At 73.0% G+C, this 203,118-nt stretch carries 162 protein-coding genes and 2 tRNA genes (1 of these 164 cut by a window edge); 121 read left to right on the top strand and 43 right to left on the bottom strand.

The features are described from left to right. The first annotated feature begins 233 nt into the window (after nt 1-233). The 3 genes from BCD49_RS12375 to BCD49_RS12365 all read left to right on the top strand — a co-directional run bounded on the left by BCD49_RS12375 (nt 234) and on the right by BCD49_RS12365 (nt 4,852). A complete protein-coding gene (locus tag BCD49_RS12375; protein WP_007519473.1) occupies nt 234-560 on the top strand; it encodes a tRNA-binding protein in 327 nt (108 codons plus the stop codon). A 263-nt stretch (nt 561-823) separates the two neighbouring features. Continuing rightward, nucleotides 824-4,108: a fused isobutyryl-CoA mutase/GTPase IcmF gene (gene icmF, locus BCD49_RS12370; RefSeq protein ID WP_071041493.1), complete on the top strand. Its 3,285-nt coding sequence runs from the start codon at nt 824-826 to the stop codon at nt 4,106-4,108. Nucleotides 4,109-4,345: 237 nt separating this feature from the next. After that, a complete protein-coding gene (locus BCD49_RS12365) occupies nt 4,346-4,852 on the top strand; it encodes a MarR family winged helix-turn-helix transcriptional regulator (RefSeq protein WP_007519475.1) in 507 nt (168 codons plus the stop codon). Here the strand turns inward: BCD49_RS12365 and BCD49_RS12360 are convergent. Then, on the bottom strand, nt 4,849-5,526 hold the full coding sequence (locus tag BCD49_RS12360) for a response regulator (protein ID WP_035931377.1): 678 nt from the start codon (nt 5,524-5,526) through the stop codon (nt 4,849-4,851). The genes BCD49_RS12365 and BCD49_RS12360 overlap by 4 nt on opposite strands. A 188-nt stretch (nt 5,527-5,714) precedes the next feature. Next, on the bottom strand, nt 5,715-7,415 hold the full coding sequence (locus BCD49_RS12355) for a sensor histidine kinase (RefSeq protein WP_007519478.1): 1,701 nt from the start codon (nt 7,413-7,415) through the stop codon (nt 5,715-5,717). A gap of 220 nt (nt 7,416-7,635) precedes the next feature. Here BCD49_RS12355 and BCD49_RS12350 point away from each other — a divergent pair, with 220 nt between their 5' ends. Next, nucleotides 7,636-8,397 (top strand): ABC transporter ATP-binding protein, encoded by a 762-nt coding sequence (locus BCD49_RS12350; protein ID WP_007519480.1) that lies wholly within the window; start codon nt 7,636-7,638, stop codon nt 8,395-8,397. Further along, on the top strand, nt 8,394-10,850 hold the full coding sequence (locus BCD49_RS12345) for an ABC transporter permease (protein ID WP_007519482.1): 2,457 nt from the start codon (nt 8,394-8,396) through the stop codon (nt 10,848-10,850). Before BCD49_RS12350 ends, BCD49_RS12345 begins: the two co-directional genes overlap by 4 nt. Before the next feature lie 111 nt (nt 10,851-10,961). Here the strand turns inward: BCD49_RS12345 and BCD49_RS12340 are convergent, their stop codons facing one another. From BCD49_RS12340 to BCD49_RS12330, 3 genes are read right to left on the bottom strand one after another with little or no spacing between them, the layout of a single operon-like run. Beyond that, nucleotides 10,962-11,753: a cobalt-precorrin-6A reductase gene (locus tag BCD49_RS12340; protein ID WP_007519484.1), complete on the bottom strand. Its 792-nt coding sequence runs from the start codon at nt 11,751-11,753 to the stop codon at nt 10,962-10,964. After that, on the bottom strand, nt 11,741-12,493 hold the full coding sequence (gene cobM, locus BCD49_RS12335) for a precorrin-4 C(11)-methyltransferase (RefSeq protein WP_007519485.1): 753 nt from the start codon (nt 12,491-12,493) through the stop codon (nt 11,741-11,743). The genes BCD49_RS12340 and cobM overlap by 13 nt, the downstream gene beginning before the upstream one ends. Next, nucleotides 12,490-13,884 (bottom strand): bifunctional cobalt-precorrin-7 (C(5))-methyltransferase/cobalt-precorrin-6B (C(15))-methyltransferase, encoded by a 1,395-nt coding sequence (locus tag BCD49_RS12330; RefSeq protein WP_007519487.1) that lies wholly within the window; start codon nt 13,882-13,884, stop codon nt 12,490-12,492. Before BCD49_RS12330 ends, cobM begins: the two co-directional genes overlap by 4 nt. A gap of 327 nt (nt 13,885-14,211) precedes the next feature. On the opposite strand from BCD49_RS12330, the gene BCD49_RS12325 reads away from it, so the two are divergent. Genes BCD49_RS12325 through cobJ form a run of 9 tightly spaced genes read left to right on the top strand, consistent with a single transcriptional unit; the run spans nt 14,212 to nt 28,667 of the window. Next, nucleotides 14,212-16,458, top strand: coding sequence for a VWA domain-containing protein (locus BCD49_RS12325; protein ID WP_442960483.1), 2,247 nt, complete (start codon nt 14,212-14,214; stop codon nt 16,456-16,458). Beyond that, on the top strand, nt 16,458-17,072 hold the full coding sequence (cobO, locus tag BCD49_RS12320) for a cob(I)yrinic acid a,c-diamide adenosyltransferase (RefSeq protein ID WP_007520709.1): 615 nt from the start codon (nt 16,458-16,460) through the stop codon (nt 17,070-17,072). Before BCD49_RS12325 ends, cobO begins: the two co-directional genes overlap by 1 nt. Nucleotides 17,073-17,079: 7 nt before the next feature. Then, the gene (locus BCD49_RS12315) at nt 17,080-18,615 is read left to right on the top strand and encodes a cobyrinate a,c-diamide synthase (RefSeq protein WP_071041491.1); all 1,536 of its coding nucleotides are present in this window, start codon (nt 17,080-17,082) and stop codon (nt 18,613-18,615) included. Continuing rightward, on the top strand, nt 18,602-19,627 hold the full coding sequence (locus BCD49_RS12310; RefSeq protein WP_071041490.1) for a cobalamin biosynthesis protein: 1,026 nt from the start codon (nt 18,602-18,604) through the stop codon (nt 19,625-19,627). Before BCD49_RS12315 ends, BCD49_RS12310 begins: the two co-directional genes overlap by 14 nt. Beyond that, nucleotides 19,624-21,234: a cobyric acid synthase gene (locus tag BCD49_RS12305; protein WP_007520412.1), complete on the top strand. Its 1,611-nt coding sequence runs from the start codon at nt 19,624-19,626 to the stop codon at nt 21,232-21,234. The genes BCD49_RS12310 and BCD49_RS12305 overlap by 4 nt, the downstream gene beginning before the upstream one ends. Then, on the top strand, nt 21,231-24,977 hold the full coding sequence (locus BCD49_RS12300; protein WP_007520414.1) for a cobaltochelatase subunit CobN: 3,747 nt from the start codon (nt 21,231-21,233) through the stop codon (nt 24,975-24,977). The genes BCD49_RS12305 and BCD49_RS12300 overlap by 4 nt, the downstream gene beginning before the upstream one ends. Beyond that, entirely contained in the window at nt 24,974-26,332 is a 1,359-nt protein-coding gene (locus BCD49_RS12295) for a nitrite reductase (protein WP_027141236.1), read from the top strand. The genes BCD49_RS12300 and BCD49_RS12295 overlap by 4 nt, the downstream gene beginning before the upstream one ends. Then, on the top strand, nt 26,326-26,973 hold the full coding sequence (locus BCD49_RS12290; RefSeq protein ID WP_007520307.1) for a precorrin-8X methylmutase: 648 nt from the start codon (nt 26,326-26,328) through the stop codon (nt 26,971-26,973). The genes BCD49_RS12295 and BCD49_RS12290 overlap by 7 nt, the downstream gene beginning before the upstream one ends. Continuing rightward, nucleotides 26,970-28,667, top strand: a complete 1,698-nt coding sequence (gene cobJ / locus BCD49_RS12285) for a precorrin-3B C(17)-methyltransferase (RefSeq protein ID WP_083401396.1) — start codon at nt 26,970-26,972, stop codon at nt 28,665-28,667. The genes BCD49_RS12290 and cobJ overlap by 4 nt, the downstream gene beginning before the upstream one ends. On the opposite strand, the gene cobF is transcribed toward cobJ, so the two are convergent. The 4 genes from cobF to mftA form a co-directional block, all read right to left on the bottom strand. Beyond that, complete coding sequence (gene cobF, locus BCD49_RS12280; RefSeq protein WP_007520310.1) at nt 28,633-29,391, bottom strand: precorrin-6A synthase (deacetylating); 759 nt, start codon at nt 29,389-29,391, stop codon at nt 28,633-28,635. The genes cobJ and cobF overlap by 35 nt on opposite strands. A gap of 2 nt (nt 29,392-29,393) precedes the next feature. Then, nucleotides 29,394-30,566, bottom strand: a complete 1,173-nt coding sequence (mftC, locus tag BCD49_RS12275) for a mycofactocin radical SAM maturase (protein WP_425343364.1) — start codon at nt 30,564-30,566, stop codon at nt 29,394-29,396. Nucleotides 30,567-30,724: 158 nt separating this feature from the next. Next, on the bottom strand, nt 30,725-31,072 hold the full coding sequence (mftB, locus tag BCD49_RS12270; protein ID WP_198939434.1) for a mycofactocin biosynthesis chaperone MftB: 348 nt from the start codon (nt 31,070-31,072) through the stop codon (nt 30,725-30,727). Nucleotides 31,073-31,148: 76 nt separating this feature from the next. Beyond that, complete coding sequence (gene mftA, locus BCD49_RS12265) at nt 31,149-31,277, bottom strand: mycofactocin precursor MftA (RefSeq protein WP_007520315.1); 129 nt, start codon at nt 31,275-31,277, stop codon at nt 31,149-31,151. On the opposite strand from mftA, the gene mftF reads away from it, so the two are divergent. The 7 genes from mftF to BCD49_RS12230 all read left to right on the top strand — a co-directional run bounded on the left by mftF (nt 31,249) and on the right by BCD49_RS12230 (nt 40,542). After that, entirely contained in the window at nt 31,249-32,898 is a 1,650-nt protein-coding gene (gene mftF / locus BCD49_RS12260; protein ID WP_274535044.1) for a mycofactocin biosynthesis glycosyltransferase MftF, read from the top strand. The two genes, mftA and mftF, sit on opposite strands and share 29 nt — an antisense overlap. Before the next feature lie 11 nt (nt 32,899-32,909). Further along, nucleotides 32,910-34,106, top strand: a complete 1,197-nt coding sequence (locus BCD49_RS12255) for a cysteine desulfurase family protein (protein WP_007516316.1) — start codon at nt 32,910-32,912, stop codon at nt 34,104-34,106. A 143-nt stretch (nt 34,107-34,249) separates the two neighbouring features. Next, nucleotides 34,250-35,311, top strand: coding sequence for a tRNA 2-thiouridine(34) synthase MnmA (gene mnmA, locus BCD49_RS12250; protein WP_007516317.1), 1,062 nt, complete (start codon nt 34,250-34,252; stop codon nt 35,309-35,311). Nucleotides 35,312-35,966: 655 nt separating this feature from the next. After that, a complete protein-coding gene (locus BCD49_RS12245) occupies nt 35,967-37,241 on the top strand; it encodes a hypothetical protein (RefSeq protein ID WP_007516319.1) in 1,275 nt (424 codons plus the stop codon). Beyond that, entirely contained in the window at nt 37,238-39,511 is a 2,274-nt protein-coding gene (ligA, locus tag BCD49_RS12240; RefSeq protein WP_007516320.1) for an NAD-dependent DNA ligase LigA, read from the top strand. The genes BCD49_RS12245 and ligA overlap by 4 nt, the downstream gene beginning before the upstream one ends. Before the next feature lie 372 nt (nt 39,512-39,883). Then, complete coding sequence (locus tag BCD49_RS12235) at nt 39,884-40,123, top strand: hypothetical protein (protein ID WP_051467398.1); 240 nt, start codon at nt 39,884-39,886, stop codon at nt 40,121-40,123. Then, complete coding sequence (locus BCD49_RS12230; protein WP_007516322.1) at nt 40,120-40,542, top strand: type II toxin-antitoxin system VapC family toxin; 423 nt, start codon at nt 40,120-40,122, stop codon at nt 40,540-40,542. Before BCD49_RS12235 ends, BCD49_RS12230 begins: the two co-directional genes overlap by 4 nt. A 42-nt stretch (nt 40,543-40,584) precedes the next feature. Here BCD49_RS12230 and BCD49_RS12225 read toward each other — a convergent pair whose 3' ends face one another. Together BCD49_RS12225 and BCD49_RS12220 are read right to left on the bottom strand one after the other, a co-directional pair. Next, nucleotides 40,585-41,451 carry an SDR family NAD(P)-dependent oxidoreductase gene (locus tag BCD49_RS12225; protein WP_007516323.1) on the bottom strand — a complete coding sequence of 289 codons (867 nt, stop codon included), beginning with the start codon at nt 41,449-41,451 and terminating at the stop codon, nt 40,585-40,587. After that, on the bottom strand, nt 41,448-43,025 hold the full coding sequence (locus BCD49_RS12220) for a flavin-containing monooxygenase (RefSeq protein ID WP_007516324.1): 1,578 nt from the start codon (nt 43,023-43,025) through the stop codon (nt 41,448-41,450). Before BCD49_RS12220 ends, BCD49_RS12225 begins: the two co-directional genes overlap by 4 nt. A gap of 95 nt (nt 43,026-43,120) precedes the next feature. Between BCD49_RS12220 and BCD49_RS12215 the strand changes: the two genes are divergently transcribed. Further along, nucleotides 43,121-44,395, top strand: coding sequence for a PucR family transcriptional regulator (locus tag BCD49_RS12215; protein ID WP_007516325.1), 1,275 nt, complete (start codon nt 43,121-43,123; stop codon nt 44,393-44,395). A gap of 5 nt (nt 44,396-44,400) precedes the next feature. Here the strand turns inward: BCD49_RS12215 and BCD49_RS12210 are convergent, their stop codons facing one another. Next, entirely contained in the window at nt 44,401-45,099 is a 699-nt protein-coding gene (locus BCD49_RS12210) for an ACT domain-containing protein (protein WP_007516326.1), read from the bottom strand. Between the two features lie 520 nt (nt 45,100-45,619). Between BCD49_RS12210 and gatC the strand changes: the two genes are divergently transcribed. The 5 genes from gatC to BCD49_RS12185 all read left to right on the top strand — a co-directional run bounded on the left by gatC (nt 45,620) and on the right by BCD49_RS12185 (nt 50,565). Then, nucleotides 45,620-45,916 carry an Asp-tRNA(Asn)/Glu-tRNA(Gln) amidotransferase subunit GatC gene (gatC, locus tag BCD49_RS12205; protein ID WP_007516327.1) on the top strand — a complete coding sequence of 99 codons (297 nt, stop codon included), beginning with the start codon at nt 45,620-45,622 and terminating at the stop codon, nt 45,914-45,916. Between the two features lie 195 nt (nt 45,917-46,111). Next, a complete protein-coding gene (gatA, locus tag BCD49_RS12200; RefSeq protein ID WP_071041489.1) occupies nt 46,112-47,611 on the top strand; it encodes an Asp-tRNA(Asn)/Glu-tRNA(Gln) amidotransferase subunit GatA in 1,500 nt (499 codons plus the stop codon). A gap of 77 nt (nt 47,612-47,688) precedes the next feature. Then, nucleotides 47,689-48,009 (top strand): hypothetical protein, encoded by a 321-nt coding sequence (locus tag BCD49_RS12195; protein WP_007516329.1) that lies wholly within the window; start codon nt 47,689-47,691, stop codon nt 48,007-48,009. Continuing rightward, nucleotides 48,006-49,523: an Asp-tRNA(Asn)/Glu-tRNA(Gln) amidotransferase subunit GatB gene (gatB, locus tag BCD49_RS12190; protein ID WP_007516330.1), complete on the top strand. Its 1,518-nt coding sequence runs from the start codon at nt 48,006-48,008 to the stop codon at nt 49,521-49,523. The genes BCD49_RS12195 and gatB overlap by 4 nt, the downstream gene beginning before the upstream one ends. Nucleotides 49,524-49,704: 181 nt before the next feature. Continuing rightward, nucleotides 49,705-50,565 (top strand): metallophosphoesterase family protein, encoded by an 861-nt coding sequence (locus tag BCD49_RS12185; RefSeq protein ID WP_027141233.1) that lies wholly within the window; start codon nt 49,705-49,707, stop codon nt 50,563-50,565. Between the two features lie 2 nt (nt 50,566-50,567). On the opposite strand, the gene BCD49_RS12180 is transcribed toward BCD49_RS12185, so the two are convergent. From BCD49_RS12180 to BCD49_RS12155, 6 genes are all read right to left on the bottom strand, one after another. Further along, nucleotides 50,568-52,505: a penicillin-binding transpeptidase domain-containing protein gene (locus BCD49_RS12180; RefSeq protein WP_007516332.1), complete on the bottom strand. Its 1,938-nt coding sequence runs from the start codon at nt 52,503-52,505 to the stop codon at nt 50,568-50,570. A gap of 307 nt (nt 52,506-52,812) precedes the next feature. Beyond that, nucleotides 52,813-53,637 carry a septum formation family protein gene (locus BCD49_RS12175; protein WP_232794348.1) on the bottom strand — a complete coding sequence of 275 codons (825 nt, stop codon included), beginning with the start codon at nt 53,635-53,637 and terminating at the stop codon, nt 52,813-52,815. A gap of 334 nt (nt 53,638-53,971) precedes the next feature. After that, nucleotides 53,972-55,564 carry a phosphoglycerate dehydrogenase gene (gene serA / locus BCD49_RS12170; RefSeq protein WP_007516334.1) on the bottom strand — a complete coding sequence of 531 codons (1,593 nt, stop codon included), beginning with the start codon at nt 55,562-55,564 and terminating at the stop codon, nt 53,972-53,974. A gap of 242 nt (nt 55,565-55,806) precedes the next feature. Beyond that, nucleotides 55,807-56,898, bottom strand: a complete 1,092-nt coding sequence (ilvC, locus tag BCD49_RS12165) for a ketol-acid reductoisomerase (protein WP_269799872.1) — start codon at nt 56,896-56,898, stop codon at nt 55,807-55,809. Between the two features lie 49 nt (nt 56,899-56,947). Next, a complete protein-coding gene (gene ilvN / locus BCD49_RS12160; protein ID WP_007516336.1) occupies nt 56,948-57,475 on the bottom strand; it encodes an acetolactate synthase small subunit in 528 nt (175 codons plus the stop codon). A 52-nt stretch (nt 57,476-57,527) separates the two neighbouring features. Then, complete coding sequence (locus tag BCD49_RS12155) at nt 57,528-59,366, bottom strand: acetolactate synthase large subunit (protein ID WP_269799871.1); 1,839 nt, start codon at nt 59,364-59,366, stop codon at nt 57,528-57,530. 534 nt (nt 59,367-59,900) lie between these two features. On the opposite strand from BCD49_RS12155, the gene leuA reads away from it, so the two are divergent. The 7 genes from leuA to BCD49_RS12120 all read left to right on the top strand — a co-directional run bounded on the left by leuA (nt 59,901) and on the right by BCD49_RS12120 (nt 68,959). Continuing rightward, nucleotides 59,901-61,595, top strand: a complete 1,695-nt coding sequence (leuA, locus tag BCD49_RS12150; RefSeq protein ID WP_035931100.1) for a 2-isopropylmalate synthase — start codon at nt 59,901-59,903, stop codon at nt 61,593-61,595. Between the two features lie 320 nt (nt 61,596-61,915). After that, complete coding sequence (locus tag BCD49_RS12145) at nt 61,916-62,950, top strand: 3-isopropylmalate dehydrogenase (RefSeq protein ID WP_071041488.1); 1,035 nt, start codon at nt 61,916-61,918, stop codon at nt 62,948-62,950. A gap of 494 nt (nt 62,951-63,444) precedes the next feature. Beyond that, nucleotides 63,445-64,371 carry a branched-chain-amino-acid transaminase gene (gene ilvE / locus BCD49_RS12140; RefSeq protein WP_007516340.1) on the top strand — a complete coding sequence of 309 codons (927 nt, stop codon included), beginning with the start codon at nt 63,445-63,447 and terminating at the stop codon, nt 64,369-64,371. 283 nt (nt 64,372-64,654) lie between these two features. Next, nucleotides 64,655-65,041: a CBS domain-containing protein gene (locus BCD49_RS12135; RefSeq protein ID WP_007516341.1), complete on the top strand. Its 387-nt coding sequence runs from the start codon at nt 64,655-64,657 to the stop codon at nt 65,039-65,041. Nucleotides 65,042-65,151: 110 nt separating this feature from the next. Next, nucleotides 65,152-65,856: a Crp/Fnr family transcriptional regulator gene (locus BCD49_RS12130; protein ID WP_007516342.1), complete on the top strand. Its 705-nt coding sequence runs from the start codon at nt 65,152-65,154 to the stop codon at nt 65,854-65,856. 692 nt (nt 65,857-66,548) lie between these two features. Then, nucleotides 66,549-68,156: a citramalate synthase gene (gene cimA, locus BCD49_RS12125; protein ID WP_007516343.1), complete on the top strand. Its 1,608-nt coding sequence runs from the start codon at nt 66,549-66,551 to the stop codon at nt 68,154-68,156. Between the two features lie 104 nt (nt 68,157-68,260). Continuing rightward, complete coding sequence (locus tag BCD49_RS12120; protein WP_007516344.1) at nt 68,261-68,959, top strand: hypothetical protein; 699 nt, start codon at nt 68,261-68,263, stop codon at nt 68,957-68,959. A 152-nt stretch (nt 68,960-69,111) separates the two neighbouring features. On the opposite strand, the gene BCD49_RS12115 is transcribed toward BCD49_RS12120, so the two are convergent. Further along, nucleotides 69,112-69,366, bottom strand: a complete 255-nt coding sequence (locus BCD49_RS12115; RefSeq protein ID WP_007516345.1) for a hypothetical protein — start codon at nt 69,364-69,366, stop codon at nt 69,112-69,114. Nucleotides 69,367-69,637: 271 nt separating this feature from the next. Continuing rightward, nucleotides 69,638-70,417: a fumarylacetoacetate hydrolase family protein gene (locus tag BCD49_RS12110; protein WP_007516346.1), complete on the bottom strand. Its 780-nt coding sequence runs from the start codon at nt 70,415-70,417 to the stop codon at nt 69,638-69,640. Between the two features lie 155 nt (nt 70,418-70,572). Here BCD49_RS12110 and BCD49_RS12105 point away from each other — a divergent pair. Next, nucleotides 70,573-70,644, top strand: a tRNA-Gln gene (locus tag BCD49_RS12105). A 226-nt stretch (nt 70,645-70,870) separates the two neighbouring features. After that, a tRNA-Glu gene (locus BCD49_RS12100) sits at nt 70,871-70,943 on the top strand. Nucleotides 70,944-71,209: 266 nt separating this feature from the next. Here BCD49_RS12100 and BCD49_RS12095 read toward each other — a convergent pair. Next, nucleotides 71,210-71,563, bottom strand: coding sequence for a hypothetical protein (locus BCD49_RS12095; protein WP_007516347.1), 354 nt, complete (start codon nt 71,561-71,563; stop codon nt 71,210-71,212). A 294-nt stretch (nt 71,564-71,857) separates the two neighbouring features. Between BCD49_RS12095 and BCD49_RS12090 the strand changes: the two genes are divergently transcribed. Continuing rightward, nucleotides 71,858-73,636, top strand: coding sequence for a sensor histidine kinase (locus tag BCD49_RS12090; protein ID WP_071041487.1), 1,779 nt, complete (start codon nt 71,858-71,860; stop codon nt 73,634-73,636). Between the two features lie 313 nt (nt 73,637-73,949). Here BCD49_RS12090 and BCD49_RS12085 read toward each other — a convergent pair whose 3' ends face one another. Continuing rightward, nucleotides 73,950-76,196 (bottom strand): serine/threonine-protein kinase, encoded by a 2,247-nt coding sequence (locus tag BCD49_RS12085; protein ID WP_071041486.1) that lies wholly within the window; start codon nt 76,194-76,196, stop codon nt 73,950-73,952. A 309-nt stretch (nt 76,197-76,505) separates the two neighbouring features. Then, on the bottom strand, nt 76,506-77,450 hold the full coding sequence (locus BCD49_RS12080; protein ID WP_007516350.1) for an IclR family transcriptional regulator: 945 nt from the start codon (nt 77,448-77,450) through the stop codon (nt 76,506-76,508). 180 nt (nt 77,451-77,630) lie between these two features. On the opposite strand from BCD49_RS12080, the gene leuC reads away from it, so the two are divergent. From leuC to BCD49_RS12065, 3 genes are all read left to right on the top strand, one after another. Then, complete coding sequence (gene leuC / locus BCD49_RS12075; RefSeq protein ID WP_007516351.1) at nt 77,631-79,028, top strand: 3-isopropylmalate dehydratase large subunit; 1,398 nt, start codon at nt 77,631-77,633, stop codon at nt 79,026-79,028. A 386-nt stretch (nt 79,029-79,414) separates the two neighbouring features. Then, nucleotides 79,415-80,008, top strand: coding sequence for a 3-isopropylmalate dehydratase small subunit (leuD, locus tag BCD49_RS12070; protein WP_007516352.1), 594 nt, complete (start codon nt 79,415-79,417; stop codon nt 80,006-80,008). A gap of 500 nt (nt 80,009-80,508) precedes the next feature. Further along, the gene (locus BCD49_RS12065; RefSeq protein WP_007516353.1) at nt 80,509-80,790 is read left to right on the top strand and encodes an HU family DNA-binding protein; all 282 of its coding nucleotides are present in this window, start codon (nt 80,509-80,511) and stop codon (nt 80,788-80,790) included. Nucleotides 80,791-80,883: 93 nt separating this feature from the next. Here the strand turns inward: BCD49_RS12065 and BCD49_RS12060 are convergent, their stop codons facing one another. Then, nucleotides 80,884-83,163 carry an RNA degradosome polyphosphate kinase gene (locus BCD49_RS12060; RefSeq protein ID WP_007516354.1) on the bottom strand — a complete coding sequence of 760 codons (2,280 nt, stop codon included), beginning with the start codon at nt 83,161-83,163 and terminating at the stop codon, nt 80,884-80,886. 233 nt (nt 83,164-83,396) lie between these two features. On the opposite strand from BCD49_RS12060, the gene BCD49_RS12055 reads away from it, so the two are divergent. Both BCD49_RS12055 and BCD49_RS12050 read left to right on the top strand, forming a co-directional pair. After that, nucleotides 83,397-84,425 (top strand): transglutaminase family protein, encoded by a 1,029-nt coding sequence (locus BCD49_RS12055; RefSeq protein WP_335341687.1) that lies wholly within the window; start codon nt 83,397-83,399, stop codon nt 84,423-84,425. A 304-nt stretch (nt 84,426-84,729) separates the two neighbouring features. Beyond that, complete coding sequence (locus BCD49_RS12050) at nt 84,730-86,082, top strand: EAL domain-containing protein (RefSeq protein WP_007516357.1); 1,353 nt, start codon at nt 84,730-84,732, stop codon at nt 86,080-86,082. A 22-nt stretch (nt 86,083-86,104) separates the two neighbouring features. On the opposite strand, the gene cofC is transcribed toward BCD49_RS12050, so the two are convergent. Next, a complete protein-coding gene (gene cofC / locus BCD49_RS12045) occupies nt 86,105-86,821 on the bottom strand; it encodes a 2-phospho-L-lactate guanylyltransferase (RefSeq protein ID WP_071041485.1) in 717 nt (238 codons plus the stop codon). 337 nt (nt 86,822-87,158) lie between these two features. Here cofC and BCD49_RS12040 point away from each other — a divergent pair, with 337 nt between their 5' ends. Next, entirely contained in the window at nt 87,159-88,247 is a 1,089-nt protein-coding gene (locus tag BCD49_RS12040) for an NAD(P)H-dependent glycerol-3-phosphate dehydrogenase (RefSeq protein ID WP_007516642.1), read from the top strand. A gap of 121 nt (nt 88,248-88,368) precedes the next feature. On the opposite strand, the gene murA is transcribed toward BCD49_RS12040, so the two are convergent. Continuing rightward, a complete protein-coding gene (gene murA, locus BCD49_RS12035; RefSeq protein ID WP_007516644.1) occupies nt 88,369-89,778 on the bottom strand; it encodes a UDP-N-acetylglucosamine 1-carboxyvinyltransferase in 1,410 nt (469 codons plus the stop codon). Between the two features lie 424 nt (nt 89,779-90,202). Between murA and BCD49_RS12030 the strand changes: the two genes are divergently transcribed. Further along, nucleotides 90,203-91,345 carry a D-alanine--D-alanine ligase family protein gene (locus BCD49_RS12030; protein ID WP_071041484.1) on the top strand — a complete coding sequence of 381 codons (1,143 nt, stop codon included), beginning with the start codon at nt 90,203-90,205 and terminating at the stop codon, nt 91,343-91,345. A 73-nt stretch (nt 91,346-91,418) separates the two neighbouring features. Here the strand turns inward: BCD49_RS12030 and BCD49_RS12025 are convergent, their stop codons facing one another. Both BCD49_RS12025 and BCD49_RS12020 read right to left on the bottom strand, forming a co-directional pair. After that, a complete protein-coding gene (locus tag BCD49_RS12025) occupies nt 91,419-91,889 on the bottom strand; it encodes a DUF3515 family protein (RefSeq protein WP_007516648.1) in 471 nt (156 codons plus the stop codon). A gap of 4 nt (nt 91,890-91,893) precedes the next feature. Next, entirely contained in the window at nt 91,894-92,127 is a 234-nt protein-coding gene (locus BCD49_RS12020) for an Lrp/AsnC family transcriptional regulator (RefSeq protein WP_007516650.1), read from the bottom strand. Nucleotides 92,128-92,535: 408 nt separating this feature from the next. Between BCD49_RS12020 and thiD the strand changes: the two genes are divergently transcribed. Beyond that, nucleotides 92,536-93,456, top strand: a complete 921-nt coding sequence (thiD, locus tag BCD49_RS12015) for a bifunctional hydroxymethylpyrimidine kinase/phosphomethylpyrimidine kinase (RefSeq protein WP_241832307.1) — start codon at nt 92,536-92,538, stop codon at nt 93,454-93,456. 64 nt (nt 93,457-93,520) lie between these two features. On the opposite strand, the gene BCD49_RS12010 is transcribed toward thiD, so the two are convergent. Together BCD49_RS12010 and rpmB are read right to left on the bottom strand one after the other, a co-directional pair. Beyond that, a complete protein-coding gene (locus BCD49_RS12010; RefSeq protein WP_007516653.1) occupies nt 93,521-93,970 on the bottom strand; it encodes an SCP2 sterol-binding domain-containing protein in 450 nt (149 codons plus the stop codon). 435 nt (nt 93,971-94,405) lie between these two features. Further along, nucleotides 94,406-94,594 carry a 50S ribosomal protein L28 gene (rpmB, locus tag BCD49_RS12005; protein WP_007516655.1) on the bottom strand — a complete coding sequence of 63 codons (189 nt, stop codon included), beginning with the start codon at nt 94,592-94,594 and terminating at the stop codon, nt 94,406-94,408. Nucleotides 94,595-94,695: 101 nt separating this feature from the next. Between rpmB and BCD49_RS12000 the strand changes: the two genes are divergently transcribed. From BCD49_RS12000 to BCD49_RS11960, 9 genes are all read left to right on the top strand, one after another. Beyond that, entirely contained in the window at nt 94,696-97,071 is a 2,376-nt protein-coding gene (locus BCD49_RS12000) for a helicase-related protein (protein WP_007516657.1), read from the top strand. Nucleotides 97,072-97,201: 130 nt separating this feature from the next. Beyond that, nucleotides 97,202-97,759, top strand: a complete 558-nt coding sequence (gene rsmD, locus BCD49_RS11995; RefSeq protein WP_071041483.1) for a 16S rRNA (guanine(966)-N(2))-methyltransferase RsmD — start codon at nt 97,202-97,204, stop codon at nt 97,757-97,759. Then, nucleotides 97,756-98,238, top strand: coding sequence for a pantetheine-phosphate adenylyltransferase (gene coaD / locus BCD49_RS11990; RefSeq protein WP_071041482.1), 483 nt, complete (start codon nt 97,756-97,758; stop codon nt 98,236-98,238). Before rsmD ends, coaD begins: the two co-directional genes overlap by 4 nt. A 264-nt stretch (nt 98,239-98,502) precedes the next feature. Beyond that, entirely contained in the window at nt 98,503-99,108 is a 606-nt protein-coding gene (locus tag BCD49_RS11985; protein ID WP_007516662.1) for a YceD family protein, read from the top strand. Beyond that, nucleotides 99,108-99,278: a 50S ribosomal protein L32 gene (gene rpmF, locus BCD49_RS11980; protein WP_007516664.1), complete on the top strand. Its 171-nt coding sequence runs from the start codon at nt 99,108-99,110 to the stop codon at nt 99,276-99,278. Before BCD49_RS11985 ends, rpmF begins: the two co-directional genes overlap by 1 nt. Nucleotides 99,279-99,285: 7 nt before the next feature. After that, nucleotides 99,286-100,311, top strand: coding sequence for a phosphate starvation protein PhoH (locus BCD49_RS11975; protein WP_007516665.1), 1,026 nt, complete (start codon nt 99,286-99,288; stop codon nt 100,309-100,311). Further along, entirely contained in the window at nt 100,308-101,237 is a 930-nt protein-coding gene (rnc, locus tag BCD49_RS11970; protein WP_007516667.1) for a ribonuclease III, read from the top strand. Before BCD49_RS11975 ends, rnc begins: the two co-directional genes overlap by 4 nt. Before the next feature lie 3 nt (nt 101,238-101,240). Next, nucleotides 101,241-102,206: a bifunctional DNA-formamidopyrimidine glycosylase/DNA-(apurinic or apyrimidinic site) lyase gene (gene mutM, locus BCD49_RS11965; RefSeq protein WP_007516668.1), complete on the top strand. Its 966-nt coding sequence runs from the start codon at nt 101,241-101,243 to the stop codon at nt 102,204-102,206. Between the two features lie 175 nt (nt 102,207-102,381). Next, a complete protein-coding gene (locus BCD49_RS11960) occupies nt 102,382-103,125 on the top strand; it encodes a DUF2786 domain-containing protein (protein ID WP_007516670.1) in 744 nt (247 codons plus the stop codon). A gap of 71 nt (nt 103,126-103,196) precedes the next feature. On the opposite strand, the gene BCD49_RS11955 is transcribed toward BCD49_RS11960, so the two are convergent. Continuing rightward, on the bottom strand, nt 103,197-103,436 hold the full coding sequence (locus BCD49_RS11955) for a hypothetical protein (protein ID WP_007516672.1): 240 nt from the start codon (nt 103,434-103,436) through the stop codon (nt 103,197-103,199). A gap of 190 nt (nt 103,437-103,626) precedes the next feature. Here BCD49_RS11955 and BCD49_RS11950 point away from each other — a divergent pair, with 190 nt between their 5' ends. From BCD49_RS11950 to BCD49_RS11865, 18 genes are all read left to right on the top strand, one after another. After that, nucleotides 103,627-103,905: an acylphosphatase gene (locus BCD49_RS11950; RefSeq protein ID WP_083401402.1), complete on the top strand. Its 279-nt coding sequence runs from the start codon at nt 103,627-103,629 to the stop codon at nt 103,903-103,905. Nucleotides 103,906-104,220: 315 nt separating this feature from the next. After that, nucleotides 104,221-104,415: a hypothetical protein gene (locus BCD49_RS11945; RefSeq protein ID WP_007516676.1), complete on the top strand. Its 195-nt coding sequence runs from the start codon at nt 104,221-104,223 to the stop codon at nt 104,413-104,415. Between the two features lie 1,023 nt (nt 104,416-105,438). Further along, entirely contained in the window at nt 105,439-109,113 is a 3,675-nt protein-coding gene (locus tag BCD49_RS11940) for a chromosome segregation SMC family protein (RefSeq protein WP_071041480.1), read from the top strand. A gap of 63 nt (nt 109,114-109,176) precedes the next feature. Then, nucleotides 109,177-110,346, top strand: coding sequence for a signal recognition particle-docking protein FtsY (gene ftsY, locus BCD49_RS11935; RefSeq protein WP_007516679.1), 1,170 nt, complete (start codon nt 109,177-109,179; stop codon nt 110,344-110,346). Nucleotides 110,347-111,227: 881 nt separating this feature from the next. Then, on the top strand, nt 111,228-112,799 hold the full coding sequence (ffh, locus tag BCD49_RS11930; protein WP_007516680.1) for a signal recognition particle protein: 1,572 nt from the start codon (nt 111,228-111,230) through the stop codon (nt 112,797-112,799). Nucleotides 112,800-113,041: 242 nt separating this feature from the next. Next, nucleotides 113,042-113,467, top strand: coding sequence for a 30S ribosomal protein S16 (gene rpsP / locus BCD49_RS11925; RefSeq protein ID WP_007516682.1), 426 nt, complete (start codon nt 113,042-113,044; stop codon nt 113,465-113,467). Next, on the top strand, nt 113,468-113,701 hold the full coding sequence (locus BCD49_RS11920; RefSeq protein ID WP_007516683.1) for an RNA-binding protein: 234 nt from the start codon (nt 113,468-113,470) through the stop codon (nt 113,699-113,701). 167 nt (nt 113,702-113,868) lie between these two features. Beyond that, nucleotides 113,869-114,405, top strand: coding sequence for a ribosome maturation factor RimM (rimM, locus tag BCD49_RS11915; RefSeq protein ID WP_007516685.1), 537 nt, complete (start codon nt 113,869-113,871; stop codon nt 114,403-114,405). Between the two features lie 99 nt (nt 114,406-114,504). Beyond that, complete coding sequence (gene trmD, locus BCD49_RS11910; RefSeq protein ID WP_007516687.1) at nt 114,505-115,311, top strand: tRNA (guanosine(37)-N1)-methyltransferase TrmD; 807 nt, start codon at nt 114,505-114,507, stop codon at nt 115,309-115,311. 239 nt (nt 115,312-115,550) lie between these two features. Next, nucleotides 115,551-115,892: a 50S ribosomal protein L19 gene (gene rplS, locus BCD49_RS11905; protein ID WP_007516688.1), complete on the top strand. Its 342-nt coding sequence runs from the start codon at nt 115,551-115,553 to the stop codon at nt 115,890-115,892. A 640-nt stretch (nt 115,893-116,532) separates the two neighbouring features. Next, nucleotides 116,533-117,699: a signal peptidase I gene (gene lepB, locus BCD49_RS11900; RefSeq protein ID WP_007516689.1), complete on the top strand. Its 1,167-nt coding sequence runs from the start codon at nt 116,533-116,535 to the stop codon at nt 117,697-117,699. Next, nucleotides 117,696-118,415 (top strand): ribonuclease HII, encoded by a 720-nt coding sequence (locus BCD49_RS11895; protein WP_027141228.1) that lies wholly within the window; start codon nt 117,696-117,698, stop codon nt 118,413-118,415. The genes lepB and BCD49_RS11895 overlap by 4 nt, the downstream gene beginning before the upstream one ends. Beyond that, the gene (locus BCD49_RS11890) at nt 118,412-118,708 is read left to right on the top strand and encodes a DUF2469 domain-containing protein (RefSeq protein ID WP_007516692.1); all 297 of its coding nucleotides are present in this window, start codon (nt 118,412-118,414) and stop codon (nt 118,706-118,708) included. The genes BCD49_RS11895 and BCD49_RS11890 overlap by 4 nt, the downstream gene beginning before the upstream one ends. Before the next feature lie 336 nt (nt 118,709-119,044). Beyond that, entirely contained in the window at nt 119,045-119,437 is a 393-nt protein-coding gene (locus BCD49_RS11885; protein ID WP_007516693.1) for a YraN family protein, read from the top strand. After that, on the top strand, nt 119,437-121,056 hold the full coding sequence (locus BCD49_RS11880; protein ID WP_007516695.1) for a YifB family Mg chelatase-like AAA ATPase: 1,620 nt from the start codon (nt 119,437-119,439) through the stop codon (nt 121,054-121,056). Before BCD49_RS11885 ends, BCD49_RS11880 begins: the two co-directional genes overlap by 1 nt. Further along, a complete protein-coding gene (gene dprA, locus BCD49_RS11875) occupies nt 121,053-122,384 on the top strand; it encodes a DNA-processing protein DprA (protein ID WP_007516697.1) in 1,332 nt (443 codons plus the stop codon). The genes BCD49_RS11880 and dprA overlap by 4 nt, the downstream gene beginning before the upstream one ends. Then, entirely contained in the window at nt 122,381-122,956 is a 576-nt protein-coding gene (locus BCD49_RS11870) for a hypothetical protein (protein WP_007516698.1), read from the top strand. Before dprA ends, BCD49_RS11870 begins: the two co-directional genes overlap by 4 nt. A 140-nt stretch (nt 122,957-123,096) precedes the next feature. Continuing rightward, nucleotides 123,097-124,224, top strand: coding sequence for a tyrosine recombinase XerC (locus BCD49_RS11865; protein WP_083401393.1), 1,128 nt, complete (start codon nt 123,097-123,099; stop codon nt 124,222-124,224). Nucleotides 124,225-124,499: 275 nt separating this feature from the next. On the opposite strand, the gene BCD49_RS40540 is transcribed toward BCD49_RS11865, so the two are convergent. Next, nucleotides 124,500-124,985: a murein hydrolase activator EnvC family protein gene (locus BCD49_RS40540; RefSeq protein ID WP_051467392.1), complete on the bottom strand. Its 486-nt coding sequence runs from the start codon at nt 124,983-124,985 to the stop codon at nt 124,500-124,502. Between the two features lie 1,080 nt (nt 124,986-126,065). On the opposite strand from BCD49_RS40540, the gene rpsB reads away from it, so the two are divergent. From rpsB to BCD49_RS11775, 16 genes are all read left to right on the top strand, one after another. Beyond that, the gene (rpsB, locus tag BCD49_RS11850) at nt 126,066-126,950 is read left to right on the top strand and encodes a 30S ribosomal protein S2 (protein ID WP_007516704.1); all 885 of its coding nucleotides are present in this window, start codon (nt 126,066-126,068) and stop codon (nt 126,948-126,950) included. A gap of 458 nt (nt 126,951-127,408) precedes the next feature. Beyond that, complete coding sequence (locus BCD49_RS11845) at nt 127,409-128,023, top strand: translation elongation factor Ts (protein ID WP_007516706.1); 615 nt, start codon at nt 127,409-127,411, stop codon at nt 128,021-128,023. Between the two features lie 379 nt (nt 128,024-128,402). Beyond that, on the top strand, nt 128,403-129,182 hold the full coding sequence (pyrH, locus tag BCD49_RS11840) for a UMP kinase (RefSeq protein WP_007516709.1): 780 nt from the start codon (nt 128,403-128,405) through the stop codon (nt 129,180-129,182). Then, the gene (frr, locus tag BCD49_RS11835) at nt 129,179-129,736 is read left to right on the top strand and encodes a ribosome recycling factor (protein WP_007516711.1); all 558 of its coding nucleotides are present in this window, start codon (nt 129,179-129,181) and stop codon (nt 129,734-129,736) included. The genes pyrH and frr overlap by 4 nt, the downstream gene beginning before the upstream one ends. Nucleotides 129,737-129,900: 164 nt before the next feature. Continuing rightward, nucleotides 129,901-131,013 (top strand): phosphatidate cytidylyltransferase, encoded by a 1,113-nt coding sequence (locus BCD49_RS11830; protein ID WP_007516713.1) that lies wholly within the window; start codon nt 129,901-129,903, stop codon nt 131,011-131,013. Nucleotides 131,014-131,071: 58 nt separating this feature from the next. After that, entirely contained in the window at nt 131,072-132,406 is a 1,335-nt protein-coding gene (rlmN, locus tag BCD49_RS11825; protein ID WP_083401392.1) for a 23S rRNA (adenine(2503)-C(2))-methyltransferase RlmN, read from the top strand. Continuing rightward, on the top strand, nt 132,393-133,811 hold the full coding sequence (locus BCD49_RS11820; protein ID WP_071041479.1) for an alpha/beta hydrolase family esterase: 1,419 nt from the start codon (nt 132,393-132,395) through the stop codon (nt 133,809-133,811). The genes rlmN and BCD49_RS11820 overlap by 14 nt, the downstream gene beginning before the upstream one ends. A gap of 108 nt (nt 133,812-133,919) precedes the next feature. Beyond that, the gene (gene dxr / locus BCD49_RS11815; RefSeq protein ID WP_027141227.1) at nt 133,920-135,149 is read left to right on the top strand and encodes a 1-deoxy-D-xylulose-5-phosphate reductoisomerase; all 1,230 of its coding nucleotides are present in this window, start codon (nt 133,920-133,922) and stop codon (nt 135,147-135,149) included. Beyond that, complete coding sequence (locus tag BCD49_RS11810) at nt 135,149-136,327, top strand: M50 family metallopeptidase (protein WP_007519463.1); 1,179 nt, start codon at nt 135,149-135,151, stop codon at nt 136,325-136,327. The genes dxr and BCD49_RS11810 overlap by 1 nt, the downstream gene beginning before the upstream one ends. A 72-nt stretch (nt 136,328-136,399) precedes the next feature. Beyond that, a complete protein-coding gene (ispG, locus tag BCD49_RS11805; RefSeq protein ID WP_007519461.1) occupies nt 136,400-137,554 on the top strand; it encodes a flavodoxin-dependent (E)-4-hydroxy-3-methylbut-2-enyl-diphosphate synthase in 1,155 nt (384 codons plus the stop codon). A gap of 19 nt (nt 137,555-137,573) precedes the next feature. Beyond that, nucleotides 137,574-138,425, top strand: coding sequence for a GNAT family N-acetyltransferase (locus tag BCD49_RS11800; protein WP_007519459.1), 852 nt, complete (start codon nt 137,574-137,576; stop codon nt 138,423-138,425). 200 nt (nt 138,426-138,625) lie between these two features. Next, on the top strand, nt 138,626-139,690 hold the full coding sequence (locus BCD49_RS11795) for a sulfate ABC transporter substrate-binding protein (protein WP_007519457.1): 1,065 nt from the start codon (nt 138,626-138,628) through the stop codon (nt 139,688-139,690). Continuing rightward, the gene (cysT, locus tag BCD49_RS11790; protein ID WP_071041478.1) at nt 139,687-140,544 is read left to right on the top strand and encodes a sulfate ABC transporter permease subunit CysT; all 858 of its coding nucleotides are present in this window, start codon (nt 139,687-139,689) and stop codon (nt 140,542-140,544) included. Before BCD49_RS11795 ends, cysT begins: the two co-directional genes overlap by 4 nt. Next, a complete protein-coding gene (locus tag BCD49_RS11785) occupies nt 140,537-141,472 on the top strand; it encodes a sulfate ABC transporter permease subunit (protein WP_007519454.1) in 936 nt (311 codons plus the stop codon). Before cysT ends, BCD49_RS11785 begins: the two co-directional genes overlap by 8 nt. Further along, complete coding sequence (locus BCD49_RS11780) at nt 141,469-142,404, top strand: sulfate/molybdate ABC transporter ATP-binding protein (RefSeq protein WP_007519452.1); 936 nt, start codon at nt 141,469-141,471, stop codon at nt 142,402-142,404. Before BCD49_RS11785 ends, BCD49_RS11780 begins: the two co-directional genes overlap by 4 nt. Before the next feature lie 94 nt (nt 142,405-142,498). After that, a complete protein-coding gene (locus BCD49_RS11775) occupies nt 142,499-142,954 on the top strand; it encodes an RrF2 family transcriptional regulator (protein ID WP_007519451.1) in 456 nt (151 codons plus the stop codon). Nucleotides 142,955-142,966: 12 nt separating this feature from the next. On the opposite strand, the gene BCD49_RS11770 is transcribed toward BCD49_RS11775, so the two are convergent. Together BCD49_RS11770 and BCD49_RS11765 are read right to left on the bottom strand one after the other, a co-directional pair. Beyond that, nucleotides 142,967-143,482 (bottom strand): DUF4439 domain-containing protein, encoded by a 516-nt coding sequence (locus tag BCD49_RS11770; RefSeq protein WP_007519450.1) that lies wholly within the window; start codon nt 143,480-143,482, stop codon nt 142,967-142,969. Nucleotides 143,483-143,579: 97 nt separating this feature from the next. Further along, on the bottom strand, nt 143,580-144,194 hold the full coding sequence (locus BCD49_RS11765; protein ID WP_007519449.1) for a hypothetical protein: 615 nt from the start codon (nt 144,192-144,194) through the stop codon (nt 143,580-143,582). A gap of 378 nt (nt 144,195-144,572) precedes the next feature. Between BCD49_RS11765 and rimP the strand changes: the two genes are divergently transcribed. From rimP to truB, 8 genes are all read left to right on the top strand, one after another. After that, nucleotides 144,573-145,595, top strand: coding sequence for a ribosome maturation factor RimP (rimP, locus tag BCD49_RS11760; protein WP_007519448.1), 1,023 nt, complete (start codon nt 144,573-144,575; stop codon nt 145,593-145,595). Continuing rightward, a complete protein-coding gene (gene nusA, locus BCD49_RS11755; RefSeq protein WP_007519447.1) occupies nt 145,592-146,752 on the top strand; it encodes a transcription termination factor NusA in 1,161 nt (386 codons plus the stop codon). Before rimP ends, nusA begins: the two co-directional genes overlap by 4 nt. Next, nucleotides 146,673-147,104, top strand: coding sequence for a YlxR family protein (locus BCD49_RS40535; RefSeq protein WP_335341686.1), 432 nt, complete (start codon nt 146,673-146,675; stop codon nt 147,102-147,104). The genes nusA and BCD49_RS40535 overlap by 80 nt, the downstream gene beginning before the upstream one ends. A gap of 222 nt (nt 147,105-147,326) precedes the next feature. After that, the gene (gene infB / locus BCD49_RS11750) at nt 147,327-150,557 is read left to right on the top strand and encodes a translation initiation factor IF-2 (RefSeq protein WP_035931083.1); all 3,231 of its coding nucleotides are present in this window, start codon (nt 147,327-147,329) and stop codon (nt 150,555-150,557) included. Between the two features lie 126 nt (nt 150,558-150,683). Beyond that, entirely contained in the window at nt 150,684-151,013 is a 330-nt protein-coding gene (locus BCD49_RS11745) for a DUF503 domain-containing protein (RefSeq protein ID WP_007513462.1), read from the top strand. A 22-nt stretch (nt 151,014-151,035) separates the two neighbouring features. Beyond that, nucleotides 151,036-151,650 (top strand): 30S ribosome-binding factor RbfA, encoded by a 615-nt coding sequence (rbfA, locus tag BCD49_RS11740; protein ID WP_007513460.1) that lies wholly within the window; start codon nt 151,036-151,038, stop codon nt 151,648-151,650. Beyond that, complete coding sequence (locus BCD49_RS11735) at nt 151,647-152,795, top strand: DHH family phosphoesterase (RefSeq protein ID WP_007513457.1); 1,149 nt, start codon at nt 151,647-151,649, stop codon at nt 152,793-152,795. The genes rbfA and BCD49_RS11735 overlap by 4 nt, the downstream gene beginning before the upstream one ends. Nucleotides 152,796-152,806: 11 nt before the next feature. After that, nucleotides 152,807-153,781, top strand: a complete 975-nt coding sequence (gene truB / locus BCD49_RS11730) for a tRNA pseudouridine(55) synthase TruB (protein ID WP_007513456.1) — start codon at nt 152,807-152,809, stop codon at nt 153,779-153,781. Between the two features lie 47 nt (nt 153,782-153,828). Here truB and BCD49_RS11725 read toward each other — a convergent pair whose 3' ends face one another. From BCD49_RS11725 to BCD49_RS11710, 4 genes are all read right to left on the bottom strand, one after another. Continuing rightward, nucleotides 153,829-157,311 carry a DEAD/DEAH box helicase family protein gene (locus BCD49_RS11725; RefSeq protein ID WP_071041499.1) on the bottom strand — a complete coding sequence of 1,161 codons (3,483 nt, stop codon included), beginning with the start codon at nt 157,309-157,311 and terminating at the stop codon, nt 153,829-153,831. Nucleotides 157,312-157,345: 34 nt separating this feature from the next. Then, the gene (locus tag BCD49_RS11720) at nt 157,346-158,461 is read right to left on the bottom strand and encodes a restriction endonuclease subunit S (protein ID WP_083401390.1); all 1,116 of its coding nucleotides are present in this window, start codon (nt 158,459-158,461) and stop codon (nt 157,346-157,348) included. Beyond that, nucleotides 158,458-159,993: a type I restriction-modification system subunit M gene (locus BCD49_RS11715; RefSeq protein WP_071041477.1), complete on the bottom strand. Its 1,536-nt coding sequence runs from the start codon at nt 159,991-159,993 to the stop codon at nt 158,458-158,460. Before BCD49_RS11715 ends, BCD49_RS11720 begins: the two co-directional genes overlap by 4 nt. Nucleotides 159,994-160,126: 133 nt before the next feature. After that, a complete protein-coding gene (locus tag BCD49_RS11710) occupies nt 160,127-161,269 on the bottom strand; it encodes a restriction endonuclease subunit S (RefSeq protein WP_007513448.1) in 1,143 nt (380 codons plus the stop codon). Nucleotides 161,270-161,878: 609 nt separating this feature from the next. On the opposite strand from BCD49_RS11710, the gene BCD49_RS11705 reads away from it, so the two are divergent. The 5 genes from BCD49_RS11705 (at nt 161,879) to dapB (ending at nt 168,194) form a co-directional block, all read left to right on the top strand. Then, complete coding sequence (locus BCD49_RS11705; protein WP_007513447.1) at nt 161,879-162,820, top strand: bifunctional riboflavin kinase/FAD synthetase; 942 nt, start codon at nt 161,879-161,881, stop codon at nt 162,818-162,820. Nucleotides 162,821-163,121: 301 nt separating this feature from the next. Beyond that, nucleotides 163,122-163,391: a 30S ribosomal protein S15 gene (gene rpsO / locus BCD49_RS11700; protein WP_071041476.1), complete on the top strand. Its 270-nt coding sequence runs from the start codon at nt 163,122-163,124 to the stop codon at nt 163,389-163,391. A 231-nt stretch (nt 163,392-163,622) separates the two neighbouring features. After that, nucleotides 163,623-165,806, top strand: a complete 2,184-nt coding sequence (locus tag BCD49_RS11695) for a polyribonucleotide nucleotidyltransferase (protein ID WP_007513442.1) — start codon at nt 163,623-163,625, stop codon at nt 165,804-165,806. A gap of 199 nt (nt 165,807-166,005) precedes the next feature. Next, nucleotides 166,006-167,358: a M16 family metallopeptidase gene (locus BCD49_RS11690; protein ID WP_035931080.1), complete on the top strand. Its 1,353-nt coding sequence runs from the start codon at nt 166,006-166,008 to the stop codon at nt 167,356-167,358. 95 nt (nt 167,359-167,453) lie between these two features. Then, nucleotides 167,454-168,194 (top strand): 4-hydroxy-tetrahydrodipicolinate reductase, encoded by a 741-nt coding sequence (gene dapB, locus BCD49_RS11685; protein WP_071041475.1) that lies wholly within the window; start codon nt 167,454-167,456, stop codon nt 168,192-168,194. A 13-nt stretch (nt 168,195-168,207) separates the two neighbouring features. Here the strand turns inward: dapB and BCD49_RS11680 are convergent, their stop codons facing one another. Further along, entirely contained in the window at nt 168,208-170,487 is a 2,280-nt protein-coding gene (locus BCD49_RS11680) for a hypothetical protein (protein ID WP_007513437.1), read from the bottom strand. Between the two features lie 2 nt (nt 170,488-170,489). Then, nucleotides 170,490-172,322, bottom strand: a complete 1,833-nt coding sequence (locus BCD49_RS11675) for an Hsp70 family protein (RefSeq protein ID WP_007513435.1) — start codon at nt 172,320-172,322, stop codon at nt 170,490-170,492. A 294-nt stretch (nt 172,323-172,616) separates the two neighbouring features. Between BCD49_RS11675 and hisS the strand changes: the two genes are divergently transcribed. The 7 genes from hisS to BCD49_RS11640 all read left to right on the top strand — a co-directional run bounded on the left by hisS (nt 172,617) and on the right by BCD49_RS11640 (nt 181,799). After that, nucleotides 172,617-173,933 carry a histidine--tRNA ligase gene (gene hisS, locus BCD49_RS11670; protein ID WP_071041474.1) on the top strand — a complete coding sequence of 439 codons (1,317 nt, stop codon included), beginning with the start codon at nt 172,617-172,619 and terminating at the stop codon, nt 173,931-173,933. Nucleotides 173,934-174,066: 133 nt separating this feature from the next. After that, entirely contained in the window at nt 174,067-174,801 is a 735-nt protein-coding gene (thyX, locus tag BCD49_RS11665; protein ID WP_007513431.1) for an FAD-dependent thymidylate synthase, read from the top strand. Between the two features lie 175 nt (nt 174,802-174,976). After that, a complete protein-coding gene (locus tag BCD49_RS11660; RefSeq protein WP_007513430.1) occupies nt 174,977-175,591 on the top strand; it encodes an RNA polymerase sigma factor in 615 nt (204 codons plus the stop codon). Then, nucleotides 175,584-176,780: a CU044_5270 family protein gene (locus BCD49_RS11655; protein ID WP_007513428.1), complete on the top strand. Its 1,197-nt coding sequence runs from the start codon at nt 175,584-175,586 to the stop codon at nt 176,778-176,780. The genes BCD49_RS11660 and BCD49_RS11655 overlap by 8 nt, the downstream gene beginning before the upstream one ends. A gap of 291 nt (nt 176,781-177,071) precedes the next feature. Then, a complete protein-coding gene (locus BCD49_RS11650; protein WP_007513426.1) occupies nt 177,072-179,555 on the top strand; it encodes a phosphoketolase family protein in 2,484 nt (827 codons plus the stop codon). A 45-nt stretch (nt 179,556-179,600) separates the two neighbouring features. After that, nucleotides 179,601-180,863, top strand: a complete 1,263-nt coding sequence (locus tag BCD49_RS11645; protein WP_007513424.1) for an acetate/propionate family kinase — start codon at nt 179,601-179,603, stop codon at nt 180,861-180,863. A 228-nt stretch (nt 180,864-181,091) separates the two neighbouring features. Next, nucleotides 181,092-181,799 (top strand): hypothetical protein, encoded by a 708-nt coding sequence (locus BCD49_RS11640; RefSeq protein ID WP_007513422.1) that lies wholly within the window; start codon nt 181,092-181,094, stop codon nt 181,797-181,799. Between the two features lie 96 nt (nt 181,800-181,895). Here BCD49_RS11640 and BCD49_RS11635 read toward each other — a convergent pair whose 3' ends face one another. Then, complete coding sequence (locus BCD49_RS11635) at nt 181,896-183,593, bottom strand: hypothetical protein (RefSeq protein ID WP_007513421.1); 1,698 nt, start codon at nt 183,591-183,593, stop codon at nt 181,896-181,898. Between the two features lie 181 nt (nt 183,594-183,774). Between BCD49_RS11635 and BCD49_RS11630 the strand changes: the two genes are divergently transcribed. The 13 genes from BCD49_RS11630 (at nt 183,775) to pspM (ending at nt 198,845) form a co-directional block, all read left to right on the top strand. Further along, the gene (locus BCD49_RS11630) at nt 183,775-184,098 is read left to right on the top strand and encodes a hypothetical protein (protein WP_035931077.1); all 324 of its coding nucleotides are present in this window, start codon (nt 183,775-183,777) and stop codon (nt 184,096-184,098) included. Between the two features lie 249 nt (nt 184,099-184,347). After that, complete coding sequence (gene dapA / locus BCD49_RS11625; protein ID WP_035931075.1) at nt 184,348-185,289, top strand: 4-hydroxy-tetrahydrodipicolinate synthase; 942 nt, start codon at nt 184,348-184,350, stop codon at nt 185,287-185,289. Further along, complete coding sequence (locus BCD49_RS11620) at nt 185,286-186,971, top strand: ribonuclease J (RefSeq protein ID WP_071041473.1); 1,686 nt, start codon at nt 185,286-185,288, stop codon at nt 186,969-186,971. Before dapA ends, BCD49_RS11620 begins: the two co-directional genes overlap by 4 nt. 90 nt (nt 186,972-187,061) lie before the next feature. Beyond that, nucleotides 187,062-187,304, top strand: coding sequence for a type II toxin-antitoxin system Phd/YefM family antitoxin (locus BCD49_RS11615; RefSeq protein ID WP_027141225.1), 243 nt, complete (start codon nt 187,062-187,064; stop codon nt 187,302-187,304). Next, nucleotides 187,301-187,693: a type II toxin-antitoxin system VapC family toxin gene (locus BCD49_RS11610; protein WP_083401389.1), complete on the top strand. Its 393-nt coding sequence runs from the start codon at nt 187,301-187,303 to the stop codon at nt 187,691-187,693. The genes BCD49_RS11615 and BCD49_RS11610 overlap by 4 nt, the downstream gene beginning before the upstream one ends. 306 nt (nt 187,694-187,999) lie before the next feature. Beyond that, a complete protein-coding gene (locus BCD49_RS11605; protein ID WP_007513415.1) occupies nt 188,000-190,549 on the top strand; it encodes a DNA translocase FtsK in 2,550 nt (849 codons plus the stop codon). Nucleotides 190,550-190,766: 217 nt separating this feature from the next. After that, nucleotides 190,767-191,984 (top strand): helix-turn-helix domain-containing protein, encoded by a 1,218-nt coding sequence (locus tag BCD49_RS44985; protein ID WP_007513414.1) that lies wholly within the window; start codon nt 190,767-190,769, stop codon nt 191,982-191,984. 117 nt (nt 191,985-192,101) lie between these two features. Next, nucleotides 192,102-193,799 (top strand): MiaB/RimO family radical SAM methylthiotransferase, encoded by a 1,698-nt coding sequence (locus BCD49_RS11595; RefSeq protein WP_027141223.1) that lies wholly within the window; start codon nt 192,102-192,104, stop codon nt 193,797-193,799. 2 nt (nt 193,800-193,801) lie between these two features. Beyond that, entirely contained in the window at nt 193,802-194,602 is an 801-nt protein-coding gene (locus tag BCD49_RS11590; protein WP_425343363.1) for a CDP-alcohol phosphatidyltransferase family protein, read from the top strand. Further along, on the top strand, nt 194,592-195,887 hold the full coding sequence (locus BCD49_RS11585; RefSeq protein ID WP_071041472.1) for a competence/damage-inducible protein A: 1,296 nt from the start codon (nt 194,592-194,594) through the stop codon (nt 195,885-195,887). Before BCD49_RS11590 ends, BCD49_RS11585 begins: the two co-directional genes overlap by 11 nt. A 284-nt stretch (nt 195,888-196,171) precedes the next feature. Next, the gene (locus BCD49_RS11580; protein ID WP_007513408.1) at nt 196,172-196,489 is read left to right on the top strand and encodes a helix-turn-helix domain-containing protein; all 318 of its coding nucleotides are present in this window, start codon (nt 196,172-196,174) and stop codon (nt 196,487-196,489) included. A 309-nt stretch (nt 196,490-196,798) separates the two neighbouring features. Further along, a complete protein-coding gene (locus tag BCD49_RS11575; protein WP_007513407.1) occupies nt 196,799-197,677 on the top strand; it encodes a PspA/IM30 family protein in 879 nt (292 codons plus the stop codon). Between the two features lie 304 nt (nt 197,678-197,981). After that, nucleotides 197,982-198,845, top strand: coding sequence for a phage shock envelope stress response protein PspM (pspM, locus tag BCD49_RS11570; protein WP_007513405.1), 864 nt, complete (start codon nt 197,982-197,984; stop codon nt 198,843-198,845). On the opposite strand, the gene BCD49_RS11565 is transcribed toward pspM, so the two are convergent. Both BCD49_RS11565 and BCD49_RS11560 read right to left on the bottom strand, forming a co-directional pair. Then, nucleotides 198,842-200,446 carry an MFS transporter gene (locus BCD49_RS11565; protein WP_035931304.1) on the bottom strand — a complete coding sequence of 535 codons (1,605 nt, stop codon included), beginning with the start codon at nt 200,444-200,446 and terminating at the stop codon, nt 198,842-198,844. The genes pspM and BCD49_RS11565 overlap by 4 nt on opposite strands. Nucleotides 200,447-200,501: 55 nt before the next feature. Further along, nucleotides 200,502-203,118, bottom strand: the 3' portion of a protein-coding gene (locus tag BCD49_RS11560; RefSeq protein ID WP_051467544.1) for an Lhr family helicase. 2,492 nt of this gene lie beyond the right edge of the window; only the last 2,617 of its 5,109 coding nucleotides appear in the window; its start codon lies beyond the right edge, outside the window; its stop codon occupies nt 200,502-200,504.

The raw sequence follows: 203,118 nt of genomic DNA, 5'->3' as shown, positions 1-203,118 counted from the left end.
CCGCGTTCCGCGGCGCGCTCGTGATCTCCGCGTTCCGCGGCGCGCCATAGCCAGCCGGGATCATGGGTTGAGGCACGGCCCCGAGGCGCGGTGATCGCCGGCCAGGTGTGAGAACCGGCGCCCGCTGGCGTGCCCGGATCTCCGTTCTGGTGATGGAAGGGTTGCGCACGATGGCCACAGATGGCGCGGATGACGGTGTGGGGGTCCAGGAGAGTCCTGGGAGGCTTCCCGACGTGGCTCCCGCGGACTTCGCCAGGCTCGACCTGCGAGTTGGCCGAATCGTCGAGGTTCGGGACTTCCCGACCGCGCGGAGACCGGCCTGGCGGCTGACGATCGACTTTGGTCCCACGATCGGTGCGCTCACGACCAGCGCCCAGGTGACGAACTACCCGCGAGCGGAGCTGCTCGGCCGCCTGGCCATCGCCGCCATCAACCTTGGCGTCAGGCAGATCGGGCCGGTACGCAGTGAGTGCCTCGTGCTTGGCGCTGTGGACCCGGACGGCGTCGTGACATTGCTTGAGGTGCCCGAAGGCACCGCTATCGGCCTCCGGATCGCCTGAGTTCTCCGGATCGCCCGAGTTCTCTGGACTGCCGGAGTTCGCGCGTCACATCTCGCGAGCCGCGGTATGCGTTCCGCGGTCCGAGGCGCGCGGTACGAGGCACACGGACCGGCGGCCGGCTCGGCTTCGGAATCGACTGCGTCACAGTCGGTTGGCCGACCGCGGGTCCACTGGCACCAGATAGATGGACGTCCTACTATCGGGAGACCGAGCTACGCCGCCACCCMGTTGGACACAGGGGCCGTCTCTCAGGAGTGCATGCGATGGGTGCAACCTCAGCCCTCCACAAGCCGGTCTACCMCTTCCGGGCCGTCACCGCCGGCTCGCTGTTCGACGGGCACGACGCTGCGATCAACATCATGCGGCGGTTGCTGCAGGCCCAGGGTGCCGAGGTGATCCACCTTGGCCATGACCGTGGCGTCGAGCAGGTGGTAACGGCCGCAGTGCAGGAAGACGTCAACGCCGTCTATGTGTCCTCCTACCAGGGCGGACACGTCGAGTACTTCAGCTACCTGGTTGAGCGGCTCCGTGAGCGGGGCGCAGGCCACATCCGGGTGTACGGCGGCGGGGGCGGCGTCATCGTTCCAGAAGAGATCGAGCTGCTGCACGCGCGTGGAGTCGCGCGGATCTTCTCGCCGGCGGACGGGCAGCGGCTCGGCCTTCCCGCGATGATCAACGTTACGCTGCAGGAGAGCGACCGGGACCTCGCGGTCGAGGCGCCCTCCCTCGACGCGCTGCTCGCGGGTGACGAGACGGCGCTGGCTCGGTCGATCTCCGTCCTCGAGACAGGCCRCTTCCCTGAGTTCGCGCAGGCCGTCCAGGCGGCCGCCGCTGACCGGACGGTCCCCGTGCTCGGCATCACCGGGACCGGTGGCTCCGGTAAGTCATCGCTGACCGACGAACTGATCCGCAGGCTTCGCCTCGACCAGGAGGACAAGCTGCGGATCGCGGTAATCGCCGTCGACCCGACCCGCCGACGTGGCGGTGGAGCGCTCCTCGGCGACCGGATCCGGATGAACTCCCTCGGCGACACGGCGCCTGGCGGCCCGGTCTACTTCCGCTCACTCGCGACCAGGACTGCCGGCGCGGAGGTCCCCGAACATCTCGCCGAGATCATCGCAGCCACCCAGGTTGCCGGCTTTGACCTGGTCATTGTCGAGACTCCCGGCATCGGGCAGGGAGACGCGGCCATCGTGCCGTATTGCGACGTCTCCCTCTATGTGATGACGCCGGAATACGGTGCTGCCTCCCAGCTTGAGAAGATCGACATGCTGGACTTCGCGGCCGTCGTCGCCATCAACAAGTTCGAACGGCGCGGTGCCGAGGATGCTCGTCGCGATGTCGCCCGGCAGATGGTCCGCAACCGGGAAGCGTTCGGCACTCCCTGGGAGGAAATGCCGGTCTTCGGCACCTCGGCGGCTCGTTTCAACGACGACGGCGTTACCAGGCTCTACCAGGAGCTCAAGGGCCTGCTCGGCGAGCGCGGCCTGGCCCTCGGGCCTGGAACGCTGCCCGTCGTCACTGTGCGCGCCTCCAGCGGTCTGACGACCGTCGTTCCGCCGGCGCGGGTGCGCTACCTCGCGGAGGTGGCCGAGAGTGTCCGCGGCTACCACGCCAGGACCGAGCAGCAGGTAGCGGCCGCCCGTCGGCGGCAGCACCTCACCACCGCGCTGGAGGCACTCGAGGAGGCCGAGGCGCGCTCGGATATCCCGGCCGGCGCGCCCACCTCGGCGACGGCCGCCGTTGCCGCGCTGCATCACGAGGCCGACGCCGCGCTCGAACCGGAGACGCGCAAGCTGCTCGAGTCCTGGCCGGCACTCGTCGCCGAACGTACCGGCGACGAGATGGTCTACCGGGTGCGGGACAACGAGATCCGGACGCCGCTGACCCGGACGACGCTGTCGGGCACCAAGGTTCCGAGGGTGGCCGTCCCGAAGATCGACGACGATGGTCGCCTGGTGCGGTTCCTGCGCCGGGAGAACCTGCCGGGGCTGTTCCCGTTCACCGCAGGCGTCTTCCCGTTCAAGCGGGCCGGTGAGGCGCCGGCGCGGATGTTCGCCGGCGAGGGCGACGCCTTCCGGACCAACCGGCGGTTCCACTTCCTGTCGGAAGGTGCGGCCGCGACCCGGCTCTCGACCGCCTTCGACTCCGTCACGCTCTACGGTCGGGACCCGGAGACGCGCCCGGACATCTACGGCAAGGTCGGCACCTCGGGCGTGTCGATCGCGACACTCGATGACATGAAGGCGCTCTACGACGGCTTCGATCTTTGTTCGCCGACGACGAGCGTCTCCATGACGATCAACGGTCCGGCGCCCGCGATCCTCGCGATGTTCCTGAATGCCGCGGTTGATCAGCAGTTGGCCAAGTTCGCGGCTGAGAACGGCCGCGAGCCGTCGGCCGACGAGGGCGCGGCGATCCGAGCCAAGGCGCTGTCGACCGTGCGCGGCACCGTGCAGGCCGACATCCTCAAGGAGGACCAGGGCCAGAACACCTGCATCTTCTCCACCGAGTTCGCCCTGCGCTGCATGGCCGACGTGCAGGAATGGTTCATCCAGAACGCGGTCCGCAACTTCTACTCGGTCTCGATCTCCGGCTACCACATCGCCGAGGCCGGGGCCAACCCGATCAGCCAGCTCGCGTTCACGCTTGCCAACGGCTTCACCTACGTCGAGGCCTATCTCGCCCGCGGCATGAAGATCGATGACTTCGCGCCGAACCTGTCGTTCTTCTTCTCCAACGGCATGGACGCCGAGTACAACGTGATCGGCCGGGTCGCCCGGCGAATCTGGGCCGTCGCGATGCGCGAACGATACGGCGCCGGCGAGCGCTCGCAGAAGCTGAAGTACCACGTCCAGACGTCCGGCCGGTCCCTGCACGCGCAGGAGATGAACTTCAACGACATCCGGACGACGCTGCAGGCGCTGTGCGCGATCTACGACAACTGCAACAGCCTGCACACCAACGCCTACGACGAGGCGGTGACGACCCCGACCGAGCAGTCCGTCCGCCGCGCACTGGCCATCCAGATGATCATCGACAAGGAATGGGGCCTGGCCGGCAACGAGAACCCGCTGCAGGGGTCGTACATCATCGAGGAGCTCACGGACCTGGTCGAGGAGGCGGTGCTCGCCGAGTTCGAGCGGATCTCCGAGCGCGCCGGCGTGCTCGGCGCGATGGAGACCGGCTACCAGCGCGGGCGGATCCAGGACGAGTCGATGCTCTACGAGCACCGCAAGCACGACGGCTCGCTCCCCATCGTCGGCGTCAACACCTTCCTCGCCCCGGAGAGCTCGGACGACACGGTCACCACTCTGGAACTCGCCCGGGCCACGGAGGTCGAGAAGAAGTCCCAGCTCGACCGGCTCGCGGACTTCCACAACCGGCACCGCGACGAGTCGCAGGAGGCGCTGCGCCGGCTGCGGGACGTCGCCGCCTCGGGTGGCAACACGTTCGCCGCGCTGATGGACGCCGTCCGGGTCTGCTCGCTCGGCCAGATCACGGAGGGGTTCTTCGAGGTCGGCGGCCAGTACCGCCGCAATGTCTAGCCCTCGCGGAGGTCGGGGCCGGTAGCCGGGCTGGCGGGCGCGATGCGTGGTACCGGTGGGTAGGTTCGGCCGTACCGGTGGGTAAGGTATGGCGTCAGCCGCGTCGCGCGCGGTGGCGTCGTTTTGCCTTGACGTCCGGACGTGGGATGCAATGAACACCACTCCCGTGACCACAGGGCCGAGACCCGCGTCGACGGCGGCTCCCGTCGGCGCCAGCACCCGCCGGAGCGCAGTATCGTGCCGCCGCGCAAGCCCCTTCCCTTCGACCCGATCGCCGAGGCGCGACGGCAGTGGTCCGCGCACGGCTGGGCGGAGGCCGCCGACGGGATGGCCGCCGTCACCTCGCTGATGCGTGCCCAGCAGATCGTGCTGGCCCGCGTCGACGAGGTGCTGCGGCCGTTCGAGCTGACGTTCGCCCGTTACGAGGTGCTGATGCTGCTGATGTTCAGCCGCAGCGGCTCGCTCCCGCTCAACCGGATCGGGGTCCGCCTCCAGGTCCACCCGACCAGCGTCACCAGTGCCGTCGACCGGCTCGAGGCCCGCGGCCACGTGCGCCGCACCCCGCACCCGACCGACCGGCGCGCGATCCTCGCCGAGATCACCGAGGAGGGCCGGGCGACCGCCCTCGCCGCCACCGAGAAGCTCAACGACACGGTCTTCGCGGAGCCCGGCCTACCCGACGGCGGCATCGACACCCTCGTAGCCCTCCTCAACGAGATGCGCCAGGCCGCCGGCGACTTCTAGAGCGTGGAGGGGCGGGCCGCCGCGCCCCCTGAGCCAGGCGTGACGAGGCCCGTCTCGTAGGCGACGACGACGGCCTGGGCACGGTCGCGCAGCCGAAGCTTGGACAGGATGCGGGCGACGTGGGTCTTCACCGTCGCCTCGCTGAGCTGGAAGGTGGCGGCGAGCTCGGCGTTGCTCCGCCCGGTCGCGAGGAGTCGGAACACCTCCAGCTCGCGCGGGGTGAGCGTGGCCAGGTCGCGGTGGATCGCGGCCGCCTGGGTGCCGGGGGACGCGAACCGCTCGACGAGGCGGCGGGTGATCGTCGGGGCGAGCAGCGCGTCGCCGGCGCGCACCAGCCGGACGGCGGCGACGAGCTGCTCGGGCGTCACGTCCTTGAGCAGGAAGCCGCTGGCGCCAGCGGTCAGCGCGGCGTAGACGTACCGGTCGAGGTCGAAGGTCGTCAGCATGATGACGCGCGGGGTGGTGTCCCCGCCGGCGAGGATGCGCCGGGCGGCCTCCAGGCCGTCCATCTCGGGCATCCGGATGTCCATCAGCACGACGTCCGGCCGGGTCCGGCGGACCGCCTCGACGGCGCGCGCCCCGTCGGCCGCCTCGGCGACCACGTCGATCCCGTCGGCGGTGAGGATCATCCGGAAGCCGGCGCGGACGAGTGCCTGGTCGTCGGCGATCACCACCCGCGGCGGCCCCGGCGACGCGACGCCCGCTCCCGCTCCCGCCCCGAGATGGGGACCGCCGGCGTGGCCGTCCTCGCCGGCCATGGCGTCGCGCCCGTCGGCGTGGCCGCGCCCGTCGGCGTGGCCGCCCTCGTCGGGGAACCCGCCATCGACGCCGCGGTAGCGCTCGTCCACCGGTCCGTGTTCGCTCACGCTGACCCGTCCCACACCCTGGCCGGCCCAGACTCCGGCGTGCCCGGGCCGCCACCGAGGGCCAGCCCACCGTCGGCCCTGCCCGGCCCGGCCTCGATCGGGATCTCGGCGCGGACGCCGAACCCGCCGAGCGGGCGCCGGCCGGCCCGCAACGAGCCGCCGTAGACGGCGAGCCGCTCGCGCAGGCCGACCAGACCGGCGCCGCCACCGGGGCCGGCCACCGCGGCGGGGCGCCCGCCGCTGTCGGTGACATCGACGCACAGCGCGCCGGGACCGTGGTCGACGGCGATCCGGACGCGGGCGCCGGCGGCGTGCCGGACGGCGTTGGTCAACCCCTCCTGCACCACCCGGAAGGCTGCCAGGTCGATCCCCGGCGACAGCTCCACCGGCGTCCCGGTCATGGTCAGCTCGACGTCGACTCCGGCCGCCCGGACGCGGTCGACCAGCGCCGGCAGCTGGCTCAGGCCGGGCTGCGGCGCGAGCTCGTCGTCCGTCGGCTCGTCCGGCGCGGACGCGTCGCCGGCGCCCGGACCTGCCGCGGCGCCGTCCGGCGCGCTGTCCGCCGCGCAGGTGTCGGGCATCGTGAGCAGTCCCATGACGTGGCGCAGCTCGGTCATGGCCGCGCGGCCGCTGCTCTCGACGGCGAGCATCGCCTCGCGCGCCTGGTCCGGCGACGCCGACAACACCTTGCGGGCCGCGCCTGCCTGGATGACCATCACGCTGACGTTGTGGGTGACGACGTCATGGAGCTCCCGCGCGATCCGGGCCCGCTCCTGCTCCACCGCCCGCTGGCTGGCCGCCTCCTGCTCCGCGGCGACGACCAGCGCACGCTGCTGGCGCAGGTGGAGCGCGTTCGCGGTCAGGCCGACGAGGACCAGCATGATGAACGGCACGTAGACGGGCCGGAAGTCGGGGATGTTCTCGTTCGGAAACGCGATCACCTGCACGCCGCCGACCACGACGCTCGCCGCCGCGAGCGCCCGGTGCGGGCTGTAGACCGCGGCCCCATAGGCCGCGACCAGCAGCGCGACGAACGTGAACGGCACGGCGTCCTCGACGAGGACGCCGCGGTGGAACACGACGGTGGCGACGAGCACTGCCCAGTAGGCGGCGAGTGGCCGCCAGCGGCGCCCGGCCAGCGGCAACGCGATCAGTACCGCGGCGACCAGCTGCCAGTAGGGAACCGGCTCCGGCGAGCGGTCGGCGAGCCGCCGTGCCGTGAGGAGGCCGTCGGCGTCGGACGGGAAGCCGGCCAGGTCGCCGCGGTCCGGCCGGTCGGCCGGGTCGGCGGGCTCGGCGGGGTCCGGCGCGTCGCCCAGGCCGCCGGGATTCGTGCCCGCCCAGTCCGGTGCGTCGCCCAGCGCGGGGGGCTGGGCCGGTGGGGCCGGGGCGCGGGCCGGGGCGTCGGGCGGCGCTGGTGCGTCCGACGCCCCGATCGCGATCCGCGGTACCACCAGGCTGCCGCCGTCGCGCGCTGCCACCAGCGTCAGGGCGACCAGGACGAACGCGAGGATCGCGTCCGCGGTCCACGCCCAGGGCGACAGCCGCGCGAGCTGGCCGCGCACCGCCGGGCGCGGCCCCGGAGCCAGACCCGGGCCCAGCCAGTACGCGCGGACCCGCCGCCACGGGCCGAGGGAGCGCCGCCGGGCGGCCCCGGGGTCCGCCGTCGCCGTCGCCGTCGCCGTCGCCGAGATCACGGTCCTAGTGTGACAAGGCTGCGGCGGGCCGGCGTCCGTCCCGCGCGGGTGCGTGCGCCGCGGCCTACATCGACCGCGTACATCGCTGGGATGACCCGCGCCTCCGATCGCCCCGTTGGGCGAGCCCATCTGGCCATCGCGGCCGACGCGGCCCCGCCCGGTCCGCTCCTAGCGTCCGTGCCGTCGGGATCACCACCCCAGACCGCGGAGGACGACGGACGTGACCACACGCAACAACTCGGTACCGGGCGGCCCGGCCGCCGGCGCCGCGGACCGCGCCGGCTGGCCGGCCGCGGCCGGCCAGCCTGTCGTCGAGATTCAGGGGGTGACCAAGACCTACGGCGGTGGCGCGCACGCGCTCGTGGACGTGTCGCTGACGGTGCGCGCCGGCGAGGCGGTCGCGATCGTCGGGCCGTCGGGCAGTGGCAAGTCGACCCTGCTCAACATGATCGCGGGGCTGGACCGGCCGACGTCGGGCAGCGTCACCGTCGGCGGTCACCGGGTCGACCGGATGAGCGAGACGGCGTCCGCCCGGTACCGGCGGGCCCGCGTCGGCATGGTCTTCCAGTTCTTCAACCTGCTCGACGACCTCACCGTCCTCGACAACGTCCTGCTGCCCGCCCAGCTCGCCCGGATCGGCCGGGCCGAGGCCCGCCGGCGGGCCGCGGACCTGCTGGACTACCTGGGCGTCGGCCGGCACGCCGGCGCCTACCCCGGCCGGCTGTCCGGCGGGGAGCGTCAGCGGGTCGCCGTCGCCCGCGCGCTGATGAACCAACCGGCGGTGCTGCTGGCCGACGAGCCGACCGGTGCCCTCGACCGGGCGTCGGGCCGGGACGTCCAGGCGCTCCTCGCCGACCTGAGCCGGGACGGCCTGACGATCCTGCTGGTGACCCACGACGGAGCGCTCGCGGACGCGTGCGCGACCCGGACGGTCGAGCTGGTCGACGGCGCGGTTGCCCGGGACGCGGAGATGACCCGATGAGGATCGGGACCGGCGCGGCCGCCGCCACCCGGCGGGTGACGCTCGGCGGCCTCGGCCGGCGCCGCGCGCAGACCGCGGTGCTCGTGCTGACCGTCCTGACGGCCGTCACGGCGTCGCTGCTCGCCACCGGGTTGCTGGTCGGGTCGCATGCGCCGTTCGACCGGGCCTTCGCCCAGCAGCGCGGCGCGCACCTGACGGCGGAGGCCGACGCGGCGAAGGCGACGCCGGCCCAGCTCGCGGCCACCGCCCGGCTCGCGGGCGTCACGGCCGCCGCCGGGCCGTTCCCGACGGCGACGGTGAGCACGCGTGTGACCAGCGGTCCGGGCGGCCCCGGGGCTGGCGGCTCGGGCCCCGGCCCGATGGGCCTGCCGCCGCTGGCCGTCGTCGGCCGGGACGACCCCGGCGGCCCCGTCGACCGGGTCGACCTCGTCCGGGGGGCCTGGCCAGCCCGGCCCGGCGAGATCGTGCTGTCGACCGGTCTCGACATCCTCCTGCCGGTCGGTACCAGGCTGACGGTGCAGGACCTGCCGGGCGGCGGCGAGCTGACCGTGGTGGGGATCGCCCGGTCGACCAGCCAGACCGCGGACGCCTGGGTGGCGTCGGCGGAGGTGCGACGACTGGCCGCGGCGGGCGCCCAGACCGGCTACGAGATGCTCTACCGGTTCGCGGCCGCGGGCACGGACGCCGACATCCGCGCCGGGCAGGCCGCCGTGGCGGGCGCGCTGCCGGCGGGGGCGCTGACCGGCACCCGGTCCTACCTGGACGTCCGTCGGGTGGCGATCGCCGTGACCGCGGCGTACGTGCCGTTCGTCGCCGCCTTCGGCGGGCTCGGCCTGGCGATGTCGGCGCTGATCATCGGGATCGTGGTCAGCGGCGCGGTCGGCGCGGCGCGCTGGCGGATCGGCGTGCTCCGGTCGCTCGGGTTCACGCCCGGGCAGGTGGTGGCGGCATACGTCGGCCAGACGCTGGCGCCGGCCGCGGTCGGCGTCGGGCTCGGCGTGCTGTTCGGCAACCTGCTCGCCGTCCCGGTCCTCGCGGACCAGTCCGACGCGAACGGCGGGCCGAAGCCGACGATCCCGCTGTGGGTCGACGTGGCGGTCGCGGCCGGGGCGCTCGCCCTCGTCGCCGGCGCGGCGCTGGCCTCCGCCTCGCGTGCCGGGCGGCTGCCGGCGGTGGAGGCGATCAGCCTCGGCCGCGCGCCCCGGACCGGCCGGGGGCGGCTGGCCCGGCGCCTCACGGGCCGGCTGCCGCTGCCGCGCCCGGTGAGCCTCGGGCTCGCGAACCCGTTCGCCCGGCCGGCGCGGGCGACGGTCATGGCCGCCGCCGTCGGCCTGGGCGCGCTCGGCGTCACCTTCGCCGTCGGGCTGGGGACGACGCTGGCCCTGATCCAGAAGGAGAACGGCCCCGACCTGGCGGGCGACGTCGTCGTCTCCCTCGGGTCCGAGATCCATGAGAACGCCGGTGGGAACGGCCCGCCCACGCCCGGCGAGGCCCCGCCCGGCGCCGGCGCGGAGACGCCCCCCGCCACCGCGCAGGCGGACACCGAGGCCGTCGCCGCGGCGCTGAAATCCCTGGCGGGGACCGCGGGGTACTTCGGCGTGGCCGAGACCCAGCTCGCCGTGCGCGGCCTGGTCGGCGCGGCGGACGTCACGGCGCTGACCGGCCAGGCGTCGGCGGCGGCCCGGCGCCTGGTCTCCGGGCGCTGGCTCGACGCCCCGGGGGAGGCCGTCGTCGACTCCAGGTTCCTGCGGGCCGCCGGCCTCCGGGTCGGCGACCGGGCCACGGTCACCGACGGCGGGCGCGTCGCGAGCCTGCTGATCGTCGGCGAGGTGTTCGACGCCAACGACTCCCCGAGCCTGTTCACGGCCTCGACGTCCCTGGCCGGCCTTGCCCTGGACCTGACTCCGCACGAGTTCGGCGTCGACCTGGCACCCGGGACCGACGTCGGGGACTACCTCCGCGCGGCCGACGAGGCCCTGGCGCCGCTCGGCGCGGGTGCGATGGCGAACAGCGGTGACCAGTCGACCGTGATCATCGCCATGATCTCGCTGATCACGACGCTCACGCTGATGACCGTCGTGGTCGCCGTGCTGGGCGTGCTGAACACGGTGGTGCTGGACACCCGGGAGCGCGTCCACGACCTCGGGGTCTTCAAGGCGCTCGGCATGGCTCCGCGGCAGACCGTCGCGATGGTGGTGACGTCGGTCGCCGGGATCGGCGCCGTCGCCGGCCTGGTGGGTGTGCCGCTCGGGATCCTGCTGCACCACGCGGTCGTGCCGCTGATGGGCGACGCCATCACGACCGGGATGCCGGCCGCCTATGTGGACGTGTACGACCCGCTGACGGTGGCCGGGCTCGCCCTGGGCGGGTTGGTCATCGCGGCGGCCGGCGCGCTGCTCCCCGCCACCTGGGCCGCCGGGACCCGCACCGCGACCGCCCTGCGCACGGAATAGCGAACAGATCAGCGGGTGGCAGGTGGAATTGGGGTCTGGATTGGCAGGTCGACCCCAATTCCACCTGCGCCGACGGGTCGGCCGAGGGCGCTCCCTCGAAGGGGGCGGGCGCTAGCCGGTGGTGAGTTCGCGTAGGGCGCCGAGGACGCCGGCCACGTCGGGCCAGGTGGGTGGGGACGGGGCGGTCACGGCGGGGCGGTCGACCATGACGACCGGTAGGCCGAGCGCTCGGGCGGCGTCCAGCTTCGCCGCCGTGAGGTCGCCGCCGCTGTCCTTCGTGACGAGCACGCGGATCCGGTGGTCGCGCAGCAGCCGGGTCTCGCCGTCGACCGTGTAGGGGCCGCGGTCCAGCAGGACGGTGTGCCGGGGCGGCAGGAGATCGGTGGGCGGATCGACGGCCCTGATCACGTAGTGGCGGTCGGCGTCGGCCGCGAAGGGCGCGAGCTGGCGGCGTCCGGTGGTGACGAAGACGGCCGAGCCGGGCGGGCACAGCGCCCGGGCCCGTTCCGCGGCCGCCGCGAGAGCGGGCACACGGTGCCAGTCGTCACCGGGACGGCGGGCCCAGCCGGGCCTGGCCAGCCGGAGCAGCGGCACGGCGCCGCCCTCGGCCGAGCCGTCGTCGCCGGCGCACGCGTCCACCGCATGCGCGGACATCGTCGCGGCGAACGGGTGGGTCGCGTCGACGACGACGTCGATCTCGCGGGCGCGCAGGAACGCGCGCAGGCCCGCGACCCCGCCGAAGCCACCGATCACGGTCTCGCCCGCGGGGAGCGCGGGGTCGCTCACCCGTCCGGCCAGCGACGTCGTGACCGTGACGCCCAGTTCGTCGGCGAGCGTGGCGTCGACGAGCGCGGCTGCGAGGTCGCGGGCCTCGCGGGTGCCGCCGAGGATCAGGACACGCACGAGCGGTCCCGTTCCACCGAGTACAGGTGGCTGTCGCGGAAGCCGCCGGCGGCCAGCGCGTCGCCGACGATGATGACCGCGGCCCGGCGCACCCCGGCGGCCCGCACGGCCGCGGCGATGTCCTCCAGGCGGCCGCGCAGCACGACCTGGTCCGGCCGGGACGCCCAGGCGACCACGGCGACCGGGGTATCGGCGCCGTACACCGGCAGCAGGTCGGCGACCACCGCCTCGATCCGCTGCACGGACAGGTGGATCACCATGGTCGCCCGGGCGGCGCCGAGGGCGGCGAGCGTCTCCCCGGCGGGCATGGCGGAGGCGTTCTCGCTGGTGCGGGTCAGCACGACGCTCTGCGCGACGCCCGGCACGGTCAGCTCGCGGCGTAGCTCGGCGGCCGCGGCGGCGTAGGCCGACACCCCGGGGCACACGTCGTAGGGCACGCCTGCGGCGTCGAGGCGGCGCATCTGCTCGGCGACGGCGCTGAACACCGACGGGTCGCCGCTGCACAGCCGGGCGACGTCGAGACCGGCCGCGTGCGCGTCGACGAGGTGGCCGACGATCTCGTCGAGGGTCAGCGGGGCGGTGTCGACGAGCCGCGCGGCCGGCGGGCAGTGCGCGAGCACCGCCGGGTCCACCAGGCTGCCGGCGTACAGGCAGACGGGGGACGCCGCGATCAGGTCCCGGGCGCGCAGCGTGATCAGGTCGGCGGCGCCGGGTCCCGCGCCGATAAAGTGGACGGTCATCGCGTCGCTCCGTTGGTGTGGACCCACTGGGTGACCGGGAGGGCGGGGCGGAAGGCCGTGAACGAGCCGACCGGCTCGGCATGGGAGATCGCGATCCGGCGCAGCCGGCCGCCGGCGCGGCGGTGCCAGCCGGCGAGCAGCGCCTCCGTCTCGATCGTGACCGCGTTGGCGACGATCCGGCCCCCGGGCGCCAGGGCGGCCAGGCAGGCCTCGATCACGCCAGGGACGCTGGCCCCGCCGCCGACGAACACGGCGTCCGGCGTCGGCAGGCCGGCGAGCGCGCCCGGCGCGCGGCCCTCGACGACGCGCAACGTGTCCGGCGCGGCGGCCGCGTGGGCACCGGCGACGGTCCGCTCGACGGCGCCAGCGAGGCGCTCGGCGTTCGCGCGGAGATGGGCGGCGCGGTCGGCCCGCGGCTCGATGGCCACCGCCCGGCACCGGCGGTCGGCGCGCAGCCACTCGGTCGTGATGCCGCCGCTGCCGGCGCCGACGTCCCAGAGCAGCTCGCCGGGTGCCGGCGCGAGCGCGGCGAGGGTGACCGCGCGGACCTCCTGCTTGGTGAGCACGCCGTCGGTGGCGAACGCGTCGTCGGGCAGCCCAGGTACCCGGGCGGTCAACACCCGCGCCGCGGCCGCGGGGTACGGCCCGCAGCGGACCGCGACGATGGCGAGCCGGTCGTGCGACGACGGCGGCCGCGGCGGCGCGGCGTCGGCGGAACCAGCGGCGTCGCCGGCGCCGGCGACGCCAGCGAGGTAGCTGCCGACCCGTTCCCGCGAGCCGCCGAGCCGCTCCAGCACGGTGAGCTCGGCGTCGAGGCCGCGTTCGGCCACGAGGCGCCCGACCCGGGCCGCGCCGTCCTCGTCTCCGGTCAGGACGAGCACCCGGGTGCCGGGGCGCAGCTCGGGGCCGACGGCCGCGTAGGGCCGGCCGACCGCGCTGACGACGGTCACCTCCTCGACCGGCCACCCGAGCCGCGCGCAGGCCAGCGAGATCGACGACGGCGCGGGCAGCACCCGCACGTGCTCGGCGCCGAGCGCCCGCACGAGCGTCCCCCCGACGCCGTAGTGCATCGGGTCGCCGCTGGCGAGCACGGCTACCCGCCGCCCGGCGTGGGTCTCGGGCAGGGCGGCGGCCGCGGCGGCCAGGTCCTTGGGCCAGGCCTCGCTCGCGCGTACGCGCCCGGCGACGAGCGCGAGCTGGCGCGGGCCGCCGAGCACGACGTCGGCGGTGGCGAGCGTCTCCCTGGCCGGCTGGCCGAGCCCGTCCCAGCCGTCCTCACCGATCCCGACGACGGTCACCGCGAAGGTCGCCGCGGAGGTCGCGTCGACGGCGGCGGGTCCGGTGGGCGCGGGGACGGGTCCGGTCGGGGCGGGCGGGGGGCTGGCTGGCACAGGGGCGATTGTGCATGCCTTCAGCTCATGCCGTCGCGTTGATGGCGGTGAGCGGTTCCATGGGGTGTTGGTCGTCACTATCCCCGGGCAGCCCTCCCATGGCACCATGCCTGCCAGGCGACATGAGGGGAACTCCGGTGCGGCGCGCGGCGCCAAGGCCGAGGCGGTCCCGCCACTGTGAGCCGCGGCCGGTGCGCCGCGGTGAGCCAGAACACCTCGGCCGCCGCCCGTGGGCAACAGTTCCCGGGCCCGTACGGGTGGCAGGCGCGGACACCTGCCGGTGCGAGGTGCTGCGTGTCCCTGTTCCCCTTCAGCGCGGTCGTCGGCATGGACGACCTCCGGCTCGCCCTCGTCCTGAACGCGATCTCTCCCGAGATAGGTGGCGTGCTCGTCCGGGGCGAGAAGGGCACGGCCAAGTCGACGGCGGTGCGCGCGCTCGCGGCGGTGCTGCCGCCGGTGGCGGTCGTGTCCGGCTGCCGGTTCGCCTGCGACCCGGAGCGCCCCGCGCCCGACTGCCCGGACGGCCCGCACACGTCGCACGGATCGCACGGGCCGGCCCGTGCCGCCGTCAGCCGGCCAACCCGGCTGTGTGAGCTGCCGGTGGGCACGACCGAGGACCGGCTGGTGGGCTCCATCGACATCGAGCGGGCGCTGACGTCCGGCGTCGTCTCGTTCGAGCCGGGGCTGCTGGCCGCCGCGCACCGCGGCGTGCTCTACGTCGACGAGGTCAACCTGCTGCACGACCATCTCGTCGACCTGCTGCTCGACGCGGCCGCGCTCGGCGTCGCGCACGTCGAGCGCGACGGCGTGTCGGTGCGGCACGACGCCCGGTTCGTGCTCGTCGGCACGATGAACCCTGAGGAGGGCGAGCTGCGTCCGCAACTGCTCGACCGCTTCGGGCTGACCGTGCAGGTCGCGGCGCCGCGGGAGCCGGCGGCGCGGGCCGAGGTGGTCCGCCGCCGGCTGGCGTTCGACGGGGCACCCGAGGCGTTCGCGGCCCGCTACGCGGCCGTCGAGCGGGAGTTGTCGGCGCGGATCGCGGCCGCCCGCGCGGCGTTGCCGGCCGTCCGGCTGCCCGACCGTGAGCTGACCCGGATCGCGGCGGTCTGCGCCGCGTTCGAGGTCGACGGGCTGCGCGCGGACCTGGTCACCGCCCGGGCGGCGCTCGCGCATGCCGCCTGGGAGGGACGCGCCGAGGTCACCGAGGCGGATGTGCGGGCCGCCGCCGCGCTCGCGCTGCCGCACCGCCGCCGCCGCAACCCGTTCGACGCGCCCGGCCTGGACCCGGGCCAGGTCGACGCCGCGCTGGACGCGGCCCGCCGGCACCTCGACGACGGCGACCCGGCCGAGGCCGAACCCGACGTGAGCGACCTGGACACCGGCAGCCTGGACGACGCGAGCCCGGGCGGCGATGCGGATCCGGGCTGCGACGCCGACCTCGGCCCGGACGCGGACGCGGCAGCAGGGCCCGACGGCGAGGCCGGCGGGCGGGGCGCGGGCGGCGAGCCGGATCCCGGCCCCGGCGGAAGCGGTCCCGGCGGCGGCGCACCCGCGCCCGGCGATGCACCCACGGGCAACGGCGCCGCCGGTCGCCCCTGGGCCGACCAGGCGCCGACCACGCCGCCGGTGGGCGCGGGTGCCGAGACGCCGGGGAGCGTCGTCGCGCCGTCGGCCACGTTCCGCGCCCGCCGGCTCGAGGTGCCCGGCGTCGGCCGGGGCGTGCCCGGCAGGCGATCGCGCGCGGTCACCGGCGCGGGCGCGGTAGTGGGCGCCCAGGTTCCGGCCGGCCGGCTGCGCGATCCGCACGTCATCGCGACGCTGCTGGCGGCGGCGCCGCACCAGCGGGCCCGCGGCCGCGGCGGTCCTGGCCTGAAGCTGAGCTCCGCCGACCTGCGCGAGGCCAGGCGGGAAGGCCGCGAGGGCAACCTGGTGCTGTTCGCCGTCGACGCCTCGGGCTCGATGGCGGCCCGGGCGCGGATGGCCGCGGTCAAGGCGGCCGTCCTGTCGCTCCTGCTCGACGCCTACCAGCGCCGCGACAAGATCGGCCTGGTGACGTTCCGCGGTGAGGCCGCGCAGCTGGCGCTCCCGCCGACGTCGTCGGTGGACGTCGCGGCGGCGCGCCTGGCGAGCCTGCCCGCCGGGGGCCGTACGCCGCTGGCCGAGGGCCTGCTGCTCGCGCACCGCACCCTCGCCCGGGAGCGGCTGCGCGACCCGAGCCGCCGAGCGCTGCTCGTCCTGCTGACCGACGGCCGGTACACCGCCGGGCCCGAGCCCGGCCCGGCCGCCGGGCTGCTCGCCCGATCCGGGGTCGCGGCGATCGTCGTCGACTGCGAGACGGGCCGGATCCGCCTCGGGCTCGCCGGGGTGCTCGCCGCCGGGCTCGGCGCCCCGCTGCTCGCGCTCTCAGACCTGGTCGCGACCGGCGCCGCGCCTGGCGCCGGAGATGCCGGGCGCGGCACCGGGCCCGGCACCCCCGGCGGGAGGCGAAGCCGGCCCGCGGCCGCGGGCCCGGACGGCGCCGCCATGGGCGCCGGTCTCGCCGCGACCGTCCGCGCGTTGCGGGACGCCGCCTGATGGCCCCGCAGGGAAAGGTCACGAGCGTTCCCGAGGACGGGCTCACGACCCGGGCGCGGCGCAACCGGCCGCTGGTGATCGTCCACACCGGCGACATGAAGGGGAAGTCGACGGCCGCCTTCGGGCTGGCGCTGCGCGGCTGGAACCAGGGCTGGCCGATCGGCGTGTTCCAGTTCGTCAAGAGCGCCAAGTGGAAGGTCGGCGAGGAGAACGCGCTGCGGGCGCTGGGCCGGCTGCACGAACAGACCGGTGAGGGCGCGTCGGTGGACTGGTTCAAGATGGGCTCCGGCTGGTCGTGGACGCAGCGCGGCCCGCTCGACGACCATGCCGCGGCCGCCGCCGAGGGCTGGGAACGGATCAAGGCCGACCTCGCCGCCCAGACCTACGGCCTGCTGGTGCTCGACGAGTTCACCTACGTGATCGAGTGGGGCTGGGTGGACGTCGAGGACGTCGTCGCCACGCTCACCGCGCGCCCCGGGTTCCAGCACGTCGTCATCACCGGCCGCCGGGCGCACCCGCGGCTGGTCGAGGCGGCCGACCTGGTGGTCGAGATGGCCAAGGTCAAGCACCCGATGGACGCGGGGCAGAAGGGCCAGCGGGGGATCGAGTGGTGACCGGGCGGTGAGGATCCCGAGGGTCGTCCTCKCCGCGCCGGCCAGCGGCGCGGGCAAGACGTCCATCGTCACCGGCCTGCTCGCCGCGCTGCGGGCGCGTGGGCTGGCCGTCTCGCCCCACAAGGTCGGCCCGGACTACATCGACCCGGGCTACCACGCCCTGGCCGCCGGCCGGGCGGGGCGCAACCTCGACCCGTGGCTCGTCGGCGAGCACCGGATCGCGCCGCTGTTCCTGCACGGGGCGCTGACACCCCGGCGCGCCGACGTCGCCGTCATCGAGGGTGTCATGGGCCTGTTCGACGGGCACGCGACCCACGCCGGGTTCGGCTCGACGGCGCACGTCGCCACGCTGCTGGCGGCGCCCGTCGTCCTCGTCGTCGACGCGCGCTCGGCCGGCCGGTCGGTCGCGGCGACCGTCCACGGCTTCCGCTCGTTCGACCCCGCGGTGCGGATCGGCGGCGTCGTGTTCAACCAGGTCGGCACCGAGCGGCACGCCGGGATCCTGCGGGCCGCGATGGCCGAGATCGGCATGCCGGTGCTCGGCGTCCTCGGCCGGCGCGACAGCCTCGTCACCCCGTCACGCCACCTCGGTCTGGTCCCGGCCGCCGAGCGCGCGGCGCCCGCCCGCGCGGCCGTGGCCGAGCTCGGCGACGCGGTCGGCGCCAGCCTCGACCTCGACGCGCTGCTCGCGCTCGCCGCGACCGCGCCCGACCTCCCGGCCGATCCCTGGGACCCCCAGCAGACCTCCCAGCAGACCTCCCAGATCGGCTTCGCCGATCCGGCAGGGACCCCGAGCGCCGCCGAGACATCCGATGCCGCCGAGACCTCGGGCGGCTTCGTGCCGGCGGCGCCGGGCGCGGCCGGGCGACGTGGGGGGCGCCCGGTGGTCGCGGTGGCGGGCGGGCCGGCGTTCACGTTCGGCTACGCGGAGACGCCCGAGCTGCTCACGGCCGCCGGCGCCGAGGTCGTGCGCTTCGACCCGACGGCCGACGAGGCGCTGCCCGACGGGACGTCGGCGCTGGTCATCGGCGGCGGGTTCCCGCAGGTGCACGCCGGCGCGCTCGCCGCCAACGCCGCGCTGCGGGCCCAGGTCCGCGCGTTCGCGGCCACCGGCGCTCCGGTGGTCGCCGAGTGCGCCGGACTGCTCTACCTGAGCCGCGCGCTGGACGGCGAGCCGATGTGCGGGGTGCTGGCCGAGGTGACGGCGGCCATGACACCGCGCCTCACCCTGGGCTACCGGGAGGCGGTGGCGGCCACCGACTCGGCGCTCGCCGCACGCGGCACCCTCGCGCGTGGCCACGAGTTCCACCGCACGGTCGCCCTCCCGTCGGCCGGCGGCCTGGACGGCGCGCCGCGGGGATCGGCCGCGGCGTGGACCTGGCGCGGCCCGGCCGGCGACGAGGTCACGGAGGGCTTCGTCCGCGGCGGCATCCATGCCTCCTACCTGCACACCCACTGGGCGGGGCTTCCCGGCACGGCCGCCCGCCTCGTCGCCGCGGCGCGCGCGGCCCAGTCGAACGGGGCGAACCGTGCGGCCGGCTGAACCGGCGCCCACCCGCCCGGCCGTCGCCGCCGGCGCCGCGGCGGCGGCGATCGTCGCCGGCGCGCTCGCGGACGCGGTCCTCGCCGACCCGGCCCGGTTCCATCCGGTCGCCGGCTACGGCCGCGCCGCGCACGCGGTCGAACGCCTGCTCTACGCGGACTCCCGCCCGGCCGGCGTGGCGTTCGTCGCGGTCGCCGTCGGCGGGCCGGTGCTCGCCGCCGCCGCGCTGGACCGCCTCCTGCCCCGCCCGGCGCGGCCGGTGGCGCTGGCCGCGGGGCTGTGGGCGGCGCTCGGCGGGGCGTCGCTGCGCGCCGAGGCCACGGTCATGAGCCGGCTGCTGACGGCCGGGGACCTGACCGGCGGCCGGGAGCGGCTCGGGCACCTGTGCGGGCGCGACCCGAGCGGGCTCGACGAGCCGGAGCTCGCCCGGGCGGCGATCGAGTCGGTGGCGGAGAACACAGCGGACGCCGTGCTCGGCCCGCTGGTGTGGGGGGCCGTGCTCGGCCTGCCAGGCGTCGTCGGTTACCGGGCCGTCAACACGCTCGACGCGATGGTCGGGTACCGCTCCGAGCGTTACCTGCGGTTCGGCTGGGCCGCGGCCCGGCTCGACGACCTCGCGAACCTGGCGCCCGCGCGGTTGTGCGCCGTGCTCACGGCGCTGACGGCCCCGGCGGTCGGCGGGTCGCGGCGCGAGGCCTGGCGGGTCTGGCGGCGCGACGGCTACAGCCACCCGAGCCCGAACGCCGGCCAGTGCGAGGCGGCGTTCGCCGGCGCGCTCGGGACCACTCTCGGCGGGACCAACGTCTACGAAGGCGAGCCGGAGACCCGGGGTCGCCTCGGCGACGGCGCGGCGCCGCGCGGCGCCGACGTCGCCCGCTCGGGCGACCTGCTGGCGGCGGTGACGGCGGCCGGCGTCGCCGTGAGCGCCCTGGCGGCCGCGGCCCTGGCCGGCGCGCGCCGTCGAAGCGGCCCGCCGCGCCGGAGTGGCTCGCCGCGCCGGAGCGCCACATGACCGGGGCGCGCGGCGCGCTGCTCGTCGCCGGGACCACCTCGGACGCGGGCAAGTCGGTGCTGACCGCGGGGATCTGCCGGTGGCTTGCCCGCCAGGGCGTGCGGGTGGCCCCGTTCAAGGCGCAGAACATGTCGCTGAACTCGTGGGTGACCGCCGACGGCGCGGAGATCGGCCGCGCCCAGGTGATGCAGGCCGCCGCCGCCGGCGTGGAGCCGGAGGGGGCGATGAACCCGGTGCTGCTCAAGCCGGGCGCCGGGCACCGCAGCCAGGTCGTGCTGCGCGGCCGGCCGGTCGCGGAGGCGGGCGCGCTCGACTACCGCGCGCTGAAGGGCCGGCTGTTCGGCGAGGTGCTCGCGAGCCTCGCCGACCTGCGCTCCCGGTTCGACGTGGTGGTCTGCGAGGGCGCCGGCAGCCCGGCCGAGATCAACCTGCGGGCGACCGACATCGCGAACATGGGCCTGGCCAGGGCCGCCGGCCTGCCGACGATCGTCGTGGGTGACATCGACCGCGGCGGGGTGTTCGCCGCGATGTACGGCACCCTCGCGTTGCTGGAACCGGCCGACCAGGCGCTGGTCGCCGGGTTCGTCGTCAACAAGTTCCGCGGCGAGCGCGCCCTGCTGGAACCGGGGCTCGACATGCTGCGGGCGCTCACCGGCCGGCCCACGCTCGGGGTGCTGCCGTGGCGCGACGGACTCGGGCTCGACGTGGAGGACTCGCTCGGCCTGCCCGCGCCCGGCGAGACCCGGGGCGACCCGGACGGCCCGCTTCGGGTGACGGCCGTGCGGCTGCCGTTCCTGAGCAACTTCACCGATCTCGACGCGCTCGCCGCCGAGCCCGGCGTCGCGGTGCGCTACGCCGACCGGCCCGAGGACCTCGACACGGCCGACCTCGTCGTGCTTCCGGGCACCCGGTCGACGGTGGCGGACCTGGGCTGGCTGCGCCGGCGTGGCCTGGACGGGGCGCTCGCGCGCCGGGCGGCGGCCGGGCGGCCGGTGCTCGGCGTCTGCGGCGGCTACCAGATGCTCGCCGCGACGATCGTCGACGACGTGGAGAGCGGCGCGGGCCGCGTCGACGGCCTCGGGCTGCTGCCGGTCACCGTCCGCTTCGCCACGGACAAGACCCTGGGCCACCCCAGCGGCGTCGCCTACGGCCAGCCCGTGCGCGGCTACGAGATCCACCACGGGGTGGCGACCGTGCACGGCGGCGAGCCGTTCCTCGACGGCTGCCGGGCCGGCGCGGTCTGGGGCACGACCTGGCACGGCGCGCTGGAGAACGACGGCTTCCGCCGGGCGTTCCTCGCCGACGTCGCGGCGGCCACCGGCTCGCCGTGGCGGCCACGCGGCGAGGTCTCCTTCGCGGCCGTCCGGGAACGTCGCCTCGACCTCCTCGGCGACCTCGTCGGCGACCACCTCGACACCGGCGTGCTGCTGAAGCTGCTCACCGACGGCCCGCCGGCCGGCCTCGAGACTGTCCCACCCGGCGGTCCGCCGAGCCCGACGCCCGCTCCCGACCCGCCCGTTCTCGCAGGCCTCGCGCGGGGCATCACGCCCGCGCCGAGGCCCGCCCACCCGCGTGGATCTTCGCCAGACCTGGGGAGCCGTCCGTGATCGTGCTGCTGTCGACGTCCGACACCGACCTGTCGTGCGCCCGCGCCACCGGGGAGGACTACCGGCTGGCCAACCCGGCGCGCCTCGACGCCGCCGACCTGCCGCGGCTGCTCGATGGCGCCGACGTCGTCGTCCTGCGGCTGCTCGGCGGCCGGCGGACCTGGCCGGACGGCGTCGACGCGCTGCTTGCCGGCGGCCTGCCGCTGGTGGTGCTCAGCGGGGAGCTCGTCCCCGACGCCGAGCTGATGGAACTGTCCTCGGTGCCCGCCGGGGTGGCGGCGCAGGCGCACGCCTACCTCGCCCACGGCGGCGTCGACAACCTGCGCCAGCTGGCCCGTTTCCTGTCCGACGCGCTGCTGCTCACCGGCCTCGGCTTCGACCCGCCGGTGCCGACCCCGGCCTGGGGCGTCCGGCCCAGGCCCGGATCCGCCCCGGATCCGGCCGTCGCGATCCTCGCGCCGCGGCCGACCGTCGCGATCCTGTACTACCGGGCGCACGAGCTGGCCGGCAACACCGCGTTCGTGGACGCGCTCGCCGACGCCGTCGAGGCGGCCGGTGGCCGGGCGCTGCCGATCTTCTGCGCGTCGCTGCGCACCGCCGACGCCGAACTGCTCGCCGAGCTCGGCCAGGCGGACACGCTGGTGACGACGGTGCTGGCGGCCGGCGGCGCAGGGTCCGGCGCGATCCCCGCCGAGGTCGGGGCGGGCGGGCGCGACGAGGACTGGGACATCGGCGCGCTCGCCGACCTGGACGTCCCGATCCTGCAGGCGCTGGCCGTGACGTCGTCGCGGTCCCAGTGGGAGGCGAGCGACGACGGCCTCTCGCCGCTGGACACCGCCACCCAGGTCGCCATCCCCGAGTTCGACGGACGGATCATCACCGTCCCGTTCTCCTTCAAGGAGATCGACGCCGACGGCCTGACCCGCTACGTGCCCGACCAGGAACGGGCGGCCCGGGTCGCCGGCCTCGCGGTCCGCCACGCCCGGCTGCGCCACGTCCCAAACGCCGACAAGCGGATCGCGCTGATGCTGTCGGCCTACCCGACGAAGCACGCGCGGATCGGCAACGCCGTCGGCCTCGACACCCCCGCCAGCGTGCTCGCGCTGCTGCGGGCGATGCGGGCCGCCGGCTACGACGTCGGCCCCGCGGACGGCCCTGGAGCCCTGCCCGGCCTCGCCGCGGACGACGGGGACGCGCTCATCCACGGCCTCATCGCGGCCGGCGGCCAGGACGAGGACTGGCTGACGGCCGAACAGCTCGCGGGCAACCCCGTCCGCATTCCCGCCACCGTCTACCGCACCTGGTTCGAGACGCTGCCGGCCGAGCTGCGCGCCGCCGTCGAGGAGCACTGGGGCCCGGCACCCGGCGACCTGTTCGTCGACCGGTCGGCCGACGCGGACGGCGAGATCGTGCTCGCCACCCTCACCGCCGGCAACGTCGTGATCCTCATCCAGCCGCCGCGCGGGTTCGGGCAGAACCCGATCGCCATCTACCACGACCCCGACCTGCCGCCGAGCCACCACTACCTGGCGGCCTACCACTGGCTGCGCCACGGCCCGGAGGCGCCCGGAGCCGGGCTCGGGGCGGGGGTCGGGAAGGGGCTCGGCACGGGGCTCGGGACGGGGTTCGGCGCGCACGCCGTGGTGCACGTCGGCAAGCACGGCAACCTCGAATGGCTGCCCGGCAAGGCGGCGGCGCTGTCCGCCGGCTGCGCGCCGGACGCCGCGCTCGGCGACCTTCCGCTGGTCTACCCGTTCCTCGTCAACGACCCGGGCGAGGGCACGCAGGCGAAGCGGCGGGCGCACGCCACCGTCGTCGACCATCTCGTCCCGCCGATGGCCAGGGCCGACAGCTACGGCGACATCGCCCGCCTGGAGCGCCTGCTCGACGAGCACGCGCAGATCGCCGCGATGGACCCGGCGAAGCTCCCCGCGATCCGCGCGCAGATCTGGACGCTCATCGAGGCGGCGAAGCTCGACCACGACCTCGGCCTCGCCGACCGGCCGCACGACGCCGAGTTCGACGAGTTCATCCTGCACGTCGACGGCTGGCTCTGCGAGATCAAGGACGCGCAGATCCGCGACGGCCTGCACGTCCTGGGCCTGGCGCCGACCGGCGAGGCCAGGATCAACCTGGTGCTGTCGATGCTGCGCGCGCGCCAGCTGTGGGGCGGGGCCGTCGCGCTGCCGGGGCTGCGCCAGGCGCTCGGCCTCGACGAGGCGGAGGGGACGGTGCGCACCGACACGGTCGAGGCCGTCGCGCGGGCGCTCGTCGCCGGACTGGAGGACCGCGGCTGGGAACCGACGGCCGTCCCGGAGGTGGTCACGGAGATCCTCGGCGAGGTCCTCGATGACCTCGACGATTCCGCGGGCGGGGACGACGTCGACCGGGACGCGGTGGCCGCCGTGCTGACGTTCGCGGCCACCGAGGTCGTGCCGAGGCTCGCCAGGACCACCGACGAGATCGACCGGACCCTGCACGCGCTCGCCGGCGGTTACGTTCCCGCCGGGCCGAGCGGCTCGCCGCTGCGCGGCCTGGTCAACGTCCTGCCGACCGGGCGCAACTTCTACGCCGTCGACCCGCGCGCGGTCCCGAGCCCGCTGGCCTGGGAGACCGGCCGGGCGATGGCCGACTCGCTGCTGGCCCGCCACCTCGCTGACACCGGCGAGTACCCGCGCTCGGTCGGCCTGTCCGCCTGGGGCACGTCGGCGATGCGGACGTCGGGGGACGACGTCGCGGAGATCCTCGCGCTGCTCGGCGTCGCCCCGCTGTGGGACGAGGCGTCCCGGCGGGTGCACGGGCTGGAGCCGATCGGGCTCGCCGAGCTCGGCCGGCCCCGCATCGACGTCACCGTCCGGATCTCCGGGTTCTTCCGCGACGCGTTCCCGCACGTCGTCGACCTGCTCGACGACGCGGTCCGGCTCGTCGCCGACCTCGACGAGGACCCCGAGCACAACTACGTCCGGGCGCACGCCGAGGCCGACACGGCCGAGCACGGGGACCGGCGCCGGGCCACCACCCGCGTCTTCGGCTCGAAGCCGGGCGCGTACGGCGCCGGGCTGCTCCCGCTGGTCGACGCCGGCACCTGGCACGACGACGGCGACCTGGCCGAGGTGTACGCGGCGTGGGGCGGGTTCGCCTACGGCCGCGGCCTCGACGGCCGGCCAGCCCGCGACGACATGGAGGCGGCGTACCGGCGGATCAGCGTGGCGGTGAAGAACACCGACAGCCTCGAGCACGACATCGCCGACTCCGACGACTACTTCCAGTACCACGGCGGCATGATCGCGACGGTGCGGGCGCTGACCGGGCGCGGTCCCCGGGCCTACATCGGCGACTCGACCCGGCCCGACGCGGTGCGGACCCGCACCCTCGGCGAGGAGATGGCCCGGGTCGTGCGCGCCCGGGTCGTGAACCCGCGCTGGATCGCCTCGATGCGCCGTCACGGCTACAAGGGCGCCTTCGAGCTGGCCGCGACCGTGGACTACCTGTTCGGCTACGACGCGACCGCGGGCGTGGTGGCCGACTGGATGTACGAGGCCGTCACCCAGGCGTACGTCCTGGACGAGGAGAACCAGAAGTTCCTGGCGGACGCGAACCCATGGGCGCTGCACGGCATCGCCGAGCGGCTGCTGGAGGCCGTCGACCGCGGGCTGTGGGAGGCGCCCGCGCAGGCGACCCTGGACGCGCTGCGCGACGTCTACCTGCGTGCGGAGGGAGACCTCGAGGGGCGCGCGCCGTGAGCCCCGGGCGGCCCCGGGCCGACCGCTGCCCCGGTGCCCTCGTCCTGCACGAGGCGGCCGACGGCGGGCTGGCCAGGATCCGGCTGCCGGGAGGCCTCGTCGACGGCGGGACGCTGGCGGCGCTCGCCGCGCTGGCCGCGTCCTTCGGCGAGCACGGCGCGGTCGAGCTCACCTCCCGCGGAAACCTGCAGCTGCGCGGCGTGCCGGGGGGTCGGCGAGTCGAGCTGGCCGACCGGGTCGCCGAGCTCGGCCTGCTGCCGTCGGCCACGCACGAACGGGTCCGCAACATCGTCGCCTCGCCCTTCGCGGGTCTGACCGGCGCCGGCGCCGGCGCCAGCGCTGACGGCGGCGCCGGCGACGGTGCGCCGCCGGCGGGCGGCGGCGGTGCCGCGGCGGCGGGCGGCGGCGGTGCCGCGGCGGCCGCGCGGCTGGAGGACCTGGTACGTGGGCTCGACGAGGCGCTGTGCGCCGACCCGGAACTCGCCGGGCTGTCCGGCCGCTTCCTGTTCGGCCTGGACGACGGAACCGGTGACATCGCGGCCCTCGCGCCGGACGCCTGGGCCGCGCCCGCCGCGGCGGGGCACTGGTGGGTCGGCCCGGCCGGCGTGGCGGTCGACGACGCCGGCGTGGTCGGCGAGCTGCTGGCCGCGGCGCGCGCCTTCCTGCGTGCCGCCGCCCCCGGAGGTACCGGGGGCAACCACTCTCTCTGGCGGGTCCGCGACCTCCCCGACGGCGGCGCGGAGCTCGCCGCCGGGCTGCGAGCCGGTCGGGCCGCCGTGCTCCGCCCGGCCCCGCGGCCGGCCACGCACCCGGTCGGGGTCTGGCGACGTCCGGACGGAGGGCATGCCGCCGCCGTTCACGTTCCCCTCGGCCGGCTGACGCGCCCGGCGGCCGACCTGCTCGCGGCCGTCGCCGCGGCCGCCTGCCCGGGCGGCGGTCGAGACCAGGCCAGGCCTCGTGACGAGCCGCCGCTACGGATCACCCCGTGGCGGTCGGTCGTCGTACCCTGCCTGATGGACCCGTCGTCCTTCGCCGCCCGCGCGCGGCGGGCGGGCCTGGTCACCGACCCGGCGTCGATGTGGACGAGGGTCACCGCCTGCGCCGGCCGTCCCGGCTGCGCGAGCGCGCTCGCGGACGTGCGGGCCGACGCCGCCCGCGCGGTCGCCGCCGGCCTCGTCACCCCGGTCGACGCCGCGCCGTCGGCCTCGTCGGCCTCGTCGGGCGTCCGGGCGCACTGGAGCGGCTGTGCCCGCCGCTGCGGACAGCCGTCCGGTCCGCACGTGGAGGTCGTCGCCGGCGCCGCCGGCTATCTGGTCCGCGACGCGGGCGTCGAACCGAAGGAGTCCCGATGGTGACCGATACCAGCCCGCGCTACGACTACGAGCGCGACGGGGCGGCGATCTACCGGCGGTCGTTCGCGACGATCCGCGCCGAGGCGGACCTCGCGGCCTTTCCGGCCGACCTGGAACACGTCGTCGTCCGGATGATCCACGCCTGCGGCATGGTCGACCTGCCCGCGGACGTCGAGGCCAGCCCCGGTCTGGTCGGCGCCGCCCGCGCCGCGCTGCGGTCCGGGGCGCCGGTGCTGTGCGACGCGCAGATGGTCGCCAGCGGGATCACCCGGCGCCGGCTGCCCGCCGACAACGAGATCATCTGCGCGCTCGGCGACCCAGGCGTTCCGGAGCTCGCCGCCCGTCTTGGCACCACACGGTCCGCGGCGGCCCTGGAGCTGTGGCGCGACCGGCTCGCCGGCGCCGTCGTCGCCGTCGGGAACGCCCCGACGGCGCTGTTCCACCTGCTCGAGATGCTGGGTGCCGGCGCGCCCCGGCCGGCCGCCGTCCTCGGCCTGCCGGTCGGTTTCGTGGGCGCGGCCGAGTCCAAGCGCGCCCTCGCCGACAACCCGTTCGGCCTGCCCTACCTCGTCGTGCACGGCCGCCGCGGCGGCAGCGCGATGACGGTCGCCGCCGTCAACGCGATCGCCTCGGAGGCACTGTGACCACTTCGCCCGCCGGGCCCGGGCCGGGCACCGGCACGCTGTACGGCGTCGKGGTCGGCCCCGGGGACCCGGAGCTGGTGACGGTGAAGGCCGCCCGGCTGATCGGGCGGGCCGAGGTCGTCGCGTACCACGCGGGCAGGCGGGGCCGGTCGCTCGCCCGGGCCAGCGCGGCGCCCTACCTCCCCGCCGGCGCCGTCGAGGAGGAGCTCGTCTACCCCGTCACCCGCGGCGGGACGGACCACCCGGGCGGCTACCAGGGGGCGATCGACGAGTTCTACGAGCAGTCCGCGGCGCGCCTGGCCGCGCACCTGGCCGCCGGCCGGGACGTCGTGCTGCTCGCCGAGGGCGACCCGACGCTCTACAGCTCGTTCACCCACATGCAGCGCCGGCTCACCCCGAGGTTCCGCTGCGTGATCATCCCGGGCGTCACGTCCGTGTCGGCGACCGCCGCCGCGGCGGGCGTCGCCCTGGTCACCGGGGAGCAGACGCTCGCGGTGCTCCCGGCGAGGATGCCGGCCGACCGGCTGCGCCAGCTGGCCGGCGAGGCGGACGGGCTCGCGCTGATGAAGGTGCGGGGCGACCTCGACGGGGTGCGCCGGGCGCTCGGCGGCGCGGGGCGGCTCGACGGCGCCCTGCTCGTCAGCCAGGCCAGCCGGGAGGGCGAGCGGGTCACCGCGCTGCGCGACCTGGCCGCGGACGAGGACGTCCCGTACATGTCGATGGTGCTCGTGCCCGGCGCCGGCGCATCCCCTGCCGCGGAAGCGGCCGTCGGCCCAGGCACGTCTCTGGCCCAGGCCGCGGCCGGCGGCGCCCGGCCCGCCGATGCCGGTGCCGAGACGGGCCCTGTCACGGGCCCTGTCACCGGCTCCGTCACGGTCGTCGGGCTCGGGCCCGCCGGCGTCGAGTGGCTCACGCCGGAGTCGGCCGCGGCCCTGGCGGCGGCCGACGACGTCGTCGGGTACCGGACCTACGTCCGGCGCGTCCCCGACCGGCCGGGTCAGCGCCGGCACCTCACGGACAACCGGGTGGAGGCCGAACGGGCCGTCTTCGCGCTCGACCTGGCGCGCCGCGGCCGCGGCGTCGCCGTCGTCTCCTCCGGTGACCCGGGGGTGTTCGCGATGGCGTCGGCGGTGCTGGAGGCGCGCGCCGAGGGCGGCTACGCGGACGTGCCGGTCCACGTGCTGCCCGGGGTCACGGCGGCGAACGCCGTCGCCGCCCGGGTGGGCGCGCCGCTGGGCCACGACTACTGCGTCGTGTCCCTGTCCGACCAGCTCAAGCCCTGGTCGCTGGTCCTGCGCCGGCTGAGCGCCGCCGCGGCGGCCGACCTGGCGCTCGCGCTCTACAACCCCGGCTCGAAGACCCGGCGGGACCACATCGACGAGGTCCGCGTCTGCCTGCTGGAGCATCGCGACCCCGACACCCCCGTCGTCGTGGGGCGGGCGGTCGGCGGCCCCGGCGAGCGGGTCGAGGTGATCCGGCTCGCCGACCTGTGCGCGGACCACGTCAACATGCGCACCCTGCTCATCGTCGGCTCGTCCAGGACCTGCTGGGACCGCGAGACCGGCACGGTCTTCACCCCCCGCCATCACGACGGGGTGGTGAGCACGGCGCCCGGAACCTCGCGGACCGCCGACCTGTCAGCGGATCCGGCGGAGATCCTTACCGCCGACGTCGCAGGAGGTACACGTCCATGATCCAGCCCTTGCGGGCGCGGGCCTCGCGCTTGACGGCCGCGATCCGGGCGCTGAGCTCGGCGAGCGGGCCGGCGAGCGCGATCTCGTCGTCCCCGCCGAGGTAGGCGCCCCAGTAGATGTCCCAGTCGGCCGCGTCGAGGCCCTGCCAGGCCGCGGCGCCGTCGAGCATGACGACGACGGAGTCGAGGCCAGCCGCCTCGGCCGCCAGCCGCCGGCCGGTGGTGATGTGGACCGACCCGCCGACGGTGTTCAGCGGGATCCGGTGCCGCGCGGTCAGCGCCTGCACGCTGGAGATGCCGGGAACCACCTGGACGTCGACGTCGACCAGCCCGCGTTCCCGGATGTCGTCGAGGATGCGCAGCGAGCTGTCGTAGAGCGCCGGGTCGCCCCACACCAGGAACGCGCCCCGGCCGCCCTCGTCGAGCTCCGTGAGCAGGGCCTTGGCCCAGACCGCCGCGCGCGCGGCGTGCCAGCGGCGCACCTCGGCCTGGTAGTCGGCGGGCGCCCGGTCCCGCTCCGGCTCGTCGACCTCGACGACCCGCAGACCGGGCCCGGCGTACGCGGCGCAGACCCGGGCACGCAGCGCGTTCAGGTCGGCCTTCGCCTCGCCCTTGTCGACGGTGAACAGGACGTCGGCGCTGGCCAGCGCGCGGCTGGCCGCGTGCGTGAGCGACTCCGGGTCGCCGACCCCCATCCCGATCAGCAGCACGACCCGCCGCGGCACGGTCAAAGGACGCTGAGAGGCAGGCGGCGGCGCTTGCTGTGGTCGTTGTCGATGATCGGCAGGCTGTCCGGGTTGACGGCGGCCAGCGCCGCCTCGCCGTGGCCGAGCACGCATTCCGGGTCGGGGCCGTCCAGCGGCAGGCCGGTGAAGAACTTCGCCGCCATGCAGCCGCCCTGGCAGGCGTCGTAGTGGCCGCACGAGGTGCACGCGCCGGGGTTGTCGGGCTCGCGCAGCTCGGTGAACAGGTCGGAGGACCGCCACACCCGCGCGAACCCGCCCTCGTCGAGCACGCTGCCGGCGCGGAAGTGCTCGTGCAGCGCGAACGGGCAGGCGTAGACGTCGCCCACCGGGTCGATCAGGCAGACCACCCGGCCCGCGCCGCACAGGTTCAGGCCCGGCAGCGCCTGGCCATAGGCGGCGAGGTGGAAGAACGAGTCCCCGGTGAGCACGTCGGGCCGGGCGAGCAGCCAGCCGTGCAGGTCGCGCTGCTGCGCGGCGGTCGGGTGCAGCTGTGCCCACGAGTCCTGGCCGCGCCCGGACGGGCGCAGCCGGGTGACCCGCAGCTCGGCGCCGTGGTCGGCGGCCAGCGCGGCGAACGAGTCCAGCTGGCCGACGTTGTGCCGGGTGACGACCACCGACAGCTTGAAGGCGCCGAAGCCGGCGTCGGCCAGGTGCGCCATCGCATTGCGCGCCCGGTCGTAGGAGCCGAGGCCGCGGACCGGGTCGTTGGTCATCGCGTCGGCGCCGTCCAGCGAGATCTGGATGTCGACGTAGTCCAGCGCCGCGAGCCGGCGGGCCTTCTCCGCGTCGATCATGCCGCCGTTGGTGGAGAACTTCACCCCGACGCCGTGGTCGACGGAGTACTCCAGCACCTCGAAGAAGTCGGGCCTGGTCATCGGCTCGCCGCCGCCGACGTTGACGTAGAAGACCTGCAGGTCGGCCAGCTGGTCGACGACCGAGCGCATCTGGGCCGTGTCGAGCTCGCGCGGGTCGCGCCGGCCGGACGACGACAGGCAGTGCACGCACTGCAGGTTGCAGGCGTACGTCCACTCCCAGGTCAGGCAGATCGGCGCCTGAAGCCCGCGCAGCAGCTCCTGCTGCAGCGAGGCGCTCGCCGGCGCCGGCGTGAGTGCCGGCGCCGAGGACGCGAGGGCGGCGGTAACGGCCGCGGGCACACCCGCGCTCGGCCGGGCCAGGTCGGTGATGCTCACTGTCGCCTCCGTCGGGCTGGGGCTGGGGCTGGGCGGAAGTGGTTCTGAGCCGGTCGGCGTGGCGGGGCGAATCGGTGTGACGGGGCGCATCGGCGTGGCTGGGCGAGTCAGCGTGGCTGGGCTCAGCGTGGCTGGACGAATCCGGTCTCGACGAGCCGGGCGAGCGCGCGTTCGACGGCGGGGCGCTTGGCGGCCGGCACGGCGGCCAGCGCGTCGCCAGCCGACGGCGCGTCGGCGAGCGCGCGGACGACGGCGACCAGGTCGACGTCCTTGAGCAGCGACAGCCGGCGGGTGTCGTACGAGTAGGCCAGCGCGCCGAAACGCTCCGGGCRCAGGGCGACCTTCGGGTGCAGCCGGTATGGCCGCGCCGGGTCGAAGGACGCCCCCGACGGCCGGGCGAGGGCGTGCGCCGGGGTCGGGGCGGAGGTGGGCGCGCCGTCCGGCGCGCCCACGGGTGTCGTGCCGGTCATCCGCGGGGGGTCTGGCCAAAGGGCGTGCGAAAATGCTCTTCCTTCGCACGCTCGGCGGCCGTTGTCCCAGGAGTCATCAGTAGACGCCGCACATGCCGTCGATGGAGACGTCCTCGACGAGGAGGTCCTCCACGATCGGCTCGACCGTGGCGCTGGTCTCCGTGCCGGCAAGCGCGATGTCCGTCGTCGGGGCCGACGAGTCCATACCGTTTCCTCCTGTGAGTCGAGTGCTGCCGCTGCCAGCTGACTTTCATGTGCAGTGTGACCCGGAAACCTCCGTTCTGTCGCGCGGAAAGGTGTTGTTAGGTGGTTCACCACTGTGTCTGCTGACGTTGTCCGCCGCTGGTGGCGGTGTTTGGGAAGCGCTGCTGGCCGGCCAGCCGGTGGGGGAGGCCGGGCCGGGCGCGGGCGCGCTCGCCCGCCGGCTCGTCGAGGCCGGCCTGGCGCATCCGGCCCCGCCGCCGCCGTCGCCGGGGTGCGCCGCCGGCGTGACGGCCGTCCTGCCGGTCCGTAACCACGCCCAGGGGCTTGGACGGCTGATCGCGGCACTCGCCGGCCGCTGCGCCGAGGTGATCGTCGTCGACGACGGCTCGACCGACGGCACCGCCGCGGCCGCGGCCGCCGCCGGCGCGCGGGTGCTGCGCCACGAACGCCCGCTCGGTCCGGCGGCCGCCAGGCTGGCGGGCGCGGCGGCCGCGATGACTCCGCTGGTCCTGTTCTGCGACGCGGACGTGCTCCCGCAGGACGTGCTTTCGCCGGATGTGCTCCCGCCGGACTCCGACTGGTTCGGCGTGCTGCTCGGACACCTCGCGGACCCCGCCGTGGGGGCGGTCGCGCCGCGGGTCGCGTCGCCGGTGCCGCCGGGTGCCCGGGCCGGGCTGCTGGCGCGCTACGAGAGCGCCCGCTCGCCGCTGGACCTCGGGCCGCGTCCGGCCGGCGTCCGGCCCGGCTCGCGGGTCTCGTACGTGCCGTCGGCGGTGTTGCTGATCCGCCGCGAGCTGGTCGGTTTCGACCCGGCGATGCGCTACGGCGAGGACGTCGACCTCGTCTGGCGGATCGTCGGCGCCGGCTGGTCGGTCCGCTACGAGCCGGCGGCCGTCGTGCACCACCGGCCGCGCGCCACCTGGGCCGGCTGGGCGCGCCAGCGGTTCGGCTACGGCTCGTCGGCCGGTCCGCTGGCCGCCCGCCACCCCGGCCCGCTGCGGCCCGCCGGCCAGGCCGCCGCCGTGGCCGCCGCCGCCCTGGCGATCGCCGCGGCACCGGCGTCGCCGGTGGCGCCGGCGTCGTCGCGGGGCAGCCGCGGCCGCCGGGCAAACGCGATGGCCACGGCGGTGTCAGCCCTCCCGTTCACCGGCGCGCCGCGACCGCGATGGCGCGTCGTCCGTCGCCGCGAGGTGGCCTGCGTGGTCGCGGCGGTCACGGCGATCCGGAGCGTGGTCACGGCGGTTCGGCTCGCGCGGCGCCTGGCCGCGGCGCCGCGGCCCACCCGGCTCGCCTGGGTGATGGTGATCGCCGGGCGCCGGTACGCGCTGGAGGCCGCGGCCGACAACGTCCGGCGCGGCTGGTGGCCGGTGCTGGCCACGGGCCGGCCGGGTCGCCGCGTGCTCGCCCTGTCCGTCGCCGTCCCGGCCGCGAGGGACTGGTGGGTCACCCGGCCCGATGTCGGATTCCTGCCGTATGTGCTGCTCCGGTTCGCCGACGACGCCGCCTACAGCCTGGGCGTCTGGTGGGGCTGCGCGCGGGCTCGGACCGCGTGTCCGCTGCTGCCGGCCAGCCGTCCCCGGGCGGGTGGCCGACGGCGTGGGCGGCCGGGCGACCGCGGCTAACCTGTTGAGTTGTGAACTACCTCGACCACGCGGCGACGACGCCGATGCGACCGGAGGCGCTCGCCGCGTTCACCGCGGCGCACGCCGTCGCGGGCAACCCGTCGTCCCTGCACGCGGGCGGGCGGCGGGCGCGCCGGGTCGTCGAGGAGTCGCGTGAGTCGCTGGCCGCCCAGCTCGGCTGCCGGCCGTCCGAGCTGATCTTCACCGGTGGCGGGACGGAGAGCGACAACCTCGCCCTGAAGGGCCTGTACTGGGCCCGCCGGGCAGCCGACCCGCGCCGGCGCCGGGTGCTGGTCAGCGCGGTCGAGCACCACGCCGTGCTCGACCCGGCGCACTGGCTCGGGCAGGCGCAGGGCGCGGTCGTCGAGCCGCTGCCGGTGGACGAGACCGGGCTGGTCAGGCCCGAGACGCTCCTGGCGGCGCTCACCGCCGGGCCCGACGGCCCGGACGACGTCGCCCTCGTGTCGGTGATGTGGGCGAACAACGAGGTCGGGACGGTGCAGCCGATCGCGGAGCTCGCCGCGGCCTGCCAGGCCCGCGGCATTCCCTTCCACACCGACGCCGTGCAGGCCTTCGGACAGGTACCGGTCTCGTTCGCAGATTCCGGCGTCGACGCGATGACGGTGACCGCCCACAAGATCGGGGGTCCGGTCGGGGTCGGCGCCCTGGTGCTGCGCCGGGGCCTCACCGTCACCGCGCTCACCCATGGGGGCGGGCAGGAGCGCGACGTGCGCTCCGGCACCCTCGACACCGCCGGCGCCGCTGCCTTCGCCGCGGCGGCCGTCGCGGCCGTCCGTGACCTGCCGGCCGAGGCGCCGCGCCTCGCCGCGCTGCGCGACGAGCTCATCCGCCAGGTGCTGGCCAAGGTCCCCACGGCGGTGCTCAACGGCGCGCCGCCGGGCCCGGGCCGCCTGCCCGGCAACGCCCATCTGAGCTTCCCCGGCTGCGAGGGCGACTCGCTGCTCATGCTGCTCGACGCCCGCGGCATCGAGTGCTCGACCGGCTCCGCCTGCACCTCCGGGGTGGCCCGCCCTTCGCACGTGCTGCTGGCGATGGGCGCGGGTGATGACAACGCGCGCGGGTCGCTGCGTTTCTCGTTGGGGCACACGTCGACAGAGGCCGACGTCGCCGCGGTCGCCGACGCGATGGCCCCGGTCTACGAACGCGCCAGCCGAGCCGGCGAGCTGGCGGGCCTGGGCGGTTCCTGACGGTCCGGCGGCGGTGAGGGCGACGTTCGCGGGTTCGCAAACCGGTTGCCTGCTCAGGCATGCTGGAAGGCGACGCGATCGACGGACGCGGCCGGACGCGGATCGGCACGGCCGATTCAGGGAGACACCGGGGAGGTGGCGTGATGCGGGTGCTCGCCGCGATGTCGGGCGGGGTCGACTCGGCGGTCGCCGCCGCCCGCGCCGTCGACGCCGGCCATGACGTCACCGGGGTCCACCTGGCGCTGTCGCGCTCCCCGGACGCGCAGCGCACCGGCGCCCGCGGCTGCTGCACGGTCGAGGACGCCCACGACGCGCGCCGCGCCGCCGACGTGCTCGGCATCCCGTTCTACGTGTGGGACCTCGCCGACCGGTTCGAGACCGACGTCATCGAGGACTTCGTCGCGGCCTACGCCGCGGGTGCCACCCCGAACCCGTGCGTGCGGTGCAACGAGCGGATCAAGTTCTCCGCCGTCCTGCGCCGCGCGCTCGCGCTCGGCTTCGACGCCGTCGTGACCGGTCACCACGCCCAGCTGTCCGCCGACGGCGTGCTGCGCCGCTCGGTCGACCCGGCCAAGGACCAGTCCTACGTGCTCGGCACGCTGCGCCCCGAGCAGCTGCGCCGGGCGATGTTCCCGCTGGGGGACACCACCAAGGAGCTGGTGCGGGCCGAGGCCGCCGCCCGCGGGCTCGGCGTCGCGGACAAGCCGGACAGCCATGACATCTGCTTCGTCCCGTCCGGCGACACCGGCGCCTGGCTGCGGGACCGGCTCGGCTCCCAGCCCGGCCCGATCGTGGACGCCGCGACCGGCGAGACGCTCGGTGAGCATGACGGCGCGTTCGCGTTCACCGTCGGCCAGCGCCGCGGCCTGCGCCTCGGCCGCCCGGCGCCCGACGGCCGCCCCCGCTACGTGCTCGGCATCTCCCCGGTGACCCGGGCGGTGACCGTCGGCCCGGCCGAGGCTCTCGACGTCTGGCGGCTCGCCGCCGACGCCGCCGTCTGGCCGCATGAGGACGGCGTCGAGGTCGACTGCGCCGCCCAGGTGCGCGCGCACGGTGACGCCGTGCCAGCCACCGTCACCGCCCGCGACGGCGAGCTGGCCGTCCACCTGCGCGAGCCGGTCCGCGGCACCGCCGCCGGCCAGGCCGTAGTCCTCTACGACGGCGACCGAGTCCTAGGCGGCGGCCACATCCTGCGCACTGCATAACTGGTTCGCTCCGTGCGGGCACGGCGCTCCGGCCCCGTACTCGCTTCGCTCCCACGGGACCTCCGCGCCGTGTCCTCCTCCGCTCACGTGCGCTCCGGCGACCTCCGCTGCGGCCCAACCACCTTCGCTTCGCTCGGTGGCCGGGCCTCCGCGGAGGCGCGCCTCCGCGCCAGCTCGGTTGCGACCCGCTTGAACGTTGCGAAACCACAGCAAGTCCCGATGGAGCCACGTCGCTTCGCTCGTGGGGTGGCCTCAGTGCCAGCTTGGTTTGCTACCCGTTTAAACGACACGAGTCCAAGACCGGGTCGATCCGGAGCTAGATCCTGTGTGAGCCACCGATCAGGCACGAAGGCCACCCCACGAGCGCAGCGAAGTGGCCCACCAGACCAGGCCTGACCTGCTCTCTCACGCGGTCAAGCGAAAGGTGACCGTGCGGCGCGGAGGCGCGCCTCCGCGGAGGCATCCCTACGAGCGAAGCGACGTAGGGGTGCCGCAGCGGAGGTCGCCGGAGCGCACGTTCGCGGAGGAGGACACCGCGCGGAGGTCCCTTGGGAGCGAAGCGAGTGAGGGGCCGGAGCGCGGTGCCCGCACGGAGCGAACCAGAGACGGAGCGCCGTGCCCGCACGGAGCGAACCGTAGACATAGCGTGGATCTCATGACGACTGATGGCGGGACGGCCGAGACGGCGCTGTGGCCCGCGGGGGCGGCGACGGGGGTCGGGTCGCTGCCGGGAATCGATCCGCTGGCGGCCGCGAAACTGGTGTTCGACGAGCTGCCGGACCTGCCGCATCTGGTCGAGCTGCCGGGTCGTGGTCCCGGCGGGGACATGCTGGGCCGGGCGGCCGTGATCGCGCTGGACCTGCCGGTGGACCTTCAGCCGTCCGGCTGGCGGCTGGTGCCCCGGATAGGCATGGACCACCGCCGGGCGCGCGGCCTGGTCGAGCACGACCTGGACGCGCTCGAGGAGGCGGCGCAGGGGTACGCCGGCCCGCTCAAGATCGCCGTCGCCGGGCCGTGGACGCTCGCGGCCGGCGTCGAGCTGACCCGCGGGCACAAGGCGCTGTCGGACCCGGGCGCGACCCGCGACCTGGCCGAGTCGCTCGCCGCCGGGCTCGCGGAGATGCTCACCACCATCGCCCGGCGGGTGCCGGGCGCCCGGCTGCTCGTGCAGCTCGACGAGCCGACGCTACCGGCCGTGATCGCCGGCAGGGTCCGCACGCCGAGCGGGTTCTCCGTGGTGCGCGCCGTCGAGGAGGGCCCCGCCGCCGAACGGATCGCCCTGGTGCTGGCGGCCGCGCGCGGGGTGGACGGGGTGGTCGGGGCCGGCGTGCACTGCTGCGCGCCGGACGTGCCGCTGAAGCTGCTGCGCAGCGCGGGCGCCCAGTTCGTCAGCCTGGACGCCACGCTGCTCCCCCAGAAGGCGGACGAGGTCATCGGCGAGGCGGTGGAGGCCGGGATGCGCCTCCTGATGGGGGTCGTCCCGTCGACCGACCAGCCGGGCGCGTCGCCACCGCCATCCCCGTCGGCCGGGGTCGCCGCGGACGCGACGGCCGGCAGCGAACTGCGCCGGCGGGCGGTGGTCGCGGCCGCCGCGGGGGCCAGGGCGTCCGCGCCTAACACGGCGCGCGGCGCCGCCGGGCGGCTCGGGCTGCTTGGCGGCGGGGAGGACACCGAGGTCGATGGCGGCGACGGCTGGGAGGGAGACGGCGGCGGGGCGGACCGGGGCGGACCGGAACTGTCGGACCCGGGTCGTACGGTTGACCCGGTCCGGGCGCTGTGGCGCCGGCTCGGATTCCGTCCCGAACTGCTCGCGGAGGTGGTCGCCGTGACTCCCACCTGTGGACTCGCCGGCGCGAGTGAGCGATATGCCCGCCTGGCAATGCGGCACTGCCGGGCCGCGGCCCGGGTGCTGGTGGAGTCGCCGGAATGAGCGCGGCCGAGGCGGCGGCGCCGACCGGCGCCGAGGAGGACGAGGTCGCCGCCGGCGGGGTCCGGGGGGGCGCGGCCGAGATCCCGGCCGAGGCCAGGGCGCGGGCCGCGGAGCTGACCCGGCTGCTCGACGAGTACGCCTACCAGTACTACGTGCTCGCCCAGCCGACCGTTCCGGACGCGCAGTACGACACGCTCTACCGCGAGCTCGTCGCCCTCGAGGAGCGCCACCCCGCGCTGCGCACGCCGGACTCGCCGACCCAGAAGGTCACCGAGACCCCGTCGGACCTGTTCGAGCCGGTGACGCACCTGGAGCGGCTGTTGTCGCTCGACAACGCGTTCGACGAGGACGAGTTCCAGGCCTGGGCGACGAGGGCCACCCGGGAGGCGCCGGTCGACGCCTGGCTGTGCGAGTTGAAGATCGACGGGCTGGCCGTCGACCTCGTCTACGAGGACGGCGTGCTGGTGCGCGCCGCGACCCGCGGCGACGGGCGGGTGGGGGAGGACATCACCGCCAACATCCGCACGCTCGCGAGCGTGCCGGCCCGGCTGCGCGGGTCGAAGGTGCCGGCGCTGCTCGAGGTCCGCGGCGAGGTGTTCTTTCCCGTCGCGGCCTTCGAGGCGCTGAACGCGTCGCGCGCCGCCGCGGGCAAGGAGCTGTACGCCAATCCGCGCAACACCGCCGCCGGCTCGCTGCGGCAGAAGGACCCGCAGGTCACGGCGACGCGCGGGCTGGCGATGTACGTGCACGGCATCGGCGCCCACCGCGGCTTCGACGTGCCCTCGCAGTCGGCGGCCTACGAGGCGTTCGCCCAGCTGGGGCTGCCCGTCTCGCCGCGCTACCGCGTCCTCGGCTCGATCGACGAGGTGCTCGGGTACATCCGCGAGTGGGGCGAGCACCGCCACGACGTCGAGCACGAGATCGACGGCGTCGTCGTCAAGGTCGACGACTTCACGCTCCAGGGCCGGCTCGGGGCCACGTCGAAGGCGCCGCGCTGGGCGATCGCCTACAAGTACCCGCCGGAGGAGGTGACGACCCGGCTGAAGTCGATCGAGGTCAACGTCGGTCGCACCGGCCGGGTCACCCCGTTCGCCGTCCTGGAGCCCGTCGTGGTCGCCGGCTCCACCGTCGGCCTTGCCACCCTGCACAACGCCGACCAGGTGAAGGCCAAAGGCGTCCTCATCGGCGACATGATCATTCTTCGCAAGGCGGGTGACGTCATCCCCGAGGTCCTCGGCCCGGTCGTCGACCTGCGGGACGGCACCGAGCGCGAGTTCGTCTTCCCGACGCACTGCCCCGAGTGCGGCACCGAGCTGGTCCGCCCCGAGGGCGAGGCCGACACCCGCTGCCCGAACACGGTCGCCTGCCCCGCCCAGCGCCGGGAGGCGATCATCCACCTCGCCTCCCGCGGCGCCCTCGACATCGACGGCCTCGGCGGGGAGAGCGCGATCGACCTGATCGAGGCCGGGCGGATCAAGGACATCGCCGACGTGTTCCACCTGACCGAGGCGTCGTTCGCCGGCCTGCCGCTGTTCGAGCGGCTGGAGACGGTCCGCGGCCCGGACGGGAAGCCGGTGAAGGGCCCGGACGGCAAGACGGCGCTGCGCCAGCCCGTGCCCGGCAAGAAGGTCGAGCAGATCCTCAAGGGGATCGAGGCGGCCCGGCACCGCCCGCTGTGGCGGCTGCTGGTCGGCCTGTCGATCCGGCACGTCGGCCCGGCCGCCGCCCAGGCGCTCGCCAGGGAGCTGCGCTCGGTCGACGCGATCCGGGCGGCCTCGCTCGAGGAGCTGGCCGTCGTCGACGGCGTGGGCCCGACTATCGCCGCCGCCGCCGTCGACTGGTTCGCCGACCCGGGGCATGTCGACCTGCTGGAGCGGCTGCGCGCCGGGGGCGTCACCGTCGCGGACGACGGCGCCGACGATGGGCCGCGCCCGCTCGCCGGCGTCACGGTCGTCATCACCGGCAGTCTGGAGGGCTGGACCCGTGACTCCGCGACCGAGGCGGTCCAGAACCTCGGCGGCAAGGTGAGCGGTTCGGTCAGCAAGAAGACCAGCTTCGTCATCGCCGGCGAGAACGCGGGCACCAAGTACGACAAGGCCCTCTCGCTGAAGGTCCCCATCCTCGACGGCCCCGGCTTCGCCGCCCTCCTCGAGAGCGGCCCCGAAGCCGCCCAGGCCCTCGCCACCATCGGCGAGGCCCCAGCCGGCGCCGAAGCCCTCGACGCCGAGAAGGCTCTTGAGGTCGCGGAGACCCCCGTGGCCGCGGAGTAGCTGCCTCTCGCAAGGTCGGCCTCGTTCCGTCGTGATCATGATCGTGTTTTGGGCCCTTGGGTGGTCGTAACTGCCGGCGTTCCACGACCGCCAGAGGGCGCAACCGGCGATCACGCCAACGGGCGGAGATGCGCCGATCTTCGGTCGCTCGCACTGGTACTGTCTGAGTAGACAGTGTCTGATCGGGTAGGGGCGGGTGTGTCGCGGCATGGGGTGCGGGGCGTGCCGCTGAGAGGTCTCGTCGGAGACGGTGAGGTTTGCCGCGCGGCGATAGCCCGCGCTCGACCGTGGTACGGCGTAGTACGTGCGGGCTACCCTTGGGAGATGGCGCCTCTCGATGAGCGAACCAAAGTCATCAGTGTTCGCCAGTTCGTGGCCGATTCCGGGGCCGTCACCCGTGGGCTGCGACAGGGAAGCGCCTACACGCTGACGCTGAACGGCGAACCGCTGGCGGAGATCATTCCGGTTCGCCGCCGACGCGCGGTTCCCAAGGAGGAGGTCCTCGCGATCTTCGCGACAGCCCCGGTCGTCGACCCGGTCGAGCTACGCGCCGACCTGGAGGAGGCTCTTGATCAGAGCGGGCGCGATCCGTTCGAGGGGACCGGGCTGTGACGGTCCACGAGGCCGCGGTCGTGGACACGAACGTCATCGCCGCGCTCTCGCGCTATGACGCCGCGGAGCTTCCCGACAGGATCCTGATTACGGCGATAACGCTCGGAGAACTTTCGTTCGGCCCGCACGCGACAGAAGATCCGATGAGGCGGGCTGGACGGGTTGGACTGTTGCAGCACGTGGAAGCCACCTTCGACCCGCTTCCGTACGACCAGAGCGCGGCCAGGATCTACGGCCAGCTCTGTGCCGCGGTCCGTGCGGCAGGGCGCGAGCCACGCAAACGTGCCGTCGATCTGATGATTGCCGCAACCGCCGTGAGCAATCAGCTCCCCCTCTATACAGCCAACCCGGACGACTTCAAGGGGACCGAGGGGATCGTGGACGTGGTCGGTGTCGGTCCGAAACCGAACAGCCTCTAACTGGTAGCCAGGTATGAGCCGGGCGCCATGCGGGCGGGCGGCTCAGCGGGCGAGGATGCGCTCGGCGCGGACGAGCAGGTTGAGGTAGGCGGTCGGCAGGAGCCGGACGACGCGGTCCAGGGTGCGCGCGTCGGAACCGACCAGGATGCGTTTCCTGCCGCGCTCGACGCCGTGGATGATGATTTCCGCCGCCTTGTCTGGCGGCATCTTGAGCAGCTTCCGCTCGTAGACGAGCTGCCGGGCGCGGAAGAGGTCGAGCTCGTCGGCGGTGAACGACGCCGGCGCGGCCGCCGAACGCGCGATGTTGGTGGCGACACCGCCGGGGTGCACGACGGTGACCCGCACGGGGTGGCCGAGGCTCAGCATCTCGGCGCGGACCGACTCGGTGAAGCCGCGGACCGCGAACTTGGACGTGCAGTAGGCGCCGAGGAACTGCTGTGCCAGGAACCCGTTCAGACTGGAGACGTTGACGAGGTGACCGTCGCCTGACTCGATGAGGTGCGGAAGGAACTCCTTGGTGCAGGAGACGACCCCGGAGAGGTTGACGGCGAGCACCCTGTCGAACAGCTCGTAGTCGGTCTCGAGGAACCCGCCGCCGCTGGCGATTCCGGCGTTGTTGTACAGCTGGTGGACGACCCCGAAATGGGCGCGGACCTCCTTGGCGTACCCGATCACCGCCGCGCGGTCGGCCACGTCGACGGGGAGCGAGTGGATTTCGGCCCCGAGCGCCCGAACCGCCTCGACGGTTTCCGCGAGCCCGTCCGCGTTGACGTCGCAGACCGAGAGCCGACCACCCCGCCGCGCGATCGCGAGTGCCAGGGACCGGCCGATTCCAGAGCCGGCGCCGGTGACGACGGAGACCTTGCCGCGGAGCGGGGATGCGGTGGATGTGGTGGATGCGGGGGTCATGTGCCGGCTTCCTGGCGAAGGTCGGTGGCCGTGTCGTTCGCGGAGCTGCCGGTCGCGCCGCCCTCGGCGGCGCGCGTGAACCGGAGCTGCTCGTCGGCGATCGGTCCGCGACGGATCAGCTTCCTGTCGTCGTGGTAGTTGCTGGACATCACCCAGGGAGCACGCGGTCCCTGGCGCGGCAGGCTGCCGAGCGCGCGCTGCACGTAGCCAGCACCGAAGTCCAGCAGCGGGCGGGTGGCCATCTCGGGGTCCGCCACGGCGCAGGCGGTGTCGAAGCCGTGCTCGTCCATGTGGGAGAGCAGCCGGCAGAAGTACTCGCACAGCAGACTGATCTTCAGGGTCCACGACGAGTTCGTGTATCCGACGGCGAGCGCGAGATTCGGGACGCCGCTGAGCATCAGCCCCCGGTATACGACCGTCTCTCGGAACGAGATCGGCTTTCCGTCGACCTCCAGCTGGGCGCCGCCAAGGACCTGGATGTTGAGACCCGTCGCGGTCACGATGATGTCCGCGGGCAGTTCCTCGCCCGACCGCAGGAGAATGCCCGTCTCGGTGAACGACGCGATCTGGTCGGTCACCATCGAGGCCTTCCCGGCCGCGAGCGCGCGGTAGAGATCGCGGTTGGGCGCCACGCACACGCGCTGGTCCCAGGGGTTGTACGGCGGGTTGAAATGCGTGTCGAGATCGAAGCCAGGTGGCAGCGCCCTGCGGTTGAGGTACCGGATCACGCGCCGCGCGATGGCCGGGTATCTCTGGCAGAAAACCCAGATCAGGCGTTGACGGGCGATGTTCTTGCGCCGGGTGAGGGCGTGGCCGCGCCTTTCTCCGAAGACCTTGCGAAGACGGATCGCGGTCCGGTCCACGCGGGGCACGGGCAGGATGTACGTGGGCGTGCGCTGCAGGAGCGTCACGTGCGCGGCCGCGCCAGCGCCCGCGCCCTCGCTCCGGAGCAGTGCCGGCACCAGCGTGACCGCCGTGGCCCCGCTCCCGATCACGACGACGCGCCTGCCCGCGTAGTCGAGGTCGTCGGGCCAGGTCTGCGGGTGGACGATCTCGCCCGCGAATCGGTCCCGGCCCTCGAAGACCGGGGTGTAGCCCTCGTCGTACCGGTAGTACCCGGTGGCGGCGAAGATCCAGCGGGCACGGAACGACACGCGCTCGGCCGGCCCGTCCTGAGTCAGGCGGCGCTCGGCCTCCACCGTCCAGCGAGCCGTCGGCGAGGACCAGGTGGCCCGCACGACGCGGTGGTTGTACCGGATGCGCGGCCCGAGACCGTTCTCGTCCGCCGCCTCGCGCAGGTAGTCGAGGATGCGCGGCGCGTCGGCGATCGACTCCTTGTCCAGCCACGGCTTGAACTCGTAGCCGAAGGTGTGCAGGTCCGAGTCGGAGCGGATGCCGGGATAGCGGAAGAGGTCCCACGTTCCCCCCAGGGACGCGCGGGCCTCCAGGATCGCGAAGCTCTTGGCGGGGTGCTCGGTCCGCAGGTAGCGACCGGCGCCGATGCCCGACACGCCCGCTCCGATGATCAGGACGTCGAGGCTCTCCATCTCGGCTGGCTCGGCTGGGCTCTGCATGGTGGCTCCGCTCAGGACACGACTGCGACATTGGCCACCGTGCGTCGGCGGGAGCCTGGAAGGCCAGCGCGATCTGCCTCGGTTTTGGGCATTCTATGGTGCAGACTGCCCGCATGAAGCCGTCGTGGCCGGTGCCCTCCGATCGCGTGCGTGAGCTGATGCGCCGAGGCGCCGAGACGGTGCTGTCGCCGGCGCCGGAAGCGCTCGCCCAGCTCAACGCGGCGTCGCTCGGTGGCCTGGGGAGACGGACGGTCGCCGCCGATCCCGCCCTCGCGGAGGCCACCGCCCGGGCGAACGCGGCCAATCTGCGGCAGTGGGCGGCCTCGAACGTCCAGCGGCCCACCGAGCGGGTGCCGCCCTACCTCGGCCCGGAGGCGATGGAACTGGCCAGGGACCTGGTGCGGCGCGGGCTGGACCGCAGCGCGCTCGACTCGTACCGCACCTCCCAGAGCGCCGCCTGGCGCCTCTGGATGGACATCTGCTTCGAGCTCACCTCGGACCGCGAGGAGCTCCAGGCCCTGCTCGACATCTCGGCCCTCTCCATCTCCACGTTCGTCGACGACACCGTCGAGGCCGTCTCCGCGCAGGTCGAGGCCGAACGTGACGAGCTCACCCGTGGCAGCCACGCGGAGCGGATGGCGACCGTGACCCTCCTTCTCGAAGGCGCTCCGCTCGCCAGGCGACACGCCGAGACCCAGCTTGGCTACGGCCTCGCCGGGCCGCAGACCGCCGCCATCGTCTGGGCCACCGCGCCGGGCGACGGCCAGGCGCTGGGCTCCGGCGTGAGCGCGGACCTCGAGGCCGCGGCCGAGGCCCTCATGCGTGCCGGCGGCGCGACCCGACGGCTGACGGTCGTCGCGAGCGTCGCCGCCCTGTGGGTCTGGCTCCCCGTCGACGAGATACCTCCGAGCGCGCAGCTCGAGTCCCGGCTGCGGACCCTGAGCGGCGTCAGGATCGCGATCGGCCGTGGCGGCCGGGATCTCGACGGATTCCGCCGCAGCCACCTGGACGCGGCGACCACCCAGCGGATGCTGGCCAGGATCACCGCGCGCCAGCCGGTCACCCGGTTCCAGGACGTCCAGCTCGTCGCGCTCATGACCGTCGATCCCGCGCTCGCCGACGAGTTCGTGGGTGATGCCCTCGGCCCGCTCGCGAGTGCCGACGCCGAGATCCGCGACACGGTCTCGACCTATGTGCGTGAGCAGTTCAACGCCTCCCGCGCCGCCGAGCGCCTCTACACCCACCGCAACACGGTTCTGCGCCGCCTCGCCCGGGCCGACCAGCTCCTGCCTCGTCCCCTGGCGGAGAACCTCCTGGACGTCGCGGCCGCGCTGGAGATCGTCAGGCTCCGGGCGACGGTGACGAAATGATCGCGCTACAGGGCGGGGCGGCGGGTCAGAGACGCGGTTATGCCGGCGAGGTGGGCCAGGCGGGCTATCTCGGAGGAGCGGAACTTCGGGCCGCCGGGACGGCCGACGAGGATGACCAGCTCGGGGCAGCCGACCGGGGCGGCGGCCAGCTCCATGCCACGCTCGGCCCAGCGGGCCGGCAGGCCGCCCTCGTCGGGGTCGATCTCGCGGGCCTCGGCGAGCGGCAGCCAGGGCACCGGCCGGGTCGCGCGCGGCGGGCTGGCGTAGTCGTCGACGCCGAGCGCGGGAGCGCCGACGGAGGACTCCCTGATCCGCACGTCGCCCGGAGCGACCTGCTCGAGCAGCATCGCCCAGTCGGCATGGAAGACGCCGGCGACCAGCTCGGCGAGCACGGCGGGGGCGTCCCGGGGGCGGTCGGTGAGCGCGTCCACGAGGTCCAGGTCGTCGCTGACCCCGCCACCGCTGGCGAGGTAGGGGCGCAGCGACTCCACCCGGACGCCCGGTACCGACTGGGCCGCCGTCAGCACGCCGTCCGCGAGGCCACCCGGCGGTAGCAGCACCAGCAGGTCGTCCACAGCGCCGTCCGTCGACCGCTCGACGACCGCGAGGCTGACGATGTCGATCCCGACCCGTCCCAGCGCTGTCGCGACAGCCCCCAGCGCGCCGGGTCGGTCGGGCAGAAGCAGGCGGAGGAGGTACGACATGACGCCGAGCATTCCCGACCGGCGTGACGGTCCGGTGACATCGGGGGGCTTTCCCTTGTGTTTCGCGCCGCGGGCCGCCGCAGGCCGTCCGGGGCGGTGCCGGTGCGTAGCGGACGGGCGGACCGGGGTGTCACGGTGGTCACCCCAACCGTGAGGACGGCGGCCGCCCGGCGGGCACCCCGCCAGCGGGCGGGCCACGGCGAAGGACACCCGCCGACCCGTACGATGACATCACACCGACACGCAGATACGCCGTGGCGTCGCCGGTCGTCGCGGATCGCGTCCGGCGCCGTCGCGCCCAGGACGCCCCGGCGCGGCCAGGCCCGGCTGGTCGCCCAGGCCCGCCTGGTCACGCCGTAGCGGCTGCCCGAGCGGCCCGTGGCCGCCGTGCGGACGGTCGCGGACGACCGTGACAGGGCCCTGGCGACCGCGGCCGGTGAAGAAAATCGGTGGGCACCGCGCCCGCCGTAGCTGACGATCGGTGGGCTCGCGCCCGCCGCCGATGAGGGGGCCTACCGCCATGGCCATCACCCGGGACGAGGTCGCGCACCTCGCCCGCCTGTCGCGGATGTCGCTGTCCGACGCCGAGCTCGACGCGCTCGCCCCTCAGCTCGACCAGATCCTGTCCGCCGTCGCCCGGGTTGCCGAGGTCGCGGCGGCGGACATCCCACCGACCAGCCACGCGGTGCCGCTGACCAACGTCTTCAGGGCCGACGTGACCCGGCCGTCGCTCCCGGCCGACGAGGCGCTGGCTGCCGCCCCGGCGAGCGAAGACGGCCGTTTCCGGGTGCCCCGCATCCTCGACCCGGACGAGTGAGCCCGCTTCACCGCTCCCGGCGTCGGTCGCCGGGCGGGAGCGGTCGCGAGGGGTCACGAGCCACCAGGCGGGCCCCGCGGCGGGCCGCGCATCCGATGCCGCCAGACTTCAGAGACAGCAGCCTCCGGGAGCGCGAAGGAAGATCGTTTTCGCACCCCCTCTGGCTCATAGACATGTGAGGGACCGACAGCAGCCATGACCGACGTACCTACCGACGTCGTCCGGCTCACCGCCGCCGAGACCGCGGCCGCGATCGCGGCCGGCGAGCTCTCCGCCGTCGAGGCCACCCAGGCGGCGCTCGACCGGGTCGCCAAGGTCGACGACGCCGTCCACGCCTTCCTGCACGTCGACGCCGAGGGCGCGCTCACCGCCGCGGCCGGCGTCGACACCCGCCGCGCCGCCGGCGAGCGGCTCGGCCCGCTCGCGGGCGTCCCGCTCGCGCTCAAGGACGTGCTCACCGCCAGAGGAATGCCGACGACCTGCGGCAGCAGGATCCTCGAGGGCTGGCACCCGCCGTACGACGCGACCGTGACGGCCCGGCTGCGCGCCGCCGACGTCGTGATCCTCGGCAAGGCGAACATGGACGAGTTCGCGATGGGCTCGTCCACCGAGAACTCCGCCTACGGGCCGAGCCGCAACCCCTGGGACCTCAGCCGCATCCCCGGCGGCAGCTCCGGCGGTTCGTCGGCCGCCGTCGCCGCGTTCGAGGCGCCGCTGGCGATCGGCACCGACACCGGTGGCTCCATCCGCCAGCCGGCCGCCGTCTGCGGCCTCGTCGGCGTGAAGCCGACCTACGGCGGGGTGAGCCGCTACGGCCTGGTGGCGTTCTCCAGCTCGCTCGACCAGGCCGGCCCGCTCGCCCGCACCGTCACCGACGCCGCGCTGCTGCACGCCGCGATCGCGGGGCACGACCCGATGGACTCCACCAGCGTCGACGGGCCGGTGCCCCAGATCGTCGAGGCCGCGGCCCGCCGCGAGGTGCTCGGCATGCGGATCGGCGTCGTGCGCGAGCTGTCCGGCGAGGGCTACGAGCCGGGGGTGCAGGCCCGCTTCGACGAGGCGGTCGCGCTGCTCGCCCAGCTCGGCGCCGAGATCATCGAGGTGAGCTGCCCGCACTTCGACTACGCGCTGGCGGCCTACTACCTGATCGCGCCCAGCGAGTGCTCGTCCAACCTGGCCCGGTTCGACGCGATGCGCTACGGCCTGCGGGTCGGCGACGACGGGGTGGCCGGCGCCGAGGAGGTCATGAGCCGCACCCGCGCGGCCGGCTTCGGCCCCGAGGTCAAGCGCCGCATCATCCTCGGTACCTACGCCCTGTCGAGCGGCTACTACGACGCCTACTACGGCCAGGCGCAGAAGGTGCGGACGCTGATCAGCCGCGACTTCGCCGCGGCGTTCGAGCAGGTCGACGTCCTGGTGTCGCCGACCACGCCCACGGTCGCGTTCCCGATCGGGGCCAAGGTCGACGACCCGATCGCGATGTACCTCAACGACCTGTGCACGATCCCGGYGAACCTCGCGGGCGTGCCGGCGATGAGCGTGYCGGCCGGCCTGTCCGAGGGCCTGCCGGTCKGTTTCCAGATCATGGCTCCGGCCTTCGCCGACGACCGCCTGTACCAGGTCGGCGGCGCGCTGGAAACCGCCCTCGACGCCCGCCGTGGCCACCGCTTCCTGGACGCCGCCCCCGCTCTCTAGCCGGCGCGGCGTCCAGCAGCCGGATCGCGATCGCGCCGTACCGCTGAAACGCCGTACCACACGGAAGGACAACCGCCATGGTCAAGCTGCGCAGCACGCGRCAGGACCGGACGCTGCTGATCGCGGTGTGGGTCCTCACCGTCATCGTGCTCGTTCTCGGTGGGCTCTCCAGGAGCCCGATCCTGCTGGTGTGGGGAACGGTCGGGCTGCTGGCCGCGATCTACCTCACCCGCGTCCATTTCCGCGACACCCGCCCGGGGCGCCCGGGGCCGGACGCCGGCTCCGGCGGCACGCCGGGTCCGGGCCCTGGCGAGAGCGAGGACGAGGCGCCCGGCCAGCCGGCCGACGCCGCCACCGCGGTCAAGACCGACACATCAGACGTCGAGGAGTCCAGGTGAGTACCCCGGCCGCCGTCATTGCCACCCCGTCCTACGAGGACGCGTTCGCCCGCTACGAGCCGGTGATCGGCCTGGAGACGCACGTCGAGCTCGGCACCGCGTCGAAGATGTTCTGCGGCTGCGCGACCGGCTTCGGCGCGCCGCCGAACAGTCAGGTCTGCCCGGTCTGCCTCGGCCTGCCCGGGGCCCTACCGGTGATCAACGAGGCGGCGGTCCGGTTCGCCGTGATGATCGGGCTGGCGCTGAACTGCCAGATCGCCGGCTGGTCCCGTTTCGCCCGGAAGAACTACTTCTACCCGGACATGCCGAAGAACTTTCAGACCAGCCAGTATGACGAGCCGTTGTGCGTGAACGGGTGGCTGGCGGTCGAGGTCGACGGCGAGTTGCACCGGGTCGGCATCACCCGGGTGCATATGGAGGAGGACACCGGCAAGTCGCTGCACGTCGGCGGCGCGACCGGGCGCATCCACGGGGCGACCCACTCGCTGGTCGACTACAACCGGGCGGGCATCCCGCTCGTCGAGATCGTCACGGAACCGGACGTGCGCTCGCCCGAGGTGGCCCGCGCCTACGTCGAGGAGCTGCGCGAGCTGTGTCGCGCGCTCGCCGTGTCCGACGTCCGGATGGAGCAGGGCTCGCTGCGCTGCGACGCGAACGTGTCGCTGCGCCTTCGGGTCGGCCCGGGCGAGGCGGAGAAGCCGTTCGGGACCCGCAGCGAGACGAAGAACCTCAACTCGCTGCGTTCCGTCGAGCGTGCCATCCGCTCCGAGATCGTCCGGCAGGCCGGACGGCTCGACGCCGGGGAGCGGATCATCCAGGAGACCCGCCACTTCGACGAGGCCTCCGGGCGCACGTCGTCGGGCCGGTCGAAGGAGGAGGCGACCGACTACCGGTACTTCCCCGAGCCCGACCTGGCCCCGGTGGCCCTGTCCCGGGAGTACGTCGAGGCGGTCCGCGCCTCGCTGCCGGAGATGCCTTCGCAGCGGCGCGCGCGGCTCATCGCCGAGCATGGCTTCTCCGAGCGCGACCTGGTGGACCTGCGCAACGCCGGCGCGCTCGACCTCGTCGAGCAGACGATCGCCGCCGGCGCGTCGGCCCCGGCCGCCCGCAAGTGGTGGCTCAACGAGCTGGCCCGGCGCGCGGCCGACTCCGGCGTCACCCCGGCCGAGCTCGCGATCCAGCCGGTGCAGGTGGCTCGCGTCATCGAGCTGATCGCCGAGGGAAGCCTCACCGACGCGCTCGCCCGCAAGGTGATCGACGGGGTGCTCGCCGGCGAGGGCGACCCGGACCAGGTCGTCGCCGCCCGCGGCCTCGCGGTCGTCACGGACGACTCGGCGCTGTCCGCCGCCGTCGACACGGCGATCGCGACCGCTCCCGACATCGCCGACAAGGTCCGCGCCGGCAAGCTCAACGCCGTCGGCCCGCTCGTCGGCGCCGTCATGAAGGCGATGAAGGGCCAGGCCGACGCCGCCACCATCCGTTCCCTCCTCCTGGAACGCCTCGGCGCCGCCTGACCGACGACATCGTGGTGGATGGGCGCGTCCATGGACGCTCCCATCCACCACACTTCCCACTACCGCCGTGGGACCGCGTTGGATGGGCGAGCCTATGGGCTCGCTGAGCCGCCACGGTCCGCCGGACCGCGGGGTCGCCGCGCTGCCGCTGAGGGCGTCCGGTATGGGAGCATGGAGCCCGATGGCCGCCTCGACCGGGACGCTGTACGCCACCAGCGATCTCCATGTCCGATACCCGGACAACCGGGCCGTCGTCGAGGCGATGCGTCCGACCGGGGACGACGACTGGCTGCTCGTGGTCGGTGACGTCGCGGACTTCGTGGACGAGATCCGCTGGGCGCTCGCGCTGCTCGCGAGCAGGTTCGCCCGGGTGGTCTGGGTGCCCGGCAACCACGAGCTGTGGACGCCCAAGCGCGACCCGGTCCAGCTGCGCGGGGTCGCCCGCTACTGGCACCTCGTCGACATCTGCCGCGAGCTGGGCGTGCTCACCCCCGAGGACCCGTACCCGGTCTGGGACGGTCCCGGCGGGCCGGTGGTCATCGCGCCGATGTTCCTGCTCTACGACTACACGTTCCGCCCCGCGGGCACGTCGACGAAGGCCGAGGCGCTCGCCTACGCCCACTCCACCGGCGTGGTCTGCTCCGACGAGTTCCTGCTGCACCCCGACCCGTTCCCGACCCTGGACGACTGGTGCCGGACCCGGGTCGCGCAGACCGAGAAGCGGCTGGCCGAGCTCCCGGCGGACGGCCCGCCGACCGTGCTGGTCAACCACTTCCCGCTGGTCCGGGAGCCGACCAGGGTGCTGCGCTACCCCGAGTTCGCCCAGTGGTGCGGCACCGAGCTGACCGCCGACTGGCACCTGCGCTTCCGCGCCGCCGCGGTCGTCTACGGCCACCTGCACATCCCCCGCACCACGGTGTACGACGGCGTCCGCTTCGAGGAGGTCTCCCTCGGCTACCCCCGCGAGTGGACCCGCCGCCCCGCCCACTACCAGCGCCCCCCGCTACGCCGGATCCTGCCCGCCGAACCCGCCGCGCCCTGATCTCAGCCGGGGGTGTCGGCGGGCGCGCCGGCGGGCGCGGAGCTCGCGGTGGTGGACGGGGCGGGCAGGTTGCCGTCGAGGGCGTTGAGGAAGGCGGCGGCGACGGGAGCGGCGGACTCGGCGCCGAAGCCGCCGTTCTCGATGAGGACCGCGAAGGCGACCGGGCCGCGGTAGCCGACGAACCAGGCGTGCGTCGGCGGCGGGTTGCCGTCGATGTACTCGGCGGTGCCGGTCTTGCCGAAGACCTCACCGGGGAACGGCACGCCCGCCGCGGTCCCGTCGGTGACCACCGCCCGCATGAACGCGCGCAGGTCCGGGAGGATCTTCGGCGGTAGCTGGTTCGTCCGGGTGGGGCCGCCGACCACGAACGGCGCGCGCCAGGCGCCGCTGGCCACGGCGGCGGCGACGCTCGCCATCTGCAGCGGGGAGGCAGCCACCCGGCCCTGGCCGATCGACGCGGACGCCGTCTCCACAACGTCCTTCGGCGTCGGGAAGAGACCGCCGACGCTCGCGATCGGCAGCGGCGGGTTTCCGTCGAAGCCGTACAGGCGGGCGGCCCGGGCCAGCGCGTCCGGCGGCAGCGAGCCGGCCAGATTGATGAAGGCGGTGTTGCAGCTGCGCGCGAACGCGTCGCGCAGCGTCAGCGGCCCGAACTTCTCGTTCTCGGCGTTGGAGAAGCTGCGCCCTCCGGCGGAGGCCGTCGCGGAGCAGTCCAGCATGGTGTTCCGATCGCGGCCGCTCATCAGTGCCGCGGTCGCTGTCACGATCTTGAAGGTGGAGCCGGGCGGGTAGGTGCCGCGCAGCGCCCGTCCGTAGCCGTTGAGGGGATGGTTCGCCAGGGCCAGGACGCCGCCGGTGCGGACGTCGATCGCCACCAGCGCGCCCGCCGGCCACCGCGAGGTCGCCAGCGCCTGTTCCGCCGCCCGCTGCACCCCGAGGTCGACGGTGGTGCGGATCTTCTCGCCGGCGGCCATCGTCCAGCTGTACGGCGTCGCCACGACGGCGCCCCGCGCGTCGCGCAGCACGACCTGGCCGCCGCTCGCCGCGAGCCGGTTGTCGTAGGCCCGCTGCAGGCCGCTTGGCGGGGACACCTGGCCGATCAGGTTGCCCGCGAGTTCCGGATCCGTCGCCAGCGGCTGGCCGGCGCGGTCGAGGAGCTCGCCGCGCCGCGCCGTCGACCCGGTGCGGTCGAAGTGCAGGCCCGGCGCGAGCTGGGGGTGTACGGAACCGAGCAGTGCCCGCACCTTCCACCCGTCGGTGGCCTTCGTCAGCGTCAGCTTGCCGGAGTACGGCCAGGGCGCGGGCTCACCCGCGAGGTGAAGGGTCGCCGTGTACGGGACGGTCGCGGTGGTGGCGTCGCGGTGGGCGTCGCCGAGGGCGAACGCCGCGTCGGTCAGCCGCAGCCGGTCGCGCATGTCGGCCATCGCCGCGATGAGCGTGGGAACGTCGACGTCGCCCGGGACGGTCACTGCGGTGATCCCGGCCTGGCCCGCACCCGCACCCGCGCCTGCACCAGCGCCGGCACCCCCGCCGCCACCCCCACCAGCACCCCCGCCGGCACCCCCACCAGCACCGGCACCGGTGCCCTGGCGGCCACGCGTGGCGGCGTCGCTGGGCAGGGCCGTTCCGGGGGCGGCCGCGGCGGGCAGGACGAGCGCGGCGGGCGCCACCGAGGTGGTCGGCCCGGCGGGTGGGGTTGGCGAGATCGGCACGCCGCCGCCTCCCACGGCCGGCGTCACGGACGGGGGAGTGGCGTCGTCGATCGAGCGCCAGGCCGCGAGATAGGCCAGGGCGGTCGCCCGGACGGCCCGGTCGGCCGCCGCATGGTCCCGCTGGACCTTCCAGAGGTAGCCGCCGCCGGCCCCGGCGCCGAGCAGGACGACCAGGGCCGCCGCGAGAGCGGCCCCGCGGCGCGACCCGCGGCGCCGACGGCCTGGCATGGCCGTGAAACCGCCTGGAGTCAGTGGCACGGCGCCACCCCCCGATCCTCACGACGGTCCGTGTCTAGGACAATTCCCCGGGTGTCTTCACCGGGGTTCCGACCGCCGTACCTTACGCTGCGTAGCCATCCTCCGCTCGTTGTGCTCGGCTCGGGTGGTAGGCGCCGCAGCAGGGGCGTGGGATGCGCGAAGTTGATTACTTAAGGTGATGATCGCCGGGTAGGTCGAGGTACCCGGGGGGAGCCGGACCGGTGGCCGGCGGGACCAGGAGTGTGGCCGGCGAGACCGGACGCGTGGCCGGTGGGCGTCAGGCCGGTGTGGCGACGGCGCCGAGCTGGTCGATCAGTGACGTCAGCCCGGGGAGCTGCGCGGTGCAGGCGAGCGTCTTCACGCCCTTGTCCCAGGCGGCGGCATTGGGCTCCAGCGCGCCGGAGACCGGGGAGGCGCCCGGCTGCGCGTGCCCGGAGACCGGGGAGCGCCCCGGTGACACGTGGCTCACGTAGTTGTTGAACGCGTCGCCACAGCTGGACTGCACCAGGCTGTCAAGATTRCTCTCACCTGGCCATACGCCGGGCAGGTTCCCACTCAGGTCGACCAGTTTGATGACTTCGACCCGATGCGGCTGGCCACAGCGCACGACCTTGGCGCTCTCGGCCCCCGCGGCGCTTGCCGGGTCCCAGTTCACGCAGTCGCCCACGCGCAGCGACGACAGGAGCGCCGGCGGGACGAGCACTCCACCGGCGGTGTGCGGCGCCAACGGCGCGGAGGCGGTGGGGTTCATGACCGTGCTACCCGAGGCCGCGCCGGCCGTCGTGGCCGCCCGGTTGCTGTGCCGCAGCGCGACGACGATGCTGATCACTCCGGCGAGCACGGCGAGGAAGGCGACGACGCGGGCGGCCCTGCGGCGACGGAAACCCGGCCGCGGCGCCCAGACCATCCGGTGCATGCCAGCCGGCAGCCGGCGGTTGGCCGGTACGACCTGGCAACGCCCTGGATCCCGGCGGTCGACCGACCGGCCGCGCTCGGCCGCGGACGGCTCGATGAACCGGGCAGCCCGGACGAAACCATCATCCAGATGCAGGTTCTCGAAGGGATCCCGGTGCTCCGCGGGCTCCCGCTCCGGCGACGCCATGGGAGCAACGGTAAACCCGCGCCGGCCCATCACGATGGTCTTTCCCTCAACGACTGTACAGACCACAACGAATGCCCCATGGTCGCCGGCTGCCGGCGCGCGCGCGATGGGCTGATCGGCCTCGGGAATCGACGCCCGGTAATAGAGTGACCACGTGTAGTGCCGTTCCGGCGCGGGCCATATTCACCCACGGCGCGAGACGGAACTGTCGTCGGTGCCAACGGCCCCCCAACGTCTTCCCCACCGGTTTCGCGCCCGTCCAGGTCGTTCTCGGATCTGCGAGCGCGAGCGGCAGCGACCCGGCGGGGGAGCGGCGGGGAAGCGGCGGGCGGTGCTAGCGGCCGACGGTGACGCTGACGGCGCGAGCGTAGGGCGCGCCGATGATCCTCGCGATCTCCTGCAGGATGTCGGCGGGGACGGCGTCGTCCAGGGACAGCGACATCAGTGCCTGCCCACCCGCCTCCACGCGGCTGACCTGTGCGTTCGCGATGTTGATACTCGCGTCGCCCAGCAGCTCGCCGATGGCGCCGACGATGCCCGGCCGGTCCTCGTACCGGAAGAACGCCAGGTGGGCCTCCGGCCGCAGGTCCACCTCGAACCCGTCGATCGCGGTGATCTTCTCGACCTGCCGGGTGCCGACCAGCGTCCCCGCGACCGAGACCACGGTGCCGTCGGGCAGCGCGCCGCGCAGCGTCACCAGGTTGCGGTAGTCGGGACTCTCGCGGTGGGTCTCGAGCGCGACCTCGACATGGCGCTCCTTGGCGAGCAGCGGAGCGTTCACGTAGGTGACCTGCTCCTCGACGACGTCGGCGAACACCCCCTTGAGGGCGGCCAGCTGCAGCACGGAGACGTCGAACTCGGTGATCTCGCCGCGGACCTCGACGGTCAGGTTCGACGGCAGGCCGCCGGCGATGCCGGTGAACACCTGGCCGAGCTTCTCCGCCAGCGACAGGCCGGGCCGGACCTCCTCGGCGACCACGCCACCGGCCTGGACGTTGACCGCGTCCGGCACGAACTCGCCCTGCAGCGCCAGGCGCACCGAGCGGGCGACCGCGAGGCCCGCCTTCTCCTGTGCCTCGTTTGTCGACGCCCCCAGGTGCGGGGTGACGACGACGTTCTCCAGGCCGAACAGCGGCGAGGCGGTGGTCGGCTCCTTGAGGAAGACGTCGACGCCGACGCCGCCGACCTGTTTCGAGCGCACCGCCTCGGCGAGCGCCCGCTCGTCGACCAGGCCGCCCCGGGCCGCGTTGATGACGATCACGCCCCGCTTGGTCCTCGTCAGCTCGTCCGCGCCGATGAGCCCGAGGGTCTCCGGGGTCTTCGGCAGGTGAATCGTGATCACGTCGCTGATCCGCAGCAGCTCGTCGAGGTCGACGAGGCGAACACCCATCTGCGCGGCTCTGGCCGGCGCGAGGTAGGGGTCGTACGCGACCAGCTGCATGCCGAACGCCGCCAGCCGCTGCGCGACCAGCTGCCCGATCCGGCCGAGGCCGACGACGCCGGCGACCTTCTCGGTCAACTCGACACCGGTGTACTTCGAGCGCTTCCACTCGCCGTTCTGCAGGGACTTGTCGGCCGCTGGCACCCGGCGGGCGACGGCGAGCAGCAGCGCGATCGCGTGCTCGGCGGCGCTGACGATGTTCGACAGCGGCGCGTTGACGACCATGACGCCCCGGGTCGTCGCCGAGGGGATGTCGACGTTGTCCAGGCCGATGCCCGCGCGGGCGACGACCTTGAGCCTGGGCGCGGCGGCCAGCGCCTCGGCGTCGATCTTCGTCGCAGACCGGATGATCACCGCGTCCACGTCGGCGAGCGCGGGCAGCAGCACCGACCGGTCGGCGCCGTCCACGTGGCGGACCTCGAAGTCCCCGGACAGTACCTCCAGCCCGGCCGGCGAAAGCTCCTCGGCAACGAGTACGACGGGCACTGGGATCTCCTCATCGAGAGCACAGAGATGCGGCTCGGCCACCGCCCCGGGCGACATGGGCACGCATCCCCGGCCGCCAGAGCCTACCGGGCGATCAGTGTGACGCTCGTCTCATAAACACGGCCCGTTTGGTGACGGTTGGTCAACCGTCACCAAACGGGCCGTGAATGCGACCGGCACCTCGGGTCACCGCCGCCCGGAGCTGGCGGCGCCGCGACCCGAGCGACCTGGTCGGAAGGCTCCTACCTGGAGATCCAGGACATCATCGAGCGGAGCTTGGAACCGACCTTCTCGATCTGGTGGGTCTTGCCGTCCTCGACGAGCTTGGTGAAGTTCGGGCGGCCCGCGTCGTCCTCGGCGACCCACTCGCGCGCGAAGGTGCCGTCCTGGATCTCGTCGAGGATCTTGCGCATCTCACCCTTGACCGCCGGAGTGACCACCCGCGGGCCGCGGGTGACGTCGCCGTACTCGGCGGTGTCGGAGATCGAGTAGCGCATCTGGGAGATGCCGCCCTCGTACATGAGGTCGACGATGAGCTTGAGCTCGTGCAGGCACTCGAAGTAGGCGATCTCCGGCTGGTAACCGGCCTCGACGAGGGTCTCGAACCCGGCCTGGACCAGTGCGGACGCGCCGCCGCAGAGCACCGCCTGCTCGCCGAACAGGTCGGTCTCGGTCTCCTCGGTGAAGGTGGTGCGCAGCGTGCCGGCGCGGGTGCCGCCGATGCCCTTGGCGTAGGCGAGCGCGGTCGCCAGGGCCTTGCCGGTCGCGTCGGTCTCGACCGCGACGAGGCAGGGGACGCCCTTGCCCTCCTGGAACACCCGGCGGACCAGGTGGCCCGGGCCCTTGGGGGCGATCATGAAGACGTCGACGCCCTCGGGCGGGGTGATCAGGTTGTAGCGGATGTTGAAGCCGTGACCGAAGGCCAGCGCGTCGCCCGCCTTGAGGTTGGGCAGGATCGACTCGGCGTAGATCTTGCGGTGCGCCGTGTCGGGCGCGAGGATCATGATGATGTCCGCCTCGGCGGCGGCCTCGAACGGGGTGACGACCCGCAGGCCCTCCTCCTCGGCCTTCGCGCGGCTCTTGCTGGTCTCCGGCAGGCCGACGCGGACGTCGACGCCCGAGTCCCGCAGGTTCAGCGCGTGCGCGTGGCCCTGGCTGCCGTACCCGATGATCGCGACCTTGCGCTCGGCGAGGTCCTCCAGGTTGGCGTCGTCGTCGTAGTAGATCTCGACCATCGTGCGCGATCTCCTCGTTGCGTGTTCGTGGTACCGGTGCACGTGCTGCGCACGCGCGCGGATTGGCGTTTCCAGAGCCGGACGACCGGCGACCGGCATGATCGCAGACCCAGGGCTGGTGGGTCGGGAGGCGCCGCCCAGGCGTCGCCTAGGCGGTTCTCTCCAGGGCGCGCAGGCTGCGGTCGGTGATCGAGCGGGAGCCGCGGCCGAGCGCGACCATGCCGGACTGGACCAGCTCCTTGATCCCGAACGGCTCCAGGACCCGGACCAGCGCGTCCAGCTTGTCATGGGTGCCGGTCGCCTCGATGGTGACGGCATCGGAGGCCACGTCGACGACCTTGGCCCGGAACAGGCCGATGAGCTCGAGCACCTGCGAGCGGGCGGACGCGTCGGCGCGCACCTTGACGAGCAGCAGCTCGCGCTGGACCGAGACGTCGGGGTCCATCTCGACGATCTTCAGCACGTTGACGAGCTTGTTGAGCTGCTTGGTGACCTGCTCCAGCGGCAGCTCGTCGACGGCGACGACGATCGTCATTCGGGAGACGTCGCTGTGCTCGGTCGGCCCGACGGCCAGCGACTCGATGTTGAAACCGCGCCGGGAGAACAGACTGGCCACCCTGGCCAGGACTCCGGGCTTGTTCTCGACGAGAACGGACAGCGTGTGGTGGCTGGTCACGGCGTCTGCGCCTTTCGAACCGAACGAGCGAAGGAGGGGCACCTGCGGCGCACTAGAGGTTCACTTCGGCGTCGCCGCTGTAGTCGAAGTCGGGAGCGAGGTCACGGGCGACCTTGATCTCGTCGTTGCTCGAGCCGGCGGCGACCATCGGCCACACCATCGCGTCGGGGTGGACGACGAAGTCGATGACCACCGGCGCGTCGTCGATCGCCATCGCCTTCTCGATCGTGCTGTCGACGTCGGCGGCCGTCTCGCAGCGCAGCCCGACGCAGCCGAGCGCCTCGGCGAGCCGGACGAAGTCCGGGACCCGCTTCGCGCCGGTGCGGGAGCTGGTCGGGTGGGTGCCGAGGTTGGTGTTCGAGTAGCGCTGGTCGTAGAACAGCGTCTGCCACTGGCGGACCATGCCGAGCGCCCCGTTGTTGATGACGGCGACCTTGATCGGGATGCCCTCCAGCGCGCAGGTCGCGAGCTCCTGGTTGGTCATCTGGAAGCAGCCGTCGCCGTCGATAGCCCAGACGGTCGTGTCGGGGCGGCCGACCTTGGCGCCCATCGCCGCCGGCACGGCGTAGCCCATCGTCCCGGCGCCGCCGGAGTTCAGGAACGTGTACGGGTTCTCGTACGAGATGAACTGCGCCGCCCACATCTGGTGCTGGCCGACGCCGGCGGTGTAGACGGCGTCCGGGCCGGCGATCTGCCCGATCCGCTGGATGACGTACTGCGGCGCGAGCGAGCCGTCCGCGGGCTCCGTGTAACCGAGCGGGTAGGTCCCGCGCCACCTGTTCAGCTGCTCCCACCAGCCGCCCAGGTCGGAGCGGGTCTCGGCCTGCAGCGCGCCGATCAGGTCGGCGATGACCTCCCGGCAGTCGCCCACGATCGGCACGTCGGCGGCCCGGTTCTTGCCGATCTCGGCCGGGTCGATGTCGGCGTGGATGATCTGCGCGTGCGGCGCGAACGTCGACAGCTTGCCGGTGACCCGGTCGTCGAACCGGGTGCCCAGCGCGATCAGCAGGTCCGCCTTCTGCAGCGCGGTGACGGCCGCCACCGAGCCGTGCATGCCGGGCATGCCCAGGTGCAGGTGGTGCGAGTCGGGGAAGGCGCCCCGTGCCATCAGCGTGGTGACCACCGGGATGCCGGTCAGCTCCGCGAGGATGCGCAGCTCCGCGGCGGCGCGGGACCTGAGCACGCCGCCACCGACGTAGAGCACAGGCCGGCGTGACGAGCTGATCATCTTGGCCGCCTCGCGCACCTGCTTGGCGTGCGGGCGGGTCACCGGCCGGTAGCCGGGCAGGTCGAGCGCCGGCGGCCACACCTCGTGCGGCAGCACCGACGTGAGCGACTGCATGACGTCCTTCGGCAGGTCGACGAGCACGGGGCCCGGCCGGCCGGTGGATGCCAGGTGGAACGCCTCGGCGATCGTGCGCGGGATGTCGTCGGCGGACTGGACCAGGAAGTTGTGCTTCGTGATCGGCATCGTGATGCCGCAGATGTCCGCCTCCTGGAAGGCGTCCGTCCCGATCGAGGCGCGGGCGACCTGGCCGGTGATGGCGACGATCGGCACCGAGTCCATGTAGGCGTCGGCGATCGGGGTCACCAGGTTCGTCGCTCCGGGGCCCGAGGTGGCCATGCAGACGCCGACCTTGCCCGTCGCCTGCGCGTAGCCCTCCGCCGCGTGCCCGGCGCCCTGCTCGTGACGGACGAGGATGTGCCGGACCCGCGTCGAGTCGTACAGCGGGTCGTAGGCGGGCAGGATCGCGCCGCCCGGGATGCCAAAGACAACGTCGGCCCCGACCGCTTCCAGGGAATGGACGAGCGACTGGGCTCCGGTGATCTCTCTAGTCATCTGCCGTCTTCCTTGACGTTGGCCGGGGGTGAGCTCAGTCCTTGATGTCACTGCGGGCACTAAAAAGCCCCTCGTGCCAAGGGCACTGAGGGGCTGCGTACGAGTCTGTCCCAGGCTGGCTGGGGCGATCGACTACGCACGCTCTCCGCGTACAAGAAGGCTCAGACGCACCCGCCTACCTTGGCTGACGATCCCGGTGCGAGTCAAGCCCTTCGCKGGTCGATTGTGTTCTGGGACCTGGGCCACACCGCGCCCGCTCAGCTGCCCCGTGACTGGTCTGCCCGATAGCCGACTACCTGGACTAGCTGGACGAGGTCCGCGGCTGGGGTACTGTGTTGGCGCCATGTGTGCCTCGCTTCCTGCCTCGCCGCTGTCGCCGCTCTCGCGGCCACGGCTGGCCGGCCTGCTCCTTAGCCGCCGCGGCGGGGCCTGACTTCCGGCTGGCTTCCCCGTCGCGGTGAATCTCGGGGCGCGTCTCCTATCGGCGGCACCGTCCCCGCGCGTCAGCACCCGGGTGACTCTCAAAGCTGAGAGTCCCGACAGGAAGCAGCTGCAGTGATCAACAATTCGCAGGCCAGCTCTGGCATGCCCATCGACAAGTACCGGCCGTTCCAGCCGGTGGCGCTGCCGGACCGGACGTGGCCGGACGCCCAGATCACCAAGGCGCCGCTGTGGTGCAGCGTCGATCTGCGTGACGGCAACCAGGCGCTGGTCGACCCGATGACGCCCGAACGCAAGCTGAAGATGTTCGAGCTGCTGGTAGGGATGGGCTACAAGGAGATCGAGGTCGGCTTCCCCGCGGCCAGCCAGACCGACTTTGACTTCATCCGCCAGCTGATCGAGAGCGACCTGATCCCGGACGACGTCACCATCCAGGTGCTGACGCAGGCCCGCGAGGAGCTGATCGAGCGGACCGTGCAGTCCCTGGTCGGCTCCAGCAAGGCGCTGCTGCACCTGTACAACTCGACATCCACCCTGCAGCGGCGAGTCGTCTTCGGCCAGGATCGCGCCGGGATCACGGAGATCGCCGTCCAGGGCGCCCGCTGGACCGTCCAGTACGCCGAGAAGCTGCTGGACGACCGCACCGACCTGCGCTGGCAGTACAGCCCCGAGTCGTTCACCGGCACCGAACTCGACTATGCCGTCGAGGTCTGCGAGGCCGTGATGGACGTGTGGGAGCCGACGGCGGACCGCCCGGTCGTGCTGAACCTGCCGGCCACCGTCGAGATGTCGACGCCGAACGTGTACGCCGACCAGATCGAGTGGATGGGTCGCAACCTGACCCGCCGCGACGCCGTGGTGCTGTCGCTGCACCCGCACAACGACCGTGGCTGCGCGGTCGCCGCCGCGGAGCAGGGCGTGCTGGCCGGCGCGGACCGGGTCGAGGGCTGCCTGTTCGGCAACGGCGAGCGGACCGGCAACGTCTGCCTGGTCACCCTGGGGATGAACCTGTTCTCCCAGGGCATCGATCCGATGATCGACTTCTCCGACATCGACGAAATCCGCCGGACCACCGAGTACTGCAACCAGCTGCCCGTCCACCCCCGCCACCCCTACGGCGGCGACCTCGTCTACACGGCCTTCTCCGGCTCCCACCAGGACGCCATCAAGAAGGGCCTCGAGGCGATGGATCGGACCGGGCAGCGGTTGTGGGAGGTGCCGTACCTGCCGATCGACCCGAAGGACGTCGGCCGCACCTACGAGGCGGTCATCCGGGTCAACAGCCAGTCCGGCAAGGGTGGCGTCGCCTACCTGCTGAAGTCCGAGCACGGACTGGACCTGCCGCGCCGGCTGCAGATCGAGTTCTCCCAGGTCGTCCAGCGGCACACCGACGGTGAGGGCGGCGAGGTCACCGCCGCCGCGCTGTGGGACATGTTCCGCGAGGAGTACTTCCTCGACTCCACCGCGGGTCACCCGGCGCTGGAGGTCGTCCGGTTCACGACGTCCGCCGGCGAGGGGGCGCGTGATGAGGTGAATGTCTCGGTCCGCCGGGACGGCGCCGAGGAGGTGCTGATCGGTACCGGCAACGGGCCGATCGACGCGTTCGTCGACGCGCTGTCGACCAGGGGCGTGACCGTCAGGGTGCACGACTACCACGAGCACGCGATCGGCGCCGGCGCCGACGCCCGCGCCGCCGCCTACCTGGAGGTCCAGGTGGAGGACGCCGACGGCGGCAGGGTGTTCTGGGGCGTCGGTGTCGACCCGAACATCGTCACCGCCTCGCTGCGCGCCGTCGTGAGCGCGGTCAACCGCGCGGCCCGCACCCGCGCCGCGACCTGATTTCGTGCGAACCGTGGTCGATGGTCTCCTTCGGAGAGGCGACCATCGACCACACTCCGTTATTCGATCATTGACTGTGGTCGGTGGTGATGTCCCCGGACACCATCATCGGCCACAGTCTGTGATGGAGCCAGGTTGGGCGCCGTCGGCCAGGTTGGGTGGGCCAGGAGGTCTCCTCGGGTGCCTGGTTTTGGGCGCCTGGCGGGCAGCTCAGCCGTGTGCGGTTGGACGCGTTTTGTAGCCAATCCTCTCGGGGCGGTGCGGGCCGTCGGTCCGACGCCCCGAGAGCGTCCGGTCGTCGGCGGATAGGCTGAACGGCCATGAAGCTTGCGGTTATCGGTGGCGACGGGATCGGCCCGGAGGTGGTCGCGGAGGGCCTGYGGGTCCTTCGGGCGGTGCACGACAAGGTGGAGACCACCGAGTACGACCTCGGTGCGCGCCGCTGGCGGGAGACCGGCGAGACACTGCCCGACTCGGTGCTCGGGGAGCTCCGCGGGCACGACGCGATCCTGCTCGGCGCCGTCGGCGATCCCGGTGTGCCCTCCGGCGTACTGGAGCGGGGTCTGCTGCTGCGCCTGCGGTTCGAGCTCGACCACCATGTCAACCTGCGCCCGGTGAAGTTGTACCCGGGGGTGACCTCGCCGTTGGCGGGCGACCCGACCATCGACATGGTCGTCGTCCGGGAGGGCACCGAGGGCCCATATGCCGGTGCCGGGGGCGTGCTGCGCAAGGGCACCCCACAGGAGATCGCGACCGAGGAGAGCATCAACACCCGGTTCGGCGTCGAGCGGGTGGTTCGGGACGCTTTCCGCCGTGCCCAGCGCCGCCCGCGGCGCAAGCTCACCCTCGTTCACAAGAACAACGTGCTCACGAAGGCCGGCGACCTGTGGTCGCGGACCGTGGCCGAGGTCGCGCCCGAGTTCCCCGAGATCAGCGTCGACTACCAGCACGCCGACGCGGCGAGCATGTTCTTCATCACCGATCCGGCTCGGTTCGATGTGATCGTCACCGACAACCTGTTCGGCGACATCATCACCGACATCGGAGCCGCGGTCACCGGCGGCATCGGGCTCGCGGCCAGCGGCAACCTCGACCCCTCCGGCGCGCACCCGAGCATGTTCGAGCCGGTTCACGGCAGCGCCCCGGACATCGCCGGCAAGGGCATCGCCGACCCGACAGCCACCGTGGCCTCGGTCGCCATGCTGCTCGACCATCTCGGCCTTACCGCCGAGGCGGCGCGCGTCGAGCAGGCGGTCGCCGGCTCGCTCGCGKCCCGTGCCACGGCTCCAGGCCACCGTTCGTCGACCCGCGAGGTCGGCGAGGACCTGGCCCAGCGCGCGACCTCCGCCTCGTAGCTCAGCCACGCCAGGCCATCCCAGGCCATCCCAGGCCATCCCAGGCGATCTCGGGCGATCTCGGGCGATCTCGGGCGATCCCAGGCCACGGACGTCTCCCCGCCGGCTCGCGACCCCTGCGGCCCCGGCGCGGAGACGATTCCGGAGTTGCCCGGAGCCCGGTGTCGAGCGTTCCTCGGCACCGGGCTGGGATCGATGGACGTCCGATATTCATGGCTACTCCTCACTCGGACGTCGAACGGCTATCCTCGATAGAGCCGTAGATCCGGTACGACGGCAGCCGACAGGGCCAGACCACGGCGAAGCTCGGCCCCGTGGCGGGTCACCCTGCTCGCTGACCATTAGTCAGCTTCCCGTGGCCCGCGATATTTGCCCGGGGGACACCTCCCCCGGGGATCCGCTGGCGCGGACCCCCGGGGATCCCGACCTCCGGACCCTTGAGTCGAGCTCCGCTCGACCGGCTTCCTATCGGTGCCCTGCTGAGGAGTACGCCTGTGGCCATCACGCCGACCTCGAAGATCTGGATGAACGGGGATCTCGTCGACTGGGACGACGCCCGCATCCACGTCCTGACCCCGACCCTTCACTACGGCTGGGGGGTGTTCGAGGGCATCCGGGCGTACGAGACCCCCCGAGGCACCGCGGTCTTCCGGCTGACCGACCACATCGCCCGGCTCTACCGCAGCGCCAAGATCTACATGATGGAGCCGGACTTCACCCGGGAGCAGTTCGTCCAGGCGACCAAGGACACCGTCGCGGCGAACAACATCCAGTCCTGCTACATCCGGCCGCTGATCTACCTCGGCTACGGCGAGATGGGCCTCAACCCGCTGCCGTCGAAGGTCGAGTCGATGATCGCCGTCTGGCCATGGGGGGCCTACCTGGGTGAGGAGGCGCTGGAGAAGGGCTGCCGCGTCATCATCTCCAGCTGGCGGCGCAACGACGTCAACATCACCCCGCCGGCCGCCAAGGCCACGGGCCAGTACCTCAACTCGTCGCTCGCGAAGGTCGCGGCCATCAAGGGCGGCTACGACGAGGCGATCCTCACCAGCCCGACCGGCCACATCGCCGACGGCTCCGGCGAGAACGTCTTCATCGTCGTCGGGCGGGCTCTCATCACCCCGCCGCTCACCGACGGCGCGCTCGGCGGTATCACCCGGGCCTCCGTCATGCAGATCGCCGCGGACCAGGGCTACGAGGTCGTCGAGAAGCACATCGTGCGTACCGACCTCTACCTGGCCGACGAGGCGTTCTTCACCGGCACGGCCGCCGAGATCGTCCCGATCGCCGAGGTCGACGACCGCGCGATCGGTACCGGTCGTCCCGGCCCGGTCACCCGCGAGATCGCCGAGATCTTCCACCAGGCCACCACGGGTCAGCTCGACCGCTACAAGGACTGGAACGAGTTCGTCGGCGAGTAACCGAGTACCTGACGGATTTCCGCGTGCCCCCGGCCAGGACTGGCCGGGGGCACGTCGCTTTGTGGCGGGTGCGCCGCCTGCACGGATGGCCAGGTCATGGCACCTCCGGGTAGGCGGCGCGGCCCTCGGCGCGGGTGCCGGCACGCGACGGCCGTCGTGCGCCGGGCGTGGTACGCGGCGCGCCGGGCGGAGGCGGGGGTCTGGTCAGATGGCGGATCGGACCTTACCTTGCCTGCATAGCCGATTTCACAAGCGCACAAGCGCCGTCCAGTCGGAGGTTCTCATGCGGGTTTCGGATGGAATGAGCGCGTTGGTGCTGATGATCGGGCCGGGGCACACGCTTCGGCAGGCGGCGCGGCTGATGGCCGGGCGCGGGGTCGGCGCGGCGGTCGTGCTGGATACCGATGGCGCGGGCTACGGCATCCTGACCGAGCGGGACCTCCTGCTGGCACTGGCCGAGGGCAAGGACGCGGACGTGGAGATCGCTGCCGACCACCTCACTCGTGACCTTGTGTTCGCGGATCCGGACTGGTCGCTCGATACAGCCGCGGACGCCATGCTCCGTGGCGGTTTTCGCCACCTGGTCGTTACCGAGGGTGGAACGGTGGCTGGAATCTTGTCGATGCGTGACGTTGTGCGTTGCTGGAATCAGCAGCGCGTTACCGCCTAGCGATGGCGGGCGTGGCCCCTGTTTGGCGCGAGGTTGGCGCATTTACGGCGCCGCACCCGTCAGAAACACGATTCGGGCGTGTTCTGCGTGATGTGGGCAGCAGGAGACAGGTGAAAGCCGCTAACGTCTCGCCCATGCTCGACGACGACGAGGCGGTCGCGCTGCTCCGGGCGACCACGCTGCTCAAGGAGCTCGACGAGGAGGACCTGCGGCGACTCGCTGCCCGCGCGGTGACGCGCCGGTACCGACGGGGCCAGGTTGTCTTCACYGAGGGGGAGCCCGCGGACACCCTGCTGGTGGTGGCCCAGGGCCGGCTGAAGGTGCTCACCAAGGCCGACGACGGCCGTGACCATGTGCTGAACATTCACGGCCCGCGGGAGACGATTGGCGAACTGAACATCGTCGAGCCGGGTACCCGGTCGGCGAGCGTCGAGGCGCTCGAGCCCAGTACCGCGCTCGTGCTCGACCGGACGGCTGTCTGGGAGCTCGTCAAGGAGCGCCCGGCGGTGGCCGAGCAGCTCATCCGGGCTCTGGTCGCGCATGTGCGCCGGCTCACCGGTGCCAACGCGGACCTGGTCTTCCTGGACCTTCCGCGCCGGGTCGCCAAACTGCTGCTGATGCGGACGCGTGAGGCCGGCCGGCCGGTCATCGAGCTGGGGCTCACCCAGACGGAGATCGCGTCGTTGCTCGGCGGTTCTCGTCAGTCGGTCAACCAGGCCCTGCGCGAGTTCGAGCGACGCACGTGGATCCTGTCCGAGGGTCAGACGATCACCATTCTCCAGCTGGACCGCCTGCGCCGCTTCGCTGGCGACTAGCTCCTCAGGCGCACGTTTCGGTGTCCCCCGCGCGAAGCCGGAGGCGAGGCGCGGGGTTCAGTCGCGCCCTCACCGAGATCGACGCTGTGGCATTCTGTGATGCTTCGATAGCCGAGGGTCACGTGACGTTCGGGTAATTTCTGCGTAGCAGACCGGCGCCGAGCTGGGCAGGTTAACGGGGGCGACCTGAGACACAGTCGCGGCGTGTCGTAGGTGTTACGTCGTAAGGTGGACACCCGGCGGTGAACCCGTCCTCGTCGCGCGTTCCGGCCACCCAACCCAGTGGGCCGGACGCGTGACGACCCGGGAGACGGCCACCGCCCGGAGCAGCCACGGCGGAGAGCCGGCTGATCGAGCCGGCCGCCTCGGTAGCCGGCGGCGCCGGCAGTTGGCGGCGCCTGCGGCCCGCGGACGAGCGTGCAGCCCGTTCTCACCCCGGYGGCGGCTCCCTGCCCCAGGGGATGACGCGGGTCCCGGACACGGGTACCAGCGGATGATCGCGGCCTCGGCCGGCGTGGTGGTCTTTCTTCGCCCTTCGGCGGTCATACGCTGGAATCAGGCCGAGGGACGCGCGATCAGGCCCGCCAGGCGCCCGTCCGAAGGCCTACGGGCGATCCGGCTGAAGAGCGCGCGACCCCGCGATTGGGCTGCGTACCCGAGGCCTGTAGCCGAGACACCGTGAGAGGCACAGCGTGCGGCCATACGACCCCGAGTCCCTGCACATCTACGACACGACTCTGCGGGACGGCACGCAGCAGGAGGGGCTCTCGCTCTCCGTCGCCGACAAGCTGGCGGTCGCCCGCCACCTCGACGACCTCGGTGTCGGCTTCATCGAGGGCGGCTGGCCCGGCTCCAATCCGAAGGACGCGGAGTTCTTCCGCCGCGCCCAGACCGAGCTGGCCCTGCACAACGCGAGGCTCACCGCCTTCGGCTCCACCCGGCGCGCCAGCAAGACGGCTGCCGACGACCCGCAGGTGGCCGCGCTGCGCGACGCGGGGACGCCGGTCGTGTGCCTGGTCGCCAAGTCCGACCGGCGGCACGTCGAGCGCGCACTGCGCACCACGCTCGCCGAGAACCTGGCCATGATCCGCGACACCGTCGTTCACCTCCGTGCCGAGGGCAAGCGGGTCTTCGTCGACGCGGAGCACTTCTTCGACGGCTACCGCGCCGACGAGGCCTACGCGCTGGAGGTGGTCCGCGCCGCGGCCGAGGCCGGCGCCGACGTCGTCGTCCTGTGTGACACCAATGGCGGCATGCTGCCGACCCAGATCGGCGAGACCGTGCGTGCCGTGATCGACGGGACCGGCGCGCGCCTCGGGATTCACTGCCACGACGACTCCGGCTGCGCCGTCGCGAACAGCCTGGTGGCCGTGCAGGCGGGCGTCACCCACGTCCAGGGCGCGGCGAACGGCTACGGCGAGCGCTGCGGCAACGCGAACCTGTTCACCGTCGTCGCCGGCCTGGAGACGAAGCTGTCGACGCCCGTGCTGCCGACCGGCCGGCTGCGGGAGCTGGTCCGCGTCTCGCACGCCATCGACGAGATCACCAACTCGACCCCCGACACGCACCGGCCCTACGTCGGCGCCAGCGCCTTCGCTCACAAGGGTGGCCTGCACGCCAGCGCCGTCAAGATCGATCCGGACATGTACCAGCACATCGACCCGGCCCAGGTCGGCAACGACATGCGGATGCTGGTCTCCGAGCTCGCGGGCCGGGCCACCATCGAGCTCAAGGGCCGGGAGCTCGGGCTGGACCTGTCCGGCGAGAAGGAGGCCCTCGGCCGGATCGTCGAGCTGGTCAAGGAGCGCGAGGCGAACGGCTTCTCCTACGAGGCCGCCGAGGCGAGCTTCGAGCTGGTGCTGCGCGACGAGGTGTACGGCGCGGAGCGCTTCTTCACGCTGGACAGCTGGCGGGTCATCGTCGAGCAGCGCGCGGACGGCGAGGTCGTGAGCGAGGCGACCGTGAAGCTCACCACCCGCGGCGAGCGGCACGTCTCCACCGCCGAGGGCAACGGACCGGTCAACGCGCTCGACAGGGCGCTGCGCGAGGCGCTCGCGAAGGCCTACCCGGGCCTCAAGGACGTCGACCTGACCGACTTCAAGGTGCGCATCCTCGACGGCCGGGACGGCTCCGGCGCCGTGACCCGAGTCCTGGTGGAGACCAGCGACGGCCAGTCGCGCTGGGACACCATCGGCGTCGACGAGAACATCATCGCGGCCTCCTGGCAGGCCCTGCAGGACGCCGTCACCTTCGGCCTGCGCCGCCAGGGCGAGATCCCGGATCCCGACGCCCACGCCTAGGAGGCGCCTGGGAGACGCATGGGAGATCGGTTCGAAGTCGCGGTCGCCTGGGGTTACGTTCCGTCCGTTCGTGGTTACGGACGGGACGCGGTGCGGAGGTCGCGATGTTCTTGCAGGTGATCCAGGGAAGGGTGCCGGACCGCGCGGCGATGCGGGCCCAGCACGAGCGATGGCTCGCCGACATTGGACCGGACGCGCCCGGCTGGCTGGGCTCGACGGCCGGCATCACCGAGGATGACCGGTTCATCTGCCTGAGCCGGTTCGCCTCGGTCGAAGCGCTGGCGAGGCTGTCGGCCCGCTCCGACCACCAGGAATGGTGGGCCAGGACGGAACGCCTCTTTCTGGGCCCGGTGGTCACCACCGAGTTCCTCGACGCGGTGCTGATGCTCGAGGGCGGCTCCGACGACGCGGGCTTCGTGCAGGTCATCCAGGGCCGGACCACCGACCCGGGCCGGCTGCGCTCCTTGGAGAAGGAGCTGCTGCGCTACCTCCCCGACGGTCGGCAGGACGTCGTGGGCGGTCTGACCGCTGTCGGCCCTGACGGCCGGTTCGTCCGGGTCTTCTACTTCAGCTCCGAGGAGCTGGCGCGGGCTGGCGAGCACGGCGAGCAACTCCCGGAGATCGACGAGATCCTCTTCGAGATGCGCGAGCTCACCGGCGAGCCGACGTACCACGACCTGCGCCACCCCTGGCTCGTCTCGCCGCCCCCGGCGCGCGCCGGGCGGGCCGCCGGGCGGTCGGCGGCCGAGGCGACCACCGAGCCTCGTGGGGACGCGCGGCGCGCGGCAGGGCAGCGCCGCTAGCCCCTTGGGGCTCACAGGGCCCCAAGGGTTCCCAAGGCATGTCTCCGGCTACCTCCTGACGCGACGGCGGGCTGGGTCACGCGCGCACCCCGTGCCCACGTGACCCAGCCCGCCGGTACCGCCCGCCCGGATTCCGCCGGGACCGGGAGGGGTCAGCCCTCCTCGGGGATCTCTTCCCACCACTGGCACCACCAGGGGCCGCCGACCAGGATCCGCAGCTTCGGGTGCCAGCAGTACGAGATGTCCTTGTCGGTGTCGAGGTAGTACAGGCAGTTGTCGCACCGCTCGTCGCGGTTCGGCTTGCCGCGCAGGATCGCGTCCTCCGCCAGGTGGCCGAGCTTGACGCTCAGCTCCTCGTCGATCGGCTTGGGCTCGGGCGCGCCAACGTCGTAGAGGGCCTCGGTCATGCCGCTCCTTCCGTCCGTTTCTGCTTGTCGGTTTCAGTTCGTCGGTGGACCCGCCGACGGTCCGCTGACCTAGGTCGTGTGGCCGGGTCTTCATACCCCCGGCCGCGGCGCACCGCCGGATCTGCTCCGAATTCTCTGCCACACCCGCGTCAGCCGGGCAGCCACCCGGCCCAGGTCCAGCTCACAGTGCCGAGCGTGGGCGGACCGACCTCGTCCCGTCGCAGGCCACCCACCGCGGCGACATGGTCCGGCGCCCGCTCCCGGGGCGTGATCAGCGGGCGATGACGGGGTTGGTGAGGGTGCCGACGCCGTCGACCGTGACGGCCACCGTCTGGCCGGGGCGCATCGGGCCTACGCCGGCGGGCGTGCCGGTGAGCAGGACGTCGCCGGGCAGCAGCGTCATCGCGGCCGACATGTAGGCGATCAGCCGCGGGATGGTGTGGACGAGGGCCGCGGTGGTGGAGTTCTGGCGGACCTCGCCGTCGAGGGTGGTGCGGATGCCGACGTTCGAAGGGTCGAGGTCGGTCTCGATCCACGGGCCCAACGGGCAGAAGCTGTCGTGCCCCTTCGCCCTGGTCCACTGGCCGTCGGTGCTCTGCTGCTCGCGCATCGTGACGTCGTTCGCGCAGGTGAATCCGAGTACGACCGACATCGCCCGCTCCTGCGGCACGTCCCGGCACAGCCGGCTGATGACGATCGCCAGTTCGCCCTCGTAGTCCATCCGGCTCGTCGGGTCGGGATGGATGATCGGGTCGCCTGGTCCTACGACGCTGGTGGATGGCTTGAGGAAGAGGATCGGGCGTTCGGGCGGGGCGTCGCCACCCATCTCCTTCACGTGGTCGGCGTAGTTCTTGCCGACCGCGAGGACCTTGCTCGGCAGCACGGGCGCCAGCAGCCGCACCTCACCAAGCGGCCAGCGGGCCCCGGTGAACGTGAAAGGCCCGAACGGGTGGGGCGTCAGGGCGGCCATGGTCGCCTCGCCGCGCTCGACCGAGCCCTCCACCACGCCGAAGGCCGGCTCCGAGCCGTCTGTAAACCTAGCGATACGCACCCAGCGACCGTATCGAGCCCATCCACCCGGTCCCCGTAGCCCACCCCCAGGCCATGCCGGAGCGGCCCTCGCCGGCTGGGTCCGATGTCCCGACCTGGGTCCCGACCACCCTCGCCGGATGCGGTACAGTAGGCCTCGCCCGCGAGGGCATCCCATGGGGTATGGGGTAATTGGCAGCCCAACGGATTCTGGTTCCGTTAGTCTAGGTTCGAGTCCTGGTACCCCAGCAGAACCCTGTTCGTCGGTCTTTGATCGACTTCCCGGGGTTTTGATGTCTGCCCAGGGGGGCGACCCCCTGGAACCCCCGTGTCAGGGGGCTTCGCCCCCCGACACCCCCCACTGGGGCCGGGGGATGGCCGCCCACTGGGGCGGGCGGATGTCGTGTATGGTGTGGGACGTCGCGGGGTGGAGACATACTGCGGCGAGCACGTGGTAGATGTTTTTCAAAGTTCTGGCCCCGTCGTCTAGTGGCCTAGGACGCCGCCCTCTCAAGGCGGTAGCGCCGGTTCGAATCCGGTCGGGGCTACGAGCTGGCTCGCGTTGTTCGATGACTTTGGTCATCTTCCCGTGAGCCGCGATTTTACTCTGGGGGCCACCCCCAGACCCCCAGTGTCTGGCTTCGCCAGACTCGGGGATTCATTTGGTAAGAGCGAAGCCCTTCAGATCACCTCGGTGATCTGAAGGGCTTCTTGCTGTTCGTGAAGGCTCCATGCTGCCTGCCTGAGCCGGGGAGGCTCAGGCAGAGCACCACTGGCTGTACTGCTACCTCTGCTACCTCTTCGCCCAGTCGGGTCAGCGGACGACGGTCAGGCGGGGGAGGAGCGCGGCGGCGGGGTGGCGGGCCATCGTGCAGGCGCGGCAGCGGCAGGAGGCGGGGCCGCCGTGGCCGTGGACGATCTCGATGATCTCGGCCTCGTCGATCTCGGCCTCGTCGACCCGCGGCGTGGTGGCGGGGGTCACGAGGCGCAGGCGCGGCCGCGCGGCCGGCTGCTCCTGGTGGACCGGCGTGAGCACGGGCGCGAGCGCCGGCACGGGCATCGGCGTCGGGACGGCCTCCGCGGTGCTCGGGCACGGGGCGACAGCGGCGGCTCGCCGGGACGACAGGCAGGCCGGGGCAGACGCGACGGTCAGAGCGACTGGGGGCACGGTGTCCTCCTCGTGGGCAACAACCTGGGTCCTGCGAGTTGAGCTTGTCCTGCCGACCGTGCGTGGGCCTGTAGGCCCGTACACCGCTGTTCGCGAAACCGGCGGGAGCGGGGGCTTCCCTTGCGGTGCCGCCGCGGACCACACTGTGTCGGTGGCCGGCTTGCGGCGCCATGCTCCGTCTAGCCTGTTCCGGGCTGGTCCTGAGTGCCTAGTCAAAAGTGGACACTGTCGCCATCACACACCACCCTTGACAACCATGGCGGCTACCGGTCGTCTCGGTAGAAACTTGCGCGGATGTCCGCCGCCGGTCCCCCCTTCGGAGAGCGGGCGCGCCGCCGGCATGAGCGGGCTCGCGCCGCGCGGACCAAACACGTCGGCGTCCGGTCCGAACGGGTAGGCGTGGAGCGTCGCCAGCGGGCCGAGAAGGCCAGCCAGACGGACCCGCGCATCAGGGCCGCCGGCGCCGGCTGGTGGGTCGCGAGCCTGGTGCCCCACGGCCACCGCCTGCCGTTCGAGGACTGGACCGCCCGCCACCGGCTGTTGAAGTGGATCCTCGCTCTGCACCTGCCGGCGATCGTCGGCTACGCGATCCTGCGCGACTTCAGCCTCACCCACGGCCTGGCGGCCGTGAGCCCGTCGCTGCTGCTGTTCTGCGCGGCCGCGCTGCCGGGCGCGCGCCGGGTGCGGGCGCTGGCGGCGAGCCTCGGCCTGCTGTGCTGCTCGGTGGTGCTCGTCCATCTCTCGGACGGGCTCGGCCCGATGTACTTCCACTTCTTCGTCGTCGTCGCGCTGATCGCGCTGTACGAGGACTGGTCCGTCTACGTGCTGGCGATCGGGTTCGTCTTCATCGCGAACCTGGTGCTGCGCTACCTGGTCACCGCCGGCTCGCTGACCGACGACGCCCGGCACAGCGCGCTGATGCTGGCCGCGATGCACGCCGCCTTCATCGTCGCCCTCGCCGGCGCCCAGGTCGTCTTCTGGCACTACAACCAGCAGGAGCGCCGCCGGACGGAGCGTTACCGCCACCAGCTCTACGAGGGCCAGCAGAGCCTGATGGCCCGGCTGGAGGAGACCGAGAAGATCCGCACCGACCTGGTCGCCACGGTCTCCCACGAGTTCCGGACGCCGCTGGCCGGCATCCGCGGCAACCTGCTGACGATCCGCCGGCGCCGCCACCGCATGTCCGAGGAGYAGCTCGACGTCCTGCTCGACTCGGCGCTGAACTCCTCCGAGCGGCTGTCCCGCCTGCTGGAGAACATGCTGACCGCGGCGACCGCCACCGGCATCGACGACAACACCGTCTCCGACCTGCCCGAGGTGGTCCGCGAGGCGCTCGGCAGCCTGCGCCACGCCTCCATGGCGGGCGCCGTGGCCGTCGACCTGCCCGAGCACCTGCCGGTGCGGATGTCACGCCAGGCGCTGCACCAGGTGGTCGCGAACCTGGTCGACAACGCGCTCGTGCACTCCTGGCCGGGAACCCCGGTCCGGCTCATCGCGGGCCGGGTCGGCGACGAGGTCGTACTGCGGGTCCGCAACCAGGGCCCCGACCTCGACAAGGAGACGATCCACCGGCTCTTCGAGCCGTTCACCCAGCGGGACGGCTCGGCGACCAGGCCGACCGACGGCGCGGGGATGGGCCTGTACGTGGTGCGCCGGCTGGTCGAGGTGCACGGCGGCCGGCTGCGGATGACGGCGGACGGCGGCGAGATCAACGTCGAGGTCGACATGTGGGCCGCCGAGCTGTCGCTGCCCACCAACGACCCGACCCACCTTCCCAACCTGCCCGACCTGCCCGGGCTGCGTCCCGACGGCCTCGGCCAGGACTACCCCCACGAGCCCGCGCTGGCGCCCACGCCGCCGCTGGCGAGCCCGCGACCGCCACTGGGTAGCCCGCGCCCAGCGCGCTGGGACTGGCCCTCCCACGGGCCTATCCCGGTCGACGTGCCCCGCCCCGGTCGCACCGCCCTGAGCGATGTCGACGGCGACGATCCTGGCCACTCCGCCCCGCGGCCGCGGCGCGCCGCGTCGTCCTGGCGGACCCCCGACGACTTCCCCCTGGACCGCTCGGGCTGACCTCGGCGGTTGCCGGCCGGGCTCCGACGACCTCTGTCCTGCCGCCTCTGTCCTGGCCACCGCTGTCCTGACCGGCGCCACCAACGGCTGGCGCGCCTGGTCGTTCGGGCCTCCGTGGTCCCGTCCCCGAATGCCGGCATCCTCTTCGATCTTCGCCGACGTCAGCGCGGTGCGTCGCCCGCGCCCGAGAGCACCTGCAGCCGGGCGGCGGGGCCGGGCTGGGCCATGGGCGCGCCGCGCTGGTCGAGAAACCAGAAACCGGCCCGCCCCCGGAAACGCGGGGCGGGCCGGTTCGGCCTGGAGCGGCGCGGGCTCAGCCGCCGGACGGAGCCTCGGACGAGGGCGGCGGTGGCGACGGCGAGGCCTTGCAGGTGTAGGAGATCGACACGTAGGAGCCCTTCGGCACCACCGTTCCGCCTGATGGGGACTGGCCGGTCACGTTGTTGTAGCCGTACGGGCAGTTCCACTCGCCGCCGTACGTGACCCCGAAGCCAGCTCGCTGCAGGGACGCGTTGGCGGCATCCGCCGGCTGACCGACCACGTTCGGCACCGAGACACAGGAGGCCGAGATCACCGCGGAGATGGTGGTGGAACGGTCCGCGCGGGTTCCGGCGCTCGGACTCTGCGAGATGACCTGCCCGACCGGGACGTTGTCGTTGCATTCGGAGCTGGCGGACAACGCTGTGCTGAATCCGGCGTCGGAGATCGCGCTGTTTGCCTGGCTCTGGTTCATCCCTGAAAGGTTCGGGACGGTCGCGGTCGACGGCGTGGTCGGGGCCGCGCTGGTGGTCGGCGCGCCGGCGGCGGTCGAGTTCGACGGGGAGCCGGGCTTCGTCGACCCGGAGGCCGAGGACTTGGGCGCCGGGGTGACCGTGACCGTCTTGCCGTTGGGCAACATGGTCGTGTATGGCGCGGTCGCCGTCGGATCGATGATGTTGCCGGAGACGTCGGTGAACGGGGTCGAGGTGACGCCCGGCGCGCCGAGGGAGGACTCGCTGCCGGTCTCGGTCGCGTCGGACTGGCCGCCGGTGGACGCGGCCAGCGCCCAGCCGCCGGCGCCCGCGATCAGGGCGACGACGAGCGCCGCGCCGGCGGCGATCTTGAGCCGCTGCTGGCGGTTGTTCTGGATGGGGGGCCGCCCGCCGCCTCCGGGCGCGGGCTGGCGCGCGGCGGGAATGGCCGAGATGATCGTGTTGCGGTCCGACTGGGTGGACCCGGCGGGGCCGGGCACCCGGACCGGCTGGGCGCCGGTCGGCGGTTCGTCGTCGTCGTCCCAGCCACCGTGGGCCGGCCGGCCAGGGCCGGACCCCGGGACGGGCGGGAGGATGCCGGTCGGCGCGTCCTGGTCGTCCCAGTGGCCGCCGCGCGGCCCGCCCGGACCGGGGCCAGGCACGGGCGGCACCAGGCCGGTGGCCGCGTCCGCGTCCCAGTCGTCGCCGGGGTAGCCCCGGTCGGGCCCGTACCCGGGACCGCCTGGGCCGCCTGGCTCGCCGACCCGGCCGGGACCCCGGCCCTGCCCGGGGCCGGCCTCGGCGTGGGCGACCTTCGTCATGCCGAGCGCGGCACCCGCGGCACCCGCTCCGGCCGCCGCGGCGGCCGTGCGTCGACCGCCGGCGCCGACCAGGGTGTCGTGGGCCGCGTCTCGTCGGCCAGGGATCGGGGCGCCGCGCTCCCAGGTGTCCTCGCCGCGGTCCCAGTCCCGGCCGTCGTTTCGCCGCCGGTCGTCGTCCAGATCGCGGTCGCGGTCACGGCGGAGCGCGGATTCGAGGGCGCGCGCCGCGTCGGCGGCGGTCGGCGGTCGGCGGGCCGGCGACTTGGCCAGCATCGCCGCGAGCACGTCCCACACCGGCCGCGGCACACCCTTGATGGGCAGCGGCTCCTGCTCGCGATGTGCCGCGAGCATGTCGGCCGGGTTCGCCTCGTCGAACGGCGGCACGCCGGCGAGCAGCTCGTAGAGCACGATGCCGGCGGAGTAGATGTCGACGGCGGGGGTCGGCGGCGTGCCGGAGCCGAGCTCGGGAGCCATGTAGAGCGGCGTGCCGATCGGGCCGGTGGCGGGGGTGCGGCCCCGGRACAGGGTGTCGACCATCCGGGCGATGCCGAAGTCCGTGAGCCGGACGGCCGGGCCGTTGCCGCGGCTCTCCAGCAGCACGTTCTCCGGCTTGACGTCGCGGTGCACCACGCCGGCGCTGTGCACGTTGTCGAGCGCCCACAGCACGTCGATGACGATCCGCGCGGCCTCGTCGACCGGCAGCGGCGCCTCGTGGCGCAGGTACTCACGCAGGTCGGTGCCCTCGACGAGCTCCATCACGATCGCCAGCGCGTCCCGCTCGTTCACCAGGTCGAGGACACGGACCAGGTCGGGGCTGTCGATGTCGTAGAGGATCTGCCATTCGCGTAGGAACCGGTCGACGACCACGGGGTCGTCGGCGAACTCTGGGCGCAGCATCTTCACGGCGACGTCAGCACCGTCGTCGCGGCGGCTGGCCCTCCACACCTCGCCGGTGGTGCCCTGCCCGAGCAACTCATGCAGGACGTACCGCGAGCCGAGTGTGCGCACTGCCAGACTCCCCCTCTACACGCCGCCCCGGAGGGAGACGAGTGACGGCCACGACGGCGACGCCGCGGCGGGGCGCGCGGCATGCCCGGTCACAATCTCGCCCGGGCCGCCCGCCCGACCCCCCGAACGGCGGCCCGTGTCGGTCCTGGGCGGGGCCGGCTGGCCTGGACCGGGCCGCTTGGCCGGGTCCTGGCGGCCGGGCACCGGTAGCCGGCGCGACGCGACACGAAACCGCTGTGCCCGCGTGACCGCCGAGCCCGATGTACCACCATCGGGACCGCCGATATAGCCCAGGACGACACCGAAAGGCTACGCTGTCGCGTCTGCGGGTAGTCCGCCGGGGGTGGACACATGTGATGCCCGTGGGTAACCGGCGATGAGGGACAGCCGGTCCGCGGCGGCCCTGATGGTGGCGCCGAACAACTCGCCCGGCGTGCGGGTCAGCCGGCCGTCGGGCCCGGACATGGACAGCGCGGCGATCACCGCACCGGAGGCGTCGCGGACCGGCGCCGACACCGACGCGAGTCCCGCCTCCCGCTCGCCGGCGCTCTGCGCCCAGCCGCGGGCGCGCACCTCGGCCAGCACCCGCTCGTCGAACACCGTGTCAGCCGGGACGCCGCCCGCGGCCCCCGCCCCCCCGGCGTCCCCTGCCCGCAGCCCGTGCCCTGGCACCTCGGCGGCCTCGCCGCCGCTCTCGCCCCCGGTGGCGAACGCGAGCAGCACCTGGGCGCCGGACCCGGCGGTCATCGGCAGGATGGCGCCGACCGGAACCGTGTCGCGCAGCCCACTGCCGCGCTCGGAGACCGCGACGCACACCCGGCCGGCACCGCGGCGCACGTAGAGCTGGGTGCTCTCGCCAGTCGCGTCCCGTAGCTCCGCCAGCACCGTCGGCGCGGCCTGCAGCACCTGCCAGGGCAGCGGCCACAGCGTGGCCGCCGCGGACCCGGCGGCCAGGCGCGGCCCGGCGACGAACCGCCCGTCCCCGTCCCGTCCGACCAGCCGGTGCGCCTGCAGCGCCACCGCGAGCCGGTGCGCGGTGGCCCGGGACAGCCCGGTGCGGGCGACCAGGTCGCCGAGCGACGCGGGACCCGCCTCGACGGCCGAGAGCACCAGCGCGGCCTTGTCCAGCACGCCGACCCCGCTGGTCACCTCCTGGCTGCCAAGGTCCTCGGCGCCCCCGTCGCCGGCCTGGGCGGCCGCGTCGAGCCCGGGGGTGCCGATGCCTGGACCCGAGGAGGGGATACGCTGTTCCATACGTTGATACTGCCATCCCAAGCCGTGAGACGACGACCCTGGGGTTGAAGCGCCGAGGCGTTGAGGCGCCGAGGTGCCAAGGCGTCGGGTCCGAGAGGAACTGGCTGGGCTGGCCCGCGACGGGACAGAGCACCGCGACGGACACAGCACTGCAACACTGGCAGAGGAGGGGTGGGCCACATGGGGCGCACACTCGTGGAGAAGGTCTGGGACGCGCACGTCGTACGCCGTGCCGATGGTGAGCCCGATCTGCTGTACATCGACCTGCATCTCGTGCACGAGGTCACCTCGCCGCAGGCGTTCGAGGCACTGCGGCTCGCCGGCCGGCCCGTCCGCCGGCCGGACCTGACCATCGCGACCGAGGACCACAACGTCCCGACCACCGACACACTGGTGCCGATCGCGGACCCGGTCTCCCGCGCCCAGGTCGAGGCGCTGCGCAAGAACGCCGCCGACTTCGGCGTCCGGCTGCACCCGATGAACGACCCCGGCCAGGGCATCGTGCACGTCGTGGGCCCGCAGCTGGGCCTGACCCAGCCGGGCATGACGGTCGTCTGCGGCGACAGCCACACCGCCACGCACGGCGCGTTCGGGGCGCTCGCGTTCGGCATCGGCACGAGCCAGGTCGAGCATGTGCTGGCCACCCAGACGCTGCCGCAGGGCCGCCCGAAGACGATGGCGATCACGGTCGACGGCGCGCTGCCCGACGGCGTCAGCGCGAAGGACCTGATCCTGGCGATCATCGCCGAGATCGGGACCGGGGGCGGCCAGGGCTACGTCCTGGAGTACCGGGGCGAGGCGATCCGGTCGCTGTCGATGGAAGGCCGGATGACGGTCTGCAACATGTCCATCGAGGCCGGCGCCCGGGCGGGCATGATCGCTCCCGACGAGACGACGTTCGAGTTCCTGAAGGGCCGCCCGCACGCCCCCAGGGGCGTCGACTGGGATGCGGCGGTCGCCTACTGGAAGACGCTGGCGACCGACGAGGACGCGGTGTTCGACAGCGAGGTGGTCATCGACGCGAGCACGCTCACGCCGTTCGTCACCTGGGGGACCAACCCGGGTCAGGGTGCTCCGCTGGGCGCCTCCGTGCCGGACCCGGCGGCGTTCGCCGACCCCGGCGTCCGGGCCGCCGCCGAGCGCGCGCTGGTCTACATGGGCCTGACCGCGGGCACTCCGTTGCGTGAGATCGCGGTCGACACGGTGTTCATCGGCTCGTGCACGAACGGCCGGCTTTCCGACCTGCGCGCCGCCGCCGACATTCTGCGGGGTCGCAAGGTCGCCGACGGCGTGCGGGCGCTCGTCGTTCCCGGCTCCATGCAGGTCAAGGCCGACGCCGAGGCGGAGGGCCTGGACGAGGTGTTCCGCGCCGCCGGGGCCGAATGGCGCAGCGCGGGCTGCTCGATGTGCCTCGGGATGAACCCGGACACGCTCAAGCCGGGTGAGCGCAGCGCGTCGACCTCGAACCGCAACTTCGAGGGCCGGCAGGGGCAGGGCGGCCGGACCCACCTGGTCTCGCCCGAGGTCGCGGCCGCGACCGCCGTCACCGGCCGGCTCTCCGCTCCCGCCGATCTCTGACATTGGTTCGCTCCGTGCGGGCGGCGCGCTCCGGCCCCGTACTCACGACCTCCGAAATCGGCTTCGCCGATTCCGCAGGGACCCCGTCGCTCCCACGGGACCTCCGCGCGCCGTCCTCCTGCGCTCACGGGCGCTGCGGCGACCTCGCTGCGGCCCGGCCCACCTCGCTTCGCTCGTGGGCCGGGCCTCCGCGAGGCGCGCCTCCGCGCCGCGGGGTCACCCACCAACTTCACGTCACCAAGCCACAGCGGGTCTTGTCCGGAGCACGTCGCTTCGCTCGTGGGTCGGGCCTCCGCGAGGCGCCTCCGCGCCCGCACGGTCACCCGCCGCTGAAGGTCACGACCTGAACAACCTCTCGAACCTCGTCTCAGAAGGGAGAGCGCCCGATGGAGGCGTTCACCACGCACACCGGCCGGGCGGTGCCGCTGCGGCGCAGCGACGTCGACACCGACCAGATCATCCCCAGCGACTGGCTCAAGCGGATCGAGCGCACCGGCTTCGGCGCCGGCCTGTTCTCAGAGTGGCGCCGCGACCCGTCGTTCGTGCTCAACAACGCGGCCCATGCCGGCGCCACGATCCTGCTGGCCGGGCCCAACTTCGGCTCCGGCTCCTCCCGTGAGCACGCCGTCTGGGCCTTGCAGGACTTCGGCTTCCGCGCCGTCATCGCGCCGAAGTTCGCCGACATCTTCCGCGGCAACTCGCTGGGCAACGGCCTGCTGACGGTCGTCCTGCCGGCCGAGACCGTCGACGCGCTGCTCGCGGCCGTCGAGGCGGACCCGGCGACGGAGATCACCGTCGACCTCGCCGCCCGCGAGGTCCGCGGCGCCGGCATCGTCGCCCCCTTCGAGCTGGACGACTTCACCCGCTGGCGTCTCATGGAGGGGCTCGACGACGTCGGGCTCACGCTGCGCCACGCCGACGCCATCACGGCGTTCGAGCAGGACCGCCCGTCCTGGCTGCCCACCACCACGCCGGTCTGACCTCTCGCCGAGCCGAACCCAGGTCCCCGTCGCCCACCTGGCGACGGGGACCTGGCTGTCTCGGGCGGGACTCCTGGGGCGACGGGGCTCTGGCCCGGCGGTGCCGTTCCGCTCGAGTGAGCTGAAGAAGCTGGTCATCCTGGTGTCAGGCCGCGGACAGGGTGAGCAGCGGCACTGACCCCGCCGCCAATGGCTCGCGCTGCGCGCTCAGGAGTAAACGGGGCCGCGTCGGCCGCGTCGACGGGCGACCATACGGTAACAGAACGTCTGAAACAGACCAGAAATCAGCCGGTTCATTGCGCCGATCGTGTTCGGCCGTGTGCTGTCACCGGGAGGTGGTGATCCGGTCGCCGATTGTCCCGAACCCGTTGACGTGCGGGTTTGTGTGACGCGACACGCTTCTGGGAATTGCCCTCGACAGTGGAGATGCCTACGGTGCAGCGCAGTGTGATGCCCGATCTGCTCCCCACCGCAGCCGCGGGGGGTGTCCGGAGGTTGTTGTGAACAAGTCCCAGTTGGTTGACGCCATTGCTCAGCAGATCGAAGGCGGCCGGTCGAACGCGACCAAGGCCGTCGACGCGGTGTTCCACGCGATCCAGGAGGCCGTCTCGAATGGCGAGAAGGTGACGATCACCGGTTTCGGCGTCTTCGAGCGGGTGGAGCGTGCCGAGCGGACCGGGCGCAACCCGGCGACCGGCGAGCCGGTGCACGTCCCCGCGTCGGTGGTGCCGAAGTTCCGCCCGGGCTCGGACTTCAAGTCCAGCGTTTCGTCGCAGGGCTAGCTCCTAGCCCGGAACGGGCCGCGTCGGCCCGCCGTATTTCACCGCCAGAAGGGCGGCGAAAACGGCGGGCCGAGCCGCGTCCGCGACGTGGCTTCAGGCGCGGCGCAGCGCCCAGGCGGCGAGGTCGGCCTGGTAGTCGGAGAGACGGTTCTCCAGCGGCCCGGTGGCGCGGCGCTCCCAACGACCGTCCTGTCGCAGTTCCCAGGCGGAGACCTCGGGGGAGAACGCGTAGTCCAACATCCGGCGCAGGGCTGTCCGGTTGTCGGCCTGCGTGACGCGGACCAGCGCCTCGACCCGGCGGTCCAGGTTGCGGTGCATCATGTCCGCGCTGCCGATCCAGACCTCGTCCGACGAGGTGAAGTCCAGCACCCGGCTGTGCTCCAGGTAGCGGCCCAGGACCGAGCGCACCAGCACGGTCTCGGACAGGCCGGGCATTCCTGGGCGCAGCGCGCAGATGCCGCGCACCAGGCAGCGCACCGGTACGCCGTCCCGGGACGCCCGGTAGAGCGCGTCGATGACCTGCTCGTCGACCAGGCTGTTCACCTTGACCCGGATCCCGGAGGGCTCGCCGGCCCTGGCGGCGGCCGCCTCCCGCTCGATCCGTTCGACGATGCTGTCGCGCATGCGCTCCGGGGCGACCAGCAGCGACCGGTACACCGTCTGGCGGCTGTAGCCGGTGAGCACGTTGAACAGGTCGGTCAGGTCCGCACCGACCTGTTCGTCCGCCGTGAGCAGGCCGAGGTCCTCGTAGAGCCTGGCCGTCTTCGGGTTGTAGTTGCCGGTGCCGACGTGGCAGTACCGGCGCAGCCCGTCCTCCTCCTGGCGGACGACCAGGCAGGTCTTGGTGTGGGTCTTCAGCCCGATCAGGCCGTAGACCACGTGGCAGCCCGCCCGCTCCAGCTCACGTGCCCACCGGATGTTGGCGCTCTCGTCGAACCTCGCCTTGATCTCGACGAGCACGACCACCTGCTTGCCCGCCTCGGCCGCCGCGACCAGCGCGTCCACGATCGGGGAGTCGCCGGAGGTCCGGTACAGCGTCTGCTTGATCGCCAGCACCCGCGGGTCAGCCGCGGCCTGCTCGATGAAGCGCTGCACGGAGGTGGTGAACGAGTCGTAGGGATGGTGGACGAGCACGTCGCGCTCGCGCAGCACCGCGAAGAAGTCCGCCGCCTCGCCCGCCTCGGTGACCAGGCTCGGGTGGGTCACCGGTACCCGCGGGGGGAACTTCAGCTCCGGCCGGTCGAGGTCGAACAGCGCCCACAGCACCGACAGGTCGAGCAGGCCGTGCACCCTGTGCACGTGCCGGGGCGAGACCTCCAGCTCGCGGCAGAGCATCTTCAGCAGGCCGTCGTCGATGTCCGCGTCCACCTCCAGGCGCACCGCGGGGCCGAAACGGCGGCGGGCGAGCTCACGCTCCAGGGCCTGCAGCAGGTCCTCCGCCTCGTCCTCCTCGACCTCGAGATCGGCGTTGCGGGTCACCCGGAACATGTGGGAGTCGACCACCTCCATCCCCGGGAACAGCTGGGACAGATGGGCGGCGATCACCTCTTCCAACGGCACGAAGCACGCGTAGCGGTCGGGCTCCGGCTCCTCGGAGCCGCCCTCGCCGCCGCCCGTGGCGCCGTTCTGGGCGGCCGTCCCGTCGGCACCGCCCGGCCTGGCGCCGGCTTCCTCGGGTGACAGGTCCACCCGGATCAGCCGGGGGACGTTCTGCGGCACCTTCACCCGGGCGAAGCGCTCGACCTCGTCGCCCGGGTCCCGCACCGTCACCGCGAGGTTGAGCGACAGGCCGCTGATGTACGGGAACGGGTGCGCGGGGTCCACGGCGAGCGGGGTGAGCACCGGGAAGATCTGGTCGTGGAAGTACTCGTGCAGGCGCTGTTGCTGCTCGGTGGTGAGCTGGTGCCAGAACCGGATGCTGATGCCGGCGTGCGCGAGCGAGGGCAGCACCTCGTCGGTGAAGCAGCGGGCCGCGCGGTCGGTGACCTGGGCGGTCTGACCGCTGATCAGGTCGAGCTGCGCGCGGGGCGTAAGCCCGTCGGCGGAGCGCACGGTGAGCCCGGTGGCCTCCCGCCGCATCAGCCCGGCCACCCGGACCATGTAGAACTCGTCCAGGTTGCTCGCGAAGATCGCGAGGAATTTGGCCCGTTCCAGCAGGGGGGTGCTCACGTCCTCGGCCAGCGCCAGCACCCGTGCGTTGAAGTCCAGCCAGGACGTCTCACGGTTGATGAACCGGTCGCCCGGGAGATCGGACGGCAGTGGGGCCCTGGGCGCTTCCAGCGGCTCCAGCAGGGCACTGCGGGGCTTGCGACGCTGCTGATCTGAGCCCTGTTCGGACTGGGTACCGGACCTCGTCGCCACCACCTCGGCCATGCCAGCGATGGTGCCAGCCCGAGGTGAACTCGGCAGCTTATCCCGATGTCCTGCGTCGGTCGTCACTCGGCGCGTCCGGCTCGGTGCTTACGGCGCTCGGCGTCCATGCGATATTCGTTAATGAAGGGGAAACACTTGGGGCGGACGATCGGTTCCGGGTGTGTTACGAGGCGACTCACTCCGCAGACTGGCGAGTGTCGCCGCCCGGCGGGGGATGGGATGGTGCRCTGACCGTGCAGGATCTGCTGTCTCGGCCGCGCCACGCCGATCCCGGCACCCCGGCGGTTCCCCCGGGCGCCGGCCAGCCCGCCACCGTTGACGACCCGCTCGGCCTTCCCGTCGTCGACGCGGGCGTGGCGGACCTCGCCGCGGCCGCGCGGGTGACCTACCGGATCCACCAGCGGCTCCGGTACAGCTACGACGGCCCCGCGCACGACCTGGCGCATCGCCTGGTCGTGCTGCCGCCGCGCCGTCACGGCGACCAGACCGCTCGGCACTCGGAGTTGGCCGTCTCGGCGCCGGCGGCGCTCGTCCGCTGGGAACGCGGACCCGACGGGGCTCGGGCCGCGACCGTCACCCTCGACGAGGTGCCCGCCGTTCTCGACTTCGACGTCACGGCGATCGTCGAACGCGGTCCGTCCGCGGGCTGGCCCGCGCTGCCGGCGTCCGCGCTCACCGGCCGGCGGCTGCTCACCCCCACCCCGCTGACCGCCGCGGACGAGACGCTCACCGCGGTCGCCAGCCGGCTCGGCGGCCCGGATCCGCTGACGACCGCGCGCCGGTGCTGCGCGTGGGTGTTCGAGAACATCGCGTACCGCCCGGGGTCGACCCACGTCGGGACGACCGCCGCGCAGGCGGTCGCCGGCGGTGCCGGCGTCTGCCAGGACCAGGCGCACGTGATGATCGCGTTGTGCAGGGCGGCGGGCATCCCGGCCCGGTACGTGCTCGGCCACCTGGTCGGGGACGGCGAGTCGCACGCCTGGGTCGAGGTGGTCCTGCCCGACGGCTGGGCGCCGCCGCCGCCCGGCCCGACGACGCCGGGTTCGGCCCGGCCGTCCTGGGCGGCGCCCGGCGGCGCCGGCGCCGTGGCGGTGGCGCTCGACCCGTGCCACGACCGGCTCGCCGACCGCCGGTACGTGACCATCGCGGCCGGACGGGACTACCGCGACGTCATGCCGACCTCCGGCGTGTACCGAGGCAGCGGTCGCGGGGCGCTCACCGCGAGCCAGTGTGTCGACGTCGTTGGCCTGATCGGCGCCTGAACTCCCCACTCGATCGCCAATTCGGCGACTGGTCGTGATTCATTCGCGACTCGTTGCGGTGCGCCGCGACCGTACGGATACGGTCCGTGTCAAAGTGTGCGCGAGCTGGATGCACGACTGGCATGACCGTCTGGCGGCCCGACCTGCCCTCGCCGGGCTGGCGGGCCGGGGCGGCGGCGGGTATCCGGCTCCAGGACACCGTTCGGAGGCGCGCCTGAGCGGGCGCGCCAGCTCGACGCGCTCCGATGGCTGGACCGAGCGCGGGAAGCACCGCGCGGTGCGGCAGAGGGAGGCGGCTGCGGCCGTGACACACATCGACGCCGGGAGCCGGCCGGCGCCGGCCTCGCCGGTGCCGGCGCGGCCGGCCGCGGTGGTACCGCTGCTCGCGGCGCTGGTGGCCGGGCTCGCCCGGGTGGTCACCGACGACAGCGCGGTGACGGTCGTCGAGGCCGGCGCCGCCGGCGCGGGTGTCGCCGCCACCGGTGTGGCCGGCTGGTCGCTGTGGCGGGCGGCAGCGGCCGATCGCGGCTGGCTGCGCCGCCTGACGATGACGCTCGCGGGCTGGACCGTCCTGCAGGCCGCCGGCGTGGGGCTCGGCTACGCGCCCGCGTCCGGGTTCGCGCGGGCAGCGGTGGCCGCGGGGGCGCTCGCGGCCCCGTTGCTGGCCGCCGCCGCCCTCGTCATCCTGCCGAGACCGCTCCCGGCCGGCGTCGTCGCGGTGGCTGACCTGGGGGCCGCGCTGGGAGCCGGCGCGGAGCAGGTGGGGAAGCGGGCCGCGCAGGTCGGCGTGAGCCGCGCCGGGAAGGTCACCGGGGCGGCCCTGGGCGTCCGGCTGGCGGAGGCGCTCGTGACCGTGCGCCGCCACGGCTGGGACGAGGCCGGCTTCGACGTGCACTACCAGCCGATCGTGCGGCTGCTCGACGGCGCGGTCGTCGGGCTGGAGGCACTGGCGCGGTGGACCGAGCCGGGGCGGGGCCCGGTGCCGCCGCTGACGTTCGTCGCCGCCGCCGAGGACGGCGGCCTGGTGGGCACGCTCGACGAGCTCGTGCTGGGCAGGGCCTGCGCCGAGGTCGCCGCGGTGCTGCCGTCGGGGCAGGGCACACCGGCGCCCCGGTTGCACGTCAACGTCTCCGCCTCCCGGCTCGCCGACCTCGCGTTGCCCGACGTGTTCGCCAGGGCCTTCGCCGCCAGCGGGCTGGACCCGCGCCGGCTCGTCGTCGAGATCACTGAGACGTTCCGGATCACCGACCTGGCCGTCGCCGCGCGGGTGCTGGAGGCCGTCCAGGCGCTGGGGCCAAGCATCGCGATGGACGACGTCGGCGCCGGGCACACGACGCTCGCGGCGCTGCACGAGCTGCCCGTCAACGTCGTGAAGCTCGACCGGGGCCTGATAGAGAACCCGCTCGGCCCCGGTCGGGCCTCGCGGCTCGGACGATCGGTGATCACCGTCGCGCGCTCGCTGGGCGCCGTCGTGGTCGCCGAGGGCATCGAGCGGCGGGCGCAGCGCGCCGACCTCGCCCTGCTCGGCTGCGAGCTGGGCCAGGGCTACCTGTTCGCCCGGCCCGCGCCGCTGGCGGCGCTCGCGCCGCTGCTGGTGGCGGCCGCGCCCATCGCGCCGCTGGCTGGCTCGGCCATCGGCGCGTACCTGGGCTCATGACGCCGCCCGATGGCCTCGACGGTCAGCCGGCGTTGGCCGCCGCCGTGGCGAGCACGGCGCTGGTCGCGGGGCCGACGCCCAGCAGCCGCGCGGCCGCGAGGTCGGTGACCGTGTCGACGTCGCGGCGCAGGCCGGGCACCGTGGTCGCGAGCCCGCCGGTCAGGTCGACGGCGCCGGACCGCACGTGCAGCGCGTGGCTGTCCACGCCGAACTGGGGGAGCAGCTCGCTGCCCGCCGCGGCGCACAGCAGGACGGTGCCCGTTCCGGCCGCGTCGGCGAGGACCGCGCGCCCGGCGGCCGGCGCCGCCAGCAGCGCGGCGCGCAGCTCGGCCGGCCGCAGCGCCGCCAGGTCGGCAGACATCGCGGCGACGCCGTGCCCCGGCCAGCGTCGCGCCGCGATCCTGGCGCCGTGCCGCAGCGCCGCGTTGAGCCCCCGGTCGGGCAGGTCGGGCACGGCCAGCACCGGCGCCGGGCCGCCACCGTCCGCGGGATACCCGGCCGAGGCGTCGTCGCCGTCCGCGGCGCGACCCGTGATCGCGGCGGTCGCGGCCGGGTCGTTGGTCACCAGCAGCACGCCGGCCACGACATCGCGGCCGACGGCCGCCGCCGCGGCGGCGGTGTCGGTCGCCATCGCGAGCGCCAGGAGCGCCCGGCCGGGGTGCTCCAGGCGGCTCTTGGCCGCGCCCAGCCGTTTCAACGGCAGCACGACGATCCACCCCTGGGGTCGCCCGCCCGCCACGACCCGACCATATGGGCTCGCCTCGCGGGGCGGGGCGGCACCGGCGAGAACTCGCGCGGCCCGCGCGGTGTTTCCACAGCGGCGATGCCGGCGATCATCTGTCACACCGGCTGTGCCACGGGCACTCCCCGCGGGATCCAGATCCAGCCGAATGGGCGGAGGGCGGGAATGGGCAGGGAAGCGCACGCACTGCGAGACCACGTTCGGCGGGTTCCACCGTGGGCCCCGCCATGGTGGCGGCCGCGTCCCACCTATGGCACTGACATAACGTCGGCCCAAGCCCGGTACGGCCGGGCTGGTCGACGAGCCGGTTACGAGTGGATGAGACTTCGGCAGCATGACGACGAACGGCAGTGACGGCGGCGGTCCGCGCCCCGCGGTCGCGGTGCTCACCGCCGGGTCGTGGGGGACGGTCTTCGCGAAGATCCTCGCGGATGCCGGGCGGCGGGTGACCCTGGTCACCCGCGATGACGCGCTGGCGGCGACGATCAACCGCGAGCATCAGAACCCGCGTTACCTGCCCGAGGTCCGGTTACCAGACCAGGTGCTGGCGACGTCCGACCCGGCCGAGGCGCTGGCCGGGGCCGACCTGGTGGTGCTGGCCGTGCCGGCGCAGGCGCTGCGCCCGGCGCTGGCCCTCTGGGCGCCGATGGTCGAGCCGTCGGCGGTCTTCGTGAGCCTGATGAAGGGCATCGAGGACGGCAGCAGCCGGCGGATGAGCGAGGTGATCGGCGAGGTCGCCGGTTGCGGCCCGGAGCGGATCGCCGTCGTCAGCGGGCCGAACCTGGCCAGGGAGATCGCGGCCGAGGACCCGGCGGCGACCGTCATCGCCAGCGCCTCGGCCGCGACCGCCGCCGCCGTCCAGGCCGCCTGCTGGACGCCCTACCTGCGCCCCTACACGAACGGCGACGTCGTCGGCTGCGAGCTCGGCGGTGCGACGAAGAACGTCATCGCGCTCGCCGCCGGCATGGTCGAGGGCCTGGGGTTCGGGGCGAACAGCGTCGCGTCGCTCATCACCCGGGGACTCGCCGAGACCTCCCGGCTGGGCGTGGCGCTGGGCGCCGACCCCATGACCTTCGCCGGGCTCGCGGGTCTCGGCGACCTGGTCGCGACCTGTTGCTCGCCGCTGTCGCGCAACCGGACCCTGGGCGAGAAGCTCGGCCGCGGGATGACGCTGGAGGCGGCGCTGGCCGAACAGCGGCAGGTGGCGGAAGGAGTGCGTTCGTGTCGTCCGCTGCTCGCGCTCGCCGACCGGCTCGGCGTGCACATGCCGATCAGCCGACAGGTGGAACGGGTGCTCTACGACGGACTGCCGCCGCTGGAGGCCGTCAAGGACCTGATGAGCCGGGAGCCAGGCCCCGAGTACCGGACGGACGCCGACGCGGCCGCGGCCGCCCGCCGGACCCCGGCGCGCCCGGACCTGTAGGCCGATACAGGCCGGAGCGCGGCCGGATCCGGTGTGAAGCCCGGTGTGAAGCCCCGGGTGGAGCCCCGTTGTCCTGAGGTCACGAACCCCGGAACCAACGGGTCGCGCGCGGCCGCGCGGTTCAGCCGGCCGCGGGCGCGGGCGGCTGGGTGGGAAGGGCCGTGGCGGGCGGCAGCGTCTCGATGAGGGCGCCGATCGAGCGGAGCTTGCCGACCGGGTCCTCGTAGCCGCGCTCGAGGAACCGGGTCCCCGAGATCATGCTGGCGCCGCCCGCGACCAGCGCGGCCATGATGTAGGCGAAGCCGGCGCGCAGGTCCGGGATCTCCAGGTCGCCGCCGACCAGCGGGGTCGGCCCGGACACGACCGCCGAGTGCTCGAAGTCCCTGGAGGCGAACCGGCAGGCCTTGCCGCCGAGGCAGGTCGTCGACAGCGCGATGCTCGCGCCCATCTCGTTGAGCTGGCGGGTGTAGCCGAACCGGTCCTCATAGATCGTCTCGTGGACGACCGACGCGCCCCGCGCCTGGGTGAGCAGCACGACCAGCGGCTGCTGCCAGTCGGTCATGTAGCCGGGGTGGACGTCGGTCTGCACGTGGGTCGCGGTGAGCTCCCGGTCCCGGTAGAAGGTGATCCCGCTGTCGGTGACCCGGAACTCGCCGCCGAGGCGGCGCAGGTGGTTCAGGAACGTCGCGACGTCCTCCTGGCGGGCGCCGCGCACGTCGACGCGGCCGTTCGTCGCCACCGCCGCCGCGGCGAACGAGGCCACCTCGATCCGGTCGGGGATCGCGGTGTGGTCGGCGCCGTGCAGCCGGTCCACGCCCTGGACCACGATCGTGCGATCCACCTCGACGTCGACCAGGGCGCCCATCCGCTGCAGGAAGAGGATGAGGTCGATCACCTCGGGCTCGACGGCGGCGTTCGAGATCACCGTGGTGCCCTTCGCGCGGACGGCGGCGAGCAGCAGGTTCTCGGTGGCGCCGACGCTCGGGAACGGCAGCTCGACGTGCGCGCCGTGCAGGCCCAGCGTCTTGACCTGGACCGACCGGACCTGCTCGACGATCTCCGCGCCCATCGCGCGCAGCCCGGCCAGGTGGAAGTCGACGGGGCGCTTCCCGATCCGGCAGCCGCCGGGCAGCGGGACGACGGCCTCACCGACCCGGTGCAGCAGCGGGCCCATCATCAGGATCGGGATCCGGTTGACGCCCGAGTACGCCTCGGACAGCGACGCGTCGGCGATACGCGGCGTCGCGATGCGCACCCGGTGGTCGTCGAGCCACTCGACCTCGGCGCCGAGCTCGGCCAGCATCCCGAGGACGACGTCGACCTCGACGATGCGGGGCACCCGCGCCAGCGTGCACGGCTCGTCCGTCAGCAGCGTCGCGACCAGGAGCTTGGTCACCGAGTTCTTGGCGCCGGAGACCTCGACGGAGCCGACCAGCGGCTGCCCGCCGATGATCCGGTACCGGTGCCGATCGGTCGCGGTGGGGGCCAGCGGCGGGGCGGCKGGGCTGGCTGGCTGGGAGGTCTGGGGCATGGGACGCCTCCTCGCGGTCGGGGCAGGACTCCCGGGGGTCCGGGGGTGCCCCTCGGGCGGATGAGGCGGGCCACGAGGCGCCGTACTTGGCGGCGAACTCCGCGGCCCGCCCCCGGGGTACTGGCCAAGATCGGACGCGCGATCACTCTCGGTCGCGATCCGACGACTCAGGGGCTTCGGGCCGACCACAGTCGGCCCTGGGGATTCAACCAGACGGCTCGGGCCGCCCAGGCCGGCGGCACCCGGTTCGGGGGCGGCACCACTTCTCGCCCACACCGCCTCACGCGGACACCGCTTGTCGCCCACTCCGGGTGACTTCCGCCCGCACCGGCCAGCGCATCGGAAGGCCGTAAAGAACCGGGAGAAGTGGGCCAATAAGAAGAGGTTCACCCGGCCGCAATATGCCATCGGCTACTGTCCCCGCATGGCTGGCTTCGCGCGAAGGCCCCGGTTGGCGATCGTGTTCGGCGGGCGCAGCACTGAGCATGCGATCTCCTGTGTCTCCGCCCGTGGGGTACTGGCCGCGGTGGATCGCGATCGCTACGAGGTCGTGCCGGTGGGTATCACGCCGGACGGCCAGTGGCTGGTACTGCCCGACGACCCGGCGGCCCTGGCCGGCAGCGGTCTTGAGCTGCCCGAGGTGCGTTCGGGCGCGGGCCAGGGCGTCATCCTTCCTCCTGACCCGAACGGGGCCGCCCTCGTCGCGTTGGAGCCCGTCACGGGGGCAGGGGCCGTGGCCGCCCCGGCGACGGAAGCCGGCGGGAGCCCCGGTGGCCTGGACGTCGACGTGGTCTTTCCGCTCCTGCACGGTCCCTACGGTGAGGACGGCACGATCCAGGGCCTGCTGGAGATGGCCGGGCTTCCGTACGTCGGCTCCGGGGTGTTCGCCAGCGCCGCCGCGATGGACAAGCAGCACATGAAGGCCCTGCTGGCGGCGGCCGGCCTGCGCGTCGGTCCGTACGCGGTGCTGCGGGCGGGGGAGACCCTGCTGGACACCGACAAGGAGCGGCTGGGACTGCCGGTGTTCGTCAAGCCCGCGAGGGGCGGGTCGAGCATCGGGATCAGCCGGGTGGACGCCTGGGAGGATCTGGACACCGCGATCAAGACGGCGCGTGAGTCGGACCCGAAGGTGCTCGTCGAGGCGGCGATCGTCGGCCGGGAGATCGAGTGCGGGGTGCTCGACCGGCTCGGCGGCGGCGAGCCGGAGGCCAGCGCCCCGGCGGAGATCGTCGTCGACTCCTCGGCCGGTTTCTACGACTTCGAGGCCAAGTACGTCTCCTCGAACACCCGCCTGGACGTGCCCGCCGACCTGCCGACCGAGATCGCCGACCGGGTGCGCGCCGCGGCGGCCGCCGCGTTCCGCGCGCTCGACTGCGCCGGGCTCGCCMGCGTCGACGTCTTCCTCACCGCGGCCGGCGAGGTGATCCTCAACGAGGTGAACACGATGCCGGGCTTCACCCCCACCTCGCTGTTCCCCCGGATGTGGGCGGCCAGCGGCCTGGACTACCCGGCTCTGGTCGATCGCCTCATCCAGCTGGCGCTGGATCACGGCAGCGGTCTCCGGTAGGCCGAACCCGCGCGAACCCTGCCCCTTCAGCCCTGCGGACCCCGCACCCCGTACCCCTGCGGCCCCGCCGCGCTCAGAGAGCGGTGTCGGCGGTGTGAGCCAGGACCGCGGGGGTGACGGCTGCGATCACGTTGTAGGGCAGGACGTCGTCCGGAAAGGTGAGCGTCACCTGTGGCCGCCTGGTCGGCGTCGACCAGCGTGACCTTCCAGCGGCGTCCTCCGGGAACCACTTCACGCCGTCGTGCTCGGAGACGACCGAGTCCGGCCGGTAGCCGGCGGCGACCCCCTCGGCCCCGCAGGTGACCAGGACCGGCGCCGAGCCGAACGCGGCGGCGGACACCCCCTGCGGGGTGACCTGACGCCGGTCCAGCCCGTCGCCGAGGGAATCGGGCAGCGCGTCCAGCAGGGCTCGGCACGACGTCGCGGTCTCACCGGTGGGCGCCGGCGCACCCGTCACCGCCACCGCGGCGGACCCACCCGAGCACCCCGCGGCGAACAGCGCCGCCGCCGCCACCGTCAGGCCGGCCGCCCGCCATCTCGTCATCTCGTCAGAAATGCACGACCGGGCAGGTCAGCGTGCGGGTGATTCCTTCGACGGCCTGGACCCGGGCCATCACCAGCTTGCCCAGGTCGTCGACCGAGCCCGCCTGCGCGCGCACGATCACGTCGTACGGGCCGGTGACGTCCTCCGCCTGCGTGACGCCGGGGATCTGTTCGATCTCCTTGGCCACCGACGCGGACTTGCCGACCTCGGTCTGGATAAGGATGTACGCGTGAACCACAGACGCTCCCTCGTCGGACGTCGACAGCCCGTCGAGTAGAGAAGTACGGGCCGAGAGACGGTAACAGGCAATCGGCCTCCGTGAGAGGCTCCCAGCCGAAGGAACTGCTGTGAACGCGCGAGTCTCCGTGACGCCGGAGGGCTTGAGTGGCCTTGGTCCGGGCGATGGCACCACCACCGCGGAACAATCACGACCCCCGATCTGTGATTGATACCACCACTCGTTTGTCTGGCCAAGGCCATACGTGGGTTCATGTGGGCGAACCGTCGGGTTGGCGCGACGGCGCGACGCGGTTCCAGCGGCCAGGATGACAACGTGGCCGTGACCGGGTGACGGAGGAAATGTGACCAGCGATACATGCGGAGCCGGATGGCCGGTGACCGGCGAGGTCACCTCCGGGGCATCGCGATGAGGTCGTCGGAGGCCGCCACCGCCGTTCAGGGGCCCAGGGCCGCGCCCCCGCGGGTGCTCGCGATCGCGGGCTCCGACTCCGGCGGCGGCGCCGGGATCCAGGCGGACCTGAAGACGGCCGCCGCGTTCGGCGTGCACGGGATGACGGCCGTCACGGCGGTGACCGCGCAGAACTCGGTCGGCGTCCAGGGCGCCTGGGAACTGCCGGCCGAGGCCGTGCGGGCACAGATCGTCTCGGTGGTCGGCGACATAGGCGTCGACGCGGTCAAGACCGGAATGCTGGCCACACCCGAGCTGGTCCGGGTGGTCGCCGAGGAGCTGCGGGGGATTTCGGCGCCGCTCGTCGTCGACCCGGTCGGGGTGTCCAAGCACGGCCACCGGCTGCTGGAGCCTGCGGCCGTGTCGGTGCTGCGTGACCTGCTCCTGCCACTGGCCACGGTGACGACGCCGAACCTGGACGAGGTGGCCCTGCTGACCGGCGTCCAGGTGCGCGACGAGGCCGGGCTGTGGCGGGCCGCCGAGGCGATGCTGGGCCTCGGGTCTCGCTGGGTGCTCGTGAAGGGTGGGCACCTCCCCGGCGAGGCCGTCGACCTGCTCACCGACGGGACGACCGAGATCGTCCTTCGGGCCGACCGCGCCGACAACCGGCACACCCACGGGACGGGCTGCACGCTCGCCTCGGYGATCGCCGCCGGGCTCGCGATGGGTCTCGACGTCCCGGCGGCGGCGCGGGCCGCCAAGGACTACGTCACCGGCGCGTTGCGCACCGGGTTCGCTCTGGGGGCCGGGATCGGGCCGGTCGACCACGGCTGGCGGTGGCGCGCCACGGCGGACGCCCCCGCGACGGGGGAGGCGCCGTCGCCCCCGACCGTTCCGCCGTCACCCCCGGCCGCTCCTTCCCGCCGGCTGGCCAGGTAGGAGTCCGCTCGGGCCGGARGGCGCGCGACGGTACCGAAGCCTCGCGCGCCCGGACGCCTCGGGATCAGGGGGTGGGGATGTCGAACCAGCCGAGCACCTTGCCACCGAAGATCATGTCGCCGCTGATCTTCAGCTTGCGGGTCAGGAACATCTTGGTCGGGTCGGCCGTGCCGCTGATCAGCTTGATGAAGCGGACGCCGTCGAGGGTGACGGTCACCTTCGCGTTCTCCACGGGCTGGCGGTTGATGACGCAGGCGCCGTCCCGGATGACCATCTCGTAGTTGTCCGAGCCGCCGCCCGGCCGATCGGTGATGTGGAAGTGCACCACCGCGTTCTGGTCTTTGATCTTGTTCGGGTCGGCCTGCTTCGCCATCCGGTCGAAGTACTCGTCGAGGAGGGCGGAGCGTTCCGGCCCGCTCATCAGCTCCTCGAGTGCCGCGTCGGAGAGCCCGGCGGTGTAGGAGACCAGTTGCTCGAGGCTGAGCGCGTTCAGGTCCGGCAAGGTCTGGGGCATGTCGGCGGCTCCGGTACAAGAGGGTCCGAGAAACGATCCCTCTCATATCAACACGACCGGGCCGGCGGATCGCGAGGGGCACCGCCCGCTCGCCGGTCGGTGGTGAGCCGTTGTCGCCATCCCGGATCACGGTCCGGCGATCGGTGGGGCCGGCGATCCGGGAAACCGGCGATCAGGAGATCTGGCGGGACGCCCGGCGCCCGGCGCGCGAAAAGAGGCGCCACCTGCGCGGCGCCTCTTGACGAGCTATATACGCAAACCCGGCCACAAAAGGTGACAGCGCCTCAGCGCTGCGTCAAGCCAGCCACCTCGCCTGCCCGAAACCAGGCCTTACCACCGGTATATGCCAGTGCCCGGAACCACGTGGGGAGGGCGCTCAGCGCCCGACAGGCGCCGCCCGGTTGCGGGCGCGAAGCGTCCGGCAACGGGAGCGCCCTACGCGCGGGTCACCTTGCCCGCCTTGATGCACGAGGTGCACACGTTCAGACGCTTGGGGGTGCGCCCGACGAGGGCGTGCACCGTCTGGATGTTGGGGTTCCAGCGCCGCCGGGTGCGCCGGTGGGAGTGGGAGACCGACATGCCGAAGCCCGGTCCCTTGCCGCAGACGTCGCACACCGAAGACACGAGAAACACTCCGCCGAGAGGTTGTCGCTGAAGCCGTGACCGGGGTTCCGGCCGCGCTGGCCCGCCGTTGGCGCCTGACCGCGGGCAGAGCCGCTGGACGAATGGCGCCGGACGGGCGTCGAAACAACCCGGACACGGCGGTGCTCACTGAAGGCTACCGCAGAGACAGCGCGACCGGGGCTCGGGGCGCCGCGGTCCGCGCGCGGCGCGGCCGGGTGGCACGCGACGCCGGACTGTCGCTGTCCGGGTGCAGTATCGGGAATGTGATCGAGCTGGACACCCCGCTGCGGCACCTGCTGCCGGCGAAGGACGCGAAGCGGCTGGGCGAGCGCCCGCTCGAGCTGGTCACCGTCGCCGACCTGCTCGAGCACCTGCCGCGGCGCTACCACCGGCGTGGGGAGCTGACCAACCTCGCCGACCTCGTCGAGGGCGAGGTCTCCACCGTGCACGCGCGCGTCGTGAGGAACGAGAGCAAGACGGCCCGCACCGGACGGCGCTACGCGGTCCTGACCGTGACCGACGGGACCGCCCAGATGACCGTCACCTACTTCAACCCGGCCAGGTCGCCGGCCCGCCGGCTGTCGGCCGGCTCGGTGGCGGTGTTCTCCGGCAAGGTCGACCGGTTCAACCAGCGCCTGCAGATGGTCAACCCGGAGACGCACCCGCTGGAGGACGACGACGGCCCGGGCGACGACCCGGACAGGTGGGCCAGGGCGCTGGTGCCGATCTACCCGGCCACCGAGCAGGTCAACTCGCCGGCGATCGGTCGCTGCGTGCGGGTCCTGCTCGACACCCTGGGCGAGCTGCCCGATCCGCTGCCGGCCGACCTGCGGGCTCGCTACCGCCTGGTCGACCTGCGCAAGGCCTACGAGCTGGTGCACCAGCCGGAGTCGACGGGCGACGTCGAGCGCGCCCACCGGCGGCTGAAGTGGGATGAGGCGCTGACGCTCCAGGTGATCCTCGCCCAGCGCCGGCGGGCGATCTCGGCCATGGCGACAGTCGCCCGTCGGGGCCGTCCCGACGGCATCCTCGCGGCGTTCGACGGCCAGCTGCCGTTCGCGCTGACCGACGGCCAGCGCGGCGTCGGAGCGACCATCGCCGGCGAGCTCGCGCGTCCCGTCCCGATGCACCGGCTGCTGATGGGCGAGGTCGGGTCGGGCAAGACCGTGGTCGCGCTGAGAGCGATGCTCGCCGTCGTCGACGCCGGTGGCCAGGCCGCCCTGCTCGCACCGACCGAGACCCTCGCCGTCCAGCACCACCGGGGCGTCCGCGCCCTGCTGGGCGGCTTCGGGCGAGCGGGCGAGCTGGATGAGACCTCGCCGGCGACCAAGGTCGCACTGGTCACGGGCTCGCTCGGCGCGCGCGCGAAACGCGAGGCGCTGGCCGCCGCCGCCGACGGGAGCGCCGGCCTGGTCATCGGCACGCACGCCCTGCTGCACGAGGGGGTGGCGTTCCGGGATCTGGGGCTGGTCGTCGTGGACGAGCAGCACCGGTTCGGCGTCGAGCAGCGGGACGCGCTGCGCGCCCGCGCCACCGACCCGCCGCACGTCCTCGTGATGACGGCGACGCCGATCCCGCGGACCGTCGCGATGACCGTGTTCGGCGATCTGGAGGTCTCCACGCTCACCGAGCTGCCCGCCGGCCGGTCGCCGATCGGCACGTTCGTCGTGAACGGGGCCGAGCATCCGAGCTGGCGGGGCCGGATCTGGGGCCGTATCCGGGACGAGGTCGCCGCCGGCCACCAGGCATACGTCGTGTGCCCGCGGATCAGCACCGTCGCGGGCGGCTCGGCGGACGACGAGGACCTGCCCGAGGACGAGGCGGAGGCCGGGCGACCCGGCTTCGGCGACGGAACCGGCTCGCTCGCCGGCGTCGGGGTCGAGGAGCTGCTGCCCTGGCTCGCCGAGGGGCCRCTCGCGGGCCTTCGGGTCGCCGCGCTGCAYGGCCGGCTGCCTGCGGACGCCAAGGACGCGGTGATGACCAGGTTCGCGGCCGGCGAGGTCGACGTGCTGGTCGCGACGACCGTGATCGAGGTGGGCGTGGACGTCCCCAACGCGACGGTGATCGCCATCCTGGACGCCGACCGGTTCGGCGTCTCCCAGCTCCACCAGCTTCGCGGCCGGGTCGGGCGTGGGCAGGCCGCCGGCGTCTGCCTGCTGCACACCGAGGTCGGCGGCGACACGCCGGCCACCCAGCGGCTCGCGAACGTCGCGGCGACCACCGACGGCGCCGAGCTCGCCCGCCTCGACCTCGGCCAGCGCCGTGAGGGCGACGTGCTGGGCGCGAGCCAGTCGGGCCGCGGCCGCTCGGTGCGCCTGCTGGAGTTGCTCAAGGACGAGCGGCTGATCCTGGACGCCAGGGAGGAGGCGGGCCGCGTGGTCGACACCGACCCGGACCTGTCCTCCCACCCGGCCCTGGCCCGCCGCGTCCTGCTGGCCCTGGACGACCGGCCGGTCGAGTACCTCGAGAAGGGCTAGACCAAAGTCGCTCCCCCGGAAGATCGGCTGGCGCCGACCTTCGGGGACCCCTGCGGCGACGATGGCGAAGCCTCGCGTGGCCGGAGGCCCTCAGATATCGCTAGACCCAGAGTGTCGGTCGGGGGGATGAATGACGCGGATCGTGGGCGGGGTCGCGGGTGGGCGCCGGCTCGCCGTGCCGCCGGGAACGGGAACCAGACCCACCTCGGACCGGGCGCGGGAGGGGCTCTTCAACTCGCTGACGACCCTCGTCGACCTGTCGGGTGCCCGGGTCGCCGACCTGTACGCGGGCAGCGGGGCGGTCGGCCTGGAGGCGTTGTCGCGGGGCGCCGCGCACGCCCTGCTCGTCGAGCGTGACCCGGCCGCGGCACGGGTCGCGCGGCGCAACGCCGCCGAGCTGGGCCTCACCGGCGCCGAAGTCGTCGTGGGTGCCGTCGAACGTGTGGTGGACACCACTGTCGGGCAGCCCTACGACGTGGTTTTTCTAGACCCTCCGTATGCACTCGCTGACGTTCGGCTGGCCGATGTGCTTCATCGGCTCGTTGATCAGCGCTGGCTGGATAAGGACGGTGTCTGTGTGGTCGAACGGGCCCGCCGCTCGCCGCCGCCGGCGTGGCCGRACGGGCTGGTCGAGGTCCGTTCGAGGGGGTACGGAGAGGCGGTCCTCTGGTACGGTTGTCGATCATGAGGAGGGCTGTCTGTCCTGGTTCATTCGACCCGATCACGAACGGCCATCTCGACATCGTCATGCGGGCGAGCAAGCTCTTTGACGAGGTCGTCGTCGCAGTTCTGATCAACAAGACGAAATCCACCCTGTTCACGGTGGAGGAGCGGATGGAACTCATCCGCGAGGCGGCCCGGGAGCATCCGCAGGGGGTCTCCAACGTCGTTGTCGAGGCGTCGCACGGGCTGTTGGTCGACTTCTGTCGAGCTCGCGGTATCTCGTCGATCGTCAAGGGCCTTCGTGCGGTGAGCGACTTCGACTACGAGTTGCAGATGGCGCAGATGAACAACCGGCTGGCCGGCGTCGAGACGCTCTTCATGAGTACCAATCCGCAGTACGCGTTCCTGTCCTCCAGCCTCGTCAAGGAGGTCGCGCGCTACGGCGGTGACGTCACTGGCCTGGTCCCCGACGTCRTCCTCAAGCACCTGCGCGAGCGGCTCTGAGGGCGGGGTGGGTGCCAACCCTGATCAGGCTGTGCCAACCCTGATCAGGCTGGGGCGAGGGGTTGGTCGCGGGGATCGGATAGGCTGGTCGTCTGTGCCTGGAGCCGACGGCGTCCGGGTGCCCTTCGGCCTACCGCGTGCGCGTGTCGCGCGCCCGTGCCGCGAGAGCACCACTGGACACGACGGCCCGGGCCGCCGAGCCATGTCCTATCAAGATCACCTCGACGAGATTCCGTGACCCCCGCAGCCATGACCGGACAAGCTATGACCGGACATCACCGTCCCCGCCGCCAGACCCCGCGCGGTCCCTTCGTGCTCGACACCCGCGAGCTGGGCCGTCGGCCGGGGACGATGAAGCCTGTCGTCAGGACGGTGCTGGCGCCGGACGGACTGGGCACCCCGATGCTGCGGGTGCCGACGGGCGGGCCGGTCGAGCTGGACCTCCGGCTCGAGTCGGTCCACGAGGGCGTGCTGGTCAGCGGGACGGCCTCGGCCGACCTTGTCGGTGAGTGCTCCCGTTGCCTCGACGAGGTGCACGACCACGTCTCCGTCGAGCTGCGCGAGCTGTTCTACTACCCCGACCGGGCCACCGAGATCGACGAGGAGGACGAGGACGTGCTCGCGGTCGTGGACGACCACGTCGACCTCGCGCCGGTCGTGCGGGACGCCCTGGTCCTCGACCTGCCGCTCTCGCCGTTGTGCGATCCCGACTGCTCCGGTCTGTGCGTCGACTGCGGCGTGCGGCTGGACGACGTCGACCCGGACCACTCCCACGACGGTGCCGACCCCCGGTGGGCCGCGCTGTCGGCCTTGACCGAAGCTGGATCCGCCGGCGATGTCGCCGGGCGGGAAACGAAGGAGAAGGACTAGTGGCCGTCCCCAAGCGGCGGATGTCGCGCAGCAACACCCGGTCTCGGCGGTCGCAGTGGAAGGCGACGCTTCCGGCGTTGTCCCGCTGCCCGCGCGGGCACGTGGTCCGGCAGCACAACGCCTGCCCGACCTGCGGCCGGTACAACGACCGACAGGTGCTCGACGTCTGATCTCGACGTGACCCGCGTCGCCGTAGACCTCCTCGGAGAGGGCGTCCCGCCTGAGTCGGTGCTGGACGCCCTGCCTGCCGCGCTGGACGCCGATCCGGAGCTGGTGGTCACGCTCGTCGTCCCACCAGGCCGGACGGCGGAAGATCTCGCCGGCCGCGGCATCGTGACCGGGGAACGCGTCCACCTGGTGACCGCCGCGCGCGGCATCCCGGCCGGCGCCGACGCCGTTCGCGACGTGCGGGCCCGGCGGGACAGCGGCGTACGGGTGGCCGCCCGGCTCGTCCGTGACGGCCGTGCCGACGCGATGGTCTCCGTCGCGCCGCCCGAGGCGGTCGCGGCGGCGGCGCTGTTCACGTTCGGTCTGCTGCCCGGCGCCACCAGGGCGTCGCTGGCGGCCGTCGTGGACGTCGGCCGCGCGCCCGGCGTCGTGCTGTGTGACGCCGGCGCCTCGGTCGACGTCGCCGCGGACGACCTTGCCCAGTTCGCGCTCGCCGGTGCGGCGTACGCCCGGGTCCGCGCCGGTTCCGGTGAGCCGGGGGTCGGCCTGCTCACCGCCCGCCCCGCGCTGCCGGACACGATGCGCCGGGCGGCACACGAGCTGCTCGGCACGCTCGGCGTCGACTACGTCGGCCAGGTGGACGCCGGTGCGCTGGTCCATGCGGGCCGGTCCGCCGGCAAAGGCCCCGACGTCGTCGTGACGGACGGGTTCACCGGTGACGTCGTGCTGGCCTGCCTGCGGGCGGTCAGGGCGGCGGTGCCGACGACCGTTCCGGACGCGCAGGCGAGTCTCGACCCAGCCTGGCGCAGCCCGGCCGGCCCGGATCTGCAAGGGGGAACGATCGTGCTGGGAGTGGACGGCGTCGCGGTGCGGGCGGGCGATCCCGTCGGCGGTCCCGACGACCTCTCCACCGGCATCCCGGCCGCGCTCGCGACGGCGGCGACGGTGTGGCGCGGGGGGCTCGTCGCCCAGATCCGCGCCGAGCTCGTCCGGCTGATCGCCCGGCGCAGAGCGATCGCGGGGCTGTCCCTGTGAGCCGGGGCGCGTCGGTCCCTCAGGCCCGCGAGGATCTGCTTGCCGCGCTTGGCCTGCGCATCGACCCCGATCTGCTCGACAGGGCGCTCACCCATCGGTCGTACGCCTACGAGAACGGCAACCTGCCGACCAACGAGCGGCTGGAGTTCCTCGGTGACGCCGTGCTCCAGCTGGTCGTCACCGACGCGCTGTACCGGCGCCATCCAGACCTCGCCGAGGGCGCGCTCGCCAAGCAACGCGCCTCGGTGGTGAACATGCGGGCACTCGCGGCCGTGGCCCGCGACATCGGATCCGTGGGGATCGGTCCCTACCTGCTGCTCGGCAAGGGCGAGGAGACCACGGGCGGCCGGGACAAGCCGAGCATCCTCGCCGACACGCTCGAGGCGCTCATCGGCGCGGTCTACGAGGAGCTCGGGCTCGAGATCGCCTCCGCCTTCGTGCACCGCTACTTCGACCCGCTGCTCGACGAGGCGGCCGGCCGCGGGGCGGGCCTCGACTGGAAGACCTCGTTGCAGGAGCGCACCGCGGAGCTGGGGATGGGCCCGCCCGACTACGTGGTCACCGACTCCGGCCCGGACCACGCCAAGCGGTTCCGGGCGCGGGCCCGCATCTCCGACCGGATCTACGGCGAGGGCGAGGGCGGCAGCAAGAAGGAGGCCGAGCAGCGAGCGGCCGAGCACGCGTTCGTCGCCCTTCAGGGCCTCACCTCGGCCGCCGCCGCGGCCTCGGGCACCCCGGCCGGAGGCGCCCCGGCGGACCCGTCCCCGGTAGACCCTTCCCCGGCCGTACCGGTGGCCGGTGTCGTGGACCCGCCGTCGCGAGCGGCCGGCGTCGAGGGCGACGGGGCAACGGGCCTGGACGGGCTCACGCCGGCCGGAGCCTCGGCCGAGGCCGCGGCGCCCGCGTCCGCGGCGGAGCCGGGCTGAGCCATGCCGGAGCTGCCTGAGGTCGAGGTGGTGCGGCGCGGTCTGGAGCGCGGCGTGGTCGGCCGCACGATCGCGAAGGTCAGTGTGCTGCACCCGCGGGCCGTGCGCCGGCACGTGGCCGGCACCGCCGACTTCGAGGCGGCGCTCACCGGCCAGACGGTCACCGCCGCGCGTCGCCGGGGCAAGTACCTCTGGCTGGCGCTCGCGGCTCCAGACGGCCTGGACACGCCGCTGGAGAATCTTCCGGACACACCGCCGGACAGGTCGGGCGTGCCCGAGGCATCGCTCGTCCCGCCCCTGCCGCCCCTGCCGGCCGGCGACGGGGACGCCCTGCTCGGGCACCTCGGCATGAGCGGTCAACTGCTCGTCGTGCCGCCCAGCACGCCGGACCAGACCCATCTGCGGATCCGCTTCACCTTCACCGACGGCGGGCGCGAGCTCCGGTTCGTGGACCAGCGCACCTTCGGGGGGATGGCGATCGCGCTGGGAGGAGCGTCGCTGCCCGCCCCGATCGCCCACATCGCCCGTGACCCGATGGATCCGCTGTTCGACGACGACGCCTTCGTGGCCGGGCTCGCGGCCCGCCGCACCGGCCTCAAGCGGGCGCTGCTCGACCAGCGGCTGGTCAGCGGTATCGGCAACATCTACGCCGACGAGGCGCTGTGGGGCGCGAGGCTGCACTATGCCAGGGCGACCGAGACCCTGCGGCGGCCCGAAGCCGTCGGCCTGCTCGCCGAGGTGCGCGCCGTGCTGACCTCGGCCCTCGCGGCGGGGGGCACGTCGTTCGACCGGCTCTATGTCTCCACCGAGGGCGTCAGCGGACTGTTCGAGCGGGAGCTCGCCGCCTATGGCCGCGAAGGGGAGCCGTGCCGGCGGTGCGCGAGCCAGATCCGCCGCGACGCGTTCATGAACAGGTCCAGCTTCAGCTGCCCCACCTGTCAGCCGCGCCCCCGCGGCGGTCGCTGGTAGGCCGTCGGGAGGGGTAGGCCGCCGGGCACAGCTGCCCCCGGGCACGGCTRCTCGCCGCGGCGGGGTGTCGATTCGGGGGGTGCACCCCCCGACGTCCCTAGGGTCGTGTCTGCACCCACACTGGGCGCTGACCAGGTGCGCCGTCCTCGCTGCGCGGTGACGAAGGAGACGACCCATGAACTCGGACGCCCTGCTGGGACGGGTACGCAAGCTGCTCGCGATGGCCGAGTCCGAAGGGCTGACYGACGCCGCCAGGGAGACCTACAACGCCAAGGCCGCCGAGCTGATCGCCCAGTACGGCATCGACCGCGCGCTGCTCGAGGAGGCCGGGCCTGGCAAGGTCGCCGCCGCCGACCTGGCGCTCGACATCCACCCGCCGTACGCCCGGGACAAGATCACTCTTCTGGCCAGCATCGTCGTGCCGTTGGGCTGCCGACTGGTGCACCGCACGGAGCGGGGAAAGGGAGGYACAGGTCACACGGCGCACCTGTTCGGCATGGAGGCCGATCTCACCCGGGCCCAGCTGCTGTTCACCTCGCTGCTCGTCCAGCAGGCGCATGGGATCGCGGTGGCCGTGCCGCCGTCCTGGGAGGACCCGCGGGCGTTTCGCCGGTCCTGGATGGCGGGGTTCGCGGTCGCCGTACAGCAGCGGCTGACCGTCGCGGAACAGGCCGCGAGGGCCGCGGCCGAGCCGGCGACCGGCGAGTCCGGTACCGGGGCCTCGGTGGCCCTCGTCCTCGCCGACCGTTCCGACCGGGTCGAGGCGCACCTGTCGAGCGTCTACCCGCACCTGCGGGCGGCCCGGGGACGTCAGTTGTCCGGCTCCGGCGGGCGTGCCGGCTACGCCGCCGGCCAGCGTGCCGACCTCGACACCCAGCGCCGGGTCGAGACGCCGACCGCCCGTCGTGCCCTTGACTGAGGCGAGGCTCGCCCCGAGCCGGCGCTCACTCCACCTGGATCCGGCGCGAGGTTTCTCCGAAGCCGGAGTTCTTAGAGCTTGCCGCCCGGGAGGTTCGGGGCGGCGGTCTGGGTCGGGCCGGCTGTGTGCGGAGGCGCGTAACCGTCGGTGGGCGCGGGTACGGCGCTCACGTTGCCGAACGGGGTCGCGCTGGGCCCATCCACGATCGTGGCGCGCGGCACCGGCACGGAGCCGCCGTCCTGCTGGAAGTTCTGGCCACAGCCGGCCAGCAACAGCGAGCCGCTGAGGGCTCCGACGGTGACGGCCGCCATGGCGGCTCGTCGGCCTGGTCGGGCGGGCCGCGCGCCGCGCCGGATCAGGCTGCTGAGGAGGAGAGATGTCGTGTTCACGATGGCTCAGTAGCCTACCGTGCCGATGAATGACCTTCCTCAGAAGCGGCCGCCGGTTCAGCCGGGTGGACCAGCGAACACAGCTGGTGAGCAGTCCCGGGAGACGGTGGCCGTGGGCTCGCCCGTGCGGCTGACGGCCTCCGTGTTCGGCGTGGTGCAGGGTGTCGGCTTCCGGGACTACGTGCRCACGAAGGGCCGTCGTCTCGGTCTGGTGGGCTCGGCGACCAACCGCGTGGACGGCGGAGTCGACGTCGTGGCCGAAGGGCCGCCGGAGGCCTGTGACGCGCTGCTGGAACTCCTTGTAACCGGCCACACCCCCGGGCGGACCGATCGGGTAGAACACATGATCGGCCCCGTGGTCGGCGGCCTGGCTGGGTTTGTGCGTCGCTGAGCCTCGTCGCCCCGTTGACCTGGACAGACAGGCCTGACGGTTAGGTCGAATCGAGGCTCAAGATTCCCGAGTTCTAGGGACGGATGCCGTCCCATGTGGCATGCTCTTGACTTTCGGTGACTGGGTGTGGGAGGCTTAGGTCATTCTTTGGGGCGCACTCCGCCTACGTGTGCGACGCAAGGTCGTGTGCATCGGCCGKGGTGAACCAGCGGCTGGAGCTATACCAGTGGTTGGATGGGACGGCTTCAGCAGCTTCGTCCCGGCTTTGTCGCGCCCAGCACCCCGCAAGGTCACTCATCGTGGAGGACCATCACCATGGCGAAGGCCCTTTTCGGCCACGTCGGTTCCGGCAACGACCTCCGGCTCTCGTACGAGGTACGTCGGCTGCGCGCTCGCGTAGCCGAGCTCGAGGCTGAGCTTGCTCGGAGTCGTGCCGTCAATGACGCGCTCGTCGGCGTCGACGTTCCGGAGGACGTCCGTGAGCTGGACGTCGAGCCGGCCCTGACCTGACCTGTTAGCCGCCCTCTGGGGGCGGCTCGTCGGGCTTCGGGTCAGACGTCTGTCCAGGGATGGCTCCCTGGAACCCCCGATGTCGTGCTTTGGTCGGCCTGTCACTCGGGTCTGTTCTTGGATCACTGAAGGATCCTTGAGCACCCGGATGCCTCCCGGCCTGGCTGCCCGCGGTCCGGCAATCTTCCCGGTAGAGCCCTCGAGCGACGTTCCGGGTGCCCGAAACCGATCTTCGGATCGGATCCACCGGTACCCGTTCGTCCATGCCTTGACGGTTCCGCGGCTGGGCGAGTGGGCGGGTCTGGAGTTGTCCATCCCGTTCACCGTCTCGGTCTTAAGCCTGCCTGGTGGCTGTCGTTTTGGGAGTGGTCTCCTTGTGAGCCTCCCCAGCGATATGTCGACAGGGTTCGGTGCACATCCGCCGGTTTCGCGGGCGTTCGCGGCTGTTGCCGCCGCGCCGCGGCCTCGGTGGGCCTTTCGGGCTTGAGTGCCCGCCTTCGCGTCGTGGGCCACTGAGGTGCGTCGCCAGGCGGGTTGGCAGCCCTGGGTCAGTGCTGCCCTCGTCGCGGGCCCATACTCCTGTTGTTCCAACCATGTATACCCACCTGATCCACAATCCCGGGGACGGGATCCTGGTCAATTCGGCGGGCTCTGCCGGGTCAGCCGGGTCGCCGGCGGGTCAGCCGGGCGGGGGCGTCTCGGTTGGTGACCACGTGGGATCCAGATGTCCGTGATCTACGGATCTTGGTGTCCCGGCGTGGCCGTGGTGGTGCGTGGCAGACTATCGCGTTCTGGCCACACCAGGCACGCAGTGGCGTGTCCTTTTCGTGACAGTGAGTTGGCGGATATCGTGGGCGGCGGCCCGGAGACGGGCCGGCGGCGGCGCCCACGATCCCTGGTCGGCGGCCCTGATCGGCGGCCGGCCGCGGGGGAGCTCGTCTGGTCGTTCCCCGCGCACCGCGACGCTCATCCGGAGGGTGACCTTCGCGCCCGACCACGACCGCCCCATCGCTGCGGAGACCGGTGTACCTCAAGAGCCTGACACTGCGGGGCTTCAAGTCCTTCGCGAGCTCGACCACGCTGCGCCTCGAGCCGGGGATCACCTGTGTCGTCGGGCCCAACGGCTCGGGCAAGAGCAACGTCGTCGACGCGATGGCCTGGGTGCTCGGCGAGCAGGGCGCGAAGGCGCTGCGCGGCGGCACGATGTCCGACGTCATCTTCGCCGGGACGCCGTCGCGGCCGCCGCTGGGCCGCGCCGAGGTGCTGCTGACGATCGACAACTCCGACGGCGCGCTGCCCATCGAGTACAGCGAGGTCACGGTCGGGCGGCTGATGTTCCGCAGCGGCCAGAGCGAGTACACGATCAACGGCACCTCCTGCCGCCTGCTGGACATCCAGGAGCTCATGAGTGACTCCGGGATCGGCCGCGAGCTGCACGTGATCGTCGGCCAGGGCCAGCTGGACGCGGTGCTGCACGCGAGCCCCGAAGAGCGGCGGGCGTTCATCGAGGAGGCCGCGGGTGTCCTCAAGCACCGCAAGCGCAAGGAGAAGGCGCTTCGCAAGCTGGAGGCGATGGCGGCCAACCTCACCCGGCTGACCGACCTGTCCGCCGAGCTGCGCCGCCAGCTCGGCCCGCTGGGCCGGCAGGCGGAGATCGCTCGCAAGGCTGGCGTCATCCAGGCGACGTTGCGCGACGCGCGGCTGCGGCTGCTCGCCGACGACCTGGTCACCGCGCGGACGGAGCTCGCCGCCGACATCGCCGACGAGGAGACCGTCCGGGCCAGGCTCGCCGAGACCGAGGCCGCCCACGCCGCCGCCGCCGAGCGGGAGCAGGCGCTGGAGGCCGAGCTCGCCAGGATCGTCCCTCGCGCCGCCGCGGCCCAGGAGACCTGGTACGCCCTGTCGTCGGTGCGTGAGCGGCTGCGGGGCACCGGCCAGCTGGCCACCGAGCGCTCCAGGCTGCTGCGTGCTGGCGCGCAGGCCACCCGGGGCGGGCGCGACCCCGAGGAGCTGGAGCAGGAGGCGGCGGCCGTCCACGAGCGGGAGGCCGCGCTGCAGGCCCGCCTGGAGCGCGACCGGGACACGCTGACCGAGGTGACCAGCCGGCGCGCCGAGCTGGAGGCTGCCCTCGCCGCCGAGGAGCAGGCGCTGCTCACCGCGAGCCGCGCCGCCGCGGCCCGGCGGGAGAGCATGGCCCGGCTCGCGGGCAAGGTCGAGACGGCCCGCTCCCGGGCCGCGGCGGCGGAGGCCGACATCGTTCGGCTCACCGAGGCGCTCGACGCCGCCCAGGCCCGGGACGCCGAGGCCAGCGGCTCGCGCGAGGCGCTGGACACCGAGCTCGCCAGGATCGAGACGGAACGCGACGAGCTGGCCAGCCGGCACGAGTCGGCCGTCACTCTGCACGCCGCCGCGACCGAGCGGCTGGAGGCGCTGCGGACCCAGGAGCGCGGCGCCGACCGGGACCGTGCGTCGGCCGCCGCCCGCCGGGAGGCGCTCTCGCTTTCGCTGGCCCCGGCCGACGGCGCCGCCGCGCTGCTCACGGCCACCGGTGAGGGTCCAGCTCCGGACGAGCGGGAGTCCGCGGGCGGCGGGCGAGCCGGTGGGGGCAAGCCTGCGGGCAAGGGCAAGCAGGGCCGGCTGGCGGAGGCCGCCCGGGTGCCCGATCCGCCGCGGACCCCGATCCAGGTCGTCGGGCGGCTGGTGAACATCCTCGCGGTCACCCCGGGCGCAGAGGTGGCGATCGCCGCCGCCCTGGGGCCGGCCGCCGACGCGCTCGCGGTCGGGTCCGTCGACGACGTGGTCGCCGCCCTGGACTGGCTGCGCACCGCCGAGGCCGGCCGGGCCGCCTTCGTGCCGGCGTTCCCGCCGCCACCGGTCGCGCCGGCGGCGGCCGAGCTGACCGAAGGCCTGCCCGGCGGGGCCGTTCCGGCGCTGGAGCTCGTCCGGGTCGTCGACCAGCGGTTCGCCCCGGCCGTCGCCGCCATTCTCGGCGGGGTGGTGGTCGTCGACGACCTGCCAAGCGCGGCCAAGCTCGCCGCGGCTCGCCCGGGTCTGCGGCTGGTGACCCGTGACGGCGACACCCTCGGACCGCCGGCCGCGGTCGGCGGCAGCGCGCACGCGCCCTCGCTGCTGGAGCTGGCCGCCGCCGCGGAGGAGGCCGCCGCCGCGATGGCCGCCGCCGAGGCGCGGGCCGAGGCGTCCCGTACCGCGATGGAGCCCGCCCGCGAGGAGGTCGCGAGGACCAGGGCCGCGATCGACGCGGCCAACGCCGACCGCTCCGCCGCAGGCGCCCGCCACCGGGCGCTGACCGACCAGCTCGCCCAGCTGGACCGGGGCCGGGGCTCCGTCGCCGGGGAGATCAACCGGCTGGAACGCGGCCGGCTCGCCGCGGAGGCGACGCGCGACCAGGCCTACGRCGCGCTCGCCGAGCTCGAGGCGGCGCTCGCGGCGAGCGACGACGAGCTGGACGTCGACGAGCGGCCCGCCGAGGAGCGCGACCGGCTCGTCGCGGCCACCTCCGCCGTCCGGGGCGAGGAGGTCGAGGCCAGGCTCGCGGTGCGTACCAGCGAGGAGCGCGCCCGGGGGCTCGCCGGCCGGGCCGACGCCCTGCTGCGCCAGGCCGCTCAGGAGCGCTCGGCCCGCGCGGCGGCCGCCCGTACCCGGGCGCTGCGCGAGCGCCAGGCGAAGATCGCCGCCGCCGTCGCGGTCGCGGCCGACGAGGCGCTCGCCGCGTGCGAGACGTCGCTGGCCGCCGCCGCGGCCGAGCGGGAGCAGGCGGACACCGCCCGCCGGGCGACCGACACCGAGCTCGCCGGCGTGCGTGACCGGGTGCGCGCCTACGCGGCGGCCCTGTCCGCGCTGCGCGACGAGGCGCACCGGGACGAGCTGGCGCGGGAGACCAAGCGGCTGCGATCCGAGGCGCTCGAGGCCAAGGCGCTGGAGGAGCACGGCATCGCCGCCGACGACCTGGTCGCCGAATACGGCCCCACGCTGCCGGTACCCCCGGATGAGGAGGGTGGCAAGGAGCGGCCCTTCGACCGCGCCGAGCAGACCGCGAGGCTCGCAGGCGCGGAGAAGCAGCTGGTCCGGCTCGGGAAGATCAACCCGCTCGCGCTCGAGGAGTTCGAGGCCCTGCAGGAGCGGGCCGCCTTCCTGTCCGCGCAGCTCGACGACATCAAGAACACCCGGCGTGACCTGTTGCTCGTCGTCGAGGAGGTCGACTCGCGGGTCCGTGAGGTCTTCGCCGCCGCGTTCCAGGACACCGCCCGCGAGTTCGAGATCGTCTTCGACACGCTGTTTCCCGGCGGCGAGGGCCGGCTCGTGCTCACCGACCCCGAGGACATGCTCACGACCGGGATCGAGGTGGAGGCCCGGCCGCCTGGCAAGAAGGTCAAGCGGCTGTCGCTGCTGTCGGGCGGCGAGCGCTCGCTGACCGCGCTCGCGATGCTGCTGGCGATCTTCCGGGCCCGCCCGTCGCCGTTCTACGTCCTCGACGAGGTGGAGGCGGCGCTCGACGACCGCAACCTCGGCCGGCTGCTGAACGCCGTCGAGGGGCTAAGGCAGAAGTCGCAGCTGATCATCATCACCCACCAGAAGCGCACGATGGAGATCGCCGACGCGTTGTACGGCGTGTCGATGCGCGGTGACGGCGTGACCACGGTGATCAGTCAGCGGCTGCGCGAGCGGGCCTCCGCATAGGCGCTTCGGGCGTGGGGCGCGGGCGGGGTGACCTCGGCYGGCCGGGGCTGGAAGGATCGAAGCGTGGAGTACCTGTACATCATCGTCGTGGTCGCCGTCCTGCTGGTGGTCGCGGGCGGGGCGCTGGTCGGCAACGCGGTGCGCCGCCGGCCCCGGCTGCCGCGGGCCCGGTCCGGCGCCGAGGAGCTGACCGGGACCGGGCCAGCCGGCGGTGTCGGCACGCTGGAGGCACCACCCGGCGCGCTGGAGGCGGAGGCGGTCGCCCCGGCCGAGGTGGCCCAGCCGCCCGGCCTCGAGGTGCCGGCGCCCGCGGTGGGCCGGCTCGTCCGGCTGCGCGCCCGGCTGGCCCGCTCGCAGTCGTCGCTCGGCCGCGGCCTGCTGTCACTGCTGTCCGGCGACGAGCTCTCGGACGAGGACTGGGAGGACGTCGAGTCGACGCTGCTGCTCGCCGACGTGGGTGTCGGCGCGACCGGCGAGCTCGTCGCGGCGCTGCGGGAGCGCACCGCCGTGCTCGGCGCCCGCGGCTACAACGACGTGCGGGAGATGCTGCGCGACGAGCTGCTCGCTCAGATCGGCACTACCGCCGACCGGTCGCTGCGCGTCTCGGCCGAGGACCGGCCCGCGGTCATGCTGGTCGTCGGGGTCAACGGCACCGGCAAGACGACCACGTGCGGCAAGATCGCGCGACTGCTGGTGGCCGACGGCCGGTCGGTCGTGCTCGGCGCGGCCGACACGTTCCGTGCCGCCGCCGCCGACCAGCTGGAGACCTGGGGCGGCCGGGTCGGCGCGGTGACGGTCCGCGGGTCGGAGGGCGCGGACCCGGCGTCGGTCGCCTTCGACGCGGTGAAGCAGGGCATCGCGGACGGCGTCGACACCGTCGTGATCGACACGGCCGGCCGTCTGCACACCAAGGTCGGACTGATGGACGAGCTTTCTAAGATCAAGAGGGTCATCGTCAAGCAGAGCCCGGTCGACGAGGTGATCCTCGTGCTGGACGCGACGACCGGCCAGAACGCCCTCATCCAGGCGAGGGTCTTCGCCGAGGCCGTCGCCATCACCGGCGTCGCCCTCACCAAGCTGGACGGCACCGCGAAGGGCGGCATCGTCATCGCCGTCCAACGTGAGCTGGGCGTCCCGGTCAAGCTGGTCGGCCTGGGCGAGGGTCCCGACGACCTCGCGCCGTTCGAACCCGAGGGCTTCGTCGACGCCCTGCTCGGCGAGCCCGTGAGCTGACCTGTCCCGAACGGCCTGGTACATCGCCCTACCGCCCCACCGGCCGGCTGGCCGGGCGGTAGGCCGGGGCCCGCGGATGGGGTATCCGTTCTCGTCTCGGAGGCCGCCGAGGCAGTGGGATCGGCTGGAAAATGTAGATGTGGCCTGAGACACACCAAGTTGCCTCCAGGCCTTTCTTTCGGYGCTGGACTCGATCTAGCATCTTTGGGCGGTCTTCTTTGGCCCGCTGACCGCGCCCCGCACGTCCGTGAAGATCCCCACCGGCGCGGTCCGGATCGGGGAACCAGCGTCCGGCGAGGTGTCCCGCCCTCCTCAACGGAGAGGGCGGACCAGGCTGGCGTCATCGCCAGCCCGAGTTCGTGCGGCATGCCTCGCCGGACCTGGGGCGCTCCCGTTGCCGGACGCTCCGCGCCCGCAACCGGGCAGCGCCTATCGGGCGCTGAGCGCCCTCCTGCGTGGTTCCGGGCTGAGGCATATGGCGGTGGTCGGGCTGCGGCCGGCTCGGTGACGTGGCTGGGTTGGTGCTGCGCTGATGCGCTGTCACCAGCTGTGGCTGGGTTGCGCGTGTGACTGCCGGCGTTACCCCGTCCGGGGCTGAGGCGGAGGTCGGACCTCGCTGGTGGTCGTTGCAGGGGTGAGTTCGGGGTTCGAGCAGAAGCTGTGGGGGCGTTTGGGTTTACCGCTGGGCCGGGGGGCGGTCTGGATGCGTACCCTAGAACTGTCCGTTCCCATGCTGCCCGGGGCGTGGTAGCCGACTCTCCTGGTGGGGTCGTGTTCGCCCGATGTGGCGGCGCTCGCCGGCTCGTCGGAATGGTCGGGCCGGCCGGTGGCCGCGCGGACGGGCCCCTCCCACCACAGGCCAGCGATCCCGGAGTGTGCGCGTGTTCGACACCCTGTCCAGCCGACTCGACACGGTCTTCAAGTCGCTGCGCGGCCGGGGTCGGCTGTCCGAGGCCGACATCGACGCCACGGCGCGGGAGATCCGGGTCGCCCTGCTCGAGGCCGACGTCGCCCTGCCGGTCGTCCGCGCGTTCATCGCGGCGATCAAGGAGCGTGCCCGCGGGGTCGTGGTCAGCCAGGCGCTGAACCCGGCTCAGCAGGTCATCAAGATCGTCAACGAGGAGCTCGTCGGCATCCTCGGCGGCGGCACCACGACGCTGCGGCTGGCCAAGACGCCGCCCACCGTGATCCTGCTCGCCGGTCTGCAGGGCACCGGCAAGACGACGCTCGCCGGCAAGCTCGGTATGTGGCTGAAGAAGCAGGGGCACACGCCGCTGCTCGTGGCCGCGGACCTGCAGCGCCCGAACGCGGTGAACCAGCTGCAGGTCGTCGGGTCGAGGGCCGGCGTCGAGGTGTTCGCGCCCGAACCGGGCAACGGCGTCGGTGACCCGGTCGCGGTCGCCCGCGATGCCATGGCCCACGCTCGCCGCCATGTCCACGACGTGGTCGTCGTCGACACGGCTGGCCGCCTCGGCATCGACGAGGAGATGATGCGGCAGGCGGCCGACATCCGCGACGCGGTCGACCCGGACGAGATCCTCTTCGTCGTCGACGCGATGGTCGGCCAGGACGCCGTCACCACGGCGCTGGCGTTCCTCGACGGGGTCGGCTTCAGCGGCGTCGTGCTCACGAAGCTCGACGGTGACGCCCGCGGCGGCGCCGCGCTGTCGGTCGCGCACGTCACCGGCCGGCCGATCATGTTCGCGTCCACTGGCGAGGCACTCGCCGACTTCGACGTGTTCCACCCCGAACGGATGGCGTCACGCATCCTGGGCATGGGTGACGTCCTCACCCTGATCGAGCAGGCCGAGCAGGCCTTCGATCAGGACGAGGCCGAAGAGATGGCGCGGAAGATGGCCGCGTCGGAGTTCACCCTCGAGGACTTCCTCAACCAGATGCTGGCCGTTCGCAAGCTGGGGCCGATCGGCAACCTGCTCGGAATGCTGCCCGGCATGGGCCAGATGAAGGACCAGTTGTCCCAGGTCGACGACCGGGACGTCGACCGGGTCGTCGCGATCATCCGGTCGATGACACCGGGCGAGCGGAGCGATCCGAGCATCCTGCAGAAGAGCCGCAAGGAGCGGGTGGCCCGGGGGTCCGGGGTCACCGTCACCGAGGTCAACCAGCTGCTGGACCGGTTCGCCGAGGCGCGCAAGATGATGCGTCAGCTCGCGAATGGCGCCGGCATCCCTGGGATGGGACGCGGGAAGGCTGCTCAGGCCCGTAAGGCGCCGAAGAAGGGCAAGGGCGCCAACAAGAAGGGCAACCCGGCGGCGCGCGCCGCGCAGGCGGCGGAGGCCAAGAACAAGCAGCCCGGCGGTGGCCGCGTGGGCGGGGCTCCCGGCGTCGACGGGCTGCCGGGCGGCCTGCCTCCCGGCGGGATGGGGGATGTGGACCTGTCCGCACTGCTCAAGCCCGGAGCCTTCAACCCGCCCGGACGCCGCGGTCGTTAGGGAGCAAATTTGCCCCGGCGACCCGTCGGCCGCCGGACCGCCAAGCATGGACGCGGGAGCCGGCGGCGCGTCCGGCTGACGATCTGGCAGACTGTAGGCGCAAGCCGACTGCCCTAGGTTTAGGTTTGCCGCTGACTTTGGGTCAGCCCCGGAGGTCGTCAGATCGGCCCGGGGGACGGCCCCCGGAACCTGGTACCGCGCTGTGGTGCGCGGCCCTCAAGCAATGGAGCTTTTCAACAACCGTGGCAACCAAGATCAAGCTGCAGCGCACCGGCAAGATGCGTGAGCCGCACTACCGCATCGTCGTCGCCGACGCCCGTACCAAGCGGGACGGCCGGGTCATCGAGGCCATCGGCCAGTACCACCCGAAGGACGACCCCAGCACGATCATCGTGGATGGCGAGCGGGCCGCCCACTGGCTCTCGGTCGGCGCGCAGCCGACCGACCCGGTGCTCGTCCTGCTCAAGGTCACTGGTGACTGGCAGAAGTTCAAGGGCCTGCCCGCGCCCGAGCCGATGAAGGTCGCGGCTCCCAAGGCCAACCGGCGCGAGGTCTTCCAGGCCGCGGCGCGCGAGGCCGCTGGTCTCGAGGAGAAGCCGGCCACCACGCCGAAGAAGAAGAGCAAGTCCGCCGCCGAAGGCGACGAGACGCCGGCCGCGGGGCAGTAGGTGCTCGAAGCGGCGCTCGAACATCTGGTTCGGGGGATCGTGGACCACCCGGAGGACGTCCGGGTGGACCTGCTGTCGAACCGGCGCGGCCGCACCCTCGAGGTCCGGGTGCATCCCGAGGACCTCGGGAAGGTGATCGGCCGGCGTGGCCGTACCGCCAAGGCGTTGCGCACGGTCATGGCCGGCGTTGGCGGTCGTGGGCTGCGTGTCGATGTCGTCGACGTCGACCGGTGACGTGAGCGGCGAGCCCTGCTCATCGTGGGGAGTCCTGGGTTTCCTCCCGGACCGGCAAAGCCGGGGTTTCCGCTGGGTCGCTTCCCTGCCGGATCCGCTTCGCGGATCCGGCAGGGACTCTGTCGCCGACCCGGCGGGGAAAATGCTTCGGTCGGCGCGGGTCGGCGATGGGTGAGGCAATCGTCGTGGGCCGGATCGGGAAGGCGCACGGCGTTCGCGGTGACGTGACCATCGACGTTCGGACCGACGTGCCCGAGCGGCGGTTCACCGTCGGCGCCCGGTTCGAGCGACCCAGCGACGGGTCGGACCTGGTGATCGCCACGTCCCGGTGGCACTCCGGACGGCTGCTCATTCGCTTCGAGGGCGTGGCCGACCGGACCGCGGCCGAGGGGCTGCGCGGGATCGTGCTCACGATCGACGCGGATCTGGCCGGTGACGCGGCGGATCCCGACGAGCCGGACGATGACGGCGAGCTCTGGTGGGACCGCGACCTGGTCGGCCTGCGTGCCGTCGCCCCGGACGGGAGCCTGCTCGGTGAGGTGACCGACATCGTGCACACGGCGGCCGGCGAGCTGCTGGCGATCGGCAAGCCGGGCGGTGGCGAGCATCTGGTTCCCTTCGTCCACGACATCGTTCCCACCGTCGACCCGGCCGGGGGCCGGCTCGTCGTGGACGCCCCGCCGGGCCTGCTCGACCTCGACTGACCGGCGCAGACGTCGCCGGGGGCCCGCCGAGGCACGAAGGAGGAAGGGCCCCAAGCCTCCTTCGGCCCGGGCCGCTGGTGGGAAGGAGAGTCACCCGGCATGCGGGTGGACGTTCTGACGATCTTCCCGGCCTATCTCGAGCCGCTACGTCTGTCGTTGCTCGGCAAGGCCCGCGACCGCGGCATGGTGGAGATCCACGCTCACGACCTGCGGGACTGGGCCACCGACCGGCACCGGACCGTCGACGACACGCCGTACGGCGGCGGCCCGGGCATGGTCATGCGCCCCGAGCCGTGGGACGCGGCGCTGCGCTCGGTCACCGGCGCCGGCACCGACGCTGGTGCTGGCGGCCCCGCGCCACGGCCGCGTGTGATCGTCCCCACCCCGGCTGGGCGGCCCTTCACCCAGGCCTACGCGGCCGACCTGGCCGTCGAGCCCTGGCTGGTCTTCTGCTGCGGCCGGTATGAGGGCATCGACGCCCGAGTCGTCGATGTCTGGGCCGACGACGAGGTCTCCATCGGTGACTATGTGCTCTCCGGCGGAGAGGTCGCGACGCTCGTCATGCTCGAGGCGATCACCAGGCTRCTGCCCGGCGCCGTCGGCAATGCCGAGTCGGTCGCGGATGATTCGTTCGCGCATGGGCTGCTCGAAGGGCCGGTGTACACCCGTCCACCCGAGTGGGCGGGGCATCGGGTCCCTGATGTGCTGCTATCCGGGGATCACGGCGCGATCGCTCGGTGGCGGCGCGACCAGGCGCTGAGCCGGACCGTGCGGCGTCGTCCGGACCTGCTCACGTCGCTCGAGCTCGGCGACCGTGACCGGCTGGTCGTCGCCCAGGCCCTGGAAGCGGAGCCGGATCCGCCGATCGACACCACCGCGCGCGATGCGTCCTCGCCGGCGGGGTGATCGTGGTGGCCGCCGCGATGCGCCCGGCCGGTCGTGTGGCACAGTAGGATGCAGTGTCCGCCGGTCCGTGGCCGGTTCGGCCGGGTCTCGGCACCGACGACCTGACGCGTGATCCACCAGCGCGCAGGTCTGCGGCGTAGCCGGTGTCCGGCCTTCATGATCGTGGTGAGTTCGCCGCCCTGGGCGCGGCTCGCCGTGAGGACCTAGGACCAACTGCCACCACTGAGGAAGCGACTGCCATGCAAACCCTGGACAGCCTCGACGCCGAGTCGCTGAGGACCGACGTGCCCGAGTTCTGGCCGGGCGACACCCTCAAGGTCCACGTGCGCGTGGTCGAGGGAAGCCGCCAGCGCATCCAGGTCTTCCAGGGCGTCGTGGTCCGCCGGCAGGGCGACGGCCTGCGGGAGACCTTCACCGTCCGCAAGGTCAGCTTCGGCGTCGGCGTGGAGCGCACCTTCCCGGTGCACAGCCCGATCGTCTCGAAGATCGAGATCGTGACCCGCGGTGACGTTCGCCGGGCCAAGCTCTACTACCTGCGTGAACTGCGCGGCAAGGCCGCCAAGATCAAGGAAAAGCGGTAGTTCGCGGGCGCTGAGGCGGGTGCTGGCGCCCTGGACCTCCCGGACCTCCGGTTCGGCGGGAACCTGTCGGTGATTCGGCGGGGACCCTAGGTCGGGCGTCGAGCATCCCCTCGTTGCCTGCCTTCGGGCGGGGCGTCCCGAGCGGTGGCCGGGTCTGGATCCGGGCCGGCGAGACGGCTGAGCTGCCGCCACGCTGAGCGCGTCGTCGCCAACGGGTCTCGCACCAGGCCACCCGTCGCCGAAGAGCGCCTTCGCGGCGCCAGCGTGCGCGTGGATGCCGGGCACGTGGACCACGTGGACATCGGGCGCCATGGCATGCGTCGTCGGTCCCATCGAGCCAGGTGACCGGACGTGGGTGTCCGTACCCGCGCATGGTCCTGGCGAATACCACGAGTTCCGAGGCCGGACGATTCCGAACAACGTCCACCCATGCTCGGCGTGGCGGGGACGGGTGCGTGCCAGCGTGCGCCGGGTGGATGGACGAAGATAGACGGGTCGTGACCGAGCACCGGCGGACGAGACAACGGCTGCCGCGCTCGGGAACTCAGGGACCACAGTTGGTCGTCGTCCTGTGGTCACCGGCCTGCCTGGCGCGTTGCCGGGTTCTGGGCCGCCGCGGATCACAACGTGAGGTGGCGTAGTGAGCTCGTCCGAGCAGGGCACTCCGGACCCGGCCGACATCGGCGGAGCATTGCCCGCCGGGGCCGGCCTGGGCTCCGGGTGGTCGTCGGCCAGCGGGCCGCGACCCCCGCGCGGGCCCGCGCCAGCCGTGGACCGCGGTGCCTGGGACGACGACGGCTTCGGGCCGACGGCCAGCGAGGCCGACGAGGACGACCGCGCCACCGACGAGCCCGATGACTCCGCCGGTCCTACGACCCGCGTGGGCCGGCGGGTACGTGGCGGTAGGCGGGAGCGGCCCGGGCGCGGCGACCGTGAGGAGGGGCGCGGATCGTTCCTGCGGGAGCTACCCGTCCTCGTGCTCATCGCCTTCGTTCTGGCGCTGCTCATCAAGGCCCTGCTCGTACAGGCCTTCTGGATCCCGTCGGAGTCGATGGAGCGGACGCTGCTCATCAACGACCGGGTGCTGGTGAACAAGGTCGTCTACCACTTCCGGGACGTCCACCGCGGCGACATCGTCGTCTTCAACGGGGACGGGACCGGGTTCCAGAGCCACGAGTCGGTGATCGCCCCGCCCAGCAACGGGTTCAGCCGGTTCGTCCGCGGCACCCAGAACCTGCTCGGCCTGGGCGCGCCCAGCGACAAGGACTTCATCAAGCGGGTCATCGGCGTCGGCGGCGACACGGTGAGCTGCTGCGACAGCCAGGGCCGGGTGATGGTCAACGGCAAGGCGCTCGACGAGCCGTACGTCTTCGAGAACGACAGCCAGCCCTTCGGCCCGGTGAAGGTGCCCGACGGCCGGCTGTGGGTCATGGGCGACCACCGCAGCGCCTCGTCGGACTCGCGCGCGAACGGGACGATCCCGACCGGCGCCGTCGTCGGCCGCGCCTTCGTACGGGTATGGCCGCTCAGCCGGTTCGGCTTTCTGACCGTCCCCGGCACGTTCCACGGCATCCCGGCGGCGAGCCCGGCGCGTCCCCTCACCGGCGCCGCCGATCCCGGCCTCCAGGGCGACGGCGCGCTGCCGACAGGCACGCCCGCCTCGTTGCCCCTCGTCGGCGCCCTCGCCCTCGCCGTGCACGGCGGCGGCGGTCGACGCGGGCTGTCGCCGGGCCGTGGGCCGGGCGCCGGACGGACGCCCGGCAGAGGCGGGCGGTGGCGGCGGGCGCGGTGGCGACGTTCGCGATGAAGCCCCCGGGTGCGGTCATCCGGCGTGACAGCGGTCTGTTCGGCTACGAGCGAGCGCTCGCGCGGCGCGGTCTCGGCCCGGTGGCCGGCGTCGACGAGGCCGGCCGTGGCGCCTGCGCCGGCCCCATGGTGGTGGCCGCCGTCGTCCTCGATCCGCGCAGGACTGGGCGCCTCGGCGCCCTCGCGGACTCGAAACTGCTGACCGAGCGGGTCAGGGAGCGTGTCTACGACGACGTGATGGCCGTGGCGGCGGCGTGGTCCGTGGTCGTGATCCCGGCAGCCGACATCGACCGGCACGGGCTGCACGTCATGAACATCGCCGGGATGCGCCGCGCCGTGGCGCGCCTCGCCGTGCGGCCGGGATATGTGCTCGTCGACGGGTTCCCGGTGCCGGGAATCGAGGCACCGTCGCTCGCCGTCCGCAAGGGTGACCAGGTCGCGGGCTGTGTCGCGGCCGCTTCCGTCATCGCCAAGGTCACCAGGGACCGGATCATGTGCCAGCTGCACGAGCGCTATGGCGAGTACGATTTCGCGCAGCACAAGGGATACGTCACCGCCGCGCATGCCGCGGCACTGGCGAGACACGGGCCGTGCGAGGAGCACCGCCTCTCGTATGTCAATGTCCAGTCCCTGGTCGCGCAGGGTGGGGACTTTCGATCGGTGCGGCTGGAGGAGACCGTGGCAGTGGCCGGCCGGCAGGGCACGGAGCCCGCATGAGCGCCGAGGACCTAGAGAAGTACGAGACCGAGATGGAGCTGCAGCTCTATCGGGAGTACCGGGACGTGGTCGGGCTCTTCTCGTACGTGATCGAGACCGAGCGCCGCTTCTACCTCGCCAACGAGTACAAGATCGACGTTCGGAACACCTCGGACGGCGAGGTCTTCTTCGAGCTGACGCTGCGGGATGCCTGGGTGTGGGACATGTTCCGCCCCGCGCGCTTCGTGAAGAACGTCCGGGTCGTCACGTTCAAGGACGTCAACGTCGAGGAGCTGACGAAGGCGGAGCTGTAGCGCCGAGGGTTCGTTCAGTTCGGGCCTGGCGTCCCTTTTAGGCCGGGTCTGGCGGCGTGCCGCCGCCAGGGTCCCGCTCGCCGCTTCATGTCCGGGCCCGGCATGCCTGGTGAAGTCGCGTCCGGACCGTTGGCCACTTCGCCAGTCTGTGGACGGCGGGCAGTTGTCCACAGGAGCGCCGACCGGCCTCGACGTGGGGCCGCCAGGCTCGCACGCTGATCCTCGCTGGCGGCAGCAGCCGCCGCGGGCGGTGCGCCGTCCCTGGCCGAACAGCCAGGGCAGCGCCGCTCGAGTGAAGCCGGTCGCGGGCGGCCGGCGGACGGCGGGGGTCCGGCTGTGACATCCAGGCCAAGAGGGGAACGCCGAGCCAAGGACGAGCTCGGTCGGTTCGGTGAGGACCTGGCCGCGCGCCACCTCGTCGAGAGCGGCGCCGAGATCCTCGACCGGAACTGGCGGTGCCGTGAGGGCGAGCTGGACATCGTCGCCCGCGAGGCGGGCACGCTGGTGTTCTGCGAGGTCAAGACCCGCAGCGGGACGCGGTTCGGCACGCCGGCCGAGGCGGTGGCGGGCCGCAAGGCCGCCCGGGTGCGCCTGCTGGCCGTGCGTTGGCTCGCCGCGCACCCACGCCTGCGCGGCCCGGTGCGCTTCGACCTGCTGGCGGTCAGCCGCGACCTGATACCGGGCGTGCCCGAGGCCATGCGCGTCGAGCACCGGCGCGGGGCGTTCTGATGGCCTTGGCGCGCGCCCTCGCCGTCGCCGTCATCGGGGTCGAGGGCCACCTGGTGGAGGTGGAGGCGCACCTGTCCGGTGGGCTGCCCGGCCTCACCCTGATCGGGCTGCCCGACGCGGCGCTCGCCGAGGCCCGCGACCGCATCCGCGCCGCGGTCCTCAACTCCGGGCAGAAATGGCCCGACCAGCGGATCACCGTCGGGCTGTTCCCAGCGACCCTGCCCAAGTCGGGCAGCTCCTTCGATCTGGCCATGGCGCTCGCGATCCTCGCCGCCGCGGGCGTGGTCCCACGGGTCGCCCCCCAACAGCGCGTGATGCTCGGCGAGCTCGCGCTGGACGGCCGGGTCCGCCCGGTGCGCGGCGTGCTGCCGGCCGTGCTGGCGGCCGTGGACGCGGGTGTGAGCCGGGTGGTGGTTCCGGTGCGCAACGCCGCCGAGGCGGCGCTCGTCCCCGCCTCCGAGGTAGAGCCGGTCCCGGACCTGCGCAGCGCGATCGGCCTGTTGCGCGGCGAGTACGAGCCGGAGCCGGCCACGGCGGTGGGGAGCGGGCTCGTGGCTCTGGCGGCGGACCTGCCCGGTCGGATCCGCGGATCCGGCGGCCATCCCGGGCTTCGCCGATCCGGCGGGAACCCCGGCCAGCCGCCGGGCGACGCGGATCTCGATCTCGCCGACGTCGCCGGGCAAAGCCGCGGCCGGCTCGCCGTCGAGGTCGCCGCCGCCGGCGGCCATCACCTGTACATGCAGGGGCCGCCCGGCGGGGGAAAGACGATGCTGGCCGAGCGGATGCCGGGCCTGCTGCCTGATCTGGACCTCGAGGCGGCCATCGAGGTGACGGCCGTGCACTCGGTGGCCGGCGTGCTGCCCGCAGGCACACCGCTGATCAGCCGTCCGCCGTACCGCGGCCCGCATCACAGCGCGACGCCGGCCGCGCTGATCGGTGCCGGCACCACCGTGATCCGCCCCGGACTCGCGTGCCAGGCACACCGGGGGATCTTGTTCTTGGATGAGGCTCCCGAGTTCGCGCGGCCGGCGCTCGACGCGCTGCGCCAGCCGCTGGAGAGCGGCGTGATCGAGATCTCCAGAGCCCGGATGACCACCCGTTTCCCCGCTCGGTTCCTCTTGGTGCTGGCGGCGAACCCATGCCCGTGCGCCAAGGCCCGCACCAGGGGCGAGAACGCCTGCGAGTGCCCCAGCGCGGTCCGGCGCCGTTACCAGGCCCGGCTGTCCGGCCCGCTGCTCGACCGCATCGACCTGCAGATCGAGCTCGGCGCGCCCAGCCGCGCCGAGCTGCGGGCGGACGCGGGCTCCGCCGAGTCCACCGCGGTCGTCGCCGAGCGGGTCACGAGCGCGCGGGCGGCCATGGCCACCCGGTTGCGGGCCACCCCGTGGCGGACGAACGCGGAGGTGCCCGGTGCCATGTTGCGGCGGGACTGGCCGCTGCCGCCGTCGGTCACCTTCGCCGCCGACCGGGCCTACGAGACCGGGTCGCTCACCGCCCGCGGTCTCGACCGGGTGCTGCGGGTCGCCTGGACGCTGGCCGACCTGCGCGGCCTGGACCGGCCGGGCGCAACCGAGCTCGGCCTCGCATTGAGCCTGCGGATCCCCGGGCGGGACGCGTGAACGCGCCGACCGGCCCGCCCGGCGACGAGGAATCGCCGGACCGGCTCGCGCGGGCGGCGCTGTCGCACCTCGTCGGGTACGGCAACGCGAGACTCGCGGGCCTGTTGCGCACGGTCGGCCCCACCGAGGCGTGGGCCCGGATCCGCGCCGAGCATCCGGACATCGAGCCGCGCCGTGACCTGGACCGGCTGCATGAGCTCGGCGGGTGGCTGATCTGCCCCGGCGATCCAGGTTGGCCAGCAGGTCTGGACGGCCTGGACCGGGTGGTGGGGCGTGGCGAGCGGGAGTACGGCATGCCGCTGGCCCTCTGGGTCCTCGGCGCTGCCGGCGCGCCGCGCGCGAGCCTCACGGACGTCGACCGGCGCGGTGTCGCGGTCGTCGGCAGCCGGGCGGCCACCGCCTATGGGCAGCACGTCGCGAGCGAGCTGTCGTACACGCTGGCCGAGCGGGAATGGACGGTCGTCTCGGGTGCGGCGTTCGGGATCGACGCCGCCGCGCACCGCGGCGCCCTGGCCGGCGGCGGGACGACGGTGGCCGTGCTCGCCTGCGGTGTCGACGTCCCCTACCCGGCCGCGCACGCGCGGCTACTCGACGACATCCGCGGCAGCGGCCTGCTGGTCAGCGAGGTGCCGCCAGGCAGCCCGCCGCTGCGTCGGCGCTTCCTCATCCGGAACCGGCTCATCGCCGCGCTCACCAGAGGCACGGTGCTGGTGGAAGCGGGACTGCGCAGCGGCGCGCTCAGCACGGCGCGGCATGCCCGCCGGCTGGGCCGCGGGCTCATGGTCGTGCCCGGCCCGGTGACCAGCGCGATGTCGGCCGGCTGCCATCGGCTGCTGCGTGACCACCGCGAGGAATGCGCGCTGGTCGCAGATGCGCGCGACATCGAGGAGGAGATCGGGCCGGTAGGTCTCGACGGCGGTCCCGCGAGTGCCTCCACCAGCCCGCGCGACGACCTGCCCGCCGTGGTGCGCGCTCTGCTGGAGGCCCTGCCGTCGCGCGGTGTCGCCGGCGTCGCGGTGCTGGCGCGGCGGATCGGCAGGGAGCCCCGCGACGTGCTCGCCATGCTCGGCCCGCTCCAGGTGGAAGGCCTCGTCGAGTCCGGGCCGGACGGCTACCGGCTGACCGCGCTCGGCCGTGGTCCGGCCCAGCCCCGGCCGGACCCGCTCCGGCTCGCTGTGGGCCCCCCGACGGCGCCAGACCCGACTGGCTCGACCCCGACTGGCTCGACCTTGGCCGGCTCGACCTTGGCCGGAAAGTCGCACGTCGGCACCCCCCATGCCGCCGTGGAGGATGACGCCTTGTTCCCGACGCGGGAGGTTCACCCATGACCCCGAACAGCCAGCTCGCCGGCCTGCGCGCCGCCCTGCGGCTCGTCCAGCGCGACCTCGACAGCCATCCCGGCGACGGCCCGGCGATCGGCGCCGACGACACGACCCGTGACGTCGACCTGGTCGGTGACGGTGACGGTGACGGCGCGGGCGAGGCCGCGGGACGCCTGGTCACCGGGAGCGGCCGGTTCCAGTTGGTCGGCACCGAGCAGGGGTTCTTCGTGGCCCTGCCTGACGGGCGGTTCTGGCCGGCGGGTGCCGGGCCGCTGCCGCTTGGCGCGGAGGGCGCGGAGGCGGTCGTGGCCGTCGCCGTGGGTGTGCAGGAATGCTTCACGGAGATCCTCTGGCACGCCTGGCCGCGCTGCCCGCGGCACGCCGCGACGCTACGTGCCGAAGCCGGGGACGAGGTCCCAGCCGGTGAGGTGACCTGGCGCTGCTACGAGGACGGGAGCCACGACGTCGCCCCCGTCGGCCGCCTGGCGATCGCCGTCCCACGTTCGTCCGGAGCTCCCGGTCCGGCCCTTGCGGCCGCGTCCCCTGCCACGCATCCGCTTCCCGAGACGGACAACTGACCGTCGGCCGGCGGCCGACGTCGTTTACCGCCATCTCGCGTCGCGCCAGGCCACGTCACGACGTCGTGTACCGGGCGCGGCGGACGAAGGCACGATCGGGGTGGCGTGACGTGACCACCTCGAGGTGATGAAGTGGCGACATGCGAGCAGCTGGGGCGTCTGGACCGGACGGCGCCGGGGAACCGGGCTGGGACCGCGCCGTGGCCGCCTTCGCGGACCACCTGGTCGCGGAGCTGAACCGCTCGCCGCGAACTGTGCGCGCCTATCGGGCTGATCTCGCCAGCCTGCGGGCCCACGCGATCAGGATGGGGCGACCGGAGCTCACGGCCCTCGACCTGGCGATGCTGCGTGGCTGGCTCGCGGACCTGCGCGCGGACGGCGCCGCGCCGGCGACGCTCGCGCGCAGATCGTCGGTCGCCCGGGCGTTCAGCGCCTTCGCCACGCGGCGTGGTCACCTGCCGGAGGACGTCGCGGCCCGGCTGGCGAGCGTGCGCGCGCCGAGGCGGATCCCGCGGGTGCTCACCGTGGAGCAGGCGCGCACCCTGCTCGAGGGCCCGCCGCCAGGTACCCCCGGGAGGCCGGCGATTCGGGAAGCCGGCGATCCGGGAGATCCGCTGGCCGGTGCGCTGCGGTTGCGCGACGACCTGGTGCTCGAACTGCTCTACGCCACGGGCGTGCGCGTGTCCGAGCTGTGCGGGCTCGATCTCGACGACGTCGACCATGAACGGCGCCTGCTGCGGGTCACCGGCAAGGGCGACCGGCAGCGCGCCGTTCCCTATGGCCTACCGGCGGCCCGCGCACTTGCCGCCTGGCTGCGCGGCGGGCGGTCCGAGCTCGTGCGGCACTCCCAACGGCCCTCCCGGCGGCCCTCGCAGCACGGTGCCGCGGATGCGGGAACCGCCGACCCGGCGGAGGCCCGCGGACCTTCCGGCCCCCCCGAGACCCGGGAAACCGAAGCCCGAAGGACCCCGGGAGCCACGGCGACGGCGGCCCACGCGCTGCTACTCGGCGCCCGCGGTGGGCGGCTGGACCCCCGGGCCGTGCGGCGGATCCTGGCCGCTCGGCTCGCCTCCACAGGTGGCCCCGATGGCGTCAGCCCCCACGGGCTGCGCCACTCGGCGGCCACCCACCTGCTCGACGGCGGCGCCGACCTGCGCTCGGTGCAGGAGCTACTTGGCCACGCGAGCCTCGCGACCACGCAGATCTACACCCACGTCACCCCGGAGCGCCTGCGAGCCGCCTTCCAACAGGCCCATCCGCGCGCCTAAAGCCGGACCGCCAAGGTCAAGCCCGTTGCGTGATCGCCGGCTGCGCCCTCGGGTGGTTGTGGAACGGCGGCAGTTACGACCACCAGAGGGTCGAAACCACGATCATGCCCGCGGCGGGCGGGCCAATCTTGCCTGGGGCGGCGCTGGATCTTGGCGGGATGCCTGCGCCGTGAACGCTTGGCCGTGAACGGCTGGGCATGAGCGCTTGGTCGTGAACGGCTGGGCGCGAGCGCTTGGTCGTGAACGGCTGGGCGCGAGCACCAGGCCCTGGCCGCTTACCGTCGGCCGGCTCGGGCCGTCGGATCGGTGCGGGGGGCCGGCCTGGCCAGGGGAAGCAGCCGGGGCGGGTCGGGAAGCAGCAACGTCAACGGGCTCAGGTAGACGTCGGCGCGCAGCAGGCCCCAGTGCAGGCAGGCGTCCTGAACGCAGCCAGGATGCCCCGCGGCCAGCCGGCCGAGGGGTGTACCGGCCGCTACCCGCTGGCCGGCGCTGACGAGTACGGTCAGCGGCTCGTACGTGGTCCGCAGCCCGCCGTGGGTAACCGCGACGACCCCTCGGCCCGCGAGGACGCCCGCGTAGCTGACGACCCCGTCGCCCGCGGCGCGCACCGTCGCGCCGACCCGGGCGTGCAGGTCGATGCCGCGGTGCCCGACGCCATAAGGAGTGGCCGGCGGCTGGAACGGCCGGACAACCGCCAACGGACCGTCCAGCGGCGGTCGCCAGCTGGCCGGAGTGGCCCGGGTGGCCGGAGCGATCGGCACGGCGCCCTCCTCCGTACCTTCCTGCGGGACCAGGCCCGAGGAGGGAGAAGTGCCACCGGAGATCGGGCCGACGGTGGGCTCCCCGTCTGGCCGCGGAGCTGCGCCGGTGTGCGACGGTGCCAGGTCGCCGGAGCTCGGGGAGATGACGGTGTCGCGCCAGGCCGCCGCCTGGAGCCTCGCGGCGGCGGGTGTCGGCTGTGCCAAGGGTGCCGTTTGGGCCAAGGGTGCTGTTTGGGCCGTGGACGCCGGTTGGGCCATGGGTGCTGTTTGGGCCATGGGCGCCGGTTGGGTCGTGGTCAACGGCTGGGCCGCGGACGGGGGCTGGGCCGTGGTGGTCTGGCCGGTGGTGACGGGGTGAGACCAGCCGCCGAGCGCGAGAACGGCGGCCAGGAAGGCGGCGGCGACGAGTGGCGGAATGCGCGGGTCGTGGCTCGGGGCTGGGGCCATGGGCACTCCTACGGCTGGGCGACGGTCCTCTACGGCTGGGCGGCGGCCCTCGGAGCGACCGGGGGCGGGAGGCGCGGTGTGGAGGACCGGACCCCGCCCCCGGCCGCCGTGCGCCGGCCCGGGGGCGTCGTCGGCCGGCCCGGCACACGATGGGCGCCGGGAACGCGGCGCGCCAGCGCGAGCCGGGCGTCTGTGGATAAGCCGGATCCTGTGGGTAACCGCCGCATGTTTGGCGTCCGGACGTCCAGTCGAGGATCTCCATGGGCGGATCGACCCGCATCTCAGCCCACTTGGCGCCCACAGGCATGGCGGCCGAGCGGGCTCTCGGCCCGGCCGAGTATCATCAGCGATGGAGTTCCGCAAGGAGCTCACTTCGCACGCCTGCTCCTGGCGGGCGCGGCAGGCCATGGTCGTCCTGTCGATGTCGTGTCTCGATGTCGTCGGTCGATTGCCGACGGTCTACTCGCGCCCATCGCCGCCCGGCCCGTTGGCCGGGCCGGCCAGGAGGGCTCCCTCGGTCCGTCGCCTTGCGACGGTAGGGGCCTATCGGGCGTCAGGGGGCCGCCGGCACCAGCCGCGGCCGACAACCGAGACGATCCGGCCCCGTGGGCCGGATGGGAAGGAGCGGCGGTCATGGCCGTCGTCACTATGAGGCAGCTGCTTGAGAGCGGCGTGCACTTTGGGCACCAGACCAAGCGCTGGAACCCGAAGATGAAGCGCTACATCCTCACCGAGCGCAATGGCATCTACATCATCGACCTGCAGCAGACGCTGTCCTACATCGACCGCGCCTATGACTTCGTCAAGGAGACGGTCGCGCACGGCGGAACGGTGCTGTTCATCGGCACCAAGAAGCAGGCGCAGGAGGCGGTCGAGGAGCAGGCTCGCCGAGTCGGGATGCCGTACGTCAAGGAGCGTTGGCTCGGCGGCATGCTGACCAACTTCTCCACGGTCTACAAGCGCCTGCAGCGGCTCAAGGAGCTCGAGGAGATCGAGCTGACCGGCGGCACCGAGGTGCGCACGAAGAAGGAGCAGCTCGTGCTGAGCCGGGAGAAGGCGAAGCTCGAGCGCACCCTCGGCGGCATCCGGGACATGGCCCGTGTGCCCAGCGCGGTCTGGATCGTCGACACCAAGAAGGAGCACATCGCCGTCGGGGAGGCGCGCAAGCTCAACATCCCCGTCGTCGCGATCCTGGACACCAACTGCGACCCGGACGAGGTCGACTACCCGATCCCGGGCAACGACGACGCGATCCGCAGCGCCGCGCTGCTCACCCGGGTGGTCGCGGACGCGGTCGGAGCCGGCCTGATGGCCCGCGCCGGCGCGAGCGCGACCGACGCCAAGCCCGAGCAGCTCGCGACCGACGAGCCGCTGACCGAGTGGGAGCAGGAGGTTCTGCGCCGCGACGCCGAGGTTCCGGCTGAGGCGCCGGCCGAGGCTCCGGTCGAGGCATCGGCTGAGGTCCCGGCCGAGGTTCCGGCCGAGGCCGTCCAGGACACCGTCGGCTCCTCCGTCTGAGACTGGCGCGGGCGGCGTTTCGCTCGCGGGCGGGCTCTCCGGTCCCTGTCTGATCGGCAATGCCGATCAGACAGGGACCGACCTACGCGGTCAGCGGACCCGACTCCGCGGGCACTCGGGGGCACTTTCCTTTTCCGGTCGGTTGGCCGTTTCCGTGGCCTATCAGCCCCAGCAGGAACCGGGGCGGCAGGTCCGACCACCAGCCATACGCTCCGCCGTGGACGCGCGCGGTGCGCGGTGTTTCAGGACGGGCACGCCAGTTCGTCGCGGGCCGGGGGAGGGCGTGGCGCCCCGCGCAGGCTCGTTTGGGCTGGCCTTGCCCGCCCAACGACGATGCCGGCCGTGGTAGCTGCCCCGGCCGCGGTCATCTACCTGAACCGCAATCAGTGCAGGAGGGCGCGAAGCGCCCGACGACGGGTGCACAGGCGCCCGTCACACCCAGAACGGGACGAAAGACGATGGCACAGATCACTGCCGGCGAAATCCGCAAGCTCCGCGAGGTAACCGGCGCCGGGATGAGCGACGTCAAGAAGGCGCTCGTCGACCACGACGGCGACTTCGAGAAGGCGAAGGCCTGGCTGCGCGAGAAAGGCCTCGCGGGCGTCGCCAAGCGGTCCGGCCGCTCGACGGCCAACGGCCTGGTCGACTCCTACCTGCACCGCACCGACCCGCAGCTCCCGCCGACCATCGGGGTGCTCGTCGAGCTGCGCTGCGAGACGGACTTCGTGGCCAAGACCGATCAGTTCCAGCAGCTTGCCCGCGACATCGCGCAGCACATCGCGGCCGCCGACCCGCTGTACGTGACCGCGGACGCGATCCCGAACGAGGTCCTCGAGCAGGAGCGGCGGATCTACGAGACCGCCGCCCGCGAGGAGGGCAAGCCGGAGCCCGCGATCGCCAAGATCGTCGAGGGCAAGCTGAACGGCTACCGGAAGAGCGTGGCGCTCCTCGACCAGCCGTGGGTGAAGGACAACAAGACCAGCATCGGCGCGCTCGTCGAGGAGGCCGGCGCCTCCCTCGGCGAGAAGATCGAGATCGGGCGCTTCGCCCGCTTCAACATCCGCCAGGCATAGGACGGACGAGGCGGTCGCGTGACAGACGCTCCGCGCCCGATCGGGCTGGCTCCGGGTCAGTGCCAGAGCCGGGTTGATCCTCGCAAGGGCATGGGGCCGGTCTGAGGTTGAGGCGCCCCTCACCGGTGGGCCGCCGATCTGGCGGCTCACCGGGTCCGACCGCGTCGCCAGTCGCGCGCGGTGTCTGGTGCGCCAATCCCGCTGGAGTGGACGGGGCGACCTGCCGCTGGTGGGACCGGGCCGCCGATGACGGCCCTGGATGGGGCAGACTGGCAGTCAGACGACCTCCGGCCGAACATCCCGGCCGCTGGCGCGGCCAAAGGAGGCGCGATGTCCCGAACGCGCACCTCCGGCGGCCCCTTTGGGGAGAGGGCCACCCGTGATCGATCAAGCCGAGGTGGCCACCGGGCCTGAGAGCACCGAGCCCAGGTGGCCGCGTGTCCTGCTCAAACTCTCCGGCGAGGCGTTCGCCGGCGGGGACCAGCTGGGCATCGACCCCGTGACCGTCTCGACGATCGCGCGGCAGGTCGCGCACGTGGCCCGATCGGGCATCGAGGTCGCGATCGTTGTCGGCGGGGGCAACATGTTCCGGGGCCAGGCGCTCGCCGAACGTGGGATGGACCGAGCCAGGGCCGACTACATGGGCATGCTCGGCACGGTCATCAACTGCCTCGCCCTGGCCGACTTCCTCGAGCGTGAGGGCGCCGTCACCCGAGTCCAGACGGCGATCGCCATGGGCCAGGTCGCGGAGCCCTATCTGCCGTTGCGCGCAATCCGGCACCTGGAGAAGGGCCGGGTCGTCATCTTCGGAGCCGGCCTGGGCGCCCCGTTCTTCTCGACCGACACCACCGCCGCGCAGCGGGCACTGGAGGTCAAGGCCCAGGCTGTGTTGAAGGCGACGAAGGTGGACGGTGTCTACGACGCCGACCCGCAGACCAACCCCGGCGCGGTGCGCTTCGACACGCTCACCTACGGGGAGGTTCTGAATCGTGGGCTGAAGGTCATGGACGCCACGGCGATCAGCCTCTGCATGGACAACGCCATGCCGATCGTCGTCTTCGACCTGCTGACCGAAGGGAACATCTCGCGAGCCGTGCGAGGTGAGAAGATCGGGACTCTGGTCAGTGTCGATGCCTACGGAACGGAAGGACAGCGGTGATCGACGACACACTCCTCGAGGCCGAGGAGAAGATGGACAAGGCCGTCTCGGTCGCCAAGGACGACTTCGCCAACATCCGGACGGGTCGCATCACGCCCGCCGTGTTCTCGAAGATCGTCGTTGACTACTACGGCGCGCCCACCCCCGTTCAGCAGCTGGCATCGTTCCACATCCCTGAGCCCCGCATGGTCATCATCACGCCGTATGACAAGTCGTCGGTGGGCGCCGTCGAGAAGGCGATCCGTGACTCCGACCTCGGTGTGAACCCGAGCAACGACGGCTCGATCATCCGGGTGGTCTTCCCCGAGCTCTCCGAGCAGCGCCGGCGCGACCTGGTCAAGGTGGCCCGTGGCAAGGCCGAGGACGCCAAGATCAGCATCCGCAACGTGCGTCGGCATGCCAAGGAGGCACTGGACCGGATCGTCCGGGACGGGGAGGCCGGCGAGGACGACGGCCGCAGGGCGGAGAAGGACCTGGACGAAGCGACGCATCGCTATGTCGCCCAGATCGACGAGCTGCTCAAGACCAAGGAATCCGACCTCCTGTCGGTCTGAGCGCTTCCTGCCGGCTGAGCGGGCATCGGGCGACACCGCCCGATGCCTCCGATCCGCGCCGACGAATCCGAGGGAATGTTCCGCCACGGGCTCCCGGTGGCCCATGATGCCTGGCTGGGGGACCATCCCCCAGACCAACGACGCGAGGTCAGCGAAGGGGCGAGGTGAGCGAAGGTCTGCGCGCCACGGCGCCGGCCGACGGGCTGGGCCAGAAAGCCTCCCCCAGCTCGCTGCTCCGCGCCAGCGGGCCCGTCGGCGAGCCGATGGCGACCGATGGGTCCGTCGGTGAGCCGGCCGCGTCCCCCGCGGCGGACGACGCCGTCATGAGACCACCGGCCGCGGACGACCCTTCCCCCACGGACCACGACCCGTCCCCCGAGAACCAGGCGGGACGGACAGAGCGGGCCAGGCCGGCCGGACCGGGCGGGTCGGCCGACGAGCCGGCCCCGTCGTCCCGGCGGCGGATCAGGGCCGGCCGCAACCTGCGCGCGGCCATCGCCGTCGGCGTCCTGCTTGGCGCGCTGATCCTGGTACCGCTGTTCACCGTCAAGGCCGGGTTCATCGGCGTCGTCTGCGTCGCCGTCGCGATCGGAACCTTCGAGGTCGTGCGGGCGCTGCGGCTCGCGGGGCTGCGGCCGCCGCTGGCACCGCTCCTCGCCGGCGCCGTGGCGATGCCGATCGCCGCCTACGCCGGCGGTCCCGGCGCGCTGGTCGGCGCGCTCGCGCTCACCGTGCTGCTCGCCGTGGCGGTCCGTGCCCTGGGCGAGCCGGCGGGGCTGCCGGCCGACCTGGCCGCCACGATCTTCGCCGCTGTCTATGTCGGGTTCGCCGCCGGCTTCGCGGCGCTGCTGACCGCGCCCGCCGACGGCAGCTGGCGGGTGGTGGCCTTCCTCGGCACGGTCGTCGCGAGCGACATCGGCGGCTACACCGCCGGGGTGCTCTCCGGCGGGCGGCACAAGCTCGCCCCGACGGTCTCACCGGGCAAGTCCTGGGAGGGTTTCGCCGGCTCCGCGACCGCCTGCGTCGTCGTCGCGAGCGTGGTCGTCAGCTGGCCGCTGGGCGGCCACGTCTGGCAGGGGGTGATTCTCGGGCTTGCCGCCGTGTGCACCGCCACGGTCGGCGACCTCGGCGAGTCGCTGCTCAAACGGGACATCGGCATCAAGGACATGGGCAACCTCCTGCCCGGCCACGGTGGGATCATGGACAGGCTCGACTCACTGCTGTGCACCGCGCCGGTCGCCTGGCTGCTCATCACCGCCTTCCTACCCCCGGGCTAGCCTCCGCGGATCTCCTCCGGGAGCGGGCGCTGGGTCGGTTTGGCACACTGGCAGAGCTATGACAGTCACCAGAGCCGGAACTGACCAGCCCGCCGGGACCGATGGTCCAGCCGGGCAGTCGGTCGGCCTCACCCTCACACCTCGTCGGGTGAAGCCCCCACGGCACCTGGCGGACCTCTCCCGCGACGAGCGCCGCGCGGCGGCCGTCGAGCTCGGTCAGCCGGCCTTCCGGGCCGACCAGCTCGCCCGGCACTACTTCGCCCGGCTCGCCGCTCCCGGCGACACCGCCGGCATGACCGACCTGCCGACCGCCGCCCGCGACGTGCTGGCCGACGCGCTGCTGCCGAGGCTGCTGACCGCCGGCAAGACGCTGACCTGCGACGACGGCGCGACCCGCAAGACCGCGTGGCGCACCGTCGACGGCGCGACGATCGAGTCGGTGCTGATGCGCTACCCGGACCGGTCGACCGTGTGCGTCTCCAGCCAGGCCGGCTGCGGGATGGGCTGCCCGTTCTGCGCGACCGGTCAGGGCGGGCTCACGCGCAACCTGACGGTCGCCGAGATCGTCGAACAGGTCGTGGACGCCRCCAGGGTGCTTCGCCGCGGCGAACTGCCCGGCGCCGACGGGCAGCCCGGTCAGGCGGAACGCGAGACTGCCTCAGCGCCGGGTTCCGGGAGGCCGCGGGACCGGCTGTCCAACGTCGTGTTCATGGGCATGGGCGAGCCGCTCGCGAACTACCGGGCCCTGGTCACCGCGCTGCGCCGGATCAGCGACCCGGCTCCGGACGGCCTGGGGATCTCCGCCCGCGCCCTCACCGTCTCCACGGTCGGCCTCGTCCCGGCGATCGGCCGGCTCGCCCGCGAGGGGCTGCCGGTGCGGCTCGCGGTCTCCCTGCACGCTCCCGACGACGAGCTGCGCGACACCCTCGTCCCGATCAACACTCGCTGGAAGGTGGCCGAGGTGCTCGACGCCGCCTGGGAGTACGCGTCGCTGACGGGACGGCGGGTGAGCATCGAGTACGCCCTCATCGGCGGGGTCAACGACCAGCCCGAGCGGGCCGATCTGCTCGCCAGGCGCCTGGCCGGGCGACCCGCGCACGTCAACCTGATCCCGCTCAACCCGACCCGGGGATCGAGCTGGCACGCCAGCGCCGGGTCGGCCGAGCGGGAGTTCGTCGCCCGGCTGCGCGCCCGCGGGATCACCACGACCGTCCGCGACACCCGCGGCCGCGAGATCGCGGCCGCCTGCGGCCAGCTCGCCGCCGACGACACCGACGACACCGCGGGTCCCCGCCGGGCGGACCGCGCCGGCGAGGTCACCCTGGGCGTCACCGACAACCTGGAGGGCGTCCCGGGCCTCGGCGACGCCGACGTGGGCCGTGGCCTTCGATAACCCGCCCGCCAGGGGCGGCGGCGCGGGTCGCGGTGGTGCCACCGGTCGCGGCGGTGCCGCGGGCCGTGGCGGGAGCGCCGCCGCCGGCAGGCCCGTCGCCGGCCGGGGCGGCGGCGATGTCTCGGCCCGCCGGGTCCCGGCGCGCTCCTCCACCGGCCGCGGCCTGGCCAGCCGGCTCGAGTCCGGCGGGCGCGACGCCACTCCCGGCCGCGGGCACCGCGCCTCGGGGCCGCGCCGCGCGCGGGTGGCCGGCCGGGGCGGCCCGCGCGCGGGTACGTCCAGGAGCACGACGCTGGTTCCGATCGCCGCCGCCGGCATCGTGCTCCTGATGCTGCTCTGGTACGCGCTCGCGCACGACCCGTCGCGGTCGTCGGGCGAGCCGGGGGCGAACATCGCCGCCGCGGCGCGGGCGGGCCTTCCCGACGGCGGCGCGGGGGCGGCCACCGACGGGAGCGGCGGGGGAGACGGCGCGAGCGTCGTCGTGGCCTCGCCCGCTCCGAGCGGCTGCAAGACCGGCAAGACGCTGCCGGCGGGCGTGACCGCCGAGACCGTCACCGTCGGCTCGGCGAAGCGGAGCTACCTGCTCGCCGTCCCACCCGCCGCCGCGGGCGACAACCAGCCTCGGCCGGTGATCCTCAACTTCCACGGCGACGGTCAGGCACCCACCGACCTGGAGGCCTACACCGGCCTGGCCGGCGAGGCGACGAAGCGTGGCTACGTCGTCGTCGTCCCGGCCGGGGTCGACAAGCGGTGGAACTTCATCCGGTCGAGCGCCGTCGGGCCGGATGACGTGGCGTTCGTCGCCGCGCTGCTGAACGACCTGCGCGGCCGCGGCTGCCTCGCCGACGACCGGGTCTTCGCCACCGGGTTCGGGGACGGCGCCGACATGGCGGTGGCCGCGAGCTGCGCGCTGCCCGGGCGGATCGCCGCGATCGTCTCCGTGGCCGGCGCCACGGTGCCGGCGAGCTGCGTGAAGACCGTCACGAACCTGCTCGAGATCCACGGCGCGGCCGACCAGATCGCCCCCTGGGACGGGGGCGGTGCGCCGCGGGCGGCCCCGTTCACCGGTGTCACCGCGCAGCCGGTGCCCGACCGTCTCCGCCGCTACGCGCAGGCCGCCGGCTGTGGCGCGGAACCCAAGGACGAGGTATTGCCCGGGCTCGGCAAGCTGACCGCCTGGACCTGCGACGGGAAGCCCGATGTCGGCGCCCTGTCGGTCACCGGCGGCGGCCACACGTGGCCCCAGGCGCAGGCACGCCCCGAGCTCGGCCCGACCGCGACGTCGTTCAGCGCGACGGTGGTCAGCCTGCTCTACTTCCAGGCCYACCCGGTGGTCGGATCGGTCGTGTCGGCGGACTCCCCGGGCATCGCCGGCTCCCTGGGCAGCGCCCTCGCCGGCGGCTGAGCCTGGCTCCCGGTTCCACACGGGGCGGGCGCGGGGTGTCATGAACCGAACAGGGGTGAACCGAACAGGCCGTCGTCGAGCCAGGGACGAGCCTGCGACAATGGACGGGTGTCGCAGCCACGGGTCGTACGTGAGGTCGTTCTGCTCGGGTCGACGGGATCAATCGGGACCCAGGCGATCGACGTGGTCCAGCGCAACCCGGACGAGTTCCGGGTCGTCGCTCTGCTCGGCGGCGGGTCGCGCGTGGAACTGCTCGCGCGGCAGGCGCTCGACCTGGGCGTCGAGGTCGTCGGGGTGTCGGCGGCCTCGGCCGTGCAGGACCTGCAGCTCGCCTTCTACGCGGAGGCGGCGAAGCGCGGCTACCGCAAGGGCGAGTTCGTCGTCCCGAAGATCCTGGGCGGCCCCGAGGCCGCGCTCGAGATCGCCGCGTGGCCGTGTGACATCGTGCTCAACGGCATCACCGGCTCCGTGGGGCTCCCGTCCACCCTTGCCGCGCTGGCGGCCGGCCGCACGGTGGCGCTCGCGAACAAGGAGTCGCTCGTCGTCGGCGGTCCGCTGGTACTCGACGCCGTCGGCGATGACCCGGACCGCCTGGTCCCGGTGGACTCGGAGCATTCCGCGCTCGCGCAGTGCCTGCGCGGCGGGCGGCGACACGAGGTGCGCAAGCTGATCCTCACCGCCTCGGGCGGGCCGTTCCGCGGCAAGAAGCGCGCGGAGCTGGAGGCGGTCACGCTGGACCAGGCGCTCGCGCACCCGACCTGGGCGATGGGCCCCGTCATCACGATCAACTCGGCGACCCTGATGAACAAGGGCCTCGAGCTGATCGAGGCACAGCTGCTGTTCGGTATTCCGTACGACGACATCGATGTCGTCGTACACCCGCAGTCGCTGGTGCACTCGATGGTCGAGTTCTACGACGGCTCGACGCTGGCCCAGGTCTCACCGCCCGACATGCGGCTGCCGATCGCGCTGGCGCTCGGCTGGCCGGAGCGGGTTCCGGAGGCCCAGCGGCCGATGGACTGGACGACCGCGCAGACCCTCAACTTCTTCCCGCTGGACACCACCGCCTTCCCGGCGGTGGGGCTCGCGCGGGAGACGGGCAAGCGTGGCGGGACCGCGCCGGCGGTCTTCAACGCCGCCAACGAGGAGGCGGTCGCCGCCTTCATCGCGGGGCGGCTGCCGTTCGTCCGGATCGTCGACGTCGTCGCGGAGGTGCTCTCGGCGCACGAGGTGATCGCCAAGCCGACCCTCGACGAGGTCTTCGCCACCGAGCGTGAGGCCCGGGCCGCCGCGAACCGGCTGATCGACCAGACGGCCAACGAGGTGGTGTCGCGGTGATGATCCTTGGCATCGTCGCCTTCGCGGTGGCGCTGCTGGTGTCGGTCTGCCTGCACGAGGCGGGCCACTTCTTCACGGCCCGGCACTACGGGATGAAGGCCTCCCGGTTCTTCGTCGGCTTCGGCCCGACCGTGTGGTCGAGCAAGCGCGGCGAAACGGAGTACGGCGTCAAGCTGGTCCCCGCCGGCGGGTTCGTGAAGATCGAGGGGATGACCCCCCTCGAGGAGATCGACCCGAACGACGTACCGCGGGCGTTCTACAACAAGCCGGCCCGGGCTCGGTTCGTGGTGATGTCCGCCGGCTCGGTGGTGCACTTCATCATCGCCATCGTGCTGATCTACACCGTCCTGATCGCGCTCGGCACGCCGAAGGTGAGCGAGAACAAGATCGGCGCGACCAGCTGCGTGTCGACCAGTACCCAGTGCTCGGGCCCCGGCCCGGCGGCCGCGGCCGGCATGGAGGTCGGCGACCGGGTGCTGTCCTTCGACGGCGTGCGGGTCACGACCTGGAAGCAGTTCACCCAGCTCGTGCGTGACCACGGCGCGGGCGCCGCGACCGTCGTCGTCGACCGGGACGGCAAGCAGGTCACGCTGCGCCCGGATCTCGTGCAGGTGCTGCGCGACCGGCAGACCGGCGCCGAGGGGTCCGACCCGGTCGGGGCCATCGGGGTGAAGCCGGGCACGGACTCCGAGCGCTACGGTCCGATCGCGGCGATCCCGCGCACCGGCGAGGTCATCTGGTCTGGCTTCACCGGGATGTACGACACGCTGACCCATCGTCTCGATGACCTGGGCAACCTGTTCAGCGACAACCGTGACCCCGCCGGATTCGTCAGCGTCGTGGGCGCCGCCCGCATCGGCGGTGATGTCGTCGCCGCGCCGGGCAGCTCCTGGCCGGACCGGATCCGCGACTTCCTGGTCCTGGTGGCGGCGATCAACCTCGCCGTCGGGATCTTCAACCTGCTGCCGCTGCTGCCGCTCGACGGCGGCCACATCGCCGTCCTGGCATTCGAGCAGGCACGGCATGGGGTGCGCCGACTGCGTGGCTACCGTGGCCCCGTGAAACGGGTGGACTTCGCCAAGCTGTTACCAGCCACGTACGCGACGGTCGTCGTGTTGCTCGGGTTCAGCCTGCTCATCCTGTCCGCCGACATCGTCAACCCGATCCGTCTGCAGTGACCCGCGAGGCGCGCCGCTCCGGGCATCGGTCTGCCGTGCGCCCAATCGCATCCATATCCCAGTGAGGACAAAGTGACCGTTACTCTGGGCATGCCACAGGCTCCGGCCCGTCCGCTCGGCAAACGTCGGGTGAGCCGGCAGATCAAGGTTGGCAGCGTCCTGGTCGGCGGCGACGCGCCGGTCTCGGTGCAGTCGATGTGCACGACGCTGACCGCCGACGTGAACGCGACGCTGCAGCAGATCGCGGAGCTCACCGCCTCGGGCTGCCAGATCGTCCGGGTCGCCGTGCCAAGCCAGGACGACGCCGACGCGCTCGCCGCGATCGCCCGCAAGTCGCCGATCCCGGTGATCGCCGACATCCACTTCCAGCCGAAGTACGTCTTCGCCGCGATCGACGCGGGCTGCGCGGCCGTCCGGGTGAACCCGGGCAACATCAAGGCGTTCGACGACAAGATCGGCGAGATTGCCCGCCGGGCTGGTGCGGCCGGCATCCCGATCCGCATCGGCGTCAACGCCGGTTCGCTCGACAAGCGGCTGCTCGCCAAGTACGGCAAGGCGACGCCGGAGGCGCTGACCGAGTCGGCGCTGTGGGAGTGCTCGCTGTTCGAGGAGCACGACTTCCGGGACATCAAGATCTCGGTCAAGCACCACGACCCGGTCGTCATGATCGCGGCCTACCGGATGTTGGCGGAGCGCTGCGACTACCCGCTGCACCTGGGGGTCACCGAGGCCGGCCCGCAGTTCCAGGGCACGATCAAGTCGGCCGTCGCGTTCGGAGCACTGCTCGCCGAGGGCATCGGCGACACCCTGCGAGTGTCGCTGTCGGCCCCGCCGGTCGAGGAGGTCAAGGTCGGCACGGCGATCCTCGAGTCGCTTGGCCTACGCGACCGCCGGCTCGAGATCGTCTCCTGCCCGTCCTGCGGGCGCGCCCAGGTCGACGTCTACACGCTGGCCAACCAGGTCGCCGCCGGTCTGGAGGGCATGGAGGTCCCGCTGCGCGTAGCCGTCATGGGCTGCGTCGTCAACGGCCCCGGCGAGGCCCGCGAGGCCGACCTCGGTGTCGCCTCCGGCAACGGCAAGGGCCAGATCTTCGTCCGCGGCGAGGTCGTCAAGACCGTGCCCGAGGCGCAGATCGTCGAGACGCTGATCGAAGAGGCCATGCGTCTCGCCGAGGAGATGGAGACCGCGGGCGTCGCCTCCGGCGAACCCTCCGTCTCCGTCGCCTAGCCGCGGATCATGATGCTGGATGGGTCTGCCACTACGGTCTAGCCCGGTCCGGCTGCTCGACGACCGCGACCTGCCCGCGGTCCGTCAGCTGCTGGCCCGGGACCCGGTCACCGACGTGTTCGTCGCGTCCCGGGTGGAGGCCTGTGGGCTCGACCCGTGGCGGCTGGGCGCGGAGGTCTGGGGACACGTCGTCGACGGCAGGATCGCCGCGCTGTGCTATTCGGGCGCGAACCTGTGGCCGGTCGGTGCCGGTGCCGCGTCCGTTCGGCTGTTCGCCGAACGGGCCCGCCGGTCCGGCCGGCGCTGCTCGTCGATCGTCGGCGAGGCTGGCGCGGTGGCCGAGCTGTGGGGTCACCTGGAGCCTTTCTGGGGGCCGGCTCGCGAGGTGCGGGGCGAGCAGCCGTTACTGGTGATCGAAGGGTCGCCGCTGGTCGCCCCCGACCCGTGCGTTCGGCTGGTACGCCCGGACGAGCTGGACATCCTGATGCCGGCAAGCATCGCGATGTTCACCGAGGAGATCGGCGTGTCGCCGATCCTCGCTGACGGCGGCGCGCTCTACCGCGCCCGCGTCGCGGAGTTCGTCGGGCAGCGCCGCTCGTTCGCGCGGATCGAGGACGGGCAGGTGCTGTTCAAGGCCGAGATCGGCGCGATCGCCGGCGGGGTGAGCCAGGTGCAGGGCGTCTGGGTCGCGCCGCGGCTGCGCGGCCGCGGGCTCGGCGCCGCCGGCACGGCGAGCGTCGTGGCGCTGGCGCAGGCGATGTACGCGCCGGTCGTCAGCCTGTACGTCAACGACTTCAACCTGCCCGCCCGCCGCGCCTACGAGCGGGTGGGCTTCAGCCGCGTCGGCACCTTCGCGTCGATCCTGTTTTAGATCTTCGCTCCCCGCTGGGGGCCTCTCAACTCTATTCTCGATAAAGCCCATCGAGAAAACGGAAAGTTTGTTACTCGTCCGTGTTGCGGATGCAACAAGGTGTTGGTCATGGTGTGCCCGGTCTGGCATGCTGTCGTTCCCGACAAGTCCGATCGACTTGCCTGTAGCGTTGCGGTGTGTACGTCCGGGGAGGACCAGATATGAAGCCGAGTAGGCTGTGGCGCAGTGCGCCCTTGATCGCTGCTGGTGCGGCGCTCGCGCTGGCGGTGACCGCCTGCGGCGGTGACTCCGGGGGAAGCGACGACGCTGGGGCGAGTGCCAGTGCGGGAGCCGGCGCGGGAGCCAACGCGGGCCAGTCGGTCGCGATCGTGGGGTATTCGGTTCCGAAGCCGGCCTACGACGAGCTGCAGGACGCGTTCGTCAAGACGGACGCGGGCAAGGGTGTGAAGTTCTCGGAGACCTTCGGGGCGAGCGGCACCGTGAGCAAGTCGGTGGCCAGCGGCCAGAAGGCCGACTTCGTGACCTTTTCTCTCGACCCGGACATGACTCGCCTGGTGCCGAAGTTCGTGGCCGAGGACTGGAACGCGGACAGCACGAAGGGTCAGATCTCGAACTCGGTCGTGGTGATCGCGGTGCGCAAGGGGAACCCGCTGCACATCACCGGCTGGGATGACCTGATCAAGCCAGGCGTGAAGATCGTCACGCCGGACCCGGCCTCGTCCGGCTCGGCGAAGTGGAACATCCTCGCGGCCTACACCCACACCCTGGCCGAGGGCGGCACGGACGCGCAGGCCCAGGAGTACCTGACGTCCTTCTTCAAGAACGTGGTGAGCAAGCCCGCGAGCGGCGCGGAGGCCACCACCACGTTCACCCAGGGCACCGGCGACGTGCTGCTCTCCTACGAGAACGAGGCCATCGGCGCCCGGCAGAAGGGTGTCGACCTCGACTACGTCATCCCCAAGGAAACCTTCCTGATCGAGAACCCGGCCGCGGTGACCGTGTCCGCCTCGCCGGCGGCCAAGGCGTTCCTGGCATACGCCAAGAGTGACGAGGGCCAGGCGATCTTCGCCAGCCACGGCTTCCGCCCGACGGACAAGAACGCGACCATCGGCACCGTCGAGGGCGCGAACGATCCCTCCAAGCCGTTCCCGACCATCGAGAAGCTGACCACCATCACGGACCTCGGTGGCTGGAGCAAGGTCAACAAGGAGTTCTTCGACGCCGACAACGGCATCGTGACGAAGATCGAGAACGCCACCGGATGAGCACTGTGGTGGAGCCGGCGACGGCGGCTTCACCGGCTCGTTCCCGGGCCGCGCGGGACGCCTCTGGCGCCGCGCGGCTCGGGCCCGGGTCGGGGCTTGGGCTGGGCGTGGCGGTCCTGTGGCTGAGCCTGCTGGTGCTGATCCCCTTGGCGGCGGTCGTCGCGCGGGGGTTCACCGGTGGGTGGTCCGGCTTCTGGGACAACATCACCGACCCCAGTGCCGTGAGAGCGCTGCGCCTGACGGTGGTCAGCTCACTGCTGGTGGCCGCGATCAATGCCGTGATGGGAACGCTGCTGGCCTGGGTGCTGGTGCGTGACCCCTTCCCCGGTCGGCGACTCGTCGACGTGATCATCGATATTCCGTTCGCGCTGCCGACCATCGTCGCCGGGCTGGTGCTGCTCGCCGTGTACGGCACCAACAGCCCGGTCGGCGTCCACCTGCTCGGCACCCAGCGGGCGATCGTGCTCGGGCTGCTCTTCGTGACGCTTCCGTTCGCGGTGCGGTCGGTCCAGCCGGTACTCATGGCGCTGGACACCGAGGTCGAACAGRCCGCCGCCTGCCTCGGCGCGTCGCCGTTCACGATCTTCCGACGGGTCGTGCTGCCGGTGCTGCTGCCGGCGATCGCGTCGGGGGCGACGCTGGCGTTCGCCCGGGCGATGGGCGAGTACGGCTCGGTGCTACTGATCTCCGGCGGCCTCAGCCGTACCAAGGTGTCCTCGATGTACGCCTACCAGAAGATCGAGAACTTCGACTTCCCCGCTGCCGCGGCGACCGCGACCGTCCTGCTGGCGGTCAGCCTGCTCGTGATCGTCGGCCTCGACCTGCTGCAGCGCGCGGCGGCCCGCCGTGGGTAACCGCCGTTCCACCCGCCTCGGGCTGCGCACCGTCGCGCTGCTCTACGTCGGGGTCCTGGTGCTGGTCCCGCTGGTGGTCGTGACCTGGAAGACGGTGAGCCCCGGGCCGGCGGCCTTCTGGTCGGCCATCAGCTCCGACCAGGCGGTGACCGCCTTCCGGCTGACCGCCGAGATCGCGCTCGCCTCGGTCGCGCTCAACGCCGTGTTCGGCGTGGGCCTCGGGCTGCTGATCACCCGCTACCGCTTCCCCGGGCGCCGGCTGCTGAGCGCGCTCGCCGACCTGCCGCTCTCGGTCTCGCCGATCGTGGTGGGCCTCGCGCTGGTGCTGGTCTACGGCCCGGTCGACGGCTGGTTCGGCAGCACCCTGCACAACGCCGGCATCGAGATCATCTTCTCGCTGCCCGGCATGATCCTCGCGACGACCTTCGTCTCGTTCCCGCTGGTCCTGCGCGAGGTGGTCCCCGTCCTCGCGGAGGAGGGCATCGAGCAGGAGCAGGCCGCCCGGGTGCTGGGCGCCAGCGCCTGGCAGCGCTTCCTGCGGATCACGCTGCCGATCATCCGGCCCGCGCTGCTGTACGGGATCGTGCTGAGCCTGGCCCGCTCGATCGGGGAGTACGGCGCCGTGCTGGTGGTGTCCGGCAACGTCAGCGGCGAGAACCAGACCCAGACCGTGCCGCTGCTGGTCGGTGAACGGGTCCAGCAGCTCGAACCAGGGGCCTTCCAGCTGGCGTTCCTGCTCATCGTCGTCACCGTGCTCGTCATCGTGCTCGTGTTCCTCCGCCGGCGCGAGAACGAGTCGAAGCACAGCGGGCCACCGGCCGTGGTGCCGGATGACCTCGCCCTTTCGGCCGACCCCGCGCCGGCCGCCCTCGCGCTGAACAACGTCGCGTCGAACGACGTCGAACTGGACAAAGGTGGGCTCAGGTGAGCATCGAGGTCAGCTCGGTCGGCAAGCGGTTCGGCAGCTTCGTCGCGCTCGACGACGTCGACCTGACCGTGGCGGACGGGCGGCTGACCGCGCTCCTGGGCCCCAGCGGCGGCGGCAAGTCCACCCTGCTGCGCATCATCGGCGGCCTCGAGCAGCCGGACTCGGGCACCGTCCGGATCAACGGCCAGGACGCCACCCGCCTCCCGCCGCAGCGCCGCAACGTCGGCTTCGTGTTCCAGCACTACGCGGCCTTCAAGCACCTGACGGTCTACCGCAACGTCGCCTTCGGCCTGGAGATCCGCAAGCGTCCCAAGGCCGAGATCCGCGCGCGGGTGCAGGAACTGCTGGCCCTGGTCCACCTGGAGCAGTTCGCCGACCGGCTGCCCGAGCAGCTCTCCGGCGGGCAGCGCCAGCGCATGGCCCTGGCCCGCGCCCTCGCGGTCGAGCCGACCGTGCTCCTGCTAGACGAGCCGTTCGGTGCCCTGGACGCCCAGGTCCGCAAGGAGCTGCGCGACTGGCTGAGGCGCCTGCACGACGAGGTGCACGTCACCACGATCTTCGTCACCCACGACCAGGAGGAGGCCCTCGAGGTCGCCGACGAGCTCGTGGTCATCAACCAGGGCCGCATCGAGCAGGTCGGCAGCCCCGCCGACGTCTACGACAAGCCCGCGAACGACTTCGTCATGGGCTTCCTCGGCCCCGTCACCCGTCTCGCCGGTCGGCTGGTCCGCCCGCACGACCTGGAGATCTTCACGTCCGACACCCCCGACACCACGTCCGCCGAGGTCGCCGGCCTGCAGCGCATCGGTTACGAGGTCCGGGCCACGCTGGACACCGGGGCCGAGCAGCCCTGGGCACAGCTCACCCGTGGGCAGGCCGAGGACCTCCAGCTCGCGCTCGGCCAGCGCGTCTGGGTCCGCGCCGCCCGTTGAAAGAGGCGCGGGCCGGGAGCCGGCAAGGCCCCGCCCACGCTCCCGGCGGCCCCCGCTGTGGGCGTGGTCGCGGGCGGAGCGGCAAGATGGAGTCATGCAGATCTCCGCGCGCGCCGACTACGCCCTGCGCGCACTGCTGACCCTGGCCGCCAGCGACGGCGGCCTGGTCAAGGGCGAAACGCTTGCCTTGGCGCAGGACCTGCCGCTGCGGTTCCTCGAGAACATCCTGACCGACCTGCGACGCAGCGGTCTGGTGAGCAGCCGGCGCGGAGCGGACGGTGGCTACCAGCTCGCCAGACCGGCCCACGAGATCGACGTGGCGACCGTGATCAGGGCCACCGACGGGCCGCTGGCCGGCGTGCGCGGGCGCCGGCCGGAAGAGGTGTCGTACGAGGGTGCGGCCAAGAACCTGCAGGACGTCTGGATCGCCGTCCGGGTGAGTCTGCGCCAGGTGCTGGAGGCGGTGACCCTGGCGGACATCGCGACCGGCGACCTGCCCGACATCGTCCGCGAGCGCGGCCGGGCGCCGGGCGCCTGGTCCAGGCGCTGAGGCCGGGCGGGGTCAGGACCGGCCCGGGAGGGCCTTGACCGCGGTCGCGGGAGCCAGGCCGGCGGTCAGCCGGGCGCGCTGGGCGCGCCCCGCCGCCTGCGCGAGCGCGTCGACGACGAGCTCGCGGGCCCGGCCGGTGGCCGAGCCGATGGCGTCATAGGCACTCGCCGCGGTCCGGTCGTCCAGCTCGGCGAGCAGCGTGAGCGCGGCCCCCGCGCTGGCCGGGTTCACCGGCAGCGTGTAGGCGGGCTGCGACGCCGGCGGTTTCGCGCCCGCGTCGAGGAGCAACGCGATCAGCGCGTCACGTAGCTGCCGGTGCGCCGTGTAGGCGGCGGCGGCAAGGCCACGGGCATCCCGCGCGTCCACGCCCAGAGGCGCGAGCGCGCCGCCGGCGGAGGCCGCTCCGTACACGGCGGCGTGCTCGACCGCCACCAACGCCGAAAGAGCGGTGATGGCGCGCGCGTCCAGCGCCGCGCCGGGTGTGGCCTTGGCGCTGGGCGGGGTCGCCGGCCGGCTGGTCGCCACCATGGTGCCCGTCTGTCTTCCTCGTCGGTTGGGGCCGGAGTCGGCCAGGTTGGTCCGGGTTCGGGGTCGGTGCGGGTCGGGGCGGCGGGTGGGTCCGCGTTCAGCCGGCCGGGCCGGCCAGCGAGAGCAGGTCGGCATGGCAGGACTCCGCCGCGCGCAGGCTCGCGAGCAGCGGCGCGAGCCCGCTCGTCGCGGCGAGGCAGCTCGCGCGATGCGCGTCCGCCGCCGTGCGCTCGGCGGTGGCGAGCTCGGCGAGGGCGCTGGCCCTCGCCGCCGGCGAGTCGTCCGCGCCGGGCTGTGCGCCCGCACTCCCGGACGGGGAGGCACCCACAGCGGGGGCCGTGGTGGTGCCTGACGGGGTGGCCAGGGCCGTGGCGGACGGCCCACCGGGGGTGGCGCCGTCCGGGCTCGCGGTCGCCAGGGCCGGCACCTGGGCCGCGAGGGCGGCCAGATGCTGCGTGTGATGCGCCCGCAACCCGCCCAACAGCGCGGCGAGCGCGGGGTGGCGAGCGATCACGGCGTCGTAGTCAGCCAAAAGGTCGTGCTCGGTGCGCGCGGCGGCTCGCGCGGCCGCGAGATCGACCGGCGGTGGCGCGGGCGCGCCGGCCGGCCGCGACTCGGTGCAGCCGGCGATGGTCGCCAGCCCCGTCACGGCGAGCCCGGTCGCCGGCAGCGCCAGCGCGGCCCGCCTTGACGGCGCGCCGCGTACACCCACCCCACCCCCACCCACGCCTCGCAGCCAATCACACGTCGGTGCCATCGGAGTGGCCCCCCGCGCACCGACCGGGCGCGTGCCGGCGACGGGCCTGAGGCCGTCTCTCGTGGCCGTGAGCACTGACTACGGTCAGGCCGTGATTGGAGCCGCACCGCGACGGACGTAGGCTATGGATCTCGGATGAGGCTGCGGGTATCGTCGGCAGCCATCTTGATCATTGTCCCTGCTGGCGCGATGGGACAGGCATGGTGTGTCGGGCTACCGGCCACCTGGGCGGAATGACGTGGCGCCGCCCGCCCGCGGGGCATGCCAGAGTCGGGCGCTGGCCAAGTTCGGGCGCTGGTCAAGTGTTGGAATACGCGGAGAGGACTGGGCGACGTGGCACGGGACGCGGGCCGTACAGGCCGCCGGCCGCCGGGCGGTTCCGCGCGGCCTGGAAGGGCCGCGTATGCCGGGGCTGGCCAGCAGGGTTCCGGCCAGCCCGCGGCGACGCAGGCCGCCCGGCCGGCGCCGGCAGGGAAGGCGGCCTCGGCTGACAGCGTCGCGGCGCTGCGGGCCGCGGTGTGGGAACGGCTGGCCCCTGCGCTCGCCGAGGCCGGGTTCGACCTGGAGGACCTGAACCTCTCGCGGGCGGGCTCGCGCAGTGTGCTGCGGGTGGCGGTCGATCGTGACGGCGGCGTCGACCTGGACGCGGTCGCGGAGGCCAGCCGGCTGATCTCCGACCTGCTCGACCAGGTGGGCGACGAGGCGGGCCTCATCGGTGCCTACATGCTGGAGGTCACCTCTCCCGGCGTCGACCGGCCGCTCACGCTGCCGCGGCACTGGCGTCGGGCGCGTGGCCGGCTGGTGGAGGCCAGGCGCGCCGACGGCACGGCCGTGGTGGGCCGGGTTCTGGGCGCCGACGACGACGGCGCGGACCTGGCCGTGGCGGTCGGTCCCGTGCGGCGCGGGCGCCCAGTGCGAACCCAGATCGAGCGGTTGCGCTTCGCCGACGTGGCCCACGCGGTCGTGCAGATCGAGTTCGGCCATGCCGACTCCGTGCCGGACGCCGCCTCCGCGGCGGGTGGGTCTGGCGCGGCCGAGGGGCAGGCGGCGGCGGGTGAGGAACCCGACGAGGACGAGTTCGACGAGGACGAGGCGCCAGGCGAGGAGGATCACCTCGGCGCTGGCGACGACGTCTGGGACGAGGACGACGACGAGGACCTCGACGACGAGGGCCTCGACGAGGACGACGGGAATGACGACGGTGGCGGGGCCGAGGGCCCGAGGGGGCTCGAGCGGGACGCGCCCGCGGGCGGCGGCCCGGCCACCGGTAACGACCTGGGAGGGGCTCGGCGGGGCCGAGCCGGCGGAGGTCATGAGGACAGCGGCCCAAGCCCAGGTGAGGAGACAGACCGGTGAAAATCAGTGTCGCCGAGCTGCGCGGGATCGAACGGGAGTACGACCTCGCCTTCGAGACCCTGGTCGAGGCGATCGAGACAGCGTTGCTCAAGGCCTACCAGCACACGCAGGGCCCGCATGCCAGCGGCGCGGCCGAGGAGCCCCGGGTGGTCGACGCCCGGGTGGTGGTCGACCGCCAGACCGGTGAGGTGACCGTGCTGGCCAGCGAGATCCGACCGGACGGCACGGCCAGGGAGTGGGACGACACTCCCGCGGACTTCGGCCGGATCGCCCAGATGACCGCCAAACAGGTCATCATGCAGCGCCTCCGGGAGGCCAAGCAGGAGGTCACCTACGGCCAGTACGCGGACCGCGAGCACGAGATCGTCTCCGGCGTGGTGCAGCACCACGAGCAGCGCGCCGGCTCGCGGGTGGTGCTCGTCGACCTCGGCACCGTCGAGGGCGTGCTGCCGCCGGCCGAGCAGGTCGCCGGCGAGCGCCTGGAGCACGGTGACCGCATCAAGTGCTACGTGGTGCATGTGGCCCGGGGGCCGCACGGCGCGGCCGTCACGCTCTCTCGGACCCATCCCGAGCTGGTGAAGGGCTTGTTCCGGCTGGAGGTTCCCGAGGTCGCCGACGGCACCGTGGAGATCGCGGCGATCGCCCGCGAGGCCGGGCATCGCAGCAAGATCGCGGTCCGCTCGAAGGTCGCCGGAGTGAACCCCAAGGGAGCCTGCATCGGCCCGATGGGCAGCCGGGTTCGCGCCGTGATGGCCGAGCTGCACGGTGAGAAGATCGACATCGTCGACTGGTCGGCCGACCCGGCCACGTTCGTCGGCAACGCGCTCTCGCCGGCGCGGGTCTCGCGCGTCGAGGTGACCGACCTCGCCGGCCGCTCGGCGCGGGTGACCGTGCCGGACTACCAGCTCTCGCTCGCCATTGGCCGTGAGGGTCAGAACGCCCGGCTCGCCGCGCGGTTGACCAGCTGGCGGATCGACATCCATTCGGATACGGAAGGTGACAATGGTGGCGCCGGGCGACGCCCAGCGGACCCGCCGCGCCGGGCCGGAGCCGGGCCGGCGGACCTGCGGCGATCCGATGCCGCCACCTCCGCCGGGGGAGCGCCCGGACGGCGTTCGCCGGCCACGGGCGGGCAGCCTAGGGGCGCAACGGGATAGACTCGCTATGGCACGCCGTGCGGAGCCGAGCCTGACTGGTGCGACTACTGCTGTTAGGGCAACTACAGCTGTCATACGCACCTGTGTTGGTTGCCGGACCCGAGCGGCGCGGTCCGACCTGCTGCGTATCGTCGTGGTGGACGGTGTACTTCTGCCGGACACACGCCGTCGTATGCCTGGGCGGGGAGCGCACGTGCACCCCGACGCGGCATGCCTCGATCTCGCGGAGCGCCGTCGTGCGTTTCCGCGGGCGTTGCGGGTGCCTGGTCCGCTCGATCTCGAGCGGGTCCGGGCTCACGTCCAGCAGGTTCATGGTCCCGCCCGGGACGATGACGAGCCCGGACGTTGTTAGCCAGAGGGGCGATGCGCCTGGGCGGTGCCCAGGCGGTGCGTCCTGAGCAAGAGGGCGGGGGAGTGCCCTACCCGACGGGGGCGTCCCCGGATAGGCGCCGGATGACGTCGACAGGAAGCAGGTCGAGAGCGATGACCGCGCAATGAGCACGCAGCCATGATCGCGACCAGCAGGTAACGAGGTCACGCGGGCGCTGAACCGCGGGCCGAACGAAGGAGCACCGTGGTAGGTAAGGCCCGCGTACACGAGCTCGCGAAAGAGCTCGGCGTCGACAGCAAGACCGTGCTCGGCACGTTGAAGGAAATGGGCGAGTTCGTTAAGTCCGCCTCGTCCACCGTCGAAGCGCCCGTGGTGCGCAAGCTCAAGGAGCGGCTCGGCGGTGAGGGTGAGGCTCCGGCCGCCCGACCGGCTGGTCGCCCCGCGCCCGGCCCAACAGGTAACGGCGCCCGTCCAGGCGCCGGCCCCCGTCCATTCCCTGGTCCGACCCCCGGCCGTCCAGGCCCAGGGCCGCGCCCAGGTCCCGGTGGCGCTCGTCCTGGCCCAGCCGCCCGCCCGGTAAGCCCGGGAGCTGGCGCGCCTGGTGCCGGCGCTCCGCTGCCGCCGTCCGCCGGCAGCCCGGCCGCCGTCGGCGGTCCGTCCGCTGGTGGTCCCTCCGTCGGTGGTTCCCCCGCCGGCGGTGCCGAGGCGCCGGTCGCGCCCGCCCGTCCGGACACCGCGCCTCGTCCTGAGGTGGCGCGTCCGGCCGGCGCGGCCGCTTCGGCCGCGCCGCAGTCTCCGTCGCAGGCCGGCCCACGGCCCGGCCCGCGCCCCGCTCCCTCTGGTCCTTCTGGTCCTTCCGGGGGGCGTCCACCGCGTTCCGGTGGCCCCGCGGCGCCCGGCGGCTCTGCCGGCGGTCCCGGGGCTCCCGGCGCCGCGCAGGCGGCGGCCGGCGGTCCCTCCGCCGCGCCCACCCGGCCCGGTGGCGGTCCCCGGCCAGGCCCACGTCCCGGCCCCCGGCCGGCTGGACCCGGCAACAACCCGTACACGACGCCCGGTTCCGCCGCCGGTCCACGCCCCGGGCCGCCGTCGGCGCCCGGTGGCCCGCGCTCCGGCGCTCCCGGTCGTCCCGGCGGTGCTCCCGGCGCCGCGCGCCAGGGCGGCCCTGGTGGCCCGCGGCCGAGTCCCGGCGGCATGCCGCCTCGGCCTGGTGGCTCCGGTGGCCCGCGTCCCGGTCCCGGCGGCGGCATGCCGCCCAGGCCGGGTGGCTCCGGTGGCCCGCGTCCCGGTCCCGGCATGTTCGCCCCGCGCCCGGCCGGCGGCGCTCCTGGTCGCCCCGCCGGTCCGGGCGCGCGTCCCGGCGGCGGTGGCGGTGGTCCGCGTCCCGGTGGCGGCGGCGGTTTCGCCGGTCGCTCCGGTGCTCCCGGTCGTCCCGGTGGCGCTCCCGGTGGCGGTGGCGCAGGTCGTCCCGGCGGTCCCGGTGGTGGTGGTGGCGGCGCCGGTGGCGGCCGTCCCGCGGCCGGTGGTCGCGGTCGCGGCGGCACGACGGCGGGCGCGTTCGGTCCCGGTGGTCGTGGCCGTCCGGGTCGTCAGCGCAAGTCGAAGCGCGCAAAGCGTCAAGAGTGGGAGAGCGGGCTCGAGGCGCCGCGCATGGGGGCGATGGTCCCCCGTGGCAACGGGCAGGCCATCCGGCTCCCGCGTGGCGCGTCGCTCGCCGACTTCGCCGACAAGATCGACGCCAACCCGGGCGCGATGGTCCAGGTGGTGTTCACCCAGCTCGGCGAGATGGTGACCGCGACCCAGTCGTGCACCGACGAGACCCTGCAGCTGCTCGGCGTCCAGCTCGGCTATGACGTGCAGATCGTCAGCCCCGAGGATGAGGACAAGGAGCTGCTGGAGAGCTTCGACCTGGAGTTCGGCGGCGAGTACGGCGACGACGTCGTGCTGACCACCCGGCCGCCGGTGGTGACCGTCATGGGTCACGTCGACCACGGCAAGACGAAGCTGCTCGACGCGATCCGGTCCACCGACGTGGTGGGCGGCGAGGCGGGTGGCATCACCCAGCACATCGGCGCCTACCAGGTCCGGTCGGTCGTCGACGGCGAGGAACGGCCGATCACCTTCATCGACACCCCGGGCCACGAGACGTTCACCGCCATGCGTGCCCGTGGCGCGCAGGTGACCGACATCGTGGTGCTGGTGGTCGCGGCCGACGACGGCGTGAAGCCTCAGACCATCGAGGCGCTCAACCACGCCCAGGCGGCCGGCGTGCCGATCGTGGTCGCGGTCAACAAGATCGACAAGGAAGGCGCCGACCCGGCGAAGGTCCGCGGCCAGCTGACCGAATACGGGCTGGTGGCCGAGGAGTACGGCGGCGACACCATGTTCGTCGACGTGTCGGCCCGCAACCGGACCAACATCGAGGGTGTCCTCGAGGCGATCGTCCTGACCGCCGACGCGTCGCTGGACCTGCAGGCGGCGTTCGACGTCGAGGCCCAGGGTGTCGCGATCGAAGGCCGGCTCGACCGCGGCCGCGGCCCGGTGGCGACCGTGCTGGTACAGCGCGGAACGCTCAAGATCGGCGACTCGATCGTCGCTGGCGAGGCCTTCGGCCGCGTCCGGGCGATGCTCGACGAGAACGGCGCGAACGTGTCCGAGGCGGGCCCGGCCCGTCCCGTGCAGGTGCTCGGCTTCACCAGCGTCCCGGACGCGGGCGACAACTTCCTGGTTGTCCCCGAGGACCGGGTCGCCCGGCAGATCGCCGAGCGGCGCCAGGCCCGCGAGCGCAACGCCGAGCTGGCGATGAGCCGTGGCCGCCCGACGCTGGAGACGATCCTCGAGCGGATGAAGGAGGGCGAGAAGACCCAGCTCAACCTCATCCTCAAGGGCGATGTGTCCGGTTCGGTCGAAGCCCTCGAGGACGCGCTGCTCAAGATCGACCTCGGCGACGAGGTCGGGCTGCGCATCATCGACCGGGGCGTCGGCGCGATCACCGAGACCAACGTCATGCTGGCCTCGGCGTCGGACGCGCTGATCATCGGCTTCAACGTCCGCCCGCAGGGCAAGGCGACGGAGCTGGCCGACCGCGAGGGTGTCGAGGTCAGGTACTACTCGGTCATCTACCAGGCGATCGAGGACATCGAGAACGCCCTCAAGGGCATGCTCAAGCCGGTGTACGAGGAGGCCCAGCTCGGCACCGCGGAGGTCCGCGAGGTCTTCCGGGTGCCGCGGATCGGCAACGTGGCCGGCTGCATCGTCCGGAGCGGTCTCATCCGGCGCAACAGCAAGGCGCGCCTGATCCGGGACGGTGTCGTGGTCGCCGACAACCTCACCGTCGAGTCGCTCAAGCGGTTCAAGGACGACGTCACCGAGGTTCGTGACGGGTACGAGTGCGGTATCGGGCTCGGCTCGTTCAACGACATCAAGATCGAAGACGTCATCGAAACCTTCGAGCAGCGCGAGATCCCGCGCGCGTGACCGGTTCTGACCGGTGCCCCCAGCGAAGCTGCCGCAAGGCAGCGAGCAGGGGGCACCGGTCAGATGTTGCTCCGGGGGCGTCGTCTCGGATGAGATCGTTGACTAGTTAGCAGGACAAAGACATACATGTGGATAGGTCTGCTCAGCGTGGACGGGGTGTTTGGTGACGTCCACTCGCTGAAGGAGAAACGGTCGCTCGTGCGGCCGGTCGTGGCCGAGTTGCGCAAGCGGTTCCCGGTGAGCGTGGCCGAGGTGGACCACCACGACCTGCACCGGCGGGTGAAGATCGGCATCGCGGTCGTGGCCGCGGACAGGGGCTTCTGCGTCGACGTGCTCGACGGCTGTGAGCGTCTGGTCGCCGAACACCCGGAGCTGGAGATTCTGGAGTCGCGCCGTCGTCTTCTCGCCGAGGACGACGTCGACGAGGCGCCCCGGGAGGCCCCGTACCGGGCCTGAAGGGGCATGGAGGTGTTGAACGATGGCTGACCCCGCCCGCGCGCGTCGGCTGGCGGTGCGAGTCCGGGAGGTCGTCGCTGCCGCGCTGGAGCGTGGCGTCAAGGATCCCCGGCTGGGGATGGTGACCATCACGGACGCCCGGGTGACCCCGGACCTGATGGAGGCGACCGTCTTCTACACGGTCTACGGCGACGACGAGGCCCGCGCCTCGTCGGCGCGCGCACTGGAGTCGGCGAAGGGCCTGCTGCGCTCCCAGGTGGGCAAGGCGACCGGCGTGAAGTCGACGCCGACGCTGACCTTCGTGCACGACCGGCTGCCCGACGACGCCCAGCACCTCAACGCTCTGCTCGAGGTCGCCAAGGCCAGGGACGCCCAGGTCGCCTCCGTCCGCGAGGGCGCGAGCCCGGCGGGCGACCCTGACCCGTACCGGCACCCACGCGTGATCGAGGACGACGACGATCTCGAGGACTTCGAGGACGTCGACGACTTTGACGACATCGACGACCGTGGCGTCGTCAAGGGCCTGGACGACGCCGGCGCCGGGGACCTCGCCGACGCCGACGACCTCGCGGACGATGACAACGGTCTCGGAGGCGAGGCGGGCCAGGAACGACCCGTGGGAGGCGTCGGGCGATGAGCCCCGACGCGGCTGGCCTGCTGCGGCAGGCCGTCGCCGACGGCTGGGCCGTCGGGCTGTTCGCTCACGCCAACCCGGACTCCGACACCCTCGGCTCGGCACTCGCGCTGGGGCTCGCGCTGCGGGAGGCCGGAGCGGACGTCGTCGTCTCGTTCGACGCCGACCCGTTCCGAGTGCCCGACGGCCTGGCCTTCCTGCCGGGGCGGGAGCTGCTGGCGGCGCCCGCGGATCTCCCGGGCGACCTCGATCTGGTCGTCACCCTCGACGCCGCGGCGCCGCACATGCTGGGCGTGCTCGCGGCCCGGATGACGGCCGCCCCGCGCTCCCTCGTCGTCGATCACCATCGCTCCAGCGCCGAGTTCGGGCAGGTCAGGCTCGTCGACCCGGATGCGCCGTCGACGTCGACGGTCGTGCTGGAGCTGCTCGACCGGCTCGGGCTGCCGCTGGACGCACTCGTCGCGACCGCGCTCTACGCCGGGCTCGCGACCGACACCGGCTCGTTCCGGCAGGCGACGGCAAGCCCCGCCGCGCACCGGGCCGCCGCCCGGCTGGTGGAGGCCGGTGCCGACCCGACCGTGATCGGCTGGTCGGTGTGGGGCATCCACCGGTTCGGCTACCTGGGCCTGCTCGCCGAGGTGCTCGGCCGCGCCGGCCTCTCGGAGTCCTCCGACGCCCCGGGGCACCGGCTGGCGTGGACCTACATCACCGCCGCGGACCTCACCCAGCGCGGGCTGCGGCTGGAGCACGTCGAGGGCGTCGTCGACGTGCTGTGGGGTGTGCTGGAAGCGGATCTCGCCGCGGTGGCCAAGGAGCTTCCCGGCGGCGGCTGGACCGTCTCGCTGCGCTCGCGCGGGCTGATCGACGTCGGTGCCCTCGCCGCGGAGCTCGGCGGCGGCGGACACCGCGAGAAGGCCGGATTCCTCGTCGGCGGGCCCGAGGAGGGCGACGCGGCCCATGGCCGGCCGAGCGACGGCCGGCCGGGCGCGGAGCCCGATGAGCGGTCCGATGAGGAGCGGCGCGTCGGCGAGATCGTCGGAGGGATCCTGAACCAGGTGCGCCGGGTGGCCTCGGGCCACAGTGGCGTGGGCCCACTGGGCTGGAGCACCACCCGCGTCACGCGGCTGTCCGACCTGCCGCCGGTGTGAACGGAGCCCAGATGACCCTGCCGACGACGCCCACCGCCGCCTCCACCGCGGCCGAGGCCTCCCACTCCGCGTCGCCCGGGACCAGCCGGGCCGTGCTCGATGGGCTGGTCGTCCTCGACAAGCCCCAGGGCTGGACCTCGCACGACGTCGTCGCCAGGGCACGGCGGATCCTGCGCACCCGCAAGATCGGCCACGCCGGCACCCTGGACCCGATGGCGACCGGGGTCCTGCTGCTCGGCGTCGGGCGCGCGACGAAGCTGCTCGGGCACCTCGCGCTCACCAGCAAGGAGTACGAGGCGGTCATCCGTCTCGGCGCCACCACGGTCACCGACGACGCCGAGGGCGAGGTGCTCGACGAGCGCCCGGTGGATGCCGCGCCCGAGAGGCTCGCCGCCGCCATGGCGGCGCTGACCGGTGCCATCGACCAGGTCCCGTCCAGTGTCAGCGCCGTGAAGGTCGACGGGAAACGGGCCTATGCCCGCGTCCGCTCCGGCGAGGACGTCGTGCTCGCCGCCCGCCGGGTCACGATCAGCGCCTTCGAGCTGCGCGAGCGCCTCGACCGTGCCACCGGCGCGCCCGACCCGGCCGGCACCGACCTCGCCGTCCGGGTCGCCTGCTCCAGCGGCACCTACATTCGGGCGATCGCGCGTGACCTGGGAGCGGCGCTCGGCTGCGGCGGCCACCTGACCGCGCTGCGGCGTACCTCGGTCGGTCCGTTCGCGGTCACGGAGGCGCTCGGCATGGACGCCTTCGCCGAGCGTGCCGCCGCGGCCGTGACGCCGCTCGCCGACGCCGTGGCCACCGCCTTCCCCGTCCGGCGGGTGGATGCCTCCCAGGCGGCCGCGGTGGCCCACGGCCGCCGCCTGCCCGCCGCCGGCCTCGTCGGCCCCTACGGCGTCCTCGCCGCCGATGGCACCGCTCTCGCTCTCGCCGAGGACCACGCCGGCGAGTGCCGCTACCTGGTCGTCTTCGCCCCGGCCGGCTGACCGACGCCGACGCCTGAAGCGACGCGCGTCGCCGCCGGCGGCTTCCGCTAGGCCGCCTCCGACCGCGGAGTAGCGGTGCCCCGGATCTCCTCGAAGATCGTGTCGAGCGTGTCGATGTCCGATTCCGTGAAGAACCTTTCCGGCCCGCTCGGCGAGAGCTGCCGGAACGGGGGTTCGTAGAGGTCGCCGACCTCAAGCAGACCACGAGCCGTGAGAACTTCGACGATCTTGCCGAGGAAGTGAAGCTGGTTGGCGGTCAGGGCGCGGCCTGCCTGGAAGCGGTCGAACGCCCGGGTGGCGACTTCACGGTCGAGGCCGGTGAGCGAACGCAGGAACAGGCCGAGGCCGTGATGCCTGGTCTTCGCCTGTTCGATGTCCTCATCGTTGCCGAGGCCAGTCTCCAGGAACACTTTTTCCAGCTCGCCGAGGTCGACCGTCGTGATCTGGAGGTTGCGGCGCAGCTTCTGGATGGCGAGCTGGTCCTCGTGGCTGCGCAGGTAGGTGCGGATCTTCTTCTCGAAGTCGTCCCCGCGCGGCTGCCAGGTGAGGGCAAGCTCGCCGATCTCCCCAAGCTCGTCCTCGAAGTCGGTGTAGACGATGTTGCGCTTGGATTTCTCGATCAGCCGGACGAGGGTACGCACGCGATGGCGGACGTTCTCCAGCATCGGCAGGGTGACGTTCTGCCACCAGGTGCCCGTGGTCAGCTCGTCGAGGAACTCGGCCTGGTCGCGGACCGCGGGGATGGTGGTCTGGGTGAGCAGCGCGGCGGCGATCTCCTGGACCCGCGCGCGCATCGTGGCGAACCCGGCCTCCGCGCCGAGGCAGGCCAGCTGGAGGCGCAGGATCAGCAGGTCGAAGCGCTTGGCCTCCTCGCCGGCCGGGTCGTCCTGGTAGGCGCTCGGCAGTCCGGCCAGCTTCTCCAGGTCGCCGTGCTCCGCCGATGTGATCTTCTTCCAGCTGTTGGCGGCGGAGTAGGTGTCGACCTGCTCGCGGTGCGGGCGGACCAGGAAGTTCTCCGGGTTCATCCCGGTCACCTGGTCGCGCAGCCGGCGGGCGAGATCTGCCCGCAGCTCGGCCTCGCCGCTGACCACGTCATCGGGGTTACTGGCGCTGGGGTCTGCCGAGGCTGGCCCGGTGCCGTCGGGAGTTGTGCCGGCGTGGGCGAGCCGGTCGTCCAGGTGCAGCAACACGTCTGCGCGGCGCTGGAAGATGCGCTGGCCGAGCGAGGGCGCCGGCGTGCGCTCCTCGATGGCCATGTTCTGGTTGAAGTACTCGACGTTCTGGCAGAGGTCGAAGACGAGGAACTCGTTCTTGTCTCGGCCCGGGCCGAACAGGTCGGCGCACAGCCGGGTGCCCCGGCCGATCATCTGTGCGAACTTGATCTTCGAGCGGATCAGCTTGAAGAACACCAGGTTGACGACCTCGGGCACGTCGATGCCGGTGTCGAGCATGTCGACCGAGATCGCGATGTGCGGCGCCTTCTCCGGGTCGGAGAACTTGTCGATCAGGTCCTGGGCGTAGGACGTCTGGTAGGTGATCACCCGGGCGAGCTCGCCCTGGTGTTCGGGATAGTTCTTGTCGAACCGCTCGGCGATGAAGTTCGCGTGGGCCTGGTTCTTCGCGAAGATGATCGTCTTTCCCGGGCGGTCGCCGGCCGCGACCCGCAGGCCTCGCGTCATCAGGACCTCAATGGCCTTGTCGACGGTGTCCGCGTTGAACAGGAACGTGTTGAGCTCGTCGGAGCGCACCTCGTACGGGACGGAGCCGTCCTCGCTCCACTCGGCGGCGTCCCACTTCTCCTTGTCGTCCTCGGACAGCTCGTCGTAGCGGATGCCGTGCCGCTGGAACTTCAACGGCACATCGACGGCCCGCGGCGGCGCGAGGTAACCGTCCTGGACGGCCTCCGTAAGGTCGTAGACATCCGTGGGCACCCGGTCCTCCAGGCCGAACAGCTCGTAGGTGTTGCGGTGGATCTCGCCGCGCGGGGTGGCGGTCAGGCCGACGATCAGGGAGTCGAAGTAGTCGAAGATCGACCGGTACTTCTGGAAGATCGACCGGTGCGCCTCGTCGACGACCACCAGGTCGAAGTAGCCGGGTCCGAACCGGCGCCGCCCGCCGGCATCCACCTCGTCGATCAGGTTCATCATCGTCGGGTAGGTGCTGACGTAGACCTGGGCGGTCTCGTTCTTCTCCTCCAGCAGGTTGACGACCGGCATGCCCGGCAGGTGCGCCTTGAAGGCGTTCGTGGCCTGCCTGACGAGCGCCTGCCGGTCGGCGAGGAAGAGCACCCGCTTCACCCAGTTGGCCCGGGCGAGCTGGTCCACCAGGGCGACCACCGTGCGGGTCTTGCCGGCGCCGGTCGCCATGACCAGCAACGCGCCGCGCTGCTTCTCCTCGAACGCCTCGCCGATCCGGCGGATCGCCCGTGACTGGTACGCCCGGTTCACGATGTCGTCGTTGATCGACTCGGCGGCKAGCGGCCTGCGCATCGCCCGCCGCAGGACGAGTAAGCGCAGCTCATCCTTGGTGTAGAAGCCCTGGACCTCGCGCGGTGCGTAGCCGGCGACGGGATAGTCGTCCCACAGCCAGGTCGTATAGCCGTTCGTGTAGAAGATGACCGGGCGTTGGCCGTGACTCTTCTCCAGACAGTCGGCGTACAGCTTCGCCTGGTGCTGGCCGGTGATCGCGTCCTTGGTGGTCCGCTTGGCCTCGATGAGCGCGAGGGGCTTGCCGTCGTCGTCCCACAGCACGTAGTCGACCTTGCCGTTGCCGCTCTTGTTGCTGGCGGTGATGGGCATCCCGGTGACGGGGAACTCGCGGTCCTGCGCCTTGTCGAGTGGCCAGCCGGCCTCCTTGAGCAGCAGGTCGACGATGTACGCCCGGGTATCGGCCTCGTTGTAGTCGTGGGTGTCCGGCCGGGCCGTGTTCGCCGCCTTGGCCACGGCGAGCTCGGCACGCAGCTGCTCGATCCTGGCGGCGAGCTGCRCATTGCRCTCCCGCTCCTCGGCCAGCTTCTCCGCCTGCGCGGCCTGYTGGGCGAGGAACTGCGCCTCCTGCTTCTTCAGCGCGGCCATCGTCTGCTGGCGGACGTCGACCGGGCGGGGAAGCAGGTTCCGTTCGAAGCCCAGCCTGTCGGCCGGTAGATTCGCCGGGTCGCGGGTGTAGGTGCGGGCGATCCAGTACAGGATGTGGAACAGCTCGGTCAGCGACCGGAGGGCATCGTTCTCGGCGACCGGCGTCTTGTGGTGGACGGCCACGTTGCCCTGCTTGCGGATCGCGTCCATCTTGATCCGGCGTGTCTGCCCGACCAGCGTCACCATCGTCGGCTCGGCGATCAGCGCGGCCAGCTGGTCCTTGTACGGCGGCTTCAGCGAAGTGTCCACGTCGTACAGCCAGTGAATCGCCAGCTCCAGCGTTCGCCGCGCATAGAAGCACGCCGCCCGTGGGTCCACCAGCGCGTTCCGCTCGGCCTGCCCCGCCTCCTTGCACAGGTCCGGCCACTCTGCCTGCAGAAAGCCGAAGTTGCCCACGCCCACCCCCGGATAGCGCTAAACGAGCGTTATCCTACAGCTCACCCCGGAAGGCTCGGTGCTGGAGGGACGCGAAAAGTTTGTCGAGTTCGGCGAGATGTCCGCGCTGCGTTGCCCTCAGCTTGACGATCTCCTGAATGGTGCGCGCGAACCTGCGTTGTCGATCAAGTGGGGGGACTGGTATGTTGATCGACTGAAGCTGCTTGGCGTTGATGTTCGCCATGCCGATTATGGTCTTGCACATTCCGCGAAGAACGCGCTTCGCGTACGGGGTGTTCAGGAAAGCGGCGACATACTCGGCGTCGGCTAGGCCGTTGGTACGGACCCGTATTAGATAGCCGGCGTAGGCGAGTGGCTCGTCACCTCGGTAGAGTGCGGTCTTGCCGACCAGATCGGGGCTGTTCGTACGATTGAAAAGGATGTCCCCGCGGCGGACGATGTGCTTGTCGGGGGTAGCGGCGCGCGGGAGGAACTTCAGGTCGCCGAGATCAACCTCGCCGGTCGTGGTCAGGTTTCCCATGCGTAGGACGGGAAGTTCGCCAACAATGTCCGCGCGCTCACTGGTCCCGTACGTGACGGAATCCGTGAGATCGCTGATCTGTTGGACGGGCCACCCGCCAGGATTTGATGCCGGGTCACCGAAGATCTMGATGAAGATCGACTGGGCAAGCTCGTTGAGCCACCCGATCGCCTCCCGTCGCCGGGCACGAAGCGAGTCCGCTCGGTCCAGGACGTCCGCGATGTGGTGTTGGACCTCCGTCGGCGGTCGAACTATGCCGAACTCGCGAAGGACCTTGAAGTGCCGCGAGTACCCCGAAGCGGGAATCTTGAGCTGCCGCAGATAATGAAAGAGAAATCGAGGCTCGAAACCGTCCGCGGGCTGGAGGACCTTCACGCCCTGGGCGCCCACGCAGAACGGGAAGTCCACATACTTGAAAATCCTGGTGTGATCACCGAATATGATCGCTGGAGATTTGGCACCGTGTAGCAGTGCGGGATTGTCGGTGAACCCCGCCACGGGCTTCTTTCCTTGATCGACGATTGGGAAGGTGCCGGACCGCAAATATTCCGACTGCGCGACGGTCGGACCCTTCGACGAGATGTCCGTGACTGCCGACTCGAATGGCACCAGGTCCCACGCGGCGGTCATCCCAGCAGGCCCTTCAACTCTGACATGCCCTGCTGGATCTCGGCCTCGAGGCGTTCCAAGTCCTCGAGAATCGCCAGCGGTGGGCGGYGCTCGACCTCGGCGTGGATGATTTCCTTGTAGCGGCTGAGGCTTAGGTCGTAGGCATTGGCGGCGATGTCGGCTTTGGGGACGCAGAAGCTCTGGTCGGTGCGGGCGCGCTTGCGTTCGCTGCCCATCCGCTTGCCCCAGCGCTGGAGAACGTCGGGCAGGTTGTTCTTCGCGTGCTCGGCCTCGTCCAGCGGGACGGCGGGGAGCGCGCCGAGCTTCTCGTCCGGCAACAGCGGGGCGCGCTTGTCGTCGAGGCTCCAGCCGTCGGCGGTCACCTCGTAGAACCAGACGTCGTCGGTGCCACCGCTGTCCGTCCGAGTGAAGAACAGGATCGCGGTCGAGACTCCGGCGTACGGCTTGAAGACGCCGCCAGGTAGCTTGACCACCGCGTCGAGCTTGTGTTCCTCGATGAGGATCTTCCGCAGGTCTTTGTGCGCCTTCGTCGAGCCGAAGAGCACGCCGTCCGGCACGATGACCGCTGCCCGGCCGCCCGGCCTGAGCAGCCGCAGGAACAGCGCGATGAACAGCAGCTCGGTCTTCCTGGTCCTGACGACGGCGAGCAGGTCCTTGGCGGTCGTCTCATTGTCGAGGCTGCCGGCGAACGGCGGGTTGGCGAGGATCAGCGAGTACTTGCCGGCCTCCCCGGCGGCGCTCTGGGCGAGCGAGTCGCGGTAGCGGATGTCGGGCTGCTCGACCTCGTGTAGCAGCATGTTCATGCTGCCTATCCGGAGCATCGTGCCGTCGAAGTCGAAGCCGTGGAACATCTCGTGGTCGTAGTGCCGACGGGTGGCCGGGTCGAGCAGCGAGTCGCCGTGGGTCCGCTGCAGGTAGGCCGCGCTTGCGACGAGGAAGCCCGCGGTGCCGCAGGCCGGGTCGCAGATCGTGTCGCCGGGTCCAGGAGCGGTCATCGCCACCATCAGTTCGATGATGTGTCGCGGCGTGCGGAACTGGCCGTTCTGTCCAGCGGTGGCGATTTTGCTGAGCATGTACTCGTAGAGGTCGCCCTTGGTGTCACGCTCGTCGAACAGTTGCTGGTCGCCGAGGACCTCGTCGAGCATGTCGATGACCTTGCTCAGCAGGTTCGCTGTCGGGATCGTGAACCGGGCGTCGCGCATGTGCAGCGCGTAGGTCGACCCCTCGCCGCCGAGCTGGCGCAGCCAGGGGAAGATCTTGTCCCGTACCAGCGCGAACGTCGCCTCGGGGCTGCCCTGCGCCTTGAGGTTCTTCCAGCGCAGCTCCTGCGCCTCCGCGGCGTACAGCAGGTTCTCCGCGGGCCGCTTGGTGCGCTTCGCCCGGTTCTCCTTGCCAGTCTCAAGGTCGTCGAGCCGGCGGATGAACATCAGGTAGGTGATCTGTTCGATGACCTCCAGCGGGTTGGAGATCCCACCCGACCAGAACGCGTCCCAGACCCGATCGATCTTGCTTCGTAGATCACCTGTAAGCACGAAGGGAGCCTACCGGCACACAGACGCGCCAACCTCAGTCCGTCAGGTCATGGCGTAGATGATCACGATCCGTCCGCTCCGCGTTGTCGATGTCGGCCTGTGATCGACTGCTGGAGTCTACCCTACTGCCCTTCTACAGCTTTCCCTCGAACGCGCGGTACCTGAGAGCGGAAAAGAGATCCTCGAGTTTGGCGAGATGGGCGGTGTGGGCGCCCCGCAGACGTGCGATGCTTCGAATCCTCAGCCCGAACTCGACCTGTAGCCCGATGGGTGGGCAAAGAACGGGAAGATTTCTCAGCGGACCCTGAAAGAGATTCGCATGACTCGACGACCGTGCCGCCCGCAACATGCGAGCCCTGAGTGCCGGAGTCCGGAGATAGCCGGCTAGGTAGTCCGTCGTGACGAGAGACATTCTCGGTCTCACCAGTGCGGCGCTACGAACTAGGGAGAAGGGCTCGTCTGTCTCCACCGGAGCCACTCGGCCGATGGTTCCCGAGCAGGATATCAAGACATCCCCTCGGCGGGGATCGCAGCGCCGCCTGATTCGCGCGTGCTCCTCGGGCCCGATGTGGTCGACGTTCGAGAAGTCGATGTACCCGTCTCGGACGTTGCGGGCGGACAGCAGCTTGATTCCTTCCGCTTCTCTCCGCGGAGTGAGATGCTCCCCGTCGGTCACCTGCTCCGCGACGTGCCCGATGGTCGACGAGTTCCAATCATGCGGGTTTGACGCCGGGTCACCGAACATGTCGATGAAGGTTGCCGCCGCGAGGTCGTCGAAGAGAGTGATCGCCTCCTGCCGCCGTGCCAGCAGTATTTCCGCCTGATCGAGGATCTTCGCGCGCCGGTCCTGTTCCTCGACCGAGGGCAGGGAAATCTCCAGCTCGCCTATGTCTTCCCGGCTGAGCTGCTTGAACGTGGCCCCTCTTCCCTTGCTGGCCAGCATCGCCGCGCTATGGCCCAGCCAGTGCCAGAGAAACTGGGAGTGGAGGCCGGGGAGCGGTCGCAGGGCGGCTACACCCCGTCCAAGGCAGTACTCGCCGTCGGCCAGAACCCTGGACCCGATCGATGCTCGAATCCCGACGATCACATCGCCGGGCCGTGAGATCTTCGACGCCTTCCTGGTGAACTTCTTCGGCGAGGGGCGGACGAGCCCGAAATCGCCGGGGCCGGCGATCAGCGGCCAGCCCTCGAGTTCCGTATTGTAGGCCTCTCCCCGAGGGGCTTGGCCCATGATTATTTCGCAGACATCGTCGAGCCTGTATGTCGAGTAGGCCATCTCGCCATTCGCATCAGGCCGGACATGCCGCCCTGTGTCTGGGAGATCACCTGTAGGCACGCAGGGAGCGTACTGGCACGTAGACAGGCACGCCGCACGCCTCGTCCCGACTTCGACTGTGTTGCCTTGGTGACCCAGGCTCGGTCGCCAGATGGCCCTGTCGGGTCGATGCCTGTTCAGGCCCGAGTCTCCGACTGGATCCAAGCGATCCTTGAGGTCGCGGCCGTGCCGCTCCGCGACGGGCAGCCGGGCCGGCAGGACTGCTCGACACCCTCGCGCTCGCCCGCGCCGCAAGCATCGACGGTGGCAGATCGCTCACCGCACTGAATCCACCGAGCGCGGTTCCCGGCCGCATCCGCCCGGTCTCTTCCGTTGGAGATCGCCAGGACTGTGCTCAAATCCGAACTTGCGAGGGCCCGGAGTTCGGATTTCGGGTCAGTCCTGGCGATCTTCCTTGTGGCGCTGTGGGGCTACGCGTCGACCTTGACCGAGGCGATGTTGAGTGGGGGTCTGACCAGCGTGGTGAACCACGCCGGTGGCGACAGAAAGTGATCATGGCGTTCGTCCCACCCGCGAAGGCTTGGGGCGGGCATGCCCTAGGCTTCGGACGTGCGGTGGTGGCGAGGGCTGGACAACACACCCGTCGATTGGCGTGGTGGCGTCGTCACGATCGGCTTCTTCGACGGCGTGCACCTGGGGCACCGTAAGATCATCGGGCTCGCCGTCGAGCGGGCCAGGGCGCTGGGAGTGCCGTCGCTGGTGCTCACCTTCGACCCGCATCCCGCCGAGGTCGTGCGCCCCGGCAGCCATCCCGCGCTGCTGACCACGCTGGAGTTCAAGGCCGAGCTGCTCGCCGCCATCGGCATCGACGCGCTGTGCGTCCAGCCGTTCACGCTGGAGTTCAGTGAGGTGACCGCGGACGAGTTCGCCGCGAAGATCCTCGCCGAGACGCTGCGCGCCAGGGCGGTCGTCGTCGGCCAGAACTTCACCTACGGCCACCGGGCCGCCGGCAAGATGGACACGCTCGTCCGCTCCGGCGCCGAGCTCGGCTTCGAGGTCGAAAGTGTGTCGTTGCTGAGCGAGGACGAGCCCGAGGGTGCGGTGGTGGTGTCCTCGACCCACATCCGCACGCAGGTCGCCGAGGGTGACGTCGCCGGCGCGGCCCACGGCCTCGGCCGGCTGCACCGCGTCGAAGGCGTCGTCGTGCACGGTGACGCGCGCGGGCGCACGATCGGCTACCCGACGGCGAACCTGCAGGTGACACCGTGGGCCGCCATCCCGGCCGACGGCGTGTACGCGGGGTTCGCCTGCTGGCGGGGCCGGCGCCAGCCGGCGGCCATCTCGATCGGGACGAACCCGACCTTCGCCGGCCGCGACCGGCGGGTGGAGGCCTTCCTGCTGGACTTCGACGAAGACCTGTATGGCGAGTACATGGCCTTCGAGTTCGTCACGCTGCTGCGCCCGACGCTCCAGTTCGACTCGGTCGCGGAGCTCGTCGACCAGATAGCCCTGGACGTCGAGGCCACCCGCACCGCGACCACCTCCACCTGACCCGGCCGGGGACGCTGAGCCCGGTCGGGGCTCGGCGAGGACTCGGGCCAGGGCACGGCCAGGGCTCGGTGGGGATGCTGGGTAGCAGGTCGGTTCCCCGGAGTTGATAGGCTGCGTAGTCAAGACGGGAGTGGTGTGTTCTCAGCGCTGGGGACTCCTCGCGGGGGTCTCGCACTGGGATCTCACACTGGGATCTTCGGTACGAGGGATCCACGAGGGACCCACAGCACTTGGAACTCCGCTCTGCTCGGGTGACCAAGACCCCGAGCGCGCCACCCCGCACGAAAGATGAAGGTGGATCGTGCCGCTTTCCAGCGACGTGAAGCAAAAGWTCATGACCGAGTACGCGACGGTGGAGCACGACACGGGCTCACCCGAGGTGCAGGTCGCGATGCTGACCCGACGGATCAGTGACCTGACCGAGCACCTGAAGATGCACAAGCACGATCACCACAGCCGCCGTGGCCTGCTCCTGTTGGTCGGGCGGCGCCGTCGACTGCTGAACTACCTGCAGAAGACGGACATCGGCCGGTACCGAGCGCTGATCGAAAGACTGGGTCTGCGCCGATAGCAGGGCAGAGGGAGTGGTCCATCGGGCCGCTCCCTCTGGCGTCGAGGGAGGGTCTCTCGACGTGGCGGAGGACCTGACCGGGTTCGAGGCGGCGCGAGTCGCCGGTCCTCGGTCGTGACTCCCGGGCCCCGCATGGCCACCAGGCCGAAGCGGGTATCCCGAGGGCGACGACTGAGCACCGGCATCCCCACGCCTCGTACCGGGCAGGCGAAGAGGATGGAGGACAAACGAGTGGATGACTCGACAACGGCGACCGAGGCGGTCGTCAACACCCCGCTGGGCGCCCGGACGATCCGGTTCGAGACCGGCCGGCTGGCCAAGCAGGCCGCGGGCTCCGTGGTCGCCTACCTGGGCGACACGATGGTGCTGTCCGCAACGACGGTCAGCAAGCAGCCCAAGGAGAACCTGGACTTCTTCCCGCTGACGGTCGACGTCGAGGAGCGGATGTACGCGGCCGGGCGCATTCCCGGCTCGTTCTTCCGCCGCGAGGGCCGGCCCAGCGAGGACGCGATCCTGACCTGCCGGCTGATCGACCGGCCGCTGCGCCCGTCGTTCGCCAAGGGCCTGCGCAACGAGATCCAGGTCGTCGAGACCGTGCTCGCGCTCGACCCGGACACGCTCTACGACGTGGTCGCGATCAACGCGGCCAGCGCGTCGACGCTGCTCGCCGGCCTGCCGTTCACCGGCCCGGTCGGCGCGACCCGGGTCGGCTACGTCGACGGCCAGTGGGTGGCGTTCCCGACGCACACCGAGCTCGCCCGCGCGACCTTCGACATGGTCGTCGCCGGGCGCGTCCTGGAGGACGACTCCGACGTCGCGATCATGATGGTCGAGGCGGAGGCGACGCCGGGCACGGTGGCGCTGGTCGAGGGCGGCGCCCCGGCGCCGACCGAGGAGATCGTCGCGGCGGGCCTCGAGGCCGCCAAGCCCGCGATCCGCGAGCTGTGCCGCGCCCAGCGCGAGCTGGCCGCCTCCGCGGCCAAGCCGGTCCGCGAGTACCCGGTGTTCCTGGACTACGGCGACGACGTGCTCGAGGTGCTCACCGCGGCCGTCGGCGACGAGCTCGCCGCGGCGCTGCGGATCGCCGGCAAGCAAGAGCGCGAGAACGAGCTCGACCGGGTCAAGGCGCTCGCGGTCGAGAAGGTCGGCTCGCAGTTCGACGGCAGGGACAAGGAGATCGGCGCGGCGTACCGCGCGCTGACCAAGAAGCTGGTCCGCAGGCGGGTCGTCGAGGACGGCCTGCGCATCGACGGCCGCAGCACCACCGAGATCCGCGCGCTGTCGGCCGAGGTCGACTACGTGCCGCGGGTGCACGGCTCGGCGCTGTTCGAGCGGGGCGAGACCCAGATCCTGGGCGTCACCACGCTGGCGATGCTCCGGATGGAGCAGACCGTCGACACGCTCAACCCGGATCGCACCAAGCGCTACATGCACAACTACAACTTCCCGCCGTACTCGACCGGCGAGACCGGTCGGGTCGGCTCGCCGAAGCGCCGCGAGATCGGCCATGGCGCGCTCGCCGAGCGGGCGCTGCTGCCGGTGCTGCCGAGTCGCGAGGAGTTCCCCTACGCGATCCGCCAGGTCTCCGAGGCGCTCAGCTCCAACGGCTCGACGTCGATGGGCTCGGTGTGCGCGAGCACGCTGTCGCTGCTCAACGCCGGTGTGCCGCTGCGGGCGCCGGTCGCGGGCATCGCGATGGGCCTCATCCGCGAGGGTGACAGCTACGTCACGCTGACCGACATCCTCGGGGCCGAGGACGCCTACGGCGACATGGACTTCAAGGTCGCCGGCACCCGGGACTTCGTCACCGCGCTGCAGCTGGACACCAAGCTGGACGGCATCCCGGCGAACGTGCTGGCGGGGGCGCTGCAGCAGGCCCGGGCCGCTCGGTTCGCGATCCTGGACGTCATGGCCGAGGCCATCGAGGGGCCGGACGAGATGTCCGAGCACGCCCCGCGGGTCATCTCGGTGAAGATCCCGGTGGACAAGATCGGCGAGGTCATCGGCCCGAAGGGCAAGATGATCAACCAGATCCAGGCCGACAGCGGCGCCGAGATCACCGTCGAGGACGACGGCACGATCTACATCGGCGCGGCCGACGGTACGTCGGCGGAGACGGCGCGCAGTGCCATCAACGCGATCGCCAACCCGCAGATGCCCGAGATCGGCGAGCGCTACCTCGGCACGATCGTGAAGATCACGAACTTCGGCGCCTTCGTGTCGCTCACCCCGGGCAAGGACGGGCTGCTGCACGTCAGCAAGCTCAAGCAGCTCTCCGGCGGCAAGCGGGTCGAGAAGGTCGAGGACGTGCTCAACGTCGGCCAGAAGCTGCAGGTCGAGATCACCGAGATCGACAGCCGAGGCAAGATCAGCCTGTCGCCCGCGGCCGAGGAGAACGCCACGGCCAGCGCGTGACAGATTGACGCGCCGTGCGCCTGCCCGTCGCCGGTCCGCAGCCGCGGACCGGCCACGGGTGGCCATGTCGCCTCTCCTTCCGGAATGTCCCCCGGAATGAGGAGCTTTGCTTTCGTGTCGGGCTCGCTCGATGGATGATCCTCATGCCGGCAGGGGCGGACGGCCCGCCGGACCCAGCGGAGTGACCAAGGTAGAGGCTGTGACGCAGACCGACACGACCCAGGTCCCGCCCACGCGGGCCGCGGCGCTGCTCTCCGGGCAGCCGACCGAACAGCTGCTGGCCGGGGCCGTGCGGCGCACGGTCCTGCCCGGCGGTCTGCGGGTGCTTACCGAGCACATCCCCGGCGTTCGGTCCGCGGCGGTGGGCATCTGGGTGGGCGTCGGCTCGCGAGACGAGGACCCGGCGACGGCCGGCTGCTCGCACTTCCTGGAGCATCTGCTGTTCAAGGGCACGCCGAGCCGGGACGCGCTCGCCATCAGCGCCTCGGTCGAGGCGGTCGGCGGCGACCTCAACGCCTTCACCGCCAAGGAGTACACCTGCTACTACGCGCGGGTCCTCGACGAGGACCTGCCGATGGCGATCGACGTCGTGTGCGACATGGTCGCGAACTCGCTGATCACCGCGGATGACGTCGAGGCCGAGCGTGGCGTGATCCTCGAGGAGATCGCCATGCACGAGGACGACCCCGGCGACGTCGTCCACGACGTCTTCGCCGAGGCCGTGCTCGGCTCGTCGTCGCTCGGCCGGCCGGTGCTCGGCACGATCGCCTCGATCGAGTCGCTCGGCCGGGACACGATCGCCGACTACTACCGCGCCCGTTACGCCCCRCCGGCCCTCGTGGTCGCGATCGCGGGCAACATCGACCACGACCGGACGCTCGCGCTGGTCGCCGAGGCGTTCGCCGAGAAGCTCTCCGGCCCCGCGGACGCCGCCGGGCCGCGCGGCGGCGCCTACGGCTACCCGGGCAAGCCCGGTCTGCTGGTCTCGCGCCGGCCGACCGAGCAGGCCAACGTCGTGCTCGGCACCGCGGGGATGTCCCGGCGGGACCCGCGCCGGTTCGCCCTCGGCCTGCTCTCGACGGCGCTCGGCGGCGGCATGAGCTCGCGGCTGTTCCAGGAGGTGCGCGAGAAGCGGGGCCTCGCCTACTCCGTCTACTCGTTCGCCTCGCACTTCGCCGACGCCGGCCTGTTCGGCCTTTACGCCGGCTGCACGCCCAAGCGGGCCCGCGAGGTGCTGGAGATCTGCCGCGACGAGGTCCGCCGGATCGCGGAGCACGGCATCACCCCGGCCGAGCTCGACCGGGCCCGTGGCCAGACCCGCGGCTCGCTCGTCCTCGGGCTGGAGGACACCGGCTCGCGGATGAGCCGGCTTGGGAAGGGCGAGCTCGTCCACGGCGAGCTGCTCTCCGTCGACCAGGTGCTCGAGCGGGTGGACGCGGTGACCCTCCAGGAGGTCCAGGCGATCGCCGGCGAGCTCGTCGCGCAGCCATGGGGCCTGGGCGTCATCGGCCCCTTCAAGAACGACAACGACTTCACCGCGCTGGTCTCCTAGCGCGCAAGATCGGATGCTCCCCCGCCAGGTCGCTACGCTGACGGGGTGAGGCGGGCCCGTGGATGCGCCCGCGCTGGGCGACAGGTGGTCCGGTAATGATCAATGTGGGTGTGCTCGGGGCTCGCGGGCGGATGGGCGCGACCGTATGCGCGGCGGTCGAGGCCGCCGACGACCTGGCGCTCGTCGCCGCCGTCGACGCCGCCGAGGACCGCTCGCCACTGACCAAGGCGGAGGTGGTCGTCGACTTCACCCACCCGGGCGCGGTGATGGACAACCTGCGCTGGTGCGTGGAGAACGGCCTGCACGCGGTGGTCGGCACCACCGGGTTCGACGATGATCGCCTCGCGACCGTGCGGGGCTGGCTCGCGGCGAACCCGGGGATCGGCGTGCTGGTGGCGCCGAACTTCGGCATCGCGGCGGTCCTCATGATGCGTTTCGCCGCTCAGGCCGCCCGGTTCTTCGAGTCCGTCGAGATCATCGAGCTGCACCATCCGAACAAGGTCGACGCGCCGAGCGGCACCGCCCGGCGCACCGCCGAGCTGGTCGCCGCCGCCCGCCGCGAGGCGGGTCTGCACCCGGGTGGGCCGGACGCGACCACCACCGCGCTGGACGGCGCCCGCGGCGCCACCGTCGACGGCGTCCCGGTACACGCGGTCCGGCTCAGCGGCCTGGTGGCCCATCAGGAGGTTCTCCTCGGCGGCTCGGGCGAGACCCTGACCATCCGCCACGACTCCCTCGACCGGACGTCCTTCATGCCAGGCGTCCTGCTGGCCRTCCGCCAGATCCCGACCCGCCCCGGCCTCACCGTCGGCCTGGACCCCCTGCTCGATCTCTAGCCCTACCGACGGGTCAGAGGCGGTCGCGGGCCGGGAGGTGGCGGCGCGCGTCGGGGGAGGCGGTCGAGGCGACGACGAGGCGGCCGGCGGGGTCGCGCAGGCAGCCGAAGACGGCGACGTGCAGGGGGCGCGTGGCGGGCAGGGTGAAGCCGCCGTCGAGCTCGTAGCGGGTGTTGGTGACCTTGCGGGACTGGGCCACCGGGTCGTTCGCGGCGATGGGCGGGGCGTCCTGGCGCCAGGTCACGATGACCTCGGTGCAGCCGTCCGGCCAGGTCCACCGCAGCCTGCCCGCGACGATGGCGAGGTCACGCGCCGGCTCCAGGGCGTCGGCGGGCGTGCGCGCGATCAGCTGGGTCCGGTCGTCGTCCGCGGCCTCAGGCGGCGCGCCGGCGGCGGCGCCGGACGTGCCAGCCGTGCCGGACGTACTCCCGGTCTGTTCGGTCAGCGCGCCCGGCGACCGGTCGTCGGCCGCGCCGGTGGGGGTCGGCCAGACGGCGGGTCGCGACCAGGCACCGCCGACGCCGGCGCGGACCTCGTAGCCCGGTAGCTCGGCGCCGGCCGGGACCCCGCCGTCCTCGATGAAGGTCGCCTCGGTCATGCCGACGGTGCGGGTCGCGCCGTCGGCGCCGACGCGGGTGACCCGGTAGCGCGCCGCGGGCGTTGCGGACGGCGCCCACCGGATCTCGACGGCGCCCGAGCCGCGGATGACGACCAGCGCCGTCGGCGGGGCGAGGTTCTCGGCGAGCAGGTCACGCGCCTCGGCGGAGTCCGCGACGAGGTCGAGCGCCGCGAGCGCCAGGGCGGCGCGTTCGGCCGGCGCGGTCGTGGCCGCGGACGCGAGCAGCTCGTCGGCGCGGCGGTGGCCGGCTTCGATGGCCTCGGTCACGGTGGTGAGCTCCGCCCCGTCGGGACCGGGTACGTCCCGCCCGGTCCTGGCGAGGTCGGCGGCCAGCCGCCTGGCCTGCGCCAGGCGTCGGTCCGCGACGGCCCGGGCCAGCTCCGCCCATCGCTCGCCGGCACGCCGGATGGCCGTCTCGATCTCGTCGCCGAGCGAGCGGATCGGCGGCAGCGCGCTGCCGGCGATCTCCAGGGCGCGCGCGAGCTGGTCGCTGGCCGCGATCGGCGTACCGGCCGCCAGCGCCGTCCGGGCCAGGGTGAGCGCGTCGCGCCAGTCGGGTGGCGGGTCGGCGCCCGTCCAGTCGTCCGACCCGCCTCGCGCCGGGGGCACGGAGGGCGTCGTGAGCACGGGCGGCGTCGTTCGCGCGCCGGCGCGGGGTCCCGCGCGGGAATCGGCCCGCCGGGTGTCCCGGCTGTCGGCCGGAGTGGCGACGCCCGCGTCGTCGACGCCGGCCTCGCGGGCAAGCGCCCGCACGACCGCGGCCGCCCGGGCTGGGTCGAGCCCCTCAGCCTGCGCGGCTGTGACCAGCGCGGCGGCGTCGGCCGGCAGCAGCCGGTCCTCGACCAGCACCGCGGCCGCCAGCCGCGGCCGCAGCAGGTCGGCCGCCGCCGCGGCGAGCCCGTCGAGGTACGCCTCGGGGTCGCCGTCGACGAGCAGGTTGGTCACGGCGGCGAGCAGGTCGTCCAGCAGGGCGCGGCGCCGGTCGGGCCGGCGGGCGCGGTTGCGGGCGAGGGCCTCGTCGCGCATCGCGCGGATCGCGTCCCGGTCGGTGCCCGGGGGCACGCCGAGCAGCTCGAACAGGCTGCGCGGCGGGTCCTCGCCGACGATCCGGCCCAGCTCGTCGAGGTCCGAGCGGACCTGGCGGAGCACCTCCGGCGGCACCGGCCGCCGGGTGGTGCGCTCGGCCGCGCCGGCCCCGACCCGGCGGTGGCGCGCGATGCGCCGCTCGAACTCGTCGTCGCCGAGGCCGGCGTCCCTGGCGATCTTCCGCAGGCCCGGGATCTTGTCCTCGGGCAGCCCGCCGAACCGCTCGACGAGCCGCGCCACGGCCGCGTCCACGGCGGCGAACCGACCGTCCTCGCGTTCCGCCCTGGCCTGGGCCACCCGCGCGGCGAGCTCCGTGCGGGCCGCGCGGGTCCTCAGCGCCTCCGTGAGCTCGCTGTGCCGGGCCAGCAGGGCGAGCACGACGCCCCGGTAGCGGGGATGGTCGCGGCTGCGCTGCCAGAACGCCCAGACCTCGTCGATCCGGGCGGTGACGGCCGCGTCGTCGAGGGCGGCGACGTCTTCCAGCGGTATGTCGTAGATCTCGAACGGGTCACTGTGCTCCGCGCCGCCCCGGGCGTGGATGGGCGCGAGCACCCGGCTGCGGTAGTCGTTGGCGTCGAACGGCCGCATGGTCAGGTCCATCCGGTCGGCGGACCGCCGAGTCCGCCGCGCCCGAAGCCCGGCCCCGGGCCGCCGGGGTCGGGGCTGCCGCCGGGCTTCTCGCCGGGCTTGGCGGCCCGGCCGGCATCCCTGGAGCGCCGTGCCCGCGCGACCTGTTCGCGTTCCCTGGCGACGTCGGCCTGGCTCAGCGCCGCGGACGTCTCCACCCGCACGGTCAGCGGCTGGTCGGCCAGCCCCTCGTGCCGGGCGGTGACCTCCAGCATCCCGTCGAAGCCCATCCGGAAAGTGATCTCGATCTCGGTGCCGGCGGGGTAGCCCGGCGGGATGCCGATGATCTCGGCCGCGGCAATGATCTTGTTGTCCTCGATCCGGCGGGACTCGGTGCCGCCCGCCTGCTCGACGACGTAGACGGTGACGGCGTCCTGGTCGTCGCGCACCGTGCCGAACGGCCGGCGCACGATCACCGGCAGCCGGTCGTTGCGGTGCACCAGGAAGACCGCGCCGTGGTCGCCGAACCGGTCGAGCGCGAGCACCCCGAAGCCGCGCGAGATGACGTTGACGACCTGCACCTCGACGGTGCGGCGAACCCGCGCTGCGGGCAGGCCCAGCGCCTCGGCCAGCCGGCCGCAGGCGGCCTCCAGGTCGGCCTGGTCGGCGGCGTCGACGCCGGCGCCGTCGGGCAGCTGGCCACGGGTCACCAGGTCGTTGATGACGAGGCGTTCGAGCGCCTTCTTCTCGCCGTACAGGGCGGCACCCCGCGCGACCGCCAGGTCGGGGTCGGAGAGCTCGACCGGGACGCCGAACTCCTCCGACAGCCGCCGGCCCACCGCCGGCATCCGCGAGGCGCCACCGACGAGCAGCACCCGGTCGACGCCACGCACCCCGCGGGCCCGCGCGGCCTCGACCGCGGCCTTCGTGAGGGTGATCGTGCGGTCGAGCAGGCCCCCGGTCAGCCGCTCGAGCTCGGCGCGGGTCAGCTCGACGTCGAGCTTCGCGCCGGCGTGCTCGATCCGCGCGGTCGTGGCCGTGCTGTCGGTGAGCTCGCGGCGGGCGCGTTCGGCGGCGAGCGTCAGCGTCTGCGTGGCCTCGCCGTCGTCGAGCAGGTCGGGCAGTGACGGGTGCGCGGCGGCGAACGCGTCCGCCAGGTGCAGCACCAGCTTCTCGTCCCAGTCGGCGCCGCCGAGCTGGTGGTCGCCGTCGATCGCGACGACGGAGACCCGGCGGTCGGCGAGCTCGACGATCGTCACGTCGAACGTGCCACCGCCCAGGTCGTAGACGAGCGCGACCTCCTCGTCGGCGGCGCCGGGACCCGCGAGGGTGCGCCGGTTGCCGACCTCGAAACGGGCGAAACCATAGGAGAGCGCGGCGGCGGTCGGCTCGTTGATGACGTCGATGACGTTCAGCCCGGCGTACTCGCCGGCGAGCACCGTGGCCCGCCGTTCCTCGTCGCCGAAGTAGGCCGGGACGGTGATGACGACGTCGCGGACCGGCTCGCCGCCGGTGAGCTCCGCGTCCGAGATCAGCGCCGCCAGGATGAGGCCGCTGATCGCCGGGGCGGACCAGGCCGTTCCCGGCGGCGCTGTGGCCGGCACGAACCGCCAGTCGCCCTCGCCCATCTTCCGCTTGACCAGCGAGCACACGTCGTCCGGCCGCGCGCGGGAGAGCTGGCGGGCGGTCTCGCCGGTGATGTAGTCGTCGGGGCCGACGAACAGCACGACGCTGGGCAGGGTCATCGAGCCGTCGAGCAGCGGCACGATCTCTGCCTCGCCGGCGGGGGAGACCCGGGCCAGGCAGCTGAACGTGGTGCCGAGGTCGATGCCGAACACCGTGCCGTCGCCGGACATACCGGACAGCCCGGATGAGCCCCCTCGTCGTGCGCGCACGGCCAGAAACCTATCCGCTTCGGGACCACATGTGGCCAGCCGTCGGGTGCGCGACGTTGACAGGGACTCCCGGCCACCGCCCGTCGACCGTCCGTTGGCGTCCCGTCGCCGTGGCTCGACCCGTGACTGATCATCGGCAACCGGTAGAGTGCGCAGCGTGTACCTCTCCCGACATCGGTGATCGACCACGGCGATCCATGCCGTGTGTCGTCTCCCACCCATCCGAGTCGATGTGAGAGGTCAGGTTCCGCCGCGATGAGCGATGTCCCGATCGTCAGGCCCGTCCCGATCAGTGGCTTCCCCGAATGGCTGCCCGGCGTGCGGGCCGTGGAGCAGAACTGGCTCKACCGGATCCGCGCGACCTTCGAGCGCTACGGCTTCTGCTCGGTCGAGACGCCGTCGGTCGAGTCGCTCGACGTGCTCGCCGCGAAGGGCGAGACCTCCCAGGAGGTCTACGCGCTGCGCCGGCTGCAGGCCGAGACGGGCGACGACAGCGGCCGGCTGGGGCTGCACTTCGACCTGACGGTGCCGTTCGCCCGCTACGTCGCCGCGCACTTCAACGAGCTGGCCTTCCCGTTCCGCCGCTACCAGATCCAGCGGGTCTGGCGAGGCGAGCGGCCGCAGGAGGGCCGGTTCCGCGAGTTCACCCAGTGCGACATCGACGTCATCAACGTCGACCAGGTGCCGCTCTACTTCGACGCCGAGCTGCCGCGCATCGTCCACGAGGTGCTCACCGACCTCGGGGTGCCGGCCTGGACGCTGAACGTCAACAACCGCAAGCTGCTGCAGGGCTTCTACGAGGGCCTCGGGATCGACGACCCGGTGGCGGTGATCCGGGTCGCGGACAAGCTCGACAAGATCGGCGCGGACGGCGTCGAGAAGCTGCTCGTCGGGACGGTGGGCCTGTCCGCCACGCAGGCCCGCGCGGTGCTCGACCTGGCGGCGGTCAAGGCCGACGGGTCGGCCGGCGTCATCGAGGCGGTCGGCCGGCTGGGCGTCAAGTCCGACCTGCTCTCCGAGGGCCTGGACGAGCTGTCGTTCGTCCTCGACGAGCTCGCCGACCTGCCGGCGGGCAGCGTCGTCGCCGACCTGTCGATCGCCCGCGGGCTGGACTACTACACGGGCACGGTCTACGAGGCGAAGTTCGTCGACTGGCCCGGCTTCGGCAGCATCTGCTCCGGCGGCCGCTACGACGACCTGGCTGGCTCGTTCATCCGGCGCAGCCTGCCCGGCGTCGGCATCTCCATCGGCCTCACGCGGATCTTCGCCAAGCTCGTCGCCGAGGGCCTGATCACGCCCGGCCCGGCGAGCCCCGCGGACGTCCTGGTCGTCATCCCGAGCGACGAGCGCCGGCGCGCCGCGGTCGCGACGGCCGCCCGGCTGCGTGCCCGCGGCCTGAAGGTGGAGACCTACCACCAGGCCGACAAGCTCGCCAAGCAGATCCGCTACGCCTCCCGCAAGGGCATCGGCGCGGTGTGGTTCCCCCCGTTCGAGGACGGCCGCGACCACGAGGTCAAGGACATGGCCACCGGCGACCAGGCCCCCGCCGACCCGGAGACCTGGACGCCCTGACGCATTGCCTCCCTCGGCCCGGTCCGACCAGGTACCGGTTACAGGTCCGCGTACTGGTCCGGGCCCGGGTCCGGGTGTCGTAGGCGGCGGTTACGGTGGATCGGCAACGGGTGGGTCGGTCGTGGAGGTGGCAGTGCGAGTTCAGGTGATCGCGCGGACGGAGTTCCTCCCGCCGGCCGACGTGCCGTGGGAGACCGACGCCGACGGCGGCCAGGCGCTGGCCGAGTTCGCGGGCCGGGCCTGCTACCAGAGCTGGAGCAAGCCGAACCCGGCGACCGCGACGAACGCCGGCTACCTGCGGCACATCCTCGAGGTGGGCCACCTGTCGGTGCTCGAGCACGGCACCGTCACGCTCTACTTCACCGGCATCTCCCGCAGCCTCACCCACGAGCTGGTCCGCCACCGGCACTTCTCCTACAGCCAGCTCTCCCAGCGCTACGTGCCCGAGCGGGACGCCGAGATGGTCGAGCCGGACGTGATCGCCGCCGACCCGGAGCTGCACGCGATCTTCGAGGAGGCGACGGCCGCGTCCCTGGCCGCCTACTCGAAGCTGCTGGAAGGCCTGGAGAAGCACTTCGCCGAGGTCGCGGCGCCCACGTCGCGGCGCAAGCAGGCCCGGCAGGCCGCCCGTGCGGTGCTGCCGAACGCCACCGAGACCAGGATCGTCGTCACCGGCAACTACCGCGCCTGGCGGCACTTCATCGCGATGCGCGCCAGCGAGTCCGCGGACGTCGAGATCCGCGAGCTCGCCGTCGCGGTCCTGCGGGCGCTGCGGGAGGTCGCGCCGAACGTGTTCGCGGACTTCCGCCTCTCCGCGCTCGACGACGGCACCGAGATCGCCTCCAGCCCGCTCGTTTCCGAGGGATAGTCGCCGCCTGCCCGCTGCCCCGTGATTCGGAAGGGGCGCCCGTCGCCGTGAACCCGAAGGGGCGTAACGGGCAAGTAGCTATGTGAGCGCAGACACCGGGGCCAGAGCAGATGTCGCGGCCGTCGTGGGCGGCTGGCCCGCCCGGCCCGGCCGAGCGGCGGGAGCCCGCGAGGCGGTGGCCGGTCCGGAACGGCCGGCCGGCGCCGAGCGGGAGCGGACGGCGACCGACGCGCAGGTCGTCGCGCGTTCGGTCGACGTGCCGGCGGACTTCGCCGAGCTGTTCGACCGGCACGCCCCGGCGATCCACCGCTACCTCGCCCGCAGGGCGGGCCAGCAGATCGCGGATGACCTGGTGGCGTCGACCTTCCTGGTCGCCTTCGAGCGCCGGGGGAGCTACGACGTCACCAGGGCCGATGCCCGGCCCTGGCTGTACGGCATTGCCTCCAACCTCCTCGGCCGGCACCGCCGGGACGAGGAGCGCAGGCTGCGAGCCTATGGCCGCGCCGGCGCGGACACCTTGGCCGAAGACGGGATCGAGCGTGCCCTGGAACGGGTGGACGCTCAGGCGTCGAAGAGAGCCGTCGCGGCGGCCATGGCCGAGCTGTCCGCCGAGGACCGGGACGTGCTGCTGTTGTTCGCCTGGGCCGCGTTCTCCTATGCGGAGATCGCCGAGGCCGTCGGCGTCCCGGTCGGCACGGTGCGCTCACGCCTGAACCGCGCGCGGCGTCGCCTGCGCGCCACCCTTGGCGCCGGCGACCCGCGCCCGATCGAGGAGGGCCACCATGCATGACTGGCTGCCCGCGGATGGCCGGATGACCGGCCGCGAGGGGCACGAGCGGACAGACGAGGGCGGGAGGCGCCTCGCGCGCCCACGGAACGAGCCGGCCTCGGACGAGGTGGCTGCCCGCGCCGAGCTGGCATCACTGGCGCTGCTGTGGGACGACGTGGGGGAGCCCGGCCCTGACCGGCTCGCCGACGCCCGCCGGCGCCTCCTGGACCGCGCGGCGTTGGCTGGCGACGGGACCGCCCCGGCCCCCAGCTCTCACCAGGAGGGCCGCCCCGCGCGGAACGCCGGGAAGGCCCGCCGCCGCCCTCGGGTCACGGCACGCCGGGCCGTCGCGGTCGCGGCCGCGGCGGTGATCGTTGCAGGCGGCCTGTTCGCCGTCGACACGCTGACCGTGGACGGCACGGCCGGGGCCACGGCCGAGGCCGCCTCGCTGCTGGAGCAGGCAGCGGCCAGCTCGGCGGCGACGCCCGACCCGCCGGTCGGCCCGTCCCAGTATCGGAAGATCACGAACCGGGGCAGGGACGTCTTCTTCGTGGACGAAGGGCCCGGCAAGCAGCTCAGCTGGCAGGGCGACGAAGTCAACGAGACCTGGATCCCGGGCGACCCGGCGAAGCCGTGGGTCCTGCGCAGGACCGTTCCCGGCGGGATGGAGTGGCGGCTGGACAAGAACGGCGTGCCGCGGGCGACGCCGCTCCCCCAGCCCCCGACCGAGCTGGTCCGCGCGGCCGGCGGCGCGTTCCACGGGCCCGTCACCCCCAGCTGGCAGACCCCGACGCCGGAGTTCATCGCCGGCCTGCCTCGTGACCCGGACCAGCTTCTCGGCCGGATCTACCACGACTCGGCGGGCCAGGGTAAGTCGAAGGACGGCGAGGCGTTGGTCTTCATCGCGGACCTGCTGCGAGGCGGATTCGTGCCGGCGGACCTTCGTGCCGCCCTGTTCCGCGCGGCGAGTGGCATCCCCGGCGTCGCGGTCACGGATCATGCCGCGAACCTGGCCGGCAAGGACGGCGTCGCGGTCGGTCGCGATGAGGATCCCGAGGTCCGCCAGGAGATCATCTTTGATCCGGCGACGGGTGAGTACATCGGCGAGCGGGAGGTTGTCCTGGTTGACGACGCGAAGATCCGCCTGCCCAAGGGCGCCACTCTCGCCTACACGGCGGTGACGACCGAGGTGGTCGACTCCGCTCCCTAGAAGCCCGTGGCTCTCTGGGGTCCGTGGCTCCCAGGGGTCCGCGACACCGTCCTCGCGAGGCACGCACGGGACTCCGACCGGTGGCACTACAGGCCTGCCGGGTCACACTCCTAGAGACTGAGGTCATGACGGCTGAGGTAGGTGGACATGTCCTCGGCGCCACGGGGGAGTGGTCGAATGAACCTGTGCGCCCGCCGAGCCAGCCGGGCTGGCTGGGACGGCGCGCGTCCTGACGGGCGTCACCCGTCCCAGCCAGCCCGATAACCGGCCTCGACAGGAAAGAGCCAGCCGATGACCGGTGCCGCGGACCTCGCCACCTCCCGGCCAGCCGAGCCCATCGCCGACCCGCCGACGCGCCCGAGCGTCGGCGGGTCGGCGCCGCTCACGGATGAGGAGGTGGCGCTGCTCGACGCTTACTGGCGGGCGGCGAACTACCTGTCCGTCGGGCAGATCTACCTGCTGGACAACCCGCTGCTGCGGGAGCCGCTCCAGCGGGAGCACATCAAGCCGCGCCTGCTCGGCCACTGGGGCACCACCCCGGGCCTCAACCTGGTCTACGCGCACCTCAACCGGGTGATCAAAGAGCGCGACCTGGACATGATGTACGTCATCGGTCCTGGGCACGGCGGCCCCGGCATCGTCGCGAACGCGTACCTCGAGGGCACCTACTCCGAGGTCTACCCGACGATCAGCCAGGACGAGGCCGGGCTGCGCCGGCTGTTCCGGCAGTTCTCGTTCCCGGGCGGAATTCCCAGCCACGTCGCCCCGGAGACGCCCGGTTCGATCCACGAGGGCGGCGAGCTGGGCTACGCCCTGGCGCACGCCTATGGCGCCGCCTTCGACAACCCCGACCTGGTGGTCGCCTGCGTCGTCGGGGACGGCGAGGCCGAGACCGGCCCGCTCGCGGCCAGCTGGCACTCGAACAAGTTCCTCGACCCGGCCCGCGACGGCGCGGTCCTGCCGATCCTGCACCTCAACGGCTACAAGATCGCGCAGGCGACCGTGCTCGCCCGCATCCCCGAGGCCGAGCTGGACGCGTTGATGCGCGGCTACGGCTACGCGCCGCTGCACGTCACCGCCGGCGCCGACGATGACCCGGCCGAGGCGCACCGCCGGCTCGCCGCCGTCCTGGACGAGGCGTTCGACGAGATCGCCAGGATCCAGGAGGAGGCCAGGGCGGCGCTGGCCGCGGGCAGGGACGTGGTCCGGCCAGCCTGGCCGATGGTGGTGCTTCGTACCCCGAAGGGCTGGACCGGGCCGCGTACGGTCGGCGGCCTGCCCGTCGAGGGCACCTGGCGCGCGCACCAGGTGCCCATCACCGACGTGCGGGACCACCCGGACCGGATCGACGAGCTCGCCGACTGGATGCGCGGCTACCGGCCCGAGGAGCTGTTCGACGCCACCGGCCGGCCGCGCCCTGAGCTGGCGGCGCTCGCGCCGGCGGGGCGGCGGCGGATGAGCGCCAGCCCACACGCCAACGGCGGCGAGCTGCTGCGCGACCTCGCCCTGCCCGACTTCCGCGAGTACGCCGTCGACGTGCCGGCGCCCGGCACGTCGTCGACCTCGGCGACGACCGTGCTCGGCCAGCTGCTGCGCGACCTCATCCGGGACAACCCGAGCACGTTTCGCCTGATGGGCCCCGACGAGACCGCCTCGAACCGGCTCGGCGCCGTCTTCGACGTCACCGACCGGGTCTGGGAGGGCGAGATCCTGCCGACCGACGAGCACCTCGCCCGGGCCGGCCGGGTGATGGAGGTGCTCTCCGAGCACCTGTGCCAGGGCTGGCTGGAGGGCTACCTGCTCACCGGCCGGCACGGCCTCTTCTCCTGCTACGAGGCGTTCATCCACATCGTCGACTCGATGGTCAACCAGCACGCGAAGTGGCTGAAGACGACCCGCGAGATCCCGTGGCGCCGCCCGATCGCGTCGCTCAACTACCTGCTCACCAGCCATGTCTGGCGCCAGGACCACAACGGCTTCTCCCACCAGGACCCCGGCTTCATCGACCACGTCGTGAACAAGAAGGCGGAGGTCGTCAGGGTCTACCTGCCGCCGGACACGAACACGCTGCTGTCGGTCGCCGACCACTGCCTGCGCAGCAGGGACTACATCAACGTGATCGTCGCCGGCAAGCAGCCGGCGCTGAACTACCTGACCATGGAGCAGGCGATCGCCCACTGCACCCGCGGCCTGGGCATCTGGGACTTCGCCAGCAACGACCAGGACAGCGCCGATGGCGGCCCCGGCGCCGGTGACGGGCTTCCGGATGTGGTGATGGCGTGCGCCGGCGACGTGCCGACGCTCGAGACGCTGGCCGCCGTGGACCTGCTGCGCCGCCACATCCCCTGGCTGCGGGTCCGGGTGGTGAACGTCGTCGACCTGATGGCCCTGCAGAGCGAGAGCGAGCATCCGCACGGCATCTCCGACGCCCGGTTCGACGCGCTCTTCACTCCCGACCGGCCGGTCATCTTCGCCTACCACGGGTACCCGTGGCTGATCCACCGGCTGACCTACCGGCGGACCAACCACCACAACATCCATGTCCGCGGCTACATCGAGGAGGGAACCACCACGACGCCGTTCGACATGGTGATGATGAACGGCCTCGACCGCTTCCACCTGGTCGCCGACGTGATCGACCGGGTGCCGTCGCTGGGCGCGCGGGCCGCGCACGTCCGCCAGGCGATGGTCGACGAGCGGCTGCGGGTCCGCGCCTACACCCGCCAGCACGGCGAGGACCCGCCCGAGATCCGCGACTGGGTCTGGCCGTACTGATCTGGCCGTGCTGATCTGGCCCTACTGACCGAGACGGGCGGCGCCGTGGACGTGCTGGTGGTCAATGCGGGCTCGGCGACGCTCAAGCTCGCGCTCGTCGCGCCGGACGAGACGCTGCTCGGCGCGCGCGAGCTGGCCGCTCCCGCCGGCCGCGTCGACCTGGCGGAGTTGCGCGCGGCGGTCGGCGAGCTGCTCGCCCGGCGGAGCGCCGAGCGAGCCGAACGAGCCGAGCGGGCCGAGGCGGCCATGGGCCCGGTCGCCGTCGGCCACCGGATCGTGCACGGCGGCACCGCGTTCGTCGCGCCGGTCCGCGTCGACGACGCGGTGGCCGCGCGCCTGGCCGAGCTGACGGCGCTCGCGCCGCTGCATCAGCCGGCGGCACTGGCCGCGCTCGACGCGGTGCGCGAGGTGCTGCCGGACGCCGTCCAGGTCGCGTGCTTCGACACCGCGTTCCACGCCACCCTGCCGCCGGCCGCCGCCACCTACGCGGTGCCGGCGGTCTGGCGGGAGCGGTACGGCATCCGCCGCTACGGCTTTCACGGGCTTTCGCACGCCTACGCGTCCCGCCGCGCGGCCGAGCTCGTGGCCGTCGTGACCCCCGCGGGCGCCGTGACCGCCGGGAGCGTCGCCGGCGCCGCGGGCGCCCGTCGCGTCGTCACCTGCCACCTCGGGTCGGGCGCGTCGCTCGCGGCCGTCCGCGACGGGGCGAGCGTCGACACGACCATGGGGTTCACGCCGCTGGAGGGGCTGGTCATGGCCACCCGGTCCGGCGACGTCGACCCGGGGCTGCTGCTGTGGCTCCAGACGTCGGTGGGGATGAGCGCCAGGGATCTCACTGAGGCGCTCTTTCACGCCTCCGGGCTGGCCGCGCTCGCCGGCACCTCGGACATGCGCGCCGTCGTCGAGCGGGCCGGTCGCGGCGAGGAGGACGCCGGGCTGGCCTTGGCGGTCTACCTGCGCCGGCTGCGCGCCGGGATCGCGGCGATGGCGGCCTCGCTCGGGGGCCTGGACGCCCTCGTGTTCACCGGCGGCGTCGGTGAGCGCTCGGCCCAGGTCCGTGCCGCCGCGGCCGACGGCCTCGCCTTCCTCGGCGTCGCCGTCGACCCGGTCCGCAACGCGGAGCACGATCCGGCCGCCAGCGAGGACACCGACCTCACGGCCGCCGGGGCATCCGTCCGCACCTTCGTGGTCGCCGCTCGTGAGGACCTGGAAATCGCCCGCGGCGTCCGCGGGATCTTGTCGGAAGAGCGACAGCCGGGGGCGGCCCGAACGGGTGAAGCGCCGCCGATGGGCACGTCTGCGGCGTAACGGCCCGTCAACCGGCAGGCACTAGAAGACGACAAATCTCCCATTCGGGTGTAGCTTGCCCGGACGAACGTCTGGCAGCGCCGTTTCTGTTCATCTTGTTCATCGGTAGAGATCCTGGTGGGGATCGCTGTTGCGGCCGTACTCGGTCGCGGGGGCTGGCCAGCGAGCCGAAGCGGATACGCCATGATCTTCCGGAGCCGTAGGCGTCCGGAGAAGAAGGGTTGCGTCATGCCAAGAATCGGAGGTCGCGACCTCGCGACCGGCGACATCGGGGTCATGGGGGCTGGCCTCCTCATGTTCATCTTCAGCTTCCTGCCTTGGTACGGCGTGAAGTTCGGTAGCGCGAGCGCCAGCGCGAACGCCTGGAACATGGGGTTCGCCGCCTGGTTCTCCGTCCTGCTCTGCCTGGCCGTCGCCGGGCTCGTCGCCGCGCAGGTGTTCGCCGGGTTCCGGGTGCCCACGCTCGGCCCGGTCCAGCCGGCGCTGGCGTTCGTCGGCGCCGGTGGGCTCGCGGTGGTGCTGATCCTGCTCCGCTGGGTGACCTACGACCGGCCCGACGACGGGGACGCCTCCCTGTTCGGCGGGTCGATCGAGGCCGGCGCGCGGGCGGGGACCTACCTCGGCCTGATCGCCGCCATCGCGCTCACCGTGTTCGCCTTCCTTCGGTTCCGCAGCGGCGACACCACGCCGGCGGGTGGCCCCCAGCCGCCGTACGGCCAGCCGCAGGGGTGGCCGCAGGGCACGCAGCCCGGTCAGTGGCCGCAGGGGCAGCAGCAGGTCCCGCCGGGAACGTGGCAGCAGCAGCCCCCGCAGGGCGGTTGGCAGCAGCCCCCGCAGGGGCAGCCGCAGGGCGGCTGGCAGCAGCAGCCCCAGCCGCCGCAGGGCGGTTGGCAGCAGCAGCCGCCGCAGGGCGGCTGGCCGGGCGGCCAGCAGTAGTCAGCCGGCCCGCGGCGCCGACGCGTTCGGCGCCGCGCCGGCCGAGGCGCCCGGGCGAGAGCACAACCGTCTCGCCCGGGCGCCTCTTCGGCTTGGTCAGTCAGGCCGACCGGTCAGGGGCGTCGCCGCTGACCACTTCGCCGATCCGGCAGGGACCCCGTTCGCCGATCCGGCAGGGGCTCCGGGCGTGACCGCGGTACCCGCCGAGTCGGCGGGCTGGTGCCAGCCGAGGGCGCGCAGGCCGGAAAGAACGGCGAGCGCCACCAGCAACGCGAGCAGGGTGGCCTTGAGCGGTCCGAGCACCCAGGCGGCGAGACTGCTGCGCTCGCGGGTGAGCAGGATCGTCGCGGCGAACGACGACGGGACGGCGATGACCGCCACCGCGTCCGGGCCGAGCTCGACCGGCAGCGCCGCGAGGCCCACCGCCAGCGCCATGAGGACGCTGATGGCGACGGTCACCCGGGAGACGTCCGGCGATACCGACAGGCCGACCGCCAGGCGCGCTCGGCTCGGTCGGCGCACGTCGGTCGTGTAGTACGCGTACACCTCGCGGTTGTCCTGCACGTCCTCGACGTAGGTCCGCTCGACCGGGTCGTCGTAGAGGTCGAGGACGACCGGGTGGCTGATCTCGATGCTGCTGTCGTCCGTGCCGATGCTGACGTGGTAGCTGCCCACGCCTGGGTCCAGGTCGACCAGGGCCATCGGACTGGTCATCGCCAGGCTCCCGGTCACCCATCGCCACCGGGATGTGTACTGCCGGGCGGGCGGGTGGCGGACCAGCAGCGCGCGCCGCTCCTCGGTCATCTTGATCAGTGACGGGCGGTAGGGGTCGACGGCGACCTGCGCCAGCGCCTCCCAGCGCCGGCCGTACTCGGCGATCGTCGAGAGCACCGGCACCGCCCGCGGGCCGGCGGCCGCCAGCTCGTCGACCCAGTCGACGAACGCCGTCAGATACCGCTCGACGTCTTCGACGGTCGGGTCGTCGGGCAGCTCGGGGTCGCGCCGCAGCTCGCCGGCCGCGAGCAGCAGCGTGTCGGCGCTGGACAGTGGGTCGAACGGCTCGTCCAGCGCCGCGAGCAGCACTCCCTGCGCCCCTTCGACGAGTCCGGTCCAGCGGTGCAGCGTCGCCTCGGGCACCGCCAGGTCGGCCTCCCTGGCCAGATACTCCCCAAGGGCGCGCAGCGACAGCGGCCGGGCCGTCAGCGCGTCCAGGGGGCGGCGCTGCGGCATCAGGCGTGGCCGGTTGCCCGCGAGCCGGCCGGGCCGGAACCGGCTGATCGCGTCGACCATGCGCCGGGCGTCCGGTGGCGGCAGGTGACCGATCTCCTCCGCCAGCAGGGCGACGACATATCCCTGGATCGCGACCGAGGTGGTGTACGGCACCAGATGGGCGTCGGATCCACCTGGGCCGGCGAGGTTGAACGCGACCAGGGCCCGCTTGGGCAGCGTCGAGACCGGCAGCAGCAGTGAGACCTCGGCGGGCAGCCGGCCGCGGGTGTCGAGTCGCCGGGTCGGTGGCACGACGGAGTTCAGCAGGCCGTCCAACGGCCCCCAGTTGATCGAGCGTGCGAGCTTGGCCCGGTTCGCGGACAACAGGGTGAACTGGTCGACGACCCGGCGGCGCACCCCGCGCAGCTCCGGCGGCGGTACGAGCAGCGCCGTCGTGACCTCATGGACGTCGGTCAGGTCGAGGATCGGCGCCGCGTCCGCGTCGTCCCGACGCCGCCAGCGGCGTAGCGCGTCGGCGCCCCGTGACCCGGCACCGCCTCCCGGGGGCGAGCCCACGCCGACCATCAGCGCTCCGTCAGGTACAGGGCCGTCAGAGTGATGGACACGGTCGCACATTAGGCGCTTTCCCGCCGATTCCGCTCAGGACGGTCCAGCGGCTCCGGCGCCGCGCGGACCGGGCCGGCCCTACCGGGCGAGCCGACGGGCCGCGCACGGTGGCGGCGTCCGATACCCTGATCGCAGACCCATGGCCGATGTCGCGGGCACGGTGACCGTCGGCGCATCTTGGTGTAGGCGGATCGTGGTTGTCGGTGTGGCGCGGCGGTTGCTGTTACAGCGCAGCCGTTGGGACCGCGCGGCGGCCGTCGAGACAGCACAGTCGAGAAGCAACGGGCGGTTGATCATGCCGAAGAACTTCGGGCTTGGCGTCTCGGTACGCAGGTCCCCGGTGGTGGGCGGTCGGTCGCTGGCCCGCCTGGGTCGTCGCGAGCTGTGGCAGCGCCTCGACCGGAACATGCTGGTCTTCGGCCGCCTGGGTCCCCGGGCGTCGCGTGCCTCCGAGCAGCGCTGACTCGGGCGCGCCGGCCGCCCGGGTGGCGGGCTCGTGGGCGCGACGGCGCTCTGGGCGGGAGAATGACGCTGGCGGTGCGCGGGCGCGGCGCCGGAGCGGCGGCTGGCTTTGGCGTTGATGGACGCGAGGGGTCCCCGCGGATCCGCCTGCCGAGCCTGGCCGGGCCGGATGTACTGATCAGCGCCGACCACCTCATGGCGGATCGGTGGGGAAGCAGGGAAGTCGGAGGTGCCAGCTAGCGTGGCCGGTATGTCAGTGTTGCCCCCCGCGCCGTTCGGGCGCCTGATCACCGCGATGGTGACGCCCTTCCTCCCGGACGGCGCTCTCGATCTCGACGGTGCCGCGGCGCTGGCCTCCCACCTCGTGGACGCCGGCAACGACGGTCTGGTGATCAGTGGCACCACTGGCGAGTCGCCGACCACCTCGGACGCGGAGAAGGACCAGCTGCTCCGGGTGGTCCGTGGGGCCGTCGGTGACCGCGCCACCGTGATCGCGGGGGTCGGTACCAACGACACCCGGCACACCGCCGAGCTGGCCAGGGCCGCCGAGCGGGCTGGCGCGGATGGCCTGCTGGTCGTGACGCCCTACTACAGCAAGCCGCCGCAGGCCGGTCTCGCCCGGCACTTCCGGACGGTCGCGGACGCCACCGGCCTGCCCGTCATGATCTACGACATTCCGGGGCGGACCGGCGTGCCAGTCGCCAGCGAGACGCTGCTCGCGCTCGCCGAGCACCCGAACATCGTTGCGGTGAAGGACGCGAAGGGCGACCTGGAGAGCTCCTCGCGGGTCATCGCGAACTCGACGCTGGCGTACTACTCCGGCGACGACGCGCTCACCCTGCCGCTGCTCTCGGTCGGTGCCGTCGGCCTCGTCAGCGTGGTCGCGCACGTCGGGACACCCGCCCTAAGAGCAATGATCGCGGCCTTCGATGCCGGCGATCTGATAAGCGCGCGACGCATACACCACGGCCTGCTGCCCATCTTCAAGGGCATCTTCCGAACTCAGGGAGTGATTACAACGAAGGCCGCTCTAACCTTGCGAGGCCTGCCTGCTGGGCCGGTTCGCCCGCCGCTGGTCGACGCCACCGCCGCGGAGATCGACCAGCTCCGCCTGGACCTGGCCGCGGCGGTGCTGGAGCCGCCCGCGGCGCCGGCGTTCGCCGCCGCGCCTGTGGGGGCGAACGCCTCATGAGCCGTCCGCACCCGGGGCTCGGGGCCCCGCCGCCGCTGCCGGTCGAGGGCCTACGGATCATCCCGCTCGGTGGTCTCGGCGAAATCGGCCGGAACATGACTGTCTTCGAGCACGACGGCCGGCTGTTGATCGTCGACTGCGGCGTGCTGTTCCCGGAGACCGACCAGCCCGGCGTCGACCTGATCCTGCCGGACTTCACCGCGATCCGGGACCGTCTCGACGACATCGAGGCGATCATCCTCACGCACGCCCATGAGGATCACATCGGCGCGGTTCCCTACCTGCTGCGCGAGCGAGCCGACATTCCGCTGGTCGGCACCCGGCTGACGCTGGCACTCATGGTCGCCAAGCTCCAGGAGCACCGGATCAAGCCGGTGACCATGCAGATCACCGAGGAGCAGAAGCACGGCTTCGGCCCGTTCGAGTGCGAGTTCCTCGCCGTCAACCACTCGATCCCGGACGCCGTCGCGGTCGCGATCCGCACCGCCGCCGGGCTGGTGCTGCACACCGGCGACTTCAAGATGGACCAGCTGCCGCTCGACGGCCGGCTCACCGACCTCGGCGGGTTCGCCCGCCTCGGCCTGGAGGGCATCGACCTGCTGATGTCCGACTCGACGAACGCGGAGGTACCCGGCTTCGTCACGTCGGAGCGGGAGATCGCCCCCGTGCTCGACGGGGTGTTCCGGGAGGCCGGCAAGCGGATCATCATCGCGAGTTTCGCCAGCCACGTGCACCGGGTGCAACAGGTCCTCGACGCCGCCGAGGCGCACGGCCGTTCGGTCTGCTTCATCGGCCGCTCGATGATCCGCAACATGGGCGTCGCGCGTGATCTGGGCCTGCTGCGGGTGYCGCCCGGCCTGGTCATCGACGCCCGCGACATCGAGTCGCTGCCTGACCGCAACATCTGCCTGGTCTGCACCGGCTCGCAGGGCGAACCGCTGTCGGCGCTGTCGCGGATGGCCAACCGCGACCATGCGATCCGGATCGAGGCCGGCGACACGGTCGTCCTCGCCTCCAGCCTCATCCCCGGCAACGAGGAGTCGGTCTACCGGGTCATCAACGGCCTGACCCGCTGGGGCGCCAAGGTCGTCCACAAGGGCGTCGCCAAGGTGCACACCTCCGGCCACGCGGCCGCCGGCGAGCTGCTCTACGTCCTGAACGCCACCCGGCCGTCGAACATGATGCCGATCCACGGCGAGTGGCGGCATCTGCGAGCGCACGCCGCGCTCGCCGAGCTGACCGGCCTGCCCGCCGAGCGGATCGTGCTTGCCGAGGACGGCATGGTCGTCGACCTCGTCGAGGGCCAGGCGTCGATCACCGGTGCCGTGCCGTGCGGCTACGTCTACGTCGACGGCGGCGCCGTCGGCGATGTCGGCGAGTCGAGCCTGAAGGACCGGCGCATCCTCGGCGAGGAGGGTTTCATCACGATCACCGCGGTGGTGGACGCCGCCGCCGGCAAGGTCATCGCCGGGCCGGATCTCGTCGCCCGTGGCTTCTCCGACGACAGGGCCGCCTTCGAGAAGGTGCGCAAGATGGTCGCGGACGGCCTGGCCGACGGCATGCGCTCGGGCATGACCGACGCGAGCGCTCTCCAGCAGCTCGTCCGCCGCATCGTCGGCCGCTGGGTCAGCGACACCTACCGCCGCCGCCCCATGATCGTCCCCGTCGTCGTCGAGGTCTGAGCCGGACCGTGTCGCCGCCCCAAGCTGGGTGATCTTTGATGTGAACCCGGGTAGACTAAGTCCATGACTAAGCCCGGGATCCCGGAGCCTGTGGCCAAGCCTGCGATCCAGGTCGGCGTGCACGAGGCGAAGACGCGGCTGTCCGAACTGCTGCGCGCGGTGGACGGCGGCCAGGAGGTGGACATCCTGCGCAGCGGCCAGCCCGTTGCCAAGATCGTTCCATTTCCTGGCCCGCGGGTCCGCAGGCTGGGTATCGCCGAGGGCCAGTTCACGGTGCCCGATGACTTCGACGCACCGCTTCCCGCGGACGTCGAGGATCTCTTCTACCGGTGAACCGCTTTCTCGTGGACACGCAGACCTGGCTGTGGATGGTCGCTGAGCCTGGCCGGCTCAGCGACACCACTCGGRAACTGCTTGCTGACATCCGCAACGAGCTGCTGCTGTCCGCCGTGAGCAGCTGGGAGATCGCGATCAAGTACCGGTTGGGGAAGCTGCCCCTCCCAAAGCCGCCCAACCGGTTCATTCCGGAGCTTCTTCGGCTATCCGGAACCGTGGCGCTTGCCATCGAGCATGATCACACCTTGCGGGTAGCTGACCTGCCTGATCATCACCGTGATCCGTTCGATCGGTTGATCGTGGCCCAGGCCCAGTGTCTCGACGTGCCGATCGTGACTGCCGACCAACAACTGTCGGCATATGACGTATCTGTGGTGCCGGCGTGAGCGGCGCTGTGACCGCTCCACGGCGCGCCCGGAAGGTCGGGGATGCCGGGAGTGGTTGGGCCGGGCTTGTAACGTGCTCGCGTGGCCACACGCACGACCGGGGCGGGCGCGCGACCCCGGGAAGGATCGGCCACGTCCCGGGCCGCCGGCGCTGGTAGCCGGCCTGCCCGTGGCCGTGGTTCGGGCGCGAGTCGTCCGTCGGGCGGTTCCGGCGGCGGTGGACGCGCACGCGGTGCGTCCAACCCCCGTACGCCCCTCTCGCTCGCCATCACCGTGTGGCTGCTCCGGGGTGTCGGCCGGCTATGGATGACCGGCGCGACCGTGTTCGGTACCTCGCTGCGGCACATTCGCCGCGGCAGCCGAGAGCTGCGGATCGAACCAGAGCACCGGCGCGACGGTGTGGGGCTCGCGACGCTCGGCGGCGCGATCCTCACGATGGCCGCGTTGTGGTTCCACGCCGCCGGGCCGGTCGGCGCCGCGCTGAGCTCCCTGCTGCGGCTGCTGTTCGGTGCCGGGGCGCTGCTGCTGCCGGTGATCGGGTTCGTCGCCTCCTGGCGACTGGTTCGAGCCCCGGCCGACCCGGACAGCCGCGGCCGGGTGGTCATCGGCTGGGTCGCGACGACATTCGGCGCGCTCGGCTTCTACCACGTGGTGCGCGGCATCCCCGACTTCGACGGCGGATTGAAGAAACTGCGCGCCGCGGGCGGTACCGCTGGCTTCATCGCCTCCTCGCCCCTGGCGGCCGCGGTCACGCCGTATGTCGCCGCGCCACTGCTGATCCTGCTGGCGCTCTTCGGCGTGCTGGTGATCACGCGGACGCCGCTGCGGCAGGTTCCGGTGCTGGCCCGCGGCCTGGTCGACCGGCTGGCCGCCGGCGTCCGGGAGGACCGCGACGGCCAGCGAGGGGCGTCGGCCCGCGGCCCGCGCCGCGCCGGCGGTCCCGGCGACGACATCGACGAGTTCGACGACGCCGACGAGCTGCCCGGCGAGTCGGGCCGGGTCGGACTCGCCGACGAGCTGCTCGCGGGCAGCACGCCGGCCGGGGGCCGCGGCCGGGGCAGGGGCCGCCGTCACATCGGCGCCGCCGCCGCTGGCACCGGAGTTGGTGCTGGCGACGTGTACGACGTCGACACCGAGTTCGCTGGCCCGGCGGGCCGGAGGGTCCCACCGCCGGCCGGGCACGGCGCCGGTGTGGCCACCGGCGACATCCTCGACCTCGACCTTGGCCTGGACCTCGGCCCCGACGGCGACGTGGAGGAGCCGGCCGCGCCCGCGCGGCGCCCGCCGCGGCAGCGCAAGCCGGCCGGTGGGGCCGGCTCCGCGGCCGGAGCCGCTTCGGTCGCGGGGGCGGACGACGAGATCGAGCACCTCGTGCCGGTGCCCGTCGAGGGTGACTATGTGCTTCCGTCGCCGACGTTGCTGAAGTCCGGCACCCCGCCGAAGCTGCGCTCGGCCGCGACCGACCTGGTGATCGCGTCGCTCACGGATGTTTTCTCCCAGTTCAAGGTGGATGCCCGGGTTACCGGGTTCACCCGCGGCCCGACGGTGACCCGCTATGAGGTCGAGCTGGGCTCGGCCGTCAAGGTCGAGCGGATCACCCAGCTGGCGAAGAACATCGCCTACGCGGTGAAGAGCCCGGATGTGCGGATCATCAGCCCGATCCCGGGTAAGAGCGCGGTCGGCGTCGAGATCCCGAACACCGACCGTGAGCTGGTCTCCCTCGGCGACGTCCTGCGCAGCGCCGACGCCACCGGCAACCCGCACCCGCTGCTGGTCGGGCTCGGCAAGGACATCGAGGGCGGCTACGTCCTGGCGAACCTGGCGAAGATGCCGCACATCCTCATCGCGGGCGCGACGGGGGCCGGCAAGTCGACGTGCATCAACACCCTCATCACGAGCGTGCTGGCGCGTGCGACGCCGGACCAGGTGCGGATGGTGCTCGTCGACCCGAAGCGGGTCGAGCTGACCAGCTATCAGGGTATTCCGCACCTCATTACCCCCATCATCACGAATCCAAAAAAGGCGTCGGACGCGCTGCAGTGGGTCGTGAAGGAGATGGAAAACCGCTACGAGGATCTCGCGGCCAACGGTGTGCGCCATGTGGACGACTTCAACCGGAAGGTGCGCAACGGCGAGATCGTCGCGCCGCCGGGCTCGGAGCGCGTCTACACGCCGTACCCGTACATCCTGACAATCGTCGACGAGCTCGCGGACCTGATGATGGTCGCCCCACGGGACGTGGAGGACGCGATCTGTCGGATCACCGCGATGGCCCGCGCCGTCGGCATCCATCTGGTGCTCGCGACCCAACGCCCGTCGGTCGACGTCGTCACCGGCCTGATCAAGGCCAACGTCCCGTCGCGGCTGGCGTTCGCCACCGCGTCCCTGGCCGACAGCCGCACCATCCTTGACCAGGCCGGCGCCGAGAAGCTCGTCGGCCTGGGCGACGCGCTGTTCCTGCCGATGGGGGCGAGCAAGCCGGCCCGCATCCAGGGCGCCTACGTCTCCGAGGACGAGATCGCCGCGATCGTCGACCACACCAAGGAGCAGGCCCCGCCGGCGTTCCGGGAGGACGTGTTCGAGGAGGAGGCCGGCCCGCGCAAGGACATCGACGAGGACATCGGCGACGACATGCAGCTGTTCCTGCAGGCCGTCGAGCTCGTGGTGAGCACCCAGTTCGGCTCGACGTCGATGCTGCAGCGCAAGCTGCGCGTGGGTTTCGCCAAGGCCGGCCGGCTCATGGACCTGATGGAGAGCCGGGGGATCGTCGGCCCGAGTGAAGGCTCGAAGGCCCGTGATGTCCTGGTGATGCCAGATGAGCTGGAAGGACTTCTCGTTACCTTGCGGAGTGGCTGACGTTGGTCAGTTGGTCCCTTCGGGGGCGGCGACGGGTTTCGACACGCGGCGTGGAATCGTAAACTCAGGCAACGTCTATTCATTGCCGTTGGCCCGGCACCCCCGCTGCCCGTTGATCGTCATTGGCCGGCCGTCGCCCCCAACGCGGCCCCCGATGTCGGGTCATCGGCGCCGCGGCCCGCGCCGGCCAGCGTCGGATGCGTGCGGAGGTTCGCCCGTGGTGGCTTTCGACGGACCGCGCGACCAGCATCGGGACCTCAGCGCCGACCCCGTCGAGAGCACTGGCCGGGTAGCCCAGGTGGCGCCCCCGGCCGGCGCGGTTCCCGCCGAGCCGGCGGAGCCCGAGGCTCCCGTGAGGCCGACGAGGCCTGAGGTGCCCGCTGGATCGCTGGCCGGATCCCTGCTGGATCGGCCCAACCCGGGGTCCCCGCCTGATCGGCAGGGCCCGGGGTCCCCGCCGAACGGGCACGGCCGGCCTGCAGGCAGGTCCGCCGACGGGTCGGCTGGGACGTCCGCGGCCGAGGAGGTCCGCCCGGAGGAACCGGTCCTGGCGGCATCCGAGGACGCGGCATCCGAGGACGAGGATGTCCAGAGCGACGAGGCGGCCGGCGTCGCCTCCCCGGAGGCCGCCGACGACGGCGCGACCATCGGTGCCCGGCTGGCCAGAGCCCGATCGGCCACCGGGATGTCGATCGACGAGGTCAGTGCCCGCACTCGGATCAGGGCGACGCTGATCCGCCAGATGGAGCAGGACGACTTCTCCGGCGTCGGTGGCTCCGTCTACGCCCGCGGTCACATCCGCGGCATCGCCCGCACACTCGGGATCGACCCGGAGCCCCTGGTCGCCGCCTACGACGCCGATCACGAGCGGATCCCGTCGCCGTCGTCGCCGTCGTCGGCCAGTTCGTTCGACCCACTTCGCCACGGCGAGGGACGTCGTGGTGGCCGACACTGGGGCACCGCCATGGTCGTCTCCGCCGCGGTGCTCTGCCTGCTGGCCCTGGTCGCCTTCCTGATTCCGGGCTCGTCGCGGCATGACGGGCCGACGCCCACGGCCGTGACCGGGGCGCCCAGCCCGTCGGCGGCCGCCTCGCCGGGCGCGGCGCCTGGCGCCGCCCCACCGTCGACGGCCCCGCCGACCGAGGTGAACCTGCGGCTCGAGGCGGTGAGCGCGCAGAGCTGGCTGGAGGTCAGCGACGACAGCAACCACGTCGTGCTGCGCCAGATCCTGGCCAAGGGCGACACCAGGACGCTCACGGCCAAGGCGCTGCGGGTCAAGATGGGCAACGCGGGCGCGATGGACCTGTCCTGCAACGGCCACAAGCTGGGCACGATGGGCGCGCCTGGGCAGGTCGTGACGGTGCTGGTGGCGCTCGGCGGCTCGGGTGACTGCACGGTCGACGGCGCCGCTCCCGCGGCGGGGCGGAGCAACTGAGATGCCCGGGGAGCCCGGGGTGCCCAGGACCACGTCCGTATCCGGCGGGAGCACTCACTTCGTGGCCCGGCGGCCGGCGCGACGCGCCCGCGAGCCGTAGCCCGGTAGCCTGACGTGGTGTCCGCTGGTCAGGGTCGTCGTGTCGCGCTCGTCACTCTGGGTTGTTCGCGCAACGAGGTGGACTCCGAGGAACTCGCGGCCAGGCTCGCCGACGGCGGCTGGCAGCTGGTCGACGACGCCGCCGAGGCCGACGCGGTGCTCGTGAACACCTGCGGCTTCGTCGACGTCGCCAAGAAGGACTCGATCGACGCCCTGCTCGCCGCCGACGGCCTGCGCACCGCGCCCGACGCCGCCGGTCCGGGCCCGAAGGCCGTGGTCGCGGTCGGCTGCCTCGCCGAGCGCTACGGCGCCGAACTCGCCCAGAGCCTGCCCGAGGCCGACGCCGTGCTCGGCTTCGACGCCTATCCGGACATCGCGGCGCGGCTGGGCGCCGTGCTCGACGGCGAGCGCCCGGCCGCCCACACCCCGCGCGACCGGCGCACCCTGCTGCCGATCACGCCCGTCGAGCGGGGCCGCGCCGCCGCCGCCGCCGACGTCGTGGTGCCGGGGCACGCCACCGTCGCGCCGGCGGCTCCGACGGCCTCGGGGGCTCCAGCGGCCCTCGCGGCCCCGGCCGCACTGGGTGCCTCGGCGGCGGTCGTCCCGGCTGCCCCGGCGAAGCCKGTGGTGGTCCGGCGGCGACTGGAACGCGGCCCGGTGGCGGCGTTGAAGATCTCCAGCGGCTGCGACCGACGGTGCAGCTTCTGCGCGATCCCGTCCTTCCGCGGCTCGCACGTCTCCCGCGCGCCGGGGGACATCCTCGCCGAGGCGGAGTGGCTCGCCGCCCAGGGCGCCCGAGAGCTGGTGCTCGTCAGCGAGAACTCCACCTCCTACGGCAAGGACCTCGGCGACCTGCGCGCCCTGGAGAAGCTGCTGCCCCAGCTCGCCGCGACCCCCGGCATCGTCCGCGTCCGCACGGTGTACCTGCAGCCGGCGGAGACGCGCCCATCCCTCCTCGAGGTGCTGCTGACCACTCCAGGGGTCGCGCCGTACCTGGACCTCTCGTTCCAGCACGCGAGCCCGACGGTGCTGCGCCGGATGCGCCGGTTCGGTGGGTCGGCCGACTTCCTCGACCTGCTGCGCCGGGGCCGGGCGTTCGCGCCCGAGCTCGGCGCCCGTTCCAACGTGATCGTCGGTTTTCCTGGCGAGACGGCCGAGGACCTCGACATCCTGGCCGACTTCCTAGAACAGGCCGATCTCGACGCGGTCGGCGTGTTCGGCTACTCGGACGAGGAAGGCACCGAGGCCGTCGGGTTGCCCGGCAAGATCGCCCCGCGGGCCATCGAGCGCCGGCGTGCCCGCATCGCCGACCTGGTCGAGCAGCTGACCGCGGCGCGCGCCGAGCGGCGGGTCGGCGAGACCGTGGAGGTGCTCGTCGAGGAGATCTCCGACGACGGCTTCGCGGAGGCCGGCGTGCCCGAGGCCGGGCCGGACGCGGCCGGCGGCCCGTCGGGCCGTACGGCCCACGGCTGTGCCGCCCACCAGCAGCCCGAGGTCGACGGCGCCTGCGTCGTCCGGCTTCCCGCGGTGACCGACACGCCCGGACGGTCTGGCGATTCCGGCGCGTCCGTCGTCGTCGGTGATCTGGTGCTCGCGCGCGTGGTCGCCACCGAAGGCGTCGACCTGGTCGCCGACTTCGTCGCCGTGCTGGACCGGGCAGGCGCGCCAGCGGCCGGTGGTCCCGCGGCCCGGGTCGCCGTCGGGGCTCGTCCGTGACGATGGCGGGCCTGCCCGGCGAGGCTGGCCGAACGGTCGCGTCCGGCGTGCCCGCCCAGGCCGACGGACCCGCGCTCGCGGACGCGGACGCGGCGACGCACGTCGGCACCCCGGATGGCCTCGGCGCCTCGGATGGCGTCGTCTCGCCGGCTGACGGCGTCCAGCCCCCGGCTCCCGCTGGAGCGGCGCCGAGGCTGCTCAACATCGCCAACATCCTGACGATCATGCGGCTGGTCCTGGTGCCGGTGTTCGTCGTGTTCCTGTTCGTCGGTCCGCACGAGGACGGCTGGCGGATCGCCGCCTTCGCGGCCTACGCCGTCGCCGCGGTCACGGACCAGATCGACGGTGCCGTCGCCCGCCGGCACGGTCTGGTCACCGAGTTCGGCGCGTTCGTCGACCCGGTGGCGGACAAGGCGCTGACCGGCGCGGCGCTGGTGTCGCTGTCGATCCTCGGCGAGATTCCCTGGGCCGTGACGGTGGTCATCGTCGTCCGGGAGCTGGGCGTCACCCTGCTTCGGCTGTGGGTGATCCGGCACGGCGTGATCGCGGCGAGCCGGGGTGGCAAGCTCAAGACGTTGCTGCTCAACATCTCGCTCGGGCTGGCCGTGCTGCCGCTGACCGGTCCGGCCGCGTGGGTCAGCAAGGCGGTGCTCGCGGCGGGCGTGGTCGTCGCGGTCGCCACCGGCGTCGACTACGTCGCCCGGGCGCTGGCGCTGCGGCGTGCCTCAGCCTCGCCGAGAACGCCCGACGAGGATCCGAGGGAGGTCGCCGGTGGCAGGGGACGGGACGTCGATGCTGGCTGAGATCGTCGCGGTCGGCGACGAGCTGCTCTACGGCGACATCCTCAACGGCAACGCCGCCTGGCTCGGCCGCGAGCTCGCCGCCGTCGGTGTCCGAGTCGCCACGTCGGTGGTGGTCGGCGACGACATCGACCGGATCGAGGAGGCGCTGCGGACCGCCGCCGGGCGCTGCGACGTGGTGATCGTGACCGGCGGCCTCGGCCCGACCCAGGACGACCTCACCCGCGAGGGGATCGCCGCGGCCGCCGGGGTGGCGCTGCGCCGCGACGAGTTCCTCGAGGCGCAGCTGCGGCGCCGGTTCACCGAGCTTCGCCGCGACGTACCGGAGATGAACTACCGGCAGGCCGACCTGCCCGAAGGCGCCGAGCCGCTGCCGAACGGCCCGGGCACCGCGCCCGGCATCCGGATCGAGATCGGCCGCGCCGTGCTGTACGCGATGCCCGGCGTGCCGCGCGAGATGTACGCGATGTTCACCGGCAGCGTGCTGCCGGACCTGTCGCGCCGGGCCGGGCAGCCATCCGTCGTCGTACATCGGGTGCTGCGCACGGCCGGCGTCTGGGAGTCGGCCGTCGCCGAGGCGCTGTCGATCGAGGTCGAGCGCCTGCGCGGCGTGGGCAACCCGGCGATCGCGTTCCTCGCGAGCGAGGGCCAGACCCGAGTACGGATCACTGCGGCGGCCGCCGACCGCGCCGAGGCCGGGCGCCTGATCGAACCGGTCGAGGCGGCGGCGCGCGCGGCGCTGGGCCCGGCGGTCTACGGCACCGATGACGACACGCTGGCCGGCGTCATCGGTGCCCACCTGGCGGCATGCCAGGGCACCGTCGCCGTGGCCGAGTCACTCACCGGCGGCCGGCTGGCGGCGGCCTTCACCGCGACTCCCGGCGCGTCGGCCTACTTCCGCGGTGGCGTCGTCGCGTACGCGACCGACGCGAAGGCCTCCGTGCTCGGCGTCGACGAGGCGGTTCTCGCCACGGACGGCGCCGTGTCGGCGCGCACCGCCGCCGCGATGGCGGCCGGCGTGCGCGACCTGTTCGGCGCCACCTGGGGGCTCGCGACCACCGGTGTGGCCGGGCCCGAGGAGCAGGAGGGCAAGCCGGTGGGCACCCTGCACCTGGGGCTCGCCGGCCCGGACGGCACCGTGACCCGGTCGCTGCGGCTGCCCGGAGACCGACCGCTTATCCAGACCTTCGCGGTCGTGCAGGCGCTCGACGTGTTACGGCGTACGCTCTCGGGACTGYCGGCGGTCGGTGCCGGACCGTCGGGAAGTGTGGAGATCTCCGCCAGCTAGTGGGCTAGGAGGTGCGATCATGTTTGTCCCAGGTGATCGCGCATCAAGCGGGTCGTTGTACGAGGCCCGCGCCGCCCCCACTAGTGGGGGTACCAAGGGCTCCGATGGCGGATGTCGACCGTTGAAGCAGGTGGATGCGCTTCCAGGGCGCGTTCCGGGGCACTCCTGGGATTGTTTGCCAGACGCGCGGTGGTTACAGAGCTACGGTCCCGTCAACGGCCAGTCGGTGACCACCCCAGTAGGTATACGGTGAAACCCAGACCGTGCACGAAGGAGGAGGCGCGATGGTCCTGCTCCGACGCATGATCGGTGAGGCGCTCCGCCGTCGCCGTCAGGATCAGCACCGGACGCTCCGGGAGGTGTCGTCCGCGGCCCGGGTGTCGCTGGGCTACCTGTCCGAGGTCGAGCGTGGGCAGAAGGAGGCCAGCTCCGAGCTGCTCGCGTCGATCTGCGACGCGCTCGGGGTCCGGCTGGCGGATCTGCTGCGCGAGGTGAGCGACGACGTCGAGCTCGCCGAGCTCGCCACCGACACGCCGAGGGTCGGCGCTCCGATGGTCGTCTCCGCCCGTCCTCCGGCCCCCATGGTCGACCGCGCGGCCTGACAGCGTCGACCGGGCGCGACAAACCGGATGGTGTGTCGCGAAACCGCGATGTAACGCATTGTAAAGCGTTTCGATACCGGGCTCCGGTGCCTCGCGCGCCGGATTGACCCGGCGCCCGCACCCCTGTCGATTTCGTGGCCCACTCCCGATCCACACCAGGTCAGGCGCTCAGCTATGAGCGGAATCGGTGGTAAGCGCGCATAAGGCGTGGACCGTGGCCAGCGGTGTCCGGAACTGGACATATGACGTCGATTGGTGACGTTGGCGCAGGGCTGTCTGCACGGGCCGGGGACGTGCGACGATCGGACTATGGCGAATGTCGTCCGGCGGGCGTTGCGCTATCTGTCCGCGTCGGCGAACCGGAAGTTCGACGAGAAGGCCGATCCGCGGGTGCAGATCGACCAGGCGATCGCGGAGGGCCGCCGTCAGCACGAGGCCCTGCGCCAGCAGGCCGCCCTGGTGCTGGGCAACCAGCGCCAGCTGGAGATGCGGATGGCCCGTCAGATCGAGAACGTCACCATGCTCACGGAGTCGGCGCGCTCCGCGCTCGCCTTCGCCGACAACGCCCGCGCCGGTGGGGACGCCGCCGGCGCCGGCAAGTACGAACAGACGGCGCAGGCGTTCGCCAGCGAGCTGGTCGCGGCGGAGTCCTCGCTGGACGAGATGCGCACCCTGCACCAGCAGGCGGCCGAGTCCTCCGAGCTCGCCAGGCGCGCCGTCGACGACAACACCGAGCGGCTGCGCCAGCAGCTCGCCGAGCGTGCTCGCCTGCTGACGCAGATCGAGCACGCCGCGATGCGCGAGCAGATGAGCAAGGCGATGGAGTCGATGTCGGACCTCGCCCCGGCCGGCGACACGCCAACGCTCGCGGAGGTCCGCGAGAAGGTCGAGAAGCGCTACTCCGTCGCCATGGGTCGCCACGAGCTGGCCTCCTCCGGGGTCGAGGCGCGCATGCTGGAGGTCCGCCGGGCGACCATCGACGCGAAGGCGAGCAACCGGCTGGCCGAGCTGCGCGCGGGCCTGGCCGCCGGGCCGGGTACCGCCGGCGGCGCCAGCCAGCAGGCGGGCACGGGCCAGGTGGCGGCCGGCGAGGACCGTGTCGCCCTCGGCAAGGGCCAGCCGCCGACCCCGGGCGCGCGCGAGGGCCACGGGGCGGACACCACGGGTCCGGCGGCGTCGGGTCAGTGACCAGACACCTGCCCCCGGGACGGCGACCGTGACCTGGCCTGGCACCGGCGGCGGCCCGAGGCGCCAGCAGGGGCCTCCAAGCGGTTCCCGGCCGGGTTGGCGCCCCGGGCAGGCGCCGCCCGGACCGCCCACTCCCGGACCGCGCCCGCCCTGGCCGCCGCCCCCGCCCCACTGGGGCCCGCCGCCCTGGCAGCCCCCGCAGGGGCCGCCGCGTGGCCCGGACGCTCGGGAACCGCACACCGGCGGCCGGCGGCCGTGGGTCCGCGCGGAGGGCTGGGACTGGCGGCGGAAGGTCCAGCCCAGGATGCCGGATGCCGTGGCGGCCGATCTCGAACGGCGAGGCGCCCAGCGGGAGGCACGGGCGGCCACCCGCTATGCCCGGCACGCCCGGTGGACGGCCGGCGGATGGGCCGCGCTGGCCGCGGTCATCACTCCGGCCGGTGCCGCGCTCGGCGGCCACGAATGGTGGATGTGGCTCCTCACGGGAGCCGGCTCGCTGGTCAACAGCGGGCTGTGGGCACTGCAGGCGGCCCGGGCCGACCGGCAGACGCCGGGGCCGCCGCTGCCGGTGGCGGCCGCGCCGGGAGTGCGGGAGCTGACCGGCTCGGCGGCGGCGGCGCCACTGCGCCGCGGCGAGGAGGCGATCAGCGCCTTTCTCGCGCTGGCTAGACCGGTGCCACCCGGCCCGACGGCCGACGTGATCCGCTCGGCGATGGCGTCGGCCGCCGAGGTGGTCGACGGGCTGCGGCTGCGGGCGAACCGGATCGTGGCCTGCGAGGCGGCGGTGCGGGCGCTGACCGACCGGTCCGCGCGCGCCCAGCTGGCCGGCACCATCCAGGCCCTTGCCGAGGAGATGAAGGCGGCGGTACGGGCCCTCGACGACCTGGTCGCCGCCGTGGCCGAGGTCGTCGGCGCCGGCGTCTACGCCTCCTCCGGCGGCATCGACCTCGGTGGCTCGACACCGGTGGGGACGCCGGCCGGCGGTGCCGCGCTGGGCGTGGCGCCCGTCGACCTCGATGCGTTGGCGGAGCAGACGGAGAACCTGCGCGGCTACGCGGCCGGCCTGCGCGACGTCGGCGCGGTCGCCCGCGGCCTGCCCGCGGCGAGCGGCGGGACCGTGGCCGGCGGTGGCTCCGCCAGCTCGGATCTCGGCCCCACCGATCGTTAGCCGGCCAGCCCGTCGGGTGGGCTGACCGCGGGCGCCTGGGCGAGGGCCGTCGTGGGCAGCCGGCGGGCGGCGACCAGGCCGACCAGGCCGGCCGCGGTCGCGAGCGCGAAGGCGGCCGCGAGGCCCGTGGCGGAGGCGGAGTGCCCGGCGGAGGCAGTCTGCCCGGCGGTGGCGACCACGCCGGTCGTCGCGTCGGCGGCGGTGCGGTTCGTCGCGCTGCCGGCGGCGACCGCGACGCCGCCCAGGCCGGCGCCGAAGGCGACCCCGAGGTTGTCGGAGAGCGAGACCGCGCTGCTCGCCATGCCCTGGCGGTCCGGCGGCGCCTCGTTGAGCGCGACGTTCATGATCGGCGAATAGGCGATGCCGATCCCGAAGCCGGCCACACCCCAGCAGGCGATCCCGACGGCCAGTGGCACCCCGGTGATGAGCAGCGCCGTCCCGGTGGCCGCCACGCTGAGTACCAGGGTGGCCAGGCCCGTGGTCACCAGGAACCTCCCGGAACGGCGGCTCGCGAGCCTTGCCTGGGTCCACGAGCCGACGGTCCAGACGATCGCCACGGTGGAGACGGCCAGGCCCGCGACGGTGGCGGAGGCGTGCCGTACCGACGTGATGGCCAGCGGGACGAACGTGTCGGCGCCGAAGAACGCGAACGCGAGCAGCCCGCGCACCGCCACGGCCGCCGGCGCCCCCGGGCGGGCCCGCAGCGTCCCGGCGGGCAGCAGCCGCCGCAGCGGCCCGATGCCCGCGAGCAGGCCGGCCACGACCAGCGGGATGCCGAGGAGCGAGCGGCTGGTCAGGCCGGCGAGCAGCAGGCCGGCGCCGGCCGCGACCCGCACCGCCCGCACCAGCGGGCCCCTGCCAGCCTCGACAGCGGGCCATACCCCCGGGGTCCCCGCCGTCTCGGGCGTCTCGGGCGACTCGGCCGCTCCCGCCACCTTGACGCCGCCGGTGGCGGTGAGGGCGCCCTCATCCACCGGCGGCGGCGCGGTGCCGGCGGCCAGCCGCAACGCCCTGACCGTGACGGCGCCGGCCACGACGACGAGGGGGATCAGGCCACCGAACACCCACCTCCAGCCGACCCGCTCCGCGAGGAACGCCGCGGCCGCCGGCCCGCCGAGGCTCGGCACGACCCAGGCTGTCGCCAGCACGGCGAACACCTTCGGCCGCAGCTCGGCCGGGTACGTCCGTCCCACCGTGCCGAAACAGACGGCAGCGATCGCGCCGTCCCCCAGCCCCTGCAGCCCTCGGCCGACGATCACCGTCTGCATGTCCATGGCGCCCGCCGCGACCGCGAGCCCCGCGCCGAACAGCAGCAGGCCGACGACGAACGGGCGGGCCGGACCCGCCCGGTCCATCGCCGCGCCGGCGAGCACGAGACCGACCACCGTGGTCAGGAAGAACGCCCCGGTCAGCCACCCGTACAGGTTCAGGCCGCGCAGGTCCGCCGACACCAACGGCGCGACCGTGATGACGGCGAGCGATTCGAACGCGAGCAGGGTGATCGTCGAGACCAGGCCCCCCGTCAGGACCCGCAGTTGCGGCCCCCACACCCTGGCCACCGGCGCCGATCGTTGTGGCTCGTCCAGCGCCGTGTCCGTCACCCCCACACCCCATACCCTCCGGCCGGCCGGGGGCAAATCGCCCCAGGCAGGCGGGTCAGCTGCGCAGCCGCAGGCCGCCCCGGGGCGTCGGGTGGAACCCGGCGCGCAGCAGCGCCTCGCCCAGCGCGCTGTCGGTGACCGCCTGCCCGTCGGCCCGCTCGACGGCCAGCCGGCCGAGCCAGCCCTCGCGCACGGCCAGCGCCAGCGCGTCCACCGCCGGCTGCAGCGCCCGCGCGGGCTCCGGCCAGGACAGCAGCGTCTTCCCACCGCGTTCGACGTAGAGCACCAGGTCGCCGTCGACGAGCACGACCAGTGCCCCCGCCTTGCGGCCGGGACGGTGGCCCGGACCATCGCCGCCCGCCGCCTCCGGCCGGGAGGGCCAGGGCAGCGCCGCGCCGTACGGGTTCGCCGGGTCGGTGGCCGCCAGCACCACCGCGCGTCGGTCGCCACCGGCCCGCGCGGCTCCCGGGCCCGGATCCCGGCCGAAGGCGTCGACAGCTCCACCGGGGCCCCCGAGGCCGACCTGACCGATCCGGCCGACCTGACCAGCTGGACCGGCGGGGCCGGCCGGCTCGATCGCCCAGTCGGGTTCCTCGGCGGCGGCGCGCTGCTCACCGGCGATCGCGCGAAGCCGGTCGACCGCGCCTGGCATCGCGAACTGGGCCGCGCCGAGCCCCTCGACGAAGTAGCCGCGGCGAGCTCGGCCGGCGTCCTCGAAGGCGGACAGCACCCGGTAGACGGCGGCGAACCCGCCGGGGGCGTGCTCGGCGGCGACCGCGCCCCGGGTGACGATGCCGTGCCGGTCCAGCAGCGTCTCGGCGAGCGTGTGCGCCCGCCGCGTCGGGTCGGTGTCGCGGGCCGGCAGCAGCGACCAGCGTCCCGCGACCATGGGTGGCCCGGAACGGCGGGGCGCCGCGGGACGGCCCGGACCCGATGCCCGGTCGACACCGGTGGCCGCCGTCGGATAGGGGTCCGAGGCGAAACGGAGGCTCGGCCGGCCAGGGCGCCGCGCCGATCGGTGAGTGGTGGCCGCGCCGCCGCCGAGGCGGGCGCGCAGCGGTGCGAGCGTGTCGTTGGTGATCAGACCCGCCCAGGCGAGGTCCCAGATCGCGTTCGCGAGCGCCGTGTCGTCCAGGCTGCCGACCCGGTCCGACAGGGTGCGGAAGAACAGCGCCTGGTCGTCGGCGAGCGCGTCGAGAACCGCGCGGCGCAGCGGGCTCGCCACCCCGGCCAAGCCGCCCAGATCCACCACCTCACCACTCGCCGGCGCGTCCACCTCCCGATCCACCTCCCGATCCGTGAGTGGCGGAAGCAGCAATGGGGCGGCGTCGGCGAGCACCAGCGTCAGCCAGCCGTCGTCGCCGGGCAGCCCGCCCGCGCCGGCCCACAGCACCTCGCCGCTCGCGCACAGCTCGTCGAGCATCGCGGGGGAGTAGTCGGACACCCGGGCCGGCAGGACCAGCTGCTCCCAGGCGCTCGCCGGGATCAACGCTCCCTGCAGCTGCTCGATCGCGCGCGCCACCCCGTCCACGCCGCGCGAACGCCCACTGGTCACCGCCTGCCAGGCGGGCAGGAAGGCCGCGAACGCCCGCGTCGGCACCGCCTCCACCTCGCGACGCAGCGCCGCGAGGCTGCGCCGGCGCAGCCTGCGCAGCACCTCGGCGTCGCACCACTGTTCCCCCGGCCGCCCCGGCCGCAGCTCACCCCTGACCAGCCGGCCGACGCCCACCAGGCGTTCCAGGGCCGCCACGGCCACGGAGATTCCCAGGCCGAACCGCGTGGCCAGCTCCTCGGCGTCGAACGGGCCGTGCGTGCGGGCGTACCGGGAGACCAGGTCGCCAAGAGGGTCGCGGACCGGCTCGGTGAACGCCGCCGGCACCCCCATCGGCAGCGGCACTCCCAGCGCGTCGCGCAACCGCCCGGCGTCCTCGACCGCGACCCAGCGTTCCTCCCCGGTGATCCGCACCCGCAGCGCCCGGCCCGTGGTGGCGAGCGCGTCGAGCCATTCCTCGGTCGCGCCCCGGGCGAGCGCCTCGGGAGTGGTCAGGTCGCCGAGCACCCGCAGCAGGTCGGCGGCCCCCTCCAGGTCGCGGGCCTGGCGCTCGGGCGCCAGCCGGGTGAGCTCCGCCTCGACGGCGGCGAGCGCGTCCGGGTCGATCAACTCCCGCAGGTCGGCCTCGCCGAGCAGCTCGGCGAGCATCCGGCTGTCCAGCGACAGCACCTGCGCGCGCCGCTCGGCCAGCGGGGCGTCCCCGTCGTAGATGAACGTGGCGACGTAGCCGAACAGCAGCGACCGGGCGAACGGTGACGGCTCCTGCGTCTCGACCTCGACGACCCGCAGCCGGCGGGCGTCGACGTCGCGCATGAGCGCGGTCAGCCCCGGGACGTCGAAGACGTCCTGCAGGCACTCGCGCATCGTCTCCAGCACCACCGGGAAGCTCTCGAACTCGGCGGCCACCGACAGCAGCGCCGCGCTGCGCTGGCGCTGCTGCCACAGCGGGGTGCGCCTCCCGGGAGAGCGGCGCGGCAGCAGCAGCGCCCGGCCCGCGCACTCGCGGAACCGGCTGGCGAACAGCGCGCTGCCGCCGACCTCCGCCCGCACGACCGCGGCGATCTCCTCCGGGTCGAAGACGGCGTCCGCCGCGCTGGGCGGGGCGTCGGCGTCGGGAACC

It is taken from the genome of Pseudofrankia sp. EUN1h (assembly GCF_001854645.1).
GTDB classification, from domain to species: Bacteria; Actinomycetota; Actinomycetes; order Frankiales; family Frankiaceae; genus Pseudofrankia; species Pseudofrankia saprophytica.
This window is presented reverse-complemented; position numbering and strand designations above follow the sequence as displayed.

Coding starts and splice junctions, on each gene's coding strand:
- BCD49_RS11575 (WP_007513407.1), top strand. CDS start 196,799: ATGGCGAATGTCGTCCGGCGGGCGTTGCGCTATCTGTCCGCGTCGGCG.
- dapA (WP_035931075.1), top strand. CDS start 184,348: ATGTCAGTGTTGCCCCCCGCGCCGTTCGGGCGCCTGATCACCGCGATG.
- BCD49_RS11630 (WP_035931077.1), top strand. CDS start 183,775: ATGGCCGATGTCGCGGGCACGGTGACCGTCGGCGCATCTTGGTGTAGG.
- BCD49_RS11675 (WP_007513435.1), bottom strand. CDS start 172,322: ATGTCCGGCGACGGCACGGTGTTCGGCATCGACCTCGGCACCACGTTC.
- BCD49_RS40535 (WP_335341686.1), top strand. CDS start 146,673: ATGCCGCCACCTCCGCCGGGGGAGCGCCCGGACGGCGTTCGCCGGCCA.
- BCD49_RS12215 (WP_007516325.1), top strand. CDS start 43,121: ATGGTGCAGACTGCCCGCATGAAGCCGTCGTGGCCGGTGCCCTCCGAT.
- BCD49_RS12025 (WP_007516648.1), bottom strand. CDS start 91,889: ATGACGAGATGGCGGGCGGCCGGCCTGACGGTGGCGGCGGCGGCGCTG.
- BCD49_RS11955 (WP_007516672.1), bottom strand. CDS start 103,436: ATGGCGGCCGTCACCGTCGGAGCCCTCAGCGGCTCGCTGTTGCTGGCC.
- BCD49_RS11635 (WP_007513421.1), bottom strand. CDS start 183,593: ATGGTCGGCGTGGGCTCGCCCCCGGGAGGCGGTGCCGGGTCACGGGGC.
- BCD49_RS11590 (WP_425343363.1), top strand. CDS start 193,802: ATGGCGGGCCTGCCCGGCGAGGCTGGCCGAACGGTCGCGTCCGGCGTG.
- BCD49_RS12210 (WP_007516326.1), bottom strand. CDS start 45,099: ATGTCGTACCTCCTCCGCCTGCTTCTGCCCGACCGACCCGGCGCGCTG.
- mftA (WP_007520315.1), bottom strand. CDS start 31,277: ATGGACTCGTCGGCCCCGACGACGGACATCGCGCTTGCCGGCACGGAG.
- BCD49_RS11890 (WP_007516692.1), top strand. CDS start 118,412: ATGAGCGCCGAGGACCTAGAGAAGTACGAGACCGAGATGGAGCTGCAG.
- BCD49_RS12115 (WP_007516345.1), bottom strand. CDS start 69,366: ATGACCGAGGCCCTCTACGACGTTGGCGCGCCCGAGCCCAAGCCGATC.
- BCD49_RS11775 (WP_007519451.1), top strand. CDS start 142,499: ATGCAGATCTCCGCGCGCGCCGACTACGCCCTGCGCGCACTGCTGACC.
- BCD49_RS12225 (WP_007516323.1), bottom strand. CDS start 41,451: ATGACCCCCGCATCCACCACATCCACCGCATCCCCGCTCCGCGGCAAG.
- gatC (WP_007516327.1), top strand. CDS start 45,620: ATGGCCATCACCCGGGACGAGGTCGCGCACCTCGCCCGCCTGTCGCGG.
- BCD49_RS11795 (WP_007519457.1), top strand. CDS start 138,626: ATGAAGCCGAGTAGGCTGTGGCGCAGTGCGCCCTTGATCGCTGCTGGT.
- BCD49_RS11580 (WP_007513408.1), top strand. CDS start 196,172: ATGGTCCTGCTCCGACGCATGATCGGTGAGGCGCTCCGCCGTCGCCGT.
- mutM (WP_007516668.1), top strand. CDS start 101,241: ATGCCGGAGCTGCCTGAGGTCGAGGTGGTGCGGCGCGGTCTGGAGCGC.
- BCD49_RS12245 (WP_007516319.1), top strand. CDS start 35,967: ATGACGACTGATGGCGGGACGGCCGAGACGGCGCTGTGGCCCGCGGGG.
- BCD49_RS11770 (WP_007519450.1), bottom strand. CDS start 143,482: ATGGTGGCGACCAGCCGGCCGGCGACCCCGCCCAGCGCCAAGGCCACA.
- cobO (WP_007520709.1), top strand. CDS start 16,458: ATGGCCCCGCAGGGAAAGGTCACGAGCGTTCCCGAGGACGGGCTCACG.
- BCD49_RS11650 (WP_007513426.1), top strand. CDS start 177,072: ATGACCGGTGCCGCGGACCTCGCCACCTCCCGGCCAGCCGAGCCCATC.
- BCD49_RS11810 (WP_007519463.1), top strand. CDS start 135,149: ATGATCCTTGGCATCGTCGCCTTCGCGGTGGCGCTGCTGGTGTCGGTC.
- ligA (WP_007516320.1), top strand. CDS start 37,238: ATGAGCGCGGCCGAGGCGGCGGCGCCGACCGGCGCCGAGGAGGACGAG.
- BCD49_RS12135 (WP_007516341.1), top strand. CDS start 64,655: ATGCGGGTTTCGGATGGAATGAGCGCGTTGGTGCTGATGATCGGGCCG.
- BCD49_RS11710 (WP_007513448.1), bottom strand. CDS start 161,269: ATGGCCTACTCGACATACAGGCTCGACGATGTCTGCGAAATAATCATG.
- BCD49_RS11845 (WP_007516706.1), top strand. CDS start 127,409: ATGGCACAGATCACTGCCGGCGAAATCCGCAAGCTCCGCGAGGTAACC.
- BCD49_RS12290 (WP_007520307.1), top strand. CDS start 26,326: ATGGTGACCGATACCAGCCCGCGCTACGACTACGAGCGCGACGGGGCG.
- BCD49_RS12060 (WP_007516354.1), bottom strand. CDS start 83,163: ATGGCCGAGGTGGTGGCGACGAGGTCCGGTACCCAGTCCGAACAGGGC.
- ilvC (WP_269799872.1), bottom strand. CDS start 56,898: ATGCCGGTCGCCGGTCGTCCGGCTCTGGAAACGCCAATCCGCGCGCGT.
- mftF (WP_274535044.1), top strand. CDS start 31,249: ATGTCCGTCGTCGGGGCCGACGAGTCCATACCGTTTCCTCCTGTGAGT.
- rpsB (WP_007516704.1), top strand. CDS start 126,066: ATGGCCGTCGTCACTATGAGGCAGCTGCTTGAGAGCGGCGTGCACTTT.
- BCD49_RS12220 (WP_007516324.1), bottom strand. CDS start 43,025: ATGCAGAGCCCAGCCGAGCCAGCCGAGATGGAGAGCCTCGACGTCCTG.
- BCD49_RS11865 (WP_083401393.1), top strand. CDS start 123,097: ATGCGAGCAGCTGGGGCGTCTGGACCGGACGGCGCCGGGGAACCGGGC.
- pspM (WP_007513405.1), top strand. CDS start 197,982: ATGCCGGATGCCGTGGCGGCCGATCTCGAACGGCGAGGCGCCCAGCGG.
- BCD49_RS12180 (WP_007516332.1), bottom strand. CDS start 52,505: ATGCCAGGCCGTCGGCGCCGCGGGTCGCGCCGCGGGGCCGCTCTCGCG.
- BCD49_RS11605 (WP_007513415.1), top strand. CDS start 188,000: ATGACCGGCGCGACCGTGTTCGGTACCTCGCTGCGGCACATTCGCCGC.
- BCD49_RS12325 (WP_442960483.1), top strand. CDS start 14,212: ATGGACGACCTCCGGCTCGCCCTCGTCCTGAACGCGATCTCTCCCGAG.
- rbfA (WP_007513460.1), top strand. CDS start 151,036: ATGGCTGACCCCGCCCGCGCGCGTCGGCTGGCGGTGCGAGTCCGGGAG.
- leuD (WP_007516352.1), top strand. CDS start 79,415: ATGGAGGCGTTCACCACGCACACCGGCCGGGCGGTGCCGCTGCGGCGC.
- BCD49_RS11655 (WP_007513428.1), top strand. CDS start 175,584: ATGCATGACTGGCTGCCCGCGGATGGCCGGATGACCGGCCGCGAGGGG.
- BCD49_RS11870 (WP_007516698.1), top strand. CDS start 122,381: ATGACCCCGAACAGCCAGCTCGCCGGCCTGCGCGCCGCCCTGCGGCTC.
- BCD49_RS11895 (WP_027141228.1), top strand. CDS start 117,696: ATGAAGCCCCCGGGTGCGGTCATCCGGCGTGACAGCGGTCTGTTCGGC.
- BCD49_RS11640 (WP_007513422.1), top strand. CDS start 181,092: ATGCCAAGAATCGGAGGTCGCGACCTCGCGACCGGCGACATCGGGGTC.
- BCD49_RS12010 (WP_007516653.1), bottom strand. CDS start 93,970: ATGCCCCAGACCTTGCCGGACCTGAACGCGCTCAGCCTCGAGCAACTG.
- BCD49_RS12305 (WP_007520412.1), top strand. CDS start 19,624: ATGACCGGGGCGCGCGGCGCGCTGCTCGTCGCCGGGACCACCTCGGAC.
- rplS (WP_007516688.1), top strand. CDS start 115,551: ATGCAAACCCTGGACAGCCTCGACGCCGAGTCGCTGAGGACCGACGTG.
- BCD49_RS12345 (WP_007519482.1), top strand. CDS start 8,394: ATGAGGATCGGGACCGGCGCGGCCGCCGCCACCCGGCGGGTGACGCTC.
- BCD49_RS11735 (WP_007513457.1), top strand. CDS start 151,647: ATGAGCCCCGACGCGGCTGGCCTGCTGCGGCAGGCCGTCGCCGACGGC.
- rimM (WP_007516685.1), top strand. CDS start 113,869: ATGGGTGAGGCAATCGTCGTGGGCCGGATCGGGAAGGCGCACGGCGTT.
- BCD49_RS11985 (WP_007516662.1), top strand. CDS start 98,503: ATGACCGGACATCACCGTCCCCGCCGCCAGACCCCGCGCGGTCCCTTC.
- truB (WP_007513456.1), top strand. CDS start 152,807: ATGACCCTGCCGACGACGCCCACCGCCGCCTCCACCGCGGCCGAGGCC.
- BCD49_RS11745 (WP_007513462.1), top strand. CDS start 150,684: ATGTGGATAGGTCTGCTCAGCGTGGACGGGGTGTTTGGTGACGTCCAC.
- BCD49_RS11800 (WP_007519459.1), top strand. CDS start 137,574: ATGGGTCTGCCACTACGGTCTAGCCCGGTCCGGCTGCTCGACGACCGC.
- BCD49_RS12185 (WP_027141233.1), top strand. CDS start 49,705: ATGGCCGCCTCGACCGGGACGCTGTACGCCACCAGCGATCTCCATGTC.
- BCD49_RS11945 (WP_007516676.1), top strand. CDS start 104,221: ATGGCGAAGGCCCTTTTCGGCCACGTCGGTTCCGGCAACGACCTCCGG.
- BCD49_RS12120 (WP_007516344.1), top strand. CDS start 68,261: ATGTTCTTGCAGGTGATCCAGGGAAGGGTGCCGGACCGCGCGGCGATG.
- leuC (WP_007516351.1), top strand. CDS start 77,631: ATGGGGCGCACACTCGTGGAGAAGGTCTGGGACGCGCACGTCGTACGC.
- BCD49_RS11880 (WP_007516695.1), top strand. CDS start 119,437: ATGGCCTTGGCGCGCGCCCTCGCCGTCGCCGTCATCGGGGTCGAGGGC.
- mnmA (WP_007516317.1), top strand. CDS start 34,250: ATGCGGGTGCTCGCCGCGATGTCGGGCGGGGTCGACTCGGCGGTCGCC.
- BCD49_RS12040 (WP_007516642.1), top strand. CDS start 87,159: ATGACGACGAACGGCAGTGACGGCGGCGGTCCGCGCCCCGCGGTCGCG.
- cobM (WP_007519485.1), bottom strand. CDS start 12,493: ATGACCGTCCACTTTATCGGCGCGGGACCCGGCGCCGCCGACCTGATC.
- leuA (WP_035931100.1), top strand. CDS start 59,901: ATGCCCATCGACAAGTACCGGCCGTTCCAGCCGGTGGCGCTGCCGGAC.
- BCD49_RS12080 (WP_007516350.1), bottom strand. CDS start 77,450: ATGGAACAGCGTATCCCCTCCTCGGGTCCAGGCATCGGCACCCCCGGG.
- BCD49_RS11680 (WP_007513437.1), bottom strand. CDS start 170,487: ATGCGGCCGTTCGACGCCAACGACTACCGCAGCCGGGTGCTCGCGCCC.